The 224011-nt window shown below is 44.0% G+C and carries 249 protein-coding genes, 4 pseudogenes and 1 riboswitch (2 of these 254 running past the window's edge); of the genes and pseudogenes, 181 read left to right on the forward strand and 72 right to left on the reverse strand.

Going from position 1 to position 224011, the window contains the following annotated elements; translation table 11 throughout:
• Positions 1-25, reverse strand: the start of a protein-coding gene (locus M1J35_RS06005; protein WP_254653016.1) for a nucleoside hydrolase. Its footprint begins 911 nt before the window's first position; 25 of the gene's 936 nt are visible here — the first part of the coding sequence; it begins with the start codon at positions 23-25; its stop codon lies beyond the left edge, outside the window.
• 54 nt (positions 26-79) lie between these two features.
• Positions 80-1048: a helix-turn-helix transcriptional regulator gene (locus M1J35_RS06010; RefSeq protein ID WP_254653017.1), complete on the reverse strand. Its 969-nt coding sequence runs from the start codon at positions 1046-1048 to the stop codon at positions 80-82.
• 109 nt (positions 1049-1157) lie between these two features.
• Here M1J35_RS06010 and M1J35_RS06015 point away from each other — a divergent pair, with 109 nt between their 5' ends.
• From M1J35_RS06015 to M1J35_RS06025, 3 genes are all read left to right on the forward strand, one after another.
• The gene (locus M1J35_RS06015; protein WP_371928744.1) at positions 1158-1991 is read left to right on the forward strand and encodes an SDR family NAD(P)-dependent oxidoreductase; all 834 of its coding nucleotides are present in this window, start codon (positions 1158-1160) and stop codon (positions 1989-1991) included.
• Positions 1992-2102: 111 nt separating this feature from the next.
• Positions 2103-2813 carry a YwaF family protein gene (locus tag M1J35_RS06020; RefSeq protein WP_254653019.1) on the forward strand — a complete coding sequence of 237 codons (711 nt, stop codon included), beginning with the start codon at positions 2103-2105 and terminating at the stop codon, positions 2811-2813.
• Between the two features lie 46 nt (positions 2814-2859).
• Positions 2860-3300, forward strand: coding sequence for a hypothetical protein (locus tag M1J35_RS06025; protein ID WP_224521345.1), 441 nt, complete (start codon positions 2860-2862; stop codon positions 3298-3300).
• Positions 3301-3339: 39 nt separating this feature from the next.
• Here the strand turns inward: M1J35_RS06025 and M1J35_RS06030 are convergent, their stop codons facing one another.
• From M1J35_RS06030 to M1J35_RS06040, 3 genes are all read right to left on the reverse strand, one after another.
• The gene (locus M1J35_RS06030; protein ID WP_371928745.1) at positions 3340-3741 is read right to left on the reverse strand and encodes a GNAT family N-acetyltransferase; all 402 of its coding nucleotides are present in this window, start codon (positions 3739-3741) and stop codon (positions 3340-3342) included.
• Between the two features lie 214 nt (positions 3742-3955).
• Positions 3956-5698 carry an ABC transporter ATP-binding protein gene (locus M1J35_RS06035; RefSeq protein WP_254653021.1) on the reverse strand — a complete coding sequence of 581 codons (1743 nt, stop codon included), beginning with the start codon at positions 5696-5698 and terminating at the stop codon, positions 3956-3958.
• Between the two features lie 499 nt (positions 5699-6197).
• Complete coding sequence (locus tag M1J35_RS06040) at positions 6198-6797, reverse strand: dienelactone hydrolase family protein (RefSeq protein ID WP_254653022.1); 600 nt, start codon at positions 6795-6797, stop codon at positions 6198-6200.
• Between the two features lie 237 nt (positions 6798-7034).
• Between M1J35_RS06040 and M1J35_RS06045 the strand changes: the two genes are divergently transcribed.
• Positions 7035-7772, forward strand: coding sequence for a hypothetical protein (locus M1J35_RS06045; RefSeq protein WP_254653023.1), 738 nt, complete (start codon positions 7035-7037; stop codon positions 7770-7772).
• A gap of 70 nt (positions 7773-7842) precedes the next feature.
• On the opposite strand, the gene M1J35_RS06050 is transcribed toward M1J35_RS06045, so the two are convergent.
• The gene (locus tag M1J35_RS06050) at positions 7843-8169 is read right to left on the reverse strand and encodes a YnfA family protein (RefSeq protein ID WP_061809130.1); all 327 of its coding nucleotides are present in this window, start codon (positions 8167-8169) and stop codon (positions 7843-7845) included.
• A 261-nt stretch (positions 8170-8430) separates the two neighbouring features.
• Between M1J35_RS06050 and M1J35_RS06055 the strand changes: the two genes are divergently transcribed.
• The 3 genes from M1J35_RS06055 (at position 8431) to M1J35_RS06065 (ending at position 10562) form a co-directional block, all read left to right on the forward strand.
• On the forward strand, positions 8431-8802 hold the full coding sequence (locus M1J35_RS06055; RefSeq protein ID WP_061809129.1) for a PH domain-containing protein: 372 nt from the start codon (positions 8431-8433) through the stop codon (positions 8800-8802).
• 320 nt (positions 8803-9122) lie between these two features.
• Positions 9123-9491 carry a YkvA family protein gene (locus tag M1J35_RS06060; protein ID WP_224521340.1) on the forward strand — a complete coding sequence of 123 codons (369 nt, stop codon included), beginning with the start codon at positions 9123-9125 and terminating at the stop codon, positions 9489-9491.
• A 189-nt stretch (positions 9492-9680) separates the two neighbouring features.
• Positions 9681-10562 (forward strand): sulfite exporter TauE/SafE family protein, encoded by an 882-nt coding sequence (locus M1J35_RS06065; RefSeq protein WP_254653024.1) that lies wholly within the window; start codon positions 9681-9683, stop codon positions 10560-10562.
• Positions 10563-10730: 168 nt separating this feature from the next.
• On the opposite strand, the gene M1J35_RS06070 is transcribed toward M1J35_RS06065, so the two are convergent.
• Positions 10731-11057: a DUF3221 domain-containing protein gene (locus M1J35_RS06070; protein WP_254653025.1), complete on the reverse strand. Its 327-nt coding sequence runs from the start codon at positions 11055-11057 to the stop codon at positions 10731-10733.
• A gap of 186 nt (positions 11058-11243) precedes the next feature.
• Here M1J35_RS06070 and M1J35_RS06075 point away from each other — a divergent pair, with 186 nt between their 5' ends.
• The 3 genes from M1J35_RS06075 to M1J35_RS06085 are packed head-to-tail and all read left to right on the forward strand — an operon-like array spanning position 11244 to position 13063.
• On the forward strand, positions 11244-11765 hold the full coding sequence (locus tag M1J35_RS06075; RefSeq protein WP_254653026.1) for a MarR family winged helix-turn-helix transcriptional regulator: 522 nt from the start codon (positions 11244-11246) through the stop codon (positions 11763-11765).
• A gap of 28 nt (positions 11766-11793) precedes the next feature.
• Positions 11794-12180, forward strand: a complete 387-nt coding sequence (locus M1J35_RS06080) for a rhodanese-like domain-containing protein (RefSeq protein WP_159361252.1) — start codon at positions 11794-11796, stop codon at positions 12178-12180.
• Positions 12170-13063, forward strand: a complete 894-nt coding sequence (locus M1J35_RS06085) for a DNA-3-methyladenine glycosylase family protein (RefSeq protein WP_254653027.1) — start codon at positions 12170-12172, stop codon at positions 13061-13063. The genes M1J35_RS06080 and M1J35_RS06085 overlap by 11 nt, the downstream gene beginning before the upstream one ends.
• 14 nt (positions 13064-13077) lie before the next feature.
• Here the strand turns inward: M1J35_RS06085 and M1J35_RS06090 are convergent, their stop codons facing one another.
• From M1J35_RS06090 to M1J35_RS06110, 5 genes are read right to left on the reverse strand one after another with little or no spacing between them, the layout of a single operon-like run.
• Positions 13078-13476, reverse strand: a complete 399-nt coding sequence (locus M1J35_RS06090; protein ID WP_254653028.1) for a hypothetical protein — start codon at positions 13474-13476, stop codon at positions 13078-13080.
• A gap of 3 nt (positions 13477-13479) precedes the next feature.
• Positions 13480-13665, reverse strand: coding sequence for a hypothetical protein (locus M1J35_RS06095; RefSeq protein ID WP_159361256.1), 186 nt, complete (start codon positions 13663-13665; stop codon positions 13480-13482).
• Between the two features lie 16 nt (positions 13666-13681).
• Complete coding sequence (locus M1J35_RS06100) at positions 13682-14137, reverse strand: hypothetical protein (protein WP_254653029.1); 456 nt, start codon at positions 14135-14137, stop codon at positions 13682-13684.
• 21 nt (positions 14138-14158) lie between these two features.
• Positions 14159-14614, reverse strand: coding sequence for a hypothetical protein (locus M1J35_RS06105; RefSeq protein ID WP_254653030.1), 456 nt, complete (start codon positions 14612-14614; stop codon positions 14159-14161).
• 20 nt (positions 14615-14634) lie between these two features.
• Positions 14635-15417: a CPBP family intramembrane glutamic endopeptidase gene (locus M1J35_RS06110; protein ID WP_254653031.1), complete on the reverse strand. Its 783-nt coding sequence runs from the start codon at positions 15415-15417 to the stop codon at positions 14635-14637.
• A gap of 115 nt (positions 15418-15532) precedes the next feature.
• Here M1J35_RS06110 and M1J35_RS06115 point away from each other — a divergent pair, with 115 nt between their 5' ends.
• The 19 genes from M1J35_RS06115 (at position 15533) to M1J35_RS06205 (ending at position 28965) form a co-directional block, all read left to right on the forward strand.
• A complete protein-coding gene (locus tag M1J35_RS06115) occupies positions 15533-16147 on the forward strand; it encodes an HAD-IA family hydrolase (RefSeq protein WP_254653032.1) in 615 nt (204 codons plus the stop codon).
• 397 nt (positions 16148-16544) lie between these two features.
• The gene (locus tag M1J35_RS06120; protein WP_254653033.1) at positions 16545-16715 is read left to right on the forward strand and encodes a hypothetical protein; all 171 of its coding nucleotides are present in this window, start codon (positions 16545-16547) and stop codon (positions 16713-16715) included.
• 210 nt (positions 16716-16925) lie between these two features.
• A complete protein-coding gene (locus M1J35_RS06125) occupies positions 16926-17567 on the forward strand; it encodes an SDR family oxidoreductase (protein WP_254653034.1) in 642 nt (213 codons plus the stop codon).
• A gap of 150 nt (positions 17568-17717) precedes the next feature.
• On the forward strand, positions 17718-18398 hold the full coding sequence (locus M1J35_RS06130; protein ID WP_254653035.1) for a hypothetical protein: 681 nt from the start codon (positions 17718-17720) through the stop codon (positions 18396-18398).
• Positions 18395-19132, forward strand: coding sequence for a hypothetical protein (locus M1J35_RS06135; protein ID WP_254653036.1), 738 nt, complete (start codon positions 18395-18397; stop codon positions 19130-19132). The genes M1J35_RS06130 and M1J35_RS06135 overlap by 4 nt, the downstream gene beginning before the upstream one ends.
• A 100-nt stretch (positions 19133-19232) precedes the next feature.
• Positions 19233-19673 (forward strand): hypothetical protein, encoded by a 441-nt coding sequence (locus M1J35_RS06140; RefSeq protein WP_254653037.1) that lies wholly within the window; start codon positions 19233-19235, stop codon positions 19671-19673.
• Positions 19666-20082, forward strand: coding sequence for a hypothetical protein (locus tag M1J35_RS06145; protein WP_254653038.1), 417 nt, complete (start codon positions 19666-19668; stop codon positions 20080-20082). The genes M1J35_RS06140 and M1J35_RS06145 overlap by 8 nt, the downstream gene beginning before the upstream one ends.
• Before the next feature lie 22 nt (positions 20083-20104).
• Positions 20105-21196, forward strand: coding sequence for a hypothetical protein (locus M1J35_RS06150; RefSeq protein WP_254653039.1), 1092 nt, complete (start codon positions 20105-20107; stop codon positions 21194-21196).
• A 117-nt stretch (positions 21197-21313) separates the two neighbouring features.
• Positions 21314-21703 (forward strand): hypothetical protein, encoded by a 390-nt coding sequence (locus M1J35_RS06155; RefSeq protein ID WP_254653040.1) that lies wholly within the window; start codon positions 21314-21316, stop codon positions 21701-21703.
• Positions 21704-21790: 87 nt separating this feature from the next.
• On the forward strand, positions 21791-22234 hold the full coding sequence (locus tag M1J35_RS06160) for a cell wall hydrolase (protein WP_224521324.1): 444 nt from the start codon (positions 21791-21793) through the stop codon (positions 22232-22234).
• Positions 22235-22359: 125 nt separating this feature from the next.
• Positions 22360-22815 carry a DUF2268 domain-containing putative Zn-dependent protease gene (locus tag M1J35_RS06165; protein WP_254653041.1) on the forward strand — a complete coding sequence of 152 codons (456 nt, stop codon included), beginning with the start codon at positions 22360-22362 and terminating at the stop codon, positions 22813-22815.
• Between the two features lie 8 nt (positions 22816-22823).
• On the forward strand, positions 22824-23321 hold the full coding sequence (locus tag M1J35_RS06170) for a DUF2268 domain-containing putative Zn-dependent protease (protein ID WP_254653042.1): 498 nt from the start codon (positions 22824-22826) through the stop codon (positions 23319-23321).
• Positions 23322-23396: 75 nt separating this feature from the next.
• Positions 23397-25169 (forward strand): M3 family oligoendopeptidase, encoded by a 1773-nt coding sequence (locus M1J35_RS06175; RefSeq protein WP_254653043.1) that lies wholly within the window; start codon positions 23397-23399, stop codon positions 25167-25169.
• A 123-nt stretch (positions 25170-25292) separates the two neighbouring features.
• Positions 25293-26081, forward strand: coding sequence for a class I SAM-dependent methyltransferase (locus M1J35_RS06180; RefSeq protein ID WP_254653044.1), 789 nt, complete (start codon positions 25293-25295; stop codon positions 26079-26081).
• Positions 26082-26086: 5 nt separating this feature from the next.
• The gene (locus tag M1J35_RS06185) at positions 26087-26533 is read left to right on the forward strand and encodes a GNAT family N-acetyltransferase (protein WP_254653045.1); all 447 of its coding nucleotides are present in this window, start codon (positions 26087-26089) and stop codon (positions 26531-26533) included.
• Between the two features lie 27 nt (positions 26534-26560).
• Positions 26561-27178 (forward strand): NUDIX hydrolase, encoded by a 618-nt coding sequence (locus M1J35_RS06190; protein ID WP_254653046.1) that lies wholly within the window; start codon positions 26561-26563, stop codon positions 27176-27178.
• Between the two features lie 53 nt (positions 27179-27231).
• A complete protein-coding gene (locus M1J35_RS06195; protein ID WP_254653047.1) occupies positions 27232-27519 on the forward strand; it encodes a TIGR04104 family putative zinc finger protein in 288 nt (95 codons plus the stop codon).
• Positions 27520-27537: 18 nt separating this feature from the next.
• Positions 27538-28140: a hypothetical protein gene (locus M1J35_RS06200; RefSeq protein ID WP_224521316.1), complete on the forward strand. Its 603-nt coding sequence runs from the start codon at positions 27538-27540 to the stop codon at positions 28138-28140.
• A gap of 276 nt (positions 28141-28416) precedes the next feature.
• Positions 28417-28965, forward strand: coding sequence for a GNAT family N-acetyltransferase (locus tag M1J35_RS06205; protein ID WP_254653048.1), 549 nt, complete (start codon positions 28417-28419; stop codon positions 28963-28965).
• A gap of 271 nt (positions 28966-29236) precedes the next feature.
• Here the strand turns inward: M1J35_RS06205 and M1J35_RS06210 are convergent, their stop codons facing one another.
• Together M1J35_RS06210 and M1J35_RS06215 are read right to left on the reverse strand one after the other, a co-directional pair.
• Positions 29237-29788: a GNAT family N-acetyltransferase gene (locus tag M1J35_RS06210; RefSeq protein ID WP_254653049.1), complete on the reverse strand. Its 552-nt coding sequence runs from the start codon at positions 29786-29788 to the stop codon at positions 29237-29239.
• 28 nt (positions 29789-29816) lie between these two features.
• Entirely contained in the window at positions 29817-30242 is a 426-nt protein-coding gene (locus tag M1J35_RS06215; RefSeq protein WP_254653050.1) for a YybH family protein, read from the reverse strand.
• A 144-nt stretch (positions 30243-30386) separates the two neighbouring features.
• Here M1J35_RS06215 and M1J35_RS06220 point away from each other — a divergent pair, with 144 nt between their 5' ends.
• Entirely contained in the window at positions 30387-31328 is a 942-nt protein-coding gene (locus tag M1J35_RS06220; RefSeq protein WP_254653051.1) for an RNA polymerase sigma factor, read from the forward strand.
• Between the two features lie 76 nt (positions 31329-31404).
• Positions 31405-31779 (forward strand): VOC family protein, encoded by a 375-nt coding sequence (locus M1J35_RS06225; RefSeq protein ID WP_254653052.1) that lies wholly within the window; start codon positions 31405-31407, stop codon positions 31777-31779.
• Positions 31780-31817: 38 nt separating this feature from the next.
• On the opposite strand, the gene M1J35_RS06230 is transcribed toward M1J35_RS06225, so the two are convergent.
• Positions 31818-32291, reverse strand: coding sequence for a GNAT family N-acetyltransferase (locus M1J35_RS06230; RefSeq protein WP_254653053.1), 474 nt, complete (start codon positions 32289-32291; stop codon positions 31818-31820).
• 129 nt (positions 32292-32420) lie between these two features.
• Between M1J35_RS06230 and M1J35_RS06235 the strand changes: the two genes are divergently transcribed.
• The 18 genes from M1J35_RS06235 (at position 32421) to M1J35_RS06320 (ending at position 46201) form a co-directional block, all read left to right on the forward strand.
• Positions 32421-32891, forward strand: a complete 471-nt coding sequence (locus M1J35_RS06235; protein WP_254653054.1) for a DinB family protein — start codon at positions 32421-32423, stop codon at positions 32889-32891.
• Positions 32892-32906: 15 nt separating this feature from the next.
• Entirely contained in the window at positions 32907-34667 is a 1761-nt protein-coding gene (locus tag M1J35_RS06240) for a M3 family oligoendopeptidase (protein ID WP_254653055.1), read from the forward strand.
• Between the two features lie 35 nt (positions 34668-34702).
• The gene (locus M1J35_RS06245; RefSeq protein ID WP_254653056.1) at positions 34703-34882 is read left to right on the forward strand and encodes a hypothetical protein; all 180 of its coding nucleotides are present in this window, start codon (positions 34703-34705) and stop codon (positions 34880-34882) included.
• Between the two features lie 23 nt (positions 34883-34905).
• Positions 34906-35547, forward strand: a complete 642-nt coding sequence (locus tag M1J35_RS06250) for a uridine kinase family protein (protein ID WP_254653057.1) — start codon at positions 34906-34908, stop codon at positions 35545-35547.
• 358 nt (positions 35548-35905) lie between these two features.
• The gene (locus M1J35_RS06255; protein WP_254653058.1) at positions 35906-36100 is read left to right on the forward strand and encodes a hypothetical protein; all 195 of its coding nucleotides are present in this window, start codon (positions 35906-35908) and stop codon (positions 36098-36100) included.
• Between the two features lie 13 nt (positions 36101-36113).
• On the forward strand, positions 36114-36509 hold the full coding sequence (locus tag M1J35_RS06260) for a hypothetical protein (RefSeq protein ID WP_254653059.1): 396 nt from the start codon (positions 36114-36116) through the stop codon (positions 36507-36509).
• 66 nt (positions 36510-36575) lie between these two features.
• Positions 36576-37001, forward strand: a complete 426-nt coding sequence (locus tag M1J35_RS06265) for an NUDIX hydrolase (RefSeq protein WP_224521304.1) — start codon at positions 36576-36578, stop codon at positions 36999-37001.
• Between the two features lie 69 nt (positions 37002-37070).
• Positions 37071-38003 (forward strand): aminoglycoside phosphotransferase family protein, encoded by a 933-nt coding sequence (locus tag M1J35_RS06270; protein WP_254653060.1) that lies wholly within the window; start codon positions 37071-37073, stop codon positions 38001-38003.
• 89 nt (positions 38004-38092) lie between these two features.
• Entirely contained in the window at positions 38093-38407 is a 315-nt protein-coding gene (locus M1J35_RS06275; protein WP_254653061.1) for a hypothetical protein, read from the forward strand.
• Between the two features lie 14 nt (positions 38408-38421).
• Positions 38422-39000, forward strand: coding sequence for a GNAT family N-acetyltransferase (locus M1J35_RS06280; RefSeq protein ID WP_254653062.1), 579 nt, complete (start codon positions 38422-38424; stop codon positions 38998-39000).
• Positions 38997-39521, forward strand: coding sequence for a 5' nucleotidase, NT5C type (locus M1J35_RS06285; protein ID WP_224521300.1), 525 nt, complete (start codon positions 38997-38999; stop codon positions 39519-39521). The genes M1J35_RS06280 and M1J35_RS06285 overlap by 4 nt, the downstream gene beginning before the upstream one ends.
• Before the next feature lie 33 nt (positions 39522-39554).
• Complete coding sequence (locus M1J35_RS06290) at positions 39555-41492, forward strand: DUF2207 domain-containing protein (protein ID WP_254653063.1); 1938 nt, start codon at positions 39555-39557, stop codon at positions 41490-41492.
• Positions 41493-41523: 31 nt separating this feature from the next.
• Positions 41524-41838, forward strand: coding sequence for a hypothetical protein (locus tag M1J35_RS06295; RefSeq protein ID WP_254653064.1), 315 nt, complete (start codon positions 41524-41526; stop codon positions 41836-41838).
• A complete protein-coding gene (locus M1J35_RS06300) occupies positions 41835-42428 on the forward strand; it encodes a non-canonical purine NTP pyrophosphatase (protein ID WP_254653065.1) in 594 nt (197 codons plus the stop codon). Before M1J35_RS06295 ends, M1J35_RS06300 begins: the two co-directional genes overlap by 4 nt.
• A gap of 165 nt (positions 42429-42593) precedes the next feature.
• The gene (locus tag M1J35_RS06305) at positions 42594-42749 is read left to right on the forward strand and encodes a hypothetical protein (protein ID WP_254653066.1); all 156 of its coding nucleotides are present in this window, start codon (positions 42594-42596) and stop codon (positions 42747-42749) included.
• A 427-nt stretch (positions 42750-43176) separates the two neighbouring features.
• On the forward strand, positions 43177-44520 hold the full coding sequence (locus tag M1J35_RS06310; protein ID WP_254653067.1) for a copper amine oxidase: 1344 nt from the start codon (positions 43177-43179) through the stop codon (positions 44518-44520).
• Positions 44521-44583: 63 nt separating this feature from the next.
• Complete coding sequence (locus tag M1J35_RS06315) at positions 44584-45558, forward strand: class F sortase (protein ID WP_254653068.1); 975 nt, start codon at positions 44584-44586, stop codon at positions 45556-45558.
• A gap of 97 nt (positions 45559-45655) precedes the next feature.
• Positions 45656-46201, forward strand: a complete 546-nt coding sequence (locus tag M1J35_RS06320; protein WP_254653069.1) for a hypothetical protein — start codon at positions 45656-45658, stop codon at positions 46199-46201.
• A 155-nt stretch (positions 46202-46356) separates the two neighbouring features.
• Here M1J35_RS06320 and M1J35_RS06325 read toward each other — a convergent pair whose 3' ends face one another.
• Both M1J35_RS06325 and M1J35_RS06330 read right to left on the reverse strand, forming a co-directional pair.
• On the reverse strand, positions 46357-47199 hold the full coding sequence (locus M1J35_RS06325; RefSeq protein ID WP_254653070.1) for a hypothetical protein: 843 nt from the start codon (positions 47197-47199) through the stop codon (positions 46357-46359).
• Positions 47189-48094, reverse strand: a complete 906-nt coding sequence (locus M1J35_RS06330; protein ID WP_254653071.1) for a WD40/YVTN/BNR-like repeat-containing protein — start codon at positions 48092-48094, stop codon at positions 47189-47191. Before M1J35_RS06330 ends, M1J35_RS06325 begins: the two co-directional genes overlap by 11 nt.
• Positions 48095-48191: 97 nt before the next feature.
• Between M1J35_RS06330 and M1J35_RS06335 the strand changes: the two genes are divergently transcribed.
• Genes M1J35_RS06335 through M1J35_RS06345 form a run of 3 tightly spaced genes read left to right on the forward strand, consistent with a single transcriptional unit; the run spans position 48192 to position 48963 of the window.
• On the forward strand, positions 48192-48389 hold the full coding sequence (locus M1J35_RS06335; RefSeq protein WP_254653072.1) for a hypothetical protein: 198 nt from the start codon (positions 48192-48194) through the stop codon (positions 48387-48389).
• Entirely contained in the window at positions 48386-48679 is a 294-nt protein-coding gene (locus M1J35_RS06340; RefSeq protein WP_254653073.1) for a hypothetical protein, read from the forward strand. The genes M1J35_RS06335 and M1J35_RS06340 overlap by 4 nt, the downstream gene beginning before the upstream one ends.
• Entirely contained in the window at positions 48676-48963 is a 288-nt protein-coding gene (locus tag M1J35_RS06345) for an RNA polymerase alpha subunit C-terminal domain-containing protein (RefSeq protein WP_254653074.1), read from the forward strand. The genes M1J35_RS06340 and M1J35_RS06345 overlap by 4 nt, the downstream gene beginning before the upstream one ends.
• Before the next feature lie 269 nt (positions 48964-49232).
• On the opposite strand, the gene M1J35_RS06350 is transcribed toward M1J35_RS06345, so the two are convergent.
• Positions 49233-49964: a class I SAM-dependent methyltransferase gene (locus tag M1J35_RS06350; RefSeq protein ID WP_254653693.1), complete on the reverse strand. Its 732-nt coding sequence runs from the start codon at positions 49962-49964 to the stop codon at positions 49233-49235.
• A 114-nt stretch (positions 49965-50078) separates the two neighbouring features.
• On the opposite strand from M1J35_RS06350, the gene M1J35_RS06355 reads away from it, so the two are divergent.
• The 3 genes from M1J35_RS06355 (at position 50079) to M1J35_RS06365 (ending at position 52069) form a co-directional block, all read left to right on the forward strand.
• Positions 50079-50972, forward strand: coding sequence for a cidABC operon transcriptional activator CidR (locus M1J35_RS06355; RefSeq protein ID WP_254653075.1), 894 nt, complete (start codon positions 50079-50081; stop codon positions 50970-50972).
• A 189-nt stretch (positions 50973-51161) separates the two neighbouring features.
• A complete protein-coding gene (locus tag M1J35_RS06360; RefSeq protein WP_034761531.1) occupies positions 51162-51698 on the forward strand; it encodes an acyl-CoA thioesterase in 537 nt (178 codons plus the stop codon).
• The gene (locus M1J35_RS06365) at positions 51695-52069 is read left to right on the forward strand and encodes a hypothetical protein (RefSeq protein WP_034761534.1); all 375 of its coding nucleotides are present in this window, start codon (positions 51695-51697) and stop codon (positions 52067-52069) included. Before M1J35_RS06360 ends, M1J35_RS06365 begins: the two co-directional genes overlap by 4 nt.
• Positions 52070-52136: 67 nt before the next feature.
• Here M1J35_RS06365 and M1J35_RS06370 read toward each other — a convergent pair whose 3' ends face one another.
• Positions 52137-53465: an aminotransferase-like domain-containing protein gene (locus M1J35_RS06370; RefSeq protein WP_371928746.1), complete on the reverse strand. Its 1329-nt coding sequence runs from the start codon at positions 53463-53465 to the stop codon at positions 52137-52139.
• Positions 53466-53637: 172 nt separating this feature from the next.
• Here M1J35_RS06370 and blaOXA point away from each other — a divergent pair, with 172 nt between their 5' ends.
• The 3 genes from blaOXA (at position 53638) to M1J35_RS06385 (ending at position 55311) form a co-directional block, all read left to right on the forward strand.
• Positions 53638-54420: a class D beta-lactamase gene (gene blaOXA, locus M1J35_RS06375; protein ID WP_254653077.1), complete on the forward strand. Its 783-nt coding sequence runs from the start codon at positions 53638-53640 to the stop codon at positions 54418-54420.
• Between the two features lie 228 nt (positions 54421-54648).
• Positions 54649-54861, forward strand: a complete 213-nt coding sequence (locus M1J35_RS06380; RefSeq protein ID WP_224521280.1) for a hypothetical protein — start codon at positions 54649-54651, stop codon at positions 54859-54861.
• 12 nt (positions 54862-54873) lie between these two features.
• The gene (locus tag M1J35_RS06385; protein ID WP_254653078.1) at positions 54874-55311 is read left to right on the forward strand and encodes a GNAT family N-acetyltransferase; all 438 of its coding nucleotides are present in this window, start codon (positions 54874-54876) and stop codon (positions 55309-55311) included.
• Between the two features lie 37 nt (positions 55312-55348).
• Here the strand turns inward: M1J35_RS06385 and M1J35_RS06390 are convergent, their stop codons facing one another.
• Entirely contained in the window at positions 55349-55897 is a 549-nt protein-coding gene (locus M1J35_RS06390; protein WP_224521278.1) for a TetR/AcrR family transcriptional regulator, read from the reverse strand.
• Between the two features lie 128 nt (positions 55898-56025).
• Between M1J35_RS06390 and M1J35_RS06395 the strand changes: the two genes are divergently transcribed.
• The 4 genes from M1J35_RS06395 to M1J35_RS06410 all read left to right on the forward strand — a co-directional run bounded on the left by M1J35_RS06395 (position 56026) and on the right by M1J35_RS06410 (position 57418).
• Positions 56026-56334 carry a DUF2834 domain-containing protein gene (locus M1J35_RS06395; protein ID WP_224521277.1) on the forward strand — a complete coding sequence of 103 codons (309 nt, stop codon included), beginning with the start codon at positions 56026-56028 and terminating at the stop codon, positions 56332-56334.
• Between the two features lie 115 nt (positions 56335-56449).
• The gene (locus tag M1J35_RS06400; protein ID WP_254653079.1) at positions 56450-56638 is read left to right on the forward strand and encodes a hypothetical protein; all 189 of its coding nucleotides are present in this window, start codon (positions 56450-56452) and stop codon (positions 56636-56638) included.
• 10 nt (positions 56639-56648) lie between these two features.
• On the forward strand, positions 56649-56930 hold the full coding sequence (locus M1J35_RS06405; RefSeq protein ID WP_224521275.1) for a phosphatase: 282 nt from the start codon (positions 56649-56651) through the stop codon (positions 56928-56930).
• The gene (locus M1J35_RS06410; RefSeq protein WP_254653080.1) at positions 56927-57418 is read left to right on the forward strand and encodes a hypothetical protein; all 492 of its coding nucleotides are present in this window, start codon (positions 56927-56929) and stop codon (positions 57416-57418) included. Before M1J35_RS06405 ends, M1J35_RS06410 begins: the two co-directional genes overlap by 4 nt.
• A 104-nt stretch (positions 57419-57522) precedes the next feature.
• On the opposite strand, the gene M1J35_RS06415 is transcribed toward M1J35_RS06410, so the two are convergent.
• Positions 57523-58716 (reverse strand): MFS transporter, encoded by a 1194-nt coding sequence (locus M1J35_RS06415; RefSeq protein WP_254653081.1) that lies wholly within the window; start codon positions 58714-58716, stop codon positions 57523-57525.
• A gap of 210 nt (positions 58717-58926) precedes the next feature.
• Between M1J35_RS06415 and M1J35_RS06420 the strand changes: the two are divergent.
• A pseudogene (locus M1J35_RS06420) lies at positions 58927-59125 on the forward strand (KGG domain-containing protein); the annotation flags it as partial.
• 143 nt (positions 59126-59268) lie between these two features.
• Positions 59269-59490: pseudogene (locus tag M1J35_RS06425) on the forward strand (KGG domain-containing protein); the annotation flags it as partial.
• Between the two features lie 136 nt (positions 59491-59626).
• On the opposite strand, the gene M1J35_RS06430 reads toward M1J35_RS06425, so the two are convergent.
• From M1J35_RS06430 to coxB, 5 genes are all read right to left on the reverse strand, one after another.
• A complete protein-coding gene (locus M1J35_RS06430; protein WP_224521271.1) occupies positions 59627-59863 on the reverse strand; it encodes a hypothetical protein in 237 nt (78 codons plus the stop codon).
• A 172-nt stretch (positions 59864-60035) separates the two neighbouring features.
• Positions 60036-60302, reverse strand: coding sequence for a hypothetical protein (locus M1J35_RS06435; protein WP_254653082.1), 267 nt, complete (start codon positions 60300-60302; stop codon positions 60036-60038).
• 2 nt (positions 60303-60304) lie between these two features.
• Positions 60305-60889, reverse strand: a complete 585-nt coding sequence (locus tag M1J35_RS06440) for a cytochrome c oxidase subunit 3 (RefSeq protein ID WP_254653083.1) — start codon at positions 60887-60889, stop codon at positions 60305-60307.
• Positions 60886-62757 (reverse strand): cytochrome c oxidase subunit I, encoded by a 1872-nt coding sequence (locus tag M1J35_RS06445; RefSeq protein WP_254653694.1) that lies wholly within the window; start codon positions 62755-62757, stop codon positions 60886-60888. Before M1J35_RS06445 ends, M1J35_RS06440 begins: the two co-directional genes overlap by 4 nt.
• Before the next feature lie 93 nt (positions 62758-62850).
• The gene (gene coxB, locus M1J35_RS06450) at positions 62851-63840 is read right to left on the reverse strand and encodes a cytochrome c oxidase subunit II (protein WP_254653084.1); all 990 of its coding nucleotides are present in this window, start codon (positions 63838-63840) and stop codon (positions 62851-62853) included.
• Positions 63841-64087: 247 nt separating this feature from the next.
• Between coxB and M1J35_RS06455 the strand changes: the two genes are divergently transcribed.
• Entirely contained in the window at positions 64088-64639 is a 552-nt protein-coding gene (locus M1J35_RS06455; RefSeq protein ID WP_254653085.1) for a CBO0543 family protein, read from the forward strand.
• 135 nt (positions 64640-64774) lie between these two features.
• Positions 64775-65548: a PAS domain S-box protein gene (locus M1J35_RS06460; protein ID WP_254653086.1), complete on the forward strand. Its 774-nt coding sequence runs from the start codon at positions 64775-64777 to the stop codon at positions 65546-65548.
• Positions 65549-65595: 47 nt separating this feature from the next.
• On the opposite strand, the gene M1J35_RS06465 is transcribed toward M1J35_RS06460, so the two are convergent.
• Entirely contained in the window at positions 65596-65865 is a 270-nt protein-coding gene (locus M1J35_RS06465) for a DUF3243 domain-containing protein (RefSeq protein WP_254653087.1), read from the reverse strand.
• 300 nt (positions 65866-66165) lie between these two features.
• On the opposite strand from M1J35_RS06465, the gene M1J35_RS06470 reads away from it, so the two are divergent.
• The 7 genes from M1J35_RS06470 to M1J35_RS06500 all read left to right on the forward strand — a co-directional run bounded on the left by M1J35_RS06470 (position 66166) and on the right by M1J35_RS06500 (position 70880).
• Positions 66166-66438 (forward strand): hypothetical protein, encoded by a 273-nt coding sequence (locus M1J35_RS06470; RefSeq protein WP_254653088.1) that lies wholly within the window; start codon positions 66166-66168, stop codon positions 66436-66438.
• Between the two features lie 80 nt (positions 66439-66518).
• Entirely contained in the window at positions 66519-67412 is an 894-nt protein-coding gene (locus M1J35_RS06475; RefSeq protein WP_254653089.1) for a DUF6843 domain-containing protein, read from the forward strand.
• Positions 67413-67492: 80 nt separating this feature from the next.
• Positions 67493-67888 (forward strand): nuclear transport factor 2 family protein, encoded by a 396-nt coding sequence (locus M1J35_RS06480; protein WP_254653090.1) that lies wholly within the window; start codon positions 67493-67495, stop codon positions 67886-67888.
• 144 nt (positions 67889-68032) lie between these two features.
• A complete protein-coding gene (locus M1J35_RS06485) occupies positions 68033-68422 on the forward strand; it encodes a DUF5412 domain-containing protein (RefSeq protein WP_224521261.1) in 390 nt (129 codons plus the stop codon).
• A 165-nt stretch (positions 68423-68587) separates the two neighbouring features.
• Complete coding sequence (locus M1J35_RS06490; protein WP_254653091.1) at positions 68588-69040, forward strand: helix-turn-helix domain-containing protein; 453 nt, start codon at positions 68588-68590, stop codon at positions 69038-69040.
• 140 nt (positions 69041-69180) lie between these two features.
• Positions 69181-69861: a Dph6-related ATP pyrophosphatase gene (locus M1J35_RS06495; RefSeq protein ID WP_254653092.1), complete on the forward strand. Its 681-nt coding sequence runs from the start codon at positions 69181-69183 to the stop codon at positions 69859-69861.
• Positions 69862-70022: 161 nt separating this feature from the next.
• Positions 70023-70880: a protein phosphatase 2C domain-containing protein gene (locus tag M1J35_RS06500; protein ID WP_254653093.1), complete on the forward strand. Its 858-nt coding sequence runs from the start codon at positions 70023-70025 to the stop codon at positions 70878-70880.
• A gap of 96 nt (positions 70881-70976) precedes the next feature.
• Here the strand turns inward: M1J35_RS06500 and ahpF are convergent, their stop codons facing one another.
• On the reverse strand, positions 70977-72503 hold the full coding sequence (ahpF, locus tag M1J35_RS06505) for an alkyl hydroperoxide reductase subunit F (protein ID WP_254653094.1): 1527 nt from the start codon (positions 72501-72503) through the stop codon (positions 70977-70979).
• 12 nt (positions 72504-72515) lie between these two features.
• A complete protein-coding gene (ahpC, locus tag M1J35_RS06510) occupies positions 72516-73079 on the reverse strand; it encodes an alkyl hydroperoxide reductase subunit C (RefSeq protein ID WP_034761584.1) in 564 nt (187 codons plus the stop codon).
• A gap of 136 nt (positions 73080-73215) precedes the next feature.
• Between ahpC and M1J35_RS06515 the strand changes: the two genes are divergently transcribed.
• The 4 genes from M1J35_RS06515 (at position 73216) to M1J35_RS06530 (ending at position 76491) form a co-directional block, all read left to right on the forward strand.
• Positions 73216-73674: a geobacillin-26 family protein gene (locus M1J35_RS06515; protein WP_254653095.1), complete on the forward strand. Its 459-nt coding sequence runs from the start codon at positions 73216-73218 to the stop codon at positions 73672-73674.
• A gap of 192 nt (positions 73675-73866) precedes the next feature.
• Positions 73867-75132: an MFS transporter gene (locus tag M1J35_RS06520; protein ID WP_254653096.1), complete on the forward strand. Its 1266-nt coding sequence runs from the start codon at positions 73867-73869 to the stop codon at positions 75130-75132.
• Positions 75086-75706, forward strand: coding sequence for a TetR/AcrR family transcriptional regulator (locus M1J35_RS06525; protein WP_224521254.1), 621 nt, complete (start codon positions 75086-75088; stop codon positions 75704-75706). The genes M1J35_RS06520 and M1J35_RS06525 overlap by 47 nt, the downstream gene beginning before the upstream one ends.
• 233 nt (positions 75707-75939) lie before the next feature.
• Positions 75940-76491 carry a DUF3231 family protein gene (locus M1J35_RS06530; protein WP_254653097.1) on the forward strand — a complete coding sequence of 184 codons (552 nt, stop codon included), beginning with the start codon at positions 75940-75942 and terminating at the stop codon, positions 76489-76491.
• 147 nt (positions 76492-76638) lie between these two features.
• On the opposite strand, the gene M1J35_RS06535 is transcribed toward M1J35_RS06530, so the two are convergent.
• From M1J35_RS06535 to M1J35_RS06545, 3 genes are read right to left on the reverse strand one after another with little or no spacing between them, the layout of a single operon-like run.
• Positions 76639-77736, reverse strand: a complete 1098-nt coding sequence (locus M1J35_RS06535) for a GerAB/ArcD/ProY family transporter (protein WP_254653098.1) — start codon at positions 77734-77736, stop codon at positions 76639-76641.
• A 21-nt stretch (positions 77737-77757) separates the two neighbouring features.
• Entirely contained in the window at positions 77758-78927 is a 1170-nt protein-coding gene (locus M1J35_RS06540) for a Ger(x)C family spore germination protein (RefSeq protein WP_254653099.1), read from the reverse strand.
• Positions 78924-80411, reverse strand: a complete 1488-nt coding sequence (locus M1J35_RS06545) for a spore germination protein (protein WP_254653100.1) — start codon at positions 80409-80411, stop codon at positions 78924-78926. Before M1J35_RS06545 ends, M1J35_RS06540 begins: the two co-directional genes overlap by 4 nt.
• A 248-nt stretch (positions 80412-80659) precedes the next feature.
• On the opposite strand from M1J35_RS06545, the gene M1J35_RS06550 reads away from it, so the two are divergent.
• From M1J35_RS06550 to M1J35_RS06560, 3 genes are read left to right on the forward strand one after another with little or no spacing between them, the layout of a single operon-like run.
• Positions 80660-81085 (forward strand): DMT family transporter, encoded by a 426-nt coding sequence (locus M1J35_RS06550; protein WP_034761600.1) that lies wholly within the window; start codon positions 80660-80662, stop codon positions 81083-81085.
• Between the two features lie 12 nt (positions 81086-81097).
• Positions 81098-81796, forward strand: coding sequence for a Crp/Fnr family transcriptional regulator (locus tag M1J35_RS06555; protein WP_254653101.1), 699 nt, complete (start codon positions 81098-81100; stop codon positions 81794-81796).
• Between the two features lie 12 nt (positions 81797-81808).
• Positions 81809-82285, forward strand: coding sequence for a DMT family transporter (locus M1J35_RS06560; RefSeq protein WP_254653102.1), 477 nt, complete (start codon positions 81809-81811; stop codon positions 82283-82285).
• A gap of 161 nt (positions 82286-82446) precedes the next feature.
• Here M1J35_RS06560 and M1J35_RS06565 read toward each other — a convergent pair whose 3' ends face one another.
• From M1J35_RS06565 to M1J35_RS06580, 4 genes are all read right to left on the reverse strand, one after another.
• Positions 82447-83223: a phosphatidylserine decarboxylase gene (locus tag M1J35_RS06565; protein WP_254653103.1), complete on the reverse strand. Its 777-nt coding sequence runs from the start codon at positions 83221-83223 to the stop codon at positions 82447-82449.
• Positions 83220-83762, reverse strand: coding sequence for a helix-turn-helix domain-containing protein (locus tag M1J35_RS06570; protein ID WP_254653104.1), 543 nt, complete (start codon positions 83760-83762; stop codon positions 83220-83222). The genes M1J35_RS06565 and M1J35_RS06570 overlap by 4 nt, the downstream gene beginning before the upstream one ends.
• A gap of 137 nt (positions 83763-83899) precedes the next feature.
• Complete coding sequence (gene katG, locus M1J35_RS06575; protein WP_254653105.1) at positions 83900-86116, reverse strand: catalase/peroxidase HPI; 2217 nt, start codon at positions 86114-86116, stop codon at positions 83900-83902.
• A 150-nt stretch (positions 86117-86266) separates the two neighbouring features.
• A complete protein-coding gene (locus tag M1J35_RS06580; protein ID WP_254653106.1) occupies positions 86267-86464 on the reverse strand; it encodes a YczF family membrane protein in 198 nt (65 codons plus the stop codon).
• Between the two features lie 158 nt (positions 86465-86622).
• On the opposite strand from M1J35_RS06580, the gene M1J35_RS06585 reads away from it, so the two are divergent.
• The 9 genes from M1J35_RS06585 to M1J35_RS06625 all read left to right on the forward strand — a co-directional run bounded on the left by M1J35_RS06585 (position 86623) and on the right by M1J35_RS06625 (position 96371).
• A complete protein-coding gene (locus tag M1J35_RS06585) occupies positions 86623-88242 on the forward strand; it encodes a spore germination protein (RefSeq protein ID WP_224521240.1) in 1620 nt (539 codons plus the stop codon).
• Positions 88232-89455 carry a Ger(x)C family spore germination protein gene (locus tag M1J35_RS06590; protein ID WP_254653107.1) on the forward strand — a complete coding sequence of 408 codons (1224 nt, stop codon included), beginning with the start codon at positions 88232-88234 and terminating at the stop codon, positions 89453-89455. Before M1J35_RS06585 ends, M1J35_RS06590 begins: the two co-directional genes overlap by 11 nt.
• A gap of 21 nt (positions 89456-89476) precedes the next feature.
• Positions 89477-90580 (forward strand): GerAB/ArcD/ProY family transporter, encoded by a 1104-nt coding sequence (locus tag M1J35_RS06595; protein WP_254653108.1) that lies wholly within the window; start codon positions 89477-89479, stop codon positions 90578-90580.
• 178 nt (positions 90581-90758) lie between these two features.
• On the forward strand, positions 90759-91649 hold the full coding sequence (locus M1J35_RS06600; protein WP_254653109.1) for an EamA family transporter: 891 nt from the start codon (positions 90759-90761) through the stop codon (positions 91647-91649).
• A gap of 239 nt (positions 91650-91888) precedes the next feature.
• Positions 91889-92596 carry a DNA alkylation repair protein gene (locus M1J35_RS06605; protein WP_254653110.1) on the forward strand — a complete coding sequence of 236 codons (708 nt, stop codon included), beginning with the start codon at positions 91889-91891 and terminating at the stop codon, positions 92594-92596.
• A gap of 24 nt (positions 92597-92620) precedes the next feature.
• Entirely contained in the window at positions 92621-93028 is a 408-nt protein-coding gene (locus tag M1J35_RS06610) for a RidA family protein (protein WP_254653111.1), read from the forward strand.
• A 78-nt stretch (positions 93029-93106) separates the two neighbouring features.
• Entirely contained in the window at positions 93107-94126 is a 1020-nt protein-coding gene (locus M1J35_RS06615; RefSeq protein WP_254653112.1) for an aminoglycoside phosphotransferase family protein, read from the forward strand.
• A 71-nt stretch (positions 94127-94197) separates the two neighbouring features.
• Entirely contained in the window at positions 94198-95064 is an 867-nt protein-coding gene (locus M1J35_RS06620) for an alpha/beta hydrolase (protein ID WP_254653113.1), read from the forward strand.
• 119 nt (positions 95065-95183) lie between these two features.
• Entirely contained in the window at positions 95184-96371 is a 1188-nt protein-coding gene (locus M1J35_RS06625; protein WP_254653114.1) for a collagen-like protein, read from the forward strand.
• Between the two features lie 125 nt (positions 96372-96496).
• On the opposite strand, the gene M1J35_RS06630 is transcribed toward M1J35_RS06625, so the two are convergent.
• A complete protein-coding gene (locus M1J35_RS06630; protein WP_254653115.1) occupies positions 96497-97330 on the reverse strand; it encodes a YitT family protein in 834 nt (277 codons plus the stop codon).
• 151 nt (positions 97331-97481) lie between these two features.
• On the opposite strand from M1J35_RS06630, the gene M1J35_RS06635 reads away from it, so the two are divergent.
• On the forward strand, positions 97482-98090 hold the full coding sequence (locus M1J35_RS06635) for an FMN-binding negative transcriptional regulator (protein WP_254653116.1): 609 nt from the start codon (positions 97482-97484) through the stop codon (positions 98088-98090).
• A 373-nt stretch (positions 98091-98463) separates the two neighbouring features.
• On the forward strand, positions 98464-99201 hold the full coding sequence (locus M1J35_RS06640; protein ID WP_254653117.1) for a hypothetical protein: 738 nt from the start codon (positions 98464-98466) through the stop codon (positions 99199-99201).
• Between the two features lie 113 nt (positions 99202-99314).
• Here M1J35_RS06640 and M1J35_RS06645 read toward each other — a convergent pair whose 3' ends face one another.
• Positions 99315-99803 carry a DinB family protein gene (locus M1J35_RS06645; protein ID WP_034761640.1) on the reverse strand — a complete coding sequence of 163 codons (489 nt, stop codon included), beginning with the start codon at positions 99801-99803 and terminating at the stop codon, positions 99315-99317.
• Between the two features lie 157 nt (positions 99804-99960).
• Between M1J35_RS06645 and M1J35_RS06650 the strand changes: the two genes are divergently transcribed.
• The 5 genes from M1J35_RS06650 (at position 99961) to M1J35_RS06670 (ending at position 102551) form a co-directional block, all read left to right on the forward strand.
• Positions 99961-100302, forward strand: a complete 342-nt coding sequence (locus M1J35_RS06650; RefSeq protein ID WP_254653118.1) for a PadR family transcriptional regulator — start codon at positions 99961-99963, stop codon at positions 100300-100302.
• Positions 100295-100777, forward strand: coding sequence for a hypothetical protein (locus M1J35_RS06655; protein ID WP_254653119.1), 483 nt, complete (start codon positions 100295-100297; stop codon positions 100775-100777). Before M1J35_RS06650 ends, M1J35_RS06655 begins: the two co-directional genes overlap by 8 nt.
• Entirely contained in the window at positions 100774-101301 is a 528-nt protein-coding gene (locus tag M1J35_RS06660) for a permease (RefSeq protein ID WP_254653120.1), read from the forward strand. The genes M1J35_RS06655 and M1J35_RS06660 overlap by 4 nt, the downstream gene beginning before the upstream one ends.
• A 23-nt stretch (positions 101302-101324) precedes the next feature.
• Entirely contained in the window at positions 101325-101849 is a 525-nt protein-coding gene (locus M1J35_RS06665; RefSeq protein WP_254653121.1) for a DinB family protein, read from the forward strand.
• A gap of 132 nt (positions 101850-101981) precedes the next feature.
• Complete coding sequence (locus tag M1J35_RS06670; RefSeq protein ID WP_254653122.1) at positions 101982-102551, forward strand: GNAT family N-acetyltransferase; 570 nt, start codon at positions 101982-101984, stop codon at positions 102549-102551.
• A gap of 71 nt (positions 102552-102622) precedes the next feature.
• On the opposite strand, the gene M1J35_RS06675 is transcribed toward M1J35_RS06670, so the two are convergent.
• Entirely contained in the window at positions 102623-103219 is a 597-nt protein-coding gene (locus tag M1J35_RS06675) for a hypothetical protein (RefSeq protein WP_254653123.1), read from the reverse strand.
• 181 nt (positions 103220-103400) lie between these two features.
• Here M1J35_RS06675 and M1J35_RS06680 point away from each other — a divergent pair, with 181 nt between their 5' ends.
• The 3 genes from M1J35_RS06680 to M1J35_RS06690 all read left to right on the forward strand — a co-directional run bounded on the left by M1J35_RS06680 (position 103401) and on the right by M1J35_RS06690 (position 105308).
• Positions 103401-104168: a nucleotidyltransferase domain-containing protein gene (locus tag M1J35_RS06680; RefSeq protein ID WP_254653124.1), complete on the forward strand. Its 768-nt coding sequence runs from the start codon at positions 103401-103403 to the stop codon at positions 104166-104168.
• Positions 104169-104313: 145 nt separating this feature from the next.
• Positions 104314-104724, forward strand: a complete 411-nt coding sequence (locus M1J35_RS06685; protein WP_254653125.1) for a hypothetical protein — start codon at positions 104314-104316, stop codon at positions 104722-104724.
• A gap of 65 nt (positions 104725-104789) precedes the next feature.
• On the forward strand, positions 104790-105308 hold the full coding sequence (locus M1J35_RS06690) for a hypothetical protein (protein ID WP_254653126.1): 519 nt from the start codon (positions 104790-104792) through the stop codon (positions 105306-105308).
• 199 nt (positions 105309-105507) lie between these two features.
• On the opposite strand, the gene M1J35_RS06695 is transcribed toward M1J35_RS06690, so the two are convergent.
• Positions 105508-105918 carry a MerR family transcriptional regulator gene (locus M1J35_RS06695; RefSeq protein WP_254653127.1) on the reverse strand — a complete coding sequence of 137 codons (411 nt, stop codon included), beginning with the start codon at positions 105916-105918 and terminating at the stop codon, positions 105508-105510.
• Positions 105919-106131: 213 nt separating this feature from the next.
• Here M1J35_RS06695 and M1J35_RS06700 point away from each other — a divergent pair, with 213 nt between their 5' ends.
• Both M1J35_RS06700 and M1J35_RS06705 read left to right on the forward strand, forming a co-directional pair.
• Positions 106132-107172 carry an NAD(P)-dependent alcohol dehydrogenase gene (locus M1J35_RS06700; RefSeq protein ID WP_254653128.1) on the forward strand — a complete coding sequence of 347 codons (1041 nt, stop codon included), beginning with the start codon at positions 106132-106134 and terminating at the stop codon, positions 107170-107172.
• A gap of 15 nt (positions 107173-107187) precedes the next feature.
• Entirely contained in the window at positions 107188-107760 is a 573-nt protein-coding gene (locus M1J35_RS06705) for a sugar O-acetyltransferase (RefSeq protein WP_254653695.1), read from the forward strand.
• Between the two features lie 37 nt (positions 107761-107797).
• Here the strand turns inward: M1J35_RS06705 and M1J35_RS06710 are convergent, their stop codons facing one another.
• From M1J35_RS06710 to M1J35_RS06720, 3 genes are all read right to left on the reverse strand, one after another.
• Positions 107798-108325 carry a DinB family protein gene (locus M1J35_RS06710; protein WP_254653129.1) on the reverse strand — a complete coding sequence of 176 codons (528 nt, stop codon included), beginning with the start codon at positions 108323-108325 and terminating at the stop codon, positions 107798-107800.
• Positions 108326-108351: 26 nt separating this feature from the next.
• Positions 108352-108726: a YciI family protein gene (locus M1J35_RS06715; RefSeq protein WP_254653130.1), complete on the reverse strand. Its 375-nt coding sequence runs from the start codon at positions 108724-108726 to the stop codon at positions 108352-108354.
• A gap of 90 nt (positions 108727-108816) precedes the next feature.
• Positions 108817-110070 carry an RNA polymerase sigma factor gene (locus M1J35_RS06720; protein ID WP_254653131.1) on the reverse strand — a complete coding sequence of 418 codons (1254 nt, stop codon included), beginning with the start codon at positions 110068-110070 and terminating at the stop codon, positions 108817-108819.
• Positions 110071-110320: 250 nt separating this feature from the next.
• Between M1J35_RS06720 and dhaK the strand changes: the two genes are divergently transcribed.
• Positions 110321-112078 (forward strand): dihydroxyacetone kinase subunit DhaK, encoded by a 1758-nt coding sequence (dhaK, locus tag M1J35_RS06725; RefSeq protein ID WP_254653132.1) that lies wholly within the window; start codon positions 110321-110323, stop codon positions 112076-112078.
• 77 nt (positions 112079-112155) lie between these two features.
• Here the strand turns inward: dhaK and M1J35_RS06730 are convergent, their stop codons facing one another.
• The gene (locus M1J35_RS06730; RefSeq protein WP_254653133.1) at positions 112156-112656 is read right to left on the reverse strand and encodes a fasciclin domain-containing protein; all 501 of its coding nucleotides are present in this window, start codon (positions 112654-112656) and stop codon (positions 112156-112158) included.
• A gap of 176 nt (positions 112657-112832) precedes the next feature.
• Between M1J35_RS06730 and M1J35_RS06735 the strand changes: the two genes are divergently transcribed.
• From M1J35_RS06735 to M1J35_RS06745, 3 genes are all read left to right on the forward strand, one after another.
• Positions 112833-113291 (forward strand): VOC family protein, encoded by a 459-nt coding sequence (locus M1J35_RS06735; protein WP_254653134.1) that lies wholly within the window; start codon positions 112833-112835, stop codon positions 113289-113291.
• 221 nt (positions 113292-113512) lie between these two features.
• The gene (locus tag M1J35_RS06740; protein ID WP_254653135.1) at positions 113513-113941 is read left to right on the forward strand and encodes a GNAT family N-acetyltransferase; all 429 of its coding nucleotides are present in this window, start codon (positions 113513-113515) and stop codon (positions 113939-113941) included.
• Positions 113942-114114: 173 nt separating this feature from the next.
• On the forward strand, positions 114115-115131 hold the full coding sequence (locus M1J35_RS06745; protein ID WP_254653136.1) for an aldo/keto reductase: 1017 nt from the start codon (positions 114115-114117) through the stop codon (positions 115129-115131).
• A gap of 67 nt (positions 115132-115198) precedes the next feature.
• Here M1J35_RS06745 and M1J35_RS06750 read toward each other — a convergent pair whose 3' ends face one another.
• From M1J35_RS06750 to M1J35_RS06760, 3 genes are all read right to left on the reverse strand, one after another.
• Positions 115199-115540: a hypothetical protein gene (locus M1J35_RS06750; protein WP_254653137.1), complete on the reverse strand. Its 342-nt coding sequence runs from the start codon at positions 115538-115540 to the stop codon at positions 115199-115201.
• Between the two features lie 33 nt (positions 115541-115573).
• Positions 115574-115918, reverse strand: a complete 345-nt coding sequence (locus M1J35_RS06755) for a hypothetical protein (protein ID WP_254653138.1) — start codon at positions 115916-115918, stop codon at positions 115574-115576.
• An 86-nt stretch (positions 115919-116004) separates the two neighbouring features.
• The gene (locus M1J35_RS06760) at positions 116005-116358 is read right to left on the reverse strand and encodes a hypothetical protein (RefSeq protein WP_254653139.1); all 354 of its coding nucleotides are present in this window, start codon (positions 116356-116358) and stop codon (positions 116005-116007) included.
• 147 nt (positions 116359-116505) lie between these two features.
• Here M1J35_RS06760 and M1J35_RS06765 point away from each other — a divergent pair, with 147 nt between their 5' ends.
• Positions 116506-116775: a DUF3949 domain-containing protein gene (locus M1J35_RS06765; protein WP_254653140.1), complete on the forward strand. Its 270-nt coding sequence runs from the start codon at positions 116506-116508 to the stop codon at positions 116773-116775.
• 218 nt (positions 116776-116993) lie between these two features.
• Here the strand turns inward: M1J35_RS06765 and M1J35_RS06770 are convergent, their stop codons facing one another.
• From M1J35_RS06770 to M1J35_RS06780, 3 genes are all read right to left on the reverse strand, one after another.
• Positions 116994-117227 carry a twin-arginine translocase TatA/TatE family subunit gene (locus M1J35_RS06770; protein WP_224521201.1) on the reverse strand — a complete coding sequence of 78 codons (234 nt, stop codon included), beginning with the start codon at positions 117225-117227 and terminating at the stop codon, positions 116994-116996.
• Between the two features lie 98 nt (positions 117228-117325).
• Positions 117326-118075, reverse strand: a complete 750-nt coding sequence (gene tatC, locus M1J35_RS06775) for a twin-arginine translocase subunit TatC (RefSeq protein WP_254653141.1) — start codon at positions 118073-118075, stop codon at positions 117326-117328.
• Positions 118076-118094: 19 nt separating this feature from the next.
• Positions 118095-119849 carry an alkaline phosphatase D family protein gene (locus tag M1J35_RS06780; RefSeq protein WP_254653142.1) on the reverse strand — a complete coding sequence of 585 codons (1755 nt, stop codon included), beginning with the start codon at positions 119847-119849 and terminating at the stop codon, positions 118095-118097.
• A gap of 469 nt (positions 119850-120318) precedes the next feature.
• Here M1J35_RS06780 and M1J35_RS06785 point away from each other — a divergent pair, with 469 nt between their 5' ends.
• Both M1J35_RS06785 and M1J35_RS06790 read left to right on the forward strand, forming a co-directional pair.
• Complete coding sequence (locus tag M1J35_RS06785) at positions 120319-121302, forward strand: thermonuclease family protein (RefSeq protein ID WP_254653143.1); 984 nt, start codon at positions 120319-120321, stop codon at positions 121300-121302.
• A gap of 117 nt (positions 121303-121419) precedes the next feature.
• Positions 121420-121911 (forward strand): LURP-one-related/scramblase family protein, encoded by a 492-nt coding sequence (locus M1J35_RS06790; protein WP_254653144.1) that lies wholly within the window; start codon positions 121420-121422, stop codon positions 121909-121911.
• A 194-nt stretch (positions 121912-122105) separates the two neighbouring features.
• On the opposite strand, the gene M1J35_RS06795 is transcribed toward M1J35_RS06790, so the two are convergent.
• Positions 122106-123800: a sigma 54-interacting transcriptional regulator gene (locus M1J35_RS06795; RefSeq protein WP_254653145.1), complete on the reverse strand. Its 1695-nt coding sequence runs from the start codon at positions 123798-123800 to the stop codon at positions 122106-122108.
• 291 nt (positions 123801-124091) lie between these two features.
• Between M1J35_RS06795 and M1J35_RS06800 the strand changes: the two genes are divergently transcribed.
• The 5 genes from M1J35_RS06800 (at position 124092) to M1J35_RS06820 (ending at position 130862) form a co-directional block, all read left to right on the forward strand.
• Complete coding sequence (locus M1J35_RS06800; protein ID WP_254653146.1) at positions 124092-124937, forward strand: AhlS family quorum-quenching N-acyl homoserine lactonase; 846 nt, start codon at positions 124092-124094, stop codon at positions 124935-124937.
• Positions 124938-124951: 14 nt separating this feature from the next.
• On the forward strand, positions 124952-126133 hold the full coding sequence (locus M1J35_RS06805; protein ID WP_254653147.1) for an iron-containing alcohol dehydrogenase: 1182 nt from the start codon (positions 124952-124954) through the stop codon (positions 126131-126133).
• Positions 126134-126380: 247 nt separating this feature from the next.
• Positions 126381-126968 (forward strand): hypothetical protein, encoded by a 588-nt coding sequence (locus M1J35_RS06810; RefSeq protein WP_254653148.1) that lies wholly within the window; start codon positions 126381-126383, stop codon positions 126966-126968.
• Between the two features lie 57 nt (positions 126969-127025).
• A complete protein-coding gene (locus tag M1J35_RS06815) occupies positions 127026-128927 on the forward strand; it encodes an SH3 domain-containing protein (RefSeq protein WP_254653149.1) in 1902 nt (633 codons plus the stop codon).
• A 726-nt stretch (positions 128928-129653) separates the two neighbouring features.
• A complete protein-coding gene (locus M1J35_RS06820) occupies positions 129654-130862 on the forward strand; it encodes a hypothetical protein (RefSeq protein WP_254653150.1) in 1209 nt (402 codons plus the stop codon).
• 192 nt (positions 130863-131054) lie between these two features.
• Here M1J35_RS06820 and M1J35_RS06825 read toward each other — a convergent pair whose 3' ends face one another.
• From M1J35_RS06825 to M1J35_RS06835, 3 genes are all read right to left on the reverse strand, one after another.
• Complete coding sequence (locus M1J35_RS06825; RefSeq protein WP_254653151.1) at positions 131055-131240, reverse strand: hypothetical protein; 186 nt, start codon at positions 131238-131240, stop codon at positions 131055-131057.
• A 293-nt stretch (positions 131241-131533) separates the two neighbouring features.
• Positions 131534-132220, reverse strand: coding sequence for an alpha/beta fold hydrolase (locus M1J35_RS06830; protein WP_254653152.1), 687 nt, complete (start codon positions 132218-132220; stop codon positions 131534-131536).
• A 138-nt stretch (positions 132221-132358) separates the two neighbouring features.
• Complete coding sequence (locus M1J35_RS06835) at positions 132359-133174, reverse strand: nuclease-related domain-containing protein (RefSeq protein ID WP_254653153.1); 816 nt, start codon at positions 133172-133174, stop codon at positions 132359-132361.
• A 94-nt stretch (positions 133175-133268) separates the two neighbouring features.
• Between M1J35_RS06835 and M1J35_RS06840 the strand changes: the two genes are divergently transcribed.
• Positions 133269-134294, forward strand: coding sequence for an HNH endonuclease (locus tag M1J35_RS06840; RefSeq protein WP_254653154.1), 1026 nt, complete (start codon positions 133269-133271; stop codon positions 134292-134294).
• 246 nt (positions 134295-134540) lie between these two features.
• On the opposite strand, the gene M1J35_RS06845 is transcribed toward M1J35_RS06840, so the two are convergent.
• Positions 134541-134801 (reverse strand): helix-turn-helix domain-containing protein, encoded by a 261-nt coding sequence (locus M1J35_RS06845; RefSeq protein ID WP_254653155.1) that lies wholly within the window; start codon positions 134799-134801, stop codon positions 134541-134543.
• A gap of 256 nt (positions 134802-135057) precedes the next feature.
• Between M1J35_RS06845 and M1J35_RS06850 the strand changes: the two genes are divergently transcribed.
• The 20 genes from M1J35_RS06850 to M1J35_RS06945 all read left to right on the forward strand — a co-directional run bounded on the left by M1J35_RS06850 (position 135058) and on the right by M1J35_RS06945 (position 167433).
• Complete coding sequence (locus M1J35_RS06850; RefSeq protein ID WP_254653156.1) at positions 135058-135381, forward strand: nucleoside triphosphate pyrophosphohydrolase; 324 nt, start codon at positions 135058-135060, stop codon at positions 135379-135381.
• Between the two features lie 396 nt (positions 135382-135777).
• Positions 135778-137469: a hypothetical protein gene (locus M1J35_RS06855; protein ID WP_254653157.1), complete on the forward strand. Its 1692-nt coding sequence runs from the start codon at positions 135778-135780 to the stop codon at positions 137467-137469.
• A gap of 13 nt (positions 137470-137482) precedes the next feature.
• A complete protein-coding gene (locus M1J35_RS06860; protein ID WP_254653158.1) occupies positions 137483-139069 on the forward strand; it encodes a hypothetical protein in 1587 nt (528 codons plus the stop codon).
• Positions 139066-144177: an FtsK/SpoIIIE domain-containing protein gene (locus tag M1J35_RS06865; protein WP_254653159.1), complete on the forward strand. Its 5112-nt coding sequence runs from the start codon at positions 139066-139068 to the stop codon at positions 144175-144177. The genes M1J35_RS06860 and M1J35_RS06865 overlap by 4 nt, the downstream gene beginning before the upstream one ends.
• 111 nt (positions 144178-144288) lie before the next feature.
• Positions 144289-145167, forward strand: coding sequence for a DUF4007 family protein (locus tag M1J35_RS06870; protein WP_254653160.1), 879 nt, complete (start codon positions 144289-144291; stop codon positions 145165-145167).
• A complete protein-coding gene (locus M1J35_RS06875) occupies positions 145164-148592 on the forward strand; it encodes a hypothetical protein (protein ID WP_254653161.1) in 3429 nt (1142 codons plus the stop codon). Before M1J35_RS06870 ends, M1J35_RS06875 begins: the two co-directional genes overlap by 4 nt.
• 12 nt (positions 148593-148604) lie before the next feature.
• Positions 148605-149405 carry a hypothetical protein gene (locus M1J35_RS06880; RefSeq protein WP_254653162.1) on the forward strand — a complete coding sequence of 267 codons (801 nt, stop codon included), beginning with the start codon at positions 148605-148607 and terminating at the stop codon, positions 149403-149405.
• Positions 149406-149529: 124 nt separating this feature from the next.
• Entirely contained in the window at positions 149530-151683 is a 2154-nt protein-coding gene (locus tag M1J35_RS06885) for a DEAD/DEAH box helicase family protein (protein WP_254653163.1), read from the forward strand.
• A gap of 3 nt (positions 151684-151686) precedes the next feature.
• Positions 151687-151842, forward strand: a complete 156-nt coding sequence (locus tag M1J35_RS06890; RefSeq protein WP_254653164.1) for a hypothetical protein — start codon at positions 151687-151689, stop codon at positions 151840-151842.
• The gene (locus M1J35_RS06895) at positions 151832-153823 is read left to right on the forward strand and encodes an AAA family ATPase (RefSeq protein WP_254653165.1); all 1992 of its coding nucleotides are present in this window, start codon (positions 151832-151834) and stop codon (positions 153821-153823) included. The genes M1J35_RS06890 and M1J35_RS06895 overlap by 11 nt, the downstream gene beginning before the upstream one ends.
• A gap of 4 nt (positions 153824-153827) precedes the next feature.
• On the forward strand, positions 153828-154334 hold the full coding sequence (locus M1J35_RS06900) for a hypothetical protein (RefSeq protein ID WP_254653166.1): 507 nt from the start codon (positions 153828-153830) through the stop codon (positions 154332-154334).
• A 26-nt stretch (positions 154335-154360) separates the two neighbouring features.
• On the forward strand, positions 154361-154606 hold the full coding sequence (locus M1J35_RS06905) for a hypothetical protein (protein ID WP_254653167.1): 246 nt from the start codon (positions 154361-154363) through the stop codon (positions 154604-154606).
• 156 nt (positions 154607-154762) lie between these two features.
• Complete coding sequence (locus M1J35_RS06910) at positions 154763-156394, forward strand: hypothetical protein (RefSeq protein ID WP_254653168.1); 1632 nt, start codon at positions 154763-154765, stop codon at positions 156392-156394.
• A 105-nt stretch (positions 156395-156499) separates the two neighbouring features.
• Positions 156500-158764 (forward strand): McrB family protein, encoded by a 2265-nt coding sequence (locus M1J35_RS06915; RefSeq protein ID WP_254653169.1) that lies wholly within the window; start codon positions 156500-156502, stop codon positions 158762-158764.
• A 2-nt stretch (positions 158765-158766) separates the two neighbouring features.
• Positions 158767-161247 carry a DUF2357 domain-containing protein gene (locus M1J35_RS06920; RefSeq protein WP_371928713.1) on the forward strand — a complete coding sequence of 827 codons (2481 nt, stop codon included), beginning with the start codon at positions 158767-158769 and terminating at the stop codon, positions 161245-161247.
• A gap of 120 nt (positions 161248-161367) precedes the next feature.
• Positions 161368-163599, forward strand: a complete 2232-nt coding sequence (locus M1J35_RS06925; RefSeq protein WP_254653170.1) for an McrB family protein — start codon at positions 161368-161370, stop codon at positions 163597-163599.
• Complete coding sequence (locus M1J35_RS06930) at positions 163574-165055, forward strand: DUF2357 domain-containing protein (RefSeq protein WP_254653171.1); 1482 nt, start codon at positions 163574-163576, stop codon at positions 165053-165055. The genes M1J35_RS06925 and M1J35_RS06930 overlap by 26 nt, the downstream gene beginning before the upstream one ends.
• Positions 165056-165244: 189 nt before the next feature.
• Positions 165245-165901 (forward strand): hypothetical protein, encoded by a 657-nt coding sequence (locus M1J35_RS06935; RefSeq protein ID WP_254653172.1) that lies wholly within the window; start codon positions 165245-165247, stop codon positions 165899-165901.
• Between the two features lie 132 nt (positions 165902-166033).
• Positions 166034-166471, forward strand: a complete 438-nt coding sequence (locus M1J35_RS06940; protein ID WP_254653173.1) for a hypothetical protein — start codon at positions 166034-166036, stop codon at positions 166469-166471.
• A 227-nt stretch (positions 166472-166698) separates the two neighbouring features.
• Positions 166699-167433: an Ltp family lipoprotein gene (locus M1J35_RS06945; RefSeq protein ID WP_254653174.1), complete on the forward strand. Its 735-nt coding sequence runs from the start codon at positions 166699-166701 to the stop codon at positions 167431-167433.
• Between the two features lie 127 nt (positions 167434-167560).
• On the opposite strand, the gene M1J35_RS06950 is transcribed toward M1J35_RS06945, so the two are convergent.
• Positions 167561-168166 (reverse strand): hypothetical protein, encoded by a 606-nt coding sequence (locus M1J35_RS06950; RefSeq protein WP_254653175.1) that lies wholly within the window; start codon positions 168164-168166, stop codon positions 167561-167563.
• A 307-nt stretch (positions 168167-168473) separates the two neighbouring features.
• Between M1J35_RS06950 and M1J35_RS06955 the strand changes: the two genes are divergently transcribed.
• The 8 genes from M1J35_RS06955 to M1J35_RS06990 all read left to right on the forward strand — a co-directional run bounded on the left by M1J35_RS06955 (position 168474) and on the right by M1J35_RS06990 (position 177463).
• Positions 168474-169400 carry an AAA family ATPase gene (locus M1J35_RS06955; protein ID WP_254653696.1) on the forward strand — a complete coding sequence of 309 codons (927 nt, stop codon included), beginning with the start codon at positions 168474-168476 and terminating at the stop codon, positions 169398-169400.
• On the forward strand, positions 169401-170501 hold the full coding sequence (locus M1J35_RS06960; RefSeq protein WP_254653176.1) for a DUF58 domain-containing protein: 1101 nt from the start codon (positions 169401-169403) through the stop codon (positions 170499-170501).
• Positions 170502-170513: 12 nt separating this feature from the next.
• The gene (locus M1J35_RS06965; RefSeq protein WP_254653177.1) at positions 170514-171188 is read left to right on the forward strand and encodes a hypothetical protein; all 675 of its coding nucleotides are present in this window, start codon (positions 170514-170516) and stop codon (positions 171186-171188) included.
• Positions 171189-171546: 358 nt separating this feature from the next.
• Positions 171547-172473, forward strand: coding sequence for an alpha/beta hydrolase (locus M1J35_RS06970; protein WP_254653178.1), 927 nt, complete (start codon positions 171547-171549; stop codon positions 172471-172473).
• Between the two features lie 175 nt (positions 172474-172648).
• A complete protein-coding gene (locus M1J35_RS06975; RefSeq protein ID WP_254653179.1) occupies positions 172649-174145 on the forward strand; it encodes a phytoene desaturase family protein in 1497 nt (498 codons plus the stop codon).
• 105 nt (positions 174146-174250) lie between these two features.
• Positions 174251-174751 (forward strand): glycosyl-4,4'-diaponeurosporenoate acyltransferase CrtO family protein, encoded by a 501-nt coding sequence (locus tag M1J35_RS06980; protein WP_254653180.1) that lies wholly within the window; start codon positions 174251-174253, stop codon positions 174749-174751.
• Between the two features lie 18 nt (positions 174752-174769).
• Positions 174770-176323: a phytoene desaturase family protein gene (locus M1J35_RS06985; protein ID WP_254653181.1), complete on the forward strand. Its 1554-nt coding sequence runs from the start codon at positions 174770-174772 to the stop codon at positions 176321-176323.
• 33 nt (positions 176324-176356) lie between these two features.
• A complete protein-coding gene (locus tag M1J35_RS06990; protein WP_254653182.1) occupies positions 176357-177463 on the forward strand; it encodes a glycosyltransferase family 2 protein in 1107 nt (368 codons plus the stop codon).
• Between the two features lie 203 nt (positions 177464-177666).
• Here the strand turns inward: M1J35_RS06990 and M1J35_RS06995 are convergent, their stop codons facing one another.
• Positions 177667-178116: a hypothetical protein gene (locus tag M1J35_RS06995; RefSeq protein WP_254653183.1), complete on the reverse strand. Its 450-nt coding sequence runs from the start codon at positions 178114-178116 to the stop codon at positions 177667-177669.
• Positions 178117-178403: 287 nt separating this feature from the next.
• Here M1J35_RS06995 and M1J35_RS07000 point away from each other — a divergent pair, with 287 nt between their 5' ends.
• From M1J35_RS07000 to M1J35_RS07020, 3 genes are all read left to right on the forward strand, one after another.
• Complete coding sequence (locus M1J35_RS07000) at positions 178404-179111, forward strand: polysaccharide deacetylase family protein (RefSeq protein WP_254653184.1); 708 nt, start codon at positions 178404-178406, stop codon at positions 179109-179111.
• 424 nt (positions 179112-179535) lie between these two features.
• The gene (locus M1J35_RS22750; protein ID WP_305882335.1) at positions 179536-183594 is read left to right on the forward strand and encodes a S8 family serine peptidase; all 4059 of its coding nucleotides are present in this window, start codon (positions 179536-179538) and stop codon (positions 183592-183594) included.
• Positions 183595-183816: 222 nt separating this feature from the next.
• On the forward strand, positions 183817-184269 hold the full coding sequence (locus M1J35_RS07020; RefSeq protein WP_254653185.1) for a GNAT family N-acetyltransferase: 453 nt from the start codon (positions 183817-183819) through the stop codon (positions 184267-184269).
• Positions 184270-184345: 76 nt separating this feature from the next.
• On the opposite strand, the gene M1J35_RS07025 is transcribed toward M1J35_RS07020, so the two are convergent.
• The gene (locus M1J35_RS07025; RefSeq protein ID WP_254653186.1) at positions 184346-185182 is read right to left on the reverse strand and encodes an STAS domain-containing protein; all 837 of its coding nucleotides are present in this window, start codon (positions 185180-185182) and stop codon (positions 184346-184348) included.
• 431 nt (positions 185183-185613) lie between these two features.
• Here M1J35_RS07025 and M1J35_RS07030 point away from each other — a divergent pair, with 431 nt between their 5' ends.
• Both M1J35_RS07030 and add read left to right on the forward strand, forming a co-directional pair.
• A complete protein-coding gene (locus tag M1J35_RS07030; protein ID WP_254653187.1) occupies positions 185614-186597 on the forward strand; it encodes an NADPH:quinone reductase in 984 nt (327 codons plus the stop codon).
• A 100-nt stretch (positions 186598-186697) separates the two neighbouring features.
• Positions 186698-186797, forward strand: a riboswitch (purine riboswitch).
• Positions 186798-186850: 53 nt separating this feature from the next.
• Entirely contained in the window at positions 186851-187843 is a 993-nt protein-coding gene (gene add / locus M1J35_RS07035) for an adenosine deaminase (RefSeq protein WP_254653188.1), read from the forward strand.
• A gap of 79 nt (positions 187844-187922) precedes the next feature.
• Here add and M1J35_RS07040 read toward each other — a convergent pair whose 3' ends face one another.
• Entirely contained in the window at positions 187923-188105 is a 183-nt protein-coding gene (locus M1J35_RS07040; RefSeq protein ID WP_159361406.1) for a CsbD family protein, read from the reverse strand.
• Positions 188106-188373: 268 nt separating this feature from the next.
• Between M1J35_RS07040 and M1J35_RS07045 the strand changes: the two genes are divergently transcribed.
• Both M1J35_RS07045 and M1J35_RS07050 read left to right on the forward strand, forming a co-directional pair.
• The gene (locus tag M1J35_RS07045; RefSeq protein ID WP_034761903.1) at positions 188374-188715 is read left to right on the forward strand and encodes a PadR family transcriptional regulator; all 342 of its coding nucleotides are present in this window, start codon (positions 188374-188376) and stop codon (positions 188713-188715) included.
• A complete protein-coding gene (locus M1J35_RS07050) occupies positions 188712-189725 on the forward strand; it encodes an HAAS signaling domain-containing protein (protein ID WP_254653189.1) in 1014 nt (337 codons plus the stop codon). Before M1J35_RS07045 ends, M1J35_RS07050 begins: the two co-directional genes overlap by 4 nt.
• 35 nt (positions 189726-189760) lie before the next feature.
• Here M1J35_RS07050 and M1J35_RS07055 read toward each other — a convergent pair whose 3' ends face one another.
• Positions 189761-190123: a VOC family protein gene (locus M1J35_RS07055; RefSeq protein WP_254653190.1), complete on the reverse strand. Its 363-nt coding sequence runs from the start codon at positions 190121-190123 to the stop codon at positions 189761-189763.
• A 205-nt stretch (positions 190124-190328) separates the two neighbouring features.
• Here M1J35_RS07055 and M1J35_RS07060 point away from each other — a divergent pair, with 205 nt between their 5' ends.
• On the forward strand, positions 190329-190733 hold the full coding sequence (locus M1J35_RS07060) for a DUF4181 domain-containing protein (protein ID WP_254653191.1): 405 nt from the start codon (positions 190329-190331) through the stop codon (positions 190731-190733).
• A gap of 81 nt (positions 190734-190814) precedes the next feature.
• Positions 190815-191225, forward strand: a complete 411-nt coding sequence (locus tag M1J35_RS07065; RefSeq protein ID WP_254653192.1) for a DUF4181 domain-containing protein — start codon at positions 190815-190817, stop codon at positions 191223-191225.
• 73 nt (positions 191226-191298) lie between these two features.
• Here M1J35_RS07065 and M1J35_RS22685 read toward each other — a convergent pair whose 3' ends face one another.
• Entirely contained in the window at positions 191299-191433 is a 135-nt protein-coding gene (locus M1J35_RS22685; protein ID WP_256503990.1) for a hypothetical protein, read from the reverse strand.
• 259 nt (positions 191434-191692) lie between these two features.
• On the opposite strand from M1J35_RS22685, the gene M1J35_RS07070 reads away from it, so the two are divergent.
• Positions 191693-192211: an SRPBCC domain-containing protein gene (locus M1J35_RS07070; RefSeq protein WP_254653193.1), complete on the forward strand. Its 519-nt coding sequence runs from the start codon at positions 191693-191695 to the stop codon at positions 192209-192211.
• A 29-nt stretch (positions 192212-192240) separates the two neighbouring features.
• Entirely contained in the window at positions 192241-192621 is a 381-nt protein-coding gene (locus tag M1J35_RS07075) for a VOC family protein (RefSeq protein ID WP_159361412.1), read from the forward strand.
• Positions 192622-192703: 82 nt separating this feature from the next.
• Here the strand turns inward: M1J35_RS07075 and M1J35_RS07080 are convergent, their stop codons facing one another.
• Both M1J35_RS07080 and M1J35_RS07085 read right to left on the reverse strand, forming a co-directional pair.
• Complete coding sequence (locus tag M1J35_RS07080) at positions 192704-192946, reverse strand: hypothetical protein (RefSeq protein WP_254653194.1); 243 nt, start codon at positions 192944-192946, stop codon at positions 192704-192706.
• Between the two features lie 71 nt (positions 192947-193017).
• The gene (locus M1J35_RS07085; protein WP_254653195.1) at positions 193018-193641 is read right to left on the reverse strand and encodes an HNH endonuclease family protein; all 624 of its coding nucleotides are present in this window, start codon (positions 193639-193641) and stop codon (positions 193018-193020) included.
• 342 nt (positions 193642-193983) lie between these two features.
• Here M1J35_RS07085 and M1J35_RS07090 point away from each other — a divergent pair, with 342 nt between their 5' ends.
• Positions 193984-194397: a hypothetical protein gene (locus M1J35_RS07090; RefSeq protein WP_254653196.1), complete on the forward strand. Its 414-nt coding sequence runs from the start codon at positions 193984-193986 to the stop codon at positions 194395-194397.
• Complete coding sequence (locus tag M1J35_RS07095) at positions 194394-194900, forward strand: GNAT family N-acetyltransferase (RefSeq protein ID WP_254653197.1); 507 nt, start codon at positions 194394-194396, stop codon at positions 194898-194900. Before M1J35_RS07090 ends, M1J35_RS07095 begins: the two co-directional genes overlap by 4 nt.
• A gap of 65 nt (positions 194901-194965) precedes the next feature.
• Here the strand turns inward: M1J35_RS07095 and M1J35_RS07100 are convergent.
• From M1J35_RS07100 to M1J35_RS07110, 3 genes and pseudogenes are all read right to left on the reverse strand, one after another.
• Positions 194966-195456 (reverse strand): annotated as a pseudogene (locus M1J35_RS07100) (GyrI-like domain-containing protein); the annotation flags it as partial.
• 57 nt (positions 195457-195513) lie between these two features.
• The gene (locus tag M1J35_RS07105; RefSeq protein ID WP_254653198.1) at positions 195514-196527 is read right to left on the reverse strand and encodes a hypothetical protein; all 1014 of its coding nucleotides are present in this window, start codon (positions 196525-196527) and stop codon (positions 195514-195516) included.
• Positions 196520-197404: an ABC transporter permease subunit gene (locus tag M1J35_RS07110; RefSeq protein WP_254653199.1), complete on the reverse strand. Its 885-nt coding sequence runs from the start codon at positions 197402-197404 to the stop codon at positions 196520-196522. Before M1J35_RS07110 ends, M1J35_RS07105 begins: the two co-directional genes overlap by 8 nt.
• Positions 197405-197519: 115 nt before the next feature.
• On the opposite strand from M1J35_RS07110, the gene M1J35_RS07115 reads away from it, so the two are divergent.
• Positions 197520-198197 (forward strand): hypothetical protein, encoded by a 678-nt coding sequence (locus M1J35_RS07115; RefSeq protein WP_254653200.1) that lies wholly within the window; start codon positions 197520-197522, stop codon positions 198195-198197.
• 41 nt (positions 198198-198238) lie between these two features.
• Here the strand turns inward: M1J35_RS07115 and M1J35_RS07120 are convergent, their stop codons facing one another.
• On the reverse strand, positions 198239-198589 hold the full coding sequence (locus tag M1J35_RS07120) for a potassium channel family protein (RefSeq protein ID WP_254653201.1): 351 nt from the start codon (positions 198587-198589) through the stop codon (positions 198239-198241).
• Positions 198590-198796: 207 nt separating this feature from the next.
• A complete protein-coding gene (locus tag M1J35_RS07125) occupies positions 198797-200449 on the reverse strand; it encodes an ABC transporter substrate-binding protein (protein WP_254653202.1) in 1653 nt (550 codons plus the stop codon).
• Positions 200450-200548: 99 nt separating this feature from the next.
• Between M1J35_RS07125 and M1J35_RS07130 the strand changes: the two genes are divergently transcribed.
• On the forward strand, positions 200549-201802 hold the full coding sequence (locus M1J35_RS07130; RefSeq protein WP_254653203.1) for an MDR family MFS transporter: 1254 nt from the start codon (positions 200549-200551) through the stop codon (positions 201800-201802).
• An 88-nt stretch (positions 201803-201890) separates the two neighbouring features.
• Positions 201891-202226 carry an NIPSNAP family protein gene (locus M1J35_RS07135; RefSeq protein WP_229596982.1) on the forward strand — a complete coding sequence of 112 codons (336 nt, stop codon included), beginning with the start codon at positions 201891-201893 and terminating at the stop codon, positions 202224-202226.
• 42 nt (positions 202227-202268) lie between these two features.
• Here the strand turns inward: M1J35_RS07135 and M1J35_RS07140 are convergent, their stop codons facing one another.
• Positions 202269-202739: a GNAT family N-acetyltransferase gene (locus M1J35_RS07140; protein WP_254653204.1), complete on the reverse strand. Its 471-nt coding sequence runs from the start codon at positions 202737-202739 to the stop codon at positions 202269-202271.
• Positions 202740-202751: 12 nt separating this feature from the next.
• Entirely contained in the window at positions 202752-203267 is a 516-nt protein-coding gene (locus tag M1J35_RS07145; RefSeq protein ID WP_254653205.1) for a hypothetical protein, read from the reverse strand.
• A 148-nt stretch (positions 203268-203415) separates the two neighbouring features.
• Here M1J35_RS07145 and M1J35_RS07150 point away from each other — a divergent pair, with 148 nt between their 5' ends.
• From M1J35_RS07150 to M1J35_RS07200, 11 genes and pseudogenes are all read left to right on the forward strand, one after another.
• On the forward strand, positions 203416-203979 hold the full coding sequence (locus M1J35_RS07150) for a class I SAM-dependent methyltransferase (protein WP_254653206.1): 564 nt from the start codon (positions 203416-203418) through the stop codon (positions 203977-203979).
• A 10-nt stretch (positions 203980-203989) separates the two neighbouring features.
• Entirely contained in the window at positions 203990-204676 is a 687-nt protein-coding gene (locus M1J35_RS07155; protein WP_254653207.1) for a response regulator transcription factor, read from the forward strand.
• Positions 204673-205743 (forward strand): HAMP domain-containing sensor histidine kinase, encoded by a 1071-nt coding sequence (locus tag M1J35_RS07160; protein ID WP_254653208.1) that lies wholly within the window; start codon positions 204673-204675, stop codon positions 205741-205743. The genes M1J35_RS07155 and M1J35_RS07160 overlap by 4 nt, the downstream gene beginning before the upstream one ends.
• A gap of 118 nt (positions 205744-205861) precedes the next feature.
• Positions 205862-206035: a hypothetical protein gene (locus tag M1J35_RS07165; protein WP_229596970.1), complete on the forward strand. Its 174-nt coding sequence runs from the start codon at positions 205862-205864 to the stop codon at positions 206033-206035.
• 155 nt (positions 206036-206190) lie between these two features.
• Positions 206191-206658 (forward strand): annotated as a pseudogene (locus tag M1J35_RS07170) (GNAT family N-acetyltransferase); the annotation flags it as partial.
• A 12-nt stretch (positions 206659-206670) separates the two neighbouring features.
• Positions 206671-207210: a GrpB family protein gene (locus M1J35_RS07175; RefSeq protein WP_254653698.1), complete on the forward strand. Its 540-nt coding sequence runs from the start codon at positions 206671-206673 to the stop codon at positions 207208-207210.
• Positions 207207-207806, forward strand: coding sequence for a hypothetical protein (locus tag M1J35_RS07180; RefSeq protein WP_254653209.1), 600 nt, complete (start codon positions 207207-207209; stop codon positions 207804-207806). The genes M1J35_RS07175 and M1J35_RS07180 overlap by 4 nt, the downstream gene beginning before the upstream one ends.
• 10 nt (positions 207807-207816) lie before the next feature.
• Positions 207817-208092: a hypothetical protein gene (locus tag M1J35_RS07185; RefSeq protein ID WP_224520970.1), complete on the forward strand. Its 276-nt coding sequence runs from the start codon at positions 207817-207819 to the stop codon at positions 208090-208092.
• Positions 208093-208205: 113 nt separating this feature from the next.
• A complete protein-coding gene (locus tag M1J35_RS07190; RefSeq protein ID WP_254653210.1) occupies positions 208206-208553 on the forward strand; it encodes a hypothetical protein in 348 nt (115 codons plus the stop codon).
• A 133-nt stretch (positions 208554-208686) separates the two neighbouring features.
• Positions 208687-208896 (forward strand): hypothetical protein, encoded by a 210-nt coding sequence (locus M1J35_RS07195; RefSeq protein WP_254653211.1) that lies wholly within the window; start codon positions 208687-208689, stop codon positions 208894-208896.
• A complete protein-coding gene (locus tag M1J35_RS07200) occupies positions 208868-209260 on the forward strand; it encodes a DUF3021 family protein (protein WP_254653212.1) in 393 nt (130 codons plus the stop codon). The genes M1J35_RS07195 and M1J35_RS07200 overlap by 29 nt, the downstream gene beginning before the upstream one ends.
• Positions 209261-209485: 225 nt before the next feature.
• Here M1J35_RS07200 and M1J35_RS22810 read toward each other — a convergent pair whose 3' ends face one another.
• Positions 209486-209788 (reverse strand): CotD family spore coat protein, encoded by a 303-nt coding sequence (locus tag M1J35_RS22810; RefSeq protein WP_279726236.1) that lies wholly within the window; start codon positions 209786-209788, stop codon positions 209486-209488.
• Positions 209789-210032: 244 nt separating this feature from the next.
• On the opposite strand from M1J35_RS22810, the gene M1J35_RS07210 reads away from it, so the two are divergent.
• Both M1J35_RS07210 and M1J35_RS07215 read left to right on the forward strand, forming a co-directional pair.
• Positions 210033-210821, forward strand: a complete 789-nt coding sequence (locus M1J35_RS07210; protein ID WP_254653213.1) for a hypothetical protein — start codon at positions 210033-210035, stop codon at positions 210819-210821.
• 3 nt (positions 210822-210824) lie between these two features.
• Positions 210825-211310 carry an inorganic phosphate transporter gene (locus M1J35_RS07215; RefSeq protein WP_254653214.1) on the forward strand — a complete coding sequence of 162 codons (486 nt, stop codon included), beginning with the start codon at positions 210825-210827 and terminating at the stop codon, positions 211308-211310.
• 84 nt (positions 211311-211394) lie between these two features.
• On the opposite strand, the gene M1J35_RS07220 is transcribed toward M1J35_RS07215, so the two are convergent.
• Complete coding sequence (locus tag M1J35_RS07220; protein ID WP_224520963.1) at positions 211395-211679, reverse strand: DUF4190 domain-containing protein; 285 nt, start codon at positions 211677-211679, stop codon at positions 211395-211397.
• A 183-nt stretch (positions 211680-211862) separates the two neighbouring features.
• On the opposite strand from M1J35_RS07220, the gene M1J35_RS07225 reads away from it, so the two are divergent.
• The 10 genes from M1J35_RS07225 to M1J35_RS07270 all read left to right on the forward strand — a co-directional run.
• The gene (locus M1J35_RS07225; RefSeq protein WP_254653215.1) at positions 211863-212333 is read left to right on the forward strand and encodes a MarR family winged helix-turn-helix transcriptional regulator; all 471 of its coding nucleotides are present in this window, start codon (positions 211863-211865) and stop codon (positions 212331-212333) included.
• Positions 212330-214054 (forward strand): ABC transporter ATP-binding protein, encoded by a 1725-nt coding sequence (locus M1J35_RS07230; RefSeq protein ID WP_254653216.1) that lies wholly within the window; start codon positions 212330-212332, stop codon positions 214052-214054. The genes M1J35_RS07225 and M1J35_RS07230 overlap by 4 nt, the downstream gene beginning before the upstream one ends.
• Positions 214051-215913 (forward strand): ABC transporter ATP-binding protein, encoded by a 1863-nt coding sequence (locus M1J35_RS07235; RefSeq protein ID WP_254653217.1) that lies wholly within the window; start codon positions 214051-214053, stop codon positions 215911-215913. Before M1J35_RS07230 ends, M1J35_RS07235 begins: the two co-directional genes overlap by 4 nt.
• A gap of 188 nt (positions 215914-216101) precedes the next feature.
• Positions 216102-217475: an MDR family MFS transporter gene (locus tag M1J35_RS07240; protein WP_254653218.1), complete on the forward strand. Its 1374-nt coding sequence runs from the start codon at positions 216102-216104 to the stop codon at positions 217473-217475.
• A gap of 186 nt (positions 217476-217661) precedes the next feature.
• Entirely contained in the window at positions 217662-219158 is a 1497-nt protein-coding gene (locus M1J35_RS07245) for a spore germination protein (protein WP_254653219.1), read from the forward strand.
• A gap of 28 nt (positions 219159-219186) precedes the next feature.
• A complete protein-coding gene (locus M1J35_RS07250; protein ID WP_224520957.1) occupies positions 219187-220299 on the forward strand; it encodes a GerAB/ArcD/ProY family transporter in 1113 nt (370 codons plus the stop codon).
• Positions 220296-221423, forward strand: a complete 1128-nt coding sequence (locus tag M1J35_RS07255; RefSeq protein WP_254653220.1) for a Ger(x)C family spore germination protein — start codon at positions 220296-220298, stop codon at positions 221421-221423. Before M1J35_RS07250 ends, M1J35_RS07255 begins: the two co-directional genes overlap by 4 nt.
• Before the next feature lie 114 nt (positions 221424-221537).
• Positions 221538-222362 (forward strand): STAS domain-containing protein, encoded by an 825-nt coding sequence (locus M1J35_RS07260; protein ID WP_254653699.1) that lies wholly within the window; start codon positions 221538-221540, stop codon positions 222360-222362.
• A 156-nt stretch (positions 222363-222518) separates the two neighbouring features.
• Positions 222519-223760, forward strand: a complete 1242-nt coding sequence (locus M1J35_RS07265) for an ATP-binding protein (RefSeq protein ID WP_224520955.1) — start codon at positions 222519-222521, stop codon at positions 223758-223760.
• 73 nt (positions 223761-223833) lie between these two features.
• On the forward strand, positions 223834-224011 hold the 5' portion of the coding sequence (locus M1J35_RS07270) for an avidin-fold protein (protein WP_254653221.1). The gene runs 161 nt beyond the window's last position; only the first 178 of its 339 coding nucleotides appear in the window; its start codon is at positions 223834-223836; the stop codon falls past the right edge of the window.

Raw genomic sequence — 224011 nt, forward strand, 5'->3', positions numbered from 1 at the left:
CGGCAAATAAAAGAATATTTTTCATGGGGATTCTCCTCGGCTAGCGTTTTTTTAAAAACATATCGGAGAAAAGGAAAAATTATTCCATTCGTCGATAAAATGAAACCGTAGCCTCAGCCATTTCCAGGACCTTTTCCTTGAGATCAGCCGGTTCGATGATGTTTACTTGATCGGCGAACCCGATCAGATAGCCTTTTGCCTCTTCTTCCGTATCGAAAGAAAACGTCACAGGTATCCATTCCGCGCCTCTCCGTTCCCCGACTTCAAGGACCCGGGCAAACCGTCCCGTGAAGGTGAGCCTGGATAACACTTGTGGTGCCACCTCGACTTTCACTTTAAAAGAGGGAAGAGTCTTGATAAAGGATGTTGTGGAGGATGACCAGTAATGTGCCAGGTCAAAGCCTTCGGGTCTCTGGAATGTCTCGTTCACTCTTTCGGTATGATGAATCCGGGAAACCCGGTAGTTACGAATATCCCCGTTTTCCTTGGCTGCGACGAGGTACCAAAGATCCCCTTTCGCCACGAGCCCCAGTGGTTCCACCAAGCGGTCATCGGTTTCTCCGTCTGCACGTTCATAGGTGATGACTAATTTGATTTCCTGGAAGATCGCCTCTTTGATCATTTCAAGGGAGGCAGTCTTATCTTTCTGCTTTCGCCAGGAGCTCGTGTCGATGTGGATCCGGTTCCACACGTCTTTCGCCTTTTCCCGGTAAATCGATGGGAGGGAGGCAATAAGCTTGTTCCGCGCTTCTTCCGTCGTGCGGGTCAGCCCGAGATCGTCCAGGAGATGAAAGGAAGGAGACACGAATAGTGCACGGATTTCCGATTCCTTCAACCCGGTCAGATCCGTCCGGTAATCTTCAAGGAGCGACCAGCCCCCGTTTTGGCCACGTTCCGCCACAACGGGAATCCCGGTACCGCTCAGGGCTTCCATGTCACGGTGGATGGTCCTTTCAGACACCTCCAATTTCTCCGCCAGTTCCTTCGCGGTCATTCGGCCGTGTGTTTGTAGTAGTAGCAGAATGGATACCAATCGATCGCCTCTCATATAGGTCACCTTTTTCTTCGTTTTTCTATTATTTAATGAAATATGACAAAGGATGTCAAGAATGGAATCGTATAATGGGGTTATCTTAGATGTTGAAAGGAATGGTTGGATGAAATCACTCGAAGGAAAAGTAGCACTTGTTACAGGAGCAAGTCGGGGGGCTGGGCGTGCAATCGCCATTGAACTTGGAAAAGCAGGAGCCAGGGTTTATGTCACCGGTCGCAGTACGAAAGGGAAGTCAACACAGAGCTTTCCGGGCACGATTGATGATACGGCTGCCCAGATTGATGAAGCCGGTGGTACAGGGATTGCGGTACGCTGTGATCATACGGTCGATGCCGAAACGAAAGCAGTCATCGATCAAATTCGTGAAGAGCAAGGGAAGCTTGATATTCTTATCAATAACGTTTGGGGCGCACATGATATCGGCGTGAATCCGGGCGCTTTCTGGGAACAGTCCCTTGAGAATTGGGATACGATGTTTACGGCAGGCGTGAGGGCGCAGCTTGCGACCAATCACTTTGCCATCCCTCTGCTTCGGGAAAATAAAGAAGCCTTGATCGTTCATACGACGTTCTGGGATGAAGGGAAGTACACGGGACAGTTCTATTATGACCTGGCCAAAAATGCACTTGTCCGCATGGCGTACGGACTTTCAGAAGAGCTGAAAGAAGACGGGATAGCGGTCATGGCCGTATCTCCAGGATTCATGAGGACAGAGCTCGTACTTGAACATATGGGAGTCAACGAGGATAACTGGCAGGAATCCGAAGACTTGAAGGTATCTGAAACCCCTCATTATGTGGGTCGTGCCATCACGGCACTCGCGATGGACTCAAATGTGATGGAGAAGACGGGACGTGCGTTGAGGGCAGGTGACCTTGCTCAAGAATATGAGTTTACGGATGTGGATGGTCGGTATATCCCGCCATTTACGTTATAGAATGGATGTCCCCTCTCGAAGGGGGCTTTTTTATTGGAATGCAGACTTAGTCAACCCCTATACCGAATACACTATCCATGATAACCACTTTTCAAACGGAATAGGGGTGGCATGATGTTTTCTGTGACAGAAATGCAGACGTTCGAGTTGTTTTCTGTTCCCCATATCTCGGTGCTGTTGATGTTTGTGGCACTATCATTCTGGCTCGTGTACTTCAGGCATTTCCTAAAGAGGTATCAGACTGTGTTAAAATGGACGCTTTTTTCGATGCTCGTGCTGAGTGAGGTGTCCTGGCATATCTGGCTCGTGTCAACGGGACTGTGGGAGTTGGGGGATCTGCCCCTGCAGCTCTGTTCCGTCAGTACGTTCATAGCCATTTATTTATTCTTGAAATCAAACCAGAAGGCCTTTTATCTCCTGTTCTTTATCGGATTTCTTCCTCCAATCTTAAGCATGGTCACACCTGAAATGACTTATCAATTTCCTCATTACCGCTTTTTAAAATACTTCCTCCATCATGCAGCCATTGCGTGGTCCGTTCTTTATTTCATCGTATATGAAGGCTACCGGGTCCCAAGGAAAGCCATATGGACCGGCTTCCTCATGGTCAATCTTCTCGCCGTGCCGATCTTTTTCCTGAACATCCTTCTTGATACGAACTTCTTCTACCTGGCCAATCCCACAGAATCGAAAACGATCTTGTCCTTTTTCGGAACGGGGATCATATATTATATTAATCTCGAAATTGCGGCACTTGTCGTGTTTTTTGTGACGTATGTTCCCATGGGAATGCTTGTAAAGAGGGAGAGGGTTAAAGGGTAACCCTTTTCCTATGGGATACGTCTAACGTTTAAAAGGGGAGATGAACATGAGAAAGGCATTGGCAGTGAGCAATATCATTGCACTGATCGCGATTATTCTATTTATTATTCAACCTTTCCGTACCGCGCCGCCGACACCGAATGTATCAGCAGGAGAAGTCAGTATCCCGACTACAGAAGGTTCCTATTGCTGGGACGGACTCCTTTCAGGGGGATGTGTGGATAAAGCGTATTCAAGTGTAGTAGCGATGGCAGGGGAAGATCAACCAACCTCCGTGTCCTCAGGTGAGAAGATCACAGTGACATTTAATAAGAAACCTCAACAGATCGGTGCAGAGCAATGGGTCGGAGAAGAGCAGGTGGAAAGTGTGAGCATGAAGGATCATACGATCGTGGTTCCTGACCAGAAAGGGGTCTATGTCTATCATCTAGTGGCCCATTGGAAGCAGGGGGACGGAAGTTATGTGTTTTCGGTAGAAGTGAAGTGATCCACAAAACGCTTGGATCTCCAAGCGTTTTGTCATATCTCACAGCTTAAGCTTCAGCCCTTCATGGGTGGCTTTAAAACCCAATCTCTCATAAAACCTCAGTGCATCCGGCCTTTGCTTATCCGTCGTCAATTGAATGAGGTGGCATCCGCGTTCTTCAGCACGGGCGATGGCCCACTGGATCATCTTCGTCCCCACGCCTTCCCCTCTTACAGAAGCAGATGTCCTGACGCCTTCAATCGTCGCTCTCCATCCGCCTTGATGGGTGAGGTAAGGAGTGAACGTGATCTGCTGCACCCCGACTACTTCCTCGCCTTGACAAGCGACGACCAATTCATTGTTGGGGTCAGTATCGATGGCGTTAAATGCCTGGATGTAGCTTTCAGGTAGGGGATGCTCATAACGTTCCCGTTTACTTCCGAGTACGTCATCAGCAAGCATTTCCACGATACGATCTACGTCTTTTTCAGTAGCTTCTCTAAACTGCAATTCTCTCTCCAAGTGAATCCTCCTAATCGTAAAAGCCTTTTGATAAGTTCTATGCTAACTGAATTCATCTGATAAGGTAATGATTATTATTTTATGAAAATCAATAAGTGTACCTTATGGAATTTCAAAAGGCTCTCACACCAAAACGGTATGAGAGCCTACTCCTTTATACCTGAACCTCAAACTGCTTCGAATACAGTCTGGAATAATGACCATTATGCTCGAGTAGCGCTTCATGGGTCCCTTCTTCGACAATCCTTCCATCTGACAACACCACGATTCTTCCAGCGTTCCTGATCGTCGATAAACGATGGGCGATGACGAGTGTCGTCCTGCCCCTTGCCAGTAACTCCAGGGATTCTTTGACGATGCTTTCGCTTTCATTATCAAGGGCGCTCGTCGCCTCATCAAGAATGAGGATGGGCGGATTCTTTAAAAATACACGGGCGATACTGAGCCTCTGCTTCTGACCGCCTGATAACCGGACGCCGCGCTGACCGATTTCGGAGTGATATCCTTGTGGCAAACGGGTAATGAATTCATCGGCGTTCGCTTGCTTTGCCGCCTTCATCACCTCTTCGTCGGTTGCTTCAGGTTGACCATAGCGGATATTCTCCATCACGGTGCCGGAAAAAAGGTACACATCCTGCTGCACGATCCCGATATTGCTTCTGAGAGAATTCAAGTCCAGGTTTTTCACATTTTCCCCATCTATAAAAACCGCACCCGCAGAAACGTCATAAAAACGGGATATCAGGGAGCTGAGAGTCGTCTTTCCCACTCCCGATGGTCCGACGATCGCGACATATTCCCCTGGGAGGACTTCAAGAGTTAAATCCTTGAATACAGGTCCTAAGGCAGAATCATAATGAAATGATATGTTCTTCAATGAAATATGTCCCTCAACGCTAGAAAGAATCTTTGCATTTGGGACATTCTCGATGTCAGGCTTGATATTCATGATTTCCATGAATCGCTGAAATCCTGTCACACCTTCTTGAAATTGAGTACTCATATGAGTGAGCCGCTGAATGGGCTCGATCATAAAGCCGATATACAGAAGAAACGTAATCAAGTCGGCCAGGTCAAGGGACGCATTTACGATCTGGATGGACCCGAAGATGACAATCGTGACCGTAATCAGCTGAATGAATGCTTCCGTCCCATTATAGAAGTACGCCTCTGCACGATAGGTTCCTTTTCGGCTTCCTAAAAACCGTTCATTTTCCACATTGAATTTCCTGATTTCAAGAGATTCATTGGCAAACGACTGAACGACCCGGATGCCTGATAAGGAATCCTCCACCTGGGCATTGATGTCTCCGATCCGCTCTTTATTATCCGTCAACGCCCGGTTCAACTTTTTATTGAAGTAAAGGGAGAAGAACCCGAGGACTGGAAAGAAACAAAAAACGGTCAAGGTCAGAGGAGCGTTGATCCAGAAGAGAATCACAAACGCCCCAAGAAAACGAACCAGGTATTTCACATAATCTTCAGGTCCGTGATGATAAAGCTCCGAGACCATCAACAGGTCATTCGTCACCCGGCTCATCAACCGGCCCGTCTTCTCTTTATCATAAAAACGGAAAGACAGCTTCTGCAGATGAGCGAATAATTCACCTCTCATATCGGTTTCCATTCGTGCCCCGATCTCATGCCCCTTGTAATCCACAATGTAATTCCCAACGTTTTGAGCAACAACAAGAACCACCATCACACCGCCGATCCAAAGGACATCCTCAAAAGCCGTAGAAAGACTTCCGGCCAGAACATCCTTCGTCACATAACGGACAAGGAGTGGAAAAACGAGAGTAAGGGAAGAGGTGATCAAAGCACTGAACAGCACAATCAAAAAAATGGAACGATACGGTTTGTAATACGAAAGAAATTTTTTCACAGGAAAAGTCATAACATACCCCTTTATGCGTTAGTTCACAAAACACATATAAGGGGGAAGACCGTCACGTTAAAAAGGCGTTCCACCCTTATATGTTCGTACGGTTACCATCGCAATGTTTCTCATGAAAACAGCCTCCTTTAATTTCGATACCTTTATTGTATGATGGGCTTTGTGAAAAATAAAGTTAATTTTCTGATAATTAATCGAATCGGAAAAATTGTAACACACGGTATCCAGTTTTAAATCGAGTCAGTATATTAAGGTCGAGGGTGAATGAGGGGGCAATACATATGTAAAATAGAACAATAACATCATTCAAGGGTCTTGACGAACATGGTGACCCCCTATTTCCCTTTGCCCAAAACAATGTGAATCACCCATGGAACCCAAGCGAAAACAGACTGTAGATCTTTAGAGAAAGAAGAGAGAAAACACCACCAACAACGTGCGTGTAGCGGGCGCGCGTAAAGATGGTGTCAGTATCCTGAAAGGAGGGACAGAAGGAAGCCTATTCAACCTTTTCAGTCAAAAAATCTATGATTCTATCTCTCGCTTTTTGTGCGGATTCATTATGAAAGTTTGTCGAATAGGGGTCACTGAATCCATGTGTACCGCTATATTTTTGAATGTCGATGTACTTTCGTCTTAATCTTGCAATCACTTCATCCACTTGGAAAGAGGGTTCTTCTTCTGGGAAAAACAACACGGTTGGACACAGTGGTTTGACCTCTAAATAGTTTCGTATCCGTGACCCGTAGTACCCGACGACACCATCCACCCTTTCATCATCGCTGCATAACCAGGCCACCGTCGCCCCTGCACTGAACCCTATGATCACAATTTTCTTGTATGTTTGTCGATAGATTGAGAGAATGCTCTTTATTTTGACAACCGCCTCTTCAAAGCCTATGTCCTTGACGAAAGAACGGTATGACATCTCTTCCTGAGAATAATCAAAAGCCGACCCTTTTTCTAAAAGATCCGGACAGATGACGTCCTTTCCTTGGGATGAGATGAATGCGCAGAAGTCTTGTATGTGTTGGTTGATTCCATAGATTTCGTGGATTACTATCACTAGCGTACTAGAATTTTGTTGAAGTCGAATCATGTTATTCCTCCTTTCGTGCTTCTTATATTTTACTCGTTTTTCAGGGGGAACTGAATAGAAAGGAGTGGGTAGGTTTTCCTGTTAAGTGAGGTCCGTCCCTCAAAATATTTGAAAATGAATCTACCAGTATATTACATTTGATGATATGATTAATAGTGCATAAGTACTAGAGTGGTTGAAAATTGTACATATAAATTTTTTGAGAAAGTTGGTCAGGTTATGGGATTTTTAAAGAGTTTGGGTAAGGGTGCAGGAGAACTGGTTGGAGGTGTGACAGGAGGACTCATTAAAGGAGTCGGTGAACTGACTGGATCGGATTTCATTAAGGAAGTAGGGGATGGAGTAAAGCTATCCACTGAATTTGCTGGAAAACAATTGGGGAACGTGGCAGAAGGAGCTTGGAATGTAGGAAGTGGAATGGTGAGCAAGGATGATTCTATAATCGACAAGGGAATTTCTGATATTGGGGAAGGCGTTGGAAGCACAGCGAAAGCCGTTGGACAAGGTATCAGTTCTACTATCAAAAGTGTCGGGAATGTGGCCGGCGGAGTGATGGATGGAGACGAAAATCGCTGGAAAAAGGGTCTAAGAGACGTTGGGAAAACCGTTGCTGTTGGTGCTCTTGGCGTATCGATATTGGACATTGCAGATGTAGTGGATGTGAATGGAAATGAGGGAGGCATCGACGGAGGCGGCAATGATTCAGGAACCGTTGCAATGGAAGGTCAATCAAATGCCCCTGATTCTGCAAATGCTGAAGGAACAATTAATCAGGACTACATAGTGGATGATAACCCGAACCATCACGGAGTCGCTCCTCATTGGGTGGACGGCTATTATCGAGCAGACGGTACGTTTGTAGAGGGATACTGGAGAGATGGTGATGGGGATACGAGTGTAGATCGAACCGTTGAACAGGGCGGAGGCTGGATTCAAAGCAACCCTGATTACCGTTTACCGGTGGAAAAAGTGTAACAGGTAGGTTTTGAGTGAAGTTAAAAGAGAGAAAACGGTATCTGACAATTTTGGATACCGTTTTCTTTCATTACTGCCTCGGCCCAAGCAGCATCACACCAACCCCAACGATACATATCCCGGCACCGACCCAATCATAGAGATCAGGTGTCTTCTTATCGATTCCCCATCCCCACAGGACGGACAGGACAATGAACACCCCGCCGTAAGCAGCGTAGACACGGCCAAATGAAGGGAAGGACTGGAAGGTGGCGATGACGCCGTAGAGTGCCAGGGCGATCCCGCCGGCGACTCCCCAATAGGCGGGTTTTCCTTCCCGAAGCCAAAGCCAGATAAGGTAGCCTCCTCCGATTTCGGCGATTCCGGCAAGAATGAATAAGATGATGGCATTTATCATGTGATCACTTCCTTTATCAGTTTAGCTACTTGAATTATAACGTACTTAGAGCAAGGTTTAGAATCTACGTTTCTTTGTAGATGTCTATCACCATCAAACCTTCTAGATTAGGGATACATTTTGTCTAGGTGAAATGTATATAACTGATATGTTAAAAAGGTCCGGTGTGAATGCGGAGCATCAATACCAGGAAAAAAGCAGGGTTTCTCCTCCTGATACAGAATTGGTTATAGTGAATGATATTTTCAGGAGGTTATAGAAATGGCTGTAACGACAGGAATATTGGAATGGACGCTGTTGTCGGAATGTCCGATTCCAGATGATGTGAACGATCTTTTAATCAGTGGGGAAGAGGCAGTGGCTGCGTATAAGACACTCCGGGATAGTGCCATTTTCACTAATAAGAGATTAATTGTAAGAGATGCGCAGGGGCTGACCGGGAAAAAGGTGGAGATCTATTCTCTCCCGTATTCTTCCATCAATATGTGGTCAACGGAGAATGCAGGCAGTTTCCTTGATGTGAATGCGGAAGTAGAGCTTTGGACGAGAGCCGGTCATATAAAAGTGAAGTTGAAGAAAGGGATCGATGTCCGCAAGTTTGATAAGTTGATTGCGGATGCACTTTTGTCGTGATTCTGATTTGATTACAGGACAAAGTCGGGAAATCAATTGTTCAACCTTTATGCAGTCAAATGAATTGAGTGAGATGGGGAACTAAATTTTATTTGCATCTGTCCTGTAATGAGCAATTTATTGGCACCAGTGATTTCAACTAATACAATTAAGTACACGTATTCATCTGTTTGGTCGAATTGAACATGCATCTTCGCCAAACATTGAAAGCCAGGATAAGACTTCCTGTCCCTATCAAAACGTTTGTCTATTCCTACCAAACCTTCTACAATGTAAGGAACAAGAGATGGGACTCGTCTCAATACGGAGGTGGAAATGAAATGGACAACACGGAGAAACATTTTTCTGAAGAGAAATTTTGGGATAAGTTAAAAAGATATGGTGTGAAGGCCGGACATTCCGTCGTATATACGGCGCTGCTCCTTTATTTTGTCCTGCAAAAGCCGGATGTTCCGAAGAAGTCGAAGATGATCATCATCGGGGCACTCGGATATTTCATCCTTCCAACGGATTTCATTCCGGACATGGCAGTGGGGGTAGGGTTTACCGATGACCTTGGCGCCCTCGGTCTCGCGTTATTGCAGGTATCCATGTATATCGATGATGAGGTGAAAGCGAAGGCCAAGGCGAAGCTCGCTGACTGGTTTGGTGAAGGGGTGGATACGTCTGAGGTTGATGGGAAGTTGTGATTGGTCATCCCTTAAGATGGCTACACTTCCTGCCCAATGATTTAAAGAATAGTTGATGAGAAAACCAAGGCTCTGAATCTTAATGATTCAGAGCCTTTTACTATTGATTTTATTTTTCGCACATAATTCCGAGTAATTTTATATAAATAATAAATATTAAATTACATTTTGAAGAAAAGAGGATTTGAGATGAGAAAATTATTGATCTTTGCTATAGTCGGTTTCTTCGCACAGTTAGTGGATGGTTCGCTTGGGATGGCTTTTGGATTGACGTCATCGTCCTTATTGTTAGCGTATGGAGTGGCTCCCGCGGTTGCTTCTGCATCTATTCATATGTCAGAGATTGCTACGACTGCGGCTTCGGGTTTCTCCCATTATAAATTTGGAAATGTAAACAAACGTATGGCCCTCTTACTGGCGATACCAGGGGCCATCAGTGCTTTCGTAGGGGCAGCATTCCTGAGCAATATTCCCGGAGGTTTAATCAAACCTTATATTTCCTCATTCCTCCTGCTGTTGGGAGCGTATATATTCTTCCGATTCCTGCTCACTTCCAGGAGACAGGTGAATGAAGTGACTTCGAGTAGTGGCGGTAAACTGTTAAAGAAACGGTTTCTTTTCCCCCTTGGAGCAATTGCGGGTTTCTTTGACGCGATAGGTGGAGGAGGTTGGGGACCAATTAACACCCCCATTCTGATGGCAAACAAACACACTTCCCCCCGTGAAGTAGTAGGGACGGTTGATACAAGTGAATTCATCGTTACGATTGCAGCAACCGCGGGGTTTGTTCTGTTTCTGGGGTGGGAACAGTTCAACTGGTTCTGGGTGCTGGCATTTGTTATTGGAGGCGTTCTGGCTGCACCGTTAGCAGCGTGGCTGGTTAGAATCATGCCTTCCTATCTTCTTGGGGTCCTGGTGGGTGGGTTTATAGTCCTTACCAACCTCAATACTTTATTGAAAGCTGGAGGTGTCAGCGGGGATATTTCCATGGGAGCCTATATTCTTGTTGCCGTCATTTGGATTGGTGGGATCATCTTTAGTCTGAGAAAGAATGAGGACGGGAAAGCCTAAAAGAAAATTTGCAACCTTAGTTAATGGAGAGAAGAGGGGGCTATGTAATGGGGGATGCTAAAGAGACTAGTGAAAGCTCCCCTTCTTCGATTCACTACCTATCATTTTACTTTCTCATCGTAGGACTTCTCATTAAGGTGAGGAGTCTATCCTGGCAAAGAGCATGTATTAGTTTGGGGTGGTGATCACTTTTATTTTTAATGCTTTGGTCTGTGGTGGATTGGATTCACGAATTATATCAAACCACACAGATAATTCCTGTCCTTCCTCTACAAGCTTGATCATTTCTTCATCCGGAACAGATATACGAATCGTTTCAGAGTATCTATCCCTTGATTCCCCGGTTAAAGCGAGAGTCATTCCCTTGCTGCGTTTTTCAAGAACCTTCCCATGCAGTATCTTATTGTCGGACATTTTGTCATAAGCCAGGTCTGGGTCTTCACAGCCTAGAAGCAGAGTGGTTACTAGTATTATCATAAATCGGTATCTTTTCATTATATTCACCTCGATGAATATGTCGAGATGACAGGGAGGTAAGTTTCAAAGAGTTCAAGAATTGGAGAAGTTATTAAAAAAGTATCAAAGAAGAGTTTGTAATAAAAAATACATTTTTTCCATAAATAGGTTTACAATATTAGTTAGGTGCCTTACAATAAGGTGACATACTAAAGGGGGGTGAACATGTTGTTAAATGATTTTAATCTTAAAAATCTCCCCTCATCCAAAACGTTAATGACCTATTCAGAGAAATTTCCTGAAGTGGATGTAGAGGGTGTACTAATGACTTTGGAGTTTTTAAGCACTGCAAAGGAAGTCAACAGTGCCTATGGAAAATATTTTTTAGAACAAGGTCTTTCAGAAGGGAAATTCACTTTACTGATGCTTCTTTATCGTTGCCCCGAGTATCCAGTCACCCCATCGGAGCTAGCCCAAAGTGCAAATGTGACAAAAGCCACTATCACGGGGTTAATCGATGGACTGTCAAAGGACGGGTTAGTTAAGCGTTCGATTCATCTAGATGATCGACGAAAGCAAGTGGTCCTTTTAACAACTCATGGGATCGATGTTTTAGAAAAGATGTTACCCAATCATTATAGAAAAACAGCAAAGCTTGTTAATAGGTTATCCACGGAGGAGAGAAGCGTTTTCCTTCAACTGTTAAGTAAGGTGAGGGAAGGGATTTCAGATTTTAATGAGAAGTAAAATATTTAATAGTGAGGGAGTATGGTCCATGAATAAGCAAGAGTACTTTGAGGCGCGAATCGAAGCTACATTAAGTCCGATGGATTATATATATTTGAAGAAGAAGAAGCCGGAAAGTGTTGTCTTAATTGATGTTAGAAACGGTCCGGCAGAGGCCAGGAAGAATAAAATTCAAGATGCACTTATAATTCCACAGTCTGAAATTGAAGTTCGTCTCCACGAGATTCCAAAAGATAAAAAGGTTGTGGTTTATTGCTGGGATGTATGGTGTAATACTGCAGCAAAAGTAGCATCGAAACTGTTAAAAAAGGGATACAGCGATGTTCAGGAATTGACTGGCGGGATTGCAGCGTGGGAAAAAATGAATTTTCCACAAGAGCCAATAATGGTCGAGGAATCTAACTGTGGTTGTTGAAAAAGAAGGGACGATAATTCCTAAAGCTCCTTACGATTTTGTTAAGACCCTTACATTTTTAAGAAAGTTCCCACCATCGAAGGAAGAACAAGCACGTAATACTTATACAAAAGCAATCATGATTGATCATCAGGTTATTCTGTTCGAACTGTTTTCTAAGGGCGATATAGAAAAACCTCAATTAATATACAGATTATATTCAGATACCGACATGACAAATGAAAGGATAGCAGAGGCTATCAAACGAATATCATTTTTTCTTAGCTTGTATGACGACCTTAACCCGTTTTACCGACTATCCAAAACTGATCCCACTTTTTATCCGATATGTAAGAAATTGTATGGATATCACCAAGTTAAGTTTTTAACCGCCTTTGAAAATGCATGCTGGGCAATCCTTTCCCAAAGGACTCCTGTTCATTTAGCACGTAGTATAAAGAATGAATTAGCCAGTGCATTTGGGAAGTCTATTAAAAGGAAAAATTGCACCCACATCGCATTTCCTGAACCCCAGCATGTATTAAATGCTCAAGAGGACGAGGTATTGAAGGTTGTCCGTTCTGAACGTAAAGTAAATTATATCCTGTCAGCAGCCAAGCGATTTGCAGAGGTCCCGAATACTTTCTTGATGGAAGAGGATTACGAAACCGTGCACCAGTGGCTAAAAGAGATAAATGGAATAGGTGATTGGTCTGCTTCGTTCATCATGTTGAGGGGAATCGGAAGAATGGAAAGATTGCCGATAGGGGAAAAAATGCTAAAGAAAGAGATTCATTCCCTATACGGGAAGACTGCTGATGTCTCAAAGATATCTGATTTTTATGGAGGACATGTAGGGTACTGGGCACACTATTTAAGAGCTGCGACATTATTTGAAATATAGGTCAATAAATCTCTTCACCAACCAAAAAAGAAGTAACCCAACATAAAGTACACCACAAAACCTGTCTCTAGGAGCAAAACCACCAAATCCCACTTGCTCTTCCGAAACGTCTCTTCATCTTGAATCCCGATAATCAGCCTCAATACCAACAGGAGAAATCCGAAGATTTTGGCATAGAGGTTGTGGAGGACAAATGCGGCAAAGATATAAATGAGTCCTTTGAAAATAAAAGTACCAATCAGGATTCCAATTGTTAATCTTAACTGACTAACAGGGAAGAGGGCACCGGAATCCTGGAGTTCTATATATTTATCTTTGTTCGAGCGATATTTGAAAATTAGCTCGACATTATTGATCAACAGGATTGCACACCAAACTAAGATCACCGTTTCTTCCACTGTCATCCCAAACAACCATCATTCCCCCTTGAACGTATCGTCGTACAAATCTTCATCCCCCTGTGGTTTTTTGACTCCATGCTTTTCATCCAGATATTGCCCGATGGCCGAGTTGTTGATCCCATCCCGTACGGCCCTTTCAATGATCATGTAGAAAAAAAGTAGGCCGAAGAGTGCCCCCAGTATGATCAATGGAATTTCCATATCTTCACCTCCCTATTTACTCGATAACAATATTCCCAACATACTGCGCACTGCCTCTATCCGTTTGAAGGTCGACCTCCAACACGTAGGACCCTTTTCCTCTAGGGAGTGTGAAGGAACGGTCCTCCCCGATATCCAGCTGCCACTTTTCATTACCCAGCCATAAGAATGCACGTAACTCCTCGACGGCAAAGTCTTCACTGTCAAAAAGGACGTCTACCTGCTGACCGGATGGAAAGGTGAGTTCCTTCTGTTTCCGTGCGAAGTCTACTACTTCTTTCGTTTCTTTTTCCAATGGTTTACCGTTTTCTCCACGCCAATCAATATTGGTTTCGGTTAATTCAACGGAGTCGACGCTGTCTGTTTCCATAAGGGTGACAGTGGGGGGAGTGAAGTCATAATCTTCTGCGATGCAACCTGTCAGGGTCACGAAGAGGATTAAACCGCATAGAAGCTTTGTCATAGCATTCATATAGTGACATCCAATCTTATTTTACTCTGTTCGCTTAACTTGTAATCCAGGAATGGACTTTATGATATTTCGATAACACTCAGAACGAATGACAAACTCAGCCATTTCTTCATGAGTGGTCGAAGAAAACCAGGTGAAGCCATTCTTAATGAAGGTCAAATCTTCAGGTAACACTGGAGATATCCAGTCGTATAAGCTCTGTGCACTTTGTTGCAATAACAAACAGGTCTGTTTATTTGCCTCCATCTGATAAACCGTGGCCGGGGGTCCCAAAGTCGCGGTATTTGCCCAATTTTTTGTTTTGTATCTTTTGAAGATCCATGGATCGAACTCCTTTAAGATCTCTTGATTATAAGGAAGTTCCTGCCGGGTGATAAAGTAAAAGCTATCGGAATGGGTGCACAGTGATTGAATAAGAGCTCGGTACGTATCACCTGTTGGATCGCTGGTAAGATCCCAGTATTCAATATCATTCATTTTATTAGACTCCTTGCCATTTAGTTGATCCACCCATTCAACACCATCCCCATATTCATCACCATATGAAAGGAAATTGAAGGGTAGATGCTATCTGTCTTCAAAACTACGATGCTGTAAAAAAGTCCCCCGAAAGAGAATAGAAGACTAAGGAGGAGCGGGATCCCGATGGAGAGATGCAGGAGTCCGAATCCAATGCTTGTCACCGTGACGGCGTAAAAGACAGAGGTATTCCGGATCAATGACGACAGCATGACGCCTCTCCAGATGAGTTCTTCCAGCGTAGCGTTCAGGACGGTGAATCCTATTGCGAATAGGAATAATGATTTCACCTCACTGATTCCCTCCGACCAGATGAGGGGAATGAAGATGGTGCTTGATCCCGCAAGTCCGATCAATAAAAAAAGTGGCAATGGAATGGTGTGTGAAGGCATAGAGATGCGCTTACTCCAATCCGGTAATCTCATGTAGAATCGGACCTTTTTCTTTGCTATCCATTGTGAGATGGCTAAGGGTACCAGGATGAATATAAGAAAACTTCTGTTCAAAAGGATGTTGGTTTCTTTTGATATATCCCAACCATTGATCCAGCCTGTTGCCCATTGAAAGGTCAGGAACCCGATAAGGAAGAATAGGAATAAGGAAGCGACGGACCGGTTATTTTTGGCAGATGAATAGAGGATGAGAAGCCCAAGCATCAAAAGCAGTCCCCATCCGTATGCTCGATACGAAAGAAGGATGATCCCTGAGAAAAGCAGGGAGGCAGAGCTTATCAGGAAAAGGGAATGCGGTGAATGGGTCATATAGTCCTCCTGAGGCAATCGTTGAAAATAGTTTAGCATAATTTTCCTGTTTTGTATCTGTTCATTTTTCATTGTGGTACGATGAAGATAGTTTACATAAGAGAGGGGAATGGACATGTACAAGCATATCATTTGGGACTTTGACGGCACTCTTTTTGATACATACCCTGTGATGGCGGAAGCCTTCAAAGACACGTTGGACAGCCAGGGAATCGAGGAACCGTTAGAGGACATCATAAAACAAATGAAGGTATCGATGACTCACACTTTCAAACACTATGGTGAAAAATATGGGATCGGGGACGAGTTTATCTCAGCCTACAATGTCCGCAGAAAAGAAGTCGAGTTCGATTTGTCCAAGCCCTTTGAAGGAATCGCTGAAATATGTAAGTATATTCATGAATCGGGGCGAAGGAATTACCTGTACACCCACAGAGGTGAATCTTCCATCACGATGCTGGAGAGCTACGGGCTGACGGGCTACTTCTCTGATTTCATCACCTCCGAACACGGATTTGAAAGAAAGCCGAGTCCGAATGCCATTCAGCATCTGATCCGCACCCATGATATCGATCCATCAGAAGCGATCATGATCGGCGACCGGGATCTGGATCTCGAATCGGGGAAAAATGCCGGAATCAGTTCCTGCTACTTTGCAGATGAGATGGTAGAAAACCCTCACGCTGATTACGTCGTGACGAGTGTGGAGGAATTGTATAAGATTATTTAAGGATGGAGACCATTGAGGGACGGACCTTGGTGGTCTTTTGTGGTTAATTTTGGTAAACGGCGCATAAAACAAAATAATGACGCAATTATCGCGAAAACGACGCAATAAATCTGAAAATGACGCAATTAATAAAAAAACGACGCAATTCCAGTCCACCGACGTCCTTCTAAACATATATCCACTCTTCAAAAGTCTATAATTCTCTCTAAATTGAAAAGATCTTCCCATTCGATACCTGTTCTTATACAAATTAATATCTCTGCTCTGGATAGATCACTCTTCTATTCATTTTTTTCTTATGATAGCTGCATATATGATGTTGACTATCCCTATAAAGAAGATAAAAAAGTAGGGGATTTCCATAGAAGTGAATCGGTTCAAACTATATACTGTACCGATGGCAAAGATGAACGCGATAGAGGTGGAAATCAGTAGATTCTTCACTTTGGTCAGATACCTCATGCCAAAAACAAAAACAGAGAACAAGACCGTGAAGATGGGCCATTCTGAAAACGGCAAAGAAGGCAACACAATTAATGAGACGGCGATTATGACGATTAAAAAATAAGCTGCAATCACAGTACCACTTCCTTTTGATGTATACATACCCAAGGATGGATCTTTTAAGCTTCACTTTCAAAGGTGCTCCCCCGTGTTTTGAATCTCCCCATTTCGGATACATTATATGAGCACACACCAAACAGATGATTTGTCATCACCCTGCCGAACATGTGATGATAAATTCATACCAAAATTATCGGAATAAGGAGATGAGGTTATGAACGTAGCAGTTGTTGGAGCAAATGGACAGATCGGGAAGCAAGTGGTCGGATTCTTGAAGGAAGACGGACATACTCCGAGAGCCATTGTGAGGAAAGAAGAGCAGGTACAGTCGTTTGAACAAGAAGGCGTGGAGGCTGCACTGGTTGATTTGGAAGGCCCTGTTGATCAAATCTCGAATGGATTGAAGGGAACCGATGCCGTCGTATTCTCTGCAGGATCAGGTGGCAGCACGGGTTCAGACAAGACCCTCCTCATCGATCTTGACGGAGCGGTGAAAACAATGGAGGCCGCAAAAGAGGCAGGCATCGAACGCTTCATCATCGTGAGTGCGCTGCAGGCTCATCATCGTGAGAACTGGAATGACTCCCTGAAGCCTTATTATGTGGCGAAGCACTTCGCGGACCGTGCACTTGAGGACAGTGGACTTACCTATACGATCATCCGTCCGGGTGGATTGCTGAACGAAGAAGGCACCGGCAAAGTATCGGCGGCTGAGAATCTTGAAAGAGGTTCCATTCCGCGTGAAGATGTGGCGAGAACCATCGTGGCATCGTTGACGGAAGCGAGCACGTTTAATAAAGGATTCGATCTTATTTCTGGAAGCACTGGAATAGAAGAAGCTGTTAAAAACGTATAAATAAGAGGAAAGAATGATCATCGTTGGATGGTCATTCTTTTTTTTATGTAAAATCGGGAGGACCAGTATATGGATACAGATGGTAAAATAGGGTGCAGATAGAAAAAAGGGGTGATATTCATTATTAATATCGATTATTCATTTAGCATCGTGTCCACCTTGATGTCCATCATAGAATGGGCGGTCATTGGCTATCTTGCATTTAGAGTGTATAAAAAGCTTTCGGCAAAACCAAAGGTGTGGAAAGTCATCCTTGCCATATTTGTCGGCATGTTTTCCTTTACCATCAACATGGAATGGTTTCATACCTTAGTGAAAATTCCAATCCTGCCACTTGGCGTATGGATTCTATACGCAGTTCTTAATCGTAAAGAGGGTCGCTGGGACACCTATCGTCGGTTTGCCTGGATCGGATTCCTGGCCAACTTCATCTTCCTGGCAGGAACCCTGCTCACCATTCCGGTCCAATCACTTCTCTATCCAGAAAGCCATCTATCCACCTACATATCAGGGACCAAAGAAGCTTCCCTCAATGTCATCCATCCATCTGGTGAGGGACGGACCTTGGATCAGGAGGAACTGAAGAAGCAGCTTTCTGATGTGGAGCAGGTCGAATTTGAAAGTTGGCAATGGTTTGATGAAGCAGGCGGCCGTTACTCGAATCACGAACGCTTTCCGTTTCAGTTGGTCGGCACCAAGCCGAAGTGGGGAAGCGGTCTCGAGCCGGATATCTATGTGGAGCAGGACGGGAAAGGGATCCTCATCTCAACTCGAAAGACTCAGTATTATTACCACTTCCCTGAAACGGTGCTGAAGGAGGCAAAACGATGAAGAAGAGAAGCATCCTAGCTGGGGGACTCCTTTTCGTAGGGTTATTTGCCTTCTATTGGCTGTATGTAGAGAAAACAGATTCACGTCCAAAAAATGAAGAAATACTGTCACAAATCAATTCCTCCCTTCACAATGCACAAGCCATTGAAATACAGGATTTTCTGAAGCTCGATGATGGTCATGGGGTGGCACCTTTCATTTCAGATAGGGAGCAATATGGTGTTAGCTATTGGGAGAGACATCTGACCGGATGGAAGGTAATTAGCATCCGGACCGACGGGGAGCCAAAGGTATGGGAGCTCGATGGGAGTGATCCGTCTAGCTTCCATATCGTCTGGAACATCAACCCCGGCAGTGACATTCAAACATTGCAGTATTATTTCACGAGGGAGAGGGGTTACTCGAGTAGCGGAGAACAACAGCATTATGTTCCCGGTATCTTGATGAAGACTGAAGCCTCTTTGACAGGCAACTCCTACGGGGCAATGAAGGTTCCCGGAGAATGGGGAGATGCATTGACTTTATCAGATGGCAGTGATGCTCCTGACCCACTCTTCGGGGATAACATCAATATGGGAATACACTCCCGGTTCGGCTGGATACCACTTGATGAGAATAACAAGGAAGTCGAATGGAAAAACAGTACAAACAACTCAAGTTACTACAAAGGGAATGTACGGGAGCAACATATGCAGCTGCTTGACCAGTATCAGATTGAACAGGGCGAGTTTTGAGAAAAAAGAGGGATGATCCATAACCGGGTCATTCCTCTTTTTAGGTTGAGAATATTGTTTAGATTTGGAATAATTGGTATAAGGATACAGGTGATTCGAAATGAACTATTTTTTCAAAATAAATGTGTTCAGTTTGTTTTATGCCCTCATGATTCTAGTTCCGGTCGAGCTGATGGTGAATGGTTACCGGTTGACGAGGCTGACGGGCTGGGAAATGGAAACGGTGATGAATACGATTGGATTCCTGATTGTCACAATTTTTCTGATGGGAACGGTCTTCCTCTACTTTCTAACAGGGAAGTGGATGGAAGGGCGGAGGGCGAGCTATTGGACGGCGGTTCTTTGGTTTCCGTATTTTCTGCTATTTACGTATATTATCGCTACATTCTTTCCGACGACATATGGGGGAGATGCTCCTAATCCTGCAGCGGGTTTAGTGATGATCGGGGCGTTGGTCACTTTTCCTTTTTATGTATTGGTGTTGAATTTCATGAGTTTGAGTACGGAAGACTATCAAAAGGAGGGATTCAAGCTTGAGTAGAAACATCATCGGTTTTTCATTATTCGCACTTGGAGTGGCCTTATGGGTATGTGCATCCTTGTTTCGTTTTCTGATTACCTCCGATATCCCGGTAAGCTTTACTCCGGAGGAAGCCATGTTTACGCAGAAAGCATTTGTTGCTGCGGGAGTGCTCATTCTAGTGGGAACATTAACGGCAAAAGCAAATGCGTTTCACCTCATCGCATTTACACTATTTGCTACAGTAGCGGCTTTTCAGTTTTACATGAACGTCAATTATCACAGTTCAGCCACTTATTATACGGAGGAATATGCTGTACTGGCGAATGTGAGTAGTTATATCGCACTCGCACTGGCATTGATCAATTTGATTTTAATTATGAAACCTTATTTGAGAGTATTGAAAATGAGGGTGGACCTAAAAAAATAATGAAATGAAAAAAGGAGAAAAAATGTTAAAGCCATTTCTAACAACCACAGCACTTACAGAACAAGAACTCATCAACCAAGCTCTTAAAAACGAAGGACTAAAACAAATCTCAAGTGATTCCGAGATCACCAGATTAGGAGAAGGTGCATGGCACTACGCTTACTTAATCGAGGCAGAACAGCTCGTCCTCCGCATCCCAAAGAGAATCGCCTATGAGAAGGAGGTCGTCTTCAACAAGGACGAGCTGACGGCGGATTATGCCGGGACCAAGGCCTTTTATGAGCATGCCAACAGGACGGGGAAAGGGATGTGTCCTGCACATTACGAATACCATGTTTCTGAAGAGTTAACCTATACGATTGAAACGTATGTCGGAAAATCAGTCGGGCTTGCCGGACAGAACCCGGACCAATCGAAACGGTATGGAAGAGAACTGGGTGAGTTCTTCCTGGCCCTCGAGGATCTGAATTCACCCATTCGAGGCATCGGATACATAACTGTCGGGGAACAAGGAGAGATTAAAGGCCAATATGAGGGTGACCTGAGTGCGTTCATCCGGGAAGAAACGGAAGAATACCGGGAAGAATGGGAGTCGCTTCTTGAAAGCTCTTACTCTTTTGATAAGGAAAAAGTGAAAGGCACAGGGGATGAGCTGATTGCCGCCCGCTCCGTCGAACGGGAAAAACTCGTCCTGACGAATCAGGATACATCGCCTGAGAATATGATTTTTACTAGTAGCGGCGTCAAAATGATTGACCCGTTCCCGATTATCTATACAGGAACTTCCCTCGCTGCCAATTACGTCTTCAACTACCGGACACTGTTTCATGCCCTGCACAACACAAAGCGGCATGGTAAGAACCAATACCATCTCTTGATCCCACAAATGAAGGCCAGTGCAGAAGGGTTCGTGGAGGGGTATGTGAACGGTTCGAAGCAGAAATGGAATGACCTGAATGTGGAAGTGTACTTGAAGCTCGTCACCATGACCCATGAACATGATCAGCTTCTGAAGCAGGAATCTTTGAGCCGTGAGCAAGTGATCCGGTACGGGAGGAAGGAGCAGATACAAGAGCGGATGAAGATCTTCTTAAAAGAACTTGAAGAATTTTAATTCGGTACATGGGGGAATAGATATGATTCAAAAAAATGGTTGTGGCGATCCTCTGCCTCGTTTTGATTTTTTTCATATACACCCAATCTATACAGATGAAGATGGAGAGGTAAGATCATGAAAAAGAGGCTCATTCTGTTAACCTTCTTCTTGGGAATAGGTTTCTTCTACTATATGAGTATAGGTTTTAAAGTGGACTATGAAGAAATTCGACTGGAAGAAGCACCCCAAAATATCAGGAAAGACATTTATAAAGACACAAGTGTAACAGGTTTTCGGGCTTTTCAAGAGGGACAACATACCTACATATATTACAAAAGCAATGACACGAGAAATGATTATATAACCACGAGCGTTGATATGAGGTGGAAAGCCGGGGGCATTGTGGCGATGGCAAGGGTTGACTATGCCGCAAATGACGGGGATATTAGTTATGATCAGCTGATTAAAATGGACCATAGGTCATCAAAAGACATGAAGTACGAAGAGAAAATTATGTTAAAGTAAGCACCAAAAACATATCCAACTCTCCTTTTGTAATAATTCCTGACATGAAACCCGTTATTCCTCATAAACTATTCTGAGGTGAGTAAAATGCCAAGAGTCAAATACACCGATGCCGATGTAGCCTTGATGGCGAGGATGATGAGAGCGGAAGCGGAAGGCGAAGGGAAACAGGGGATGCTGTACGTGGGCAATGTCATCGTGAACCGTGCGAAGGCGGAATGTTTGGATTTTAAAAAGGTTAGGAGCATCCGCCAGGTCATTTTCCAGGTGCAGGGTGGGAATTACTCCTTTGAAGCGGTCCAAAAAGGAAATCTTTTTTATAACAGAGCAAGATCGGTTGAAAAGAAATTGGCCAAAAAGAATCTGGATTATTGGGCCATGCATCCGGCGAAATATGCCCTTTGGTATTTCAATCCTTATGCTCCTTGTCCCCCTACATGGTATGATCAGCCGTTTGCGGGACAATTCAAAAATCATTGTTACTATGAACCTGCGGCAGGGACGTGTGCAAGTGTATATACCGGTGGGTGAGGAACGTGAGAACTTCCTGGTTAGAATCGGGTGGTTCTTTTTTTTGTTCATATCTATTTGAAACTATTTCCAAATGAGAAGCGTATAGTTAGGTACAAATGGAAATGAATGGAGGGGATGGACACATGAAGACGGTTGGGAAGGCGTTACTCATACCGGCATTATGCTTCATGTTTGTGGGATGCTCCAATAAAGAGCCAGTGGATAAGAAGGAACAGGAAACGCCTATCACCTTCTCCCACGAGGAACAGAATTTCGAAATCATTTATATGTATGATGAAGTGCAGGAGTACGTAGACACCGTACGGGAAAAGACGGGAAAAAGCAATGAGACCGTGTTCATTGAAAAGGTGTTTGAGCCATTTAAAAAGAAGTCCAATATGGAGGAAATCAGCTTGCGATATACGTTTGATCCGTCCTCAGAAGTGGACAAGCTTGCAGAATCCATAAAGGATTTGGAAAAGGACAAAGATACGACGAGCGGGATTATAAAAGAAGCATTGCTAAAATCCGCTAAAGAACTCCCTGGTAAGGATAAGAAATATATTATTTTTCCAGCGAACCCAGAGATACGTTCATAGTGGAGCAAATGGGGGGGGTATCAGGGTTTGTCTTGTCAGAGGACGTCATTGTGTTGCAACTTTCACCATCCATGCAAAAAGACATGTTGAAGTACACTGTCGCTCATGAATACCACCATCTCTTGGCGGAAGAAAGTAATCGGGGAACGATCAGGACCATCCTCGGCGGGGTCGTGGTGGAAGGGAAGGCAGATGCCTTTGCTCATACCATTTATCCAAAGATCCAGGCCCCTTGGCAAGAACCGATGACACCGGAGGAAAAGGAAAAGGTAGTAGCTGAGATTACGGAACGTAGATACTCCGATGATATGAAGGCCTACGAGAAGTTAAGAGCAGGAAACTCTTCTAAAGGCATTCCCCAATGGGCCAACTACAAAATCGGATATGAAATCGTCCAAAGCTACAGGAAGAATCATCCTGAAATCTCGATGGAACGATGGACCAGCATGCATGAAGCCGAAATCATAGCAGGAAGCGACTTTGAGAAAATCACGGCCTATGATTGAGACGAACTCAGACTTCAGTCTGATGTAAAATTTTCCATTTTTCTATACCATCATAAGTAATAGGAGGGGATTAGTGTGAACCAAGTACGTGATAAACAATGGAATCTAAGAAATGTACGACCGGGAAGCGGGCCGGTGAAAGATCAAATTCAGGAGATTCTTCTACATATCGAGGAAACGCAATCCGTATTGAAGCATGGGATGAATCCCGATGAAGCGGTTGACATCACGAAACGTGTGCAGGACCTTTATACGAAAGCGTTTCACATGGATGAATATATCATCTGCCTGCTATCAGTAAATGTTCTGGACGGGGAAGCGCAGGATCTAAGCGCCAGAAGCACTCAGCTGCAGGCAAAAATGGACACCTTGCTCCTCGGATATAGCCAGTGTCTTGCCCATATGGCGGATGAGGACTGGGAAGCCTTCATCGGACGCAGGGAAGTGGCAGGCAGTGAGCGGTTCTTGAAGCAACAAAGACGAAAGGTGAAGGACCAACTTGATCCCGAGATGGAGAAGCTGATTCATGCCCTTTCCGTTGACGGATTTGCCGGGTGGGAAGATCATTATGATCAGGAATACGCCCGATTGAAAGTTCCTGTAACGGACAATGGGAAGACAGAATACATTTCTTTTGACATGGCTTATATTCGCGGGATGCTCTCAAATGACCGGGAGACGAGGATGGAAATGGGTGAAGCCATCTCCAAGGTTTGCCGTGAGAACGAAAACCGGTTTGCCTCGATCTTCAACCATTTTGCGGGTTTCCGAAATGAACTGTACCAGCTGAGAGGATGGACGAATCCCCTGAAGGAAATGTTCGAACAAAACCGGATCAGTGAAAGGTCCGTGAACACCATGATGGAGACGCTCCATCAGCACAAATCCCTGCTTCATCGTTTTTTTGAACGAAAAGCCAAACTCATTCAAATGGAAAAATTGAGCTGGTATGACATCTATGCTCCAACCTTCACGTCCAAGACGACCTTGACGTATGAGGAAGCGGCAGACATCGTGATCGGACAGTTCCGTCGCTTCAGTGAGAAGCTCGGCCAATTTGCCCAAACGGCCTTTGAAGAAGGATGGATTGACGCAGAGCCAGGAGATTCCAAACAGCACGGTGCCTTCTGTGCTTCATTCCCGAATGCGAAGGAAAGCCGCGTCATGCTTTCTTTTACGGGCAACTACAACGATGTCGTCACTATCGCTCATGAACTGGGCCATGCCTATCACAATTCCCTGCTTCATGAACAGCCTGGCTTCTCCCACAAGGTGGGGACGGGACTAGCTGAAACAGCTTCGACGTTCGCGGAAAATCTCGTCCTGGATGCGGCGATTGATAGGGCGGAAACAGAAGAAGACCGGCTATCTCTATTGGAGATGAAAATCACCAACGGACTGAAATACACCACCTTCATCCCGGCCAAGTTCGAGTTCGAAGCGGCCTTTTACAAAAAACGACTGAACGGGAAGCTTTCAGCAGGAGACATTGTTCAACTGATGGAAGAAACAGAAAGGGACTGGTTCCATGACTCCGTGGATGAAGTGTTCACCCATAACTGGATGACCATCCCCCACTTCTTCAGCACGGAGAAAGCTTTTTACAATCTGCCGTACACGATCGGCTACCTATTCAGCAACGGAGTCTATTCACTCTATCAACAGGACAAAGAAACATTCCCTGAACGGTACGACCAGCTGCTTACACGATCGGGGAACCATTCCATGGACGAACTGAGCATCGAATTCCTGCAGGAAGAATTAGGGACGGACTTCTGGGAGGCGGCTGTACGCCCGTTGAAGGAAGCGGTTGAGATGTATTTGGAAGAGACGGAAAAGTATAGTTGAGTGTGAGGGCAATCTCTGTCATAGGAGGTTGCTTTTTTTCTTCCCCTTTTTATGAAAAATGATTGAGTTCATCCTTTCCATTTGAAATAATTGGTAGGAAGCTTATGATGGAGGTTTACACGAATGAATACATACGGTACCGAATTATTTAAGGGATCAGCACCCTATTATTCCAAATACAGACCCACCTATCCATCTACTTTAATCAGATTCCTAGTAAAAGAGTTCTCATTAAACGGGGAACAAAACCTCCTGGACCTGGGTTGCGGGACAGGACATCTGACCATTCGGTTTTCAGATTGGTGCAAAAGAATTGTCGGGATCGACATGGAACCGGAAATGATTGAAGAAGCGAAACGGCTGCACGAGGAATTGAGGGTAGGAGAGATCCAGTGGTTCAATGGGACGTTGGAAGAATACAACCATCCTCAACCATATCACCTTGTGACGATCGCCAAAGCCTTTCACTGGATGGACCGGGAAAAGGTGTTGGATGAATTATTTGACATCGTGACACCAGGTGGCGGGGTAGCGGTCATAGACAACTACGAGCCCGATAAGACATTGAAACCATGGCAAGAAAGATTTAATGAACTGGTCCATAAGTGGTATGGAAACGAACGGAAAGCCGGGAACTCCACCTACACCCATCCCGTCACCCCTCACGAAGACATCCTTTCTCAATCTAAGTTCAACCTTGAAAAACATACTCTGCCTACATACGAAATCACCTGGACGATCGAGTCGCTGCTCGGGAACCTTTACTCGACTTCATATGGCTCGAAGCGTTTCCTTGGATCGGATGTACCTCTATTTGAACGTGAAGTGAGAGAGGCGATGCTTGAGATGAGTGCATCGGGAGTGTTTAAAGAGGAGTCGAGGTTGTCGGTGAAGATTGGGAGAAAGGGGTAATCGTGATGGGGAAATACAGGGTGGTTACCATAACAAATCTACTTGAGCAAGACTTACATACGTTAGTACAAGAAAGTAAAGAAGACGGTTTCGGCTTTGTTGAAAGACTTTTGAATGACTATCGAGAAGGAACCAATCGTTTCAATAAACAAGGTGAAGCTTTATACGGTATTTATGATCATGGTAATGAGCTCATAGCGGTAGGTGGGCTGAATGTCGATCCAACTTCGGCTGAAAAAGGCAGAGTAAGAAGGTTTTATGTGAAAAAGGAGCACAGAAATGAAGGGATAGGAACTCTTCTATTAAAGCAAATCATCTTTGATGCCAGACGCTCTTTCAATGTCTTGGTCCTCCATACAGATACCGAGAAAGCGAATCATTTCTATACATCGTTCGGTTTTACTAAAGGCGATCGGTATCCGAATGCTACGCATTATTTGGATATCAATTAATTGGTCATACGAAGGGAGTGCAAAGCGATGAGCGATAAATGGTTGGAATGGGCGCAGCGGATACAGGCTTTATCTCAATCGGGTCTGGCCTTTTCCCAGAATCTTTATGATAAGGAAAGGTATGAAGAATTAAGGGCGATCAGCACGGAAATCATGCAGGAACATACCGGCTTGGAGATGACGAAGATAAAGGATTTGTTCGCGAACGAATCGGGCTATCAGACACCGAAAGTGGACGTGAGGGGTGTCGTCTTCAAAGACGATAAAATCCTGATGGTCAAAGAAAAAATCGATGACAAATGGGCATTGCCAGGCGGATTCTGTGACATCGGCCTGTCCCCTAGTGAAAACGTCGTAAAAGAAATAAGGGAAGAGTCAGGATATGATGTCACCCCTGTAAAATTACTCGCACTGCTCGACTTGAACAAACATCCCCATCCCCCGCAGTCACACCATTACTACAAAATATTCATTCAATGCAGGTTGAACGGCGGAGAAGCCAGAAACGGCGTCGAGACGAAAGGGATCGGTTTTTTTGAAGAAGACGATTTACCGGAGCTGTCCGTTGGAAGAAATACAGAATCGCAGATTAAGATGATGTTTGAATTTTTGAGGAATGGTGGGAAGGAAGCGGTGTATGATTAAACCGGTTTAAATCATACAAAAAGGCTGTAGATAACCATAAGGGGGAGTGGCTGATGGCGCGCTGTATCCATTGTAAAGCAAACTTGTCTTGGTTTTATATTTTCAAGAGATTAATGATTATGAAAGGACTCGATATTCAGTGCCCTTCCTGCCGTCAGAGGTTATATTTCACATCCAATTCAAAGAAGATCCTGGTTGGCATGACCATGCTGATACCCGTGTTATTTGTGCTTGCATTCATGCTTGGCCATATGGCTCTGTTCATGGTGTGGATCATTGGATTTATGTTAGTGCTGCCATGGTTGGTGACTGTATCGGAAAAGGAAGAACCGATATTTTAAAATAAGGAGGTTGATCAAATGAGACGCATGCCGTTCGAACGACCAACGGAATATTATGATAATAAGCTTCTCCCTATCGATGAGGAACTATGCTCATTGCTACAACAAAGAAAACAAGTATCCCATAAAAATCCGGGTTATCCAAAACTCGAAGATATTGCAAAATGGGCAGAAAAGTATGATCTGTATGAGGACCTTTTAAGGTCTATCTTTGGGGTGCTTGAAAATGAAGAGGCTTTCAGACCACAAATTGAACCCGTGGACTTTCAAAAATATATACGTATTTTACAAGCGGTTGAAACAGAAGAATGTTTATATACCGTTCCGTTTATAAAGCAATATGCCAATGCAAGTGTGGTCCACCTGAACATCGACAAGGAGTATGATGAAAGCTATGAACGAGAAAGGTTTCACCGAAACAGCTTCTGGCACCTGGAGATAGGGAACCGCTATGATTGCCGGGTAACGGGTGGAGGCGGATCGCAGGAACATACGAGTTTTGACTTTATTGTCACTCCAAGGTTACCTGAAGACCTATCCGGCATGACCTTGACATTCAAAGAATATGGTACTCCTTTTAAAAAGAAGCCGACGGGACTTGAAGTAACGTTCAATCTTTAAGCAGACGATTGCATGGAGGTTTTATTATCTGGTGGATGCAAAGTATCTTTAAATATTCGTGGAAAGTCATCGTGTTATATCTATTTTTCACCTTCTTTTTGGCAAACGGATTTATTATGGGATTTGACACCTGGGGCGATGATCGATTTCAGTTCAGTGACATAGTGGCGCCATTGTGTTTCATTATTTCTATCATTTTATTAATGATTATAAGAAAGTTATCGATACGGGAATTTAATGAACAGTATCCGGATGCTTCAGAGGAATAGTAGGAGAGTGGAACGAATCATGGAACGAATTCCAACTAAATGGAAAACGAAAAGATTAATAGTAGAAGATCTCAGAAACGAGGAGATTCACAGCGTTCAGTCTCTCTATGAAAAGGGCAATTACATCCATCAATGGGACGGCGGATCGTTGGATGAAGGGTTTGTTAAGCGCTGTTTCTTGGAGGGCGACCTGCCACCGGGGGGAACGAAAGAAAATTTTAGGATTCAGGTGATCCGGATGAAGGAGTCCGAAGAATTAGTCGGGCTTCTTGTCAGTTATCATGGTCACCCTGTCTTGGAATCCTTTTACATCAACTATCTTTCGATTGATCCTGACTATCAAAAATTAGGCCTGGGGCAGGAAGTTGGGGAGGAATTCCTTGAAATCGTGAAACACCACGAATTCAAGGAAGTTCGTGCCAATGTCGCGTTGAAGAACTGGGGAGCCATTCGTTTCTGGACAAAGCTTGGGCTTGATACGATTAATGGAATCTACGGAGATTCTGAGTATGGAGAAAATCGCTTTGCGGATATGGAGCTAGTGAAGAGATTTTAACGAAGGGGTTTTTACCTAAACGATGAAAAAGGCACTTGGGATAGTATTAATGCTTACTTGGATCACGTTGTTTTTTTACTATTTTAATATGATCATGCGGAAAAATATATTCTACTGGTTAGTGGCGCTACCGGTTGTTTATGTTTCGTCGGCATTCATTTTAAGGAAGTGTGGAATTGAAATATGATGATTTGACCGCTGAAAGGTAGCGGACACTCATGGAACTGAAAAGACCGGATGCCATTTGTAGAGAACTTCCCTTAGCCGTTCCCTATGGACTTAGATCCATAGACCATATTAATTTCACTTCATTCTCTACTAAAGAATCACGGTATCCATGTGGATCAATCGTCTCTAAAATAAATCCCTTGCCGGAGTAAAAGGTACAAGCCGGGGCATTCACGTTTTGGGTTTCCACCATCAGTGTTTGGTAGTCTCGTTGTTTTGACCAAAGGATGACCGCTTCAAGAAGCCTGCCACCAACGCCTTTGCCCCTGGCATCGGGCTGCACGCGCAAGTCCCATAAGGTCGCGGTGCCTTCTGTTTCTGGAGCCACCGTAGCGGCCCCTACGTACATGCCGTCTTCAATAGCGAGGAACAATCCCCATTCATCTAAGTCAAACTGCTTGGTCCAAGAGAGCGGATGACAATCCTGTAAGAGGTCATAGTCCTTCACATAGGGAGTGCAAGGCTTTTCAACCAACCGAAGCCCTCCCAGCCCGTTGTGAATGGGACAAACGTGTAGCTCGGTTGTCACTTCGTATGCAATTGAAACGGTTGCGTATTGGGAAAGCTTTGAACGGTCAATTTGTTGAATGTGCATGGTGTCCTCCGAGTCTGTCTGATTATTCCTACCTGAGCCCGAACATCCCTTTCCCATCCTCCATACTAATCGGCAATGATGAATGTTCGTGAGTGATCAGCCACGTATCCTTTACTTTTTCCAAGCAGAATGTAAAGCGGTTCGTCATCTGGCGAAGTTTCTCCCCCGATGCTTCTTTGTGGGCAGCATATGTCACGGCACAATGGGCAAAAGCGAGATTGGCATTTTCCTCGATCACCACATCCTGAAAGTCGACTTTCAGTATTTCTTCTTCAGCCTTTAATCCGATGAACCACTCCGTCACATTCTCCTGCCATGAAGCAAGGCCGATACACTCCCATTTCCCCCAGCAGTCATAGATATGGACAGCGGGATCATAGATGGAGAGGAAGCTTTCGATATCTCTTTCGTGAATCGCATTTTTGTATTGTTCGAGCACATCCTGGACGTTCATTATCTCATCTCCTTTGATCTCATCTTTAACTATTTCAAGACATTGAGGTGAATTCCCTCCTAAAAGTATTCAGAATTTTCCTATCGTAAATGTTCACTCTGTATTAACATGAAAATAAAATGGTAAACAACGAAAGAAGGAGAAATGATGACCACACAATTGAGCGATGACATGAGAGGGATCGAACAGCGGTTTAAAAAGGAAATTGAGCCCTATCGAACGGATCTCTGGCACTACTGCCATCGATTGACGAGATCCCAGTGGGATGCAGAGGACCTGGTGCAGGATACATTGTTTAAGTCCCTGGCCATGCTTGCCAAAATGCATCAGCCTGTAAAGATGAAATCGTATTTATTTAAGATTGCGACCAATCTGTGGATTGATCGTTATAGAAGAAATCCATATATTGTAGAGGTTTTGGAAGAAGAACTTCAGCCTGACCACACGTCAGCCATTGATCTTGAACTCATGGATCATCTCGAGTTTCTTATCCAGCATCTGACTCCCCATCAATATGTCTCACTCCTTCTCGCAGAGGCTTTCCGGTTCAAGGCGAGTGAGATTGCAGGCATGATTTCGACGACGGAAGGGGCTGTGTATACCAATCTGACGAGGGCAAGATCGGTCCTTCGAAAAGCAAAGGGAGGGCAAATAAAATCGACACCCGTCCTTGATCTTGTCCCCAATGCGACCCTCAACACATTATTGAATGGTTTCAGAAATAAGGATCCCGAGTTGATTGCATCAGTGTTGAGTGAAAATGTCACAGTCAATATCGTCCATGCCGGGATTGAAGTCGGCAGAGATGAAGCGAAACGGAACTCCCTCAACGACTGGAAGGAAGTCGTCGATGCCCAGCATCAAATTGTGGTGGAATATAAAATGCTTTGGGGTCAGCAGGTTGTCGTCGAGATGGAGAGGAAGAATGATGGAGACCTGTACCTCAATAATCTTCATATAGTCGAGACAGTGGGAGGTGAGGTCACTAACTGGACTTTCTATTGTTTTTCATGGGATTTGATGAAGCAAGCGGCTGAAGAGCTCCGTGTGAAATTGAACGCCACCTGTTTTTATCATATTTTTTAAATTTACCTGTAAGGTTTTGACCGTTTCCTGCGTTGTTATGTATGAAGACATTCAAATGATAAGGAGCGGTAAATCAATGAAAAGTCCGATATTAAATCAAATCAATACTGTGTTCGTCCATGTCAGCAATCTGAAGGATTCCGTCCGATGGTACTCGGAGTTACTGGGCCAAGAGTATGACGTCGATCAGGTGGAGGATCCCGTCTATAACCTGACCATCAATCATTTTACCGGTCTTACTCTGGATGCAGGACCAGATGGTGTCATGAAAGAGGCTGGTCGTAGTAAGCATCCTCTCTTTAATTTCCACACTGAAAATATTGAAGAAGCTTATTCGTACGTAGAACAGCTGAACTATGAAATCGTCTCTGACATTACAAGGTTCGATGATTTTTCCTTTTTCGTCATTCAGGATCCCGATGGAAATCGGATAATGATTTGTACAGGATAAAGAAACAGGAATGCCCAAGATAACGGGCATTCCTGTTTTTATATGTTCAAATGGAGAACACGCTGAGGTCCTTTAGGTCCCACATATTCTTCGTTATGGTCGGTGAAGCCCGTCTTCAGGTAGAGACTGATGGCTGCCTGGTTCCGTTTGTTGACGCCGAGGACCACTTCGTCCGTCTCGGGAAGATGCTCCCTCATGAAACCTGGCAGCTGGTTGAGCCCCTCCTTGGCAATGCCTTGTCCCTGGTGTCTTGCATCAATAGAAAAAGAGGTTAAGAGTCTTGCTTTTGGATTGGACGAATATTTACGAAGCTTCTCCCCGTTCTCCAATGCAAAATAACCGACAGGGGTGTCATCACTCAGGATCACTATGTGACGGGTGTCTGGCGAGATGGTGGGATTTTGGATTTTATCTAGGGGCAGGCTCGTGAATTGGAGCTGGTCTTCCGGGAGATGGAAGTCCTTAAGTTGATGTTCATAGATTCGGTTGTATAGGGATAAAGTGATTGGCATGATGATTCCTCCGATTTAGCAGTATAAAGAAATTATAATTGATTTAGAAAATTGGGACAAATAATGATTGGAAGATAGTAGAAAATAAGGTAAAATAGGAACGCATGTTTGATTAGGGGGTTATTAGAGATGAATGCAATTCAATTAATCATACTCAATTTGGAAGAAGTGAGACGGAGAAGCGTAAAGCTTTGGTCTGGCATTCCGAAGGACTTTTTACATTGGAAACCTGATGGTGAGGCCATGTCTTGTATCGAGATGGTTCGTCATGTGTTAGAAAGTGAACATTATTATCATTTGGCATTAATCAATGGAGGGAGTTTAAGTGAATACGAATCACCCTTTGCAGGTAAGCCGTACATTTCAGTGGAAAACGAGTTGGAGTTTGCTGAACCGTTCAGAAAGAGTTTTCTGGAGTATGTATCGGAATTGAACGAAGGATCTTTATCTGAAGTTAAGATTGATCGTTCGGATGTAGGATATGTGAGAGAAATGGGCGATATGCTGATGAGAATCGCTTATCACGAATCCGTTCACGCCGGTCAGTTATTGGATTACTTACGAACAGGCGGGATTGCGAGGGCGAATCTCTGGGATTAGGGGGGAGAATGGAATATGAATCATACGGAATATAAGACGGTTTGGAATCTCGACAGCCTCTTCAACGGGGGAAGTGCATCACCTGAATTGGAAAATCATATGAAACAGACGAAAGCCAGGGTTTCCGAGCTGGAAGAACTCATGCAGAAAGTGACGCCAGTCCCGGATCAACTGGAGAATATTCTTAAACGCCTCACGGAAATAAAGGTTAGGATAGCACAAATGAGGTCATTTGCGATCTGCCTGCTTTCGGTGGATCCGGATGACCAGGGAGCCCAATTTTATAGGGGGGAATCAACGACCCTTCAATCAAGATATGAATCTATGACGAGTGACTTGAAGAGAGTGTTAGCTTCCATAGAGGAAATGGAATGGGAAAGTCTGCTTGCTTCAGAGAATCTCAAAGATTATCGCTTCATCCTGGGAGAATGGCGAGAAGAAGCAGAACGGGAGCCTTCACGGGAAGTGTCGAATCTCATGGTAGACGGATATCATGCATGGGGACAATTCTATCAATCATACATGAGCAGTATCAGGGTGCAGGTGAGGGGAGAGGAGCTTTCGGTTGGACAGGCGATCAATCTCCGAACGCATGCCGATGAGTCGGTCAGAAGGGAAGCCCATGAAGCGCTGGTGGCAAAATGGACTGAGCACGAGGGACAGTTTGCTCAAATCCTGAATCATCTGACAGGCTTCAGGTTGAATATGTATGAGAGCATGGGCGTCGAGGATGTTCTTCAGATTCCTCTTGCGCAAAATCGGATGAAGCCGGAAACGCTGGATGCGATGCTTTCGGTGATGGAGAAGTATAAAGAGCCTTTTACGGAATACCTGAATGTGAAGGCAGGTATGAATGGCGATGCCAAAATGAAATCCTATCATTTCTGGTCCCCGATGAATCACGATCATCAAGGAATGGAGTACGATGAAGCAGCAGCGTTGATCGAGGAGCGGTTTCGTGCATTCGGAGCAGAAATGGGGCGGTTTGCGGAGACGGCATTCCGTGAAGGATGGGTGGAAGCGGAAAATCGTCCCGGTAAGTCGGCAGTTCCGATTTGTGCAGGGTTTCCCTTGACGAGGGAGTCGAGGGTGTTCATGACGTTTCCCGGCTCGTTTAAAGGTGTGCTGACCCTGGTACATGAATTAGGGCATGCTTTTCATAACCATGCAATGAAACAAGTGAACGGGATGAACAGGTCGTATCCCATGAATTTGGCGGAAACGGCGTCGACCTTTGCAGAGATGATCATCTTAGAGAACGCCATGGAGCAAGCGGAGACTGAAAAAGAGAAGCTGTTCCTACTGGATGAGAAATTGAAAAGGAGCGTCATGAACTTCATGAACCTGCATGCGAGATTCATCTTTGAGAAGAGGGTGCACGAAGAACGGAGAAAAGGGTTCATACCGGCCGCACGCCTGAACGAGCTGATGGGGTCGGCTATGGAAGAGGGGTATGGGGGAGCCCTTGATGAGGTCCCGGTTCATTCATGGATATGGACGCCCCATTTTTATAAAACAGAGTCTCCTTTCTATAACTTTCCGTACACCTTTGGGTATTTACTGGCCCTCCATCTTTTCGCCAGGGCGAAGGAAACAGGAGAAGGATTCGAGGACGATTACTTGGCTCTCCTGCGGGATTCAGGCAGCATGTCGGCAGAAAAACTCGTCATGAAGCATCTGGGGGAAGACATTACGAAGGAATCCTTTTGGGAAAAAGGGATGGAGCTGTGCGTGAAGGATAGTGAGGAATTTGTGAGATTGGCGAAGTTACAGTGAAGCTGCTTCAACTACTCATAGCGCTTCCCTCTATTTTGTTATTAAGTGTGGCTTTGTTTTTTCACATCGATTTCCTCTTCTATCTTTCTTTGGCCGGGATCTTTCTGGCCATGATGATTAAACAATTCAGGATGCGTGAGCAGATGTATGAAATGAGGCATCCAGGCGGTGTGGATGAAGACGGTACAGAAATCGATGTCAGCGGAGAAGACTAATAGTTGAGAGAAGGAGGAAATCCATGGATAAAATCTTACATACCATAGCCGATCGATTGACGAAGCAGGAAGGGAAAATGGTCATCGGCATCTCAGGACACGGTGCTTCTGGTAAAACGACATTTGCGAAGAAACTGATGACGCTGCTAGGAGAAGTCAATTATATCAACACTGATCCTTATATCGTGAGTTCGGCAGTCAGGAAGCATTCTTTTATAGAGTATGAATATAAGAACGAAAAGCATCAGTCCAAAATGACCGCATGTCATCCGGATGCTCACCATGTATTCGCCCTTGATCGGGACATCAGGATGGTGAGGGAGGGAATGGATTTGTACACGTTGGACGTACCCTATGATCCAAGCCGGCTCATTTCTTCCCAAAACAACCTGACGATTGTAGAAGGAATGTCCGTCGCGTTCAGCAAACCGGATTTATACGATCTGAAAATGTACTTCTACACAGATGGGGAGACAGAGCTCATGAGAAGAGGTATCCGCGACATAAACGAAAGAGGGATGGAAGAGGATTATCTACGGAAGACCCATGACGAGCGAAGGGTTCAATATGAAGTCTTCATGCATCCGAAGAGTGAGCATTTTGATGTGGTGGTTAGGAATTCGGATAAGGGGTGTTGGGTGAAGAAAGGGTTAATCGGGATGTAGATTCTTTCTTTTTTCTAAAAAGTATACTTGAGTAAAATGGAATAGTTTGGAATAATTGGTATATGTTTTAAAATAATGATGAATAAATTGCCCAGATACTTTCGTTGAAATCGGAGGTAGTAAAATCTATAAAAAAATTTTTGCATCATTACTGTATCTCAGTGAATGGATTATATTCTTTTATGTTGTTTTATTTATAACTCTTTTCAATTTGATGTATCTATCCAATATGCTTTTTGTTGATATGCCTTGGGAAGAGCGCACCACCCTATCGTCTTCTTTGAGCAAGTCGATTCTTATTGTTATAGGAGTAGGGATCATCTGTTTCTGCTATATTCATTTTTTAAAAGGATATAGTATGTATAAAAAAGTCAGAGAAGTCATGTGGGGGATGTTATTCGGCATAAATATAGTAAGCTGCATGCTGTGGTTCGGCTTGGGCTATTCATTTGAGTTGTCAAATGGTGAGCGACTGATCCTTCTGGCAGCCATCTTGGTCAGTGGGGGATTGGTGTTTAAAGTGAAGAAGGAATTTCAAATCGATGGATCATAAGGGAGCGAAAGTAATGACAAGACCACTAGGTGTATCCCTAATTGGATATTTCTATGTGTTTGGAGCAGTGGTGTTAGTATTCACCGCCATTTTTTATCAGGCAGATGCTGAGGCAATCAGCATTTCGGAACGCTTTGGTGTATCGATCCTGCCTGAACGGATGATGAGAGTAGTACTGGCAATGTTTTCTCTGTTGATGGTGTATGGATACATGAAGTTGAAAAGATGGGGATTCTGGTTGTTCGTCTCGTACTCAGTGCTGTTTGGCGTGATCAGTTCGGTTATTGCAACGAACCAGCCTCAGCAACCTTTTATAGGGAATGTTGTTTTTTCGGTGATTGTCTTGATCTATACGATTTATGTGAAAGGGGCATTTTTCACGACTGCTGAAAGAGATCAGGCTATATAAACAAAGGGTTTTAAGTATCGGGGGTTTATCGCAGAAGGTAGGCTCCTTTTAATATAAGGGGGAAGCATGATGACACAACAAACATACATACCGCCGAAACATATTGTTTCAGCGGCTACAATCGTTCTGAATGAGAACCGGGAAATTCTAATAATAAAGGGACCAAGACGTGGTTGGGAAATGCCTGGCGGTCAGGTGGAAGAAGGAGAGTCGTTAAAGGATGCGGCGATCAGGGAGACAAAAGAGGAGACAGGGATTGATATAGAGGTGTTGGCTTTTTGCGGGGTATTTCAGAATGTGAAACGGTCCATCTGTAATACCTTATTTCTCGCAAAGCCTGTTGGAGGAGTGCCGACTACTTCTTCTGAGAGTCTGGAGGTAGCATTTTTTCCGATTGACGAGGCGCTCAAAATGGTGACGCATTCGAATTTTAGAGAGCGGATCGAGTACTGTTTGGATGAGGAGCAACATCCGTTTTTTGTGGAGTTTTAAGAATGTAGTTGAGAGGTTTATGGATGATAAAAAGGGTAAGAAATCGTTCATACAAGAGAGGTGACAAAAATGAATAAAGACGCCAAGAAATCGAATCTCCTGGACAGGTTCCACGTTTCGGATGCTGATTTTCTGGGTTCTGGTATGGAAGCGGAAGTATATGCCTTAGATGATGAGAGAGTGTTTAAAGTATATAATGATTTGTCTGATGCACCGAGACAAGAGAGATTAAGGGAATTCTATGCCGGACTAAAGACAGGTCATCTGAGCTATGGGCTTCCCTATATTCACGATATCTTAGTGGAGAATGGGACGTTAGTGACGATTGAAAAGAGGATGCAGGGGAGCGATTTGCAAAGCAAGCTTGCAGGGATGACCCGTGACGAGCAGACAAACATGATGAAAACATATCTTCAGGCAAATCTGGAACTGCACTCCCTTAAAGGAAGCTCAACGATGGAAGGATTCCAACTATTTCATGACCACCGTATGTCATTAGGCAGGATGGATAATTGGTATGATCTATTAAGTGAAACGGTCAAGCTTAAGCAGACTGAGTTGAAACCTTATTTTGAGAAGGATGTCCGGGATTACGGGGCAAAGTTAACTCTAATAATGGAAAGACTGGCACCTGGATATGAAGGGGACTATTCCATCATCCATGGAGACTTCTACCCTGGGAATATCTTAATCAATGAGAAACATGACGTTACAGGGCTGATTGATTTCGGAATGCTGACCATGTATGGAGATTATCTGTTTGATGTGGCGATCGGATGGGTGTGCCTGGATATGTATAATCAGCTGAATGCAAGTCTACCGGAGAGGTACTTGGACATCATTGTTTCCACCTTGGGAGAAGGGGTAAGGAAAGATTTATATTTCTATGTACTAATCTATAGTTTGATGACAGCGAATCTTTATTCTCCGACGTGTGAGGATGGTCATTATCGGTGGTGTATGGAGAATTTGAATCGTGAAGAGTACTGGGAAGTTACATAATCCACTCGTCAGTGACCTCGTTTTGATTGGAATTTGAAACTTTTTACAATCCCCGAACGTAAGTATAAATAATAAGAGGGGGAATCAAAATGAAAAAATTCTTCACAAGAACATCTTTAGTGACGGCAGTGATCCTTGCCATTGCCATTTGGATCGGGAGTCTCCTGTTCTCATTTTCTTTCGGGGAATGGAGCTTTTTCATCGGCCTTGGATTAACAGTGGGCCTTTTCTTTTTTAATAGCAGTGGCGGTGCGTTATCTAAAAACGCTACCCTCGGAGCAAGTCAGGCAGGGTGGAAGATTCAGAAGGATAATGAATTGAAATCTAATGTAGGCTCCGTATTTTATGGTGTCCTTCTGTTTACGGTTGTTAGTTTTGTGGTAATGATGGTGACTTATTTTTAGAGCGGAGTGACGGCATGATTTCCTATAAGGGTACCCCTGTTTTAAGAACAGATCGACTGAATCTTAGAAAGTTGTGCATGTACGATACGCAAAAAGCCTTTGATCACTGGCTATCTGATGAACGGATTTCCGATCATCGTGTCAGTCCTGCGCACAAGACCATTGCTGAAACACATAAGCGGATGAAGAAGACTGTGGATGGGTACGTTTCAAAAGAGTTTTGTCACTGGGGAATCGAACTCAAGGATGGCGGTGGCCTGATCGGAGAGATTGATTTATATGATTTTGATTCATCTACAGGAAATTGTGAAGTCAGTTATTCCGTTGGATATGATTGGTGGAATAAGGGGTATGGGACCGAGGCGTTGAAAGCCGTTGTGGAGTTTGCCTTCATCCACATGAACGTACACAAATTATCTGCAGCCCATAATACGGATAACCCGGCTTCAGGCAGGATCATGGAAAAAGCCGGGATGAAGCGTGAAGGCGTCATCCGGCATATGATCCGCAATGCGAAAGATCAGTATAAGGACTGTGCGGTGTATGGACTTCTGTGTGAAGAGTATCTTCTCATGAGGGGAGGGGGCGCATGAAAAGGATAGCCATTGATATGGATGAGGTAATCGCTGATTTACATAAAAAGCACCTGAAAATATTTAATGAGAAATATAACGAGATTTTGACTCCAGAGGACTTACTGGGGACAAGACTTTGGAAAATCCGTCCCCATGATGCTGATGACATCCTTTCGTATATAGATGATCCCGATTTCTTCAGGGATTTGGAAGTGATGGAAGGGAGTCAGGAAGTGATCAAAGAGCTGAGTGAATCCTATGAAATTTACATCACGACTGCTGCAATGGAACATCCTGCTTCTTTTACGGCAAAATACGAATGGTTAAAAGAACATTTCCCGTTTCTATCAGACTTACAATTTGTCTTCTGCGGCAACAAAAGCATCATTCATGCTGACTACTTAATAGACGACAGCCCAAGGCATTTTAAAGACTTTATGGGAGAGGGGATATTGTTTTCAGCTCCTCATAACCGGTATGAGTCGGGATACGTACGCGTGGAGAATTGGAATGAAGTGAGATCGTTCTTTTTATCATAAGTCCTGATCTTATAATAAGGAGGAGTAAAGCATATGTTCAAGAAATTAGCCATCCTACTTATCCTGCTTTTCTCCTTTGGACAGACGGCTTATGCAAAGTCCTATAGTATCGATGAAGTTCAGATCCGTGCGTGGATCCAGCCTAATGGGAATTTGCTGGTCAATGAATTGTTCACGTACACGTTTGATGGTAAGTACAAGAGTATCAGAAGGACCATTCATGAGGATCATCATGAGGGGGTGCAGTGGTTTAAAGCCTCTGAACTGATCAATGATGAGGCGGAGCTTGGCTTCATCGATAATGGGGATATCCGTCAACTTGATGTGAAACGGGAGGATGGTACGTATCGTTCACCATTCCCCGTGGAGGACACCACAAAGACCATTTTATTTGCATATGAACTAAAGGATGCCGTGAAATCGTATGATTCATACAGCGATGTGACGGTTCCCTTTTTCGGAACAGATACTAATCATGATATTGATCTACATAATGTGACGATTGATTTCGTTTTTCCTGAAAAACTAGATCCTGCGGAGTATCATGCTTTCTTTCACGACCCAAAGGGGAAGGTGGAAGAAGAGGGGCCAGAGGTGGTGCGCTTTACCACCCCTGTTTCCAATATGTATTCCTTAACGGAAACTCGTGTGCTTTTCCCTTCTTCAGTCATGAGTGAGCAGGAAAAGATCGCGGCTCCAAAATCATTGGAAGCGGCCATTCAGGAAGAAGAAGACCGTGTGGCCCTTGCAGCTCACAGGGAAGCTCAAATGAAAACATTCAATAAAGTGCTGGGTGGGCTCGCACTCACACTAGGTGCCGTTTTATTCATCATGATGCTTGGATTCATGATTGGCCGAATAAGAGGAAATGGGAGAACGAGGGATGTACTGGAGTCGGATCCCCTTCTTTTATATATGGTCCACAGGCGGGGGAAGTTCACCCACGGAGCCTTGATGGCAGGGCTGTACGCCCTGGTGGAAAGAGGGAAGGCAACGGTCCGTAGACAGAAAACGACGACCCGTTTTCTCAGCGATGCCCGATCACCGGATGAAACCTTGTTCTTTACCTTGACCTCTGAAGGTCAATTATCAGCGATGGAAGAAAAGCTGGTATCATGGATTTTTAAAAGAAGAGGAAAGAATGGTTCCGCATCCTTTGCCATGACCGATCTTGCTGGTGCCACAAAGAGTGAGAAAGATCTCAGCCGCCATGTGAAAAAGTATCATACAAAGGTCAAGACGCTAAAAGAGCAGGAAAGAGAATGGTTTGCCGAAGTGTTGAAAGAAGCCAAGGAAGCGGGACTCCTCCATGATCGCTGGTTCCACTTCGTTACGAAGCTTGCACCACTTTCCATTGTGCTTGGAACTTTATGTGCCTATCACTTTGACATGAAATCGATGTTTGCCATGTGGTTTTATGGAATCATTGGTTGTGGGGCCCTTGTATTCCTATGGTGGAAGAATGAAAAGAAGTGGCCGGCACTTGTTTTTGGTGTAATTTCATTTTTTGCGATTGCTCAACTCAAGGACGAAACCTCCTTCTTCCTCCTGTTTTTGTGCCTTTTAATAACCTTATTTCTCTTATTCTTCGTTCCTCGCCATACGTTGTCGGGAGCGGCACTTGATGTAAAAGCGGGCATCCGCCGATTCCGGAAACAGGTGAAAAGAGAAGGGTACCCTAAGGGGACGAGCGAGGAAATGGATGTGTGGATGATCCGGACACTCCTGTTTGAACGAAAGAGGAAACTGAAGAGGATATCGAGTGAAGGCATGGAAGAAAGTGCATTGTTTTCAGCAGCCCCCCTTACAGCCCTTATTCTAACGGGACAGGACCCTCATGAGTTTTTGACGAATTCATGGAAGTGGAGCGGTCCCCCTCCGAGCATGTCTTCCGGTTCCTCTGATGGCGGATTTTCCGGAGGAGGCGGAGGATTTGACGGCGGCGGTGGTGGAGGTGCAGGTGCAGATTGACCATTAGCGGTTTACGAAAGGGGAAACGCCCATGTCAAAGGATAACTTGTCTCTTGTCATCATCCTGGGTATTTTGTCAACAATAGCGGGGTTTATCATGTTTTTCTTTAATGTTTATTTTGGAACTGCCACTGCCGAGTCACAGATGTTCCATAATAGAATTGGCGGTCCAGAATATTACAACGTCATTGTAAAAGGGTATATCAATACCTATTTGGTGGGAGGAAGCATCTTATTTGTGATGGGCGTGTTGGCTATTGTCTTAGGGTATCATCAGCTTCAATTGAAAAAAGTCAGTGATTCACATCTGGATGAAAGCATTCAGGATCGGGAGGAAGCACAATGATAGAAACGAAAGAGAAAACCATGAAAGAAATCATCTTCGTCACCACCAACAAAGGGAAAATCGCTTCTGCCCAAAAGGAGTTAACGAACATAGAGGTGTTACCGATCGAGGCGGAATTAAGTGAACCGAGAAGTGATGATATCAAGGAAATCGCAAAACAAAAAGTGTTGCAGGCATACTCTATCGTGAACAAGCCATGCATTGCGCTGGATTCAGGTTTTTTCATCTCGGCATTGAATGGTTTCCCGAGGGCATATGTGAATCATATGCTGGACACAATCGGCATCGAGGGGATTTTAAAGCTGATGCGTGATGAGAAGAATAGAACATGTGAATTTAGATCATGCCTGGCTTACTATGATGGAGAGGAAATGAAATTCTTTGAGAGCAAATCTCCCGGCGTCATCGCAGAAAAAATACGGGGAAGCGAGAATGTGAACAGCTGGTCTGACCTTTGGTATATCTTCATCCCGCGCCATTTTCATAAAACGATGGCTGAGTTTGATGAAGGTGATTTTATGGAATATAACCGGGTAAGAGAGGATTCGGGGATGAAGAAGTTTGGGGAATGGTATCTGGGTTCACGGTAGGGGATACGGACGATTATTAGTTTTTTGACACCCGTCGGTTCAGTCATGACTTTACTGGTTTCTGCGATTCTATTTGGAGTGGCATTGGTGCTTTCCCTTAAGAAAAAGGGGAGTCATTAAAGGGGTTGAGAATTTGTGTTTAAATCTGAGAAGGTGAATAGAGTCATGGCAATCGTTGTGTATTGGGTGATTGCCGTATTTATAGTAAGTCGAAATCATGAGTTTTTAAACAATCCTTTATCATTCTTGATCATCGCCACTTTGCTATGTTCATTCACGGTGCACCAAGTGGTGAGGATCTGGAGGATGGAAAGAGGATGAAAGGGAAGAAAATAACTCCGGTACCACGCGTGTTTGGCTTTTTAATGTCCTTCTCTTTTTCATCCATACTTCTCAGAGCTGGATGGAGGGAAGGAAAGTTTCTTTTTTTCTTTATGGGGTGGGGGCAGTGCTTCTTCTCATAGACTCCACCAGTTTTAGAGTGAAGAAAAAAGATAGAAAACACCATACATAATGTAAGACTGCCGATGGGGCAGTCTTTTTTAATTCTCCATCAATGAACTATATCATCATATCGTTTCGAATAAAGTGTACTGTCTTTCTGCATTTCGGCATAGAACAAATCCGAGACAGAGTGAAACCGATTAACTTTTTTTAAAAAAAACTGAACAAAAGTGATCCATATCAAAATCTCCTGCGTTATCTTACCAGAATACAAAAAACAAAACGAAAAAGGAGATTACAAATAATGAAAAAAACAAAATTACTTAAGAAAATCGCAGCACCGATGTTAGGATTATCTCTACTAGCTCCAACGGCAAGTTTTGCGGCAGAAACACCGACTGCGGTGACGCCGGCTTCCGACCTTCGTTCCACACTGGATCAATTACTATCTGAACACTATGTATTAGCGGTCAACGCCATGATGAAGGATTACAAAGATGCACCGGATGAGAAAGAGGCTTATGCGGCACTGGATCAAAATGCACTGGACATGACCCCGGCCATCGAATCGATTTACGGAAAAGAAGGCGCTCAGAAATTTGAAGAAATCTTCGCCGGTCATAATGACTACTCACCGGATTTCGTGGAAGCAGCCAAATCAGACGATGCAGAAATGAGAAAAGCGGCAGAAGCCGAAGTGAAAGATTTCGTCAATGAATTCTCGGCCTTCCTGGCAACAGCAACAGAAGGGAATCTTCCGGAAGCAGCAGCGAAAGAAGTATTAGCAGCACATGAAATGGATGTCATCGAAGCATTTGACAGCTATGTAGAAGAAGACTACAAAGGATATCAAACGAACTTCAAAGAAGGGTACGACAGAATGTTCGATATTTCAAAAGCATTATCTGGAGCAATCGTGACTCAGATGCCGGATAAATTCAACAACACGAAAGTAGATGCGCCGGCAGCGGAATTACGCTCAACACTCAATAATCTTGCTGCAGAACACTTTGCACTGGCAGCAATGAGCATGCAAAAAGGTGTCAACGAAGCGCCGGATTATGATACGGCCACTTGGGCAGAAGACATGAACACAGAAGCATGGACGAAAGCAATCGGATCCATTTATGGTGAAGAAGGTGCGGCACAATTCAAGAAATTATGGACAAGTGAGCACATCAATGCACAGGCAGACCTTGTGAGTGCAACATTAGCAGGTGACAATGAAGGCGTGAAGGCAGCGAAAGACAGCCTGGGTATGTTCACAGAAGAATTCGGTACATTCCTTGCAACGGCAACAGAAGGAAACCTTCCGAAAGACGCGGCCATCTCTTCTCTTAAAACACATGAAGATCAAGTCGTGAAAGCGTTCGACTCCTATGTAGCAGAAGACTATAAAGCAAGCACCGATACATTCCGTGAAGGGTATGCGTTCATGTTCGGTGTAGGGAAAGCTCTTGGAGACGCGATTGTGAAGCAGAATCCTGAGAAGTTTGCTTCAAGTGACATGCCGGAACAAATGCCAAACACCGGAATGGGTGGGGCAGCCGATGAAGGAATGCCGATGGCTGCCTGGATCACATTTGTAGCGGTAGCGATGATGGCAGGTGGAATCATCATCAAGAAGAAGTTTGCGGATCAACAGTAATCATAGAGCCATGAGAAGAGCGGGATTCTGCTCTTCTCTCTTCTCTTAATAGGAGGGAACACGATGAAGAAACGAATGCTTATCATAGTAGTCGCAATCCTGATGATTGGGGCAGTCAGTTTTCAGGCTATCGCCAAAAACGGACCAGAGAAAGAAACGAGCACCGCTCAATCCGTCGAGAAACCGACAGTGAAAAAAGAAAAATCCAAAAGTGGGGTGGGTACCGCCCATAAGGAAGAAGAATTTGTTCTTCTTGACTCTTTAAAGAAGAAGAAATCAGAGCTTGAAGAGCAGGTAAAGGTTCAAGAAGAAGGAATTACGCCTTCCCGCGTCCAGATCCCCAGCATGGACATCGATACGAATGTCATTCCCGTCGGACTGCTTGAGAATGGAGAAATGGAAGTGCCTGAAGAAACGGACGTCGTCGGCTGGTACAATCGTGGTGTGAAAGTCGGAGCGAAGGGGAATGCCGTCCTTGCGGGACATGTGGACAGCAAGAAAGGTCCGGCCATCTTCTTCTATCTGAAGAACATCGAAATAGGGGAAAAGGTCATCGTCACCGATGAAAAAGGAATGAAACGAACCTTTGAAGTGAAGTCAAAGGAAAGCTATCCGAGTGATGAAGCGCCGATCGAGAAGATCTTTGGACCATCGGATAAACGCAATCTGAATGTCATTACGTGCACAGGAACGTTCAATCATGACAAGCATCTTTACCCTGATCGGCTGGTCGTGTATACGGAACTCATCTCTGAAACGAACGTCAACGTAGTGAAGGCACCTGAACCTCCAACAGCCGTTCAGGTGGATACAGGGTCGATTTCATGGCATTCGGTACAGAGTGTTACCGTTATGGGATATAGAGTGTATAAAAAGGCGGCGGATGCGAAAGGATTTAAGCATATCGCAAGCATTTCTGCCCACGAACGGAAGAGCTTCTTTGACCAAGAATCTGAAAAAGGGGACGTGTATTACATCACAACGGTGAATATAGAGGATAAGGAATCGACTCCTTCTGAAAAAGTGGGAGTAGAATAAGCTTTGGGAATGGGACCCTCTTGATGACGGAGGGTCATTTTTCTTTCGAATGAATGACTTAAACATGGAAATACTTCCTTTAAGGAGGTGTTTTTTTATGTTTGAAGAAATTCAACGGCTCAATCACGAAGCGAGTAAATTGGAAACCAAGTATTGGCTGAGTGAGGACCTGTTCAGTCTTCACTGGTGGGTCATTGTCATCTTAAACATTCTCTTTCTTATTCTATTGATCAAGCTGATTGATCGTAAGCGTCCCTTAGACATCATTGTAGCTTTCCTTATAAGTTTCAGCCTGGTGGGATTCATCAATGAACTTGGCTATTACTATCATTGGTGGAGCTATCCTCACCAATTCATCACGGCGTTCAGGGTCATGAATGCAGTCGATTTCCTGACCATTCCTGTGATTCATACACTGCTGTACCAGAAATATAGTGGATGGAAACCTTATTTGATTGCAAATGCCATTATTATGGCCATTATTGCCTTTGTAGGAGTACCGCTTTTCGTTCATTTTCATTTCTATGTTCTATATGACTGGAATTATTTAAAATCCTATCTGGCTCTATTTGTGGTAGGGATGCTTGTGAAGGTTATTGCGGATTTGTTGATTGATTGGGCGGCGGTTGTGAGAAAGCCATGAGAAATGCGCTATTAAGAAGGTAAATCGGTTGAATGATTTTTAAGAATGGAACAAGAAGATGAGGGAATATGATCGGGATTCCCGAAAAATAATCTCAAAGAACCAACATTCAAGTATCAAAAAAATCCGGGACTAGTTATCATCCCGGATTTTTTCTATTCCACAATTGTAAGGCTAACGGGTTCAACTTTTCCCATACTCGCAGGGTATAACGTAATCTCCCCTGAAGGAGGTTTCGGATCATTCGAATGACTTTGGAAATTCTCATTCAATCCGATCGTCCATTCCGCCTCCCCATCTTTCATTAGGACGATGGCGATGGTGCCAAATTGGACAACATCGTCCCAGCTATACTGTCCGGATTTCCCGTTGTAGTTGACGGAGATTCCTTCTGGCATGCTGTCGATTCTTGCCCCGTTTCCTTTCCACTTACCCTGAATCGTCGGTCCGACATAAGTATACGAAATACCTGAGTCTCTTGCACCGTATGTGCCGATGTACTGGTGAATGCTGTTATCAGAGGCCTTATAGGTCAACGCCGCAATGTCATTTTCAAGCCACTTCAGCTTGAATTCCCCTTGTGTTTTGTAGGGAAGGACTTCTTTAGGCCGAGCAAAGATCCGGTAATAGGTTCTGTAATAGACGGCTTCCCCCGTATTTCTGTCTTCTTTTAAAACGAACTGATTTTTCATATCTGGTGAAAAGCTTACAATCTGTTTTGTTTGCTGACTTTGGTTCAGGATGAGTCCCCCTTGAAGGAGGATAAGAATACCTGCTGTCACGTATGAGACGATCTTCCACGTTTTTGGAATGGTAAAGAGGAGGAAGATAGAAACGACCATGCCCGCCACAATCAGTATATTGAAGGCATAGAATAAACGGTTATCGACATATTCCAATTCATATGATGCGTGGAGGAAGAGGTATCCCATCTGAAAAATGAATAGTGCGATAGATAAGATAAAAAGTATACGTCCGGTTATTTTCTTAGTCTTCATCTGGCTGGACCTCCTCCTGGAATGCCCAGGTCCGTCCCTGATCATCTGAGATGAATTTCCCTTTTACTTTTCCGCCTTCATAGTCACCGTTCGGACCTTGATTGACGTAGACGGCCAGGTGATTTTCTTCTTTGAAAGGTATTTCCGCTATGACAAAGATCCTTTTATACTGATCCGGGATCTCAATCGTTGCCTTGCTCCACGATTTCCCCACGTCCTGTGTGACATGCAGGTCCGGTTCTTCCGGGTTAAGGATGCCGAATGAAAGGAAACCGGTGTCTTCGTCGACAAAGCCCCCGTCATAGATGAGCCGGGTGATGTCAGGACGCGGCATCTCTTTCCACGTCTTCCCGCCGTCTTTCGATAAGTAGACCGTGATCATTTCCTGTGACATCGTCCGGTCGGCAGAAAGAATCACATAGCCGAAGGATTCATTGAGGAAGCCGACCTTCCTGAAACGGAGGGGCGGAGAAGCGGGTGTGACCTTGGCATCTTCCCATGTCTTTCCTTTGTCCTTTGAAAAAAGCAATTGGACGCTTTTATCGACGGAATAATCACGTGCATATAAGAAGGCAGCAAGATCTTCTGTCAGGATATAGCTATCCGGTATCAGCTCATCCTCACTCCCGGCATACTCCCCTTGGAATGAATTCTCCTTTTCTACAGGTACTTGAATCCACTTCTCTCCATGGTTGTAGGTGATCTGCAGCTGATCCTGTTGGAGCGAATACCCTACAGGTGCCGTTTCATCCACCGATTGAAGTGGAGGGGGACCGGGATCACGTATTTCCGGCGTCTCCGGTTGACTTACATTAGGCTCTTTTTCAAAAAAGTACGTGCCTGCGATGATCCCGATGACCATCAGACAAGCCGTCCCGATCATGATGTATTTCACATTACCAGACTCCTTTGGTTATATTTTCTATTTTACCATGAGGAAAGGATTGAATAGGATAACATATTTTGGAATAATGAAGGGGAGGAGGAATGGTATGAATATGAATGCCTATCTGATACGATTCTCGGTTTCCATCATGATTATTTTTGGTGGGACGCTTGCGATTGTTTATATGAAGACGGGAGATCTTCTTGTGTATCATCTGATTGCAACGTGTATTGGGGTGGTTCTCTCATTAACTTCTTGGATATGGAGAACAAGGAACAAGGTAAAAAAGGGGGAAATGGTATGATCGTTTGGCTGAATGTCGGCAGCCTGGTGCTTGGGCTTCTGGCGTGGACACTTCCGTTCGTGACATATAGAAAAAATCAACTGACCCTTGCCGTCATGAGCATGGGAGCGTGTGCCCTGTCCCTTTCCTTCCAGATTTTCTATCACCATCATCTGGTCAAAATCGGGGACTGGCCGGCAATCATGGATACATCGGGAGCCATGGCGTTCGCTTCTGCCATGCTGATCATCGTCACGATTCTAATAAATGCGTTGACACTAATGCGAGAGAAGAAAGGAGTTGCAGCATGACTTCCAAGGAAAACATGAAGGTATGTGACAACGGACATACCTATGTGAAAAAGAGTGATTGTCCGACCTGTCCAGTATGTGAAAAAGAACGGAAACCTGACACAGGATTTCTATCTGTGCTCTCAAGCCCTGCGAGAAGAGCGTTGGAGAATAACGGGATTACGACGCTTGAAGAACTGGCTGGATTCAGTGAGAAGGAGGTTCTTGCTTTTCATGGGATGGGACCGTCGTCGATACCGAAGCTTCGGAAGGCGCTTGGGGAGAAGGGTTTGGGGTTTAAATAGGAGAGGTGAGGGGAGATGGCGGTTATACATAGACGATGTGCAGGTTTGCGAGACTACCGACATCTAAGAGTACGTGAGATCAAGCAGGGCCGATAAATAGACGGAAAAACTCCGCTTAATTTACTTTGGCTCATTTTTCTATTTGTTAGATTACGATGAAACGTATCACAAGTATGAGAGAAACTCGCAAATGTACTAACGCGAGTTCTCCTTTTTACACCCAATATCATCTCAAGCCAGAACAGTTTAAAAAATGCCTCGAAGCTTATTTATTTCGTCTTCTTTCCATGGAACACCATTGCATTCCCCAGTACTTTTTTGTTCAGCAGAAGTTTGGGTAGGTCCAAAACATCGGTTAGTTTCTCCTGTTTCAGTTCAACTGTATCAGTAAGGTCAGCTACCAACACTGCCCGCTCACCAAACGCAGACTCATCCAGGAAAAGGTCCATGAAGACAAAGGTACCACTGGGCTTTAACACTCTCAAAGCTTCTCTCATAACGTCCGTTTTATTATGGCAATCCTTCACTTCATGAAACGTGAGGCAGCTGACAACGACATCGAATTCCGCATCCCTGAACGGAAGTTTCGAGGCACTTGCTTTCAAAAACTGAATTCGATCTGCAACCCTTTCGATTTTAGCGTTTTCTTCGCATTGAGCTTTGGAATATTCCCAGTTCTCTCCCCAGTAGTCGATGCCGGTCAACGAGGAGCCTGGAAACACTTTTGCGAGCTTGATGATCAGAGAGCCGCTCCCTGTACCGATATCAAGAATTTTTCCACTATCATGATCCACTTTTGAGACAATCACATCATGAATCTTCGACTGGTAATTTCCGCCGAATCCTGAGAATTGATAGATAGAGTAAGAGAGGATAAAGACGATATAAAGAAACGGTACCGCCAGCATTCCTGATAGGGCGCGCAGAAAAATGTGGATGGGGAAGAATGCGATCATCAGAAAAAGAAGGGAGATCCCCAGGAAAATAAGAAGTTTATTCATTCGAATCCACGTTTGATACTTTGGTTTGGTTCTCAATCCATTCCCCGTCCTTAACTTTTAAAATGAGTTTGTTATTATTATAAGGGAATGTACATTGTAAAAGAAGGTGCTCAAGTGGATATCAGACACTTAAAATATTTTATAGAAGTAACGAAATTCAAAAGTTTCACCCGTGCGGCGGATCATTTGTTTGTGACCCAGCCTACGATCAGTAAGATGATCCGGAACCTGGAGGATGAGCTCGGAGTGGAGCTGTTTGACCGTTCCCGGAAGCAGCTTGTCCTGACGGATGCGGGACGGGCGATTTTGACGCAGGCTCAGACGATCGATAAGGCGTTCGAGAATGTTCAGCATGAACTTGATGATCTGATCGGTTTGCAGCGGGGACATATCCGCATCGGTTTGCCGCCGATCATGGATGCGGGTCAATTCATCAAGGTCCTGGGTGAGTTCCATGCGCTCTATCCAGGCATCACGTTCCAGCTGATCGAGAACGGGACGAAGCGGATTGAAGAGGATATCCTTGCCGATCAGCTGGATGTCGGTGTCGGAGTGCTTCCCGCAGCAGAAGAGGATTTTCATCATTTTTCCTTTATGAGGGAAGAATTGAGGATCGTGGTTCCGAAGACGCACCGGTTGGCGGGCAGAAAGCAAGTGAAGTTAATGGAGCTCGAGGATGAACAGCTCATTCTTTTTAACAAGGACTTCGCGTTGAATGACCGGATCCGTGAGGCGTGTAAAGAAGCCGGGTTTCTTCCGAAAGTGGTATCAGAAAGCTCTCAGTGGGATTTTATCGGGAAGATGATTGAAGCTAAACTTGGGATTTCGATCCTGCCTTATAGCGTGTATGAACAGTTGAAGGAGGACCTGGTTGCGATTCGGGTCGTGAAGCCCGTCATCGAGTGGGACCTCGCTATCATTTGGAGGAAAAATCAATACTTATCGTATGCCACGAAAGAGTGGCTCACCTTTACCCAGGAACGATTAATGGGGAGCATTTCCGACTGAGGAATGCTCTTTTTTTTGCCCCGATTTAGGAAAAATGGGTATTGATACCATTCAATTGTAAGCCGTTGCATAGACAGTATCTATGGTGATGATGAGGAACATTCATTTCACTTATCCTGTTTCGGGGCGTACACTTTGTGTATCAAACGTTTGAAATACCAGTACACAAACAGAAGGGACTTGTTCTTCATGCCAAACAAGAAGCATCCGAAAGAGAGTCTGGTCGTCAGCACGGACCAGGTTATGATCAATGATTTAAACAACTACAATACCCTGTTCGGTGGGGTTTTGATGAAGAAGCTTGATAATAATGCGACGCTATCCGCCAGACGTCACGCCCGGGTGAAGGAATGTGTCACGGCGTCAACGGATTCCATCGACTTCCTGTATCCGATCCATCAAAGTGATTCCGTTTGCGTTGAATCTTTCGTCTCCTATGTGGGGAATAAATCGATGGAAATCTTCTGCAAAGTGATTGCCGAAGATATGATTACAGGAGAAAGACGAATGGCAGCGACGGCTTTCCTAACCTTTGTCGCACTTGATGAAAATAAAAATCCCGTCAAGGTACCGGAAATCGTACCGGAAACAGAAGAAGAGAGATTCTTATTCGAATCAGGAAAAGAGCGTGCGGAAAGAAGAAGGGTCCGCCGCAAGCAGAGTAAGATCCTGAATGACATCATCGGACTCGAAAAACCTTGGAATATGGGAGGGGAGGCATCATGAGCATGATGGTAGCAGGAATGAACGAACTCCACGAAGCAAAAAAAGATGTAGAAGCCTTGAAACAGGATTACCCTGAACTGAATGAGCAGCTCGTCCACGTCACCAGCCTGACGCGACAGCTGCAGCTGAAGTACGGCTACATGGGGTCCCTACTCCGTGACAAAGAGTTGCCGGATTATGAACCACAGTTTGTCCGGGATTCGATCCTTTCACTCTATCAGGACGAGGTACAGAAACTGAAGGCACACCCGAATATCGTTCAGCTGAAAGACATCATGAAAAAGCACAGACAAATCAGCGACTCGAAATTATTCTTATTGATCCTTGGCGCGAAACCGGAACTGCTACAGGGATCCACGATCATAAAATAATGGAGAGTGAAGCCGGAAGAGGGGAGTCTTCCGGCTTTTTTGATCGTAAATTTGCGGGATTAACGGACTATCTCCACATCACCCCTTTTTTTCGCTCAATCATCATTTCCTGAATGGTTTCTGCCATGAGTGCAACGCCTTCTCTAATCATTTGATCCCTTACATGGGACACACTGAGCCGGAGCTCATCATATCTCATGAATTCCTCCAGGTACATGGATTCCGTGCTTTGCATCAGCACGTTTTTATCCTTTAACCGCTGGATGAAATCACTCGCTTTCAATGAAGAAGGCACCCTGACCGTAGAGTAAAAGCCAGATGCAGGGCATGTATAGGACGTACCCTCCGGCATGAAAGCACGATACGCCCCGCAAAGCACCTCTCCCTTTTTCCGGTACAGGTTCCGGACCTTCTCAATATGGGCCCCGAACATTCCGTTTTTCAAATAGATTTCCAGAGCCCCCTGGGTGATGACCGGTGTATGGACGTCAGCGGCAAACTTGGCACGTGTGAATCCTTCGATCAACTCAGTGGGAAGGACGACGAGGCCGAGACGCAGACCCGGCAATAGGGTTTTAGAGAAGCTTTTTGTATAGATGACCTTTCCATTCGGTTGATAGGCAAACATGGGATCCTGCTTCAAATCGGGATCAAGATCACCCATATAATCGTCCTCCACGATATACACATCATAGCGTTCGGCGAGCTCAACGATCTTCCTTCTTTCTTCGTTCGTGTAACTATGTCCGGTGGGATTATGAAATCTCGAGACAAGATAAAAGAATTTAATCTCTTCGTTTTGAAAAATGGTCTCGAGCTGTTCCAGGTCAGGTCCGTCCCTCCCGATGTCAATCCCCATACAGGGCTGGTCCTTCACAGACTCTATGAAACTAGGATGTGCGGGCTGCTCGGTCAGGATGGTCCGCTTGCCGTTGGGGAACGGGAGGCGGATCAAGAGATGGAGGGCCTGCTGGGATCCCGTTGTGACGGCAATGCGTGAAGGATCGGTAAACACCTGTAGATCCCGGAGATGCCGGGCGAGTTCTTCACGCAGTGAGGGTAGTCCGAGAAGGTCGGAATAAGTGAACATGTCTTCTTTGTACCGGTCGATGGCCTGGTTCATGCAGTGCTTGTAATCGAGATAGGGCATGGCATGTTTGTCGGGACCGGCGGATAGGAAGTCATAGACGGGTACTGTTGAACCGGTCTGTTTTTTATAAGGATAATCTTCAACCAGGTAATAGCCGCTTTTACTCACGGCATAAATTTTATGGCTGAACTCTAGTTCTTTGTAGGCTTTGATGACAGTATTCAAGCTGCATGAGAACTCGCCTGCAAGGGATCTGATCGAGGGCAGGCGGGTCCCGGGCTTGAGGCGGCCGGACTCGGCAAGCATTTCAATGTAATGGATGATTTCTTCGAATTTGGCATGGGGCACTTCTGTTTCCTCCCATCTGTAGGGGTACAGTCTATGAAAAACAGCGTTGGACCCTGCTGTTTCTGTCAGTATACTAAAAATCAAGAATGATAGGCCTGTCTTTCTAGTAAACCATAAGGAGTGGAATGTAATGAAGCGAATCGCTACACTAGTCATGAGTATGGTCCTGATCGTCATGGGAGGAACGTATGCCGACGCCAAGACAAATGTTCAATCGGAAATCGTTGACATGTTGAATGGAAAAGACGCGACCATCGTCATCCGCAACCTGAAGACAGACAAGGAATTCGTTTACAACAAGGAGAGAAGCGAGAGGAGATATACCCCTGAATCAACGTATAAAGTGCCCCACGCCCTGATTGGATTGTCGACGGGTGCCGTCAGGGATGAATATGAAGTGAAACGCTGGGACGGAACAGTGAGGGAGTTCCCGGACTGGAATCGGGATCATACCCTCGCTTCCGGCATGAGATACTCCGTCATCTGGTATTATCAGGCCATGGCCCGTGATATCGGGGAAAAGAGGATGCAGGAAAACCTTGAAAAGATGGATTATGGGAACGAAGATATATCTGGTGGCATCGATTCTTTTTGGCTCGACAGCAGTCTGAAAATATCGGCCCGGGAGCAGACCGATTTTTTCGAAGGTCTGGTGGAAGAAAGCCTGCCTTATGACAAACAGCAGATGAGAACCGTGAAGCGGATCATGATCAATGACGAGCAGGACGACTATATCATCCACGGCAAAACCGGGACCCGGCTGTCGGATTTCGGACTCGGCTGGTACACGGGGTATGTGGAAACCGATAAGGGAGAGTGGGTATTCGCCGTCAACTTGGATGGAAGCGGGACAGAAGCGAAGAATCTGACGGTAGAGGTGCTGGAGAAGATGCACATCATTCCGGAAGAATAATGGAGAGAGCTTACCCAATGTGGGGGTAAGCTCTCTTTTACATCTTGTGAAAAATTCTATAATTTGAAATAATTAGTAAAAAGAAACTTGAGGGAATCGAATTGCATGACCTATCTTGTAAATGACATCTACGACATTCTGAATGGTGTGGGGATCGTTTTTTTATCTTGATTTCCTTTTTGATTCTTACGATTTTGAAAAAGAGAAAAAATAATGTTGGGGTGGACCATGATGAAACGATTGGTGGAAAGGCTCATTTATCTGGTCTTCACGTTGTTCATCTTTGTCGTGTTATGGAAAGGGACGGCTATTTTATGGGAGGCATTCGTGCCGTGGAATTACAGGACCGATTTATTTGGCATTTTGATTGTTGCGCCACTACTGCTTGCCTTGTCGTTCATTCTGTCAACGCTTGCCTTTCAGTACACGAAAGATTCTTGAGGAGGAACATGGATGAGATCAGAGATCATTCCCTTTGACCCGAAGTATGCCAAGGAAACCGTGGACATGTGGCGGGAAAGTAAGGAGCGGGCCATTGGGCAAAAGGAAAAACATAGTGTGGAAAATCACCTCTATTTTTTAACCAGCATCCTGACTCGTCAATACCAAGTTGATCTGGCACTCATAAATGGAAAAGTAGCCGGAATGGCCGCCTATAATGAAACGGAAATCAGTCAGCTTTACATTCACGTTGATTATCAAGGACTCGGGATCGGTCAAGTGTTTCTGGATAAAGCAAAGGCGAAGTCAAGCGGGTGCTTGACCCTGTATACCTTTGAAGTGAATGAGAATGCCCAGAGGTTTTATGAAAAGAACGAATTCGTGGTGATCGGAAGAGATCACGAAAATGAGGAAAACCTGCCGGATATTCAGTACGAATGGAAGGCGTAATGTGGTATATGAGTAAAGGAAAAGAAGCAATCAGTCTCTACTGGTTGCTTCTTTTTTCAATGGCTTTTAAGGCAAGGCCGATGCGTGAATCATCACCAAGGGCATCAAGAAGGGCAATGCCCTCGACAGTCACAAGGGCAAGGGCGGCCATCTGTTCCACATCCTCCCCTTCTTCAACCAGAAGGATCTCCTGATAAAACGAATAGAAATGATCACAAATGTCTCTTGCTACGACCTGCAGGGAGTCGTGCTCATCTGACGCCATGGTGATCAGTTCAAGCCATAGCTTTATGTAGGGGCGGACCTCTGGATCCTGCATCATATGATATAAAAACGGGACCAGGGTATGAAAAGGCTGCTTTTTTATATCAGCATGTTGAAGCAGGCTGATCAGCTGTTGGGAAATGGATGACAGGACCACGGTAAATAGCTCTTCTTTATTAGTGAAATAGTGAAGGAGCATCCTGTCACTTGTGTTGGCTGCCTTCGCAAGGTTTCGTAAGCTGGCAGACTGGAGGCCATTCGCCAGGATATAGTCAGCGGTTTTCGCTATAATTTCTCGTTTCTTCTTTTCTCCTTTTTCCATGGGAAGTGTCTCACCTCTTTGTGTGTAGTATAAGCTACTTTTCCATCTAAAAGAAAGGATTGATTTAAAATGTAATGAGTGCTACACTTTAAATGTAATGAGTGCTACATTTTGGAGAGAGGGTGTTTATGTTGGCAAAAGAAAAGGGTATGAATCTTCCTGCGCCGCTACTAGTGGTGGTATTGATCCTGTTTTCCATTTTGACAGGGGTCTCGGTTTTTCATCATGGGCTGATCGGAATCTTTACGGAAGCATTTCGCAATACGGCTACCATGCAGGTGTTTTTTGATTTATTCATTGCTTTGTTCCTTGTGATGGTATGGATGTGGCATGATGCAAAAAGCAGTGACCGACTGTTTTGGCCCTGGGCGGTTCTGACACTTGCCATTGGTTCGTTTGGACCGTTGTTGTATTTGCTTTCTGGAAAGAGAAGGTAGATGAACGATCCGATTGGGGTCGTTTTTTTTATTTTTCTTGAAGAGGATTACGATACTTTAGTGGCGAATAGATTTAGGGATATGGAAACAAATGTATATACGGGGGATGGAGGATATGGCCGAACCTACAAATGAAAAACAGAAACGGATTCAAGAAATATACCGAAAGAATAAGAGAGAGGAATATTCCAATACTAACTGGACAATGATTCTCATCCTGTGTGTGATTCCGGTGCTCATCCTTCTTGTGACAAGTGCTTTATTCGATCTCGGGGTTGGACTACCTGCGTTCTTTGGAAGATAGGGTGTGTGTAATGAAACGATTGTGGATTGGGTTAACCTGTTTGATGGTCAGTGCGATTCTTTATGGGTCGACACTTATAGCTGCTGCCGTTTATTCCGATTTGCTGATGAGAGTTGACGGACTCGGATGGAACTTTCAGTATGGTGTATTCGGAACCGCGTTGCTTGAGGTAGGGGCATTTCCATTGGTGTTGGCGGTGATTTCAGGGGGGACGGGAATCGTGTTGATAGCGTTGGAATTCCGAAAGCACAAGGCAGAAAATGAAGAGCAGCCTAAGGAGATAGAGGAATGAAGAATCGCTGGTGGTTAATTGTATTATCTGTGATGGTGGCTGCTGTTGGAGGAGGCTATATGTGGCTTAGGGTGCATCCTCCCATGGAAGTTGGGGTCGTTGCTCAAAATGCGGCAGGGACGTCCGTACTCGTGGAAGTGACCAATCATGGATGGAAAGATGCGAAAGTGACCGGGGTCACGGTCAATGGTGATGAAGCGCCAGATGAAGTGAAGATGGAGGTGAGCAACCTGCTGAGAGGGTATGCCATTACCGATGGACCCCGTGAAGAGCTGCCTGAAGAAATCAGCTTTGAAAATATTGGGGACGTAAGGATTAAGGCGGGTCCCACAAATGCAGAACAAATGGATCGCTTGGACGACGGAACAGCCACAAAGGAAGACAGGATCTATGCCGTGAACGTGTTTCATGATGAGAAAGTCAGGCAGGTGCAAATAGAGTATCAATCTTTAGGGATGACGTATAGGGAAACGGTGTACATTGAGTAGGGATGGATGATCTTTTTCCGAGCTCGAACCTAATCAAAACCGTTTATCTCTTATTGGCTAGTTTAAGGACGGGTGGAAGAGGACTTCACGAAGCGTCCTCTTTTTTATGTGGATCGCACATTTTCCCTTTTTCCCAATCGCATCGATATCCCAATCGATATAACCGAAAGGGTGACGATCATCCACACCACACCCGGCCAGTTCCACTGGTGATAGAAGCTTCCGCTCACGGTACCGCCCACGCTTGAGCCGGCATAATAGGCGGACAGATAGAGGGCAGAAGCCTGGGCTTTATCGTGGACGGCGAGGCGTCCGACCCAGCTGCTGGCGATGGAGTGACCGGCGAAGAATCCGTATGTAAAGACGGCGATTCCGATGATTTTCACCAATAAATTTGGATGAAGAGTTGTCACGACGCCTGATAACATGATGATAAGCGACAAGGGCAGGATTTTTCTTTTTCCATATTGATCGGCGAGCATTCCCATCCACGTGGAGCTGAAGGTGCCGACAATGTAGACGATGAAGATGAAGCCGACAACGGTCTGGCTGAGTGAGTAGGGTGGTGCGATCAGCTCGAATCCGATGTAATTGTAAAGGGAAACGAAGCCGCCCATCAAGAGAAATCCGATGGTGAAAAGGTATGTGAGTCCCGGGACCTTGAATTGGCTTAACAAGGAACCTGCCAGGGACGTGAGCTTAAAGCTCTGGGGCTCAAAATGGGCAGACTTTGGAAGCAAGGTCATGAAGATGATGCTTGAAAGCAGACTGATGACCCCGATTCCCATCAGTGCAATATGCCAGCTGAAATAATCGGTCAGGACGCCGCTGATGATCCGGCCAGACATGCCTCCGATGGAGTTTCCGCTGATATACAATCCCATGGCCATTCCCAGGCTCTTCCCTTCGATTTCTTCACCCAGATAAGCCATGGCGACGGCGGGTAGACCTGCAAGGGTGATTCCCTGCAGGATCCGGCCAGCGACAAGCATATGGAAGCCTGAGGTAAATCCCGTACAGATGGCAAGGATGGAAGAAGCCAGTAACGAGAAGGTCATCACGGATTTCCGGCCGTACACATCCGATAACGATCCTGCAATCAGCAGGCTGATCGCCAGGGCGATGGTGGTGGACGATTGGGTGAGACTCGATGTGGCCGGAGAGACATTGAACTCACGGGCGATTTCCGGAAGCAGGGGTTGCGTCCCCCACAGAATCGCGAACGTACTGAAGCCTCCTGCAAACAAAGCCAGGTTTGCATTCTTGAAAGCAGATGTTCCCCGCTTGATGTATTCCATATTGCAAGACTCCTTCGTACAATTCTTGTATCTTCATCATACACCTAGCGAGAAAGCACTTCTATTAAAAGGCCCTATCCACCAAAAGTATAAATTAAATTACAGAAATGTTAAAAACCCCCAAATCTGTTTATCTTTCGTGTCACGAGGTATATAACCAATGTACAATCGTACAACACCATTTAACCAAACATAAGGAGGATTTTGTTTATGTCAAACAGTAACAACAACAGCAATAACAACGGTAAAATGAGCTACGAAGAAGCCGGTCGTAAAGGCGGGGAACAGACAGCGAAAAACCATGACAAGGAATTCTACCAGGAGATTGGTGAAAAAGGTGGAGAAGCCACTTCAGATAATCATGATAAGAAATTTTATCAGGAAATCGGAGCGAAAGGCGGAAGCCAGTCCAGTAATTCAAGCAACAGCAACTCGGGTAATTCAAACAGCTCAAACAGCTCAAATAATTCAAACAGCAACAATAACTAGAATCTGAGTCCTTGATGATTTTGTGAAATATGAATGTTTACTAACTTTAAGGAGGATTTTATTATGTCAAACAATAACAATAACAATAACAATAATGGTAACAACAACAGCAAAATGAGCTACGAAGAAGCCGGCCGTAAAGGCGGGGAACAAACAGCGAAGAATCATGACAAGGAATTCTACCAGGAGATTGGTGAAAAAGGCGGAGAAGCCACGTCGGAGAATCACGATAAGAAGTTTTATCAGGAAATCGGAGCGAAGGGCGGAAGTCAGTCCAGTAACTCAAGCAACTCAAGTAATTCAAGCAACTCCAGCCGCTCAAACAATTCAAACAGCAAAAACTAGCACCGGATAAGTTCCGGAAATGAAAGAAGACCTGTCGATCAATAGTGACGACGGGTCTTTTTTTGAGTTCTATTGTTTACCGAGCGGAGCATTTTAAATCGTCTAGTAATGATTCTAACTTGGCTAAAGCGGACGATAGATCCAGGTAGGTTTCTACGGAGTCATGTTGTGTGACGACAAAGACTTTGGATTCATGGGAATAAGAAACCTTCAAGAGGTCAGTATCATGTTCAGAAAATGAATGGGTGATGTCACATTGGGAATAGGTTTCAAGTGTCCGTAAAATAGTGTACAGCTCATTATTTTCTGACATTATCTACATCTCCTTTCAATAAAGGGAAGAATATTTGTCTGATTTTGGATTATTTTAACATGATATAAAGTGGGGGGGAAGGGAGAAAAGTCATGTTTTACATACATGTTAAACTAGCTGGAATGAATGTGGATGAAATGAAAAAAGGGAGCACACCTGCCCCCTCACTTTTTTATTTTAAAAGAAATAAATATAGAAAAGTCAGCCCGCCGACAAGCAGGCCGCTCGATAAAGAGAGCCACTTCCACTTTGTCAGGGGTGCTTTCGTTTTCATCAATATCGTCATCTGCAGGCTGATAGATAAAAAGGCAAGGGTTAGGAGTAGGAGGAGAAGCGTTGAACGATCAAATTGTTCCTTGCCGTATTCAACGAGTGCGTACCCCCCGATGGCTGAACCGATCACGATGATATAAAGGAAGATGAACGCAGCTTTTTTCACTCTTATCCCACCTTTCCAAACAGATAGACGAGGGTGAAGATCAAGACCCATACGAGATCGACGAAGTGCCAGTAAAGGGAAAACACTGAAAGTCTCGTTGAGGTTTCCCGGCAAACCCCTTTCACCCCAAAGTGTATGAGCAGGATCCCCATCCAGATAACCCCTGCCAGGACATGCATTCCATGGGTCCCGACCAATAGGTAGAAGGAGGATAGAAATGGACTTGTGTCCAGTTCAAATCCTTTTTCGTAGTAGTGGATGAACTCCCTTGATTCCATTACTAAAAAGATGCCGCCAAGTAGAAGAGTCAAGAGTAATAGAAGGGAAGTCTTCCTGGTTTCTCCCTTTTCACTCCACCTGACACAGGCAAAAATCGTGAAGCTGCTTGAGAGGAGAAGGACCGTCGAAATCACGACACTCTTCAATTCCAGCATTTCTTCACTGGATGGACCGTCGGATAAATGAGATTTAAGGGTTAAATACACCCCGAACAGGGAGGCGAAGATGACGACCTCCGCCGCGATAAAGAACCACATGGCAAGCTTCTTGTCCTGCTCTTGTTCGATTTCGAATGCGTGTTGACTCATTGCCCTTTTCTCCTTTCTGCCCGCAGTTCATCGGGCGTATAAGGCGTCCATGTGCGACCGGCAGTGAAGGATCGGAGCGTCAGCATACCGATTACACTGACAAAACCGAACCATTGCAGGGGTGGGAAACCAAATATGAAGCCAAAGGAAGAGACAAAGAGGGCTCCTGCGAGCATCATCGGCTGTGCGGAATGGTTCGATACGAAAATGACGTCTTCTTCCGCTACCGTTCGAATGGTTCCATCCCCTTCCTGCTTTTCATACCAGAGCTGATCAATGGTGGTGACGAGTGGACGCTTGATGAAATTGCCCAGGGGCGGTGGTGATGGAATCGACCATTCAAGGGTCCGTCCCTCCCACGGGTCACCGGTGAGGTCCCGCTTTTCATTCCGGTAACTCCAGAAAATATTCCAAAGAAAGATCATCACAGCGAGTGCCATAAGGAAGGCTCCGATTGTGCTGATGAGATTCAATGTTCCTAATCCGTCGCTTTTTAAATACGTAAACACGCGGCGGGGCATCCCGTTCAATCCCATGAGATGCATCGGGAAGAAGGTGACATGAAAGCCGATGGTGAACAGCCAGAAATGCCATTTTCCCAAAGCCTCATTGAGTAGGAAGCCGAACATTTTCGGCCACCAGTAATACACTCCTGCAAAGATTCCGAGGACCGTCCCACCGACGATCACATAGTGAAAGTGTCCGACGACAAAGTAACTGTCGTGGTACTGATAATCGGCAGGGGCCGATGAAAGCATGACACCCGTCGCACCGCCGATGAGGAAGGTAGGGATGAACGCAAGTGAAAATAACATGGCGGTCTTAAATCGTATGACCCCTCCCCGCAGTGTGAAGAGCCAGTTGAATACTTTAATACCCGTCGGCACCGCAATCGACATGGTGGACAGGGCAAAGATGGCGTTGGAGATCGGCCCGAGCCCCACGGTGAACATGTGATGGATCCACACCATGAATCCGAGGAACCCAATCAGGACGAGGGCGAACACCATGGCCGGATAGGCAAACAGATTGCGTTTTGAAAAGGTGGTGATGACATCGGAAAAGATGCCGAACGCCGGCAAAATTAAAATATATACTTCTGGGTGACCGAAGATCCAGAATAAGTGCTGCCAAATGATGGGGTTTCCTTCAGTCCCCGTGAGAAAAGCCGTCCCATACACCCGGTCCATCGTCAGTAGTAACAGGGCGACGGTCAAAGCGGGAAAGGCAAATAAAATCAGGATCGATGTCACAAAGGAAGACCACGTAAATAGTGGCATTCTCATAAAAGTGAGCCCTGGGGCCCGTTTGCGAATGATCGTCACCAAAAAGTTAATGGCGGACATGATCGTCCCGGCTCCGGCGATTTGGATCCCAATGGCGTAATAATCAAGTCCGGGTCCCGGGGTATACACATCGAGGCTTAAGGGGGCAAAGCCCGTCCAGCCTGCAGAAGGCGATCCACCGAGAACGAAGCTGATATTCACCAAAGCCCCACCGACAAGGAACAGCCAAAAGCTCAACAAGTTGAGGTGGGGGAACGCCAAGTCCCTGGCTCCGATTTGAAGGGGGACGGCGACATTCATCAGCCCGATCAATAACGGCATGGCGACGAAGAAGATCATCGTCGTTCCGTGTGTGGTCATCATTTGGTTATACTTTTCTCCCTGGAAGACCCAGAATTGATTCTCAGGAAGTGCGAGCTGTAGCCTTATGATCAAAGCATCGAGACCACCGCGAAGGAAGAAGGCTCCTCCTGCCGCAAGATATAAGATGCCGACTTTATAATGGTGAGTGGAGGTTGCCCATTCCCAGGCCAACTTCCACTTTTTATAACGGGTCAACAAGAACAGGGCAGCCGCGGCCATGAGGATGATCGAGATGTCTGCTGCAACGATATCAGAGGGGAATACGAATTCCCGTCCGAAAAGGGTGTACTTGATATCCATATTCTCCACCTCCTATTCTAATTGGGAAAGATACGTGCTTAGTGCGTTTAGGTCTTCTTCTGTGAGGTCAGGAAATGGAGGCATGTTGACGTCCGGTTTGAATGATGACGGGTCCCTGATCCATTTCTTCCTATTTTCGTCTGTGTTAGGTAGGACATTCCCGATCCGCTCTTTACCGGCCATTCCGGAAAGATTCGGTCCTTTGCTTCTTTCTGAAGGTGATACGGCATGACAGGTCAAGCACTTGGAGATAAACAGTTTCTCTCCTTTTTCAGATGCCGTGGACACCGCATCTGGTGCTTTTTTCTTCTGTTCCTGGTCGATCCATTGAGCGAACTCCCTTTCTCCGACTGCTTGGACCTGGAATCTCATATAGGAATGGGAAGCCCCGCATAACTCGGCACATTGCCCTTTGTAGACGCCTTCCTTAGAGGCATTCAACGTCAGCGTATTCGTCTTTCCTGGTATGAGATCTTTTTTTCCGCCAAGCCTTGGCATCCAGAAGGAGTGAATGACATCGCCGGAATTTAACTGGAATACGACAGGCCTATCCACTGGTATGTATGCTTCATTGGTCAGGGTAATGCCCTGATCGGGGTAGTGGACCTCCCACCAATATTGGTGTCCCGTGACCTCGATCTTCAGAGGGTTATCACTGTTTTCAGCTGATTCGGCGAGGGAAAACGTTCCCTTAACGGTAGGGACGGCGAGGATCACCAATAAGAGAATAGGAATGACGGTCCACGTCACTTCAAGCTTCTTGTTCCCTTTGACGTAGGAAGGCGTGACATGTCGGCGCTCAGGCGTTTCCCGATACTTCCATGTGAAGTATACGAACATGGAAAACACGACAAAAAAGACCAGCAGCATGATGGCAATGGAAATTTGGAATAAGTTCAATTGAAGTTCGGCCACGGTTCCTTTCGGATCGAGGACTTTAAAAGAGCTGCAGCCTGTGAGGAACAATACGGCAGGTAAAATACCGAAACAAAGACGCTTCATGGAATCCCCCTTTCATTAATATTTAAGGTCCGTCCCTGAACATAGGACGGTAAGCCTTTCCCTACATACCCTACCTCTAATTTCCATCAATTAAACGAAAAATTTAGAAAATAGTGGAGATTAGGGGAATTGTACCATGTAGGAGAATAATATCTCTTGGTTGGCAAATACTATGGTCAAAATATAACCTGCATTCAGAGCCCTCTTAGATCATCTATGAGGGCTTTTTTTAAAAAGGGGATAGTGTATGCAAGAACGATATGATCAAATAAGAGAAAAGTCTCTGGAAGTGACCCGGGAGAATATCAATTATTGGCTGGAGTATTGTTTTCTAAGTCCTCGCTGGTGGTTCATCCTCACTCTTTTCATCCTGACCTGGGTGGTATTTATTCGTTTGACGAGAAACGAAACGAATAAGCCGAAACTGCTATTCCTGGGACTTGTATGGATCATCGTTGCCGCCAATTTAGACGGATTTGGGTTTGATCTCGGAATGTGGGGATACCCTGGACAACTGATTCCGATTCTGCCGAAAGCATACTTATTCGACTATGCCTTGATCCCGGTCACTTTCATGCTGGTATATAGATATTTTCCTAAAGGGAAGCCGTTCTTTTATGCCACCCTCATTCTTTCGGGAGGAGCATCGTTTATTGGAGAAACGGTATTTGAATGGTTACAAATTTACAAGACCTATCACTGGAAGATGTGGTGGTCATTTGTGATTTATTTTGTTCTTTCCTATTTGATCAGAGGAGTGGTGGAGTACATTTTCAGAAAAGGCGATCCAATCGGATGATTGAATCGTGTCCATAATGGGTAGGGAAGCTAACTTTAGTGTTGGCTTTTTTTAATCGGGGGATTGGAAGGGAATACCATCATCCTTGCTATCTAGTAAAACAATCTGTATCGTAGAAGGAAAAGGAGTGATAAAGTGAATGTTTCAATTGCAGAAGTAGATTATAAAGAAGTCATGGAATATTCACGGGATCCACTCATCATTCATACGGACTATAAGGTCCTGTACATAAATCATGCAGCGGAAGAGTTCTTCAGGAGCAACAAAGAGAGCATGATCGGTGCGAGCCCCCTCGATATTTTCCAGGAAAGCTCAAAGGTTGCCATCAGTCGGCGAATTCAATCTGCGTATGGAAAGCCGGCGGATGTCATTGAAGAGACCGTCTTCCGGATGGACGGGACGAGAGTGGAGGTGGAATTGTATTGCCACCCTGTGAAATTCGGGGATACGAAGGCGATCCAAACATACGTCTGGGATATCACGAGTCGGAAAGAAACAGAAAAGAATCAACATGACATGAATGAAGAAATCAATGAATTGTCAGCGACCATCGTACCGTTGATCGATGATGTGGCGGTTCTTCCGCTAAGAGGGAAGATAAATCAAGTGAAAGCGATGACGCTCCTCGATTTAATTCCGGGCAAAGTAAGGGACCAAAACGTCAATCGCTTAATCATTGATTTTTCCGGTGTTTATACGCTTGATCGCATGGTCATCGATTATCTTTTCAAGATTACGAACGTATTATCCCTGCTCGGTGTGCATTCCATCATATCAGGAATAAGACCCGAATTAGCCGTTGAAGCGATCGAGGTGGGGATCGATTTATCCGCGATTTCAACGGTGGCTACCGTTAAAGAGGCCCTGGCGCAAATCGGCATGACCTTACAAGAACAAAATGAATCATAGGAAAAGCCCCCAAAGATCATTCTATTGGGGGCTCGAAACTGTGTTGATTAGTTGGTTTGATCCGCAAGTTTCACTAACACATGAGCCATATGCTCACGCTCTTCCTTATTGGCCACATGCCACATCTCATTCAGTACCTTCTGCTCACGATTACGTGGTTCCTCATGCTCCGCTAAATAATCGGCGACGCGCTTAGCCCCTTTTGAAAGAGCCTCTTCACTCAGTCCGAGTTTTTCTCCTTTATGAACCTGATCTCCCAAATAGTCCTTGAACGAGTCGAAATGCTGCAGAATGTCTTCCTTTTTGTCTTCATTCATATTTGCCGCTGCTTGTTTTGGATCGTGTGCGATAATGAATTCCTCCTTTAGTTGGTTGTAGTAGTGTGTTTCCCTTTTAGAAGTAGATTAAACAGCTAAGAACATATTGAAGCTTCATTTTAAGAAAATATTGGAATAATTCTTCTTTCGGTGTAAAATTACACTATATAAATAGTGTGAAGTAGGTGAGTCGAATTGAAGAAGGTTCTTTATTCTTTGGTGGGTGCACTGCTTATGTGCCTTTGTATATTCAATTTTACTAACATCTTGAGTAATATAATTTCGTGGGAAACCTTCCTAATGGCCGGTTTCTTATCCTTAATTGTAAACGGTCTTTTCATCAGGGTCTGGCGCCTTAAAGGAGTTTTTTTTAAAGGCGAAATGTATCCTATTGCCCTTTATCAGGTCATCTTTATGGTCGTGATTGGCTTTCAAATCATCACAGTCTCTGACAAACCGTATATCATGGATGCATGGGATGGAATGTCCCCCTACCTTACGCTTGTAATGGTTTCAATCGTGCATGGATGCGTACTGTTGTTGATGGTGAAATGGAATAAAAAGCTACTGTAGTTGGCGAATGAGAGAAATCAAATTAAGTGGTAACGTTTTATTGAGAAATAGTTCACAATATCTTTGTGGAGGTTTACCCCATGATTAAAATCAAAGCGGCACTTTATACGAGCCTGATCCTTTCAATGTTCATGATGGTCATAAGCATAATGGACGGAGGGCTCTGGATTTTTCCGATTGTTCTGATCTATGCTTTGGCCGGAAACGTTGGGTATGGAATTCCTGTGTCCCTGCTGTCTGATTGGCTGACGAAAAAGATGTGGAAAGGGCGATTGATGACCGCAGGATTTATCCATGCTTTATTTGGCGGTCTTACATACTTTGTGATCGACGGGTTTGCCTGGTTTGCGGTCATTTGTGCCGTTATCTTTTTTTTCATTGATGAACGGTTGAAAAAGAAGCATAGGTCTAATGTAGATTCGGATAACAAGAGGTTTTACCTGAAATTAGGAAGCGTTGTTTTTGTTTTATTTGCCATGATTGTGGTTGTAAATTGGATACCTGGTAAGGAAAAGGAAGAAGGGATCAAGTCTCAGTACCTCATCCCAGAAGGACATGAGGGGACAATCGTTGTTTTCTATGGTGTTGTGGATCAGCCGGCACTTGAAAAAGAGGATGGGTTTTCCATGGTTCCAGTCGGGATTGAAAGTGTGCCTACCCTTATGAGGACGGATATTGAACGATACGGAGTCTATCGGACTTCGACAAAAGATCAAGTACATCATGTGAGTGAAAATCAATATTTCTATGTGGATGAAGAAGGGAACCGGGTTCTGATAGAGGATGAGTGCATTTATCTTAGCGGAGGCGGCAGGGTGACTCAATCCGACGGGGGTGAGATGACGTACGATGAATTTCAAGTGACGAATTCTTCATGCGGGGAAGACTTCCATCTAAAAGGAAATGAACGATACTCAGCACAGGGAAGGGAAATAGAAAAATATTATGAAGAGTATGGGGAGCGTGACCAATGAGTCGGGCTTCTTTTTTATGGGGATTGAGATTATGACTGCAATTTGAAATAATTGGTAGAGACAAAGTTTAGGAGGTTACAATGGACAATCAATCATTTAGAGCAGCTCTTGACGCATTTTTACGAGCATGGGAGAATTCATCGCTCATAGAATTGGAAACATTCATTTCCGTTGGCTATCAAGCGAGGGAAGTCAGGGATGGAGACATCGAGGCATTCGGATATGAGGAGTCGGTAGAAGGCTGGAAGCAGGGATTTTCCTACGTAAAAGGACAACAGGCAGAATGGGACATCCGCGAAGTGTCGATCATTCCAATGAAAGAGGATGAAAGGATGGTCATTCTCTACGCCACCATCGTACTGGACGGAAAACCGATGGAAACCGGAAACATGTTCTTCGACACCTTTAAGAAACGAGAAGAAGGTTGGAAGCTGGTGAGGAGTTATATTGAGACGGGGGTTGTGAGAGGTTCTTGAGGGACGGACCTCAAAATCGGTCTCTGAGAGTTGGGGAATGGGGAGATTTGAGGTCCGTCCCTCAATGTTTTTTTACTGAAGTCGGCATTTTTGCTGAGAGAAATGGATAAATGAAAGAATAATCGTTTATAAGGAGTACATAAGATGGGTTCAAATCGCGGTGTTGAAACTGAAAAGAAAGTAGTCTTTACTGTTTTGGGTCTCTTTGCTGTTTGTGTGATCGGATTTGGGATTTATGCAGTCTATTGGGCATTTTATGATATGAACAGGCTGCCGGAAGGTGAGTTTCTGACAGAAGAAGCATCTCCTGATGGGAAATACACGCTGCGGGCATATGTCACGAATGGGGGAGCAACGACTTCCTATGGGGTTAGAGGAGAATTGGTTGATAACGAAAAAGAGAACAAGACGAAAAATATTTATTGGAACTATCGGGAAGAGACGGCCGAGATTTCGTGGACTGATAAGGATACGGTCGTGATCAATGGAGTAACGCTGAATGTTCCTGGTGAAGAATTTGATTTCCGGAGATGATCTGGGCCACTTTTTCCCTGTGAAAAATGATATCGAAATCATTGATATAACTGGGATTTCCCCATGTCAACGTGGGGTTGCGGGTGTGTGCAACGATCCCGTTCTTTACGTTTGAAAGATGATGGGCAACAATGAAACTATCAACAGCGAAAGGTGACTGATGGAATGGTTTTCGGTGAGAAGTTAAAGAGGGAGAGAACCAATAAAGGGTGGTCCCAGGGTGAATTGGCAGAGCAATTGTTTGTCAGCAGACAATCGGTTTCGAAATGGGAGAACGGTCAGAATTATCCGAGTATCGAAATCATTATCCGATTGAGCGACTTGTTCGGAGTGACAATTGATGAACTATTGAGGAGTGATGAAGAGTTGAAGGAGAAGGTCATTCAAGACAGTAAACAACTCGCTTATCCGAGGGTTAAATTTATGTTCGATGTGTTGTTTTTAATAGGTTTCATATTACTTGTCATCAAATTGATCGTCCTGGGGGTGAATCATTTCACCCCGATGGATGCGACTTTATATGGCGGTTCATTTTTGTGGAATTTCGGTCCACTGATTCTTATGCTTGGAGGGGGATTCGGTTCTGGTGTGGTGAAGGATAAGTATAGGGAGGAGTAGGGGAGATTTATATTAATAATAAAATCATCAACTAAAAGGGGCTTCACAGCCTCTTTTTTTCATGCCAAGAAATTTGAGTTCCCCGTCCAGGTTTGGAATAATGAATAGTGAAAAAACTCATTGGAAAACAGGGGGCCAACATGAAAACAGTCATAGCATACAGCGGTGGAAAGGATTCCACTCTGGCATTATATAACATACAGCAAAATCCTGAATACGAAGTGGACTCGCTCCTCGTGACGCTGACGGAAGGGTTTGACCGGGTGTCCATCCATGGGGTCCGGTATGAGATGTTGAAGAGGCAGTCGAAGTCTCTTGGAATTCCGCTGAGAGAGGTGTGGATCCCTCAGGACTGTCCGAATGAAGTGTATCAGGATCGGATGGGGAAAGTCGTTTCCGGGATGCTGGACGACGAGGTTACGCATATGGTCTTCGGGGATATTCATCTTGCGGATGTCCGGGCATATAGGGAGAAGATGCTTGAAGGGACAGGCATTACGCCGATTTTTCCGTTGTGGGGTCGGGACGTAGAGGAACTTGGCCGTGAATTTATCGAGCGCGGATTCAAAACGGTGCTCACCTGTATCGATATGGAACAGTTGGATCGGTCGTTTGCCGGAAGAGTATACGACGCGGATTTTCTAAGAGACTATCCTGAGAACTGTGATGTGTGCGGAGAAAATGGAGAGTTCCATACATTTGTGTTTGACGGTACGAACTTTGAGTTTCCGATCCGGTACGAGCTCGGGGAGGAGAGAGTGACGCCGGACATGGTGACGGGCCGGGACCGCTTTTTGTTTCGGGATGTGGTCCCGAAGTGATTCGGATATAGGAATCGCTGATATATTCCTAGAATCGCTGATATATTCGGAATTTCGCTGATAAAATCAATTTTTCGCTGATATATTGAAAATTTCGCTGATAAGTGACTCCTGGGAGCCCTTTTCACATAAAAGTATATTTCTAGTAAGGAAGTGTTCACATGAAACTGCACCACATCACCATCAAGGGGGACGGATCTTTAAACGAAGATGCGTTGATCTTCAATGAGGGACAGTCCCTATTCGGTGTCGCGGACGGGGTATCGTCCCTGGTCCCTTTCACCTCAAAAGAACATCTGACAGGAGGCTACATCGCCTCCCAGACGGTGAAGGATGCGCTTGAATCCATAGAGTCGGGGGATCAGTCACTCTATGAAGCACTGACCAGAACCAATGAACGTTTACATATGAAAATGACAGAATATCAAATTGACGGGAATCGGAAGGAACAGCTGTGGGGTACGGCCCTTGCAACAGTCCGCGTTGGGGATAGCGGGATTGAGTTCATCCAGACCGGGGATTGCATGATCCTCGCCGTCTATGAAAGTGGGGAGGTCCGTCCCTTGACGAGGCTGCAGGTAGAGCATCTGGAAGAGACGGCGATTGAAATGTGGAGGGAATGCATCAGGAGAGGATTCAGAAAGAAGGATGAAATTATGCCCCATGTGAAGGAGCAACTGATTGCGAACCGGCAGCTGAGCAATGCGGAAGGGGGATATGGTGTCCTGAATGGGGAACCGGAAGCGGTCAAGTATTTTGAATACGGGAAAATCAACAAGGTCGGGCTGAGCCACCTGATCCTCTTGACCGATGGATTGTTCCTCCCGGCGGAATCAATCCCAGAGGGGGAACCGTATTGGGAATTCACAGCGTGCAGCATCCTCGAAAAAGGAATCGAGAAATATGCTGCCGACCTGATCGACCTAGAAGAATCAGACCCCGAATGCATCACCTATCCAAGATTCAAAAAAAGCGACGACAAAGCCGGCATCATTATGGACTTCGGGGGAGTGTCCTAGGAGAGGGACGGACCTCCAAACCCGTCCAAAAGAATCACCCCCTCAAGACAAAAAGAGGTCCGTCCCTCAAAAAGGAACGAACCTCTCAATCTCTCTTTAGTTCCGGATCATATAGTCAAACGCGCCAAGTGCGGCGGTTGCTCCTGATCCCATGGAGATGATGATCTGGTTGTATGCACTGTCTGTACAGTCTCCTGCAGCGAATACGCCAGGGACGTTGGTGGCACCGTGTTTGTCTACGATGATTTCACCGAATTTCGTACGGTCTACAAGGTCGCCAAGCCAGTCTGTGTTTGGCACAAGACCGATTTGGACGAATACACCTTGCAGTTCGATGTGCTTCTCATCAAGAGTTTCACGGTCCTTGTAAGTAATACCGTTCACCTTATCTGTACCCGTGATCTCCTGCGTTTGAGCGTTTGTGATCACCGTTACGTTCGGCAGGCTGTAAAGACGTTTTTGCAGCACGTCGTCGGCTTTCAGTTCAGAGTTGAACTCAAGGACCGTTACATGCTTGACGATTCCTGCAAGGTCGATGGCTGCTTCGATACCGGAGTTTCCTCCGCCGATGACAGCGACATCTTTCCCTTCAAAGAGTGGTCCGTCACAGTGAGGGCAGTATGCCACTCCTTTGTTCTTGAACTTCTCTTCACCTGGGACATTGATGTTGCGCCAGCGAGCACCGGTCGAGATGATCAGACTCTTACTCTTCAGGACTGCTCCGTTTTCAAGCTCTAGCTCCACAAGGTCTTTCTTCTCAAGGCGTTTTGCGCGCTGAAGGTTCATGACATCGATGCCATAGTCCTTCACGTGCTCTTCAAGGCTCGCCACAAGTTTCGGACCTTCCGTCTGCTTCACGCTGATGAAGTTCTCGATGCTCATCGTGTCAAGGACCTGACCGCCGAAGCGTTCAGCGACGATTCCCGTACGGATTCCTTTACGTGCCGCATAAATCGCCGCACTGGATCCCGCAGGTCCGCCACCTACGACAAGGACGTCATATGGATCTTTGTCAGACAGCTCATCCGCACCGGGACCTTCCACGATTTTTGAAAGAATTTCTTCTAACGTTGTACGTCCGCCGTTGAAGAATTCAGCATTTAAGTATACTGCTGGAACAGCCATAACGTTCTTGCGTTCCACTTCTTCCTTAAATGCAGCTCCATCGATCATCGTGTGCGTGATGTTCGGGTTCAGGACACTCATGATGTTCAGTGCCTGTACGACATCAGGACAGTTGTGGCAGCTAAGACTTACATACGTCTCAAAGTGGTGTTCGCTCTTGACGCTCTTGATCTGGTCAATGACGCTTTGATCCACTTTTGGCGCTCTGCCGCTTACTTGAAGAAGGGCAAGGACCAATGACGTAAATTCATGTCCAAGAGGGATCCCGGCAAAAGTAATACCGGTCTCCTCACCAGGACGATTCACGCTGAAGCTTGGTGTTCTTGTCAGTTCTGCTTTTTCCACTGAGATGCGGGATGACATGGAAGAGAGCTCCTCTACAAGAGCAAGCATCTCCTTCGACGTGTCATCTTCCCCTGCACTGACTTTCAGGACAATGTCGCCTTCCATCATCTGCAGGTACTGTTCTAATTGTGCTTTAATATCTGCTTCGAGCATGCGTAGCACTCCTTATAATTTACCAACTAAGTCAAGGCTTGGCTTAAGTGTTTCAGAACCTTCCTGCCATTTAGCCGGGCAAACTTCTCCTGGGTTGTTGCGCACATATTGTGCAGCTTTGATTTTGCTTACTAGAATATCTGCGTCACGGCCGATTCCGCCAGCGTTGATTTCAACTGCTTGGATCACGCCATCCGGATCGATGATGAATGTTCCGCGGTCAGCAAGACCATCTTCTTCATTAAGTACATCGAAGCCGCGAGTGATGCGTTGTGACGGGTCACCGATCATTGCGTATTTGATTTTACCGATTTTTTCAGAGCTGTCGTGCCAGCCTTTATGTGTAAAATGAGTGTCCGTAGAAACTGAGTACACTTCTACGCCAAGCTCTTTAAGAGTTTCATAGTTATTCTGAAGGTCTTCAAGCTCTGTCGGGCATACAAATGTGAAGTCCGCAGGGTAGAAGCAGAAAATGCTCCATTGACCTTTCAGGCTTTCGTCTGTAACAGTGATAAACTCACCATCTTTGAATGCTTCTGCTTTAAATGGTACGACTTGTGAACCGATTAATGACATAGTGTAAATTCCTCCTAGTAGTGGTTGTGATTGAGAATCATTAACAGATTGTAATAATTCTAATTCGATATTCATTATTATATAAATGCGTTTTTTTGTCAAGGGAAAAGATTCTGTTTTAGAAGAGGGGGATTTTATGTTCAAAAAAGCAATGATATTACTATTCTTGCTCTTACTTTTTCCACTACAGATCAATGCCGAAACATCCGAGGTGATACAAGAAGGAAGTGTGGGCGGTTTCCATTATCAAATGAGCATGGAAGGTCGTACGCTAACTTGGGAAATCGGGCATGAGAAACGTAAGAAGACGTTCCAGGAAAATAGTGAAAACGAAGAGTCACTGGAGAGTTTTCGTAAAGCGGTAAATGAAGCGTCAGGTCACCGATTCACCATGATCATATCGGCTGTATATGTTGTCATTGTCTGCATCACGACAATGATTGTTTATAAAAAAACAAAACATGTTCCTAGGTTAGCTTCGATCCTCATTGCCTGTATGGGTGGTCTTGGGCTATTTTTTGCACTGATGAATTATATGGATATGCGGGCTGCTCTTCAGGATGCAGGGTATTATTATGCAGTGTTGTTGGAGTAAGGTCGAATATGTAGGAAGGGAAAAAACATATGAACAAGAAGAGGTAGAAAGAAGCTCATGGGAACCAAGAGCTTCTTATTTGCGTATTTTTGAAAAAAAATTAAAAAGTCAGTTGCAAAATGACACTCGTGTCGATATACTAAAATTAATAAAACGACACTAATGTCATTTTTAATAAAGGGGCGATGGGGAATGAGATCTTCTTTGCAGAAAAATAAGGGGTTCATCACGTTGATGACGGCGCAGGCGATTTCGGGACTTGGGGATTGGTTGAGTATTGTGGCGATCATTACGCTGGTTGGGTTAAAATGGGAAGCAACACCGATGCAGATGTCGTTGATCATCTTGAGCCTGGCGCTGCCGATGGCTTTATTCGGACCGATCACGGGAACGATTGCGGACCGGATGGAGAGAAAGACGCTGATGGTGTTTTCCGATGTGGTGAGGGGTGTGCTGATTCTGCTCCTGACGCTTGCTACGAATGTGTGGATGGTGTACGGCTGTTTGTTCCTGACGGGGATTTTCTCCACCGTGTTCATTCCGGCGAAGAATGGGAAGTTGAAGGAGCTTGTGGCAGATGAGAACATCAAGGGGGCCATGTCGCTTTCGTCCACCATCGACTCAGGCACGAAGGTCATCGGGCCGCTCGTAAGCGGGATTCTCGTGTCCCTGATCGGAACGTACAACGTCTTCTATCTGGACTCCGCCACCTTTTTCCTGTCAGCGATCTTCATCTTCCTTTTGCCGAAAGCGGTGAAAGAAGTGAAAGTGGAAGATGAGAAGAGGGACGGACCTTCCTTCAAGGAGGAAATCAAAGTCGGATTCTCTTTCATTAAGAAAAGCCGTTTCTTATTATATGGATTGTTTTTACTTGGGGTCAGCTTGCTGATTCTCCAACTATCAGATTCTCAGTTCATCGTCCTGCTTCGACAGTTGACGGATGTTTCACCGAATCTCCTGGGGTATCTGGTGGCAAGTGCGGGTGTCGGAATGCTGATCACTGGGATTTTTCTATCGAAAAAGACCGATTATAACGCATTCGTCTATATGTGTATCGGGGTATTCGGCATCGGGTTGGGGTTTGGTCTGATGGGGGTCCTGACGCATTATGACCTCAGCCTGTCAATGCTGTGGGTTCCCGCGTTGGGCTTGATGGCAGGGGCATCTGCCGGCCTCGTCTTCATCCCGTTCCAGGCAGCGACCCAGGAGAAGACACCGGTTCATATGACGGGCAGGGTATTCGGAGTCGTCAACAGCACGACGACGACGGCCACGATCATCGGACCGCTCGCAGGGGGAGCACTTGCCACCGTGATCGGGATCATCCCGTCTTTCATCATCACCGGTTCATTATTGATCGTATTATTCTTCGTATCCATTGCAGTAAAGCATAAAGTAGAGGAGGAGACGGATGTCACCGAAAGTCAGTCAGGAGCACAAGGAGCAACGCCGCTCTAACTTATTGAAAGCCGCACGGGAAGTCTTCTGCGAGCACGGCTATGAAAACACGACCATGAAGCATGTCATGGAGCGGGCCGGTGTAAGCAGAGGAGGATTGTATCAATACTTTGAAAATAAAGAGGATCTCTTTGAAGCCTTGATTGCCGGAGAGCAGTTGGAGGTCATCGAAGGAAGCATCCAGGCCATGCTGAAACAACAGGGATCGTACTGGGATGTCCTGCTCATGAGCTTCCTCGGGGAAAGCAAGGAGGCAACCAATGACATGGACGCTCTGGCCCCTTCAAAGCTAGAGTATTTTATCACGGGACGCAATGTTGAAAGCAGGAGGGAACACGCGAGGAAACGTTTCCTTCAGGCCTACCAAATGACCGTCAACATCATCGAAGAAGGCGTCAAGGCAGGGGAATTCTCTCCCCGATTTGATCCTGTAGTGATTGCCAAGAGCATCATCTCCCATATCGATGGGATGGCGGTGGATCATGCCATCCTTGATTCCGAGACGATTCAGTTGAAGGAGCAGACGGAATGGTTGATGGAATACTTGAAGTGGGGATTGGGTGTTGGAGAGTAGAGGAAGATCGCTGATAAAATTGGGATTTCGCTGATATATTAAAAATTCCGCTGTTAAAATCAGGATTTCGCTGATATATCCGATATTCCGCTGATAAATGCATCAATCCCAATACAAAAGGCAATAGGAAAGGCACTCTGGACCAATCGGGTCCTCGGTACCTTTCCCTTTTTCTGCATGCCAGATGCAAAATAAGGAATAATAGTAACGACAAGTAATCAGGAGGTAGAAGAATGGCCCACGTATTTGAAGCGATCTCAGCCATTATGAAGAACTTCACAGATGAAGCACCAAAGCCTCCGCTCCATGTCGGAGAGGTGATGGATCTTTGGACCGCGTTCACGGCCTTTCACGAAGCCCATGCCCTCTACCAGGTGGGATTGAACACCACGACGGATAAGGATTTGAAACATGTGCTAGAGAGCGCACTGGAAGGAAGCAAGCTGGATACGAAAAAAATTGAGAAACTCCTACTAAAGGAAGGGGTCCCATTGCCCCTGGTCAACCCGCGAAAGCCGTTATCCGAACAAAGCGCCGTGCCGGAAGGGGTCAGGCTGACCGATGACGAGATTGCGAATCTCATCTCAGCCAAAGTGGCAGCATCCATCACCTATTGCGCCCAGGCCATGTCAAAGACCGTCCGGACCGATGTCGGGCTGATGTTCTTTTCCATTCAAATCAACTTGATGAAATTCGCTGCTCCGTTGAAGAACTTGATGATCTCAAGGGGATGGCTTAGAGTCCCGCCGTTTTACAATCCTCCTGGGGCTCCGGAGAGAAAGTAGGCTTGTTCCGGTGATGTGTGTGCAATCAATGAAAAGGGAGATCTCGGGATTTCGCCAATAAAATGAAAAAAATTAGGGGACAGGTACCTTGGTTCAATTAAGACCACGGTACCTGTCCCCTTGGCTGTCAGGGATAAGCCTCTTTTTTTATGATGCTCTCTTTCTCGTTTTCCAAAACACCACCATCCCCAATAAGAAGGGAATGACGAGTTGAAGGGGGATATGGAGATAGTAGGGGACGAGCTTCAATCCCACGTATAAATGCTCGGCTATGTCTCCGCTTCGATGGAGGGAGAGGAGGTACACGACCGCCATTAAGATGAAAACGTGCCCATTCTTTTGCTTCATTTTGAACAGCTGGCTGAGAACGACCCGTGCAGCGTATATGAATACGGATACTTTGATGAACCCTCCTCCGATAAGAAGAAGGTAGGTGAAGATTTCCATATGCTCAATGATTCCTAAATACGAGACCAATTCCATCGCTTTCACAAAGGGAAAGTAATAGGTATTAGCGAAGGGGGCATGAAGGATCCCGATGACCAGTTCCATGGTGATCATGATGATTACGCCGGCAATGACTATGGGCATCCAAACAACCTTTTGTACCTTCTCTTTATTGGCAATGTACGGTAGGAAGACAAGAAATACAACAAGTTCCCCATATGGGAAAGTCAGACCAGTAGGAAAGATCATGTGCCCGAGCGGTTTCCATCCGTGTGAGAAGAGAGGCATGAGGTATCTTACCTGGAATTCTTCTGAAAGGAAACCGAGCAGCCATAATATGACCAGGATCAGTAGAAAAAAGAAGGTCATGATGACAGCGCTTCTGGCAATCGCTTCGATCCCGAGCATCGTACTATAGCCGACAACGAGTAAGAACGGGACGGCGGCAATCCAGTTCGGGGCATCCGGATAAAGGATCTGGGTCGTGAAAAAGGCAAAATCATTCATGACCCTGGCGGCAATGTATAGAAAGTAAAAACTGAAGATGACAGCCAGGATCCTGGCCAAAAGGGAACCGAACCCCATCTCCAAAAGGGGGACGAATTCCTTCCACGAGCTCTTCTTCAATAGAAGAAGATAGAAGTAGAATAAAAGGATCCCAAATCCTACTTCCATGGCAATCGCCAGGATACTGTCTTCCATGGCGGTAAAGTTCAAACCGACTACAATTGTGCTCCCTGTAAGAAAAAGAAGCATCATGGAACATAACTCAAGTGCGGACATGGATACCTTATTCATGACTTCTGCCCCCTTTCTGGATTATTGTTTGACGTGACCGAATCGAATGAACTCCACATGGACACTTGTGTTCACATTCACCGTCGATAGAAAATCTTTCTCGTTCTTTTTCTTTTTCCAAAGCTTTGGCTCTTGCCGGTATAGGGCATCCTTCAATCCAAGCACGTCTGTCCCATCTTCCTGAGACTTTTTGATGACGGCATCCATATTGGATTTGATCTTTTTTTCCAATTGAGATTGCAGTGTTTTTTGTGAAGCAAGCTTGGTAAGGTCTTTCCCACACCCGATTTGTTCAAGGTTTCCTTTGATCTTTACCTTCAGGCGGAAGGAAACCGGTTGAGTGTCTGCTTTCAGGGAGGAGGAGGTGGAGATGGCCTCAATTGTAAATTCATCGTGTGAATCTGCACATGGTGCCGAGATGTTTACAACCTGATCAACTCCCTTCATAAGGGCCAATGTATTGCTTTCCTCGTTGGTTAAAAAGGAATTCAGCTTCTCTCCTTTAAATGTTGCAAACCCTTCGAGGGAAAGATGGGAGGCGGGGGAGAAACCCTCAATATTCCCCTTGGACATCCCTTTATCGATATCACCGTGAATCTCCACATACGGGATGATAATGTCCGACGTTTTGTCTGTTAAGTAGCTTCGGATTCGCTCGGCTGAAGTGTTCACAAGATTTCCCCAGACCTGTTTTGAATTTCTCAGCATCGTATTCGTATATAAGGCAGTTAATTTCTCCTGGGGGGTAAACAACTTCAAAAATGATTCAGGATTTTCCCCTTTGATGACGATGGTGTTGATGCTCGCCGGAACACGGGGATTGCGGACAAGGAAATCCAGCGTTTCGTTCAATCCCTCCTCTTTCACCAGCCTTTCGCTCAAGGTGACCACTTGTAAGGTATCGAGAATCGGATCTTTAAGCGTTTCTTTTCTAATTTTTTCAATGGCTTCCGGTATGGTTCTGCCCATTTGGGTATAGGTGAACCCGCCTGTCGGATCTACGGCATTCTTCTGATTGGCAGAAGGATTGAAGATCTGCAGGGTCACCGCATATTGACCGTCCAATTGATCAATCCCGAGGCCGGATACCAGTTCGACCTCATTTAATTGTTTCGTTTTTATATAACTGACGATAATGGATCCCAGCAGGACGAACAAAATGGTGATGAGACGTAACTTGGATAGATTCACGAATCATTCTCCTTTTTCGACTGATCTTCCATCTGTTCCTCCTTATGAAATACAGGAACGGTTTGGTTGATTTCAGGTATCGGTTTCCGGATGAAGACATCCTTCTTCATGTCCCTGCGCGAATAGGGTGAGACCGGGGCAAGATACGGGACCGAGAACGATCTCAGGTAGCAGAGATGAACCAAAAGCATTAACGTGAATAAGGCGATCCCGTATAATCCAAGCAATGCTCCGATCAAGATCAAGCTGATCTTAATGATCCTGACGGAATAGTTCAAGGAGGCAATCGGGATGATGCTTGAAAAGATGAACGAAATACTGATGATCACCAGGGTGACGGGCTGTACGAGTTGTGCTTCCACGGATGCCTGGCCGAAAACGATGGCACCAAAGAGAGAGATGGTAATGACCAGATTCTGTGGGAGACGGCTTGATCCCTCATAGATGGCATCGGTCAAGGTCAATACAAGAAGTGTTTCAAAAACGGTTGGAAACGGTACGGATTGCTGTTGGGCCGTGAATCCCACCAATAAATTCACCGGCAAGAGACCTTTGTGGAAGGTCGTGAAGGCCACATACAAGCCGGGTATGTAAAGAGATAACCAGAAGAAAATAAACCTTAATGGCCGCACGTATTTCGTGGCTTCGCTGTTTAAGTAATAATCATCGGGCGACTGGAAGAACTGAATGAGGACAGCAGGTGCAATCAGAACGAACGGTGTCCCGTCCACCACGATGCACACCCTCCCTTCCAAAATCTCTGCTGCCGCCACATCCGGTCTATCAGAGTTCAAGATTAACGGGAAAAGGGATTTAGACTCTTTCGTCAAATACTCGGTGATATAATTCGAACCGATGACCGAATCATAGGGCATTTCGTTCAGTTTCTCTTTGATACTCGATAAAATCTCTGTATCAACCAGATTCTCCAGGTAAACAAGGGTGACAGACGTATTGGTGATCTTCCCGTAGGTTTCGGTATGAGCCTGGAGCATCGGGTTCTTAATGTATTTCCTGATGAGGGCCACATTCCCGCTACGGCTCTCCGTAAAGCCAATGTCCGGACCCTGGACCGTACGCTGTCCCTTCGGATTGGAGAGGGATCGCTCCTCCCACTTGGCTGTGTCGGCTGAAAGAACATCTGACTCGCCATCAAAGAGGATGATAGTGGAGCCATTCACGAGCTTATCGATGACCTTATCCATGTCTTCGAAGACCTCGATATCAGAGATTTGAAGAACCTCTTGGATGATAAAAGGGAAGAAAGGCTCATCTTCCTCTGTCATCGGTTTTTGCAGCAAAGGTTCGATGATATGTTCCTGAATGGCCATCGTATCCACAATGTTTTCTATGTAAAGGAGGCAGGCAAAAAAATGGCCGCCGGGTAACTTCAAATAACGTGTTTTGACATCAGAGCTTCCCCCGAAGGATGCAAGGATCCCTGAGACTCTTTCTGCTAAATGGCCTGATTGTTTCTGGTTCATTGCGCTCACCCTTTTGGTAGTGTCAATAGGATAGTATGCGCTGGAGGGGCGGATATCATTCTTGTGGTAGGGGGATTTTGGGGTTGTTTTGGCTGATAAAATCCGTTTACGCTGATAAATGATCCAGACGCCAGGAATCACACATGAAAACGCATACCCGATTCCCCATCCGGACAACCTTAGGACATATGTCCTTTCACAAAAACACAACCTCCTATTTAATAGAACAAAGAATAGGAGGACGAACGATGAAAGGTGCTATTTTTGCCCTGTTTGGGGGTCTTTGCATTACGATGCAGGGAATTTTCAATGCACGGATGAGTGACGCAATCGGAGGGTGGCATACGACGTCGATGGTTCACCTCGTGGCGTTTGCGATTTCGATGACGATATATATGAAAACAAGGGATGGAAAAGGGAAGAGTTTTAGACAGGTGCCGTTCCTGTACTTGATCGGAGGTACGTTCGGCGTGATCGTGGTGTTCTCGGAACTGACGGCAATCCACACGATCGGGCCGGCAGCGGCGATTGCGATCCTGCTTGTGGCACAGATCGGGACGGCCTTTCTCATCGAGTCTAAAGGATGGTTCGGGGAAAAGAAGATCCCGGTTACAACGCGGCAGGTGGTCGGACTTACGATGATGCTTGCAGGAGTCATCCTGTTTCAATTGTAGAAAAGGAGTCGGATGATGAAAGAAATTCAAGGGGCAAATCCAGACCAATATATTACTCAATTTGAGCTGGACGATTTATTTCCGGCCGGATTCAGAAAACATATTAATATCTATTCCTTTGAAAAAGGAGATGTCCTTTTTTCCACAGGTGAAGAATTAGATGCACTGTATTTCCTCATGGAAGGGAAAATCAAAATCTTCACCCATACACCGGAAGGAAAGCTGTTGATCAACCGGTTCAAGCGGCCCCTGGCCCTGATCGGGGATGTGGAGTATTCGAAGGGAACGGCGGTGCTCAATTCGGTGGAAGCCGTGACGGACGGGGTGTTTTTATCGGTACCGTTCACGGATCTCTCAAGACTTGAGAAGGAGAATCCCGCCATCATGCGATTTCTGTTTGATACGGTGGCCCACAAGTTCTACACGGAATCCCATATCACGAGCATGCATATGCTGTACCCCGTCGAAGTGCGCCTCGCAAGCTACTTGCTGTCGATTTCGGAAGCAGGGGAAGGGACCATGTTCCATCAGGAAATGCATACCTCGAACCTTATGGAGCTCGCCGAATGGATCGGCACGAGCTATCGCCACCTGAACCGGGTGCTGAAGAAGATGGCGACGGATGACCTCATCGAACGGGTCAACGGCTCCATCACCATCAAGGACCTGAAAAAACTCAGCACCCTTGCAAAAGGAAACATCTATGAATAAGGAGGGTCTTATATGTTTGGAATCGGATTAGCTATCATCGCAGGTATATTAATCAGCCTGCAAAACGTATTCAACGCACGTGTCAGTGAAAAGACGGGACCATGGGCCACAACGAGCCTGGTGTTGGGACTCGGCCTCGTCTGTTCTCTGCCGGTTTTCTATAGTATGGAAGATAAGAGTCTGTTTGATTTTAGCGGCGTCAACCCTGTATTTCTTTTCAGCGGGGTGTTCGGTGTCGGCATCGTGTTCTTCCTCATGAGGGGGGTCACACTCATCGGCCCCGCGTATGCGATCTCGATCGCCCTTATTTCGCAGATCACGATCGCGTTCATCGTCAACACGGGAGGCTGGTTCGGGTTTGAACCGTCCTCATTGTCCTGGGAAAAGATGCTCGGGATCGCGTTGTTGATCGGTGGAGTGCTTGTGTATAAGCTGGAGAAGCGAATAGAAGGGCAAGCGGAAGATGTTCGGGAGAGTATCGGGGCTTGATGCCCGGTCACATAGGAAAACGCCTGTCCCTCGGTGGGGAGCAGGCGTTTTTTAATGGGGGTTGTAGTAGAAGCAGGTAGTGAAAATAAGCGGAAAATTTCCGGTTATCTATCAGGTCTGGTCTGAACATGAACTCCCCACGCATAAGTGAGGCACCCTTTTTAAGAATGCCACTTCCCGATTTCCTCACCCATCTTCACCGGTCCTTTTTCCCGGGTAAAGCTGAACTTTCCTTTCGGCACACAAAGAACGACCGTCGAGCCGAATGAGAAGTATCCATAGGGATCTCCCCGATGGACAACGTCAGCCGTATTCGTCCTCACAATCGAGTTCACGTTCAACGCCCCGACCATGACGTGGGCAAGAGGCGATCCATCCACATCAAAGCGGGAAACAAGGCGGTAATTACGTGTGAGGGGACGGACACCGTGCGTCAGTCCGAGTTCATTCACGGGATCGGCGTGTCTTCCGAGTGTGTAGACTTCCTCCACGGTGGCATCGATCGGTACGTGAACCCGGTGATAATCGGTCGGGCTCAGGTAAAAGATGAGAACCTTCCCGCCGGCATATGCTTCTGCCTTGGCCGGAGACCCCAGGAGTTCTTCCACCGTATAATCTTGACCCTTTACCATGAACGTGCTCTCAGGTGTCAAATCATCGACAACGGATAAATAGCCGTCGCACGGGCTGACGAATGCACCCTCAGAACCTGAGACCGGTCGCGCATCGGGCTTCAGCTCCCTTGTGAAGATGTCATGAAGGGTGCCGTACTCCCGAAGTTCCCGCGTGGCTTCCTCCATGTTCAACTTATAGACTTTGGCAAAAGAAGCGATGAACGGTTTACTCACCTTGGATTCGGCGAATGAGCGTAATCCTTTAGCAATGATGGGATGGCCGTTCAGTTCGAATACTTTTCGGTAAAATTTGGTTCTGATCATGTGTGGTCACGTCCTTTGGGTTCTGGGATAAGCATTTGGATAAGGGAAATCTTTTCGTTTTCATCCGTCGGTCTATTCGATTTGAATTTACTCAGAAGCTCATTCATGCCTTCAGTCAATTCCTTGAGCTCGTCGGGTGTCACGTAAAGGTCCAGCTGGTTATATCCGAAGGAATCCCGGGAAAGATCCGGATCGTTCAGAAGATAACTCCTGGCCTGTCCGGTCACGGAGGATAGGAAGGTCATGAACAATTTCAGATGTTCTTCGCCTGACAGCTGCTTCAATTCTTCCACGGTCCTATAGGGGCTGTCCTCCTGCATGGCATAGGTTTTCTCGATCGCACCCCGGATTTTCCGTTCATCGACGATATGAATGATCTTATTCTTTGTCAGTCGATTCAAATGCCGGTAAAGGGTGGCCTGGGGGACATCTGCCATCCATTCTTTCAGTTCATGTACCGTCGCGGTCCCCTTTGAAAGGTGCTGTATGATGCGCATCCGGACCGGGTGAAGGAATAGGTCGGTATCTATTTGGGTCATTCGATTACATCCTTTTGTGATTGTTATCGATATTGATAATAATGGAGGGAGGGGGATTTGTCAATGGAATTGTGGGAGGGATGAAAGGGTACTGTGCAAAAAAAGCCCCTTCCATCAAGGAAGAGGCCCACTACACATTATCTTAAATCAAACCGGTCTGCATCCATCACTTTCACCCAAGCGGCAACAAAGTCACGGACGAATTTTTCTTGATTATCATTCTGCGCATACACTTCTGCCAGGGCACGGAGCACGGAGTTCGAACCGAATACCAGGTCAAAGCGCGTAGCCGTTCTCACGACTTCACCGGTCTTGCGGTCATGGCCTTCATACTGATTGAAGCCGGCCGGTTTCCATTCGATGCCCATGTCCAGGAGGTTGACGAAGAAGTCGTTCGTCAATGCACCGACGCGGTCCGTGAAGACTCCGTGTTTTGAATCGCCATGGTTGGCGCCTAATGCACGCATGCCGCCGATCAGGACGGTCATTTCAGGGGCGGTCAGTCCAAGAAGCTGTGATTTATCCACAAGCATTTCTTCCGGGCTGACGGCGTATTCCTGCTTCTGATAGTTGCGGAATCCGTCCGATACAGGCTCCAATACTCCGAAGTTTTCGGCGTCGGTCTGTTCCGCCGTTGCGTCGCCGCGTCCAGGTGAGAATGGGACGGTCACATCGAAGCCAGCTTCACGTGCGGCCTTTTCGACGCCTGCGTTTCCACCGAGCACAATTAAATCGGCAAGGCTGACTTTTTTATCAAGCTTGCTTTGAAGATCTTGGTAGACACCAAGGACCTTTTCGAGCTGAGCCGGCTCGTTCACTTCCCAGTCCTTCTGAGGAGCGAGACGGATGCGTGCACCGTTCGCGCCTCCGCGCATGTCGGAACCGCGGTAGGTGCTGGCGGATGCCCAGGCGGTTTTCACGAGCTCGCTTACGGTTAAGCCGGTGTCAAGGATCTGTTCTTTCAGAGAAGCAACTTCACTGTCGGAAAGGTCGTAGTCCACGGCCGGTACCGGATCCTGCCAGATCAACTCTTCGTCCGGAACCTCTGGACCCCAGTAGCGTGCTTTCGGTCCCATGTCGCGGTGAAGAAGCTTGAACCAGGCACGGGAGAAGGCATCGGCAAATTCTTCCGGGTTTTCATAGAAATGACGGGAGATCTTTTCGTAATCAGGATCCATGCGGAGCGCCATATCCGCCGTCGTCATCATCGTTTTCACTTTGAGGGATGGATCTTCGGCATCCGGTGCCATATGTTCTTCGGTCATGCCGACCGGTGTCCATTGGGAAGCGCCGGCTGCACTCTTCGTTTTCTCCCACTCGTAGCCGAAGAGAAGGTCGAAGTAGCCGTTATCCCATTTCGTCGGATTCGTCGTCCAGGCACCGTCGACACCGCTTGAAATCGTGTCGCGGCCTTTTCCACTGCCGTATGAGCTGATCCAGCCGAGTCCTTGGTTCTCGATGTCTGCGGCTTCCGGATCGTCGCCTACAAGCTCGGCGTCACCGGCTCCATGGGCCTTCCCGAATGTGTGACCGCCTGCGACGAGGGCAACAGTTTCATAATCGTTCATCCCCATGCGTCCGAATGTATCGCGGATATCCCGGGCACTTCCCAGTGGGTCCGGTTCTCCGTTAGGGCCTTCCGGGTTCACGTAGATGAGACCCATTTGGACGGCAGCGAGAGGATTCTCAAGTTCACGATCGCCTGAGTAACGGTTGTCGGCGAGCCACTCTTTCTCATTTCCCCAATACACGTCTTCTTCAGGATGCCAGATGTCTTCGCGACCGGCACCGAATCCGAAAGTCTTCAAGCCCATGGATTCAAGGGCGACGTTCCCTGTCAGGACGAGGAGGTCCGCCCATGAAATCATGTTGCCGTATTTTTGCTTGATCGGCCAAAGAAGGCGACGGGCTTTATCGAGGTTGACGTTATCCGGCCAGCTGTTGAGTGGAGCAAAGCGCTGTGAACCTGATGAACCGCCTCCGCGACCGTCCGTTTCGCGGTATGTACCTGCTGCATGCCAAGACATACGGATGAAGAAGGGACCGTAGTGACCGTAGTCGGCGGGCCACCAATCCTGGCTGTCTGTCATGAGATTGTGGAGATCCTGCTTCAATGCATCATAGTCAAGCTTTGCGAATTCTTCTTTATAATTGAAGTCTTCCCCCATAGGATTGGACTTCCGGTCATGCTGGCGAAGAATGCTGAGGTTCAGCATGTTCGGCCACCATTCTTTGTTCGTCGTTCCTCCAGGAGCTGTCGTCGTCGTGATGGCACTATCCTTGTGATGAGTGAACGGACACTCTCCGGATGCGGCGGAGTGATCCTTTTGATCAGGGCGATTTTCTTTTTCCATTACGATTCACCTTCCTGTTTTAAAATATGGGGCAAAGCAAACTACCACACAAATAGTGTGATAATTATAATAATTCTTAATTATTATTATAGAAGATTAGAATCTGTATGGAAAGCCTGAAGCTTGGAGAATGTTAACAATCAGAAATTCTCAATTACTCGCCTTTCCTTTTTTGTAATATTGGATTCCCATGTTCACTAACAAAAGGAATAGAAGAAAGTAAAGCACGAATAATTCCGCCACTTCCATCACCCGAAAGGGACTTACGGCATTGTGCCATGCTTCCCTCATCGTGTATCCCTGAAAAAGGTCTAGACCAAGGGAAAAAGTGATCATAGATCCCAGCATCAAAAAAGTTATACCAAAGATTTTCACTCTGAATCACACTCCTCGACTTGGGTTCCTCCCTGACAGCCAGGTTCATACTGCCACACCTTGTTAAAAATTACATAAATCCCCCTCTTATGGATAAAGTAATAAAAAATAAGAGAAGGGTGCTGCAATCTATGCCTTCTTTCTTTAAGGATCGTAAATCAAAAAAGAGGCGAAAGAATGATACTGATAGTAATTCTTCGAAATCATCTGGAGACCATATACTCGTTTCTTTACAAGACAATCTGGACGTAATTCGAAAGAAAACAGGAAACAGTCCGGACGTAATCATCCGCCGACTGAAAATGGGGAAGGATTCGGAAATTGAAACGGCTGTTGTCTATATAGAAGGAATTGTCAATAACCAGTCGATTCAGGAGTTCCTGCTTCAGTCCATGATGAAGGATGAACATAAAGAAGAACTGAATGAGAACGATGCGTTGGAACTGATTACGGAAGATATGATGACCGTGGGGAACGTGTCTTCCATTGATACTTGGGAAAGCCTGTTTGCATCGCTCATGGCAGGTGACACCATTGTTCTGGTGGATGGCATAGGGAAGGCTATGAGTGCCTGCACGAAAGGGGGCGAAACCCGCTCCATTTCAGAATCGACGACTCAAGTCGTGGTTCGCGGTCCAAAGGGAGGCTTTATTGAATCGATTGATACAAACACCGCCATGGTCCGCCGAATCATTAAGACGCCTGATTTGTGGATGGAATCCTTTAAGGTGGGACGGGTAACAAAAACAGATGTGACGCTTATGTACATACACGGCATCGCTAATGATCAAGTGGTGGAAGAAGTCCGCAGGCGTATCAACAAGATCGATATCGACAGCATTCTGGAATCAGGCTATATCGAACAGCTGATTGAAGATCAGACGATGACCCCATTTCCAACGATCTTCAACACGGAACGACCGGATGTGGTGGCAGGGAATCTGTTTGAAGGACGGATTGCCATTTTTGTAGATGGAACGCCGTTTGTCCTGGTTGCTCCTGCGTTGTTCATCCAGTTCTTTCAGTCGGCAGAAGATTACTACGCACGCTTTGACATTGCGACGTCGATCCGCCTGCTGAGGATCTTGATGTTTACGATTTCCCTGATTGCGCCTGCGACCTTTGTTGCGGTCACCACCTTTCATCAGGAAATGGTGCCGACGATGCTCATCGTCGCCATTGCAGCCCAAAGGGAATCGGTTCCATTTCCGGCGTTCGTGGAAGCCCTCCTCATGGAAATCACATTTGAAATCCTGAGGGAAGCAGGGATCCGCCTACCGAAAGCCATTGGGTCCGCCGTTTCGATTGTCGGCGCCCTCGTCATTGGGCAGGCAGCGGTTCAAGCAAGCATCGTATCGCCGGCAATGGTCATTGTCGTATCGATGACCGCCATTGCAAGCTTTGCGACCCCTTCTTTTGATATGGCGATTTCTGCCCGCCTGATTCGGTTTCTCTTCATGATCGGGGCAGCGACCTTCGGATTCTATGGAATCATCTTAATCTTCCTGCTCATGGTCGTTCATTTATGCGGTCTGCGTTCCTTTGGTGTACCTTATATGGCGCCATTTGCCCCGTTCATTCCGGTGAACAATAAAGATACGTTTGTACGGTTACCATGGTGGAGCTTAAGGCAGAGGCCGCGGCTGATCAGCGCCAACACGATCCGGGAAGGGGCTGGGCAGGGTCCCAAGACGCCTTCCCGTGGGATGGTAAACCGAGGCGTAGAGGAAGGTGACAGTAATGGTTCGTAAAATGACGCTGTGCTTCCTGATCTTAATCATTCCCTTTTTCCTGAATGGCTGTTGGAGCAAGAAGGAGTTAACCGATCTTGCCATCGTGGCCGCCATGGGGGTGGATAAAACCCAGGAGGGCAAATATGCCATGACCCTGCAGATCATCAATCCAGGTAACGTAGCGGGAGGCATGCGCGGAGGCGGAGTCGGATCCCAAAGCCCGCCTGTTACCATTTATAAGTCAACCGGGGATAACCTGGTTGAAGCAAGCAGGCGCGCTTCCAGTAAAATTTCACGCAGACTGTATTATGCCCATGCCAATCTGGTCGTTGTCGGGGAAGAGCTTGCAAGGGAAGAAGGCGTTGCGACCATCATTGATGCCATCGACCGGGACCATGAATTCCGGATTACGACCACCATGGTCATTGCGAATCACTCCACAGCGGAAGATCTCTTGCGGGCATTGACCCCCGTGGATAAAATCCCGGCCAACAAAGTGTTGAAGACATTGGAATTTTCAGAGCAGAAATGGGGGCAGACGTTGAAGACGTCGATCCAGGATGTGATGAAAGGCTTGCAATCATCCGATGGGGCAACCGTCGTATCGGGATTTCGGTTGATAGGGGACCCGAAGCATGCGAGCCGGCTGGATAACATTCAGGAAAGTGAGCCTGAATCGAGGTTGGAAGCGAGTGGGATCGCCCTTTTGAAAAAAGGGAAATTAGTGGATTGGTCGTATGGAAAAAAGGCAAGGGGAACCGTCTGGATCCTGGATAAAGTAAAGGCTACAGACATTAACATTGATTGGAAGGGAAAGAATGATGCTGTCGCCTATCAAGCCGACCGGCAAAAAACAAGCGTTTTAGGGAAAATGAAGGACGGTAAACCACATATCACTATCCATACAAGTGTGGAAGGGACAATCGGCGGAATTGATGTACCGGCTGACATTACAGATGAAAAAGTCATTTCCGAAATGGAGAAAAAGGTGCGGAAAGAAATTAAGGGAGAAATAGAGAAAGCGATTCAACAGGCCCAAACCAATCATGCCGATATCTTTGGGTTTGACGGAGTGATCCGGCGTTCAAGACCCGATAATTGGGAAAAACTCAAAGCGATGTGGAACGAGGTCTACTTCCCGGAACTACAGGTGGACATTACGGTGGAAGCTTATATCCGCCGTGCGGGTCTCAGGAATAAATCGTTTCTTTCAAGCCTGGAAGAAGGATAAGAAGAAGGAGGGACGGGTTACATGGAGAAAGCAAAAATCAGTGCCATCCAGCTCTTTGTCTTGATGGTCCTGTTTGAACTCGGCAGTGCATTACTCGTCCCTCTTGCCATAGATGCCAAGCAGGACGCATGGCTTTCCATTTTGATCGGGATGCTGGTAAGCTTCGTGCTTTTACTCGTGTACCATAAGCTTTATACATATTATCCCGATCTGCTGCCGACAGAGTACATGCAGAAGATTCTCGGGAAAGGGGCAGGGACGGTTCTTGCGTTCCTGTACCTGTTCTTCTTTATGTATGATGCTTCGAGGGTTTTGCGCGACTTTGGCGAGATGCTCCTAACGTTTGCGTATCCGGAAACGCCATTATTCATCGCCAATGCCCTGTTGATGCTGGTCATAATCTACACGGTCCGAAAGGGAATCGAAGTCATTGCCCGGTCAGGGGAACTGCTCTTTATGCTCATGTTCCTCCTTTCGGTCGTCGGTTTCATCCTGATTGTCGTGTCCGGACTGATCGACTTTAGGAACTTGCAACCGGTCCTTGAAAAAGGACTTGCACCGGTCCTCAAAGTGGTGTTTACTCAAACCTTGTACTTCCCTTTCACAGAAGTCATCGTCCTCACGATGGTGCTGCCGTATTTGAATAATCCGAAGAAGGCGAAACTGACCATGTTCTGTGCAACAGGGTTAAGCGGAATCAATCTGATTCTCACGATGCTGATCAATATTAGTGTCCTCGGTGTGGATCTCACAGCCCGTTCACAATTCCCGCTTCTGAGTACGGTCCAGTCAATCCAGGTCGCTGATTTTCTGGAGCGCCTCGATGTCTTTTTCATGCTAGGTCTGGTGATCGGGATCTTCTTTAAGATCAGCATCTTATTTTATGCGGCGGTTATCGGGACATCAAGCTTGTTTAAAGTACAATCCCCATCCCGCCTCGCCTACCCATTGGGGCTGATCGTCCTGTTTATGTCGATGGCAATCGCGAGGAATTTTCAGGAACATATTCATGAAGGATTGAAAGTGGTCATGTATGTGCTGCACCTTCCGCTTCTTGTTGTGATTCCGATTGTGCTGCTGATGATTGCATTTGTGAAAAATAGAAAAAACCATAAGAGCAATTGAGATGTCATATCCAGATTACATCTTGACCTGGAAATGTGTGTTTCTTATACTGAAAGATAGTTCATACTAAAACCTTAACGGAAGTGGATTTTTGTAGAGTAAACGCTCTATTTTCGCCACACAATCGATTGAATGATCGATTGTGTGGCTTTTTTATTTGAAAGAAGGAGGCTAAAGAATGAAAGCGTGGCATTATGCGTTACTCGTCTTTTTGGGTGGATGCTGTTATGGGATATTATCGACTTTTGTGAAATTGGCTTATTCAGCCGGTTTTTCACTTGCAGAGGTGACGGGTGGACAGTTTTTATTTGGCACTATACTTATATGGCTTCTGGTTCTGTTCTCAAGGAAGAAACGTATTTCTCTCATTCAAGCTTCTAAACTGACAGTGTCTGGAGTTCCTCTTGGATTGACAGGAGTATTGTATTATCAAGCGTTAGAAACACTGAACGCTTCTCTTGCCATTATTTTCTTATTTCAATTTGTTTGGATAGGTACGTTAATGGAGTGGTTCCTATATAAGAAGAGACCAACTAAAGGAAAAATAGTCTCGATCATCATTCTCCTGATCGGCTCCCTGTTAGCGTCAGGTGCCCTCTTAAAAGGGAATGTGTCATTCTCGGTGGAAGGAGCAGTCTGGGGAGGGCTGGCCGCTATTTCCTTCGCGACGTTTCTATCCCTCAGCAGCTCTGTTGGGAAAGATATTCCACCCGTCTTAAAAAGTGCCATCCTCTCGACGGGTGGCTTACTGGTCGTATGTATTCTATTTCCACCTGTGTTCCTATTGGATATTCCTACTTTAACGGGTGTGATGCGGTATGGTGTCATACTTGGCTTGTTTGGTGTTGCTTTACCACCCCTCCTATTCTCGATCGGTATGCCCAAAGTGGGACCAGGGCTTGGCACGATCTTAACGGCATCCGAACTTCCGGTGGCTGTACTGATGTCCTTTATAGTGCTTCATGAAGAGGTCCGTGCACTGCAATGGATCGGCGTCGGAATCATACTTTGTGGGATTGTCATCGGGAATAGTAAGGTGAAACATAGAGTTCAGGCTTCTGGTGATTAACATATAAAGGTCCGTCCCTCGGTTGTGAGGGACGGACCTTTATATATAGTCTTTGGCACATATGGATGGAGAGGGTTTCATTCTTTTCGTTGAACTTCATTACCTCTCTTTTTTTATGCTGAAAAGGAAAAGGTCCTTTAAGGTAGAATAGGTATAGTAGATGCACTAAATAGAAGAGACATTAGGAGTAATTGTCATTCAAGAAAAAAATGTAGGAATGAGATAAGGAAGTGAGATAGATGGATCTGGAAACCGTCATGAGTGAGCTCCAAGCCCTCGGCAAGGAACGAAGTAAGAAAATGTACATATCAAATGGTGCGCATGAACCGGTGTTCGGTGTCGCAACCGGTGCCATGAAGCCGATTGCAAAGAAAATCAAGAAGGATCAGGCCCTGGCGGAGGAATTATATGCGACAGGGAATTATGATGCCATGTATTTTGCCGGAATCATTGCCGATCCGAATGAGATGACCGAGGCGGACTTTGACCGCTGGATCGAGGGAGCCTACTTCTACATGCTTTCGGATTATGTTGTGGCGGTGACGCTCTCTGAATCGGATATCGCGCAGCAAGTGGCCGATAAGTGGATAGAGAGCGGAGAAGAATTGAAGATGTCTGCGGGCTGGAGCTGTTACTGCTGGCTCCTTGGGAACCGGAAGGACGAAGAATTTTCCAAAGAGAAGCTTAGGGAAATGCTCCGGAAAGTGAAAGACACGATCCACGATGCACCCGAACGGACGAAATCGTCGATGAATAACTTTGTCGGGACTGTGGGGGTATCGTATGTTCCCCTTCATGAAGAGGCCCTCGAGACCGCAAAGGAAATCGGTCCAGTCGAGATGGTACGGGAAGGGAAGAAGAACAGTGTCCTGAAGTCAGCCGATGATATTCAGAAGCAGGTGGAGAAGGGACGGATCGGGTTTAAGCGGAAGTATGTGAGGTGTTGATGCCTCATGGGAGGAGGGGACACTATGACCAATAAAATATCCTTTATCCGCTCAGCACAATTAGCCCATGTTGATTATGCCTACGCTTCAAGAGTACCTTCAGACATGGACCTTCTTTTTTTAGCAGGGGCCTGTCCTCTGAATAAAGAAGGGGAAGTCCCTCATGCACAGGATTATGAACTCCAAGCCAAGCTCTGTGTGGAGAATATGAAGGAAGTACTGAAAGAGAGTGGCGCCTCCCTGAAGGACGTCGTCTACACCAGGGTCCTTGTAGCTTCTCATCATCAGGCCGATTTAGTGACGGCGTGGGAGGCGATAAGAAAAGAGTTTGGGGATCATGACGTTCCGAGTACATTATCAGGAGTGACAGTCCTCGGATACACTCATCAGTTGGTGGAAATTGAGGCGGTTGCGGCAATCAGGACCGTATAAAACCAGAGGGACAGGTCCCCCGGCTCATTTTGAGGCTCGGGACCTGTCCCTCGCGCATGTGAAGGGGGAAACGGATGTATGTTGAGACAACCTGAGTTCAACGAGGAACAAATCATCGGTGGATTAAAAGAACACTTTAACGTGGCAGCGAAAGAAGTGAAGTTCCTGCCCATTGGACATGATCCGAAAGCGGCAGTTTATCGTGTCGCTGGGTGGAATGGCGAGGTCTTTTTTCTAAAAATGATCAAAGGTTCCTTTGATGACACGGGGATCAGGATCGTTCATTCCCTCTCTACTCAAGGGATCGACGCGGTCATACCGCCCATGCCGACATCTAGTCATGAGCTGGCGGTCCATCATGAAGGGTACCACTGGATCCTCTCACCATTTGTAGACGGGCGAACAGGTTTCGAATCATCGTTAAGCGAGCAACAGTCGGTTCGTTTTGGTCAGATCCTGAAATCGATCCATTCTGCAGGGGTCCCTCATGACCTTCAGGTGCAGCTACGCCAAGAAGATTTCTCCAGTCCCTGGTGTGAGAAAGTCAGGGAACTCGACCGGGAGATGGATGCCGATCTGCCCCGTGACAAAGTGGCAGGGAACCTCATTGATTTTTGGAAAAGAAAGCGCGGGAACATCCTGACCCTTGTAGAGCGTACAGAGGAGCTAGGACAGAGGCTGCAGGATCATGATAAAAGTGGATTCGTTTTATGCCACGGGGATATCCATCCCGGGAATGTGATGATTGATGGGGATTCAAAGCTATTCATCGTCGATTGGGACGATCCTGTCATGGCCCCGGTTGAAAGGGATTTGATGTTCCCGGGAGTGGGGTTGGGGTTGTGCTTCAAGGATGAGAGCCCCGAGCATATTGACCTCTTTTACAAGGGATATGGAGAGGTGGAGGTGAATCCGGTCCTTCTCGCTTATTACCGGAATGAGCGGGTGGTGGCGGATATTGTTTCCTATGGCATGCAGTTAATTAATGAAGAAGGGAATTTGGAAGACCGGAAGAATGGCTTGAGGTTGTTGATGGGGCAGTTTGAATCGGGGTATGAGGTGGAGGTTGCGGGGAGGACGTATGAGGAGATGGAGTAGAGTCATAGAAAGGTGGAAGGCTCTAACTTTGCTCTAGTAAACGTATGAATTCTGAATCTAGGAGTGATACCATGCGTGAAATCGATCTGGAATATCACATTATAGGAGAAGGAAAGCAGACCCTAGTCCTTGAAACTGGAATCGGTAATTCCTTCTACAGCTGGATTCCGTTTGTGGACAGGATCAAGAACGATTTTACCGTTATCTTGTATCATCGGGCAGGTTATGGGAAAAGCGGGACATCGCCGGAGCCTCGGACTACTGCGAATATCGCAAGGGAGCTCAATGACCTGATGGAACATCTGCAGATCGATCGGTTTCTATTAGCCGGCCATTCATTCGGCGGGCTATGCGCTCAGGCATATGCGAGGATGTACCCTGGAAAACTGGACGGGGTCCTCCTTATTGATGCGACCTCCCACAACTTTCAACGACTCTATGATCTCAATCTGCCGGTCATGTATTCTATGATTTCGTTGGAGCAACTGATTGAAGATAACGAGGAAATCGCAGGGAAAAGCAGAGCTGAATTGGAAGAATGGCATAAAGAAAGGAATAGAGAATTGTTAGGTGAAGATGAAGCGTTTCTGACTAACCCTGTCCTCTACCAAACGATTGCCGATGAATTTACCAACTGGTCTGCCAGCAGCGAAGAAATCAAAAATGGTGAAGCATTTCCGGATATCCCCCTGATTGTCATCGCAAGAGATGAAGAATTCTCTGCCAAGCCTTACATTGCATATGGCATACCGGAAGAGGAAGCTTTGCTTCATGAAAAGGTGTGGCGTGAACTGCAAGTCGTAATTGCCCAGTTATCAGAAAAAGGGAAACTTGTCATTGCGGAGGGGAGTGACCATGAGGTACATAAAGATAGGCCGGAAATCGTGGTGGAGTGTTTACATAGATTAAAAGAGGGACAGGTTCCCCGGCCCACTTGAGCCAAGGGACTTGTCCCTCTGGTACAAAAGGAAGCAAGAGAACCGTCCCCATGCTTACCCTGTCCATACGTCCATACATCTTTCGCTCTACTGAATAGTATGGTATAGAGGTGAATATTATGAAAAAACAAAACTATGACCATCTATTACCAAAGCTTAGAAGAGGTGGTGGCGTAAATCCGAATTCAGTCTCGCTTCCTCCTCAAAGCTGTGATTTTTATCCTTTTAAATGTGATTGTCCTCCCGGGCCGCCTGGACCACCGGGGCCACAAGGAGCCCCAGGACCTCAGGGATTACCGGGTCCACAAGGGGTGCAAGGACCTCAAGGAGATACTGGCCCTCAAGGAGACACTGGCCCTCAGGGAGACCAAGGTCCCCAAGGAATTCAAGGAATCCAGGGGGAGCAGGGACCACAAGGACCGGGTGTCTTTGAATGGGGAGAACTGATCATTTGGGCGGATTCCAATGCACCGGGGCCGGGAGACGGTACACCGTCGGATCCGTACACGTCCCTCCAGGCGGCCATCAACGCCGGGGTCAACAGTCCTGAGGCTGTCCAGTTCGGGATGCGGGCGAGAATCATCATCCTGATTGCCATCAACTCTTCGTTCAACGAAGATGTGGTCATCCCACCTGCAAGGCATGTTCAATTGCTGGGGTTCGGACCGTGGCAGCTTGGGGATTCGACTCTTGCAAACTTTCAATCGTCCGTTCCAAGAAGCATTACGGTCCAGGTCAGTGCAGCCGCTGAACTGGTTTACACCTCTCAAGGTGCCGCATTTGTTGCCCGGCCTGTGACGGTGGTAGGAACGATCAATAATGGGACGACGGTTAGTACCAATACTGGGTATACAGACGGGGCTATCATTAGTGGAAATATCACCTTCCAAAGTATGTCTCTAGCAGACGGGTCTACAACGGTTGAATTTCAATTGCTTAATGCATGGGTTCTGGGAGGCATTCAGCAAGCACTTCATTCTGGACAATTGAACACGTATATGTACCATAGCAGGATCAATACCATAGCGCATACCGGGTTAAGAATTCAGCGTATGTTTGACTGCCGGGCAGATGGAACAATCACCTGTGCAGTATATAGCAATATTGTGAACACATGGTTCCGGGGCAATGTAAACATCCCGAATACTACAGCGGATGTGCCTCCAACAGGAATATACAATAGTCAATTCAATGGGGTTATCTGGACAGGGCAATTGACACTTGACGGTGCATCCAACTACTACTTCGTAAATCTGAGTAACGGGAATACTTTGGTAGGGACTAAGACAGTGTTGTTTGCTCCTTAGACGTATGATTGGTACAAGCATGGGTGTAGAAATGAAACGTGATGGAGCAAGCTTTACTATCTTTCATAAAAAAAGAGGATGTCCCTCGTGACGGCAATCCGTCCACTGGACATCCTCTTCTTCTCTTACGTCTTCGGAAACGTAAACCCTTCCCCAAACACATCCCGCACATCGTGGACGACCACGAACGCTTTCTCGTCGATCTGCTGGATCATTTTTTTCAGGAGAAAGAGCTCCTGCTTATTGATCACGACATACAAAATATCTTTTGATGACTTGGAGTAATGGCCTCTTGCATTGATGACGGTCACGCCACGGTCCATTTCCGCGCTGACTTTCTCGGCGATGGCATCGGTATCCTGGGAGATGATCGTGACCGCCTTCCGTGTATCGAATCCGTCGATCAGGTAATCGAGGATCTTCGTGCTGATATAGATGGAAATACCGGTGTACATCGTGTTTTCAATTCCGATGACGAACATGGAACTGAGGACGACAATAATATCAAACACGAACATACTCGTACTGACACCCCATCCGAATCGCTGGTTCAGCATGCGGGCTACAATCGTGGATCCACCCGTCGTCCCGCCTGAACGCAGGACAAGGCCGAGTCCGATTCCGATGAACACCCCGGCAAATACGGTGCCGAGCATGATGTCGACAGAGTCCCCCATCCCTTCTGTTAATTGAATGAAAAGGGAGGTAAAGAAAATGGCCAGCATGGTGTACCATGTTACCCGTTTATTTAAAACCTTATATCCGATGGCGAGCAGAACCCCGTTCATGGCGAAGTTCGTGATACCCGGCGACCAATCGAATACATAGTAAAGAATCATCGAAATCCCCGTTACGCCGCCTTCCCCAAGCTCATTTGGGATGGCAAACAAATTGACCCCGAGGGCGAAAAATAAGGAGCCGATAATGATCAGTGTAATTTCTTTCGTTGTTGAATTCATATGCTCACTCCGTTCTCAATTGATACTAGGATACTATAGCACATGGGGGACCGCGGGGACAGGTCCCTTGGTTGTTTTTTGAAGCACGGGGACGGTTCTCTTGCTTCTTTTTTCTAAAAAAAAGTCAAAATAGATTGAAAGGTGGATCACAATGTATATTCCAAAAGACTTTAAGATCACCGATGAATCGGTGACGTTTGGTGTCATCCAAGAACACAGCTTTGCGACGCTTTTTTCCCAACACGACGGGAAGCCGGTTGCAACGCATTTACCGCTCCTGTTAAACAAGGAGAAAACCCACTTATACGGACACTTTGCCCGTCCGAATCCCCAGTGGAAAGAGATTGAACAGCAAACGGTGCTGGCCGTTTTCCACGGTCCTCATTGTTATATCTCCCCGTCCTGGTATGAGACGAATCAAACCGTCCCGACGTGGAATTATGTATCGGTCCATGTGTACGGAGAAGTAGAGCTTATCGAGGACGACCATGAGCTCGTTGAATCGCTACATGAATTGGTATCAACCTTCGAAGCCAAGGACAGTTCCTACAGCCTGGGGGATCTTGATCCTGCGCTGCTCGCCGGCATGAGCAAGGGAGTTCAAGGGTTCAAGATTAAGATCAATCAGATGGAAGGAAAGGCGAAGCTGAGTCAAAACCATTCAATTGAGAGGCAAGAGCGGGTGATCCGAGAGCTTGAGCAGAAGTCGAGCACGGATGAGCAGGAGATTGCTACTTGGATGAAGGGGAATTTAGAGTAGAGGTTTCTTCTATTAAGATCTCGTCGGACCGATTTTGACTAATGAAGAGCAGTATCATAGAGTTATCATCTATATTCATAACAAAAGCCAGGTGAACACGTTACGCTGTCCACCTGGCTTTCGTGTGTTTTCAACAAGCCTTCGCTCCTTGCCGTTCCTCTCTTTCAAAAAATCCCTCCCCATTTTCCATTTATTAACCATTCTGTCACAATCCCTTGTCCATTAAAGAAATTTCGCTAAAGAATCCTATACATTCTACACAGGATATCTTACATTTAAGATGATAATTCCATAAAAGGATATATATGGTTTATGTTCGTTCAAAACAGGATTTGTCTGACTGATATCCGTCACTACCTAAAGGAGGAAGACCATGGACACTCAACTGATCATCTCACTCGTTATCCTGATTGTACTGGCGGACATCGGTGCCATCATTCTTTTTATAAAATATAGAAGTGGGGAAATGGAGAAGAATCCCTTCATCACGATTCTAAAGAAAGAGGCAATGGTCTTCTATTATGCCCTGTTCAAGTGGAAGGTGAGGCCAACAGAAGGGACCTATGCTTATCACAAAGGCTCCAATTATTTCTGGCTGTTCATCGCGCTTCTTCATGAACAGGTGATTGAAGCGTTCGCGTTTCATTACTATTTAAAGGACGTGGATCCGCTCCGGGCGGATATCCTTGTCGTGCTGCATGTCTACAGCATTCTTTATATGCTCGGGGATTATAATCTTGTCCGGAACTCACCGATTGCGTTCAAGGGGAACGGGATACAGATGAAAATCGGCGTGCGGAGGTCCCTTTGTTTTAACATAGAGGATGTTGCAGCCATTCAATCGGCCAGGACCCAATATGCAAAAAGCGGGGGCATCATCCATGAGAAAAATGTGTTTCATGTCGCCATGCTGCCAAGGGTGTTCACCCGCGTCTTCGGGATGATCGATGAGTTGAGGTATGAAATCATCTTCAAGGAACCGATTGAGGCGAGAGGCTATTTCGGGCAGAGGAAAGTGGTGAAGAAGGCGTTGATTTATATGGAGGATGCGGAGCCTTTCATCCAGGATCTACGGAAAAGGGTGTTGGAGGAGGATGAGGCATTTGCATAAGGGGAGCATGGGGACGGTTCTCGTGCTTCTTCTTCGGAGGAAATGGGAGCAGAAGAACCGTCCCCGTGCACACGCAAAAAAACAGCCGGCACTCGCCGACTGTCCTTCTCTCATTAACCCTTCATCGCTTCCATTTCTTCCTTGCTTGGACCATATACGCCAGGCACTTTCAAATCAGCCTGACGCATGAGGACCGTCAATTGACCACGGTGATGAGCCTGGTGCTGAATCAATAAGCGGAATACGGCTTGAACCGGCATTTCCATTCCAAAGAGATTCACCATTTCGTTCATTTTTTCGTCGGACACTTGCTCAGAAACGGCTTCTACGAGACGATCGCTGACGAGCTTATAGGTTTCACTGATTTCTGCAGCAGACGTCGGTGCTTCTTTGCGAAGATCCGGCACTTCGAACGTGATGCCGACCTGAGCCGGGAAGTAGTATGTAGCTCCCGTGATGTGCCAGGCAACGCTTCCAATGCTGTACAAGTCAGGTGCCACTTCCTGTTTCAGTGACTCATCTGTCAGTGCGTCCATTACCTTCTGGGTGACTGCGGCTTCTTGTTTCCATTCTTGTAGGAAATCATTTTTGGATGTGAACATGGTATTCCCTCCTGAATTTTGAATGATACTTTCCTGTTTATTGTATCATGTTGAACTCGTTGTTACTTCCATTTTGTATACTGTTATTGACAGTGTACTGTTATTAGCAGTATACTGTTTTTAACAGTTTAAATCATATTGTAGGAGGTCATCATAGATGAAACATACAGGAAGACATACAGGCGCCTTTCTTTTGATGTTTTTAACAGAGGGGGATTGCTACGGTGGTCAGCTTCTTCAGAAGTGTCAGGATGAAATTCCAGTCAACCCAATTGACAGTGCGATCATTTACCGCACTCTGAAAAAATTGGAGACGGAAGGTTCCGTGGAGTCTTATTTCAATACATCAGGGGAGAAGCCGATCAAGATGTATCGAATCACCGAAACGGGAGAAAGGACATTGGAGGACTTTCATGAAGATATTGAAAGTAAGATCAAGAACTTATCTTTCTTCTTAGGTAAATATGAGGAATGGAAGAAGGGACCCAACCATGATTAACGGTATGATTCTTTACGGAACGGCTCTTATCTTAACCGGTATTTCATTCGGGAAAGACAGGGAAAAGACGAAAGGAGCCATCCTGAAGGCATGGAAAATGTTCAGCAATATTATGCCTGATGTGCTGGCGATTATGCTGTTCGTCGGCCTATCTTTATCCATTCTTACTCCTGAACTCATTTCTTCCATTGTCGGGAAGGAATCCGGCATCATGGGGGTCGTCTACTCCACGGTCATTGGTTCTGTTTCTCTTATCCCAAGCTTTGTGGTGTTTCCACTTGGTGCGACACTGGTGGAAAACGGGGCCGGTCTTCCCCAGGTGGCAGCCTTGATGGCATCGTTCATGGCCGTCGGGATTGTCACGTACCCTATGGAACAAAAGGTGTTTGGACGAAGTTTTGCGATAGCGCGTAATGGGGCAGCCGTGGTCATGTCTGTTCTATTCGCCGTTCTGATTTGGGTGGTGATGGCATGAAACAGGTAAAGAGATATCGATTCTTTCTTCTTCTCCTTGTCGGTCTTATCATCCTGACTAGTGTAAACAGGTCAGCTGGATGGAAGGCTGCAGAGCTGACGGGGAACAGCATGCTGGATATGCTGTTCCTGCTGCCACCGGTCCTCGTGTTAGTGGGATTATTGGACAAATGGGTGGAAAAGGAAACGATGATCCGCTATATGGGGAAAGACTCGGGGTTTTATGGCATCCTCTTCTCCCTGTTACTCGGAACCATCGCAGCGGGGCCGTTATACGTGGCCTTTCCCATGGCCGTCCTCTTTTTGAAAAAAGGAGCAAGTGTCCGCTACATCGTCTTCTTCCTCGGAGTGTGGTCAACATCGAAATTGCCGGTCGTCATTTATGAACTGGCCTCCTTTGGAATGAAATTCACCATGATCCATATCGGATTCGGTCTACTGTTTGCCTATTTCCTTGGTGTGTTGTTTGAGAAATTCTATCAGCCGGGGGAGTTGTTGGAGTATGATGGGTTGGAAGAGGTGTAAACAAAAATGTGGGGGGAAAGAGGATGAACTTTACATTAAATGAAGGAATCGAAATTCTGGAGCGCACTCCGGTCACGCTTGAAAATTTCCTGACCGGTTTGTCAAAAGGATGGCTTGAGTGTAACGAAGGTGATGGGACGTGGAATGCGATCCAGGTAGTGGATCATCTTATTGAAGGGGAAAAACATAATTGGATTCCGAGATTAACGATGATTCTTCAAGAAGGTGAAAATGCAGTGTTTCCTGTATTTGACCGAGATTCGCATTTGAATGGAAATGCTTCAGGAACTCTTGCGGAAAAGCTACAGGAATTTGCCTCCCGACGATCCCGAAACATCAATATGTTAAACGAGTTATTAACTCATCATGAAAATTCCCTTGATCGAACGGGTGTGCATCCCGCTTTCGGCAAAGTCACCGCCCGTGAGCTCATTTCGACTTGGGTGGTCCATGATCTGACTCATCTGTCGCAAATCGTGAGGGTCTTCTCCAAACGATATGCAGAAGACGTGGGGCCGTGGCAGGAGTATTTGGGAGTGTTGAGGTAGAAGCAGGGGGACGGTTCTCCTGCTTCTTTTTTTGGAGGTTCCTTTGGACCCAAAGGGAAAGAAGGAGTTTCCAACTAAGATGAAGAATAGGGTAAGGGATGGATAAGAATAGGTTGTTAAGCAGGTGAGGAAATGATTCATTATTCTGGGACACCGACCTTGGAGACAGATCGATTAGTACTGAGGAAGCTCGAACTTTCAGATGCTCCAAGTGTCTTTGACCATTGGCTCTCCGATGATCGCGTGATGGATAATCTCATTAAAGGTGCACACAAGTCTGTAAAGGAAACCATTAAGAGGGTAACGGAAATCGTTGGTCAGTATGATACGGAAGAGTTCTGTTATTGGGGAATCGAACTGAAATCAAGTGGGGATTTGATTGGGGCGATTGACCTTTTTCATTTTGACCCGATGACGGAGAATTGTGAAGTGGGGTACACCATCGGTTATGATTGGTGGAATAAGGGGTATGGAACCGAGGCCTTGAGTGCGGTGATCGAATTTGGCTTTAGAACGATGAACATTCATAAGATATCAGCAGCCCATAATACGGATAACCCTGCCTCCGGAAAGATTATGAGTAAAGTGGGAATGCAAAAAGAAGGAACCTTTAAACATATGATCCGTAATGCTAAGAATCAGTATAAGGACTGTGCGGTTTATGGGCTTCTTCAGGAGGATTATATTAATGATGTGAAGTGAAGCAGGGGGACGGTTCTCTTGCTTCTTTTTCTTATAGAAATGGAAGCAGAAGAACCGTCCCCTTTCACCTTCTATTTCAATGGCAACTCGACTTCATATTCCTTCATTTCACTCTCAAAATCATCTTCCGCTCCTTGATGCCCGTTAAATTCCATCTTGATCCACTCGATGTCTTCGGCGTGGCCCCGTTCCAGGTACCAGATGATATTGCCTTCCTTGATGACGCCTTTGTCGATCTCGCCGCCGATGCTGTCTGAAACCCACATGTCCGGCATGTCGATTTGTTCACCGGTGCTCGTGACGAGGACGGCCTGATCCGGATAGAAGGTGAACTTGTCTTCGGTTGTATTTTCCATTTTGAATTTTACACCGACGGCCGACGACTTAGCATTCTCATCTTCCATGGTAGGGGCTTTATCGCTCACGACCACCTTCTGGATTTCCATCTTCAAGCCGTTGTAATCATCGGACCAAGTGGCGTCATTGTAATACGTCCAGATATCTTCTTCCTGGGCTTTTTTCTCTGTTTTTTCTTCGGACGCACCCGTCGTCTTAGCCTCGTCTTTTTGCGTATCATTTTTGTCCAGTTCCTCGACAGCCGCATCCCCACCACAACCTGCAAGCATCATGACCAGGGCCCCAGCAAATAGAAAACTCATCTTTTTCATAAAAATATTCCTCCTCATAGGATTAAAATGTAAAACACTCCCTTGTTATTTATTGTAAATTTTGACCTTCATGAATTTTTGGTAAGGGGAGGTTCTATTTTTTAAAAAAGAAGAATGTACGATTGCGATGAAAAATTGGTATAATGGCGTAATATACATTTTTAACCAAGGGGGCCCGCATATGCGTCAAGAAGCAGCGGTAGAAAAAGTACTCGAAAGCCTAAAAAAAGATCCTAGCGTCCGAAGCGTATTCCTAAAAGGATCCATGGGTCGGAAAGAACACGATGAACACTCCGATATCGACCTGTATTGTTTAGTGGAGGAAGGGGAAGAAAAAGAATTCCTGACCCGCCGCCTCGATCACTTGAAGGCGTACAAAGATCTCATCTTTCACGATGACATTTTCATCATCGCGCCGCAGATCATCGCCATTTATGAAGATTGGCTGCATATCGATCTGTTCACAGTGACGGAGAAGACGATACAGGAGAAGGATTTCTTTACGGTGTTATACGATCCTGACAATCTGATGGGAAAATATGAATCTACCCAAAACCTCACTGTTTCCGATGAGCAGTTCAGGGATCAGGTCCTCGACGCAGCCTGGTTTCTGTTTCAATATCAGAAAGCAGCGGCGAGGGGGAACGATACGTGGGCCGTGGAAATGCTGCGGCACTCGATGAGATGCGTGACGATCATTCTGCTGTCGCGGTACGCGAAGGAGCGGGCGGTTCTTGGGTTGAAGACGATTCATAGGGATTTGCCACAAGAACGACAAGACCGTGTGGTGGAGATTTATGAGGCGATGACACCGTCACACCATGGGGAAGCAGTTTGGAAGATTGCGAGTCTGTTAGAAAGTGAGTTTGAGTGGATTCGGGAAGAGCTTGGTGAGGGAGAGGTCATTTCGTTTATGGGATTGATGGTGGGGAAAGTGCTGGTGGGGTAAAGAAGCGTGGGGACGGTTCTTGTGCTTCTTTTTCACTTCAAGGGGAAGCAGTAGAACCGTCCCTTTGCTTCCCGGGTATTTATAAAACATATAGAAACAGCTAAGACACACACTGTCCAAGAACGGAAGGGGATGGAATAGTTCTATGAAATACGTAGCGTCCTTCATCCTTGTGATATTGGCATTGTTCATATCTGGATGTCAAAGTGAAAGGGATGAACATTATTATTTGAGTGGTGAGTCCTCCTCTTGGAACTCCACTATACAAGTCACGTTTTCCCACTCAGGAAATCAAGAGAAGTACCTGATTGGAGGGAATCTATCATTCAAGAAAGATTATACGCCACCTACCGTCAAGTACTATTTGACGTATCCTAATGGTGAAGGAAGTGGAACGGCAAGGGGGAAGGAAATCAAGATCCCACAAGGCGGGGGGACCAGAGAGGCTTTGAATACTAGTATTGCAAGCTTTTCTAAGGATATTACGTTAGAGATCGAGTGGGAGGATGAAGAGGGAAACCGGATAAAAGAAGAAGTCCCTCTTCATCAAAAATAAAGAGCAGTTGATGATCAGATTTAGGTTGAAGGATTCACTATCTCAATATGTTTTAGGGGGATTGGATGTTTATATATATAGCTTTTGCATTACTCTTATTAAATGGTGGATTTATGATTTTAAAATTGGTTGCTCCTTACTCTGAGATGATGAATTCATTTAAAACAGTAAACGGGTTTTGGAAAGTTCAAATTGCTTGTTTGGCATTGGTTCTGTTTTTTGTATTCCTTCACTTCTCAGGAGAAAATCAAGCAAAATGGCATACAAGTCCTGATTTTGTTTCAGAAGGTGACCTATTCTTAGGAGATGAGAGTGGGAGTGTCAAGTATAACTCGTTTATTTATGAAAAAAAGAACTATACTACGACCCTCACATTGCCCTATGAGGCTGTAGACGCTGATAAGGTTCGGTTAGTTTTTTCTCATAAAGGTAAGGCAAAGAGAGAACCGTTGGTATTAGCTAGACCAAAAAAAGAACAACCCATTGAGCTGTGGTTTCCTGAAAGTGGTCAATGGAGAGTGGACATCGAGGTAAATGGTTCTGTATATTCGTCCATAGTGTTGCCGGTAAAGGAAAATAACTGAATGATATCTATATGAACAAATACAAAAAAGGCCCAAAAGCTTATACATTGGGTCTTTTTTAAAATTTGAAGCAGTCCCGTATGTGGATGTTCCGCTATGTTTAATTGGGTCTTGACTTGTTCTATTCTTTATAAAAGAACTATACATCAATCTATTTGTGCAGGAGAACTGTCCCTATGCACACCTACTAGAAGCAGCGTTACGGATGAATAATCTCTATCTTCTTCTTATGCACTTCCTCCGTACCTGCATCCAATGCGGTCTTGTAGTAGCTGCATTTATGGTCAATAACTTCCATGGTTTGCTGGAGTTCTTTGATCTTTGCTTCTACGGAGGCTTTTCTTTCGAGGAACATGTCATATCGTTGCTGCAGGGTGGCGTCGCCTTCTGCACACCAGTCGATGAAGTGCTTGATCTCCTTGATGGGCATGCCGGTGGATTTCAGACATTCGATGATGTGTAGGGCGGAGATATCGGATTCTTTAAATCGTCGGGTGCCGTTTTCGTTTCGTTCGACAAAAGGCATGAGGCCTTCCTTGTCATAGTATCGCAAAGTATAGATAGAGAGATTCAGTTCTTTTGCCACTTCTCCAATAGAATAAGTCTTCATGTTCGTGCTCCTTTTGTCGGAAATCTAGACGTCGAGTTAACTCTATGTCTGTGAAAAAATCGTAGCACGGTCATCACTCGCTGTCAAAACAGATTCAAGGAGGGTTATCTCTTGACCTAGAGTTAACTATAGGGATTACCATGGATATAACAAGAGTTCATTAGGTTTATTCACCTGTCTCTTGAAAGCTACTATTACAGGAGGTTATTAATCATGGTAATTGCTAAAGCACGAGCTGTTGACGGTCCTGACAAATCTTTCAGAGAAGCTGAAATCGAGAGGCGCGATCTTGATAAGCATGATGTCTTGATTGAAATCAAGTTTGCAGGGATCTGCCATTCGGATATCCATACGGCACACGGTGACTGGGGAGAAGTGAAGTATCCGCTTGTTCCGGGACACGAGATTGCGGGGTTCGTAACGGAAGTCGGATCCGAAGTAACAAAGTACAAAGCCGGAGACCGGGTAGGAGTAGGATGTATGGTTGGTTCCTGCGGCGAATGTAAGAACTGCCGAGATGGGGAAGAGCAGTACTGCCTGGAAGGAAACATCCCTACGTACGCAGGAGTGGATAAATATGGCGAGTTGACTCAAGGCGGTTATTCGACCCATATCGTTGTAGAGGAAGATTTCGTGCTTCGCATCCCTGATAACATCGAGCTGGATGCTGCGGCACCTCTTCTATGTGCGGGAATTACGACGTATTCTCCCTTGAATCATTGGAATGCGGGCCCAGGGAAAAAAGTTGCGGTTGTCGGCATGGGTGGACTCGGTCATATGGCAGTCAAGATTGCACATGCCATGGGAGCCGAAGTAACGGTCCTTTCCCGTACGTTAAATAAGAAAGAGGATGGCTTGGAATTTGGGGCAGAAGCTTATCATGCGACGAGCGATCCTGAGACGTTCGAGAAACTTGCCGGTACGTTTGATCTGATCATTAACACAGTGAGTGCCAAGATTGACATTAGTGCATACCTTTCCCTGCTGACACTCGATGGGGCAATGGTGAATGTGGGTGCGCCTGCAGAGCCACTCGAAGTGAATGTGTTCTCATTGATCGGCCACCGCCGTTCATTTGCCGGTTCCCTGATCGGAGGCATCCGTGAGACCCAGGAAATGCTCGATTTCTGTGAGGAACATGGAATTGTACCTTCGATTGAAGTGATTTCAGCCGATTACATCGATGAAGCGTATGAACGGGTATTGGGTTCAGATGTGAAGTATCGATTTGTGATTGATACGAGCACGATTTAACGCAGGTGAATGAAGATGAATATGGAAGAGTTCCTGGCATTTTGTAGAGAAGGCAACCCTATCTCAGGTGATGATGAAGTACTGCATGGTCTGCTGACTCAATGCAGCTACGAAGCCCAACGGATCACGATGAAATTGAATAACTCCTATCATTCCAAGGAAGAAATCGTCGAGATCTTCAGCGAACTGACCGGTACCGAAGTGGATCCATCGTTCATGTGTTTCCCGCCATTCTACACGGACTTTGGGAAGAACATCCACATCGGGAAGAACGTGTTCTTCAACACAGGGTGTTCGTTCCAGGACAGGGGCGGCATTCACATCGGAGACGGTTCACTGATCGGCATGAATGTCACGATTGCGACACTGAATCACGGGTTGCCTCTGGATACGAGGAACACCACATTCGCATCACCGGTGACGTTAGGGAAGAACGTTTGGATTGGATCTAATGCCACGATCCTGCCCGGCGTCACCATCGGGAACAACTCCATCATCGCGGCAGGAGCCGTGGTCACGAAGGATGTTCCGGAAAACGTGGTAGCTGCGGGAGTGCCGGCGAAAGTCGTGAAAGGGATTGATGAGTGAAGGAAGCAAGGGGACGGTTCCCTTGCTTCTTTTTTTATTATATGGAAGCATCAGAACCGTCCCCATGCTTCACCCATATCTCATCTAACTCATACTTCTGCCGCAGATGATGACGGAAATGCATTCCTACGAGGTCAAACCATTCCTGGGCATTCAGCCATCCGAAGCCTCCGTGCTTCTGTTTGTAGTTTGGGTCGATTTCATCTACCTTGGCTTTCAACTCTTTCATTCGATCCATTAGTTGATCGAGCTCCCGTCTAATATCCTCTTTCGTTTTTGTATTGTCTGGGGCAGTGTTAAGTTCGGGCGGTAATTGGATTTTAATTGGCGGGAATCCACCAATGTTAAATAAATAGTCCCCAAACTCTGTTTTCCCTTTCGGTTGTTCTCCGCCAGCCAGCGCACAGGCTTCCACACTGTCCAGATACTCATGAGCCACGACAAGGAGATGGTCATACATTTGACCGATGGACCAGACCCCTGGTTCGGGGATATACCTTAGCTGCTCAGGAGAATATGCTTGTAAAAAGCCTTTGTATGTTTCAATCAATGTAAGCTCATTCATGTCATTCCCCCATCTTTGATTTCTGCTTACTTATCATTCTTAAAGTAATGAACAGGCCGAATTTCGATGCGCCACCCAAATTCTTCACCTATATTCAATTGCGTGGTCGGATGAATAGAGGCGAGCTCGATTGCTTCATCCATGTTCTCTGCTTCAAAAATGAATATGCTTCCGATCAGCTCTTTTGTTTCTGTAAATGGGCCATCTGTTACCATGACTTTCCCGTCCACACGGCGCAAGTTTTTGATTTCTGACTCGAGACCTGCATCAAGCAGCACCTTCCCGCTTTCGTAAAATTTCTCCGTGTGTGGCTGGCATTCAGCCATCACAGCCTCAATCTCCGCACTTGGACGTGCATCCATCTTTTCAGAGTTGAAATAGCCCATGCATAAAAAGATCATCTTTATCTCTCCTAGGTCATTCGAATTTTTTGTATCTATTTATACAACGATCAGCAAATCGGAAAATCGACATAACTAATAATTATTTTTTTATTTCATACAATCTTTAGCCTGTTTCAATAGAAATTTCTGTTCCTGCACATTTTGTGTTAGCGAAGCAGCACGCTGGAATTCTTTACATGCTTCATTCTTTCTTCCTAGCTTCAGGAGGAAATTGCCTTTGACACTTGGAAGTAAATGATAGTTCTTCAACGCAGGATCCAAAAGTAAAGAATCGACAATCTCCAACCCTGCACTTGGTCCACGGGCCATTGAAATAGCAACCGCCCGATTCAGATCAATGACGGGAGAAGGAGCAATTTCTGAAAGTGCATCATAAAGAGTGGAAATTTGCTCCCAATTCGTTTTCTCTGGTGAGGCCGCTTCTGCATGACAAGCAGCTATAGCAGCTTGCAAAGCGTACATTCCGATTGTGCCTCCCAGGTCTTCTACTTTTTTTAGTGAGGCAAAACCACGGTTGATGTGTTCCTGATTCCACAACGTGCGGTTTTGATCCATTAGCAATATCATGTCACCTTCAGCATTCGTTCGGGCTTCAAATCGAGATGCTTGTATTTCCATTAGCGCAACAAGACCATGAACTTCCGGTTCCAGACGAATGAGATCTGCTAAAGCTCTTCCCATTCTTAATGCTTCATTACATAGATTCATTCGAATTAAGTGTTCACCCGAAGAAGCCGAATAGCCCTCGTTGAACATAAGGTAGATCACTTCCAATACGGAAGAAAGCCGTTCTGCATACTCTGCCTCCTGAGGAACCTCGAATGGAACCTTGGCTGCCGCAAGTTTTCGTTTTGCCCTAACCACACGCTGGGCAATCGTCGATTCATGTGCAAGAAACGCGTTTGCGATTTCTTCTGTTGTCAGTCCCGCAACCAGTCTTAGGGTAAGGGCTACACGTGCGTTTTTTGATAACACCGGATGACATGTCATAAAAATCAGCCTCAGCACATCATCCTCAATCTCTTCATCCATTTCATCAGTCCATTCTTGATCATGATGAATATTCATTGAGTGAGCCATTTGTTCATATTTTTGATCCAGTCTTTTTTTTCTGCGAAGCATGTCTATGGCTTTTCGTTTAGCCACGGTCATCAGCCATGCACCAGGGTTATCAGGTATATCAGAAACTGGCCAACGCTCAAGCGCTATGATCAGTGTGTCTTGAGCAAGATCCTCCGCAATGCTTATATCCCTCACCATCCGAGTAAGGAATGCTACTACTTTCGCTGATTCCGCTCTCCAAATCTGCTCAATTCTTTGGTGGATTAAAGTCTCATTCATGTAGGTTTCTCCTCCCCGATGCATTCTGCATTCTGTAATCAACCACGTCGATTAATTATAAAATTCTGATAATGTAATTTTATCATAATGAGAAACTACAAAAATGATTTAAGATCAAGGAGGGACGGACCTCGTGTTTTTTTTCTACTCCAAGAAGAAGCAACAGAACCGTCCCCATGCTTCTTGCTTTCGTTTTTGCGTAGTGAGTGAGATAATTTGGGCAATCACGAAACTGAAGGAGGAGTTATGAATGAAGAAGGTCATGAATGAACCTGAAGATTTGGTCGTGGAGATGTGCAATGGAATGGCCATGGCTCATCCGGAGCTTGAATTTATGAAGAAGTATAAGGTGATGAAGAAAAAGGATTTGAATGAAGATAAGGTAACGTTGATCAGCGGTGGAGGAAGCGGACATGAGCCTGCACATGCGGGACTTGTGGGGAAAGGGATGCTCGATGCTGCTGTGTGCGGTGACGTGTTTGCATCGCCTTCGCAAATTCAGGTGTATCAGGCGATCAAGGCGACGGCCGGTAAAAAGGGAACTCTGCTCGTCATTAAGAATTACAGTGGGGATATCATGAATTTTAAAAATGCCGCTCACATGGCTTCAGAGGATGGCATCCCTGTGGAATATGTGAAAGTCGATGATGATATCGCTGTGGAAGACAGCCTTTATACGGTAGGACACCGTGGTGTCGCGGGAACTGTGTTGGTACATAAAATTGCGGGAGCGGCTGCGGAAGAAGGTAGGGACTTGCTGGACGTGAAAGCTGTGGCAGAAAAGGCGGCAGAAAATGTCCGGAGCATTGGGTTCGCACTGACATCCTGCACCGTCCCAGCTAGTGGATCTCCTACGTTCAAATTGGCTGATGACGAAATCGAATACGGTGTTGGAATTCACGGGGAACCGGGAACAAGACGGGAAAAAATGGCGTCTGCGGACGAACTGGCAGAGCGGATGGTAAACGACCTTCTGAAGGATCTGAAAATGGAAGAGGGGGATTCTTCTGATATAGCAGTGCTGGTGAATGGTTTTGGAGGAACGCCGCTTCAGGAGCTCTATCTCTTTAATAATAGCGTTACCCGAATTCTGTCCGGGAAACAGGTATCCATTAACCGTGCCTTTGTCGGCAACTACATGACGAGCATCGACATGGCAGGGGTCTCCCTAACCGTAATGAAGCTGGATGAAGAGTTGAAAAGATTGTTGTCCAGTGAAAGCGCAGCGCCTGCGTTCAGGGTTGATGGACCGGTACCGGGTGTGGAGTATATCGACCTTGAGGAAGATGAGGAAGCGAAACCCGTCTCCTTCGAAGTGGAAACACCGGAAGAACACGCTATGATTAAACATGATAAAGCAACACTCGAAAATATCATCTACCTGGTGGATAAAATGAGCGACATCATCATCAAGAATGAAGTACCATTCTGTGAACTGGATTCCCATGCAGGAGACGGGGATTTCGGGATGAGCGTATCGAAAGGCTTCAAGCAATTGAAGAGGGAATGGAAAGATATCCTGGATCAAGAGAATCTCACAATCGGCAGCTTCCTGGATGCGAGCTCCATGGTCATTATGGAATACTGTGGCGGTGCTTCCGGTCCGATCTGGGGATCTGCATTCCGTGCGGCAGGGAAAGCAGCGCAAGACCGAACGGAACTGACCGTGAAAGAATTCGCGGATATGCTGCAAGCGGCCGTGAAGGGAATCCAAGATACAGGCGAACGGTCCTTCGGCAGAGGGGCAGAGGTCGGTGACAAAACCCTCGTCGATGCACTCGTTCCATGTGCGGACTCCTGGTCACAAAGTGCAGCAGACGGAGATGACTTCAAGATCGCGTTTGAAAAAGGAGCAGCGGCCGCTGTTGAGGGAGCCGAGAAAACCAAGGATATCGTTGCCCGGATGGGGCGTGCTGGTACGGTTGGGGAACGCAGCCTTGGTCATCCGGATGCCGGTGCTTATGCGCTGGGGGTTATCTTTACGGAGCTTGCGGAGAGTTTAAGATAATGTTTGAAGAAGCAAGGGGGCTCCCCTTGCTTCTTTTCTTCTGGACGTGGGAAGCAGTAGAACCGTCCCCGTGCTTCTTACTCTGGAAGTAACACTTCGTCAATCACATGGATGACACCGTTTGAAGCTTGAATATCTGCTTTCACCACATTGGCGTTGTTGACGCGGACAGGGTCAAGTTTAATTTCCACTGTCTTGTTGGCCAATGTTTCTGCCTTTTGACCGTCTTTCAGGTCTGTGGACATCACTTTACCTGAAAGCACATGGTATAGAAGAATCTGCTTAAGGTCTTCTCTTGCCAGTAGTTCTTCAGCTGTGATACCTAGTTTCTTCAACAGCTTTTCAAACGCAGCGTCTGTCGGTGCGAATACAGTGTAAGGACCCTCACCTTTCAGTGTTTCCACAAGTCCTGCCTTTTCTAAAGCGGCCGCAAGGGTTTTGAACTGACCGGCTTCCACAGCCGTGTCAACGATATCCTTTGTTGCCGGTGTCCCGCCTTCAGCGGCTGATATGCCGTTTGAAAGAGACAAGAACGCCATGAATACAACCATCATTAAAGCAAATGTTTTGTTTTTCATGATTCTACCTCCTACTTTTTTATGTAAACATCTGTTTACTCAGAAGGTAGTATGTGCTCGTTTAACAGGATTATCCATTCCTTTTTTCAATCAAAAGTCTTAGAAATAGTTCAAACGAATACCGGAGCCATTTTTCTTTGATGAATACTAATATGAAGAAAAAAGGAGGTACCATCATGATTAAAGGATTATACGAAGCGCATCTACCAGTAAGTGATATGAAGCAGTCCATCGATTTCTATCAGAACCTCGGTTTTGAACTGGCATATGAGAGCGAGAGGGTTTCTTTTGTCTGGATTGAGAAAGGGAAGAGCTGGCTTGGGTTGTGGGAGGCGGATCAAGTGAACATCCCGTATCATGCTTCCATCAGGCATATCGCCTTTCATGTTGAAGTGGAGGATATCGTAAAGGCGAAGGAATGGCTAAAAGAAAGAGGAGTCGAGGTGAGGGAAGTGTTCGGTTTTTCAGCTGAACGGCAGCCGATCGTCCTTCCCAACAATCCACAGGCCCATGCCTGTCTCTATTTCGATGATCCTGATGGAAATTCCCTTGAATTCATCGCTCCGTTGCGATTGGATCATGAGGAAGCGTTTGAGATGATGACGCTTAAGGAGTGGAGGGACAGGGAGAAGTGAAGCAAGGGGACGGTTCTCTTGCTTCTTTTTTTGACGAGATGGAAGCAGAAGAACCGTCCCCTTGCTCCCTCTTTGCAGTAAGATCTGATAAAATGTCTTTATATTTACTAAGGAGAGATGAAATATGGTGTATGGAGAGGACTATATTAAGTAACAAGGGTATCCTCCCAATCCAGTTTCAACGGAGGATGCTTTCATTTTAATAAATGGAGGAATTGACGTTGAAATTAAAACCAATCAACATTGGAGAAAAAATAGATACAGAGAATGAATTTTGTAAAATGGTCCGGGTGAGCCAGGATGAGTATTATGAGAAAGTAGGCTTCGAGCCACCATGGATCAGCTATCTCGCTGTTTCGGACTCTGATATCGTGGGTGTTTGTTCATTCAAAGGAAGGCCGAAGCAGGGAAGAGTGGAGATCGGCTATTTTACCTTTCCGGAACATGAAGGGAAAGGATATGGCCAATTCATGTGCAGGTCTTTAGTAGACATCGCACAGGATTTTGATCCGGAAGTTGTCATTACCGCCCGCACTCAACCCGAAGACAACGCTTCGACATCCATCTTGAAGAAGAATGGGTTTGAACTGCAAGGTGTTGTGACGGATGAGGACGATGGAGAAGTGTGGGAATGGGTGTACCGTAAATAAATGAGAGGAAGCACGGGGACGGTTCCCGTGCTTCTTTTTTATGAGGTGGAAGCGGGAGAACCGTCCCTGTGCTTCCCCTATCTTTATTATAACAAATAATTGTATGAATTTTCAGTCTGTTATTCTAGGTTTTTTTCTTTTATGATGTTAAAGAACTTAAAGGGGGAAAATGAATGATTTCCGGTTATGCTTCTTTTAATGGAACGAGTGACTATTTAAGTAAGTTTGCATTGGGTTGTCGAGAATCGTCCATGTTTTGCGCTCCTCCTATTGCGATGGGGACTCATTTGGGGGAGATGAATGAGGAAGACTCGGTGCTTTATCGTGAAGGGATTGAGTACGGTTTGTTGAATGGATTGAATTTCATCGATACCGCCATTAATTATCGCGGGATGAGATCTGAAAGGGATGTCGGCTATGTTTTAAAGTCGTTAATCAAGAGGGGATCAATTAAGCGGGAAGAAGTGATTGTATCAACCAAAGGCGGCATCATTCCAGGGGACATCGAGGCAAACTTGTTCCCGACGGATTTTTTGCGAAAAGTCTTGTTGGAAGGTGGAATCATTCAGGAATCAGACGTGAATATCGTCGATACCCATCGGCACGTGTTAGCACCCGATTATTATCGATTTGCCATTGATACCAGTAAGAAACATCTCCACTTAGAAACGATTGATCTCTACTATATCCATAACCCCGAAATCTCCATGATGGTCCTTGGACCCACTCTTTTTTATACGCAACTGGAAAAGTTATTTACCTTCTTTGAAAATCAAGTGCGACTCGAGAATATTAGGTATTATGGATTTGCTACCTGGTTTGGATTTCTCAAGGATCCAATGGAAAGGGGCTATCTTTCAATCGAAGAGGTTTTAAATATAGCCAAAAAAGTGGCCGGGGAAGGGCATCACTTCAAATTCATCCAGTTTCCGCTGAATAAGCATATGAATGAAGGCATTCAAAAACAGAATCAAAAAGCAAATGGAGAGTGGTTGTCTGTCTTCGAAGCAGCACATGAGCTGGGAATCTATTCAACGACCAGTGCTCCATTTCAGCTTGGAAAGGCGTTCGATGGGGCAAGTGACGCCAGATCTATGTTAAGGGAGGTCACTTCAACCGAAGGTGTATTCTCTACGATGGTGGGGATGAAAAAGATCAAACATATCAAGGAGAACATTCAAATCTTGTGAAGCACGGGGACGGTTCTCGTGTTTCTTTTTTTATGAGTTGGAAGCAAGAGAACCGTCCCTGTGCTCCTTAAACCACAAGCTCTTTTATCAATGAGAGGAAAGTGTAAAGAATAATCGAGAGAATTCCCTGAATAAAAAGTGCAAGTAAAAATAGGATCTTTCGGACAAACCAGTTGTACTTTCCGATTTTCGTGTAAATGTAGTATCCGGAGCCAAGGAGTCCCTTTTGGAAGGTGTTCTGTATTTTTTGAAAGACGGTGGTAGCGGGACGATAAATGGACAGGTCGTAGAAGTCCAGCATGGTCCTCTCTATGATAAGGATTGTGCAGCCATATGCGAACTGGATGGCCAGTACAGAACCAATGACCAATAAAATCAATTCACCAATATCATCAGGCGTAAGAAACATAATATTTTCCTTTCTTTTTCCCTTAGGATTCGTTTAGAATGACAGCCCTTCGAGTAAACCCACAATGATTTCATCCAGGAAGATCGATAGGAGTGCCTGAACCAGTAAACATCCCAGTAATAAGACCTTCCTCAGTAACCAATTGAATGTTGAAACTTTGGAGTAAAGCAGGTATCCAAATCCGATGGTGGTCTTCTGAATAACGTTACTCATTCTTTGAAAGGGACTTTCAGGCTTTTCGTAAATGGAGATTGTGTAGAAATTCACCATGGTTTTTCCGAATAATAAAATCAGACAACCGAAACCGAGTTGGGTGAGTAAGATGGCAATCAATAGATACTTTATGAATTCAATGATGGTGGGGAGGATCAAGAGCATGTGCGTCTCCTTTTTAGAAGCATGGGAAGGTTGATTCGCTTCTTTTATATGAGTTGGAAGGGGGAGAACCGTCCCTGTGCTTCCCTTTAAATAATCAAACCAAAGATTAAATCAACCAGCCAGGCTAATATGTAATAGATGATAATTGAAAGAACGCCTTGAACAAGTAGCGATAGTAAATATAGAATTTTTCGGACAAACCAGTTGTACTTTCCGATTTTCGTATAAATGTAGTACCCTGAGCCGAACATGCCCTTTTGAAAGGCATTCGTGAATTTTTGAAAGTTCGTGGTGGCAGGGCGGTAAACGGCCAAATCGTAGTAATCTAACATGGTTCTTTCTAAAAGCAGAATCGTGCAGCCATATGCAAATTGAGTGGAGAGCACCACGATGATGAATAGTTTGATGATGTCAGTTATGTAATCTACATACACATACATATGGATCTTTTTCTAAGCAACTCTCTAACTATCATACTCAAATTAACTACACGACAAAAGACCTCTATTAACGAAACTTTCTAATTCAGTTAAACGTATACATATATAAGGAATAAAAACAGTGGTGGACTTGAGGAGGCAGTCAAAATGGAATTGTATATCTTTCTAGCTATTTTCGGTTTATATGTGTTGATTTCCCTGTTGATCTTACCTATGCAATATCGCTTTTTGATCGCGTTAAAAGGGGAAGAGGAAAAGAACCGATTGAAGGGAAAGAAGCAGGGAGAGATGTATGATGATATGAATGCTGGTGAACTGAGCCTTCATTCCAATATGCAGGGGAACCCGTTATTCTTTTTGGCTAATCTATTTGCTTCGATTCTGTATAGAGTGAGGCATGGTGGGAAGCGAAAGTAGGCCAAGGGACCTGTCCCTCTGGATCCCCAGGGGGCTTTATCTGGTAAGTGATTCATATAAAAGAATAACGGAAGAAATGCCAAGAGCGGATAAGGCAAGGGAAGTATATGAAAACTTATAAAAGAGAAAGAGGAGAACGGTCACAGTTAGAGAAATGGATACCCAACATCGAAAACCGCCCAGGCTAAGAAGCTCTGGGCGGTTTTCGATGTGGCAGATCAACTGCCTGTATGCTGTTTGTCTTTTTCCACCGCTGTCAGTCGTTGCCCTTCGTCTTTTGAGGGATTCTTTTCCTGGTCATGTCCATTCACTAAATCGCTCGTAGCACTTTTGAATTCCTTTAAGGTCGTTCCGAATGCCCGTCCTATTTCCGGTAGTTTTGACGGGCCAAAGATGATAAGGGCGATAACGAGTACGAGAATTAATCCCGGGATTCCGATATTTGTAAGCATAGGTTTCTCCTCCTGTCAGTTTGATTTGTGCGTGGGTACACGGATGTGCCGATCCCGATTACACTCAAGAAGCAGCTTCTCATTCCGAGCCTCTTCTTTCATAGAGCAACATTCTCTTGACCTGCATTTGACTCCGTAGAAGGGGAAGTCTTTTTCCTATAAGCCATGGTTGAGCAGGTGATGCTGATTTCATATAAAAGAAGGAGCGGCAGGATGACCAATACATCGGAAAGGAAATCCGGCGGTGTAATCACCACGGAAATGACGATCAGCAGGAAATAGGCGATCTTTCTTGATTTTTTCAATTTGGAAGGGTCCAAAATGCCAAGTACCGTGAGAAAGACGATGACTAAAGGCATTTCAAATAGAAATCCAAACGGCAGGGTCAGGTGTAACATAAATCGGAAGTATTTCTCCGCTGTGAACATTGTTTCAAATTGGTCGGCTGACAGGGTGGTCAAGAAGTTCAGGACGATCGGAAAAAGAAGTAAGTAGCCGAACCCGATACCGAAAATGAAAAGAAAAAATAAGGCGGGTATGAAGCGTAACGTGACTTTTCTTTCTGCTGCACTCAGAGCCGGAGAGACAAACCGCCAAATCTGATAGGCAGCGACTGGAATGGTAGCTGCGACTGAGAAGACCGATGCGATCATCAAGTACACCCATAAAATGTCACTCGGTCCGAGGATAGCAAGCTTCATGTCTATATCCCTGATCAGCCATCCGTAGATCGGTTTCATAAAAGAGAGTCCCACGATCAGGAAACCGATAAAGGCGAGTGCGGTTTTAATGGCGCGGCTCCTGAGCTCTTCCAAGTGTCCGATCACCTGCTGGTTGCGATCATTCATGGCCTCAGCCTCCTTGGTGCTAGTTCATTTGCATATGTTTGCCTTTTTGGGCTTGTTTTTTATGGGCGCGGGCATGCGCTTCATGCCGATCTTCTTCCACCTCGGAAGATAGAGGTTTTCCTTCTGGAACGGTTGACGTAGACACTTCCTTCAGTCCTTCTGCATTTTTTTCGTACACGAAGGAGGCTCTGGTAGAAATATCCGCACCTGGACTCGAGACGAATGGAACGACACGATAATCGGCTTTCCACTGGGTCGGCTTGACATGGCAGCGGACATATCCGCGATAATCGTTGAAGAATTTAATATGCTCGTTCTGGGCAAGAATGCGGTCCGTGTCAGCGCGCTTGTCCGCGCCGTCCCCGCCTGATGTGATCGATGTGCCGACAAACTCGGCTCCAAGCAAGGGGGAAGACGGGTCGTCAAAGTCTGCCAGGATATTGGAGGCCCAGTTTGCGTGTACATCACCTGTCAGGACAATCAGGTTATCCATGTTTTTCTGACGGGCAAAATCCGTGATGCGTTCCCTTGCAGGGGTGTAGCCATCCCAGCCATCCATGCTGTATAAAGGCCGGTCAGGGCTTGGACCATAATTTCTTTTGGCAAAAAAGATTTGCTGGGCCAGTACATTCCATGAGCTGTTGGAGCTGCCGAGATGATCTAGAACCCATTGTTCCTGTTCACGGCCCAACAAGGTGCGTGAAGGATCCAGGGATTCTGCGGTCTGGGGAGAGCTTTTATCTCCATTTGCCTGATCGGAACGATACTGACGGGAATCGAGCACCATGAAATTGGCCAGGTTCCCGTATGAGAACTGACGGTAGAGCTGCATGTCCACTCCATGAGGCATGGAAGACCTCCTTAACGGCATATGCTCATAGTAGGCCTGGTAGGCTGCGACACGCCTCCTCACGAACTCTTCCACAGACTGGCCTTTTTCAGGAATCATGTCGGCATAGTTGTTTTCCACTTCATGGTCATCCCATGTCACCACCCATGGGAAAGCCGCATGGGCAGCCTGGAGGTCGGCATCCGTCCGGTATTGGGCATGGCGGTTGCGGTAGTCCTCCAACGTGCGGATTTCAGGACCTTTATGGTCCCGTACATTTCCTGATTTAGCTACATACTCATTCGGGCCGTATTCATAAATATAGTCTCCAAGATGGAAAACGAGATCAAGATCTTCTTTGGCCATATGCTTATAGGCCGTATAATAACCGTGCTCATATTGCTGGCAGGAAGCAAAGGCAAAAGACAGGCTTGAGACTTCTGCATTCAAGGCAGGAAGGGTTTTCGTCCTTCCGATCGGGCTGAAATCCTTTCCGACTTTGAACCGGTAATAATACACCGTGCCTGCTTCCAGGTTCCCTACCTCGGCATGAACGGAATGCCCGAGGGACGGACTTGCCACTTCCGTACCGCGCTGCACGATATGCCGGAAATGTTCATCTTTCGCGATTTCCCACTTCACTGGAATCTTGCGGTCAGGCATGCCCCCTCCATTAAGAGGGTCAGTGGCTAAACGTGTCCATAATACGACACTGTCCGGCAGCGGGTCACCGGAAGCTACCCCAAGTGAAAAAGGGAAATCCTGAAATCCGGCTTCTTCTGCCGAGACAGACAGACCGCCCATCGATTGAGCAATCGCCATCCCCAGGGAAATCCCTGCGACTTTCCCAGCCCCCTGAAGGAAGTTGCGGCGGTCGACCCCTTTATATAAGGTCTCTTCATTCAGCTTTTGAATCCAATTTTCCATTGATCTCTCATTCGTCATGTGGATGACTCCCTTCATAAATCTATTGAATTCGAACAGTTCATATTATAGGAGCTCACTTTTAACCTGTTGTAAATGAATGTAAATAGAGGGAGGAAGAGGAGGGGACTCATTCCTGGGACAAAAGCCTGTTTTTATTTGAATGTTTCAATAAGTGAGAAAGATTCAGTGGATTCCTTCCTGTTTTAGTAGGCGGACAGACCTGTTTTTCTTAACATGGGTGAAAAGAAAACAACATAATAGAATGAGAGGAAGCACGGGGACGGTTCTCGTGCTTCTTTTTATGAGGAGGAAGCAGGAGAACCGTCCCCATGCTTCTTATGTGCAGAAAAATCTTTGCTAAATTGTGAGATTGTCAGATAACTGAGTGATTTTGTAATACAATTAATGTACATATCTGTTAAAAAGTTGCGGTCGGTCAGAGTGAATCGAGAACGGTTTTAACGAAAAAATGTAATGAGGTGCTGAAATGAAAGGATTATCTATGATCATGGCTTCCGTGGCTATTATCATCACCTTGCTCATGGCGATGATAACGCCTGTAGCATGGGTTGGACTATTGTTCGTAGGATTTGGTTTATACCAACTTTCTCAAAAGATAACGATCTTTAGGAAGCCAAGCTGGTTGATGACGATCGGGATTCTAGTGGTCATCACTGGAGGCTGTGCAGCACCATCAGATCAAGTGGATAAAGCAGCCACTGAGAATGTTGAGAAGGAAGCGGGGCAACAGTCGAAGGCAGAGGAAGAAAAGAAACTGGCTAAAGAAAAGGAAAAAACGGAAGCGGAGAAAGAGCAGCAAGAGCTTGCCGACACATTCGGAATGGAAGAAGTGCTGGTTTCCCGCGTGGTAGACGGTGATACCGTCGAATTGAAGGACGGAAGAAAAGTCCGATTCATCGGCGTCAACACCCCTGAGTCCACAACGAGAACAGAAGAATACGGCAAAGAAGCCAGTAACTATACGACCGAAAAGCTGGAAGGCAAAACGGTCTGGCTCCAAAAGGATGTGTCCGAAACGGACCGATATAATCGTTCACTCCGCCTTATCTGGCTTGAGATCCCTAAGGATGAAATGAACGAGGAAGAAATCCGGACCAAGATGTTCAATGCCGACTTGGTATTGAACGGATATGCAGAGCCGTCTACCTACAACCCGGATATGAAATACAGCGACTACTTCGTGAAATTCGCCCGTGAAGCAAGAGAGAAGGAAACGGGCCTCTGGGCTTACGGTGAAAATGGCACCACCAAAGGGGATCTGGATCCAAAGGAAGAAAACAAAACAACGAGAGCTGCCGCGGCGGAAGAACCGGCAGCTGCTCAAGAACAAGAGTATTATCAAAACTGTACCGAACTGAGAAAAGTCTATCCAAATGGAGTCCCTTCCGATCATCCTGCTTATGCACGGAAGCATGACCGTGATAAGGATGACTGGGCGTGTGAGAGATAAAGAGAGAGTATGGGCCATTCCTCTTGTGAGGGAATGGCTTTTTTATGTGCGAAAATACTGGAACTTATCCCCATCTCAATCGTATATAAAGGAAAGACGTAAAATGGGGGAACTGATATGAAACAGCTTTACATCAAACAAAAAGTATTCAGTCTTAGCGAGAAATTCACCGTAAAGGACCAGGATGAGAGGGACGTTTATTATGTCGAGGGAAGTTTTATGAAGGTCCCGAAGACGTTCTCCATCATGAATCAAGACCGCGATGAAGTAGCCCTGATCACGAAAAAGGTGTTGAGCTTTCTACCGACATTCTTTGTAGAGGTGAATGGTGAAGAGGTCGTGACGATCAAGAAGGAATTATCCTTTCTGAAGGCTAAGTATTCTATTGATTCGGCAGGCATTGAAGTGGAAGGAAACTGGATGGACATGGACTTTCAGGTGTTACACCAGGGGAAAGTAGTGGGTGAAGTCGGTAAGAAATGGTTCAGTTGGGGCGACAGTTACAGGGTGCAGGTTCTGGAGGAAGAGATGGAAACGATGATTCTTGCCCTTGTGATTGCGATTGATTGTGTGAAGGCGGATGAGGCGAATAATACTGCAACGTTTTAAAGAAGGAAGCGCAGAAGCACGGGGACGGTTCTCGTGCTTCTTTGATGTGTGGCACAGGGACGTCTTATTCCATTAAGAGGATGTTCCTTGTTGTTCGAGTTAGGGAAGTTTGAATGAGTAGCCTTATATTCAGGAGTGAGCCAAGGGGTCCTTAGCTCTTTTTGTACGCCTAAAAGAAATGAAATAGCATCACATCACCAGGAGATACCCCACCTCTTCAGCTTTTTGATTAATGTAGAATGGTCAATGCCCAGGGTTTTAGCTGTCATTCTGATAGAATCATGGTGTTTAAGGGCATCTTTGACCAAGTTTTTTTCGTACTGTTCGACTTTTTGTTTCAGGGTTGCTTTTGAATCCAGGGAATCCCCTTTATTCTTTGTTTCCCTGTGGATATGCGGCGGCAGGTCTCCCACTTCTATGATGAGGGAAGGAACGGACACGATCATGCTTTCCACCAGGTTTTTGAGTTCCCTGACATTTCCTGGCCAACTGTACCGCTTCAGCATTTCTCTAGTTTCGGAGGACAGCTCTTTCTGGATGTTATAGGCTTTACAAAAAGAAGCGAAAAAGTGGTCCGCCAGTACTTCGATATCATCGGGTCTTTCAACCAAGGGGGGGACGTGGACTTCTACAACCTGCAATCGGTAGTATAAATCGTCCCGAAAGGTGCCCTGGTCCACTAACTCTTTTAAATCTTTATTGGTAGCGGAGATGATGCGGATATCCAATTGTTTTATTTTGTTGCTTCCGATTCTCTGAATCTGTTTTTCTTGTATCACACGGAGTAGCTTCACTTGAAGGGAAAGGGGAAGTTCACTGATTTCGTCCAGTAGAACAGTGCCATTATCAGCGAGTTCCAGTAACCCGATTTTCCCAGCTGAATGTGCTCCAGTGAATGCCCCCTTTTCATAACCGAATAATTCCGATTCGAGCAAATGCTCGGGGATGGCCCCGCAGTTTACTTTTATGAATGGTTTATCTTTTCTGTTGCTGTAATCATGGACTAGATTGGCGAGGACTTCTTTTCCTGCACCGGTAGGACCCAGCAGGAGGATGCTGGTGGGAAATGGGGCGACTTGCTTGATTTTATGAATAATTTTCTTCATTTGAATGCTTTCGAAGATGATGTTATCTTGGCTGCCTTCCCCAGTATAGGTGAATCGATTCTGATTCATCTTGGAAAAGCTTTTGGCCTTTTTCAATTCGTTGCTCATTTGAGTTAACTGTGTAATATCCCTGACGCTTGTGACAACCATTTCAATCGTTCCGGAGTCATTCATCACCGGATTTCCTGTTACGATGACATCTTTTTTATTTTCGATTTTTTGGATGATGGACAATGGCTTTTTTTCTTCCAGAACTAATAGGGAAACAGATTGGTCAAAATAGCCACCTTCCATTAAATCGGCCATATGATGGCCAATCAGTTCATCCCTCTTGAAGCCGGTAATGTCTTCATAGGCGGAATTGACGAATAAAGTGAGACCGTTCTTATCCACTACATAAATGCCGTCGGCAGAAGATTCGATGACCTGCTCCATCTGATTTAGAAGAAGCCGGTAGTGTTCCATTTGTGAGATCTCCTGAAGAACACCGACTGCACCCATCAACGTTCCGTCCTGGTACAATGGTGTCCGGTTCACCATGTACTGCACGCCTGCAATCCCCATCTTTACACCGATTGAACTCTGCTCTGTTTCCAACACTTTATGCAGTTCGGAATTTGGGATGAAGTTTCTGATATCCTGACCTGTATAGTCTTTATTTCCATTACATAAAAGATTGCATGCTGCATGATTCATGAATAATATTCTTCGCTCCCGGTCAACTACAATCACACCATTGGTCATGGAGTGAAAAGTGCTCGTAAACAGACCTATATCCAACATGACCTCCTGCAAAAATCATCCCACCATTTCCGTTGAAATTTGTCACCATCTGGTGAAAGATGTCACCAGTGTAGAAAATGTTTACATAAATGTATAAAGATGTCTTTTGGTGAATTTTATCACCACCTGCACGAAACTTCAATTTATAAATATGGTTACTTCAATATTTAGATAGTTGGCACAAATTTTGCATGGATTGAAGTAAAGGAGGTTAGGAATCGCCCATAAATCAAAGACTGTACGGGAAAAAGAGAGGTCCTGATTAAAACCATCATTTAAGGAGGAGAAAGAATGAAGATCATTACACCAAAACCCAAGCTATATGTAATGGATAATGGAAGAATGAAAATGGACAAGAACTGGATGATTGCCATGCATAATCCCGCCACGAGTAGTAACCCAAATGCTCAGACCCAATTCGTTGAATTTCCTGTCTACACGGTATTAATCGATCATCCAGAAGGGAAAATTCTCTTTGACACAGCTTGCAATCCAAACTCGATGGGAGCTGAGGGAAGATGGGGAGAAGCAACGCAGCAAATGTTCCCGATCTCTATGAGCGAGGAGTGTTATCTTCATAACCGATTGGAGCAGTTGAATGTCAGACCGGAAGAAATTAAATATGTAGTCGCTTCTCATCTTCATCTGGATCATGCGGGATGCTTGGAAATGTTCACCAATGCCAAAATCATTGTCCATGAAGATGAGTTGAACGGAACCCTTCAAACATATGCGCGTAATCAAAAGGAAGGGGCATATGTATGGGCGGATATTGATGCATGGATCAAGAACAATCTTCAATGGCAGACCATCAAACGTACAGAAGATAACCTGCAGCTTGCGGAAGGAATCAAGCTGTTGAATTTCGGAAGCGGACATGCGTGGGGAATGCTCGGCCTGCATATTGATATGCCGGAAACGGGAGGGATCATCCTTGCCTCCGATGCTATCTACACGGCAGAAAGCTTCGGACCGCCTATCAAACCGCCTGGAATCCTCTATGATTCAGTGGGATACTCGAATGCTGTCGAAAAGATCAGGAGAATTGCGAGAGAAACCAATTCGGATGTGTGGTTCGGACATGATTCAGAGCAATTCAGACAATTCCGCAAGTCCACTGAAGGATATTACGAATAAAAGGAGGCACACAGATGAGTGTTTCAAAATTGGTTTTCGCTCCTTTAAGTTATACGGGGTGGGGTTCATTAGAGCAGCTAGTGCCTGAAGTGAAAAAGTATGCCCCCACGAAAATCCTCGTCGTGACAGATCCTTTATTGGCGGACATTGGTCTCGCCAAACGTGTAACAGACCCTCTGGAAGAGAACGGATTCGATGTTACGCTCTACACAGAGGTAGTGCCTGAGCCGCCTCTTGAGACAGGGGAGAAGCTGGTGACATTCACCAGGGAAGGGAACTTTGAACTGGTGATCGGCGTAGGAGGAGGAAGTGCGATGGATCTTGCGAAGCTAGCAGCGGTGCTCGCTTCACATGAAGGTCCGGCCGCAGACTATCTGAATTTATCAGGAACGAAACAGATCGAACACAAAGGCCTGCCTAAAATCTTGATCCCCACCACCTCTGGTACCGGGTCAGAGGTGACCAATATCTCCGTCCTCTCATTAGAATCAACCAAGGATGTCGTCACCCACGATCATCTGCTGGCGGATGTAGCAATAGTCGATCCCGAATTAACGGTCTCTGTCCCACCGAAGGTAACGGCGGCAACTGGAATCGACGCCCTCACCCATGCGGTAGAGGCGTACCTGTCCGTTAATGCAAGCCCGACATCGGATGGCCTTGCCCTTCAAGCGATTAGACTGATTGCCCGTTCAATCAGGACGGCCGTGAAGGAAGGGGAAAATAAACAAGCCCGTACCGATATGAGTAATGGCAGTTTTATAGCCGGTCTTGCCTTCTTTAATGCCGGAGTAGCAGGGGTGCATGCACTGGCCTATCCCCTTGGTGGGCAATTCCATATCTCTCATGGAGAATCAAATGCAGTCCTCCTGCCCTACGTCATGGGGTATATTCGAAAAAGCTGTACAACGCGCATGGCGGACATACTGAATGCTCTTGGAGGAAACTCCGCCTACTTATCGGATGACCAAGCTTCCTACCATTGTGTAGAGGAACTGGTGAGGCTTGTAAAGGATGTCGGCATTCCCCAGACACTATCGGAATTCGATATTCCTGAATCTGCTTTAGAAAGCCTGACACAAGACGGAGTGAAGCAAAAGAGGCTGCTGGCCAGAAGTCCATTGCCTTTAGGGGAAGAGGATATTAGGAAAATATACAGATCTGCTTTTGAAGGCAAGATTGTGGAGGCGGAATAGCCTTTATATAGACATCCCCATCCAATCAAGTCCGTAGCTTATAATGGCTGCGGACTTTTTATATACATTTACAGGGGAGTTTTTACAAGGCTAGAATTTGGGAGCAGTCCCTCGGCATACTAATGTGTTATCGTGACGGGGGACTAATATTTTTGGTATATACTACTAAAAATGGTGTTTTTAGTCTTGTTACCACTTTTATGTAAATTTATAATAGTACTATACTCATAGGATAAGAGGTGCAGGAATGATAGGTTACGAATCTGGGTTATTAGGTGCTATATATGCAAATGATACATTTAGCGGTTTAGGAAATGGAACCCTTCATACGAAGGAGAACTTGCTGGGAGGTACTACTTTAACTGACGGTAATGGAAATGTGTTTCTAGAGACTATGCCAAATGTAACAGGTGGAGAAACGGTCACGTTTACCAATGGAGAGACCGGTACTCTTTCAGAAAATATTTATGGAGGTACTACTTTGGATATGCCAGGGATTGAGAATGATATTGTTGGCAGACCCTCGATTTTCAATGGTGAAAATTTAAGTCAAGGAGGAGAGCACATCGGTTCCATCGAACCAGGATTTATGGAGAATAGTATTGACTTTACAGGAACTTCCGGCGGAGTAGACATCACTGCAAGCCCGGATATCTTTGGAGGAACGCAATTCGACGTTTCTTCATCAATAATGGATCATAGTTCCAGTTGGCAGGCATATGATCTCAATCAACATTTTAGTGACATTGATACCATTTCTTCGCATGTTTCTGCAGCAGACTTAGGCACGGTGACGGATGGTATAGATGCATTGAACTTTTTGGATTTGTTCTAGATGGGAATCAGACAGCTTGACTCCTACTTCATCAATGCCAACTACGAGTACCATCAAATGGAACAGGATTTGAAGCATCGGTTGAATAATAGTGTTTCTGAAGAGGTTATTGCGTTCATACAACTTAAGACAAATGAAGCGATGGAACAGGTGTGGGGCCTATTACATGCTCGCTATGAGGATTTGAAGTTGTTGGACGAATCTATGCCTGATAAGCCTACTAAAGAAGATCAAACCAATTATTTGAAAGAATTCTTTAGGCTCACAGATCCAGCAAGAGTTTCTGACGATTTAAAGAAAGCGATAGGATTCACTTCTATTGAGAGTGACTATGTGGATTTCATCAATTCCATGTCCAGCCAGGAGTATGGTGAAATTTTCAAACGTTACATCTATCCCACACATTTCTTTAATGGATTGAAAAATGCAATTGTTCATCACATTGACCAGCTTACAACATCCTTGAAGGACTATGCTGAAATGATTGGGAAGCATGCGATTCTTCTTGATACCCTGAACAAAGGAAAAAGGGATAAAGCGTTCATTAAAGGTGGAGCATCGCTGCTTGGTATGTTAATTGGAATTCCCTTTGCCGGTGCAGGGGTTGGTGCTTTAATGGGTGGAAACGATGAATCACAGATTAATGATTCATTAAACAAGGTGTTTAAAAATTGGAATACATATATCGAGCAATTTAATAAATTCATCCACTCATTAGAGAAAAACTATCGCCTTGCCATGATGACCATTTATGGAGGAACCATCATGCGTATCAGTGACCAATTTCAAGCCATGGGATTTTCATTTGCAGAGATGTCTCTACTAGAGTTTCAATATTACTTAACGTTGAGTGAAAAAGAGAGAAAAGAAACGAGAGAGTGGATTGAAGAAACAACCAAGGGAATCACTGAACTTATTAAGAGAAAAAGCTGGAAGGAAGCACTTAGTGTCTCTCAAAAGCTATTTCACATTGTGAAACAACGGCCAATTACATCAAGGACCAAGCTTCACGAGGGAAAGTCGGGTTTATACATGGCTCATGTATACTATTATTCCAGCTATCAGGAAGCTTTGTTGGAGGAACATAGGAACGGTCACATAGACAGCTTCTATACAATGACTAAAAAACTCTATAATGACATGCCTCTGCTTGTTCAGGATAAAGATGTAGTGAAGGATTTTTCTTCTTCTGGTCACCTGCTTTTACGTTTTATTAAAGAGAGTTTGAAAAGGAAAGAAACTGAAAGTCTTAAAGTAACTATAGAGTACTTAGAGAGGGTTGAGCAAAGAGGTGAGAAAGAGGGCTATTATCCTGGGGAACTACCTGGATCAATAAAGGATTTTTCCCAACAGTTTAAAGCATACCTTTTAATAGAAAAATTCTTAGAAAAGGTCTATTCCTTTGGTGATTCTAATGAAGATCCAGATGAACCAACAGTACACCTCTCTAGAAAAAGTTTGAAAGAATTAAAAAAGATGGATGATGACATTGGCATCAGGGATGAGTTATCCAAATTTATTAAGAAAGAATACATTAAATCCATTCTATTACCTTGGCGGGGTGTTTCTTTCACCTGGTTGAAGGAAAATAAGAAGAAAGTAGCAATTAGCCTATTCATACTTTCATTACTTCTCTCTGGAATAACATATGGAAATGAACTGCTCAACCAAGGTAAGAATGTGTTAGGGAATGTAAGTTGGCCATTCTCATCAGAAACTTCTTCAGAACAAGAGGAACAGCCCCTGATACATGTGAAAATTACATCTGAATTCGGCAATATTCGTTCAGAACCTTCCTTAACGAGTGGTGTGGTTTATAGCGTGGATAAAGCGGGTGTATTGAAGTTTCTTAATGAGGAGCAGAAGGACCAAGATGGGCGTTTATGGTTCAAAGTTCAAACAGCTGATGGGACTGAGGGATGGATTAGCAGTAAAATTGTGAAGAAAGTGGAAGAATAGGTGATATATTAAAAGAAGCACGGGGACGATTCTCGTGCTTTTTTATGTAACTTTCAAGCTTTAACATTGAAACCTATATTAATAGAAGCACCGTCACTCGTCTTTCTTTGAAAATACATAACTAGTATTAATAAAGATTAAAGTTCCGAAGAAGAATAAAGCGATAAGCAACCAGCTCGCAATAGCGGAATAATCTTCGTTTAGTAGAAATTCACTTGTCAAATTCACCATACCATTAGTGCCATGACGGCATACATATTTCATTGTATACCACCTTTCTAATCGTATGGAACCACCAAGCATAAGCTTGACGGCCAATACCGTAGCTTCCACTATAAACCAATTTACGGCATCAATTCCAAACAGTTACACATTTCTATCTTTTTTCATAGGAAGCATAGGAACGGTTCTCATGCTTCTTTTTATATTAATAGGCAGTGGCCCCAACTGTAAAATACTATTAAATCTATTGAGCAAAAGAGGACTTCAAATTTTTGATTTCCTCTTTTTTAGTGGACCTCTTTTGTTGCTTGTCTTAGTTCTTAAAGATAATTCAATAAAAGCAGTTTCTTTGTTAAGGTATTGAGGTATTTAGTCGTACTGGAAAGAATAGGTATTATATATGTTTCTTGAGAGGAGATTCATTCTGTGATAAATCAATAAACCAAACAATGTATGGGGTGTTGAGATCTTCTGCTTACAATAACCAAAAAAGGAGTGAATGGAATGAAGGCTTTGTTGTGTTTATTGTTCATTTGGCTGGTACTAGGTGGTTGTCAAAATGCAGTAGAAAATAATAAGGGAGAGGAAAAAATTACAGGAGCGACAGGTTCTTCAGAAGAAAGTCAGAAAGGAGAAGTAGCAGTGGATGAAGTATCAGCAGAAGAGGAAGTGGAAGAAGATGAACTAACAGAAGCAATGGAAGTTGTACTAAAAATCCCAAAGTATGGAAATGAATCTTTTTATCTGGGATCCCCCGAGGATATTGGATACAAATATTCTATCATCTCTGTTCATGACAAGGAATTGTACGTGATCTGGCCAGAAGAAGATACCTCAACCGGAGAAATAACCTTATACGGTTCTTTTGTAAAAGATAACATGTGGAAAGGGAAGAATCTAGACCTTGATTTTCAGGGAATAATAGATAATATGCCAGCAGAATACAACATTTCCAAAAGTGACTTTAAAAGTGCTAGAACAGACTTTGTTTTAATGGGAAACCAATTATATGCAAGTGTAAGTTCAAAAGAACAGCACCTGTTAATCAGGATGGCTGTCAACTCTGAAGGGTTCCTTGAGCATCTTGTAGTATTGGACTCCTTCCCTGATCACGCAAAACTCATCGGCTTGTATGCAGGTGCTGAACAAGGAGTGCTCATGAATGCTATTGGAGACGAAGGTGATATTAATGCAATGTATCTCAACAACGGAACAAAGGTAAATGTGCTTGATCACCATAAAGTGATTACAGAAGGATGGTATGATAGTGTTGGTTCTCCAACTGCATATGCTGACCTAGAAGAAGGATATTTATATGTTCCGTCTCTAAATCCTTCAAACCGAAACATCAGTAGATTGCGGCAACTGCAATATGAAACAGGTGAATTGACATTTGAAAATGGAGACGACAAACTATTTGGGGAAGAACGCGTAGACCGAGTGCTAAAAGGGTCAAAAGATTATGTGTGGATGATGATGTTTGAACAGAACAATTCTGACACTACTTATGAACCATACCTTACGCTCTATGATGGAGAAACAGATCTTGGTACTGTGTATATTCCGATGCGGTTTTGGCCGCAGGGTCCAGCCCCTTTTCTTCATCATCGAAAAGATGGTAATGTTGAAATTTACATGGTCTATGAATACGAACGGCAAGTGATGCTTCAAGCGGTTTTAGTCCAAAGTCCATACGGAGAACGATTAAAATAATTTATTCATAAAATTACTGAAGCAGAAGCGAGCAAATTGACCTTATTAAATTACTGTAGGTCGGTTTGAATCTGTGTACAGAGTTCACAGGGGCGTCGGCTTTTTGTTTTGAGGTCCAGAGATATATGTCCCTCTTACTTTCTTTTTATCCAGCCATTTGCTTAATTCCCTTACACAATCATCCTCATTCCTTCAATCAGTGGAATCAAATGATTTATCGTCTCTTTTATTCACCCCGGCAACGAAATCCTGCATCCTATCATAAAGCTCTAGAAGACGGTCTTTTTGTTCATCGTTGATGACAATCTTATTCAAACTCGTATAAGCAATCATTCTATGATTACTAACATCAAATTGACAGATCAAAATTGTAATCACACGGAGTGTTCTCCTTCAGTAAATTTTCATGATCAACTCAATTCAAGGAGAGTTGTGGTATGGTTGTTATTGAAGATTAACTGATTGTCTTACTGAACTTTCTCACTACTGGTGGTCGTTTTGTTCATGCATGAGGAGAGCAGAAGGATGAGTGACAAGGCAATTGTCCACTTGGCGAATAAGTTAAGATAAGAATGGGAGTTAAGATGCGTAATTTCAATACCCTGTTATTTCCGAGGTCTATGAGGACAGGTCCCATAGTTTAGGAAAAGAAACCTGTCCCTCTGGCCAACCTAAGCAATACCACTAATAAACTCCAGAGTTATTCGATTAAACATCGAAGGGTTTTCCGTGTTGGCTAAGTGACCGCAGTTTGGAATGATTCCTGGTGTGATAAGGTTGTTCATAGATGATAGCTGGTGAACCGAATTCACTTCATGTTTTTCGTTTCCGCCGTTTATGAGTAGTGTAGGGACAGTCAACTTCTTTATTTGCTCATCAGATACTGCCGGATAATGATAAGTGAAGCACTTCACCACCCTGTGTAACGTGATTTCCCAACGTGGACCATGGAGAAGTAGATAGTCTTTCGCTACTTCAGGTGCTTCTGCTTTGAGGTTATGTAAAAAATGATATTGTCCTTCCATGATGGCGTGCATGTCTTCGGGGATGCTTGGAACGTAGCCTGTCAGGACAATGCCTTTTGTCAATTCAGGAAATCTGATTGCTGCATGCAGGGCAAAACTAGCTCCCATGGAAAGTCCAATCAAGATACCAGGCTCTCTTTTCCTGAGTTCACTTATAAGCCATTCAAGTGTTTGCTCGAAAAAAGGATCAACAGCATCCCGGCTATTCTGACCATGTCCCGGCAAATCAATTGGAATAACAGTGTATTCCTCTCGTAAAGGACCTAATTGCTCCTTGAAATGCATTTCTCCTGTTCCCATTAAACCATGAATCAAATACACATTCTTCGTCACTTTCTCCACTCTCCTCATTCATTTATACCGTATATACTAAGTTTATAGAGTGAAGCCATTGTTGATAATGAGCCTGAGGTGGACTTTGGTGTAGGTCTTAAGACTTATGGGAGGAGAGGGGTATGTCCCTTGGCTTTTCTACTTTCCAACATTCTTCTGATGTTCATAACAATAAATCTTCCCTTTAAAAGCACGATTCGATAAACAATACCCCCTAACTTTCTCAGACACAGGCTTGTTGCAAATCGTACAAGTACCACCTGAGCTAGCCTTTTCATCTAATGCATGTTTATGTTCTTCTCTAATGTGGAGGTCAGGAATATTTGCCTCTAAAAATGTATGGTAGATTGTTGAGATCTCACTCTCATTTAGAAGAGGATCTTTGTGCTGAATTTTCAACACCGAAACTTTCCGATGAATAAACTCCGACAACTCAATGTCATACACAATCAATTCATTAGAAGCGATCTTACGATAATCCGAATCCACTTTAAAAGTAGATCGCTTTGTAAAAGAAACCATCGAGACAAACCATTCATGGTACTTCTTATCAATTAATGAAGAAAGTGCTTTAATGTGCCCATAGTTCTGTACAAAAGGGTTCATCATTTTGAACTTCCCATTGACCAGCCACGTGTTCCGATCTTTCCCACCATAGATGGTTCCCTGATAGTTTTTCGTTTCAATAGTAAAAATCGCGTATGGGGTGATCACCACATGGTCGATTTGTGAATAGCCGGACTTTGCTTTCGGGTTGGGTATAAGGAGATCACTTAGGTGGCGGTAAGACTTAGGCAGTTGATCTAGTTGAATATCAATTTTGTATTCTCCTAGTTCTCCTTTTCTGATGGCAATCTGTTCATTGGTTCTTTTTGGTTTTGGTGATGAAGTAATAGTAGCTTGCTTTGGTTTAGACTCACTCTTCTTCTTTATAAAGTTTAAAAATAATAGCATGAATTTCTCCTCGGTGGTTTGATATACTTAGTATCGTACATGTATATGGAAATTTTAACCGCTATTAAGTTCAGAATAATTAAGGAGGCAACCAATGCCCACTCCCATCACCATCAGGAAAAATGAGCAATTATTATACGAAGCTACCAATATTCAAGAAGCTGCAGGCTACCTTGCTGATTATCTCAATATAAAGAAGTCAAACTGCTATGATCCTATCGAGAGAGGATATGTGTACAGTATTCCCTACCATTTCGAAGGGGACGAATATCGTTTTATAGCATCACCAGAGCTCGCTGCTAATCGTCGCCAGGAGTTAGAAGAAAGGGATCATAAGAATGCCCGCCGTATCTGGCTGGTACCGGCGAATCCAAATGAATATAACTTAGAGAGGGCCTTCACCCATTATGAAGCGCTGGACTGGAAACGTTCCTTCAACTATGAAAATGGAGATATTTTATTTTTGTATGTTTCAGGTAGTGTCAAAAAGGTCAGGTATAAGGTGGAAGTAATAGAGGGATTGGTTCAAACGGATGATACGATCTATGATCAGTCGTTCTGGGTAGATCAAGAGAAGTATGAGCAATCCATTGGTGGAGACAAGACGCGTGTCCGCTTGGTGGATGTGGTTGATACGGATGGTTTATCGCTTTATCGATTAAGGGAGCATGGGTTGAAAGGGAATATCCAGGGTTCCATGAAACTTACCGGTGAGCTCCGTGACTACATCATGTCGTTCTTTCATGAGGATTTGTCTGCTGAAATCTACCCTGATGAAGTGCCGGAAATGTGGGAGGGGGAGCAGAGAACGATTACGGTTAATTCATATGAACGCAATCCACTGGCCCGCAAGCAGTGTATTGATCTTTATGGTGCCGAATGCCAGGTATGTAAGATGAACTTTGAAGATACATATGGGGAAGTGGGGAAAGGTTTCATTCACGTACACCATATTAAACCCCTACATGAGATTCAGAAGGGCTATCACGTGAAACCGAAAGAAGATCTTATTCCTGTATGTCCGAATTGTCATGCGATGCTTCATAGGAAAGAAAATGGAGTGTATTTAACGGTAGAGGAATTGAGAGAGCGTCTCAAATTGAAAATATGCACTCTATAAAAGAGAATAAGAAAGCCGCAGCTTACTCCCGACGTAAGCTGCGGCTTTCTCTCTTAGCTAACTTTATAACTTCCTTCACGTCCGAACCCCTATAAACAGAAGTCCTCCTATTATGATCTGTAAAATATATCTCCCCATAATCTTGCTCACGGGAAAAACCAACAATCATAAAATTATATGTGTGCTTCCCTTTTAATAGAATCAATTCTTGTTTCTTGATGGTAATCCCCCCAATTAACTATCAAGTCATTCTTTTGGCTTATTTGCTTTCTTTATTCTATCAATTTCCTGAAAAATCCGGTCAATACTTATTCCTGTATTATTATGTATTCTGCTAAGTGTTAGTGAGGTTGGAATACTTTCTCCTCTCTCGATCCTTCCGTAGCCTTCTTCAGACATTTTAGTGATCCAGGCAAACTCACCCTGGGTCATATCCATTTCAACCCTTCTTCTTTTCAGTAGCTTTCCCAGTAATTCCGCAAAAGGCTTATTTTCTTCTTTTACCAAAGGATTCTCCCCTTTTTAGAACCATTATCAAATTGGGGAAAATCATGTACCACGAACAGCAAGTAGGATTATTACAAATTATGTAAAATATATTAAATTTATTTTTACCACTGGTTATTTCAAAGGGATCACTACATTCAGATGCCTAATAGGGATTGAGAATTGGTAAAAAAGTAACTGATGTGCCCATATTTGCTCTATGGACTCCATATAAATGTTAAAATATAGATAATATAATCTATAGGAGGTCACCAATATGCCGACCTACAACAAGTTAGTACGGGATAAAATCCCACAGATCATTGAAAGTAAAGGTAAGGAGTTTTCAACAAAGATCCTCAACGATAAAGACTACATAAAGTACTTAAAAGAAAAAGCTTATGAGGAACTTGATGAATACTGTGAGGCTGAAACGGATGGAGAAGCTGTGGAAGAGCTTGCTGATCTCTTGGAGGTTGTCAGGGCTTTGTCTAAGCAGCATGGATCTACTATTGAAGAAGTAGAAAAAGTACGGAAAGTTAAGGCTGAGAAGCGTGGGAGATTTCAAAAAAAGGTGTTTTTGATTAAGGTAGATGATTGATTAAACATGAATTCATACTATGAGGAATACCTATCTGATTTTAATAATATTAGAGTTGACGAGTAAAAGGAGTATTACGTTGTAGTAAGAAGAGGAGGGTGTTTCGAAAAGTTCTCATAAAACAGAGGGCTTTTTATTTTGCGTTATTTTAAGGTTATTTGACCATTCCAAATATTAAGTAAGGGTGAATGCTATGGTGAGGATATGATGAATTAAGTATGATCTTCCTTTAGAGTACGTGTTAACTGTAGTAAAATGGTAATATATCAATCTTTTGGATTTGTTAAATATTGCCGAATCACTGAAATTTTATGGTATTTATATTACAATATAAATACAAACATGTTAAAAATGAAATTCGTATAAATATATAAATTTTTCGAAGGAGGAAAAATTTTGAAAGGAAACTCTTTTGTTTACTATTTAGATCAATACAACGTATTGTCTCCTAACCATTCCAAAATTTACGATGAATATACCATTGATTCAAACAATGGAAATTCTTATTCATTTACTATTGAAACGAAGATTGAAAAGACACTTATAAATTTATTTGAAACTAATCCTCAAAGTATCATTCTTACAGGTAATGCCGGTGATGGTAAAACAAGGCTCTGTAGGATCGTTCATGATTATTTTAATAAGGGTAACTTAGAAAACTGGCCGGAAGATGGAATTGTTGAGTTCCCTTTTAGTAATGGGAAAATAAGAATCGTTAAAGATTTGTCGGAGCTAAAAGAAGACATTATTGAAAATGAACTAGCGCATCTGCAACAAATAATAACTTCTGGAAATGAAGAAAAAGTATATTACCTTGTTGCAGCGAATGAAGGAAAACTGACGAAGTTTTTGTCGCAGTATGAACATTTAAACAAATTACAACAACAAGTAACTTCTCGCTTTAAGTCACATGAGAATAATTCTGATCAATTTAGCATCTTTAATTTATTAGATGTAACTTCTTCTGTTTATGTAGAGAAAGTTCTATCGGAGTGGAATAAACCTGGAAACTGGGAAGCATGCCAAGGGTGCCCAAAGCAAGAACGATGTATCATACATATGAATCACCAGAGGACCTCTCAAAATCATATACAAGATAAAATCGTAGAACAGTACAAGTTGCTCGACTATTTAGATACTCATATTACTATGAGGGAAATGTTAATTCACATTAGTTACATGTTAACAGGTGGATATACATGTGATGATGTACTAAATGCCAATTATAAAGAAATTGAAAATCAAACAAAGAAACCTTACTATCAGAATTTCTATGGTCATGAATTAGATGAGAATGCCTTTTCAGAAATGAAGGCATTGAAAATATTCAAAGCTTTAGATCCGGGAGTTTATTCCCACTCTTCAATAGACGATTTCATCATTAACGGTGATATTAATGGAGACGAGGAATCTGAGAAAGCACATAACGAGCTAATTGGAGATTCATTAGACCTACAACTTGGTTACTTTAAGAAAAAATTAACCTTGTATCGTGACTATGATGTTGATAAGGATCACTCTATTGTAAACGAGTGGATTCCAAAATTAAGAAGAAAATACTTTTACGAAACAGTAAGCGAAGACAGCGTAAATGGAAATCAACTATTGCCATTTGAATATGTCGACGAATATGTAAGATTATTTGATAACTCTAAAGCTCAAGCATTAATGAAACGGGACTTGATAAATGGGCTAAATCGAATTTTTTCAGGTCGACTGACTGAAATGAACAATAAACACTTATTTGCCACTAATAAGAACTTAATGATATATGAGCAGTTTAGGTCGAAAGATGTAGATATTGAAGAAGAGGAAGAACGAACTGATTTAGATCGACTATCTTCTAGTTTCAAAATATCGGTAAAGGATGAAGTTTCCTTAAATATGAACTTAGCCGTTTTTGAATACCTTATGAGAGCTAGTGGTGGAGGCACCCATAATGTTCTTCAACAAGAAGCTGAGATCCTGATTGATACCTTTAAGAATGAGTTGATAAGAATAAGTGAACCGGAAGAATATGAATTAAACATCTTAAGATACGATAACAAAACTGGACTCTTTATAGATGACGAAATAAGTTTGTTATAAAGGAGATACTTAAATGACTACAAAGAAACAAAGTGTAGAAGAGTTCTCAACGCAGCTATCTGCGCAAATATGGGGGCATCGATTCAAAGATGGACAAAAAGGTGCTGAATATGTTCTGGAGTTTCTGAATGTATTAAAAGGTACGGAGTATGACTTTGGCGCGAATAATTATTCCCGAGTACGCTCAACAGGACTAAGACAATTTATCTTTGAAGGAGATAAAGAAGGAGCAAAAACAGGTGTTGTCAGTTTAACGACTGAACAAAAAGAATCATTATATGAGTTGGTAGATAACAAAGATGAATTAAATGTCATAAGGGACTTCTTTCGAAACTTAGAAATTCCTCTGACAGATGGGACAGGAAAATCAGCAAACCGCTCTTGGTATGCAAAGACTTTATATCCCTTGCATGAATCACTGTTATTTTTTGAGCTTAGAACTCATAGCAAAGGTAATCAAAAGTCCTATAGTTTTGAACGGAATTTCTTTGCTCGAGGTGGAGAACTATATTTTCTAATGTTGTCTTATGGTACAGAGAACAACTTAGTCTTGCGAGAGAAAATTCAAGATCGTCTTAAGTCTTTACTAGGTAAGAACAAAGCAATCGAAAATATTGTTTCAAAAATCTCATCTCGTCTAAAAGATGACAATAGTGGTAGTTCGGACCTTTATCCTTTAAAGAAAGATGCAGGAAACAATAGAGAATACCCTATGCTACCCGTTACGGATGATGCCATTTATTCCGAGTTCGCAGAAGAATTCTATAATCTCATTAGTTTAAACATTGATATCTATGAGTTGTTTGAATTGATGACTAGTCTCATTACCTTCCAATTAGGTAGATATATGTTGAAAAGAGCACAATTAACCGAATTGGACAAGGTAACCTTTTTCTTTGATTGCTTAGATGCTCAAGTAGGGCCAATTCAAAAACTTTCAGCTAGATCATTTAGTGATAATGAATTGCTTATTAAAAATAAGTTTGAAGATTTCTTTAAGCAAACATTTGATGATAAGATCCCATCAAAAGAATTTGTGGACGAAAATTTACAAAGTTGGCATGCTGATCCAGCATTGTTGATTGAGCTACTTGGGCTTAGTCGTCTTTCGAAGGTTAGAAAAAATAAGGTCGTTAAAGTCATTCAAAAATGCGACTCTTATGATAAAGTCATGATTAACTTATTTAATGTTGTAAAAGATATAGTTTCAGATCAATTGAAAAAGCATCAATTAAGCATTGTGAGGGGACTTACAAGAGACGGTGGTTATGGAGGCTTCAGACGTGGAAGTAAGTATAGATACTTTATGTCTGACACGTTTATTCAGGCTCTAGTTTATGGCAATTTAGAACCCGGTCAACAGATGGAATTCCATGCTTTCTTACAAAAAGTCTATGAAAAATATGGATTCATCGTTGGTGAGTTGCAGGCAAAAGAAGATGGAATCTATGAAAAATCAAAATTGAATGTTAGTTACTTTCAACGAAATGAGTATGCCTTAAGAGAGAAATTAAGACATAATGGACTTCTAATTGAGTATTCAGATGCAACTGCAATGATTAGAAATCCATATGAACAAGCAAGGCAGGTGACAAAATGATTACGTATAATGAAATTCTAGGAAAATGGGTTTTTCACATCCTACTAGAACATTTTAAAGAACAGAGCGAAGATGGTACCAATAAACTTTTTATTAAAGTTAACGGCTTAACTGACGATAATGTTGGTTCGTTGCTATATGAAATAGATGATAAGGGATCCAAACTTGAAAAGTATTACACTCCTAATGTACGTACTATTAAAGCTGTTGAAGGTTTCAATCAGTACAAATTGAAAGAAATTGAAACAAGTACATGGTTAAGAAACTATACGTTCTCTGGCAATGCTTTGGTGATCATTATTAATGAAATGACTCCCGAAGCTCAGAGTTTAGAGAATCTATTTGCCATTGATGAGGCGTATTTGCTATCTGATTTTGGACTTGAAAGCCTTTTTGCTTTATTATCTGAAGAATTCCAACTAGCCGCGGCTGAAATTGATACATTAAAAGACTTTTTCAATATGTATAGTAGCCTTACCGAACCACAACTTCGGTTTATACTAAGATTTATAGAAAAAATCGTGAATCAAGACTCACCCTCTATCATTGAGAAGATTCAAACGAATCTCCCGGAATTGAACTTATTTAGAGATAAGAGCTTAGTGATTGGAGCAAAGGGAAGAAAAAGATTGCGTGCTAACTTTTTATTAGCGAATCTTCAAAAGCCCAATGGTGACTTAGATACTGAAAAGTTACAAAATAATCTTTACAATTTTATTGAAGCAGAAGAGAAAAACAATTTTTCTGATGAATTATGGAACGGAATTAATCCTTCAGAATTTGAAGAAAAGGTTATTGATTTTTTAAATCAGAAGAACCTTGATTTATTAGCTTATGATTTTCATTTGGTAGAAACGGTCTTAAATTTCAAAACCAAGACGACCTTACCGGATAAACTAAGAGACGCACTAATTCACAATGGAAGTCCTTCAAAAGAAGAAATTGAAAAAATTGAAGAAGGTATTAATGAAGTAGAAAAAAATCAAAATCCAGATGCCATTCAAGATTTTTTAGAAGAATTTGAAGAACAGCTTTCTCAAAGTGGGAAACTGGATAAAGTTATTTCGCGAAGAATTGAAAAGCTTCGTCATCCTAAAGACTACCATGACCTAATCAATGCACTTCAATACGAATCATTTTCGTTAATCGAAGAATATTCAGCCAAGATTAGTGAAAATGCTAAGTTTGAATTAACTGTACATGCATCTAAGATTACGAATCAAATGGTAGAAATCTTAACGGTTTATTTATCTAAGATATCAAATGTTGTTCGTCACATTACATTTAAGGAAACGTCTTTAAAGTCGATCAATATCGATGAGACAGCAAATGATGAGCTAACGTTTAAACTTCGCTTACTAAATGAAGGAGAATTTTTAGGCTCTGAATCGTTTAAGGTAAGAGGGTTTGATAATTTACAACTTCTTTCATTCAGAGATTTAATTGAGGAAAATAAAATTCCTCATATTAAGAATTATCAAGAAGATGAAGTTGAATTGCTCGATGTTAGAGAAATGGTTTATGAAAGAGTTGATGGATACCTATCAATTAATCAAGCAGGATTTGAAGAGCACTATAGACAATTCTCTGGTTTCTTAGAAGAATATTCTACGATTCTAAGAAAAATCATACATTCGGGTGTTTTTAGCATTGATATTGACAATTTTAAAAGAAATTTAGAAAATGTTCTATCTGGTGTATCATCTTCTGTAGATATTGCAAGTCATATATACCGATATATAAACTATATTGGTTCTATAGATACTCTAAATGTTAAATTAGGTCAGTCTGGTTTCTGTGACGAACGATTAGTGACAATTTTGAATCCTATTCGATTAGTAAGTTATGTGTCAAGATATGAAAAACTCGAATCTCAAATTATCGATTGGATAGATAGAAGTGTCAATGATGATTTAGAGGTTACAAATTTAGAAGACTACCTTGAATATGTTACTGAAAAAACTCTTAACCTGGCGCCAAGATATTTCTCTAGTGATGGAGACGATTCTTTCCTAATTGAAGTCAGTGAGGTATTAGGTGAAGGGCAATTTATCCTAAATACAAAACGCTCAGAGAATATGGATTATTTATCGAACGAGTTATCTGAGGAATTAGTTAAGAGTGTCAAAAACTACTTTGAGGTATACCCTTATGCTAAAGATGGTTTAGATATCCTTTTCCTTTATTGTCAAAGTGCAGATATTATTACTAAATCTATTGATGCTTTGTTTAACAAACATAAAACCTTAAATAAGTTAAAAATTACCGTACATTCCACACAAGCTGCAAGCATTCATCAGAAGATCAACCAGTGGATTAAGCAGAAAGAGGAATACACCAATCCAGATAGGTTTAGCAAGTTCCCAACTGTTGAAGTGAAGGTTATCTCAGGGAATACCATTAATGAAATTTCAAATCAAATTAATGCCCATATGATTGATGCAGATCTAGTAGTATTAGCTGATTACTTTGGTCAAAGCAATCAGGTGAAATATGAATTTGATAAGGTTGATGTGAAAGAGTCGAGAGACTGGTTTAATTTGGTGTATAAGGAGCCACTTCTCGAAACGGAAAGCTTAAAAAGGATTTCATATGTGAGTGAGCATCTACCTGGCACCCTTAAGTCCTTTTATCAGTTGCAATATATTTTTCAGAAAAAGGAAATACTAGAAGAAGACGAATTATATGTTCTGAAGAACAAAATTTCATTATCGAATTTTTCTGATAATGCTCTGATTGACTACATGCATGAGAATTTCAACTGGATAATGTTCATGGATCGGTACCTGGATAAGTCCTTACTAGAAAAAGCTTCATCAAAAGCTCAAATCATTCAATATAAGTCTAAAGCTGGAGCAAACAAGAATTTTAAATTGATTGTATCTTCATCAGAGTATATTAAGAAGCTGAATTCAAATAAACACGATTATGAGTATTATGATCGATTGACTAAGAAACTTTCTCTCATCTTGAAAAATGACAACATTAGTAAAGAAAATGTGAAAGAAGCTGTTAATCAAGTTAAGTCTATCTCTGGTGCCCTAGTCTTAAAGGCGATTGGCCCAGGAAAATATTCTCACGAGTTAGTGGCTACTTATCTAAGCATGAATCGTCGTTCTCAGTTAGAACATGATCTGCAAGTGTGGTCAGTATGTGATGAGTTACCTTGGTTCAAAAAAAATAATAGACGACCAGATTTAGTCATTACGACCATTAAAGAGAATGATGGGAAAATTTCATTAAACTTTGAACTACTTGAACTGAAGTTTGTTAATCAAGCTATTTTCGAAAGAGAAAGATACGATGCCATCAAACAAATTCAGTCAGGTAAAACGTTATATGAAAACTTATTCGACTTTAATCAGAACCAGGCGGATGCAGAATATTGGAGAAATGAGTTAGTTCATTACTTTATCGAGAAGGGGACATATGCACCTGAAGGGGCATATTTACTAAAGAAACTTCAAAATGCAAAAGTGGATGAAATCCAAGTCAATATTCATACATCTATTGATGCCTATTGCTACACGTCCAACCTGTATCAAAATAGTTTTGAATCGATTGAAGAGGACGTTTATGTAGACATGATTGAAGGTGAGTTTAAAAACTATATATTCAATCGTGCATATATCTTAAAGTCTCTCGGGGCGAACAACATTAATGAACCAGAGTATGAAGAATTAGAGAACAGTACAGATACGTTCTCTGAGAGCCTTATACTTAAGGATGAAAAGTATGAACTGACTGATGATGAAGAAGTTAATGGTAAGAAAGATGATGAAATTAATAAAGAGGATCCTCAAAATGGGCCAGATGAAGGTTCTGAAGAACTAGGTAATTCTGGTGATGAACAACATTATGGAGGAGAAGAAGATACTGATCCATATGGAGTTCCTGATAATGATAACCAGGATGATCAAGTGGTGGTAGATCCACCTATGCCTGATATTAATCTATCCAATGAGTATCCTGAAGTACTAGCACTAAAGGATCTTGAGATTGAACACGAAAGTAAATCTAATGATCATTCTGAATTAAAGAGAAAGTATGTATCTACTCTTGAAACACATTTTAATCGAAACGGATTAAACGTAAAGGTTCAAGATGTGGTTGTGGGATCTAGCGTTGTTCGTTTAACTTTATCACTCCCTTCATCATTAAACAGTGATAAAATATTAAGAAGAAAGAAAGATATTCAAATTTGGTTAGGTTTAGATCAAGAGCCCAATCTATTCATTGATAAACATGGATTGAATATTGATATTGTAAGGGAAGATCCGGATACCATTTACTTTGAAGAGTTTATGGCCATTGCAAGGAAGCAACTTAATGATACAATTAAACGCTCAAATTTAGTTGCTCCTCTAGGCTTTGATCCATTAAACAATGTCATAAATATAGATTTATCCGATCCTTCAACACCACATCTTCTCACTGGTGGAACTACGGGAAGTGGTAAGAGTGTCACGCTCAACTCTATTATTTTAGGAACGATGTGCTTCTATGAACCATCACAACTACAGTATGTGTTTATAGATCCGAAACAAGTAGAGTTCTCTATCTATGAAGACTTACCTCATACGCAAGATGTAGTGACTAGTATTGATGATGCAGTTGTTAAGCTGAATATGCTAGTTGAAGAAATGGAAAGAAGATATGGGTTGTTTAAGGATGAGTTTGCTAGTAATTTAGATGAATACATTGATGCTACACAAAATAGGTTACCAAGAATAGTTTGTGTATTTGATGAGTTTGCGGACTTCATGAGTCAAGAAAAAGAGGTTGCTAGCCAAGTAGAGAATGCGATATTGCGACTTGGTCAAAAGGCTAGGGCGGCAGGTATTCACCTGATCATCTGCACTCAAAACCCAAAATCTGACATCATCAACACCAACATTCGAAATAACTTAGGTGCAAGACTCGCCCTAAGAGCAACAGATTCAACTGCTTCTTCAGTTATTTTAGGAGAAAGCGGAGCAGAAAATTTAGGAGGGAAAGGTGACTTCTTGGCTAAGACAGCTAGTCAGAAAGTGACTAGAGGAAAAAGCCCTTTCCTTACACCTCAGGTGAAAAGAGCATTATTGAAGTACTTTAAAGCTACTCAATGAATTGATAATGCATCTAGATGAGATATCTAGGTGCATTATTATCGGCAAAAACGACTTCTGGAGACGTCTCTCCAGAAGTGTTACTATAGAATTTGGAAGGCTGATTTAATTATGGCATATGGACAACATCAGAGTTTCTATTTAAGAGATAGATGGCTAAATAAAGCAATTAAGCACTTGAAACAAGATGAAAGATTCTTCTATGATGACGAAGCTTTTGAAAAGATGGGACTAGGAAAGAACATGGTTAAATCTTTAAGGTTTTGGGTGGTAGCTACAGGAGTAGTGGAAGAGAAGTTTAATGAAGAAAGAAAGAAAATCCATCTTCTTACTCCGTTAGGACAAGTGTTATATAACTATGACAAGTTTATTCAATTTAACGATACTGCCTCAATCCTTCATTTTCATCTTGTACATCAAATGGAGCCTGCAACCACATGGTATTGGTTCTTTAACATTTTTTCTAATGGTGTAATAAGTAAAGAAGACTTACACGTCTCGCTAGTTGACTGGGTGAATACGAATGAAGATAAAAAGTTTTCGGAACGATCGTTAAAGCGGGATATTGATTGCATGATTAAACTTTACACTGCAGGACAAAGTGTAGTTGATCCTGAAGAAGTGATCCAAAGTCCAATAAATAAAACTGGTTTAATTAAAGAAAACAAAGGCATGATTATAAAGAAATCTCCTGCCATTGAAGAGATTGGTGAAAGTGCGTTGTATTATTCACTAATTAAATATGCTGAGCTACATGAAATTGATAATGTGAGTGTAGAAGAAATCAGTACAAATAAAGGATTGTGGGGTAAGGTGTTTAATTTAAGTCGTCCTTCAATTGTAAAAGCGTTGGAAGGACTAACGTATCACCCTAAGTATCCTCTGCAATTTACGAGAACAAACAACCTAGACACCGTGCGACTTCCAGATATTTCATCTCTAGAATTATTAGAGTTTGAATATAAACGAAAGGCTGAGACACTAGTATGAATAAGGTGAAAAGAAATTTTAAATCTAGTGTGAATATTAAATTTGACTTAGGTAAAAAAGAGTTTTTTAGAGACTACTTACCAACACCTTCACACGCTGAATCATTACAAAATATCTTAGAAGGCTTTAACAACGAAGAGAGTAAACGTGCGCATATAATTGTTGGACCTTATGGAACGGGGAAATCATTATTAGGGACGTTAATTGGGGGTATGGCATCGAAAAGTGTAAACGAATCTGCCATGAACCATTTAATTAAGAAATTCAATAATGTGGATGATAAAGTCTTTAACGAATTAACTAAAATTCAAGGCAACCAGAAACGTTATCTTCCAGTCATACTAAACGGAAACGAAGGAAGCTTTAGGCAGTCCATCATATCAGCAATTATGAGGACACTTGATGAAAACAACCTGGATATTGTTGTTCCAGGAGTAATCTCCAAAATTTTTAGTATGGTTGATACTTGGAAAGAGGATTTTCCTAAGACTTATCGATCATTTAAGAAATTATTGAAGGAATCAGGACGTGACCTTGAATTATGGAGGATTAAAATTCAAAGTTATGACCGGGAAGAAATACAGTGGTTTAAAGAAACCTTTCCTATATTGTCGTCTGGTGCTGAGTTTTCCATTGATTATAAAGAAGATTTTATTGAACAATTAAAATATGTTTTGGATGAATTGGATAAACAAAATATAGGGTTATTTATTGTTTATGATGAATTTGGACGTTTTTTACAAAGTATCAATACAACAATGATTCACGAGACAATGCAAGACCTTCAAGATCTAGCTGAACTTGCAGATAACCATGCAAAACATTTACACCTTTTGTTCATTACTCACAAGAATTTAAGACATTACTTTTTTAAATTTAGTGAAGAATACCAAAATGAATTTCAAAGAATTGAAAAGCGGTTTAAGTTGTATCACATGGATAGTGATCGCTCTACATTCATACGCATTACAGAATCTATACTTTCGGAGTCAGATAGAAATGAAATTTCTTCTGAAGAGGCAGCAACAACGAAAAGTGAGCTTAGAAAATATCCATTATTCTCAAACCTGAACCAAGTTGAGATTGAACGATTAGTCATTAAAGGAGCTTATCCTATTCATCCTGTTACGCTATTTGTTCTACCACACTTGTCTAACAAGTTTGCTCAAAACGAAAGAACGTTATTTACATTCCTTCAAAGCAACGATGCTGGAGGATTACAGCAACACATTGAAAAAAATAGTGATCGCTATTATTTTTCTAGTAAGTTATTTGATTTCTTTTTTCCTGAATTGGAATTTGAAGAGCATATAGAAGATAAAAATCTTCAAATATATATGAGGCTATCTGGAAGGATTCCCGATAATAGGACGGACTTAAACCACTTATTTAAATTTATAACTTTGTGGACGATGAGTAATCTTAACACTTCCCAGAAGTTGACGACGGAGTTTTTGTCATTTTCTTTTAATGATAATGTGAGAACAACTAAAGAGTTATTAAAAGAGTTAACAAGTTTAAAGGTGATTCGTTTTAATCGAATACTCGAACAATGGGAGCTTTTTGAAGGAAGTTCGATTGACTTAGAAATGGAAGTGCAGTCTAGGAGAGAAACCATTAACTTAACCTTAAATCAGAAAAAGTCTCTTCTTCAAAACACGATCAGCAAAAAATTCTTCTTGGCCAACGATTATAACGACAATAAGAGTATGACAAGATTTGCAACAGTTAATATTTGTCTAAGCTCAGAAATTATTGAAGGAACTTTCGATGCAGCCAAGGTTCGTGAAGAAATGAATGCTGATGCTGTTGTACATTACGTTATTTTAGAAAATATAAGAGACTACCAACGTGTTACTGAAATAATCAGTAATGAAGACCATGACGAACATTCGTACTTTACAATAGCCAACAAGAGCATTGAAGAAATAATAAATCAAGTGATGGACTATCATATCTTAACTGATTTAAAGTCAGATATAAGTTTTATAAAGAATGATAAAGATCTGTTGAAAGAATTATCTTTAAAGTTAGAGGATCTTTACCATTCCATTCAAAAATTTATGAGCACATACACTAGTTTTAGTTCTGAGTTGAACTGGATTCGTAAAGGGAAAAAACTACAAATTAAAAATGATATTGTGCTTGAAAAAGTGCTTTCTAACTTAATGTACACCCTTTATCCACATACACCAGAAGTTCGAAACGATTCTTTTGTAAGGAGAAAAATTAACTCTGTTCAAAAGAAAGCTGCTTATAATGTTGTTGATCATGTTCTTTCGGATTACCCTAGTTCAATACAAATTGAAGGTAACGGCCCAGACTACTTAATCTATGCAACCATTTTTAAGAACAACAAGCTAGACATAACCGATTTAGAAAACATAGAATCTACAGATTTACAAGAAATTAGAAGTAGGCTACTACAATTATTAGAGCAAAATACTGAAGGAAAGTTAAGTGATCTTTCGAGTGTTTTAGAAAATAAACCGTTTGGCATCAGAGCACCTTTAATTCCAATCCTCCTCGTGAGCTTAATACGCGACAAATGGGAGCAGATTATGTTCTATAGAAATGGAATGTATGTGCCTGGATTGACTGGAGAAAAACTTTATTCAATGTTAGAAGAAGCTGCTGAGTATACGTTTGTCTATTATGATTTTGATGAAAAGTATAAGCCTCTTTTTACAGAAATCAAGACTATCTTCGGAGAGTACGTATCTGAGAATGCAATGAACAGTTCAACCCCTGTCATGCTAAGCAGCGGTCTTCTTAATTGGTTAAGGAACTTACCTAGGTTTTCACAAATTTCAACAAATGTAGGAAAAGAGCTTGAGGAATTCAGAGATACTGTTAAAAGAAGTGAAATTGACCCTAGATCTACTTTAGAAAAGCTGTATCAATTGTACCAAAATGATCTTAATCTTCTTCTTAAACATAAAGGGGAATTAGAGCTTTTCTTGGCAGAATATAAAACTGAATTAGAAACTAGGGTACTGTCCTTGTTGAATGTAAATAACTTTGCTGAAATGTATGAATGGGCAGAGACTAAAGACGCGATAGTTAAAAAGAATAACTCTTTGGTAAACGGAATTATGAAATCAGAAGAAGATAACTGGATAGAAGGATTGATCCTCAACGTTGTTGGAGTTCCTTTAAACGAATGGTCGGATACTACGGATCAGATGTTTGAACAATTACTTCTTAAAGACTATAATTCTACTAATGAAACCTTACCAGAAGGAGACTATTTAACCATTAGTTTAAATGGAGACGACAAATCTATTACTAAAGTAGATCTCTCTACAAAAACTCAGACAATCTACAAGAACGTTCATCGTATGATCAAAAATGCTGGAAGAAACGTTCCGAAAGAAGAAGTTGAGTACATGATCTACAACCTAGTAAAAGAGTTTGTAAAATAGAGGAGAGATACAATGGAAAGAAAGCCAGTCCATGTAGCCATGTTCAGTGGGGGAGCAGCTAGTTCATATGTTGCATACAAAATGGTTCAAGCTCATGGGAAAGAAAATAGTATATTATTCTTTACCAATACATTATGGGAAGACGATGATAATTACCGCTTCATGGATGAAGTTGCTGACTATATCGGAATAGAAATTACCGAAAGAATCGATGGTAGAACACCAGAAGAAGTATTCTATGATTACCGATTCCTAGGGAACTCACGATTAGCTAAATGTTCTGAAGAGTTAAAGGTATATCAAACGATTGTATTCCTAGAGGAACTCCGGGACAAGCATAACCTTGAACCTATCTTATATTTTGGGATTGGACCTCACGAGTCCCATCGTGCGGACAATCTAAGAGAATTTTACAAGCACTACCCATTAGAGCCAATTGAAACTAGATTCCCTATGATTGAGACGTTTAGAGAAGATATTGATGCAAAATCAATTATTCAAAATGAATGGGGTATTAAACTGCCAAGAATGTATGAAATGGGATTCTCTCATGCAAACTGTGGCGGCCGGTGCGTACGTGGTGGATTTGGTCACTACGCTTTACTTTATAAAATGTGGCCAGATCGTTATCAAGAGCAAGAAGAGATGGAAGAAAACTTCCGAGAGCATTTTGAGAAGGATGTATCTATTCTTAAGAAGAACGGTGGCCCATACACCTTAAAAGAATATCGAGAGCAAATGGATCGCGAAGGCGTAGACAACTTTATAAATATTAAAGATGAAACTGTGCCTTGCGTTTGTTCGTTTTCATAATAAGAAATACCCACTGGATTACTAAAATCTGGTGGGTATTTTTTGTCAACAATTGTATTATGTTTGTAATATTATTGTTATAATATTACTGAATAATACTATTCTACTAAATTTGAGATGATAAATGATGAATTTTACACAATTAAATATTAAGACTGATTACCGTTCTTCTAATGATGATGTTGTTAAATCATTTTATAACCCTGTTTTGAGTAACTCTATATTATACAAAAGAGCTGTAGGCTTTTTTTCTTCTTCTTCATTGATCGAATTGTCGCTGGGCATTGAGGGGTTAATTAAAAATAATGGACGAATTCAATTAATATCTTCTCCAAGACTAGACGAGAAAGATCTTGAAGCAATATCAAAAGGTTACTTAGATAGAGATAAAGCAATCGAGAATTCACTTCTTAGAAGTCTCTATGCACCTCATAATGAGTTTGAGGAGGAGAGATTAAACTTTATCTCTAACCTCATATGTCAAGGTTACTTAGATATAAAGATTGCTTTTTTAGAAACCAAAAATAAACTAGGGATGTACCATGAGAAGATCGGCATTATGTATGATAAAAATGAGAATAAATTAGCATTTAATGGATCTCTAAATGAGACTCAAAATGCATTTTCATCCAACTTTGAATCAATTGATGTGTTTTTTTCATGGGTAAATGGTGACGACAAAAGAGTTGAAACTAAAGAGAAAGATTTTGATGAGTTATGGGATGATAATACTTCTGGTGTTAAAGTTATAAAATTCCCTAAAGCAGTGGAAGAAAAAATGCTGAGTTATAAAAAAGACGATTTAGTCTTTGAAAATAAAGAAAATTATATTGTTAAAAAGAAAATAGATTCATACCCTGCCGTTCCAGAAGGAATGACTTTATATGATTACCAGTTAGAAGCCATTAACAACTGGAGATCCAATAATTTTAAAGGAATATTTAACATGGCCACTGGTACGGGGAAAACAATAACTGGTTTATCAGCTATAGTTGAACTGTCGAAGTACGTTCACCATGACTTATTTATTATAATTGTTTGCCCATATCAACATTTGGTCGAGCAGTGGGTAGAGGATATAATTAAATTTAATGTAAATCCAATAATTGGGTATTCAAGTTCTGCTCAAAAAGATTGGAAAAGAAGACTTAAAAGAGAAGTCACTGAATTTGACATGAATTTAAATATCCAGTTTAAGAAAAGTTGTTTATTTATCACTACTAATGCTACTTATTCCTCTAGTTATGTACAAGAACAAATAAATAGATTAAGTGGCAACGTTCTTATAGTTGTAGATGAAGCTCATAATTTTGGAGCCCTAAATATGAGAAATTATCAATTAGATAATGTCCCTTATCGACTTGCTTTATCTGCAACCATTGATAGACATGGCGACCCGGAGGGAACTAAGTCATTAAGAGAATATTTCGGATCTGAATGTATTAACTATTCGTTAGAGGTTGCTATTCGAGAAGGCAAGTTGACACCTTATTATTATTATCCTATAGCTACTTATTTGTCAGCATCGGAATTACAACAATATAGGGAGTTATCTAAAGAATTAGCAAAATGCTATATGTTTAATGAGGACGGAATACAAAAACTGAGCGAAAAAGGAAAGAAGATTGCTATTAAACGGGCGAGACATGTAGCTGGAGCGGTGGATAAATTAGGTAAGTTAAAGGAAGAAATCTTAAAAAATCCTAAACAATTTGATAAGCACACATTAGTATACTGTGGAGCTACTACAATAAACGATCCAGATTATTTAGACGGAGTTATAAATTTAGAAGAAACGAAACAGATAACTCACGTCTTAGATATATTAGGTAATGAATTAAATCTAAAAGTTGCAAAGTTTACTTCAGAAGAAAATCGAGAAGAGAGAATTAAACTAAAGCAAGAATTTTCAAAAGGAAATAATATTCAAGCACTTGTAGCAATAAAGTGTTTAGACGAAGGTGTAAATATTCCAGAAATTAAAAATGCGTTTATTCTAGCAAGTAGTACTAATCCTAAAGAGTATATTCAAAGGCGAGGAAGAGTATTGAGACTTGCTGAAGGTAAGGAATACTCTATAATTTATGATTTTGTTACTCTTCCTAGAGACCTAAAGACAATTAAAAACTTTAACGAACATGAAATTGCTGCTGACCTTTCATTAGTGAAAAAGGAGATAGAAAGAATTAAAGACTTCTCATCTTTAGCTATAAATGAGACAGAAGGGCTAAAACTTATAGACAAATTAAAGGAAGCATATAGTATTAAAGAGGTGTAATCATTGAATAATTTAGATGATGGAAAAGTCAAAAATATTATGCGTAGGATTGTGGAACTAGAAAAAGATAATTTGAGAACTAAGAAATATAGAAAAGAAGAAATGTTAAAGAAAATTCAAAAAATTATTGAAGAGGAGGTCAAAAAAAATGTTTATTAAGAATATCACACTTGAAAATTTCAGACAATATAAAAATAAACATACAATAGATTTTGGAACCTCTCAAGATAAGAATGTGACAGTAATACTTGGTGAGAATACTAGTGGGAAAACGACTCTTCTTCAAGCATTCAATTGGGTTTTATATGGAAAAGCGAATTTTAAAACAAAAGATTTTTTATTAAATCTTGAGCTCGCTCAGGATTTAAAACTCTATGAGTCAAAATATGTAAAGGTAAAACTTGTACTTATACATAATTCTACTGAATATACGATAGAGAGAAGTCAAGAGTATAAAAAGACATCTGTAGATGTTATCGCAATGCAGGCAGAGCAGTCAATAACTTATAAAGATAAAGACGGCCAAACAAAATTCATAGATTCTCATGACCTAGAAGATACAGTAAATAAAATCATACCAGAAGAATTGACATCTTATTTCTTTTTTGATGGAGAGAGAATAGAGAATTTAGGGAGAAATGAGAAAAAAGGTAAAGAGGATCTAGCACGTGCGGTAAAAACAGTATTAGGGCTTGAAGCCTTAAACAATGCTGTTGAACATTTAAGTGCTGGGCATAAACACTCAGTTATAGGACGTTTTAGAGAAAGTCTAGACTTAAGTGGGAATGCAGAATTGAACACAGCTCAAAAAAATAAGAGTGATCTTTTAGACCAGAAAAAATCAATTGAAGAACAAATAACTTCAAATTTAACTTCAGTAGAATATTTTCAAAACCAGGTTGAAAAGAATGAAAAGATATTAAAGGAAAATCAAGAAATCAAAGAGATACAACTAAGAAGAAAACATAATGAAGAATCAATTACAACAACGAGAAAGTTGAACAATGAAATTTTTAAAGGCATAAAAAAGGAATTCAATGAGAAATTTATGTATTTTGGTACCAAATTGATCTCAAAATCACAAGAAATATTAGAAAAGCAAAAAATGCATGATAAAGGAATACCTGAGATGCATGGTGACTCTATAGAATTCTTAATAAAAAGAGGTAAATGTGTATGTGGTACAGTTATAAATTCTAATGAAGATGCAATCAATCATTTAAAACTAGAACAATCTTACTTACCGCCTCAATCTTTAGGTACATTAATCAATAATTTTAGAAACGATGCTTCTCTTCATCTTTCTCCTTCTAACAACCTAAAGGAGAGTTTTATCACTCAGTATAAGAAATTCAGAGAAAATGAAAATGAAATTTCATTATTACATGAGAAAAACGATGAAATTAGTGATGATATATCTTCTTTCCAAGATATTGGCGAAGTTGAAAAAGAAAACAAATTATTCAAAGAAAAAATTAATGAATACAACAAACAGAGAGAATCATTAAAGGAACGATTGGGCAGCATTGATCAACAAATCAATGATATTGTCAAAAAAATTACGGAGTTTAGTTCAGCAGATGAAAAGAATAAACACATAAGTGAATATATTAAATATGCTCAAGTCGTCAATGATATTCTAAAATCTTCCTATGACAAGAATGAAAAAGAGTTTCGTGGTAAACTAGAAGAAAAAGTAAATGAAATTTTTAAAAAAATGTACCATGGTTCAAGATCAATCAAAATCAATGAAAAATATGTCTATCAATTAGATACGCCAAATATTAATCAAGGGTTCTCTAATAAAGCTGATGAATCAAAAGGACTTGAAATAGTTACTAGTTTTTCGTTCATATGTGGAATAGTCAAGTTAGCAAGAGAGAATATAAATCGTATTGACAACAGTTTAGAACTTACTTCAGAACCTTATCCCCTTGTAATGGATGGACCATTCTCTAATGCCGATGAAAAGCATATAGAAAATATCGCTAAGATAATGCCTGAAGTAGCTGAACAAATTTTAATATTTGTTATGCATAAGGATTGGAATCATGCAGAGAAAGTGCTGAAGAATAGAATAGCTAAAACATATGAATTGAAAAAGCAATCAGAGACTAGTACCGTTCTCAAGGAGTGTTAATTAGATGTTTGATAAAGAATTTATATTCAAAGGTAAGCATGCAGAACTTGTAAATGAGTTAACCGATAAAGAATACGGTATTTTCAATAGAAACCTTGATGTTTTGTTTATTGCCCCTCTTATAGGACTTCACTATAACCAGTTAGGTGCTGAAGAAAGTACTGGAAAAACTACAAAAATATTTGTAGAAACTTTAATAAAAGAACAAAGAAGACTAAAGTTTCTCTACAGGTTAGTTATGTTGTTAAATTCTCAAAAACCAGATGTAGATGAAAGAATAAAGATGGCCTTTAAAGAAGGCAGTAAAGAAACAGTAGAAGAGAACAATAAAATTTTTACAAGTTACGTTCTTGGTGGTGTTGAAAAGCTGCATGAAAAGCTTCTTGCAGATATGACTGCCTCAAATTATGAGGAAGATCTGTTGGAGAATATGTATCAGTTAATAAATGAGTTTGATTATGATCTAAGAGATACAGACGATTTAGATATCGTTGATTTTGCTCTTAAGTAGATAATAAAGAAGGAATGAGTTTAACAATGGCAGAGCCTATTGCAAAAAAACAATCCAAGTGGCCAGAACAAATACCAGTTCATATTAAGAAAAAATTAGATGAAGAAGGAAAGGATTACTCACTAAATGATGTCATTGATGTTTGTGAGGAAATAATCTCTTTGTATGATGATGGTATTAATACAACAAATACTTGGGAAGGAGAAAAAGTTCCTGAGTTAATGATGAGTACGGTAACATTTAGAAATAAATATAAGAGGTATATAAAATAATTTATTACTTTATGAGCTGGCGTTTGCCAGCTCATTTATTTTAGATTCGATCTATCTTCCGGAATAGACTATTACTTAGACCTATCAAAATTTTCCTGAAAAATCCGATAAAAAAGATATATTAGAAAATTAAGTTTTAAAGGGAGTAAGTATTAAATGGAAACTTCTAATACTAAAGATAGAATTTTAGCTCTAATTGAAAGTCAGTTAAGTGAGATAATTGAGGATTATGAAACCCAAATTCGAGAATTCAAGAATGTGAATACGTCACTTAATCAACAAATATTGTCATTAAGAGAAGAAGTTAGATCCATTTCAATAGAAAATAATGAACTGAAACTCTTAATTACTAATAGAGAAAAAGTGGAACAAATGGAACCTATACCTCAAGTGAATAAAAATATTAATAAACCCTCTAGTATTGAAAAAAAGAGCAATTTTCTACAAAGTGAAGATACCCTTGTAGGACTTAGTGCCTTTAATACTAATCTTAATAAGGAAGAACTTGAACTACTGACTAAATATCTAATTGGTTTGTTTGAATTTCGGACGAATGATGTCCAGGACCTAGATACAATATACAAGACTGTTTTATCAATTATAAAAAGGTATAGTCATTTAAAAGAAATTAAGAACTTTCTCCGTACAAATGTAAAACGTATTACCGATCAAATATTGGACACGAATAATCCAAATTTTATAAGTGAACTCGCTAGTGTTTTTTTTCACTTTAACATGAATGATTTACTCTTGAGTTATTTTGAGAGAGTGATAAAAAAATGGGAATATATTGATTCAAATATAGAGCTGAACGACTTCTATAGATTATTATGGTTTGCCTTTTACCTAAATAAAGATAGAAGGTTGCTAAAAAAGGTAGAAGCTTCTTCAGCTTATTTAACACAGCCTAAAACGGATATTATTCTTTATAACTTATTCAAAAATATTTTAAATGGTACTAACGTTTCTTCTTCAGAATTAAAAAAAGTAGAGTCTTATCAAAAACAGGTAATATCTCTAGATTCTTTTGAAAAAGAGAAACTGTTTAATTCCTTAAATAAAAGAATTAAAAAACTTGAAAAAGAAACAATACATATTTCCCCTAATCAAAACCAAAGAGATAAAATTAACACTAACCGAGCTACTAGGAAGATTATGTATGTAACAAAAATAAGTGGTAATGAATATATAATTCCAACAACCAACAAGGAGTTAACCGAAGAATGGATTCAATTAAAAGTCTTTAAAGATACATTTTCACGAAAAGAAGATGGCTATGTTTTAGTAAAAGCACTATCTGTAAGTAAAGAAGGGAAAGTATATGTCACTAATAATCTTTACAAAGATATACGTAAAAAGGTAGGAAATAAGTGGTTAGATGTACGAGAGTACAATGGAGAAAACAAAATTGAAAAACGGTCTGGCAAAGAAGTGTTGAAACACAAAGTCTTTTCTTGGCCTAGTACTGAACTTTCAGATAACAAAAGCAGTATATCAATGGACGATAAAAGTTTGTTAAATGAAGAGAGCGATTTAAAAAAATTAGGTTACCAAATCACAGGGAAATCCAGAGAGAATAGATGGAGAATTCTTGAAATTGCTGTTAAACAAATTGGGTTACGTAAAGTAGCATATACAATAGCACAACATGTAAAGTTAAGAAAAGGGCAAAAAAATGGAACGAAAAAGTTTAGCTATGCCATCGGTGAATGGGAATATGATTTGGCGAAATTAAAATCACGATACTATAAAAGTAACTTTACTTGGCCGACTACTAATATAAAATAGAATAATTAAATTTTATCAAATACCCACTAGAATTGGTAAGTCTCGTGGGTGTTTTAATTTAGGATATAATGGTATTAGTTAATATTAAGAAATAGGGGTAATAAAATGCAAAACAAAATGTTTGAACAATTTTTTGATAGCTTTTTTTCAAAAAATAACATTGTAAATATCGCCACCTTTACTCAATTCAAAGTGGATGTAAAAACAGATGGTTTTCTATTACATATTAATCAAAATAAAACAAGTGATGTCTTTATTAAGAAAAATGTATTCTTAAAATATTTTGAGCATTTAATTCAAAATAGGAATATATCTTTTAATAACAAAGATGAAAAATCAATAGAGGCCTTAGTATTTTATATGTTAAAGTTACTTCCATTTGTTGAAGCTAAAAATAATAATACTATTGAAATTAGATCTTATAGGACATCGGATCTTCCAGGACATTTTAATGATTCAATGAACTTTCTAACCGATCAAATTGTGCATAATAGGGAATTAATCTTAAAGTCACCTTTTTTTAGGTTAATATACAACCTTTTAGATCACATGGGAAGGTTATTGCCACAGATTAAGAGGAATATTTTGTTGGAAATTATGTATTTAACAATTAAAAGTTCTACAACAGATACTCCAATAACCGAGTCGGTTGCAACTAGAAGATTAGGAGATACTTTATCTTGGTTACAAGGATTTAAACTTATTGATAACAATTTAAATGTTGTTTCTAGGTTTGCAGATCTTAATAGTTCTAAGAGTGTTAACTTCTGGTGGGTAAACCAAGGACAAAGCGCCAAACTTCAGATTGAAGGAGGCTTCCTATGGTCACCGAAAACAGATAAAAAAGGTACGCCCCTTGCCCACCATAATGATGTCATGCTAGCGCAACCTGGTGATATTGTATTTGCTTATTCAGATGTTGCGATTCGTTCTATTTGTATAGTAGAAAGAGCTTCAGAAGATAAGCCAAAGCCTTCTTCATTTTCTAGCCATAGTAATTGGGAAGAGCAAGGTAATTACTTGAAGGTTCTGTTCAATACCTTAGATCAAGTTATAAATAAGGCAGAAATTCCTGAGCAATGGAGAAAGGATGAAGATGGTCCGTTTGATCGCAAAGGAAATGTAAAGCAGGGGTATTTTTACAAAGTATCAAATTCTTTTAGTACTAAATTGTTAAATAAATTTAAAGATAGATTGCCTCAAGAAATCGTTAATCATCTTCAGGTAACAGATGATATTAATGATGAAAATATAAGGATTGAAATTATGACTTTTTCTAGTGACCAGCAAGGGATTGATCATATTCACTCCTACATCTCAAACAAAGGTTTTTACTATGAACGAAAAGAAATCATCAACCTATATTTATCTCTTAAAACAAAACCATTCGTCATCCTCTCAGGCATCTCTGGGACAGGGAAAACAAAAATCGTCCAACTCTTTGCCGAAAGTCTCGGTGCAACCACAGATAACGGCCAGTTTGCCCTAATCCCCGTTCGACCTGACTGGAGTGACGGATCCGATCTAATTGGATATCGGGATATTAAAGGAGAGTTCCAGGCAGGACCGTTAACAAAAGTATTAATGGAAGCGAATCTGCCTGAAAACCGAGACAAGCCTTATTTCTTGCTGCTAGATGAGATGAATCTAGCGCGAGTAGAATACTATTTTAGTGACTTGTTGAGTGTGATGGAAAGTCGTAATCGTCAGAATGGAGAAATGGTTTCTGCTCCTATAGTGGAGGAAGAGGAAGTAGGTAAACTTCTTTTACGAGATAACTTCTATATTATTGGGACAGTGAACATGGACGAGACGACTCATCCGTTCAGTCCAAAGGTTTTAGATCGTGCGAATACGATTGAATATAATGACGTCGTGTTAGATCACTTTGGGTTTTTAACAAAGGATTCTATTGCTGAACCAGTAGCTATTGACAATCAACAAATGGCTGGGAGGTTTCTAAATCTGAAGGATGCTTTTTTTGATTATGAGGATCTTGTGAGAAAGGTCACTGGGCTGCTTGTTGAAGTAAATACAATATTGGAACCGATCAAGGCTCATTTCGGCTACCGAGTACGTGATGAAGTCTGCTTTTATATGATTTATAACGATGAAGGACAACTGATGAAGTTTGATGACGCTTTTGATTATCAGCTAGTTCAAAAGATTCTTCCAAGATTAACAGGCAACGACCTGAAAACGGAGGACACATTGAAGAAACTATTCTTGTTCTGTACAAGTCATGAGTGGGATGAGATGAATGCTGCCTCGATTGTGAAGGAAGCTCGATTTTCAAAATCAGCCAAAAAACTGTCTAATATGATTCCGAAAATCATGCATGATGGCTTCACTTCCTTCTGGGGTAGTTAAGGATGAATGGATCGGAAACGAAAGAGCTGCTGTTTATTGAGACTGATGATTTTTCCCTTTATATCAAGGGAATGCCGTATAATGCGAGGTTTGAGAGTTTATCACAGTATCGGAAGCATTCTGCTCTTGAAAAAGAAGTTATGGCGTTTACCTATAGCGGTGAGAGCGTTCGATCGGTTGAACTGTATGATGTGGAAAGGGATTCTCTTGAAGAAGCACGGGGGCTGTCTTTCTCACCTATTTTCTTTGAAAATGGAGTCTATCAGATTGTGATATCACCAAAGACGGATAAAACATTGACTTTTTATCATGAGCATCCAGTTTTGAGGAATGCGGTTGAACCAGTAGGTAGAGGAAATCATCCGATCCTTATGGGGAATTTGCAGTTTATGAATGAAGTGGGATATACGAGCTTTTCGATTAAGCACCATGAGAAGACTTTGCTTGAAGTGAAGCTTGAGATTTTTCCAACAAAATTAAGTTATAAGGATGATTATCGGAAGCTTCTAGAGGAAGTAAATGATGAAGTGTATAATCTTGCTTTTCATTTTATTAAGAAGACGTTTCTAGGGGCTTCGAATCATTTATCGGAGAATCCTTCTTTGTCGGAGTTTTATCGATTGATAGAGTTCTATTTTCAGAGCTTTACCAAGTCGATTCAACGGATTGAGGAACAGCCTCATCACCAGCTGTTGACAGAGCATCAGATGGTGAGAGGGGAACGAATTAAGAGGTTGGATAGCAAGGGACGTAAGCATTTACGAAGCAATCCTCAGTTGTTTATGGAAGCTGACAATGGATTTGTGCTGCACGATAAACCTGTTTTTCCTGTTAAGGGGTTAAATGCTCGAAAAACCATTACTTATGATACGTTAGAAAATCGATTCGTGAAATGGATGATGGAGCGGCTAACTCATAAACTAGCGGATCTTGCAGTTAAGGTAAGTAGTCAATCAGGTAGGTATGAGCGGAAGGTAGATGAAGAGTTGCTGCTCAAGGTAAAAGGGATGCAAGGCACCCTGAAGGCTTATTTGAATAAACCCTTTTGGAAAGGTATTAGCAGTGTGGATCGAACGGTCACAAGCATGGTGATCCAGAGGAAGATTGGTTACCGGGATGCATATAAAATCTATCTAATTGTGACCAGAGGGTTGATGCTTGAGGGTGAGCTTTTCAAAATGTCGGTGAAGGATGTAGCGACGCTTTATGAGTATTGGACGTACCTGAAGATGGGGCAGATATTACGAGCGAAGTATGTGCCAGAATATCAGGATGTGGTGGCAATTCGTCATGGCGCATTATTTGTTGATTTGGACCAGACATCTAATGCAAAGCAGGTGTTTACGCACCCTCAGACTGGAGAGCGAATTGTCCTTTCTTTTCAAAAGAGAGAAGGGAAGGTACCAACTGTTACACAAAAGCCGGATATCATGCTCGAGGTGGAGAAGAAGTATTCACATAATCGCTATCATTATGTGTTTGATGCAAAGTATCGGATTGATTTCGGTTTCGGAACTGATCAAGCTGAAAAGGTTGGTCCATTAGAAGAAGATATTAATACGATGCATCGCTATCGAGATGCATTAGTAAAGAAGCATCATGAGAGGGATAGCTATGAGCGGTATTCGTTTGGTGCGTATGTGTTGTTTCCTTGGAATGAAGAGCAGGCTTATTTAGAGCATCCTTTTTATAAGAGCATTGATGAGGTGAACATTGGTGGACTGCCATTTTTGCCGAATTCGACTGTGCTGGTAGAAACATTAGTGGAACGATTGGTGGAGAGTAATCCTGAGGATCTGCAGGAGGAAGGTGTGCTGCCTACTGGTGCTTGGAAGCATTGGGAGTCTTCTTTGGATGAGAAGGTGCTTGTTGGAACGGTGAGTGATAGGTCGGATTATCAGGAGTATAAGAGGGGCAAGTATTTTGAGCTGGACTCATCTTCTTTGAAGAGGGGATGGCAGGAGAGTTTGTATGTTGCCTTGTATGTGACAGGTGAAGTGAGTAGTGAGGCGGGTCCTGTGAATGGGATTCAGTATTATGGAAGAGTTGAGGATATAAAGGTTTATGACGGTAAGGTGAGGTTTGTAGTGGAGAGTTGGCAAGCCTTGAAGCAGGTGATTCGACCTGTTGGGTATGGGATCCAGTCGCATATGATGACGACGATGTCATTGCTGGAGCAGTCTGAGGAGCTTCCGGAGTTGTTTATGAAGTCTGGGGAGGAGATTAAGCTTTGGCGGATTCTGCGTCGGCTTAATAGTAGAGTGGGAACAAGCTTAGATGATAGGACTTTGGATCTTGCCAAGAAGGTGCAAGCTTATCAAATTGGTCATGTTGAGGTGTTATTAAATCCTACAAATCAACAGATAGAAATATTACATGATTATGAGATCGTAAAAACTATTCCGTTAGAATCCTTACAGAAACAGCCAGCTCAGGTGTTAAAACTAGTTAAAGATTCGGTGTTTGAAGCCCATAGAAAGTAAAAGCCTTTCCGTTAGGAAGGGCTTTTATTGAGTGTTCGATCTAATAAGACGTTACTTTCCCTTTTCCTCCCAATAATATGCTAGTCTAGAAACATAACTAACAATAAGTGGGTGAACACAATGCTCAACCTTACATACTATCAATCATTATTCAATGAAGACAATACCGAAATTAGGTGCCGCAGGGTCCTTGATGAAGTGGCTCCTCAAGTAAACAGGGTATTTGAACGATTCGTTACTTCCAAGGAAGTCCCTTTGGGAGATAAGTTATACATCCGTAACTACGATACTACTTTGACGACAACTTATCATGATGCGCGGAATCCAACATATGCAGAAAAGAAAAAGAACTCTGATATGGGCAGGAAATACTTTGTGGGTCTATATATGAAATCCGATGAGAAGGAATACAATCTTTTGACACTAGAATTTAATGGAATTGCTCAATCGTTATTGATGCATACGGAAATAAGCCTCATACCTTTTTGGTCCTGGTCCAGGAGTGGTGTCATCCGGGACGTGTTGTCCTCGATTCCTGATGAGTACTCGATTTTCACAGGATGGAAGGAAAAGTCGAGAGTGCCTAGAGAAGAATTTGAAGATTTTGTGAAAAGTTGTATCAAACCAAGAAAGAGGCCATGGTTCCAAGTAGGGAAGAGTATGGACCTTGAAGGAAAGTTGGATGAGGAAGAACTGAGTGGATATTTACAGGAAGTCTGGGGCGGGTTGAGCGAATTCAGGGAATTCATCAATATGGAAATAAAAACAGGACAAAGGGCTTGGACTGCATTAAAACAATTGTCTTCCATACGTGATATTGAAGAAACCCAACTGCTTAGACGACCTTATTCTGTAGAGATTTCTTCTGTTGAAAACCTTAAATATCAAGGTAAGAGACAATCTTTTCAAATCAATGATGGAGATCAAATGATTACGAAAGGTAATATTGACTATCTTGATTATCATGACAAAAACTCACCATTCCAAACAATTGTCGTTAGGGTGGCAGGAGGTAATCAGATTTTCACCAATGTACGTGAGATTTTGGCCGATGGTACAAAGGAGTGGTGGATCAAGAAGTTATTTGCCACTCAGAGTATGGATAACCATGAAATCAAGGCGGAAGCCATGCGCTTGCTTCAGGAACATGGGATACAGGTGGAGGATGCTTCTTATTGTGTAGGCACATATGACAACGATAGCGAAACCTTCATTGAAGGGGCTCATCAGGTCAAGAAGAACTTTATTGATGCAGCTCTTCTGTTTGCCCATGCACGAAAAACGGTGGAGCTTCCTTCTGATAGTGTAAACAATGAACTGGAAATGGAAGGAGAAAATGAGCTTTCCGAAACAGAAACACTTGAGCCTAATTTCAGGTTCGCAGAAATCCATGACATGATCGATAACAGTCAATTTACTTTTTCCAAATCGATTGTAAGGGATCTGCACTTGAATCTGACTGCGCTTGATGACAAACATTTTGTTATACTAAGCGGAATTTCCGGGACTGGGAAAACACAGCTTTGCCGATTATACGCCAATGCTGTATATGGGCTGGAGTATGAAAGTGAAAATCCCTATTTCAGCATCATACCAGTTCGACCCGACTGGACTGATGCCAGTTCCTTGTTCGGGTACTACAGTTCATTCGAGAAACGTTATGTGAAAACGGAATTCTTGAAAGTGATACTGAATGCATTGAAGGAACGGGAAAAGCCACATTTCATTCTACTGGATGAAATGAACCTGGCCAGGGTGGAGTACTATTTGAGTGATTATCTAAGTGCGGTGGAGTCAAGAAAGGAAATCCCACTTCATCAGGATGAGCATATAACGGATGTCCCTCAAAAACTAATCATACCGCCTAATGTTTATATACTAGGGACCATCAACATTGACGAAACTACTCATTCCATATCGGATAAAGTGCTGGACCGTGCGTTTGTCATGACATTATCGGATGTGGACTTTACTTCCTTCTGGAAAAGGGTGGACCAGGATTTGAAAGATTCACTTTGCGGGGAATTCCTTCTCTTGAAAGAGTTACATGCTACATTGACAGCGTATGAACTTCATTTTGGCTATAGGACCATGGGGGAGATGCTTCAGAAGCTCTATGCGAATCATCAGCTGGGAGCGGGTCATGCAATGGATCCGATGGAAGCACTGGATGGCGTGATTGCCGAAAAGGTGTTGACGAAGATCCGCGGTGACGAACGAATATCGGAAATGCTTAATGAACTGAATCGCTGGTTGCCTGCCAAACTGGAAGACAGCTCCGTCTCCTTGCAGCATGTGAAACGGATGCAAGAGGAGTTGGAGTACTATGGCGCCACTCAATTCTGGAGATAAATCATTGGAAATATGGATGTCTTCGGAGGGATGGATTTCTTTTGAAGAAGCCTATTTAACCGAGGCTACGGAATACAAACTGCGGTATGAGGGGACTGAAATCGAATTAAGGATACAGGGGATACCGATACTTTTTCACAAGGAGGGGGGCCGTTTCTTTACGACACTCGTGACTCCCTTCCAGAGCGGATCGGTGAAAGTATTTCTCAATGGTAAGGAATATGAAACATTCATTTATCCTGATTCCCGTAAACTATCAGAACAGCAATTTGATGTGATGATTGAGGAGATATTAGAGGAAAGCAACAGCTGTTTTCAATTGAGCGGATTGGAGAGGGAGGTCTCTGTATCCGGTAAGAGCCGGGGAGCCTCCTGGACGCAGTGGATTTACATTGAAAGGTCCATGCAACCTCTACGTCAGATTTTTGACCGTATCGAGAAACAGCCATTCAGCAGGCTCGTCAAACTTCCGAATGTTCAGAAAAGGGAGAGGGTACAACGTGTTGCACATACGACGTTGAACTGGCTGGATAAGAGAGGGTACGGTGAAACTATTCCCCTCAATGTCGAGACGACCAAAACGTTTGAGACAGTGGACGTGTATGAAAATCAGGTCTTGAAGAAGCAGCTGTTTGACTTGACTACTCTCCTTAGGACATACATGAAAGTGGAAAGAGCGGACATTTCCAAGAAAGCGGAAACGTTTCATTCGTTGATAAGAAGGTGGATCAACTCTCCTTTTCTACAGGAAGTTTCCATGCATCAAGGGACGTACTCCATCACCCAGAAATTCAGGAAACACCCCATTTACCGACAGTGGTATAAGTGGTTTGAGCAGTTATACAAGCATGACAGGGAAGGCATCGGCTTTGATTATCCCGTTGCCATGAAGGACACGTTTCAATTATATGAGATGTGGTGCTTCATGAAAATCGTCGGGATATTGAGGGAGCTTAATCTAGTTGAGGAAACCAAGGGGTTATACAAGACGACTGAAAGTGGAATCTTTATCGACCTAGCCCAAAACAAAGAAAGCAGGATAAGGCTGCGAGATGGAAAGTCCCTCTATTTTCAACGGAACTATCGGTACAATTCAAAAGAATTCTACACTTATACCCAAAGGATGATTCCGGATATCGTTTTAGAATGTGAAAAAGAAATTATCGTATTCGATCCAAAATACCGGGTACCCGGGAACCTTGGTACCGCCCTTGGTGAAATGCACAAGTACCGGGATGGAATCGTTCATAGGGAAACAGGGGGAAGAGCTGTCCGTGAAGTGTATATTCTGACACCGACTAGCGATGATTCTGTGGAAGCGATGAGGTATTTTCAGGAAGGTTATCATGATAGATATAGAATGGGTGCATTGCAGATGGTACCTGGGGCGGGAAATAAGGAAATGCATCAAAAGATATTATCAATGGTTAATAACCTTAAAGAGGATACTGAGTAAAGCAACTATGGCCAAAAAATTACCACGGAGCAGGTATCTTGACCGAGGATCCGTAGTAGCAAGTGGGGGCTTATTCCACTCTACCCTAACCATCCTTACTTTTTAAGGAGAAGCGTGGGATTGTCCTTGTTTGACCTTTAAAATTTATGTTTTATGTCAAATGGAAAAGAAGTATAGGGGGAAGTTAGTTTGGTGAAAATCAAGAAATATGCCGCTTCCATGTTAATCGGCACAGTATTGGTCGGTTGTTCAGCAGAAGAAACATCTGAACCAAAAAAGACCGTTGAAAAGGAAGCGAATGTAGAAGTGAAGTCATTTAAGTCTATAGAAGAAGAAGCTCAGACTGAGATGAAGGAAAACTTCATGGAAAATAAGGAAGAAGCCGTTAGAGTCGTTGAAAGCTTGAAGAGAATTTTGGATGAGCCTATGGACGATTCTCTGGTCGAAGCTGGGTTTGACAAGGAATATGATTGGTATTTAAAGTCACAAAAAGTATCCAATGAGGTTGATGAATTCCTAAGGTTTCAGGATAAACCTAAATCAAGCGACTTGCTAAATATTAGATTGCTTGCCGCCACGATCGGGCATCTTCAGTATGTAAGAACGGCCCATATAGACGACACGGGAGGGGAGACAGAAGCTCAAACAGCCGTGAGTGATTGGAGGCCTGCCAGTCTGGATTTGAATTATTCATATATGTATATGAAGAGAATTGTCCATGATTTAGACATTGCTTTAAATCATAGTGGACAAGGCGAAACATTTGGAGTGACTTATCTGATGGACGGTGAGAATCTGGAAGAGTTGAAGTCGTTTATGAACGGTGGAGGGTACCAGGGAAGCTAGGGAGTGAGTGGGGGCGGAATCTGTTTTACTCATACAGAGGGACCGTCCACGGCTAACTCCAGAAGATCAATTGGAAGTCGCATTTCGAGGCAGAAAATGACTAGATAAATTAATAGTAGGAGGATGCGAAAAATGAAAAAAACGATATTCATTGCCCTTTTTGTAACAGTGCTTACAGGTTTATTTGCTGGGTGTAGTTCAACAAGTTCAGAAAACAGCGAAAAAACCTCAAAGCAAATACCTGAGTTAACAGGTGAGTGGAAACAAACAAATAGTAAATCCTCAGACGCTTATCAAGCTGCTACAATCAATAATGATACGATTGAAATCTACTGGGTAAGCGATAACGGCGACACAAAATCTCTTTATTGGGCTGGCTCTTTTACCGCTCCAACAACTGCAGACGAACCTTATACTTGGGATTCAGAAAATGACCATACTAAAACGGAAAATGCTATGCTTGCATCTTCGGATGATACTAAAACAATGACATACCAAGATGGAGTATTAAGTTATGAGGTTTCTGCTTTGGGGACGACTACAAAGGTTAAACTTGAAAAACAAAACTAATTACAATCAAAGGGAATTTTAATTAGTTTATCAAAAAAATTGTTATGAGTAGGTTAGTAAGTGTCAATTTGAAGTGAAAGTAAAAAACAGCATTCGGTCCCGGATGCTGTTTTTTTTTTTTTGAGGCCAAAGAAGCCAAGTAACCTATCCCCTTGATTCCCAGCATGTTTGAAAATTAAGGAAATATACTACTTATGTAAGCTTACTATATGGAGGGGGTACAGCTAGTGGGGGAATCACCAAAAAAGAAAAAACCGTTCTATAAAAAGTGGTGGGTCTGGGTCATTGCGATTCTGATTGTTGCAGCAGCTGTTGGTGGTGGAGATGATACTGAGACGGTTGATACGAAGGAAAAGGAAGTCAAATCAGAAGCCACCGAACCCGTGGCAGTTAAGCCGAAAAAGTCAGAAGAGAAAAAAGAGGAACCTAAAAAAGAGGAGCCTAAAACAGAACAGCCCAAAACAGAGGAACCCAAAAAAGAAGAAACAAAAGTGGAAGATGACGTCCCCGCAGAACATGCATCCGCTTTGACAAAAGCGGAAACATACGCTGAGATCATGAATATGTCCAAAGCGGCGATTCATAACCAATTAGTTTCAGAGTTTGGAGAAAAGTTTTCCGAGGAAGCGGCTGCATATGCCATGGAAAAGCTTGAATATGATTGGAAGGACAACGCATTTAAAAAGGCGGAATCTTACTCTGATACGATGTACATGTCAAAACAAGGCATCTATGATCAGCTCGTTTCAGAGCACGGTGAACAGTTCACTGCGGAAGAAGCACAATATGCAATTGATACAATGAAAGCCGATTTTAAAAAGAACGCTTTGGAAAAAGCAAAGAGTTATCAAGACTCCATGGCCATGGCACCAGAAGCGATAAGAGACCAACTCGTTTCTGAATACGGCGAACAGTTTACTCAAGAGGAAGCGGATTATGCTATTCAACACTTAACGGAATAAAATCTTATACATGAATGGGTGTCTGACCGCTAAACATAGAAAAACGATACCGTTCAAGGGGCAGACACTATTTTTTACACAAAGAGAAACATACACTTGCAAAAGGAAAAGTCCGTCATTGAAACAATCACGACGGACTTTTTCCTTTTTCTTCGTACTTTATCCCAGAGGTTTTCTTTAAGTAATCCGTCATATAAGCTACATTTTCCTCATGTTCTATATCCCCATCCTTAGGAATATAAAACTTCTCCTGAGACTTCCCATCCCCATCATAAAAAAGAAGATGTCTAGAAGTGGATACCACTTTTAAATTCTGACCAATCCTATGTTGTCGATTTCCAAGTAAGAAGGCATTTTGATCCTGATCAAACACTATCACGTATTCCTCATCGTTTGCTGGCTGGTATTTCTCTTTTAAACGGTGGGCTGATTTTTTTAGGAAAACATGGATCCTGAAGCGAAAGTAGAGATACAACAGAAAGTGTACGACAAGGGATAAACCGAACGCCAATAGAGCTGGGAACATCACTTGCAATATAAATGCGAACATCACTGGGGAAGATGTATTTGCTGATTCTTGAAATTCGTGATTCCAATACAAAAAGAATACTGTGGAAATCAAGAACACGCCTATGATTCCAAACAAGTGAACTTTTCTAAAGTAGGGCATGTATTTGAGGAGCTCATAATATCCGTTCTCGGACAGTTTGAATGTGAAGGTTTTCTTTTGCACATATGCTTCTCCTCTCTATATGGTTATTACTTTAAGTCTAATTTATATAGATGAAAGTTCAAGTGTTTTCATGCCTTTGAATTCTGATTGAATGGCGTATTAAAGTGGGCCGTGGGGAAAGGTCCCTTGGCTCACGGGTAGATGAGGAAAAAGGGGAGGGAATGGGATAGTTTGAAGTGTATGAGGTGTTGGTAAGTGAAATGGAAGCAGGAGAACCGTCCCTGTGCTCACTTAACCATAAAACGGATAAAATATTGGGATTTTTTGTTATACTTATACTGACTACTATAATCTCACTCAAAGGAGAATATATATGCTTCAGAAAATGAAAGAGAATATTTCACAAGTCATGGTGGATAAAGAAAACGAAATTGAATTAATGATGATCGCCTTGTTAAGTGATGGTCATATTTTACTTGAAGACGTACCTGGAACAGGGAAAACGACTATGGCAAAGTGCTTCTCGAAAAGTATAGAGGGAACATTCAGCCGCCTGCAATTTACACCGGATACTTTGCCATCGGATATCCTTGGCCAGGAGTACTTTGATATGAAGGAAAGTGATTTTAAGACCCGTAAAGGGCCGGTGTTTAGTAACGTCTTATTAATCGATGAAATTAATCGGGCCGTGCCGCGTACCCAATCGGCCTTATTGGAATTGATGGAGGAGAAGAATGTGACATTGGGTGGAGTCACTTCACCCCTCCCCCAACCATTCATCGTCATCGCCACTCAGAATCCGTTTGATGCAACAGGAACATTTCCTTTGCCGGATGCCCAATTAGATCGATTTTTGTTAACGATTAAACAAGGCTATCCTTCTCCTCAACTTGAGAAAATGATGCTTAAACGATTTAGGCTGAAAAATCCAATGGACTCAATCGATCGTGTGATCAGTGTAGGGGAAGTCCTGAATATGAAGGAAGAAGTAAAGAAAGTACTTGTTTCAGATGATATGGAGGATTATTTGTTAGACATTATCCAATCCACTCGAAAGCATAAATATGTAGACATTGGAGTGAGTCCAAGGGGATCATTGGCATTCATGAGGGCCATCCAGGCTCGGGCCTATATTCACGGCAGGGACTATTGTACTCCTGAAGATATTAAGGCTTTGTCTCAACCTCTACTGGGTCACCGGATCGTATTGAATGTAGAAGGAGAAGTCAAGGCGACGAAAGGCCATATTATTCAGGAAATTATGGATGGGGTCACCGTTCCGGTGGAGGCATAAATGAGAGCGGAAGTCGATCAGTCTTTTGTTTCTTCGCCTCATTTTCTACTATTCGTTGTCATTTTATTTCTTATCACCAGTTTTTTTGAATTCAGTATCCTCTCGTTTTTATTAGCGTTATTTCTCATTTTAATGGCAATCGGCAGGGTTTACCTACACTACATACATAAAAAAATCCGATGGGAATTTAAAAGGTATACGCTTGCGTCGAGTGTTGGGGATGAAGAGGAATTCTACATTGAACTAGCGAATGATTCCTTTTTTCCCATATACCGCATGCAGCTCATGATGGAAAGTGAGAATGATCAGAGCTTTGTGTTTCTTCAATCGGATGGGAGTGAGTCCACCATCCACAAAGTAGTCGTTGATTTACCTCCAAGGTCAAAGAAGACGATTCCTGTAAGAATGAGAGCCAAAGGAAGAGGGCTTCATACATGGTCCAATTTTGAGATCATCGTGGCTGACCCCTTTCCCCTCCTCTCCTATCGACTTGAATATGCGAGTGAGGGCTTCCCGGTATTTGAAATATATCCTCCGTTCCAGTCATTAAATAAGCTTCATTTCCGCTCGATTGTTTCTGGTAATCAATCATCCCATTACTCTTTCTATAAGGATGAACTGAGCATTATCGGCACAAAAGAATATGAAAATGAGAGCTTTCGACATATTCACTGGCTGGCTACTGCAAAGGAAAATAAAATAGTGGCTAAAAAATATGAAAAGGTACAGGGGAATGTCTATTCCGTACTGCTGAATTTTGTTGGAAACGGTAATTTTTTTATCAGAAAAGATATGGAGTCGCTTATTGAATATTCAGTAGCGTTATGTTCACTCCTGATAAAAGAAGGCTGCAATATCGAATTCTATGTAAATTATGCGTCCCATAAAAATGGCATATTAAAAGTTGAGAATCTTTCTAATATGCAACAAATAAAGAAAGTATTTAAAGCCACTGCATTCATTCATACAAATGGGACGTTCTTATCGACGAATCACTTCTTTGACCACGTTAAAAGGGATAAGAATCCACAATCATCAGTATTGATCGTCGGGACGGCGCCTGATGATAAAAAAGCCAACTGGATACAGTTAAAGGGATGAGGGGGAAGAGGCATGAAATATAGAATGATGACGATTGCTTTCTTTTTGTTGATTGCCTGTTTGATCAGCATCTCCCTGACCTCTCTTTCTACTACCCTTTCTTCTAGTGTAAAAGATCATTTGTTTACAGATGAAGATGTTGATATGAAGGGACAGAATCATTTTAATGGGGAGTATACCGAACTGGACGAAGAAGCGCAGGAGGGAACGGAAGTAGAGCCCCTACTAGAAGCTGTGCTCTCTCCGTTTATAGGGGAAGATACGAGTAATAATAAAAGAAACTATCTTCTTTTTTCGTTATTGGCTTTATGTATAGGGATAACAGGTTATTTCGTCTATAGAAAGTATCGTAAGAACCAACAAGGTCAAGATAAATCACCATCTTCTTCTCCTGTTGTAGCAAAAAATGATGAGGAGGTATCTGTAGAATATTCACCTTCTCTTAAAAAAGAAAGTCAAAGTAACATCCATCTGGTAAGGAGATATCTACAAAAATGGGAGAAGACACTGGGCACACACAAACAGAAGCGACCTGCAGAAACGATCAATGAATGGTTTAAGAGAATCAATGGACCAATGGAGATTATCCCTATTTATGAGAGGGTAAGATATGGGGAGTCGGGATGCTCAGATAAGGAATTGCAATTGGTGAAAAGGGTATTAAAGTTATGGGATAGAGAAAGATAACCTGTTCAGGCTGAGGCAGGTTATCTTTTTCTATTTTATTTGTTAATGATCAAAGGGTGAGTGGGTTGGTAATGGGTGGTTCAGGTAGATGAAAAAAGGAAGCAAGAGAACCGTCCCCCATGCTTCCACAAAAAAGGGTTATCCCACTTTTTGTGGAATACTAGATAATAGAAAGCCTAACGATCCTTATCTCTTCAAATCCGAATCTCTACAAACGGACTGTCATATCAAACCTTCCTAGTTTTTCCGGGGAACAAACAGGGAATAGTGAAAAGAGTGTTAGAGACACACGAAAGATGGACTTGCTCCATTCTCGTAGAATGCTAGATACTCTTTTTCATAAAGGGAGGTTCCTTGTATGTTCCCGATGATTATCGCAAAATTACTGCGCCTCTTTACTAATCAATCCAAACACACACCTATGATCCCTCAGCAGAAAGTAAAAATGAAAAAAGATGTGTTCGTTGAAACATCTGTCGGACCCACCTCCATTTCCTTCTATTATCCTTTGGCAGCAAAACAGAAAAAGCTCCCTGTTTATATCAATTTCCATGGCGGGGCGTTCATCATGAATGATAAGGAGCTGGATGATCCTTATTGCCGTTATCTTGCGAATCAGGCTGAATGCGTGGTTCTGAATGTAGAATACGGCAAAGCACCCGAGTATCCTTTTCCGAAAGCCATTGAACAGGGTTATGATATCTTACAATGGGTGAAAGGGAGAGCGGAGCAATTGGGGATTGATGCAAAGAAGGTCATGGTGGGCGGACAAAGCTCAGGGGCCAATATCGCTGCAGCCCTTTGTCTCTACCTTGAAGAGAAAGGGGACGAGCAGCCGCTCCTCCAAGTGCTCTCATGCCCGATGCTGGATTTCGTCACCCCTCATGCGGAGAAGCCGGAACCGGGCATGTGGCGTTCCCTCTTTCCCGGAGTAGCCCATTTTATCCATAAGTGCTATCTCCCCGTGAAGGGACAGGCGGGGCATCTTCTCGCTTCCCCTGTCCTTGCCGAGGTTAACGGACGCTTAGCCTCAGCCCTGATTCTCATAGCAGAGTCAGATGCATTCAGGCCGGAAGCTGAATGTTACGCGGGGAAATTAAAAGCAGCAGGGGTGAATGTGCAAGAAGAGTTATTCAGGAGTTGTTCCCATGCGTTTACCCATCTCGGACCTAAAGAAAAGGCAGAAGAAGCCTGGCAAATGATCGCAGGGAAAATCAAGGCTGTGGTCGAAGCGCCTCCTGCAAAACACATCCAACGTTTTTCTTTAAAGGGAGAAAGGGTATAAGATAAGGGCAGAATGTACAGACTTGATGCTGAGAAAAGTCTGAACAAACAGAATATAGTTCGATGATCCAGAGACGGATCAGGAGGAGATGGGTATGGAACTGGCACAAGGACAGTCGGATTTAGAAAACATATATGCTCCACATAAGATTTCCGAAAAGGAGGAACGGTGACCATTGAAAAATAAAACGGTACTTATCATTGGAGGCGGGCTCGGCGGGGTGTCGGCTGCGATTTCACTGGCACAGGCTGGGTACGATGTCTCTTTATATGAAAAAAACGATCACATTGGAGGAAAGTTGAACCGGCTCGATCAGGATGGCTTTGGTTTTGATCTTGGCCCGTCCATTTTAACGATGCCCCATATCTTTGAGAAATTGTTTGCGGCAAGCGGAAAGTCCATGAAGGATTATGTCCCGATTGAGAAGCTGGATCATCAATGGCGCTCCTTTTTTCCCGATGGAAATATCATAGACTTATATGAAGATGTGAAGGACATGAGGGAGAAGAACGCTTCTCTCAGTGAAAAGGACATTCGTGAATATCAGAAGCTGCTGGATTATTCGAAGACTCTCTATAATATGACGGATAAAACCTTATTCAAGCACGGTGTTGATTCAACGAGAGGGATGATGAAGCATACGGGGCTGTTCTCCGCCTTGAAGAACTTTGACCTGTTATCGACCGTACATAGATCCCTCGATAAGCGGATCAGCAATGAACAGTTCCGTGATATGCTTTCCTATTTCATCAAGTACGTCGGTTCGTCCCCTTACGATGCGCCGGCCGTGATGAATATGATGATCTATATGCAGCATGACCAGGGCGTATGGTATGTCCCCGGCGGTTTGCACAAGCTCGCCGACGGCCTCGTGAAGCTTGCGGAAGAAGTGGGAGTCACCTTCCATCTTGGAAAGCCCATCGTCAAGCTTGAAAAGAAGGATGGCGGAATTACTGGAGCCGTTTTGGCAGACGGGACCAGACTCACGGCGGATTACTTTGTTTCCAATATGGAAGTCATTCCGGTATACGAGCGCTTGCTGGAGGAAGACAGCCATTATATTAAAAAATTAAAAAAGAAATTTGAACCGGCGAGTTCCGGTCTCGTCATGCATCTCGGCGTGAAGAAGAGTTATCCGCAGCTGCGCCATCATAATTTCTTTTTCGCCGAAAATATGAAGGCGCAAATGGAATCGATCTTCCATCGCCGTGAATTACCGGAGGATCCGGTCATTTATCTTGTAAACGTCAATAAGACCGATCCGACACAGGCACCTGAAGGGCATGAAAACATCAAAGTGCTGCCTCATATTCCGTTTATCCGGGATGAAAATCCGTATACTCAAGCCGACTATGAACAATTCGCTGAACGGGTCCTCATCAAATTGGAGAAAATGGGCCTCGATGGCTTGCGTGACAACATTGTCACTCGTGATATGTGGACGCCGGAAGATATCAGGCGCACGTATGGCTCCGACCGCGGGGCGATTTATGGGACTGTGTCAGACAAAAAGAAGAATAAAGGGTTCAAGCATCCGAAACAGAGTGAACGGTACAACAACCTCTATTTTGTCGGGGGAACGGTGAACCCCGGCGGCGGAATGCCAATGGTGACCTTAAGCGGCCAGCTTGTAGGGGAGCAGATTGTGGAGAGGGATTCATCCCTTGCCTGAAGATGATCGAGCCTTTCTGGAGACGTTACCGGAAAGGCTGGTTTTCTCGAATATAGCCATTATAGTAACAACACGATTGTACCTTTTAAAACAAGGGGTGATGTCATGATCGTATCACTGCCTGTCCATTGGATCATTATCATCGATATACTTGCCTGGACGTTCTTTCATCTCGCCATTTCAGCCATATGCTTGAAACTGCCTTTTTCATGGTTTCTGGAAGATCATTTCTGGTTTCGGACGTTCGCTTTTGAACAATCGGGAAAACTGTGGCAGCGTTTGTTCCGGGTGAAAACGTGGAAGGGACTTATTCTCGATGGCACGATTTTTTTGAAAAAGGGATACAGCAAAAAAGGGTTGCATGGGACGAAGTCGAGGGACCTGATGGTGTTTGCGGCGGAAACGAAACGCGCGGAACTCACCCACTTGCTTTCCATTCTCCCTGCTCCGCTGTTCTTCATCTGGAATCCAGCATGGGCAGGAGGGGTGATGATCCTGTATGCCCTTGTCTTCAACCTTCCGATTATCGTGGTTCAGCGCTACAATCGGGGGCGCATCTCGGCCATCACGTCAGGACTTGGCAAGGAATCAAGCAGACTATTGTAAGGAAATGAGGGAACGCATATGAGTAAGAAGGTGATTGTCGTTGGGGCAGGTGTTGCGGGACTTGCCAGTGCCATCAGGCTTCAGCACGCGGGGTACGAGGTGGAGTTATATGAAAAAGGATCCACCCCCGGGGGCAAAATGAATCAAATTAAACTGGACGGCTACACGTTTGATCTGGGTCCGAGTATCGTCATGATGCCGGAACTGTATCGGGAACTGTTCGAATTATGCGGACGTGACCCTGATGATTATATCCCAATGGAAAAATTGGATCCGATTTACCGGGCCTATTTCACGGATATTCCCGACCAGCCTTTTGATATCTCGACGGACCTTATCCAAATGACCAAGACCATCGAATCCCTCAGCGAAGAGGATACGGAAGGATTTTTTCAATACCTGCATGAAATTTACAGACGATTTGTCATCGCCAAGCAACACATTCTTCAAAGACCTTTCCGTAAGAGAACGGATTTCTATAATTTCCCCCTGTTGACGAAAGTGCTGCAAATGAAACCATACGACACGGCAGACACGTTTATGGGGAGATTCATCAAGAATGAGCGGCTGAAGCAGCTGATCAGCTTTCAAACGCTGTACATCGGCATTTCTCCTCTAAAAAGTCCATCTTTCTATACGATGATCCCGATGATTCAATTTTTATATGGCGTATGGTTCATCAAAGGCGGAATGTATACGATGGCTTTAGGGATGGAGAGGCTCTTCAAGGAACTTGGGGGAACGATTCACTACGGCAAGGCGGTAGAGGAAATCTCCATTCAAAACCGCAAGGCGGACGGGATTATCGTGGACGGCGGGAAAATCCCTGCAGACTATGTGGTCTGTAACGCAGACTTCCCTTATGCCATGAAACACCTGGTGAAAGACAAGGCTTCCAAGGGCAGATTTACGGATAAGAAGATCGACAGCATGAACTACTCTTGTTCCTGTTTTTTGATGTATCTCGGGATGAACCGGAAATATGAAGAGGTCGATCATGTACATACATTTATTTTTAACGAAAAGCTCAATCAGAACCTGGAGGATATTTTTGACGGGAAGAAATTAACGAATGCCTCCTTTTATGTGTACATCGCTTCAAAGAAGGACCCATCCCTTGCACCTGAGGGGAAGGACGGTCTGTACATTCTAATGCCTGTTTCAAATATTGCTACAGCGGATTATCAATGGGACGAGGAAACCATCTCCTATTATCGCAACTATATTTTAAATGAATTAAAGAATATCCCCGGATTTGAAAATGTTGAAGATGAAATTGTCACCGAAACGTATACGACGCCATTGGATTTCGAATCGAAATTCAATGCCTATCGCGGGGCCACATTCGGCTTGCAGCCAACACTGGATCAAAGCAACCACAAGCGTCCCCAAAGCAAGGCAAGCCATTGTGAAAATCTGTACTTCACCGGGAGCAGCACCCATCCCGGTGCCGGTGTCCCGATCGTGCTGTTATCAGCCAGGATCACAGCACAGGAACTGATCCAGGATGATACAGGGCAAGTGTACGATTATTCAGCAAACATAAAACCTCAACGGGGATTGTCACATTAGGGACGTCACCCTTAGAGGAAGGAGGCAGGTTATATGACAGCTTCAGAAGTGATCAATCTCGTCTTGGGGGGCCTCGGGGTTGCGATTGCCATTATCCTGTTTTGGTCCTTGCCGGTCCCACGTTTCAAATCCAACAATACGGAGGGCCTGCCGTTTCTGTCCATCATTATCCCTGCCAGAAATGAAGAAGCGAGGATCACCCCGTTATTGCAGTCGTTGCAGGAGCAACGATTCAAGGGATTTGAGGTTTTGTTGGTGGATGACGATTCCTCGGATCGTACCGCGGCCATCGCGGAAAGCTACGGTGTCACGGTCCTCCAGAATAACGGGGCAGGGAAATCATCTGCCTGCTGGCGTGGTGCCAATGAGGCAAAAGGGAGCTGGCTGCTGTTCCTTGATGCCGATACCAGATTCATGAGTGTGGATGGACTACGTAATCTTCTTCATTACTATCAGGGAAAAGGCGCCAGGGGGATCCTTGCCTTGCAGCCCTATCATACAGTGGAGCGTGTGTATGAGCATCTCTCCATTGTCTTTAACATCATCGTGGTGGTGGGCATGAATCTTTTCACCATCTGGGGATCCCGCTTCAAAGCCGCCGGTTCGTTCGGTCCATGTATTCTATGTGATCGAGAAGATTACTTCTTATCCGGAGGGCATGAGAAAATCGAGGGGGCCATCATGGATGATCTGGCACTGGGGGAGGCCTTTCTTGAACAGAATCTTCCCGTTCGCTGCCTTGGCGGCAGAGGAATCATTTCGTTCCGCATGTATCCGGAAGGGGTGGGCAGCCTGATCGAAGGCTGGTGCAAAAGCTTTGCCGTTGGTTCCAAGTCCACTCATCCTGTGGTTATGCTGATGGTGATCCTCTGGATTACGGGAAGTTTAACCACCGCATCTTCATTGATTTCTTCGATTATTGTGGGAAATACCACCGCTATGATTGTCTATGGGGGATTGTATATCCTTTATGCTGTTCAAACAGCCTGGTTTTCCCGCAGGGTCGGGAATTTTAGATGGGGGTATTTCCCGTTTTATCCACTGTTCTTTTTGTTCTTTGCAGGGATTTTCATTTATTCTTTTGTCCGGGTGAATGTGTTTCATTCTGTGAGGTGGAAGGGGCGGAATATAAAGGTGTGAAAAAGGGTACTCTTCTAGTGTTTTGAAGGTAATGAGTCGTGAAAAAAGGGTGTCTGACCCCAGTAGGTCAGACACCCTTTTGCGGTTTGTGATGGAATGGTCTAACAAAAGAAAAATCGAAGAAATGGAGTGTGGATCATGGTGAGAGGGAACGAAGAGTGGATATAAGATAATCGTCATCACTTTATATGTAGTAATGAAGATTACCTTTCAGCTCGGTTCTCAAGAGTGAAAACCCGTTTATCAATATTAGTGATTCTGGTGTTCAGATAATGAAAGTCTGTTTCAGAACGTTGGCTGCCTACTTTTAACAAAGCAATGACATCTTCTGTCTGTGATGTTTCAATTCGATTGACTGTTTCTTTTATTTCTTTTACATCATTTCCTAACTCTTTCATATTACCCTCGAGTCCTTGCACTTTTTCGTCGAGTCCTTGCACTTTTCCATCGATGCCTTGCACTTTTCCATCGATGCCTTGCACTTTCCCATCGAGTCCTTGTACTTTTTCGTCGAGTCCTTGCACTTTCCCGTCGAGTCCTTGCAGTTTTCCATTGAGCCCTTCCATATTACGATTAAGCTCTTTCAAACTCTGGTCGAATTCCTTCATGTTCCGTTGAATATCGTATAACATGTTCACGATTTGCTTGTCCATTTTTTCACCTCCTTCTCACTATTATAGTATAAATGAAACGATGATACTACGATGATATTGTGTGAACGGAGATGCCAAGGAGACAGGTGCATTATTCCAGAAATCTTTGTTTCGAATAAGGTAGAATGAGATTCACTCCATGTTTTCAGAGTGGAACTTTTTGTAGCTATGATCTTGAAGTATGATAGAGGAGGGGACTCTAATGCTTCACCTTGGTCAAAAAGGAAGCAGGAGACCCGTCCCTATGCTTCTGCTTCATGAAAATTTTAAAGGAGTCAATACAACGGATGAAAAAGAAACTTATACTCATTCTAGCAGTCATTGCAATCATTTTTCTATTACTATTCGGCGCGTTTAAATTGATGAATGCAAGAACCTTTCAACTATTTGGAGGACTGACTAATAAAGTGGAAACCAATCAAAAAGTGGTGGCTCTAACGTTTGATGACGGCCCAACCAAGAATGTGGATGACATCATCGCATTGTTAAAAAAGTATGATATCAAAGCAACGTTCTTTCTGATCGGGAATGAAATGGAAGAGAATCCTGAAGAAGCGAAGAAACTGGTGGAAGAAGGTCATCAGATCGGAAATCATACGTATTCTCACCACCGGATGATTTTGAAATCACCTTCGTTCATTAAGGCGGAAATCGAAAAAACAGACGATCTCATTCGAGAAGCGGGCTATTCAGGAGAAATTGACTTTCGGCCGCCGAACGGAAAGAAGATAGTAGGGTTGCCCTATTATTTATCAAAGCATCATCGAGACACGATTATGTGGAACATCGAACCGGATACCTTCTATACGGACGCTGATGATAAGATTAAATATGTCAACGACCATGTTACACCGGGTTCGATCATTTTAATGCATGCCATGTATGATAAAACGGGTGAAGAGCTGAAGGCTCTTGAAGGGGTTATTCAGTCATTATCCGATGAAGGGTATTCATTTGTAACGGTGAATGAACTTCAGGAATTAAACGGTCAATAGTGTGCATGATGTGGGGGAGAATTCCGGTGAAGGAAATGTCTTCCATTCAGACGGTTATCATTTATGGTAGCCGTCTTTTTTTTGATTCGTCTAAAAGCACGTGGACGGTTCTGTTGCTTCCTTTTGAGTAGGAAAGGAAGAAAATGTTCCTCCTTGGGAAAGTGAAATGAGCTGATAGACCTGGTCTTTTTATCCTTAATATTCACTTTAAAAGGAAATTCCAGGGAGGATCGAAACATGGGCCAGTACTTGCGTATATTAGGCGAACAGTCTTGATTACAGCGCAGAGCTTTCATCCTGCTGCCTTTTTCTAACCTTTGAACTCAGATCTATCTACCTATAGGGCTTTCCCAATAGGTAACAGGCATGACCAATGCTATATTCGAAGTGTTAGAAAATTAAGACAAAGGGGATGGGAAAGGAAATGAAGGGAAAAAAAATGTTAGTGTATGCATTGGGGACAGGCCTATTGCTCGGTTCCGGGAATATTCCGGCACTGAATGTACTGGCAGAAAAACCAACTTCCATTGAATCCGTACTTGCCAACATGTCGCCACAGCAGCTGGAAAACTATAAGCAGCTTCAGTCAGTGGAGAAACAAGGTCTTTATTTAGATCGAACGGTTAACCTTAAGAGTGACAGCCCGGTGAAAGTCATCGTGCAGCTTGATCACCATCCTGAAAAGGTCGCTCAGTTGAAGGCGAAACTGGAAGGAAAGAACCTGGACTCTGGTGAAGCAAAGGCACATGTAGAAAAGGATCAAAAAGACTTCAAAAATGAATTAGCTAAAATGTTCAAGGGTAAAAGTAATAACGGTTACAAGATAGGCCAGGTGTTTAAAAGCGCCATGAACGGTGTTTCCTTGGAACTTCCAGCTAATCGAATTGAAGAATTAATCAATCTGGATGTGGTAAGAGCGGTCTACAGCAACGTCGACGTTCAGATCGATCCACCGGTTCCTTCAGAGGAGCAATCTAACCCATCAGCGGAAGAGTATATGATGGAAAGCCTTCCTTACTTAGGAGTCGATAAGCTACATAATGAAGGGTTTACCGGCAAAGGAATCAAAGTGGGGGTCCTTGATACAGGGATTGATTATCACCATCCTGACCTGGATGAAGTCTATAAAGGCGGTTATGATTTCGTGGACAATGATGATGATCCTATGGAAGCAACGTATCAAGAATGGAAAGAGTCCGGTTTACCGGAATTTTCGAATGGCAATTCCTATTATACTGAACATGGGACTCATGTGGCCGGTACGGTTGCCGGTGAAGGGGATAATGAAAGCGAATATAGCATAAAAGGGGTGGCACCTGAAGCCGATCTATATAGCTACCGTGTCCTCGGGCCTTATGGAAGAGGGTCGAGTGAAGGGGTCATTGCAGGGATTGATCGTGCCGTTGCGGACGGAATGGATGTCATCAACCTTTCGCTTGGGGCAGGTGTAAATGATCCCCTGTATCCGACTTCTGTAGCGGTGAATAACGCTGTTCTCAGCGGTGTGACGGCTGTCGTTTCGGCTGGTAATAGCGGAAGTGAATCCTTTACATTAGGCTCACCTGGAACCGCTGCCCTTGCCTTAACGGTTGGTGCAAGTGATGTCCCGATTGATATCGCGACATTCAAAGGGCAATATGGATCAGAAAGCGTCAATCTTCGGCCGATGGCCAGAAATTATAGTGATCATCTCGAAGATTTAGAGGATAGTAGTATGCAACTTGTAGATGTGGGTCTTGCTGCCAGTAACAATGATTTTATCGGTAAGCCGGTAGCCGGGAATATCGCATTGATCAGCCGTGGTGACATATCCTTTGTTGATAAGATTAAAGCCGCAGCAGCCCATGGAGCTAAAGCCGTCATGATTTACAACAATAACGGGGAAGAAGGACATATCCCTCATTTCCTTGGAGAGGGAGTCGATTTCATTCCTACATTCTCTTTGACAAAGGCAGATGGAGAGGCGTTGAAGGCAAGCATCCAGGAAGGTGAAACCTTTACCTTTAGCGATATGCAAGCCATCACCACAGAGGGGGACCGCCTGGCCGATTTCAGTTCAAGGGGCCCATCCAGAATGAATTATGATATCAAACCTGAAATTGTTGCCCCTGGTGTGGGCGTGCTATCAACGGTTCCTTCCTATATCAACGATAAAGAAAATGGAACGTATGATTACGCCTATGCGAGGTTATCGGGAACTTCAATGGCATCCCCTCATGTAGCAGGGATGGCGGCCCTATTATTACAATCCAATCAAAACTTGGAACCGGCTGATGTGAAATCCATCTTCATGAACACCGCGGATTCTATGAACGGTGATTATAGTGTCTATGAAGTCGGCGCAGGCAGGGTGGACCCTTATGAAGCCATTCATTCAGATATGAATTTTCAGGTCATTGATGAGACAACCACCCTCATGAATGGAGAAGAAATGAGCATTGATGAGAAGACCGGTGGGATGAGCTTCGGATTTCAGTATATTGACAAGTCACTGAGAGATCAGCGTACGATTATGATCGAGAACTCCGGTGAAGAGACGAAAACGTTTACTGGAAGTATGGAGTTTACCAATCAGTCCCATGACGCTTCCAAAAACGGAATCCATCTATCTTTTGATGAAAAGGTTAAGGTCAAGGCCGGGATGAAAAAGAAAACGAACGTATTCCTAACTATCCCTAAGACAGCTGAAGAGGGGTACTATGAAGGATATATCCGTTATGTGAATGAGGAAGATCCTTCTGAAGAATATCAAATCCCATTTGGTATCCGAATTTCTGAAGAAGGATTTGAATCAGTCAGAGCTTTCAACTTCTCGACGAAAGAGAATAATCAATTCGGAGCTATATTCAATTACACTCCAATGGATTTCACGTTGAAGTCACCTATGGAACAGATCAGCGTCGTATTGGTCGATGGGAAGACGAATAAAGAAATGGGACTGGTCGGGGTCATGGATGCTTCAGGGATCAATGAGGGACAGAGAATCATCATTAACTCTGCCTTTGCAGGTTACTATTACCCTTATGAAGATAACCGTATCTCAGTCAACCCTGCATTGGCACCGGAAGGCCATTACAAGCTAAGATTAGTGGGGACGAACAGTGAAGGGAAAACGTTCACGAAAGAAACCGATACATTCATTGATAATACAGCCCCGGAGTTTTCAAGTACATTGCCGACCGGTGTGTATGAGTATAAGGAAGGACAAGAGACGGTCCCATTCTCCATGTCCCTTTTTGATAAGACCATTGAAGATATGAAGAAAGCGGGACTCGAAGCCTCCCAATCCAATAATTACATTGTCTATCATTATGGATCACCATTCCCAACAGGGGTATTAAATACTGATGGTGAAGGGAACCTCTCGGATGAAATCTTGATGAACCCGATCCTCAGCCGGTATCCTGTTGGGTTCTTTGCACACGATTCCGCCGGAAACTTCGCACAGGGTGGACCAATTGTCAATAGCTTTGTAAAAGAAGGCACACAATATGCCACGGCTTCGATGGATAAAAAAGAACTCATGGCAGGCGATAAGCTGACGATGACACTATCGTCTCATAATGTGAAGCAACTGAAAGAAGGATCTTTCTCAGTAGATTACGACAGCAATCAGCTTGAGTTGACGGACGTGAAGATCCACCCTGATTTCGTTAAGTATGGTGATTCTGACATTACGTATGAGGACAAGGGGAAAAGCAGCTCTACAAGACACCTGGATGTTCATCTGAATGTGGAGAATCCGGAAGTGGAAGTAAATGGAGACATTCCGATGGCAGAAGTGACGTTTGAAGCGAAGGATGCTAAATTTTACAGAATGAACTATGTAACGGCGCCGACCTTCTCAAGCAAGTATACAGACATAAACGGTCAAACGACTAACTTAAAAGGATATTTTGAAGGGCAATATCCGGAACTGCTGCGCGGCTATTCAGAGATAAGAGGGGACATTAAGGCTCAAGGATTCTTTGGTACCGACGGAGTATATGACAATAATATTGACTATTCAAACGCTCCCGTTTCCATCAAGGTGACCGATTGGGAAGGCAACGTACATGACGGGGAAATGGTCCGCAACAATGACTTTATAGCGAAACTCCCAGTGACCGATAAACCTTTCGAGATGGAAGTGACGATTCCTGGACACTTCCCGGTCAAATCCACGTTCACGATTTTTGATCAACGTGAAGATAAGATTGTCGGCACATGGCATGGTCTTCCTCTGCGCGCACAGGATGCCGGGGACATCAACCAGGACAGTGTCATTGATATCATGGATGCGATCGAGATGAAAAACAGCTGGGGAACAGATGACCCACATTCGGACCTGAATTTCGACGGAACCGTTGATGCGAAGGACTTCGAGTTAGTCGAATACAACTTCCTTGAAGCAGATCCTGGTGTTGATTCTGCCCCGAAACCAGTGGAGAAATATAAAGGAAAGACCTTGGAAGATATTAAAAATGAATTAGGCATTGAATAGAAAGAGGATGGAGACAAAGGCATGAGCTGCCTTTGTCTTTTTTTATTTGATGCTTTAGTGGAGGTATACAGAAGAGCCACAGTAGAGGGACCCCATATCCTTTGAAAAACTGCTATAATAATCTCATTGATCATGTATGTCAGTACGACTGAGTAATGGAGAAACAGGCCAGGGTATCTGTCCCTGTAGCTTTTTAAATAATAATAGAGGTGACCCCATATTATGAGCTGGAAGGTAAAGAGCTTCAATGAACTATCAACCCACGATCTATACGGGATTTTACAAGTAAGGACCCAGGTGTTTGTCGTGGAACAGGAATGTGCCTACCTGGAAGTCGATGGGAAGGATCTGCACGCCCATCATCTTTATAAGGAAGAAAACGGGAAGGTGGTTGCCTATGCACGGCTCCTACCTGCGGGTGTTTCCTACAACGAACCGTCCATCGGGAGGGTCCTCGTGAAGGAAGCCTATCGTCGGAAAGGGTTCGCAAGCGAGCTGGTGAAAAGAGGATTGGCCTTCATTCATGATGAGTGGGGGGACCAACCGGTGAAGATTCAGGCACAGGAATATTTGCGGGAGTTCTATGGGTCATTTGGATTCAAGGCGATAACGGAGACCTATCTGGATGATGGGATTCCCCACATCGATATGATTTTGCAGAATCCTACCAGTTAAAAACATGCCAAACAAGCCACGGGGACAGGTCCCGTGGCTTGTTTAAGTTGCCGATATGGAAGCATGAGAACCGTCCCTATGCTTCTATTCTTTTAAAAATTAATTTCTCCAATGCGATATGAAGGCTGGAGGTTACGGCGATGTTGGAGGAGTCGATTCCAAGGTGGGTCATGGTCTGGGCGATTTCAGGTCTGATTCCGGAGAGGATGGTTCTGATTCCGATCAGGGATAGGGCATCCACTACCTTGAAGATGCGGTCTGCTACCATCGTATCGATGATCGGAACGCCGGATAGGTCAATCACCATGTATTCCAGGGATAATTCGTTCCCTTTTGAAAGTGCTTTATCCATCAGTTCTTGAGCTCTTTCGGTGTCTATGTCACCGATTAAAGGGAGAACTCCCACTTTCTTCGTGATTTTGATCACCGGGATGGATAACTCCAAAGCTGTCGCTTCTGCCGCATTTATGCGGGTATAAAACCTTCTTGTATACGACATGGTCAGCCAATGTACGGCCCTGTCCACCACAGCATCAAAATCTGAGATCAGATCATAGAATTGATCAAATGATATATCAAATTTTGAGGCTTCCTCTTTTATGATTTGCCCGATCAAATTCCGGTAATCTCTCACTTCATCCAGGGCCACCTCCAAAGGAAGATTGAAGTTAACGAGTGTATCGACAGCTTCCGCCCCCCACTCCTTCAACTGTTCGAATGCCGTATCCAGGTCACTCTCAATCGATTTCGCATAAATGTCGATGATATCCTCACGCCAGCTATGAAGTTTGGATTTTATGTTAGGGTACTCGCTTAATCGTAAATTATCTTTTTGAACAATCAGTTCTTGCTTTTGGCTCAATACTTTTTCACAGATTGCTTTGGTATATGTTTGTCTGCCTTGATCGATCATGTACGTAACGCCTCTCCTTTTACTGTAGTTTCCAACTATATTTTAACATAATGGATGCTGAAGGTTGGAGTGGGAACGTTTGGGATGGGGAAGGGACCAGGTACGGAAGTTGGGTTGTTTGTAGGAATAGCAAAGAGATTCGTGAAGAAATGTGGCTGATTTGCCACTTTTCTTCGACCGTAGAGTGGGAACGGATCACACTCTGCTTTTTTTCTTTTGGAAGGGGAATAAAACCTTTCTGATGAGTTGGTGAGAATCGGGGTGTTTGTAATGGGGGATGTATAGGGAATGGTGAAACGTAGACACCGCTTTAGCACTTCTTTTTCACTAAAAAGGAAGCAGGAGAACCGTCCCCATGCTTCTAAAAAACCCTAACAATGGTGAAGCTAAAAGAATGATAAGCAGGTCAATGAAAAAGGAGGATGTTATGTATGAAAGCAGCGTGGTTCAGTGAGTTTGGTTCAGCATCGGAGGTTCTTCAAGTAGGGGAGGTTGAGAAGCCTGTCCCTTCACATGGGGAGGTCCTGATCCGTATGTATACGTCGGGTGTCAATCCTTCTGATACGAAGAAGCGTCTTGGCTCATTCCCGGATTTACTTGATCATGGTCCTGTCATCCCGAATAGTGACGGGGCGGGAATCATAGAAGCGGTTGGCGCGGGGGTTCCTCATTCACGCATCGGTGAACGGGTCTGGGTGTATCAGGCCCAATATGGACGTCTTCACGGTACGGCCGCTGAGTATGTATCCATTGAAAGTAACCGTGCCGTTCCTCTTCCTGAAAACACGAGCTTTGTGGAGGGGGCTTGTTTGGGGATTCCAGCCATGACCGCCCATCGGAGTGTGTTCTCTGACGGTCCAGTAGAGGGGCAATGGCTGTTGATCACAGGTGGTGCCGGAAGGGTTGGCCACTATGCGATTCAATGGGCAAAGCATGCAGGTGCAAAGGTGATTGCGACAGCGAGTAACGAGGAAGCGCGGAGGCACTGCGTAGAGGCGGGAGCGGATTATGTCGTCGATCATCGGAGTGACGAGATGGTCGAAGAAGTGCTGGAGATGACAGGTGGAGTCAAAGTGGACAGGGTGATCGACGTCGAATTTGGTGCGAATCTGCCAAGGGTACTGGAGCTGATCCGTATCGGGGGAGTGATTGCGACGTACTCGTCCACGGTTGTGACGGAACCCGTTTTGCCTTTCAGGGACATGATGTTCATGGACCTGACCCTTCGAATGATTATCGTATACGCCATGCCGGAAAGTGCGAAGCAGGCGGCGATCGAGGATATTACAAATGCCCTTGAGAATAATCGACTGCAGCATCGTATTGCCGAAACCTATCCCCTGGATGACATTGCAACGGCGAATCAGCAGATAGAAGATGGCGGCTTTTACGGGTGTGTGGTGGTGGAAGCATAGGGACGGTTCTGTTGCTTCCATTTTAATTAAAAAGGAAGTACGAGAACCGTCCCCATGCTTCCCTTGACTTTCTCCCCGAATTTTATTATCGTTATAAAAAACTAAATACGATTTTCACATTCGTATAACTCCAATAATATGGTTTGGAGGTCTCTACCAGGAACCAGAAAATCCTGATTACGAAGAAGGTACCGTTCGGTGTATTTTCTTCGTAATCAGGATTTTTTTTATAGAAAAATTGAGGAGGTCCACCATGAATTATTCAAAAATGCCTAAAATTGAACTGCACTGCCATCTTGATGGGAGCGTCAGACCCGAGACAATTATTGATTTAGCAAAAAAAGACGGGATCCATATCCCTTCATTTGATAGGGAAGAGATGAGAGGGGAACTCATTGCCCCATTGGACTGCGAATCATTAGATGATTACTTGGAGAAATTCTCGATTCCCAATGACGTGATGCAGTCGAAAGAAAATTTGAAGAGAATCACCTTTGAACTCTATGAAGATGCAGCGGGGGAAAACGTGAAATATATGGAAGTCCGGTTCGCCCCGTTGCTTCATACACAGAAGGGATTATCGGTGGAAGAGATCATCGGAAGTGTCATCGAAGGAATGAAAGAGGCGGAAGAGCAATTTGATATTAAAGGGAATATCATTCTGTGCTGTATGAGAACGATGTCTCCGGAAAGTGCCTTTGAGGTTGTGGAAAAGGGGAAGAACTTCCTCGGAAAAGGAGTCGTCGCCATTGATTTATGTGCGTCCGAAGAGGAAGGATTCTGCAGGGAATTCATTGAACCCATCTCCCTCGCCAGAGAATACGGCTACAGAGTCACCATCCACGCCGGTGAAACGGGAGTCGGAAGAAATGTTCTCGAGGCGGTTGAATGGCTCGGGGCCGAACGAATCGGGCACGGCGTTTACATAACAGATTGTCCCGAAGCCTATCAGGTTGTAAAAGAGAAGGGGATCGTCCTTGAAATCTGCCCGACGAGTAATGTCCAAACAAAAGCTGTGGAGGAGTTCCGCGATCATCCACTGTACGATTTTCACCGGGACGGCATCAAGATTACCATCAATACCGACAACAGAACGGTATCGGATACCACAATGACGAAGGAATGTGAACTCGTCTGGGGTGAATTTGCCTTGAATGAAGAGGATTATCGGGCGATTTATATGAACAGTGTCGAAGCTGCTTTTGCGAGTGATGAGGTGAAGGATGGGTTGAGGAGGTATTTGTAGAAAGCATGGGGACGGTTCTGTTGCTTCCGTTTGACAAGAAAGGAAGCACGAGAACCGTCCCCGTGCTTCCTAATTTCAGTTACCAATTCTTCTTGACAGTTTCCTTCACATCTCCAACTTTTTCTTGCATCTTCCCTTTATCCTTGTCGCGTTCGCCTTCTGCAATCATAGAATCGTCGTTTGTCAGTTTTCCTAAGCCTTTCTTCAAATCTCCTTTCACCTGTTTTTGCTTTCCACTTGTTTGATCATGATTTTCTCTCATTTTTCACTACCTCATTTCTATAGTTTTATTTCCTATTATTCAATATCCAATTGGAATGCAAATAAAACAAAAAGGGAGACGGGAAATAGTGGGAATTTGTAAATGACGAACGTTCTGCTGCTTCTTTTCTAACCGAAAGGAAGCACGAGAACCGTCCCCATGCTTCCTCAAAAAATGTCTTTCTTTTCTGCACGTCCATAGTGTATGATACATAGTATAAAGCATATAGTGTACGACACACAGTATTTATAATCTAAGAGGTGAACGTATGGATAAGTCACTGCTGACATCGTTGACGACGGAATTGCGGAGGGGGACTTTGACCCTGGCCGTATTGAGTCAATTGCGGACACCGCAATATGGATACTCACTCGTTCAATTATTGGAGAAAAGCGGAATTTCGATGGAGCAGAGTACACTCTATCCACTGCTGCGCCGTTTGGAGAAACAGGAACTGGTCACGAGCAGCTGGGACCGGACGGAAAGCAGGCCGAGGAGGTATTATGTGTTGAGCGAATACGGCATTGAGATCTTAGGACAGTTACAGACCGAATGGGAAAAGATGTCTGGGGAATTGGCCATTTTATTAAAGGGGGACGAGGAAGGATGAAGCTTGTTGAACTCTATATTCAAGAAGTGATGAGAAGGCTTCCGGAGAAGAACCGGGATGATATTGCCTTGGAATTGAAATCGACGATTGAAGACATGCTGCCGGACGATTACACAGAAGAGGATGTGAGAGAGGTCCTGACTTCACTTGGAAATCCGGCCGTATTGGCTTCGAATTATCAAGACAGGCCGATGCATCTGATCGGTCCGAGATATTATGATCTGTATATAACTCTATTAAAGATCATTCTCCCGCTTTCCGTTGCGATCACGTTCATCGTGTTGGCCGTTTCATCTGTTTTGAGCTATTCAGGGGAATCAAATCCCATCGAGGTGCTCTTGTCGATTGTAGGAAATGGGCTGGGCGAGGCCATCGGAACAGCCATGCAGGTCTTCTTTTGGGTGACCCTCACATTTGCCGTCATCGAGCGGACCGTTTCAACAGACAGTCAGACTCCCATCACCATGAAAGGGAAAGAGTGGACGCCTGATGACTTGAAAGACATCCCCTATATCCCGAAAGAAAAACGAATTTCCAAGTTTGAGATTTTCGGAGGCTTGGTTTGGACGATCATCTGGTCCACCTGTTACTTTAAAGCCTCAAGTATCGTCGGTATGTATGAAAAGAAGGACAGCGGAAGAGAATTCACTCCTTTTTTCAACGGTGATGTGCTCATTGGGTATTGGCCGTTGGTCGTATTCCTGATCGCCTTGGAACTTCATCTGCTCCTTAAAAAATGGAAAGCGGGGGTCTGGACCAGGAAGCTTGCGATCGTGAATGCAGTCTATCAGTTCATTCCCGTTCTAGCCTTTATGTTCATGTTCAGGAATACGGAGTTGCTGAATCCCGGATTCATCGATCGAATCCAGGAACTATTCAACGGCTCCTTCAACTTCCAGTGGCTCTATCTCACAATATCCGTTGCGCTACTAGTCGCAGCCGTGATCAACAGCTACGACGGATTTAAAAAAGCCTGGAAGCATGGGGACGGTTCTGCTGCTTCCATCTGATGTGAAAAAGAAGCACGAGAACCGTCCCCGTGCTTCTAAACCGCTTGAATCATTTCCACCCGATTTCCAAAAGGGTCCCTGAACTCAAATCGCTCAAATCCGGGGATCGGTATTCCTTCAAGGATTTGAATGTTATTTTTCTCTAGCACATTTCTCCAAGTGGAGATATCATCGACCTGATAAGCTAAGTGCGCTTTCGTTTTGGAACGGTCGACTCCATCTTCCGTGCCGACGTGAACATCTCGGTCTCCGACTTTTAACCAAAACCCGCCCCTACCTTTTAGTGAGGCGGGTTTTTCCATTTCAGGTAAGCCAAGAAGACCGCAATAGAAGTCTTTCCCTTCGTTCTCAGAACCTTTTGGAATCGTGATTTGGACGTGGTGTATACCAAGAATCATCGTATCTCCCCCTAATGTGAGTGGACAGCAAATAAAAAACAAATCTTAATTCCATCCTATTCCTCCCATTTCAATAAGTAAATGACGATTCCTTTATTATGTATGATAAGATTTACTTATTATGGATATATATGCTAATGAAGAAGGGGTTCATTGAAACCTTCATGATTTGAAAATCGTCAAATAGATGAACAGGGGGTGCCCAATGTTTTGGTTGAAGTTTGTCTTGATTGCGTTGGTCGTTTTTGCCCTTATCTCGTTTGTTAAATTTATTTTGCGAAGAACGTTGAAGATCGAGAAAGTAAAGAAAGAATTTTTTTCTAATAATTATATTGATGACTTGCATCGTAAAGTGGACAAATGGGTGAGGCGTTTGACCGGGCTCACTTTAGCTATACTCATATTGGTTCAGATTAACAATGAGGCCATTCATTATTTGTTGATAGTGGGATTGATTTTCACCTCCCTGCTGGACTATGGTGTGAAAGCATTCTTTGAGTATAGATACAGTGAAGTCCCGAAGCAGGCGATCTTAACGGTAACAGAATGGTTTCTGGTGATGACAGCTGTAGTGGTTGTGTTGCAGTTGGGGGTCCTGGGTTCATTTTAAGAAGCAGGGGGACGGTTCTGCTGCTTCCTTTTCTGCAGTGGACATATCCCTAAAAATCTTTTTTCGGAAAGGAGGAGGAGGATGGAACTCTTCTTCTTAAAAATCATGCTCATCTTGATGATCTACCTTTTGCTGATGTACACATTCCACCGAGGGATAAGCAGCTGGCTCGGTGTGGGTAAACGGAAAATATTTTCCCATGATATCATTAATGAACACCATGAAAAAGCGGATACATTACACAGGAAAATCATGATAGTCGCCTTGTTCTCGTGTCTCATTATAGATGTCATTTTTGATTCTGAGCACTGGTATCAGAATCCTTACTCGTACATGATGCTCCTTCTCATCAGCGGTTCACTCCTGAAAGCCTACATGGAATGGAAGTATGTTGAGAATAAACGTGAATGTACCTATACAATATTGGAAACGAGTTTCGGATATGGTCTATTAATCTTGTTATTAACAGTGGGAATTGAATTGGTATTTTAAACAAAAGCATGGGGACGGTTCTTCTGCTTCTATTTTTACCGAAAAGGAAGCACGAGAACCGTCCCTTTGCTTCCTAAAGATTATCTGTACTAATCCTTGGGGCATCGGATTGTAGAGAGGCTGCCGCTTTGGCGTTATCGTTGTATCGGTCCTGTTTCTTTTCGGATGTGCTGTATTCTTTGGGTGTTTTCTTTTTGTCGTTCATCATTTCACCTCCTATGGATATTATGCTCCATTTTCACTGGGAAAATGAATGTGGGAATGCGGGATGGTGGTGCATCCTTGGGGAAGGTTCTGCTGCTTCTTTTTTTACCGAAAAGGAAGCACGAGAACCGTCCCTTTGCTTCTCCAGAAGGAATTAAGGTTTTTCTGAAGAATACTACAAAGAGCTGCTTTTTTTTGCAGAGATGCCATCATGTCATTACATACGTATTTTCAACTCATTTAGGACCTGAGGAGGAACCGACATGTCCAACAGTAATCAAATGCTTTCTAGAGTGGAGGATGACCGGGTACTTGTGCTGGAGAGGATCTTCGATGCACCGCGTGACCTGGTATTCAGTATGTTCAAAGAGCCCGAGCATCTTCAAAACTGGTGGGGACCAAGAGGCTGGGAGCTTCCTGTGTGCCATATGGATTTCCGGCCGGGCGGAGTGTGGCATTACTGCATGAAGTGCGCGGACCGGGGTCAGGGACAATTCTTCGGGATGGAATCCTGGGGAAAAGGGATGTATAAAGAAATCATTGAACCGGAGAAGATCGTCTATGTCGATGTGTTCTCGGATGCGGAAGGTCAGACGAACGAAGACATGCCGTCAACGGAAGTGACGTTGGAGTTCATTGAAATGGACGGTAAGACGAAGTTGGTCAATCGTTCTGTATACTCTTCGGCAGAAGCCCTCAAGACCGTCCTGGATATGGGAATGGAACAAGGAATCACTGAAACGTGGGATCGTCTGGAAGAAGCTATGCAAAAGCTGAATTAATACATGATTTTTTGAGGAGTGGAGAATTCATGATCACGAAAGTCGGTCAAATTATGTTGTATGTGGATAACCAGGATGAGGCAGTCCATTTTTGGACGGAAAACGTAGGGTTTACAGTAAAGGCTGAGGAAGATAACGGTCAGGGAATGCGATGGATTGAAGTGGCTCCAACCAAGGAGTCTGAAACAAGCATCATTCTTCATAATAAAGAATTCGTAGCAAAAATGTCACCAGGTGTAAATCTGGGTACTCCTTCTTTAATGTTTTTCACCGATCGATTTGATGAACTCTATACCGGTTTATCCAATAAAAAGGTCAAAGTAGGCGAAATCGTTGAGATGCCTGGGGGCAGAGTATTCAACTTTGCAGACCATGAAGAAAATTATTTTGCGGTGATGGAGAAGAAGTAAGTTAGTATGCCAAGGGGACAAGTACCGTGGCTCTCTTGCCCGAATGGGAGAAGAGGCGGAGGGACCTGTCCCCTTGGTTTTTTTATGGTCTTTCCAACACAGTAGCAAGCATGTTATGCACGACCTCATGATCCCGTACATCATGCAAGCGATACTCCTCACCGGGCAATGAATACCACTCCTCAGCTCCCACGTAGGTGATCGATAGCGTAAGGGCACCATCCTCGTCACACGTCGTGACCAGTTCAAGTTCTCCACTGATCACCCCGACTTCAGACGTCATGACCCCGTGGGTGGCTGTAAAAACAGTTGATTTCTTTTCCATATGCAGGCCTCCATTTCTGGGTTTGAATTTCAAAAAGGAAGCACGAGAACCGTCCCCGTGCTTCCCAAAAATCAATACACGCAGCTGTTTAGCATGCCTTGAAGGGCGGTCTTTTCTGAAGATTGCAGGCTCAATCCCCATTTGTATTTGGTGCTGATCCACCATTTGGAGTAACCGCATGCTGCTGCGGTCCGCGGTGGCTGCCATGTGGATGGATCCTGGTCGCCTTTGGAGCGGTTGGAGCTTGCGCTGACGGCGATCAGCTGGGGACCATTCAGGTCATTGGCGAAGTCTTCACGCTTAGCCGTCGTCCAGCTACTGGCTCCAGAGCGCCATGCTTCTGCAAGGGGAACAACGTGATCGATATCAAGGTCGGACGGATCAGTGAACGTGACCCCGTCGTAATAACTGTACCATGATCCGGATGTTACAGGGCAGCTGCCGCTGTAGCTGTCGGCGTCACGTTGCAAGACGAGTTGGCGCGTGTCACATCCGTTCCCTTGGCCGATCCAATGGGGAAACTTATCACGGGAATAGCCGGTCATGGAGCTTTCCGATTTGACAGTCAACGCGTTCAACTGAGATTGGGCCGTGGACTTGGACGGTGTGCCGGGCGGGAATGCCAGGGCAGACGGCAGGAATAAAGCGAACGAGAGAAACAAGGCAACGACAAACATCAATGAGTTCTTTAGCATGGGGATGCCTCCTATATGTATTTTTTTATATCAACATGTCATTCCCTAAAGAGAATGGGATGTTAATAGAGAAACAGCGCAGGCAGTGAGACATGAATTTTTTAGAGGAAATAGCATAAGGTGTGTTCGCTTCTACTTGAAATGATAGGGGATGGAATAAGCTTCTCACAAGTTAATATTTTGTAAATCAGGGGGCTTTTAGAAAGATGGATCTTTATGCCTGTACCTTCAGAATCATATGGTCACCAGGTGTGAGAGATTAGTGTGACGTAATGACTACATGGAGAAATGTGTGGATATGACAGAGTGAGTTTGAAATAATTGGATAAAGGGAGGGGGACAATGAAAAAAAACATACTGACTGTCCTGTTTGTCATTGCATTTGGATGGATAAGTTATTCCGTGTTATACAACGGTTTTTCCGGCGTGAAAAGCATGACCATACAAGAATACGATAGAACATTTGACGATGCTGAAAAGGTTACCGACCATGAAGTCATCTCAACCGTCACAGGAATCCTTAATCGATCGAATAAAATAACCGATGTGCATTATAAACTGGCCGTAGAGCCTACATACAAAATTCAATTGGAATATCAAGAGACGGAGGAAGTGTTATACCTTCACGAAGGCTTCGATACAAATGAAACGTTGATTTCGAGTGATCGTAGTGAACATTATTACAAAATCAATCAGAAGCAGACCGATACAATTGTTCAGCTATTATTGACACAGAAATTGGAGGATGGATCATGATACATATTCAGAAAGCAAACGAGGGTCATGGGAAAGGGATAAAAAAAGTTTGTTCTGAGGGTTATTGGGCAACCTACCGCGATATTTATACGAAAGAATATATTGAAAGAGTGATAGAAGAATTTTATAACGAAGAGCGGATCCTTAAAGAAGTGACTACATCGGACCGGAATTGGGGAGGCTATTTTGTCGCGCTTGAAAACAGTGAGGTCATTGGTGCTGGCGGGGGCGGGATGATTAGTGAGAACGAGGGAGAGCTGTATGTCTTATACCTGGATCCGAACAGGCGCAATGAAGGGATCGGGACCCGATTGCTGGATGCCATCACCCAGCAGCAGAAGGAAGAATTCCATGCAGGGAAGCAGTGGGTGTCGGTTCAGAAAGGAAACCAGAAGGGAATCCCTTTTTACGAAGCGAAGGGGTTTGTATATGAGAGCGAACAGCCTGTTTATGGGAATGAGCAGGGGGAGTATCGTTCGTTGAGGTATTCACGTTTCATTTGAAGAAGTATGGGGACGATTCTTCTGCCAAAAAAGAAGCACGGGAACCGTCCCTGTGCTTCCCGTACTTACCTTGAAATAACCGGAACCCACAATTCATGCCGAGGTTTATGCCTCGGTCCATAATAACATTCAATACAAGGTAAATGTGCCAGTTCATACCCTGAGGTTGGGACCCATTCAGTATATAAACGTTTCCAGGCTTCTCGAACATTCGGAAAAACGGCCCACGTACTCGGTGGAATCACGAGCGCTTCCATTCCTTCACGAAGCTCCCCGTCATATCGCACCCCCATGAAATACGTGAATTCTTCCTCCATGATGGCCGCTTCCTTCCCGCAAACTCCTAATATGCCTTCCAAGGAGCACTTCGGCTTCTCCCACGACATATCGATTAATTCCTGCATGAAGCCTTCTTTCTTCGCTTTGCTCCAGAGGATCGGGATGATGTTAAAGGCTCGGTTGGTGTTAACGGATTCCCCTTTTCCTGCCAATCTGAGTTCAAAATCCAATTGCTCAATTCGATAGTCCATTTTTCAGTGTCTCCTTTACCGGAATGTAAAAAGATATGAGCCGGGAAGGAAGCACGAGAACCGTCCCCATGCTTCCCCATGCTTCACCCCTTAAACGTAAACAATTCCTCAGAACGAACTAGTGGTTCGTTTGATGTCTTCTCTTCTTTTACCTTCTTTTTAACTTTCACATCACTGTCAATCAGCGCCTTCTTTAATGTGGAGCTGATGGAATTAATCGATAGGATCAGGATCGAGAACAGGATCAACGGTACGACCACAAGCAGCGGATTCGTGAACACCTGTTGGATGTTCATGCTGATGGTGGCAGCCCATTCGTTTGTTTCTGAAAAATAAACCGGGTTGCTCGGTTCAAAGGGACCGATGGCGAATTCAGCTACCTTCATGCCGCCAAGGGCCATCAGGATGATGCCTAGTTGAATGAGCAGGGAAAGGGCCTGTGACACCTGTTCGGAAAATAATACAATCGATTGACGCAGAAATTGGGGCAGCAGATGTTTGCGAATGAGATGAAAGCGGCTTGCTCCCATGGTTTTCGACACGTCGACAAATTCCTGCTTCATAAAGAGCTTCATTTCCTCTCCCAGATAGATTCCGAGAGAAGGAATGGTGATAGCGGCAATCCCCACAAGCTGGATGAAGAAATATCGGCCGGATGGGAGGGCGTCTCCCTGGAAAGCACCCTCCAGTGGGGCCAACAGTCCGAACACGACAATGGCAAGGGGGAGATATTGAAACGCCTCACCCAATCCTTTCAATGTCCGGGTGAAAGCTCCTGGTAGAAAGGTGTACAAAAGGGCGAAGCCAAAGCCGAATATCATCCGGAGGCCCGCGATGAACAGGGCTGCGAAGATGGTGAATTTCGCACCGGCAATGAGGAGGAAGAGAAAGTTCCGTCCCAGCCGGTCACTTCCGAGCGGCGGCATTTCTTCCGGTGTAAATGGTGGTGCAGCCGTCACCTTATTGTTTTCATCCATCAAGTATTGCGTGATTTTATCGTAATCAGGGTTCAAAACCGGAATCAAAAAGCTTGCCACAAGGAGGGCGGCGATGATCGACACCGGAAAGGCCAATCGTTTGACGAGCGTCTTAGACATTGTATTCTCCCCCTTTCAGCCATTTCTTCAACAGCAGTGAGCCGATTGTAAACACGACGTAGAACGGGACAAAAATTAGCAGCATCCCAATGAAAAAGGCCGGGGATGACGACGTGGCCGTTCTCAGCAGGACCGTCATGAAGCCTTTGATATTAAATAAGATCTCGATGACAAGCAGATTCGAAAGCATGAGCAGAAAGATCGGCTTCAAATGCAGGAAGAAGTGGATCCATACATTCCGGAATACATGGAACCAGATCGTATAACTCTTTTTGAACCCTTTGGAAAAGGAAAACTCTACGTATGGCTTACTTTCCTCTTCTTTTAACTGGAATAAGAATTGTTTGACTAAAAAGACGACGGGCAGAAACGAGAGGCAAATGACAGGCAACATATAAATCTTTTCTTCCCAGGTTGCGTAGATATCGAATAAGAGGAAGTCTGTTTTTTTGAACAGCCAGATGATGAACAGTTGGAACAACACGACGAGGAATACATCGGGAATTCCGTCGAGGATGTTGACGACTTTTTCTGAAGCCCGGAATAGCTTTCTCGGCAGTAGCATCATCAGGTAACTTGCGACAACTGAAATCAGGATGGCGACCAAAAAAGAGATGAACAATATGGTGAACGAATATGGGTAGGTAGTGAAAAAAATGTCGAACATGCCGTATTGTTTATTATCTGCTCCCCAGAGGACGACGATGGAGGAAGGTGAGGCGAGTTCCAGTATCGTCTGCCACAGGCGCAGGCCATATGCCCCCACATTGATGACAAGCTCTGTATCATAATCCAACAAGGCACTGATGCCGCTGAGTAAAAACAAACCGATGAACACAATGACAAAATGTAAGGGCGCGCGTACTACTTTATTCATAGAAACTCCCCTGCCTAACTTTAGGAAAACTTACAATTTTTACAATATACATGCTACAATAACGACATGCATTAGTAAACAAAATTCAGAAAATAATGTCGAAGGTGATAGATAAATGTGTCGAAAGATAGTTGTATTTGTTTTACTCCTTTCATCCTGTCTGTTCCTCTCAGCTTGTCGAGTGGTATTTAATCCATTCGCGCAGAACGCAGAGCAGAAGGAAGTTCAAAAAGAGTATCGGCAAAAAGCGGATGTGCAGGAGCAGGAGGAAGTCGTTGAGGAGGAGCCCGAAGAACCAGCGTTCAAGATTGATGCGACGCTTACATTGGATGGGGAGAATATGGTGATATCAGGGGAGACGGATCTTCCAGCAGATTCGATTTTAGGCATTTCGCTTATTCCTTATGAAGGAAGTGCGACGGTCGAAGAAATAGAGGATCAAAGCGCCAGGACCTTGTCAGAAGTGCCTCCTACTATTATTGGAGTCGGGACCTCTGTTGAAGAAGGCGGAAGTATTAAAACGAGAACGTACAAGCGACCGGATTTATCGACCCGTTACCGGTTTGAATTGACCTTTGAACCGGCCGGGCAGGAAGAAAAAATCAAGCAGCAATTAGTCGAACAAGCCGGCGCCCTGGATGAGCTGACCGGACTTCAGGTGTTAAAAGAAGCAGATCCCGATTCGTCCATGGTCCATGGAGATGACCCGGTGAAGGGATATATCCAAACCGTCAACATCATGAAAGCCGACGAAGAGAACGGGGACGGGGTGACATTGGAGTTTGAAAGGTAAGCAAGGGGACGGTTCTCGTGCTTCCAAATAAAAAAGGAATGCTATTCACTCTCAGCATTCCTTTTTTGTTTCTCCGGCTTCTGAATTATCGCATACGCCACATACCCGATCATTCCAATGAAGACCCCGTTGCCGCCAAAGATATAGATCATCGTGAATATCTTACCGAAAGTCGTTTGGGGTTCAAAGGTGGGATGGCCGATCGTGCTTAACGTGACTACGCAAAAATAAAGGGCGTCGACGACCGACAGGCCTTCCTGCTTCACATAGAAAATGGTGCCTGAGAATAACATGACCAGGACCATGGTGAAGAGTACCTGGAAGTTTTTTAGTTTAAAAGCCTGCCATAGGGCTTTGAGCAGTCGTTTTAATGTGAGGAAGAATGAAATCATGGTTGTAAGGGACTCCTTTGATCGTCTGTGTTTTTGATAGCATAACAGATGGGAGGTAGGTTGAGAAGAGTCTCTTGAACGGGGCTGATTCGGAGAGATTCGACTGGTAATGAAAAGGCGGATCGATAAGTCATCTCGATTCTCCCCGAAAAGGAAGCAGGAGAACCGTCCCCCTGCTTCCCCCCCTGCTTCCCCCCCTGCTTCCCTCTAAACTTCCGGCCGAACCCACAATTTTGCAAAGTCCACATATCCAAAATGCTTGGTTTCGATGTTCATAATGTCGGTGGAAAAAGGGATGTACCGCTTCTCATAATAAAGGGGGATCATGATCGATTCCTTCATGAGGCTATTTTCCAGATTCATATTTAGAGCGGTCCAGTCCTCAAAGGGCGTATGTTGATATGCGTCGAGAAGCTCCCTCCATAATCCTTCTTTTTCAAAAAGACCATCAAGAGGGGAATAGCCGTTTTTCAAAAAGTGATAAAACGAAAAATCCTGATTGGATTCAAAGATTTCCCCGTGAATGAACAGATCGACATGGAAGGTTTCCGGCTGCCGTGTCAGGGTATCGGCAAATGAAAACCACCGAACTTCAACGGGAATCTCTTCTTTTTCAAAGGTTTCTACGAGCCAATCGGTCGTTTTCGCCGTATGATTGGCAGAGCGGATCACGAGTGGTTCCGTAAAGTGGGGACGGTCCACTTCGGGGATTGTCATGCCCTGATCCTTCCCGACGAGAATGCTTTTCCCGTTCGGAGTCAGGCGTGGATCGAGGCCAGGGAGGGTGTGGCGGCTCTTCGCGATGACCCAGTGCAGATAATCCCGGACTTCTTTCCTTTGAATCTGGGAATCTCGTCCCGGAAGTGCATTCATGACGACGATGCCGAATCCTGAATCACTCTCAAACTCGACCGAACGGGACTGATTTTCTTCTATGTGAGAGTGATAGATTCCCCTGAAGTCCTTAGGCACCTGAACGAATTCGACCGTATCGAGAAGAGGCCTTTCCTGGAAATGCTCTTTGAAAGCGGTGAGGGTGGTCTTCGAATCGGTATTCTCTTCAAGGGAGAAGCAGCCTGTCCCCAAGGTCCGTCCCTTGTTTTCTTTATAAATGCTCGCACACATCATCGTGAGCATGGGGAGGATGTAGCTGCACCCCCTCGGGTGATGGATGTCGATGATGAGAGGGGTTTTTGCCTCGATCATGTCAACGGGTGCCCATAGTTCCCGATAGTGGGGACAGGTCCTGAGCTGTTCGAGGCAATGGGCGACATCTTTGCTTGTCAGGATGGAACCGTCGTGGAACCGGACATCCTTTTTTAGATAGAGCCGAAGTTTACTAGTGGACACGTCCCAGCTGTGTGCAAGTTCCGGCAGGATGTCCCCTTTTTCTGTGATGGAAACGAGTCGGTTGAAGACGTTTGCCACGAGGTGAGCACTCATGACGTCGGCCGCTTCCAACGGATGGATCGAAAAAAAGGGATAGCGCTTCGGGACGATCAGCTTATCTTTGGGCTCCTTCACAAATCCGAGCTTACTGTGGAAATGATTCATCAGCCTCATCTTGCTGTCGGTGGACCAATCGTACATGAGATACTTGCTGCTCTCGTCAATCGGGTCCTGCTCGATCCGCTTCACGACTTCTTCTTCGAACACTTCCTCCACATCTCTTTTCCATTTCAAAGCGGATACATTTCCACGCCCGCGCCCCGGAGTGAAAGCGATCCAGCCTTCTTCGTTCCATTTTTTCAAGTAGCGGGAGGTCTGTTTATGGCTTAATTGTAAGGTTTCAGAGATTTCCTCAACGCGGATGCTGCCTGAGGGATAGTACCTCCAAAGGGTGAGTAATTTGTTCTCCATATGCTTTTCCTCCTAAAAGGGGACATCAATTTGAAAAGTGTCTATTTTTATAATGTTCCGTCTAGTTTACTATACAGTAAATAGAGGAGGGGGAACAACATGAAGTGGAAGGAATTACCTCAAAACATTAAAGTACGGATGATCACGTCATTCTTCAATCGTGCTGTTTCATCTGCTGTCATGCCTTTCATGGCGCTGTTCTTTGCACAGGAACTGAATAAAATCTGGGCAGGGATCTTCCTGATCGCCACCGTGGTGATCGGATTCTGTGTCAATCTCATCGGGGGATACATATCCGACCGCTTTCCCCGGAAAAAAGTCCTGCTGACAACATCTTGGCTGAATGCCCTGTTCTTTTTCATCATGACGGTCAGTCTTTTTCCAGAAAAGAACCTGATCCTGCTGTTCGCAGGTGCGTATATCGGATTCATCATCACAAGCAGCCTCGGCCGTCCGGCGATGCATGCCATCATCATCGATTCGACCACGCCGGAGAACCGGAAAGCTGTCTACGCGCTGGATTACTGGCTGGTCAATTTGAGTATGGCGATCGGGGCCGCCCTTGGGGGACTCTTGTATTTGAATCATCAAACAGAATTATTCATGATGCTGACCTTTACATCGACGACGATCCCCATTGCGTATGGGATCTGGCTTCAGGACCATTTTAAAGATCAGCTTCAGAAAAAACATGAAAATGTGTTCGTCGATCTCGTCAACAATTACCGGATTGCCTTCAGGGATTCCGCTTTCGTAAAAGTGGTGGCAGGTTCCACCTTCATCTTCGCAGCAGAATTTTCCCTGAACAGCTATATCGGGATCCGCCTGGCAGAAACCTTCAAGGCCGTGAACATCGGGAGTTTCGAAATTGTTGGAGTCAGGATGCTCAGTATCCTGAACATCGAGAACATGCTGCTCGTTGTCTGCCTGACGTTCATCATCAATCGTTATACAGATCGGTTGAATAAGAAGAACGCTCTCTTGATCGGGCTGCTCCTGTATGGGATCGGCTATGTGACCGTCACATCCGCCAACACGTGGTACGTCTTGATCGCCTTCAACCTGATCGCGACAATGGGAGAGCTGATCTACTCACCGATCCGAAACGCAGAGCAGGCGAACATGATCCCGAGCGACAAGCGCGGATCTTACTCAGCATTCTCCAACCTGTCCTTCAGCGGAGCGGACCTCGTGGCACGGTCCACCATCATCATCGGAGCCTTCCTGATGCCAACCATGATGAGTGTCTATATCGGCTTCATCGTCATGCTCGGCACCGTTCTCGTTTACACGGGACTATTTGGCGGAAGTTGGGTGAAAGCGAAGGTATTGGGTGTGAGTGGAGAGAAGTAAGAGGGATGGACCTCTAAATCGTAAATTCCTTTCATGCAAATGGTCGTTTGGAAGGTCCGTCCCTCAACAAAGGAAAGGAGGAATCATGATGATTTACAGAAGAAAAATGTACCGTGTGTCCCCTCGGATTATCGACGATTTTAATGTGCATTTTAATCGAACGCTGTTACCGACCCAGCTGAAATATGGATCCAGGTTGGTGGGGAGATGGATGAAGGAAGAGACCGATGGGGAAGTGGAAGTGTTTGCGATATGGGAATATGACAGTTTTGAAGAGTATGAGAGGATTGAAGCCCTTGTGAGGGGCGACGAGGCACATGTGAAGCGGGTGCAGGATTGGTACGGAAAATGGGGTGGAAGAGAGAACCTGAAAGAGCATTTTTATCGGATCGATCAGGATTTTATCGATTCCACTGTGACGTGATGGAGATGGGGGTCAGACCTTTAAGGCTGACCCTTATTTTTTTCAAAAATCCTTCGCCATAATACTAAATGGATAGTTTTCGCCCCGTATTTCATTTTCGAATGATCCCCGTTTCCGGAACCCTTCTTTTTCATACGTCCGGATCGCCCGTTCATTAAAATCCGCGACGGCCAATTCCAAATGGGAAAACTTCAGCCGTTCACGTCCCTGTTCGATGATCGCTTGCACGAATGCCTGTCCATGTCCCTTTCCTGTCATGGAAGGATTCATCTGTACCCCAAGGACCAGGATGGTTTCACCGTCTTCTTCCACATCATAAAACTCACAATTTCCTACAAGGTTTTCTTTCTCGTCCACGACGGAAAAGGCTCGTTCCAAATGAACGCTCTCTTTCAATCCTTGGATTTTTTCTATTTGGCTATTATTATCGTAAAACGAATAGATTCCGTCATACGTCCACGTGATGAATTCGTTGATATCTTCCTGTGTTCGTCTTCTTATAGTCAATTCCATGCTATTTCTCCCTTAGGAATCCGGCTTCTCCAGCCATGCTTTCACTTTTTTGTCCATTTCTTTTTGTAGTCCCCCGATATCCCCACTGTCCCTCTGTGAGGATTTGACGTACTTCGCCGGGAACATTTTTTCCAAGGAAGACTGGTACATACTGCCGTCTTGCGGTACTGTGTAGTCGGTGACCGAATAGGTGTCGCCATCTTGTTTTAAGCGGATGACTGCAGGAAGGGAATGCCCGGACTGAGCTTCAGTTTCCGTCGCTTGGTTGAATCCCGCGTAATACGACCACATGTAGACGCTCAGTACCCCATCCTTTTCGTTCGTACCATAGACTTTATGGACTTCAAACTGCTTTTCTGTGCCGGCATAGGCTTCAGCGGAATGTTGGACGATATAGTCAGAAATAGCGTCATTGATTGATGGGGTCACATGTTTATCTCCATCTACCAGATTTTTATCCTTTCCAGAACAGGCAGAAAGGAAGAGTATGAGAAAGAGAGTCAGTGCGAATAGCCGTTTTGTCCGCATGGTTATAGCTCCTTAAATTAGATTTGAATTCATTTTACCATAAAATTCCTTGTGATTTCTTAAGAAATCTTAAGAAATTCCACTCCTGATTCTTAAGATTTCACGACTATTCTTCTTATAGAGCATCATGATAAGGAGTGAATGGAACGTGAAATCGACTGCGTTTTTTCTACAATATGTGTTATTTCCACGGAAGACCGGGGCTGTGCTGCCGAGTTCTGACTATCTGGCTGAGAAGATGGTGGAATCCGTCCAATTTCAAACAGCCCGATGTATCGTGGAATACGGGGCGGGTACGGGTGTGTTTACGGAAAAGATCCTGAAGTACCGGAAGCCGGAAACCATCATCCTCGTGTTCGAAAGTAATCAAGCATTTTATGAACTGTTACAAGAAAAGTATGAAAAGGAACCGAATCTCGTCATCTTGAACGATACGGCAGAGAACATAGAGCACTACTTAAAAGTCTATGGGCTCACATCCATCGACTATGTCATCTCGGGATTGCCTTTTGCCAGTTTGCCGAAGCCTGTTTCAAATGCTATCTTAAATAAAACAAGTAAATGGTTGAAAGCAGAAGGAGCGTTCATCACGTTTCAATACAGCCTGCTGAAAAAGGCGCTGTTTGATCAGTATTTCGATGATATTGACGTCACGCGTGAGTACCGCAATGTTCCACCTGCTTATGTGTTATGCTGTCGTAATGAAAAGTGAGGGGATAAAGATGGGGACAAAAATCTTAATCGTGGACGATGATCCGGACATCCGGAATCTGATCTCGGTTTATTTAGAAAATGAAGGGATCGACACCGTGCAGGCTGAAGATGCGATGGAGGCCTTGAAGCTGCTTTCTTCAGAGGTAGTGGACCTGATCATCCTCGATGTGATGATGCCGAACATGAGTGGCATCGATGCCTGCATGAAGATCAGGGAAGAGCGTCAAATGCCGATCATCATGCTGTCGGCGAAATCAGAGGATATGGATAAGATCCAGGGTCTCGCATCCGGGGCTGATGATTATTTAACAAAACCGTTCAATCCCCTTGAACTAACGGCACGGGTAAAGTCCCAGCTCAGACGCTATAGAAGGTATAATGCCGGTACGGAACAGAATCAAAGCACGCTGGAGATCGGGAATCTGACGATTGACACGGGGAACCGTCAAGTATTCGTCGGGGGAAAAGAGGTCAGGCTCACCCCAAAGGAATTTGCGATCCTCGAGCTCCTTGCAAGGAACCGGGGTCAGGTGCTGAGCGTCGGCCAAATCTATGAGGCCGTCTGGAAAGAAGTGTTCCTCAAATCGGATAACACGGTCATGGTCCACATCACCAATATCCGGGATAAGATTGAGGAAGATCCGAAACGGCCGGTGTATATCCAAACCGTATGGGGAGTTGGCTATAAAATATGAGGAAAACGGGTGTCCGGTTAAAGAATTCATTATTCGTCAAACTCCTGGCGGCTGTTGGGATCAGTTTTCTGCTTGCTTATGGGGTACTGGTCCTCATATCCATGGGTCTGCTCCATTTTTATGAACAAAATTATTTAACGGAATTCAGCGTGGCAGGTTACAATCTTGCCCTTCTTTTTGTCATTGTCGTATTTGTGGCGGCATTCTTGCTACTTGTACGAAAACGAATGATGTACTTGAAACAGATTACAGATTCTGTCCACGAGATGGCGAACGGTGAGCTTGGACTCACCATTGATATTCAAGGGCAGGACGAATTAAGCAAGCTTGCACAGAATATCAATTATCTGTCAACAGAGCTTGAAAGCAAGTTTGAGTATGAACGGCAGCTGGAACTTTCGAAGAATGAACTGATCGCGAACGTTTCTCACGATTTGCGTTCGCCACTCACGTCCATCATCGGATATTTGGATTTATTGAGAAAGGGGAACTATACGGAGGGGCAGCTTTCGGACTATCTTGAGACGTCGTACGGCAAATCCAAGCGTCTTGAATCCCTCATCAATGAACTCTTTGAATATACCCACTTATCAAGCCCGGACGTGTCGTTGGATGTTCATGAAGTGGAGCTTGCCGGATTACTGGAACAGGTGATAGGAGAATCCGTCCCCATGTTTGAAAACGAACAGCTGAAGATCGTAAAGGCCATCCCACATCACGAAATACCTGTCAGGGTGGATGTGGAAAAAATGGTGCGCGTGTATGAGAATCTGTTGATGAATGCCCTGAAATACAGCCTGAAACCTTCAGATATATACATTTCTTTGAAGGTGGAGAATGAAATGGCTGTCCTGAAGATTTCAAACCGGACAGACGCTCCTCCAGAGACAGATCTTGAAGCGTGGTTTGAACGGTTTTATACAGGGGACAGGGCTAGAAGAAATCACAGGGGTACTGGACTGGGGCTTTCGATTTCCCAGAGGATCATGGAATTGCACGGGGGGTGTATCCGTGCAGAATATAAGGAAGGATGGATCACGTTCATCGTGGAACATCCAATGGCATAACGGCTTGTGGAGTGAATTCCATGGGTCTTTTTTTGTTCGCTGAATTCTTATTTTTTCCTTTTTTTACAATTAAATCTATGGTATCTTCGAGTATAGTGATTGAAAAGGAGATATGCCCATGTCCACTGGAATCATGGCCTTACTTACAACGTTGATCTGGCTTGTCGCCATTCAAGAGTTTCAAAAGCCTGAACGAAAACAGAATAACCGAATCATCATCCTTTCTACGGCGGCAGGTTCCTTGCTTACATTGGTTTTGACGATTTCGCTTTTTCAGAGTCTTTCTTTTTAAGGCAGGGAACTTAATTTGATTCAGGATGACAGGAGTTCCATAAGGGATTTCTGTTTTTTTTGTGAGTGAGCTCCAAAGCCTTACCACCGCAAATGGTTTCTCGAAATGGAAGCATGGGAACCGTCCCCTTGCTTCCCAAAAAGGGGAGAGAACAGATGAACATCGTTTCACTGGAAGAATTACCGCAAGAGAAGGTCACCGATTTTTTTCACCAGCATTGGGGAAGTCCTAAGATGGTGATTTCAAGCGGGGTTTATGATTGTGCTTCGTTAGACGGCTTTGCCGTTTTGAATAAAGATAACCGAATCACTGGTTTGATTACATATGTGTATAAAGACACCGAATGCGAGATTATTTCACTTGATAGTTTGGAAGAAAAGAAAGGGATTGGCACCTCGCTTATGAAAGAAGTGGAAAAGGAGGCTGCCGAAAACGGATGTAAGCGCATCACATTGATTACGACGAATGACAATCTGCTTGCATTGAAATTTTACCAAAAGAGGGGCTTCAGGATATCGATGATCCACCGGGATGCCGTGGAAAAAGCAAGACGGATCAAGCCTGAGATTCCGTTGATCGGGAATGACGGGATACCAATCAGGGATGAGATTGAATTGGAGAAGGGGTCACAGGTTATGGAAAATAGTCATTGGCCAAAATGGGCCGTGGAGTCGATTGAGGTGGTACCTCCGAATCCGGATTGGATCGAGTCAGGAAGAGCGGAAGTGAAGGAACTCATGAAGCGTTTGAGTCCCTATGGTGTCAAAGAAGTCGAGCATGTGGGGAGCACGTCGATCCACGACCTTCCGGCGAAACCGATCATTGATGTGATGGCGAAGATTCCATCCTTTCATGAAGTGGAAGAAGTTGCGGGAAAGCTTGCGGAGGATGATTGGCATTATGTGCCGGTGGAGCTTGATGACCGTCCGTGGAGAAGGTTTTTTATAAGGGTTGAACATGATAAGCGTGTCGCTCATCTGCATCTCATGCTGGAAGGGGAACCGCGGTGGGAACAGCAGCGGCTATTCAGGGAGCGGTTGAACGCCAACCCTGCTATGAGGGAAGAATACGCAGAGTTAAAAAAAAGTCTGGCGAACCAATTCCCTGACGACCGGGAAGCGTATTCGGACGGGAAAGCAGGATTTATAGAGAGAGTATTGGGGGAAGAAAATTGAAGAAACGAATGCTGATGATTATGATCCTCGCCACAGGATTCCTGTTGATGGCCTGCAGCGGTGGCAAGCCGCAGGTTGTGGAAGAGGCACAGCCGGAAAAGGAAAGCGAAGACGCAACGGCAGTAACGGATGAAGAAATCGATTCGGTGGATTTGGGAGAAGTTACTGGACAAGAACAAGTGCAAGAAGAATCGGACACTACGAAGGATCCACTTGCTACCTACCCTTCAGAAAAAATCGAATATGCCCGCGTTTGGCTGCAGATGATTGGGAAAGGGGACGTAGAAGAACTGAACGTGCAACACATTTCAGCCGGAGAGCAGCTGAATCCTTATGATGACAAGAGCGTCGCCTATCCGGAAGACGTCATCGTGTTAACAGGCAAAGCGTCGGCTGACGGAACCGTCACCTATAGCGGCAACGGCGACGGCACGATCAATGTGTACGATGTGCCATCACACTGGCCGAGCAGTGAGCAGATCGAGGAGTCGATGGAAGAGTATACGCAAGGGATTGTAGATGATGCGGAGAAGGTTTCGGTTGATGCAGGGGATGAGGAAGAGGTTGTTGGGTTGATCGGGAAAATTAGTGGATAGGAGGATCATATTGAAGAAAGAAGCTTCAGCAAAAAATTGGAATACTTTTCGGAACATCACTCTGGTTATCATCCTGTTCATTTTTGTAAGGTATTTATTCGATGAAGATCCAACAAATGACCGCATTGGGTGGTCAGTGATGATTGTTTTTTGGATTTCTAAGGGGTTGTTTGATGCGATTGAAGATAAAAGAAATGGCAATAAGAAGTCAATGGTCGCTAATATTGTCTTTGTTATTGGTGGCTTTGGTGTCCTGCTTTGGCAGGGAATGAAAGTGATCTTTTAGCTTCTGAGGGACGGACCTCGTCAGTAAGGTTCTTAGGAATTAATCTTGTTGACGGATGATTCTCATACAGATGGGGGATTCTCCTTAATAGGAACGGAAAGAGGAGTGGACGTATGGAATTAGACAGCAAGAAGTTAAAAGAAAAGACACGTGCAGCCATGCATAAGTTAAAGGATAATGTGAAAGGGTCGTACTATTCGATGGCCGATATCCCGTCATCGTCCGTACAGGAGCTTGCGGTTTTTATTCAGCTGAATCCTGAGTCCCACGTAACGAAGAAGAATCTGCTGGGGAACTCATTTTCCTTTTTCAGACTAAACCTGGACAGGCATGATTTCTACCTGGAAACCAGGGCTGGCCGTATTTTGCATCTGGATGGATCGAAAGATGGAAAGAGATTCGTTTCCTATCGGTCCTACCGGGATGCAGACGATTTACATTCCCCGGTGAAATTGAGTTGAGGTTTGGAAGGTAGGCTTTCTTATGGAAGAGGGCCTATTTTTTGTTCTGAAGAGGGACGGACCTTCTTGAATATGAAACTTTTTACAGTTCGATTTCGTATCTAGAGTAAAAGCTAATAGGAGGAATCCTTTTATGAACTATTACAAAAATAAGCGTTACTGGATCCTCATGCCACCATTTCTTTTAACAACATTGGGACTTTTCTTTATCCTTCCTGAGGATAAATGGGGTTATCCTTTTGTGGTCGTGATCGCGTTTTGGATTACGTATTATGCTTGGAATGACTATACTTTGAAGAAGAGCGAGGAAACCGATGAATCTACTGAAAAAAGGATTAATTAGAGGTCTCATCCCGTTTATTCTTTTTACCGTCACTTCGCTGATATGGATGCAATTCGAAGGGGCATCAACCATTTCAAAGAGTCTCTTATTTTACGGCCTGATCGCTTTTTTCCTTGGATTGGCGAGCATCATTTATGAAGTGGAACGATGGCGCTTCATTCACCAGATTTTGGTTCATTATCTGGTCATGCTGGTGACGGTTTTCCCGACGTTACTGCTGAGCGGTGCGTACCCCGTGGATTCTATCAGGGATATAGCTAGGGTATATTTCCTTTTTAATCAGATGGGGTTGATTTTATTTTTCAGTACCTATTTTTTGTTTAAATGGAGGAATCGGGCGTATATGAGGGAACAGAATGAATAGAAAAGTAGCTTTAACTATTCGACACGGGGGCATGATGATTGGTTTTCCCGCATGAATGAAGTGAACCCCGCTTGATTTTTTTGTGAACCGCATGAGGATTCCAAATCCTGCACGTATAGTTCCACTCCCACATGAATCTGGAAGCAAAAGAACCGTCCCCTTGCTCCTTTTTTATGTAGAAAAGCTGTCCGGAATGCGGGACAGCTTTACAGAGAGGGTCGTTTATTACCAAAATCTCCGATGCCTAGGTCTTGGCGGACATGGTGCACAGACATGTTCGCAGGACGTAGATTGTACGACGGATTGGGTGTGCGGGAATGAATGGATGTATTTATAGTGAGTGTGTTGCACCTGAGTGGTGTGGCTAGGGTGGACCATCGGGATTTGAACTTCCTGGTTTTGATTTTCTGTGAATTGTTTCACAGGGCTATATTGGGCTGGCATCACCTGTGTAGGCATCTGCATGGCAGGAGATACTTGTGGATATCCGCATTGACCGGAGTGACAGTTTTGTTGACCTTTGTACATTTGGTTACCTCCTCTATTTTTTTATTGTTCTTCCATATTAGTGTAAGCAGGACAAACATGGAATGATTGTGTGTTAACCTAGCTTCTTGTCTAAAGAGTGGATGGAAGCACAAGAACCGTCCCTTTGCTCCCTCTTATAGAAGAGGGCTATTTTTTTATAATGATGGTGCATGACGGAAACCCTAAGTATAAATCGCGACTCTAAGGAAAAAACTAGAAAAACGTCTTATTCAAAAGGTGACCCATGCAAAATTACTCGAACGACAACACCGCCAGAAGGTACCGGGCTCATGTAAGTCTTCTGGGTACCACTCAAATCCATCTTCGGAACCCCTACATCATTGCCTGGTGGAGTGCGGCCTTTCCGGGATTCGGGCATCTTCTACTATCGAAGTATCTCAGGGGGTTTGTTTTGGTTATTTGGGAAGTGTTTGTCAATATCCAAGCGAATGTGAACCTGGCGATGATCTATTCTTTTCAGGGAGAAATCGAGAAGGCAAAGGATGTTTTGGACACACAATGGTTGTTGATTTACATACCTGTTTACATCTTTGGTGTTTGGGACAGCTACCGGACGACGGTAGATCTGAATAATGTATTTATTTTGGCCGATCGTGAAGAACACCGGTTTAATACCTTCAGTATCGGTGCATTGGAGATTAATTATCTGGACAAGCGAAATCCGATCATGGCTGTGATTTGGTCGCTATTTATCCCAGGTCTGGGACAGCTTTACCTCCATCGGATTGTGACGGCATTTTTTGTCATCGTTTGGACTGTGGTGTTTTTTTACTATTCTCACGGTCTTGAAGCGATTTCCCTTTTATTTCTAGGCAAGATTGGGGAGTCGACGGCTGTACTGGATGCGGAATGGCTGTTGTTTTTTCCTTCTTTGTATGGTTTCTCCATTTATGATTCCTATGTGAACACGGTTGAAAATAATAAGTTGTACGAAAAGGAACAACGAAAATATTATTTGGAAAATTACCAGTCCCCCTCGTTTCATGTATTAAAAGGACAGAAGGTGAAGTAAACGATGCAGCTCTTCTCAACATTCGAGCACACCATTCACATCGAGTTGGCAGTTGCCACGTTGGAGAAAAAAGGTATACCGCAAGAAAACATCTTTGTGGTTCCCCTGGATAATATGAAGGAAGAACGAAAGATATTTGACACACTGGAGAGGTCAGATGGCACGTCGTTGATCGATATTGGAGCCGCCTTGTCGACGGCTTTTGCCGTGATTGGCGCCAGTATCGGGTTTGAACTGGCATGGGGACCGATTTACTGGGGACTTATTGGGGCTGCGGTCGGATTTCTGGTTGGATTCGCCATTCGCCTTTTTACAGAGCTCGTTTTGAAAAAGAGAAGAAGAGTGCTGAAAGGCTTTCACTCCGAACTCATCATGATCGTGGACTGCAAAGAGAATGAAGGAGAACTGGTCGAAAACATCCTGTTCCGCCACTTTGCTATGGGGGTAGCGAAGGTGAAGCAGGGGGACGGTTCTTCTGCTTCCAGCTAATCTCCGGAAACCCCCGATGATGTTCGATCCTCCACCAGGAAAATAACAAAGGGAACGCCCCAATAAGGAGGTTCCCTTACCTTCTCAAGAAGCGATCATACTCGAAAATGTCATATAGGACATGACCACCCAGCAGATGGAGAATACAATGCCCGTCAGACTAAAAATGACCCCTAACATGGCCAGATGCTTCCCCTCCTGGCCATTCTGTTTGACTTCAAGCCGCCCGATCAACCCCAATGTAAACCCCATCAGACCGAGAATCGCCCCCGCCATAGGAAAAATCACCATCACAACGGACAAGATCCCCAGTAAGATAGACGCCACCGCTTTTCCATTCAAGCCTTTCCTCTCTAGCTCATGATTCATTCCTCACTCCTCCTTATGAAAAAGTATATGAATCCACCATGGTAAAAGGTGAGGGACGGACCTCCGCACTCTTCCACATTTTGTCGAATCTCTCCCTTTGACTATCTCCGGCAAATGGAATAGACTAAGATAGTTCCATTATGAACAGTTCATTATATTAACCATTAGAAATGAGGGCATATCATGGGGAATCAGCAGATCACTCCTGCACTGCAATTATTGCGCTCCTTTTCACGGGTGAATAAGACGATGATGCGGTTCGTTCAGAAAACGGCTGCAGACAACGGCTTATCCGTCCCTCAATATACGATATTGGTGACGATCGCCCCTGAGCGAGAGCTGACTCAGAAGACGATCGGGGAGAGGACGTTCCTGCCGAAAAGCACGCTTAGTCAAGCAGTCGATGGGCTGGTTCAGGCAGGATTCCTCCACCGGCAGCAGGTGGAAGACAATCGCCGGGAAATGCTTCTTTCCCTCAGCCATCAGGGGGAGGCGATGTTAAAAGGCATCCACAAGCAGGAAGGCAGCATTCATCAGCTGACGGCCGGGGCCGTCGAAACGTTGTCCGAAGAAGAGTTCGCCGGACTTCTGGAGGCCCATGAGAGGATTGCCGACTATTTTGATAAAAAAGGGATAGAGGAGGATGCGACATGATTAAGCTCTTGAAACACTTATCCACATATAAATGGATGGTCGTAGGGATCTTCGTATTGATCTTCATTCAATCCATGTCGACCCTTTACTTACCGACCCTCATGTCTGACATCATCGACAAAGGGGTCGTCGTCGGGGACATCCCGTATATATGGAAGATTGGCGGGTTCATGCTCGTCGTTTCAGCTCTCGGTGCGGTGGCCTCCATCGTTGCGAGCTACTATTCTTCTAAAGCAGCCGTCGGGTTGGGACGCGATGTCCGTCGCAAGCTTTTCTATCATATTGAAAAATTTTCGCTCCAGGAATTCGATGAAGTGGGGACGGCATCCCTCATTACGAGAACGACGAATGATATCACCCAGGTGCAGCAGGTTGTGATCATGCTGCTCCGGATGATCATCAGTGCGCCGATCATGCTGGTCGGCGGGATCATCATGGCGGTGTTGATGGATGCGAAGCTATCCCTCGTCATCATCCTGACGATGCCGGTATTGGTCGGGTCAATCCTTTTGATCCTTTATAAAGGGATTCCATTGTTCCAGACCGTCCAGAAAAAGCTCGATCAATTGAATCTGGTGCTTCGTGAGAACTTGACCGGTATCCGCGTCATCCGTGCCTTCAACCGTGAACCGGAAGAGAAGGAGCGACTGAAGCGGACGAATCATGAACTGACGGACGTATCGATTAAAGTTAATAAAATCATGGCCTTCATGATGCCTGTGATGATGCTCGTCATGAATATGACCGTCGTCGCCGTCATCTGGTTCGGCGGCATCCGGATCGATAACGGCGGGATGCAGATCGGGGATTTGATGGCGTTCATTCAATACGTCATGCAGATCATGTTTGCTCTGGTCATGGCGTCCATGATGTTCGTCATGGTGCCACGTGCTGATGTGTCGGCGAAGCGGATCAACAAAGTGCTTGAAATGACGCCTTCTTTTAAAGATAACGGAACGAAAGCAGCAGACGTTCAACAGGGTACCCTCGAGTTCGATTCTGTCACGTTTCACTATCCGGGTGCAGAAGAGCCTGCCCTGTCGGATGTCAGTTTTACCGCGAATCCCGGTGAGACGACGGCCATCATTGGTGGGACCGGTTCAGGTAAAACGACGCTCATCAATCTCATCCCCCGATTTTATGAGATCGCGAGCGGCACGATCCGGGTCAATGGTGTGGACATCAGGGAAGCTTCCCAGGAAGAAATCCGGTCGAAGCTTGGACTTGTGCCTCAGAAAGCGACTCTTTTTACCGGCACAATTGCAGAAAATATCCGCTTCGGAAAAGAAGAGGCGAATGATGAAGAAGTGGCGGAGGCAGCCCGGATCGCCCAGGCGGAAGAATTCGTCAGCCGGATGGACGGGGGATTTCAGGCAGAAATCGAACAGGGTGGATCGAATCTCTCCGGAGGTCAGAAACAGCGCTTGTCGATTGCTAGAGCCCTGGTCCGGAAACCGGATATCTATTTATTTGACGACAGTTTCTCAGCCCTCGATTACAAAACCGATGCCAGGCTCCGTGCTGCATTGAAACAGGAAACCGTTGATGCAACGGTGCTCATCGTCGCCCAACGGGTCAGCACGGTGATCGATGCCGACCAGATCATCGTGTTGGATAAAGGGGAAGTGGCCGGGATCGGGACTCATCGTGAGCTCCTTGACACCAATGCAGTGTACCAGGAAATCGTCGCATCACAGCTTTCAGAGGAGGAATCGGCATGAGTAAGGAACGTAAACCTCAAAGAGGCGGAGGTCACGGAGGAGGATTCGGTCCAGGGGGCGGCAACATGATGATGATGGGGCAGAAGCCGAAGAATTTCAAGAGCACCTTGAAACGGCTCCTCGGTTATCTTAAGCCGCGCCGCGGACAGTTGATCGCTGTTCTTTTTGCCGCCATCTTAAGTACCGTCTTTGCCATCATCGGCCCGAAGATCATGGGGAACGCCATCACGGAATTATTCGAAGGCGCCTATGCGAAGTTCAAAGGAGTGCCCGGTGCAGGGATCGACTTTGAAAAAATCGGTGAGATCCTGCTGCTGCTTGCCGGACTCTATGTATTCAGCAGTGTGTTCAATTTTGTCCAACAATATATTATGTCGAGTGTCGCCCAGTTGACGGCGTATGACTTGAGGGAAGATGTGAATCAAAAGATCGAGAAGCTTCCACTGAAGTATTACGATGGCCGTGCGAACGGGGAGACCCTTAGCCGGATGACGAATGATATCGATACGATCAGCAGTACGCTGCAGCAAAGTCTGACCCAGTTCATCACGTCGATCGTGACGATTGTCGGGATCATCATCATGATGCTATCGATCAGTCCACTATTGACGTTGATTTCCGTGGTAAGCTTACCGGTTTCCGTCTTTGCCATCCGACCGATCTTGAAGCGGTCCCAGAAGCATTTTGCCGATCAACAGCGGACCCTCGGTCAACTGAACGGCCATATTGAAGAAATGTTCACGGGACATCAAGTCGTGAAAGCATTCGGCCATGAGAAGAAGGCCGGTGCCGAGTTTGATTCTGTGAACGATGAACTGTATGAAGCGGGAAGCAAAGCCCAGTTCATTTCAGGGATCATCATGCCGATCATGATGTTCATCGGAAACATCAGCTATGTGCTTATCAGTGTCGTCGGCGGGATCCTCGTGACGAATCGGGCGATTTCCATCGGGGATATCCAGGCGTTCATCACGTATACTCGCCAGTTCACCCAGCCGATCACCCAGACGGCAAATATCGCGAATATCATCCAGTCAACGGTGGCAGCGGCGGAACGGGTATTCGAGCTATTGGATGAGGAAGAAGAAGTGAAAGAAGAAACCGTGGCGCACTTATCCCGTCCGGAAGGCGAGGTTGCGTTTGAACATGTGGACTTCGGATATGGGGAGAATTTGTTGATCAACGATATGAACATTCATGTGAAGCCCGGCCAGACGGTTGCCATCGTCGGTCCGACGGGAGCCGGGAAAACGACCCTGATCAATCTGCTCATGCGATTCTATGAATTGAATGATGGGAAAATCAAGATCGACGGCATCGACACGAGGTCCGTCCCTCGAAGTGAATTGAGAAGGAGCTTCGGGATGGTGCTGCAGGATACGTGGCTGTTTAAGGGGACGATCCGGGAAAATATTGCGTACGGAAAGACGGGTGCGACAGAAGAGGAAATCATGCAGGCGTCCGAGATGGCCCATTCGGATCATTTCATCCGTACTCTTCCCGAAGGTTATGATACAGTCCTGAATGAGGAAGCATCGAATATTTCTCAAGGACAGAAGCAGCTGATCACCATCGCACGGGCGATCCTTGCCGATCCTCCGATCATGATTCTGGATGAAGCGACCTCAAGCGTCGATACCCGTACCGAGCTATTGATCCAGCAAGCCATGAACCGATTGATGGAAGGCAGAACAAGCTTCGTCATCGCTCACCGACTGTCGACGATCAAGGATGCGGATCTGATTCTCGTCATGGATCAGGGATCTGTCATTGAACAGGGGACGCATGCAGAATTGCTCAGACAGAACGGTTTCTATGCAGATCTGTATAATAGTCAGTTTGGGGAAGTGGCTGGATAAGAAGCATGGGGAAGCATGGGGACGGTTCTCCTGCTTCCTGTTATCATAATCGATTATCAGGAAGCAAAGGAACCGTCCCTCTGCTTCTTTCATGTTAAAATAGATGTGTGATAGTGTTTTTCGCTTAATAGTAAAGACTCTTAGTCTAGTATTTCGGGAATTTACATACAAGAGAGGGACCAGACAAAATGAATCAAGAAACCAAACAAAAATCCGTTGTCTTTGCTCTATTAATTGCCACGTTCCTGACCGCCATCGAAGGAACGATCGTCAGTACGGCCATGCCGAAGATTGTGGAGGATCTGGGCGGGAGTGAGCTGTACACGTGGGTCATCTCGGTCTATTTATTAGCGATTGTCATCAGTACACCCGTCTTTGGAAAACTCGCAGATTTATTCGGGAGAAGAATCATGTTCACGATCGGGGTCAGCATCTTTCTGATCGGCTCCATGCTCTCCGGGTTATCACAATCCATGGAGCAGCTCGTCCTGTTTCGTTTGATCCAGGGAATCGGGGCGGGGGCACTCACCACCCTGCCGTTTACGATCATCGGGGATGTGTTCACATTTGAAATGCGGGCAAAGATGCAGGGGTGGATGAGCAGCGTCTGGGGAATAGCCGGCATCACTGGTCCCCTAGCAGGCGGGTTTATTGTCGATACGATTTCATGGCATTGGATCTTCTATATGAATCTGCCATTTGGTATCGTCTCACTGTTCCTATTATGGACGTCGTTAAAGGAAAACATCGAAAAGAAGAAGCACAAAATCGATTACAGCGGGATATTCACGTTTGCCATCAGTATTACTGCTTTTCTGTATGCGTTGACTCTCCTTAAGGAACAAAATCATATGACAGGTGGAATACTCACATTGCTCATTGTGGCGTCCGCTGGAATCAGTCTGTTTCTCTGGATTGAATCAAAGGCGGAAGAACCGATGCTTCCGCTGACGCTGTTTAAGAATCGCTTTATCACGATTTCGACGATTGCCGGCTTTTTGCTCGGCTTCATTCTGGTTGCGGTCACGTTCTATATCCCTTTATGGGTTCAGGGGGTCACCGGTTTAAATGCCACCCTTTCCGGAGTGACCATGCTGCCGATGTCCATCACCTGGCCTCTCGCTGCTGTGCTGTCAGGAAGGTTGATGGCCAAAACCTCCATAGGGAAAATCACGGTCATGGGCATTTCCGTCATTACGGCGGGTTGTCTCGGTTTGGTCTTATTCCATGCCGATACGACCGTTCCCCTTATGATGGTGGTCACGGCGATGATCGGCTTTGGCTTCGGATTGTCCCTGACCGCTTTCACGGTGGCCGTTCAATCTTCTGTTGAATGGAAGATCCGGGGCGCTGCCATGGGAACGTTCAACCTCATGCGGAACCTCGGCCAATCCATCGGTATTGCGGTTTCCGGCCTGTGGCTGAGTGATCAGCTGAGCGGCCATGTATTAGAGTCAAGCCTCCATACCGTGTTTATGATTTTAGTCATACTCGGCATATGTGCCATAGTAACAGCGGGAGTGCTCCTCGGTGAGAAGGGGAAAGAGCTTTCTTTGAATTAGAGGGACGGACCTCCTTTTTCGAGATTCATAGGAATGTGGATAACATAGACTACTCATGAGGGAAAATCATATCTGATGTCTGACCGGCTAATGGGTCAGGCATCTTTTTTATGCCCGCAAAGAAGGAGTATATTTCCATCGGGATAAGACCATGATGGTACTACTACTTCACGGGAGGGGCTACATATGTTCTTTAGCAGGAAACAAAGAAGTCCCGGGGAAACCGGAGGCGAAACAGAACCAAAGCCGGACCTTCCCATTTCAAGTTCAGGTGAGTCTTTTACGAAAGAAATAAAAGCTGTGTTTCATGAAAGCGCAGATCTTATCATGATGAATCCGAGGCCAGGCGTGACCTTCATTTATTTCGATATGCTGATTGACAAAACGATGTTAAACCGTGACATCATCAGTCAACTGGGTGGGGAAGAACTTACACCCGACGAATTGAAAAAGAAGTTGAATGTCGGAAATATAGAGCTTCAGAACCAGGTGAATCCATGTGTCAGCAGCCTTCTCGGCGGAGCGGTACTGATTCATCTTGAAGGGTATCCAAGTGCAGTGGCCGTGAATATCCGTTCAGGAGACAGCCGTTCCTTGGCAAAGCCTGAAAATGAATCCATCGTCATCGGGCCACAGTTGGGATTCAATGAGAGTTTATCTACGAATATTTCGCTTATCCGGAGATATCTTGTGAACCCCAACTTATGTAATAAATCCATCACGTTGGGCAAGCAAACCCATACGGCCGTTTCCCTCTTATACATAGAAGGGGTTGCCTCGGAACAAATGGTGCAGACCGTAACGGAACGTATTTCCAATATTAAAATAGACGGAGTACTGGATAGTTCCCTTTTGATGCAATTGATCGAGGATAATAGTTTGAGCATTTTTCCACAGTTGATCTTGACCGAGCGTCCGGATCGGGCCTGTTCCTGGCTCCTGAATGGAAAGGTCGTCATTTTGGTGGATGGAAGTTCGTTGGTCATTGGATGCCCCCAATCCTTTGTTGAGTTCTTCCAAAGTATGGAGGATCAGAATGTAAAGTGGCAGGTCGCATCTTTTTTACGCATTCTCCGGTTCATTGCTATGGTGCTGTCGGTCTTTTTTACAGCAATCTATGTTGCTTCATTGACGTTTCACTATGAGATCATTCCGCAGCCCCTACTGATTCCGTTGAGTGAATCCCGTTCGAGGGTCCCATTTCCACCGATCATCGAAGCCTTGTTATTGGAGTTTATCATCGAATTGCTGAGGGAAGCGGGAGCCCGTCTGCCGACGAAAGTGGGACAGACCATGGGTATCGTAGGAGGTATCGTCATCGGGACGGCTGCTGTGCAAGCGGGGTTCACCAGTAACATCCTGATTATCATCGTGGCTCTCGGGGCGTTGGCTTCCTTCACCACACCAAGCTTCATGATGGGGAATGTGATTCGCATCATTCGATTCCCGATCATTATTTTGGCAGGGTTCTGGGGATTTTATGGGACGATGTTTGCTTTTTGTTTCTTACTGATTCATCTCTTGAGACAAACAAGCCTGGGGAGCCCGTTTCTTGCGCCTTTTTATCCTGTGCGGATCAGGGATTGGGCGGACAGTATCTTCAGGCTGCCCCTTAAATATACGTCAAAACGTCCTTATCAGGCCAGGCCATTGGACTCCAGTAAGTACGATGGAGATGAATGAGGCCAGTTAAAGGAGATGGGAGGGAGCTATGAAGATTCACGTACACCCACAACCACAATCACTTCTCAATGCTTTCATGGTCATGTTCATCATCCATTCTGTCCAATTGGGAGTTGGGGTGCAGGGGTTTCAGCGGATTATTTATATGGATGCAGGGCACGATGCCTGGATTTCTGTCGCTCTTTCCGGGGTGGTGACCTGTATCATCGGCTTTATCATGGTGAAAACCCTGAACTACTATGAGAGCTCGGATCTATATGGGATCCAGCGGGATGTATACGGGAAATGGCTGGGCACCTGCATGAACGCACTCTACATCTTTTATTGTATGGGCTCCTTCCTGGTCGTTATGCGAAATTATATTGAAGTATTGCAAGCATGGGTGTTTCCGGAAGTACCGACCTGGTTCCTTAGTCTGACTCTCATGATGCTCGTGCTATATGGGGTACTGGGAGGCTTTCGCATTATTGCAGGCGTTTCGTTCTTCAGCGTGTTCCTGTCCTTATGGCTCTTGGGTCTGCTGGGGTATCCCCTTCAATTCAGTCATTGGTCCAACCTGCTGCCCATCCTTGAATCCAATGCAACTGACATCCTGAAAGGTACTTATTCCATGACCTTTACCGTCATCGGTTTCGAACTCATTTATTCGTTTTATCCTTTTATAAAAGAGAAGAAGAAGGTCCAAATGTACATGCAAATCGGATTACTTTATACTTCTCTTCTTTATGTTGCTATCATGCTCGTTACTCTAAGCTATTTCAGCGGAGGTCAATTGGAGCGGACCATCTGGGGGACACTCTCCCTGTTTAAAATCGTCCGGCTGCCTTTTATTGAACGATTTGAGTATGTGGCGATCACCTTCTGGATGCTCCTGATCCTGCCTAACTTGATGCTGTACCTCTGGTCGGCTTCCAGAGGATTGACACGCATGTTCGGTGAAAAAAGGAGAAGGGGCTTTATTTTGGCATTATCCTTTATTTTATTTGGCTGTATTCAGCTGTTTGTGACCAGACAGCAAATCAATCAGTTGAATAATGTTTTTGCCCAGCTTGCCTTCTTCGTGGTCTATTGTTATCCAGTCTTCTTGTTTCTTATTGTATGGCTGAAGAAAAAAGTCTTTCGAAAAGAGGTGAAATCATGAAGTGGCCTTTCATCATGACGCTTTCCCTCGTCTTCCTTCTCATCCTCACGTCGTGTGCAGAAACCAGTACGCTTGAGAAAATTGGGATGATCACGACGGTGGGATATGACAAAGGAGAAGGTGAAAAGATCAATACGACGACATTGATCCTTGAGACGGATCCGCAATCGATGGATAGTACAAATGTGATTTCAAGTCGGTCGTTAACCAGTAAAGGAGCAAGAATCGAAAGCAATCTGAAATCTCCCAAGAAGCTTGAGTCAGGTCAGCTCCGTGTGGCATTGTTCGGAGAGGATGTGGCGAAAGATGGTTTAATCAACCTGGCCGATACGTTTTCCCGGGATCATTCCATCAGTGATTTAACATTCCTCGCTATAGTAGAAGGGAATGCAGGCGATCTCTTAAAGCATAAGTATCCCCAGTTTTCTGATGCCGGCCAATATGTATATAAGGAAATTGAGCAAAACATAAGAGGGGAAGTCATCCCTTCACCCACCCTTCATGAGACGCTTCATGATTATTATTCGATTGGAGTGGACCCTGTATTGCCCTTATTGAAATTAGAGGATGAAATGATCAATATTACCGGCATGGCGTTACTGAAAGGAGACAAGATGGTGGGGAGGATTTCCCCGAGTGACAGCTTCTATGTCAAACTGGTGAGTGACCGGTTTAAAGCGGGGAGTTTCGAGATCACTTTTAAAAATGGGGAGAAAGAACCGCTCATGCCCTCACTCCCCCCATCAACGGATATTGCGATTGCCCTGGATACAATTAGAAGCAAAAGTAATATTGAATTAATCGATCCCGCCTCCTTGGACTTCGACCTTAATATCCATATCAATGCGCGCTTGCAGGAAATCAATCGGGACATTGATTTAAAGGAAAACAAAAACCTGGATTTGATTGAAAAAAAACTCAGTAAAAAAATCACTAAAGAAATCGATCAGCTCATCAAGTATTCACAGTCCAAACAATCGGACGTATTTGGCTTTGGTGAAGAATACCGAACAAAAGAATCTCATTCCGACCTGACGGATGAGAAATGGCATGACATGTATAAGGACATTAACGTAAAAGTAAACACAGAATTCGTCATCATAAGGACCGGTGTGGTGGAGTAGAAAGGTGGAAGTTCCCGTCCTCTGCTTCTTTTTGAATTCTCCCTTTTTGTAGCAGGATTTTTTTTTCGTTGACACGAATAAAGAACTATTCAGGTGAAAAAGGAGAGGGTTATGATGAGTTACAAATCCTTGGATAAGGAAATCGTAACGGACTTCCTTAAGGCCAATAGAGAGGACTTTCAACAGAAACTATTATCTGAGGCTGTAAATGTCAGAGGGAAAATCAGTGATATTCTCGAAAAAGGAAACATTGATCTGTTAAAGAATGCCGAACTGGTCGCTCACTACATCGTTGAAGACAAAGAAGAAGAGCTGATTGCATTTGCGAAAATTGAGGGGATTGCCTGGGCACAACATGATCTTACCCTGGCTTTCAAACTCGAATGGGTCCATGCCATAAGGAGAGCGTTATGGTATTTCCTTTATCAATTCGATGAGCAGGATGGAGAGGATGAATCTCCACGAAAGAGCTTCTTTGATCTGGAAAAAAGGATTAATGACAACGTGGATCAATTCCTGAATAATTTCTTTATCAGCTACTCCGATTACAAAGATGAGCAGTTGTGGTCGCACAGAAAATTGGTGGAGAATCTTTCGGTTCCGATCATCCCGGTTAATAGCACCATTGCGGTATTGCCGTTGATCGGAATGATCGATTCTTACCGGGTCCATGCATTGGAAGAAAAAGTGTTGATGGAAATCAGTTCGATGAAGATTCAAACCCTGATTATCGATTTGTCAGGTACGGCCGAAATGGAAATGGATGTCCTTTTTCAATTTGAGAGGATCCTAAGCGGAATCAATATGATGGGCTGCAAAGCGGTCCTCACCGGCCTCCGGGTAGAACTTGTTAGAAATATAGTGGATTCAGGGGTCGAATTTGACAGTTTGGTAGAGATAAAGGGTACATTACAACAAACACTGAAGGGATATTTGTAAAAGCAGAGGAAAAGCAGAGGGACGGTTCTCGTGCTTCCAAAATGGAAGCATCGGAACCGTCCCTCTGCTTCTGTCGAACCGCCACGTCATAGAGAGGATTTCCCGGGAAAGTGTCGAAGAGTTAGAGTAGATATTTTTTCCTAAAGGAGATTCATTATGGTAGAAACGGTCCATCATTTACTATTACATGTGGTATTTATTCTGTTTACGATTCTTCTATTTCAACTGTTTACGAGTGAATCGGATGGCGATACTAGAGGATTTCCCGTCCCTTTTTTCCTTATGAATCTTGTTGTTCTCTTGTTTACGATGGCCTTTCCCCTGGTTTATTCCAGTGGCTATGTGTACGATTTTAAAGTGATACCGGTGATCCTTTCATTTCTCTATGGAGGGAAGAGAGTGGGGATCAGTACATTTTTTGCCATGCTCGTCATCGGCTGGTTCACGGACCATTTATGGATGTTTCTCCTCGTGAATTATGCGATTTACAGTATGCTGCTGATCCCGTTATCTACCTGGTATCGAAAGCTATCCTGGAAAAACAAAATGCTCCTGATTTCAGGTTTTTATTTATTCATCCCGGTTACACGGTCCCTTTATTTACTCACACACCAAGAAACGGAGCAGCTTTTATTTATGGCAAGCTCCACCTCCATCATAGGGATCACCTTGATTCTGTCGATCTATTTGATTGAAAACCGCTTGGAACAGATCAGGGTCAAAAAAGAGCTCATCAAAGCGGAAAAGTTTAACGTGGTGAGCGAGCTGGCAGCATCTGTTGCCCACGAAATCCGTAATCCCATGACGACGGTGAGGGGGTTCATGCAGCTCCTGCAGAAAGAAGCGTTAACGGATCAGCAAAAGAGCTTTATCGATATTAGCATCCAGGAACTCGATCACGCCCAGGACGTCATCAATCAATACCTTTCACTGGCAAAGCCCCAGACGGAGGAATACGAGGTGTTCAGTCTGTCCGAGACGATGAATGAATCCGTTGACGTCATGACGACCTATGCCGTGATGAACAGCATAAAAATCAATAAGAATATTGAAGAAGATTTGATGATCAGAGGGATGAAACTGGAGGTGAAGCAGGTCCTCCTCAATCTTTTGAAAAATGCCATCGAGGCGGTAAAAGAAAATGGGGAAATCACGGCTGCTGCGAGTCGCCATCCTGACGGCCGGATGCGGATCATCGTTCAGGACAACGGAACCGGCATGCTGCCTGAACAACTCAAAGTACTCGGCAGGCCCTATTATTCCACGAAGGAAAAAGGGACGGGACTCGGACTCACGGTGAGCTATCAGATAGTGAAGCGGATGAAGGGTGAAATCAAAGTGGAAAGCGAACCTGGAGTGGGAACGACATTCAGCGTCTTTTTTCCAGGCAGTACATAAGAGGGACGGACCTTGCTTCTTCTAAGCAAGGGTCCGTTCCCATCCAATTTTGCAAAACAAGGAGGAGCGGTACATGATCAATTATGACGGACGTACATTCGTATCCATTGAGAATACAACAAATGGTGAGGTGTCCTCAAAGACCGTGTTTGAGTATAAGCAAGAAGGAAAGATCCTTTCAGCTACGTACAGTGGGGGAGATATTACAAAAGGGACCCTGATTGGCATTGTGAAGGACGATGGCAGCTTAG

The organism is Rossellomorea sp. KS-H15a, from assembly GCF_024195245.1.
Taxonomy (GTDB): Bacteria; Bacillota; Bacilli; order Bacillales; family Bacillaceae_B; genus Rossellomorea; species Rossellomorea vietnamensis.

What these genes read in the sequence shown, in the direction of transcription:
- M1J35_RS06010 (WP_254653017.1), bottom strand. Translation starts at nt 1,048, where the DNA reads ATGAGAGGCGATCGATTGGTATCCATTCTGCTACTACTACAAACACAC.
- M1J35_RS06015 (WP_371928744.1), top strand. Translation starts at nt 1,158, where the DNA reads ATGAAATCACTCGAAGGAAAAGTAGCACTTGTTACAGGAGCAAGTCGG.
- M1J35_RS06020 (WP_254653019.1), top strand. Translation starts at nt 2,103, where the DNA reads ATGATGTTTTCTGTGACAGAAATGCAGACGTTCGAGTTGTTTTCTGTT.
- M1J35_RS06025 (WP_224521345.1), top strand. Translation starts at nt 2,860, where the DNA reads ATGAGAAAGGCATTGGCAGTGAGCAATATCATTGCACTGATCGCGATT.
- M1J35_RS06030 (WP_371928745.1), bottom strand. Translation starts at nt 3,741, where the DNA reads ATGCTTGCTGATGACGTACTCGGAAGTAAACGGGAACGTTATGAGCAT.
- M1J35_RS06035 (WP_254653021.1), bottom strand. Translation starts at nt 5,698, where the DNA reads ATGACTTTTCCTGTGAAAAAATTTCTTTCGTATTACAAACCGTATCGT.
- M1J35_RS06040 (WP_254653022.1), bottom strand. Translation starts at nt 6,797, where the DNA reads ATGATTCGACTTCAACAAAATTCTAGTACGCTAGTGATAGTAATCCAC.
- M1J35_RS06050 (WP_061809130.1), bottom strand. Translation starts at nt 8,169, where the DNA reads ATGATAAATGCCATCATCTTATTCATTCTTGCCGGAATCGCCGAAATC.
- M1J35_RS06055 (WP_061809129.1), top strand. Translation starts at nt 8,431, where the DNA reads ATGGCTGTAACGACAGGAATATTGGAATGGACGCTGTTGTCGGAATGT.
- M1J35_RS06060 (WP_224521340.1), top strand. Translation starts at nt 9,123, where the DNA reads ATGGACAACACGGAGAAACATTTTTCTGAAGAGAAATTTTGGGATAAG.
- M1J35_RS06065 (WP_254653024.1), top strand. Translation starts at nt 9,681, where the DNA reads ATGAGAAAATTATTGATCTTTGCTATAGTCGGTTTCTTCGCACAGTTA.
- M1J35_RS06070 (WP_254653025.1), bottom strand. Translation starts at nt 11,057, where the DNA reads ATGAAAAGATACCGATTTATGATAATACTAGTAACCACTCTGCTTCTA.
- M1J35_RS06075 (WP_254653026.1), top strand. Translation starts at nt 11,244, where the DNA reads ATGTTGTTAAATGATTTTAATCTTAAAAATCTCCCCTCATCCAAAACG.
- M1J35_RS06080 (WP_159361252.1), top strand. Translation starts at nt 11,794, where the DNA reads ATGAATAAGCAAGAGTACTTTGAGGCGCGAATCGAAGCTACATTAAGT.
- M1J35_RS06095 (WP_159361256.1), bottom strand. Translation starts at nt 13,665, where the DNA reads ATGGAAATTCCATTGATCATACTGGGGGCACTCTTCGGCCTACTTTTT.
- M1J35_RS06100 (WP_254653029.1), bottom strand. Translation starts at nt 14,137, where the DNA reads ATGAATGCTATGACAAAGCTTCTATGCGGTTTAATCCTCTTCGTGACC.
- M1J35_RS06105 (WP_254653030.1), bottom strand. Translation starts at nt 14,614, where the DNA reads ATGAATGATATTGAATACTGGGATCTTACCAGCGATCCAACAGGTGAT.
- M1J35_RS06110 (WP_254653031.1), bottom strand. Translation starts at nt 15,417, where the DNA reads ATGACCCATTCACCGCATTCCCTTTTCCTGATAAGCTCTGCCTCCCTG.
- M1J35_RS06115 (WP_254653032.1), top strand. Translation starts at nt 15,533, where the DNA reads ATGTACAAGCATATCATTTGGGACTTTGACGGCACTCTTTTTGATACA.
- M1J35_RS06120 (WP_254653033.1), top strand. Translation starts at nt 16,545, where the DNA reads ATGGCAAAGATGAACGCGATAGAGGTGGAAATCAGTAGATTCTTCACT.
- M1J35_RS06125 (WP_254653034.1), top strand. Translation starts at nt 16,926, where the DNA reads ATGAACGTAGCAGTTGTTGGAGCAAATGGACAGATCGGGAAGCAAGTG.
- M1J35_RS06135 (WP_254653036.1), top strand. Translation starts at nt 18,395, where the DNA reads ATGAAGAAGAGAAGCATCCTAGCTGGGGGACTCCTTTTCGTAGGGTTA.
- M1J35_RS06140 (WP_254653037.1), top strand. Translation starts at nt 19,233, where the DNA reads ATGAACTATTTTTTCAAAATAAATGTGTTCAGTTTGTTTTATGCCCTC.
- M1J35_RS06150 (WP_254653039.1), top strand. Translation starts at nt 20,105, where the DNA reads ATGTTAAAGCCATTTCTAACAACCACAGCACTTACAGAACAAGAACTC.
- M1J35_RS06155 (WP_254653040.1), top strand. Translation starts at nt 21,314, where the DNA reads ATGAAAAAGAGGCTCATTCTGTTAACCTTCTTCTTGGGAATAGGTTTC.
- M1J35_RS06160 (WP_224521324.1), top strand. Translation starts at nt 21,791, where the DNA reads ATGCCAAGAGTCAAATACACCGATGCCGATGTAGCCTTGATGGCGAGG.
- M1J35_RS06165 (WP_254653041.1), top strand. Translation starts at nt 22,360, where the DNA reads ATGAAGACGGTTGGGAAGGCGTTACTCATACCGGCATTATGCTTCATG.
- M1J35_RS06170 (WP_254653042.1), top strand. Translation starts at nt 22,824, where the DNA reads ATGGGGGGGGTATCAGGGTTTGTCTTGTCAGAGGACGTCATTGTGTTG.
- M1J35_RS06180 (WP_254653044.1), top strand. Translation starts at nt 25,293, where the DNA reads ATGAATACATACGGTACCGAATTATTTAAGGGATCAGCACCCTATTAT.
- M1J35_RS06185 (WP_254653045.1), top strand. Translation starts at nt 26,087, where the DNA reads ATGGGGAAATACAGGGTGGTTACCATAACAAATCTACTTGAGCAAGAC.
- M1J35_RS06190 (WP_254653046.1), top strand. Translation starts at nt 26,561, where the DNA reads ATGAGCGATAAATGGTTGGAATGGGCGCAGCGGATACAGGCTTTATCT.
- M1J35_RS06195 (WP_254653047.1), top strand. Translation starts at nt 27,232, where the DNA reads ATGGCGCGCTGTATCCATTGTAAAGCAAACTTGTCTTGGTTTTATATT.
- M1J35_RS06200 (WP_224521316.1), top strand. Translation starts at nt 27,538, where the DNA reads ATGAGACGCATGCCGTTCGAACGACCAACGGAATATTATGATAATAAG.
- M1J35_RS06210 (WP_254653049.1), bottom strand. Translation starts at nt 29,788, where the DNA reads ATGCACATTCAACAAATTGACCGTTCAAAGCTTTCCCAATACGCAACC.
- M1J35_RS06215 (WP_254653050.1), bottom strand. Translation starts at nt 30,242, where the DNA reads ATGAACGTCCAGGATGTGCTCGAACAATACAAAAATGCGATTCACGAA.
- M1J35_RS06220 (WP_254653051.1), top strand. Translation starts at nt 30,387, where the DNA reads ATGATGACCACACAATTGAGCGATGACATGAGAGGGATCGAACAGCGG.
- M1J35_RS06225 (WP_254653052.1), top strand. Translation starts at nt 31,405, where the DNA reads ATGAAAAGTCCGATATTAAATCAAATCAATACTGTGTTCGTCCATGTC.
- M1J35_RS06230 (WP_254653053.1), bottom strand. Translation starts at nt 32,291, where the DNA reads ATGCCAATCACTTTATCCCTATACAACCGAATCTATGAACATCAACTT.
- M1J35_RS06235 (WP_254653054.1), top strand. Translation starts at nt 32,421, where the DNA reads ATGAATGCAATTCAATTAATCATACTCAATTTGGAAGAAGTGAGACGG.
- M1J35_RS06240 (WP_254653055.1), top strand. Translation starts at nt 32,907, where the DNA reads ATGAATCATACGGAATATAAGACGGTTTGGAATCTCGACAGCCTCTTC.
- M1J35_RS06250 (WP_254653057.1), top strand. Translation starts at nt 34,906, where the DNA reads ATGGATAAAATCTTACATACCATAGCCGATCGATTGACGAAGCAGGAA.
- M1J35_RS06255 (WP_254653058.1), top strand. Translation starts at nt 35,906, where the DNA reads ATGTATAAAAAAGTCAGAGAAGTCATGTGGGGGATGTTATTCGGCATA.
- M1J35_RS06260 (WP_254653059.1), top strand. Translation starts at nt 36,114, where the DNA reads ATGACAAGACCACTAGGTGTATCCCTAATTGGATATTTCTATGTGTTT.
- M1J35_RS06265 (WP_224521304.1), top strand. Translation starts at nt 36,576, where the DNA reads ATGATGACACAACAAACATACATACCGCCGAAACATATTGTTTCAGCG.
- M1J35_RS06270 (WP_254653060.1), top strand. Translation starts at nt 37,071, where the DNA reads ATGAATAAAGACGCCAAGAAATCGAATCTCCTGGACAGGTTCCACGTT.
- M1J35_RS06275 (WP_254653061.1), top strand. Translation starts at nt 38,093, where the DNA reads ATGAAAAAATTCTTCACAAGAACATCTTTAGTGACGGCAGTGATCCTT.
- M1J35_RS06280 (WP_254653062.1), top strand. Translation starts at nt 38,422, where the DNA reads ATGATTTCCTATAAGGGTACCCCTGTTTTAAGAACAGATCGACTGAAT.
- M1J35_RS06285 (WP_224521300.1), top strand. Translation starts at nt 38,997, where the DNA reads ATGAAAAGGATAGCCATTGATATGGATGAGGTAATCGCTGATTTACAT.
- M1J35_RS06290 (WP_254653063.1), top strand. Translation starts at nt 39,555, where the DNA reads ATGTTCAAGAAATTAGCCATCCTACTTATCCTGCTTTTCTCCTTTGGA.
- M1J35_RS06295 (WP_254653064.1), top strand. Translation starts at nt 41,524, where the DNA reads ATGTCAAAGGATAACTTGTCTCTTGTCATCATCCTGGGTATTTTGTCA.
- M1J35_RS06300 (WP_254653065.1), top strand. Translation starts at nt 41,835, where the DNA reads ATGATAGAAACGAAAGAGAAAACCATGAAAGAAATCATCTTCGTCACC.
- M1J35_RS06305 (WP_254653066.1), top strand. Translation starts at nt 42,594, where the DNA reads ATGGCAATCGTTGTGTATTGGGTGATTGCCGTATTTATAGTAAGTCGA.
- M1J35_RS06310 (WP_254653067.1), top strand. Translation starts at nt 43,177, where the DNA reads ATGAAAAAAACAAAATTACTTAAGAAAATCGCAGCACCGATGTTAGGA.
- M1J35_RS06315 (WP_254653068.1), top strand. Translation starts at nt 44,584, where the DNA reads ATGAAGAAACGAATGCTTATCATAGTAGTCGCAATCCTGATGATTGGG.
- M1J35_RS06320 (WP_254653069.1), top strand. Translation starts at nt 45,656, where the DNA reads ATGTTTGAAGAAATTCAACGGCTCAATCACGAAGCGAGTAAATTGGAA.
- M1J35_RS06325 (WP_254653070.1), bottom strand. Translation starts at nt 47,199, where the DNA reads ATGAAGACTAAGAAAATAACCGGACGTATACTTTTTATCTTATCTATC.
- M1J35_RS06335 (WP_254653072.1), top strand. Translation starts at nt 48,192, where the DNA reads ATGAATATGAATGCCTATCTGATACGATTCTCGGTTTCCATCATGATT.
- M1J35_RS06340 (WP_254653073.1), top strand. Translation starts at nt 48,386, where the DNA reads ATGATCGTTTGGCTGAATGTCGGCAGCCTGGTGCTTGGGCTTCTGGCG.
- M1J35_RS06345 (WP_254653074.1), top strand. Translation starts at nt 48,676, where the DNA reads ATGACTTCCAAGGAAAACATGAAGGTATGTGACAACGGACATACCTAT.
- M1J35_RS06350 (WP_254653693.1), bottom strand. Translation starts at nt 49,964, where the DNA reads ATGAATAAACTTCTTATTTTCCTGGGGATCTCCCTTCTTTTTCTGATG.
- M1J35_RS06360 (WP_034761531.1), top strand. Translation starts at nt 51,162, where the DNA reads ATGCCAAACAAGAAGCATCCGAAAGAGAGTCTGGTCGTCAGCACGGAC.
- M1J35_RS06365 (WP_034761534.1), top strand. Translation starts at nt 51,695, where the DNA reads ATGAGCATGATGGTAGCAGGAATGAACGAACTCCACGAAGCAAAAAAA.
- M1J35_RS06370 (WP_371928746.1), bottom strand. Translation starts at nt 53,465, where the DNA reads ATGCTTGCCGAGTCCGGCCGCCTCAAGCCCGGGACCCGCCTGCCCTCG.
- blaOXA (WP_254653077.1), top strand. Translation starts at nt 53,638, where the DNA reads ATGAAGCGAATCGCTACACTAGTCATGAGTATGGTCCTGATCGTCATG.
- M1J35_RS06380 (WP_224521280.1), top strand. Translation starts at nt 54,649, where the DNA reads ATGATGAAACGATTGGTGGAAAGGCTCATTTATCTGGTCTTCACGTTG.
- M1J35_RS06385 (WP_254653078.1), top strand. Translation starts at nt 54,874, where the DNA reads ATGAGATCAGAGATCATTCCCTTTGACCCGAAGTATGCCAAGGAAACC.
- M1J35_RS06390 (WP_224521278.1), bottom strand. Translation starts at nt 55,897, where the DNA reads ATGGAAAAAGGAGAAAAGAAGAAACGAGAAATTATAGCGAAAACCGCT.
- M1J35_RS06395 (WP_224521277.1), top strand. Translation starts at nt 56,026, where the DNA reads ATGTTGGCAAAAGAAAAGGGTATGAATCTTCCTGCGCCGCTACTAGTG.
- M1J35_RS06400 (WP_254653079.1), top strand. Translation starts at nt 56,450, where the DNA reads ATGGCCGAACCTACAAATGAAAAACAGAAACGGATTCAAGAAATATAC.
- M1J35_RS06405 (WP_224521275.1), top strand. Translation starts at nt 56,649, where the DNA reads ATGAAACGATTGTGGATTGGGTTAACCTGTTTGATGGTCAGTGCGATT.
- M1J35_RS06410 (WP_254653080.1), top strand. Translation starts at nt 56,927, where the DNA reads ATGAAGAATCGCTGGTGGTTAATTGTATTATCTGTGATGGTGGCTGCT.
- M1J35_RS06415 (WP_254653081.1), bottom strand. Translation starts at nt 58,716, where the DNA reads ATGGAATACATCAAGCGGGGAACATCTGCTTTCAAGAATGCAAACCTG.
- M1J35_RS06430 (WP_224521271.1), bottom strand. Translation starts at nt 59,863, where the DNA reads ATGTCAGAAAATAATGAGCTGTACACTATTTTACGGACACTTGAAACC.
- M1J35_RS06440 (WP_254653083.1), bottom strand. Translation starts at nt 60,889, where the DNA reads ATGAGTCAACACGCATTCGAAATCGAACAAGAGCAGGACAAGAAGCTT.
- M1J35_RS06445 (WP_254653694.1), bottom strand. Translation starts at nt 62,757, where the DNA reads ATGGCCGCGGCTGCCCTGTTCTTGTTGACCCGTTATAAAAAGTGGAAG.
- coxB (WP_254653084.1), bottom strand. Translation starts at nt 63,840, where the DNA reads ATGAAGCGTCTTTGTTTCGGTATTTTACCTGCCGTATTGTTCCTCACA.
- M1J35_RS06455 (WP_254653085.1), top strand. Translation starts at nt 64,088, where the DNA reads ATGCAAGAACGATATGATCAAATAAGAGAAAAGTCTCTGGAAGTGACC.
- M1J35_RS06465 (WP_254653087.1), bottom strand. Translation starts at nt 65,865, where the DNA reads ATGAATGAAGACAAAAAGGAAGACATTCTGCAGCATTTCGACTCGTTC.
- M1J35_RS06470 (WP_254653088.1), top strand. Translation starts at nt 66,166, where the DNA reads ATGGCCGGTTTCTTATCCTTAATTGTAAACGGTCTTTTCATCAGGGTC.
- M1J35_RS06475 (WP_254653089.1), top strand. Translation starts at nt 66,519, where the DNA reads ATGATTAAAATCAAAGCGGCACTTTATACGAGCCTGATCCTTTCAATG.
- M1J35_RS06480 (WP_254653090.1), top strand. Translation starts at nt 67,493, where the DNA reads ATGGACAATCAATCATTTAGAGCAGCTCTTGACGCATTTTTACGAGCA.
- M1J35_RS06485 (WP_224521261.1), top strand. Translation starts at nt 68,033, where the DNA reads ATGGGTTCAAATCGCGGTGTTGAAACTGAAAAGAAAGTAGTCTTTACT.
- M1J35_RS06490 (WP_254653091.1), top strand. Translation starts at nt 68,588, where the DNA reads ATGGTTTTCGGTGAGAAGTTAAAGAGGGAGAGAACCAATAAAGGGTGG.
- M1J35_RS06495 (WP_254653092.1), top strand. Translation starts at nt 69,181, where the DNA reads ATGAAAACAGTCATAGCATACAGCGGTGGAAAGGATTCCACTCTGGCA.
- M1J35_RS06500 (WP_254653093.1), top strand. Translation starts at nt 70,023, where the DNA reads ATGAAACTGCACCACATCACCATCAAGGGGGACGGATCTTTAAACGAA.
- ahpF (WP_254653094.1), bottom strand. Translation starts at nt 72,503, where the DNA reads ATGCTCGAAGCAGATATTAAAGCACAATTAGAACAGTACCTGCAGATG.
- ahpC (WP_034761584.1), bottom strand. Translation starts at nt 73,079, where the DNA reads ATGTCATTAATCGGTTCACAAGTCGTACCATTTAAAGCAGAAGCATTC.
- M1J35_RS06515 (WP_254653095.1), top strand. Translation starts at nt 73,216, where the DNA reads ATGTTCAAAAAAGCAATGATATTACTATTCTTGCTCTTACTTTTTCCA.
- M1J35_RS06520 (WP_254653096.1), top strand. Translation starts at nt 73,867, where the DNA reads ATGAGATCTTCTTTGCAGAAAAATAAGGGGTTCATCACGTTGATGACG.
- M1J35_RS06525 (WP_224521254.1), top strand. Translation starts at nt 75,086, where the DNA reads ATGTCACCGAAAGTCAGTCAGGAGCACAAGGAGCAACGCCGCTCTAAC.
- M1J35_RS06530 (WP_254653097.1), top strand. Translation starts at nt 75,940, where the DNA reads ATGGCCCACGTATTTGAAGCGATCTCAGCCATTATGAAGAACTTCACA.
- M1J35_RS06535 (WP_254653098.1), bottom strand. Translation starts at nt 77,736, where the DNA reads ATGAATAAGGTATCCATGTCCGCACTTGAGTTATGTTCCATGATGCTT.
- M1J35_RS06545 (WP_254653100.1), bottom strand. Translation starts at nt 80,411, where the DNA reads ATGAACCAGAAACAATCAGGCCATTTAGCAGAAAGAGTCTCAGGGATC.
- M1J35_RS06550 (WP_034761600.1), top strand. Translation starts at nt 80,660, where the DNA reads ATGAAAGGTGCTATTTTTGCCCTGTTTGGGGGTCTTTGCATTACGATG.
- M1J35_RS06555 (WP_254653101.1), top strand. Translation starts at nt 81,098, where the DNA reads ATGATGAAAGAAATTCAAGGGGCAAATCCAGACCAATATATTACTCAA.
- M1J35_RS06560 (WP_254653102.1), top strand. Translation starts at nt 81,809, where the DNA reads ATGTTTGGAATCGGATTAGCTATCATCGCAGGTATATTAATCAGCCTG.
- M1J35_RS06565 (WP_254653103.1), bottom strand. Translation starts at nt 83,223, where the DNA reads ATGATCAGAACCAAATTTTACCGAAAAGTATTCGAACTGAACGGCCAT.
- M1J35_RS06570 (WP_254653104.1), bottom strand. Translation starts at nt 83,762, where the DNA reads ATGACCCAAATAGATACCGACCTATTCCTTCACCCGGTCCGGATGCGC.
- katG (WP_254653105.1), bottom strand. Translation starts at nt 86,116, where the DNA reads ATGGAAAAAGAAAATCGCCCTGATCAAAAGGATCACTCCGCCGCATCC.
- M1J35_RS06580 (WP_254653106.1), bottom strand. Translation starts at nt 86,464, where the DNA reads ATGCTGGGATCTATGATCACTTTTTCCCTTGGTCTAGACCTTTTTCAG.
- M1J35_RS06585 (WP_224521240.1), top strand. Translation starts at nt 86,623, where the DNA reads ATGCCTTCTTTCTTTAAGGATCGTAAATCAAAAAAGAGGCGAAAGAAT.
- M1J35_RS06590 (WP_254653107.1), top strand. Translation starts at nt 88,232, where the DNA reads ATGGTTCGTAAAATGACGCTGTGCTTCCTGATCTTAATCATTCCCTTT.
- M1J35_RS06595 (WP_254653108.1), top strand. Translation starts at nt 89,477, where the DNA reads ATGGAGAAAGCAAAAATCAGTGCCATCCAGCTCTTTGTCTTGATGGTC.
- M1J35_RS06600 (WP_254653109.1), top strand. Translation starts at nt 90,759, where the DNA reads ATGAAAGCGTGGCATTATGCGTTACTCGTCTTTTTGGGTGGATGCTGT.
- M1J35_RS06605 (WP_254653110.1), top strand. Translation starts at nt 91,889, where the DNA reads ATGGATCTGGAAACCGTCATGAGTGAGCTCCAAGCCCTCGGCAAGGAA.
- M1J35_RS06610 (WP_254653111.1), top strand. Translation starts at nt 92,621, where the DNA reads ATGACCAATAAAATATCCTTTATCCGCTCAGCACAATTAGCCCATGTT.
- M1J35_RS06615 (WP_254653112.1), top strand. Translation starts at nt 93,107, where the DNA reads ATGTTGAGACAACCTGAGTTCAACGAGGAACAAATCATCGGTGGATTA.
- M1J35_RS06620 (WP_254653113.1), top strand. Translation starts at nt 94,198, where the DNA reads ATGCGTGAAATCGATCTGGAATATCACATTATAGGAGAAGGAAAGCAG.
- M1J35_RS06625 (WP_254653114.1), top strand. Translation starts at nt 95,184, where the DNA reads ATGAAAAAACAAAACTATGACCATCTATTACCAAAGCTTAGAAGAGGT.
- M1J35_RS06630 (WP_254653115.1), bottom strand. Translation starts at nt 97,330, where the DNA reads ATGAATTCAACAACGAAAGAAATTACACTGATCATTATCGGCTCCTTA.
- M1J35_RS06635 (WP_254653116.1), top strand. Translation starts at nt 97,482, where the DNA reads ATGTATATTCCAAAAGACTTTAAGATCACCGATGAATCGGTGACGTTT.
- M1J35_RS06640 (WP_254653117.1), top strand. Translation starts at nt 98,464, where the DNA reads ATGGACACTCAACTGATCATCTCACTCGTTATCCTGATTGTACTGGCG.
- M1J35_RS06645 (WP_034761640.1), bottom strand. Translation starts at nt 99,803, where the DNA reads ATGTTCACATCCAAAAATGATTTCCTACAAGAATGGAAACAAGAAGCC.
- M1J35_RS06650 (WP_254653118.1), top strand. Translation starts at nt 99,961, where the DNA reads ATGAAACATACAGGAAGACATACAGGCGCCTTTCTTTTGATGTTTTTA.
- M1J35_RS06655 (WP_254653119.1), top strand. Translation starts at nt 100,295, where the DNA reads ATGATTAACGGTATGATTCTTTACGGAACGGCTCTTATCTTAACCGGT.
- M1J35_RS06660 (WP_254653120.1), top strand. Translation starts at nt 100,774, where the DNA reads ATGAAACAGGTAAAGAGATATCGATTCTTTCTTCTTCTCCTTGTCGGT.
- M1J35_RS06665 (WP_254653121.1), top strand. Translation starts at nt 101,325, where the DNA reads ATGAACTTTACATTAAATGAAGGAATCGAAATTCTGGAGCGCACTCCG.
- M1J35_RS06670 (WP_254653122.1), top strand. Translation starts at nt 101,982, where the DNA reads ATGATTCATTATTCTGGGACACCGACCTTGGAGACAGATCGATTAGTA.
- M1J35_RS06675 (WP_254653123.1), bottom strand. Translation starts at nt 103,219, where the DNA reads ATGAAAAAGATGAGTTTTCTATTTGCTGGGGCCCTGGTCATGATGCTT.
- M1J35_RS06680 (WP_254653124.1), top strand. Translation starts at nt 103,401, where the DNA reads ATGCGTCAAGAAGCAGCGGTAGAAAAAGTACTCGAAAGCCTAAAAAAA.
- M1J35_RS06685 (WP_254653125.1), top strand. Translation starts at nt 104,314, where the DNA reads ATGAAATACGTAGCGTCCTTCATCCTTGTGATATTGGCATTGTTCATA.
- M1J35_RS06690 (WP_254653126.1), top strand. Translation starts at nt 104,790, where the DNA reads ATGTTTATATATATAGCTTTTGCATTACTCTTATTAAATGGTGGATTT.
- M1J35_RS06695 (WP_254653127.1), bottom strand. Translation starts at nt 105,918, where the DNA reads ATGAAGACTTATTCTATTGGAGAAGTGGCAAAAGAACTGAATCTCTCT.
- M1J35_RS06700 (WP_254653128.1), top strand. Translation starts at nt 106,132, where the DNA reads ATGGTAATTGCTAAAGCACGAGCTGTTGACGGTCCTGACAAATCTTTC.
- M1J35_RS06705 (WP_254653695.1), top strand. Translation starts at nt 107,188, where the DNA reads ATGAATATGGAAGAGTTCCTGGCATTTTGTAGAGAAGGCAACCCTATC.
- M1J35_RS06710 (WP_254653129.1), bottom strand. Translation starts at nt 108,325, where the DNA reads ATGAATGAGCTTACATTGATTGAAACATACAAAGGCTTTTTACAAGCA.
- M1J35_RS06715 (WP_254653130.1), bottom strand. Translation starts at nt 108,726, where the DNA reads ATGATCTTTTTATGCATGGGCTATTTCAACTCTGAAAAGATGGATGCA.
- M1J35_RS06720 (WP_254653131.1), bottom strand. Translation starts at nt 110,070, where the DNA reads ATGAATGAGACTTTAATCCACCAAAGAATTGAGCAGATTTGGAGAGCG.
- dhaK (WP_254653132.1), top strand. Translation starts at nt 110,321, where the DNA reads ATGAAGAAGGTCATGAATGAACCTGAAGATTTGGTCGTGGAGATGTGC.
- M1J35_RS06730 (WP_254653133.1), bottom strand. Translation starts at nt 112,656, where the DNA reads ATGAAAAACAAAACATTTGCTTTAATGATGGTTGTATTCATGGCGTTC.
- M1J35_RS06735 (WP_254653134.1), top strand. Translation starts at nt 112,833, where the DNA reads ATGATTAAAGGATTATACGAAGCGCATCTACCAGTAAGTGATATGAAG.
- M1J35_RS06745 (WP_254653136.1), top strand. Translation starts at nt 114,115, where the DNA reads ATGATTTCCGGTTATGCTTCTTTTAATGGAACGAGTGACTATTTAAGT.
- M1J35_RS06750 (WP_254653137.1), bottom strand. Translation starts at nt 115,540, where the DNA reads ATGTTTCTTACGCCTGATGATATTGGTGAATTGATTTTATTGGTCATT.
- M1J35_RS06755 (WP_254653138.1), bottom strand. Translation starts at nt 115,918, where the DNA reads ATGCTCTTGATCCTCCCCACCATCATTGAATTCATAAAGTATCTATTG.
- M1J35_RS06760 (WP_254653139.1), bottom strand. Translation starts at nt 116,358, where the DNA reads ATGTATGTGTATGTAGATTACATAACTGACATCATCAAACTATTCATC.
- M1J35_RS06765 (WP_254653140.1), top strand. Translation starts at nt 116,506, where the DNA reads ATGGAATTGTATATCTTTCTAGCTATTTTCGGTTTATATGTGTTGATT.
- M1J35_RS06770 (WP_224521201.1), bottom strand. Translation starts at nt 117,227, where the DNA reads ATGCTTACAAATATCGGAATCCCGGGATTAATTCTCGTACTCGTTATC.
- tatC (WP_254653141.1), bottom strand. Translation starts at nt 118,075, where the DNA reads ATGAATGATCGCAACCAGCAGGTGATCGGACACTTGGAAGAGCTCAGG.
- M1J35_RS06780 (WP_254653142.1), bottom strand. Translation starts at nt 119,849, where the DNA reads ATGACGAATGAGAGATCAATGGAAAATTGGATTCAAAAGCTGAATGAA.
- M1J35_RS06785 (WP_254653143.1), top strand. Translation starts at nt 120,319, where the DNA reads ATGAAAGGATTATCTATGATCATGGCTTCCGTGGCTATTATCATCACC.
- M1J35_RS06790 (WP_254653144.1), top strand. Translation starts at nt 121,420, where the DNA reads ATGAAACAGCTTTACATCAAACAAAAAGTATTCAGTCTTAGCGAGAAA.
- M1J35_RS06795 (WP_254653145.1), bottom strand. Translation starts at nt 123,800, where the DNA reads ATGTTGGATATAGGTCTGTTTACGAGCACTTTTCACTCCATGACCAAT.
- M1J35_RS06800 (WP_254653146.1), top strand. Translation starts at nt 124,092, where the DNA reads ATGAAGATCATTACACCAAAACCCAAGCTATATGTAATGGATAATGGA.
- M1J35_RS06805 (WP_254653147.1), top strand. Translation starts at nt 124,952, where the DNA reads ATGAGTGTTTCAAAATTGGTTTTCGCTCCTTTAAGTTATACGGGGTGG.
- M1J35_RS06810 (WP_254653148.1), top strand. Translation starts at nt 126,381, where the DNA reads ATGATAGGTTACGAATCTGGGTTATTAGGTGCTATATATGCAAATGAT.
- M1J35_RS06815 (WP_254653149.1), top strand. Translation starts at nt 127,026, where the DNA reads ATGGAACAGGATTTGAAGCATCGGTTGAATAATAGTGTTTCTGAAGAG.
- M1J35_RS06820 (WP_254653150.1), top strand. Translation starts at nt 129,654, where the DNA reads ATGAAGGCTTTGTTGTGTTTATTGTTCATTTGGCTGGTACTAGGTGGT.
- M1J35_RS06835 (WP_254653153.1), bottom strand. Translation starts at nt 133,174, where the DNA reads ATGCTATTATTTTTAAACTTTATAAAGAAGAAGAGTGAGTCTAAACCA.
- M1J35_RS06840 (WP_254653154.1), top strand. Translation starts at nt 133,269, where the DNA reads ATGCCCACTCCCATCACCATCAGGAAAAATGAGCAATTATTATACGAA.
- M1J35_RS06850 (WP_254653156.1), top strand. Translation starts at nt 135,058, where the DNA reads ATGCCGACCTACAACAAGTTAGTACGGGATAAAATCCCACAGATCATT.
- M1J35_RS06860 (WP_254653158.1), top strand. Translation starts at nt 137,483, where the DNA reads ATGACTACAAAGAAACAAAGTGTAGAAGAGTTCTCAACGCAGCTATCT.
- M1J35_RS06865 (WP_254653159.1), top strand. Translation starts at nt 139,066, where the DNA reads ATGATTACGTATAATGAAATTCTAGGAAAATGGGTTTTTCACATCCTA.
- M1J35_RS06870 (WP_254653160.1), top strand. Translation starts at nt 144,289, where the DNA reads ATGGCATATGGACAACATCAGAGTTTCTATTTAAGAGATAGATGGCTA.
- M1J35_RS06875 (WP_254653161.1), top strand. Translation starts at nt 145,164, where the DNA reads ATGAATAAGGTGAAAAGAAATTTTAAATCTAGTGTGAATATTAAATTT.
- M1J35_RS06880 (WP_254653162.1), top strand. Translation starts at nt 148,605, where the DNA reads ATGGAAAGAAAGCCAGTCCATGTAGCCATGTTCAGTGGGGGAGCAGCT.
- M1J35_RS06885 (WP_254653163.1), top strand. Translation starts at nt 149,530, where the DNA reads ATGATGAATTTTACACAATTAAATATTAAGACTGATTACCGTTCTTCT.
- M1J35_RS06895 (WP_254653165.1), top strand. Translation starts at nt 151,832, where the DNA reads ATGTTTATTAAGAATATCACACTTGAAAATTTCAGACAATATAAAAAT.
- M1J35_RS06900 (WP_254653166.1), top strand. Translation starts at nt 153,828, where the DNA reads ATGTTTGATAAAGAATTTATATTCAAAGGTAAGCATGCAGAACTTGTA.
- M1J35_RS06905 (WP_254653167.1), top strand. Translation starts at nt 154,361, where the DNA reads ATGGCAGAGCCTATTGCAAAAAAACAATCCAAGTGGCCAGAACAAATA.
- M1J35_RS06910 (WP_254653168.1), top strand. Translation starts at nt 154,763, where the DNA reads ATGGAAACTTCTAATACTAAAGATAGAATTTTAGCTCTAATTGAAAGT.
- M1J35_RS06915 (WP_254653169.1), top strand. Translation starts at nt 156,500, where the DNA reads ATGCAAAACAAAATGTTTGAACAATTTTTTGATAGCTTTTTTTCAAAA.
- M1J35_RS06920 (WP_371928713.1), top strand. Translation starts at nt 158,767, where the DNA reads ATGAATGGATCGGAAACGAAAGAGCTGCTGTTTATTGAGACTGATGAT.
- M1J35_RS06925 (WP_254653170.1), top strand. Translation starts at nt 161,368, where the DNA reads ATGCTCAACCTTACATACTATCAATCATTATTCAATGAAGACAATACC.
- M1J35_RS06930 (WP_254653171.1), top strand. Translation starts at nt 163,574, where the DNA reads ATGGCGCCACTCAATTCTGGAGATAAATCATTGGAAATATGGATGTCT.
- M1J35_RS06940 (WP_254653173.1), top strand. Translation starts at nt 166,034, where the DNA reads ATGAAAAAAACGATATTCATTGCCCTTTTTGTAACAGTGCTTACAGGT.
- M1J35_RS06960 (WP_254653176.1), top strand. Translation starts at nt 169,401, where the DNA reads ATGAGAGCGGAAGTCGATCAGTCTTTTGTTTCTTCGCCTCATTTTCTA.
- M1J35_RS06965 (WP_254653177.1), top strand. Translation starts at nt 170,514, where the DNA reads ATGAAATATAGAATGATGACGATTGCTTTCTTTTTGTTGATTGCCTGT.
- M1J35_RS06970 (WP_254653178.1), top strand. Translation starts at nt 171,547, where the DNA reads ATGTTCCCGATGATTATCGCAAAATTACTGCGCCTCTTTACTAATCAA.
- M1J35_RS06980 (WP_254653180.1), top strand. Translation starts at nt 174,251, where the DNA reads ATGATCGTATCACTGCCTGTCCATTGGATCATTATCATCGATATACTT.
- M1J35_RS06985 (WP_254653181.1), top strand. Translation starts at nt 174,770, where the DNA reads ATGAGTAAGAAGGTGATTGTCGTTGGGGCAGGTGTTGCGGGACTTGCC.
- M1J35_RS06990 (WP_254653182.1), top strand. Translation starts at nt 176,357, where the DNA reads ATGACAGCTTCAGAAGTGATCAATCTCGTCTTGGGGGGCCTCGGGGTT.
- M1J35_RS06995 (WP_254653183.1), bottom strand. Translation starts at nt 178,116, where the DNA reads ATGGACAAGCAAATCGTGAACATGTTATACGATATTCAACGGAACATG.
- M1J35_RS07000 (WP_254653184.1), top strand. Translation starts at nt 178,404, where the DNA reads ATGAAAAAGAAACTTATACTCATTCTAGCAGTCATTGCAATCATTTTT.
- M1J35_RS22750 (WP_305882335.1), top strand. Translation starts at nt 179,536, where the DNA reads ATGAAGGGAAAAAAAATGTTAGTGTATGCATTGGGGACAGGCCTATTG.
- M1J35_RS07020 (WP_254653185.1), top strand. Translation starts at nt 183,817, where the DNA reads ATGAGCTGGAAGGTAAAGAGCTTCAATGAACTATCAACCCACGATCTA.
- M1J35_RS07025 (WP_254653186.1), bottom strand. Translation starts at nt 185,182, where the DNA reads ATGATCGATCAAGGCAGACAAACATATACCAAAGCAATCTGTGAAAAA.
- M1J35_RS07030 (WP_254653187.1), top strand. Translation starts at nt 185,614, where the DNA reads ATGAAAGCAGCGTGGTTCAGTGAGTTTGGTTCAGCATCGGAGGTTCTT.
- add (WP_254653188.1), top strand. Translation starts at nt 186,851, where the DNA reads ATGAATTATTCAAAAATGCCTAAAATTGAACTGCACTGCCATCTTGAT.
- M1J35_RS07040 (WP_159361406.1), bottom strand. Translation starts at nt 188,105, where the DNA reads ATGAGAGAAAATCATGATCAAACAAGTGGAAAGCAAAAACAGGTGAAA.
- M1J35_RS07045 (WP_034761903.1), top strand. Translation starts at nt 188,374, where the DNA reads ATGGATAAGTCACTGCTGACATCGTTGACGACGGAATTGCGGAGGGGG.
- M1J35_RS07050 (WP_254653189.1), top strand. Translation starts at nt 188,712, where the DNA reads ATGAAGCTTGTTGAACTCTATATTCAAGAAGTGATGAGAAGGCTTCCG.
- M1J35_RS07055 (WP_254653190.1), bottom strand. Translation starts at nt 190,123, where the DNA reads ATGATTCTTGGTATACACCACGTCCAAATCACGATTCCAAAAGGTTCT.
- M1J35_RS07060 (WP_254653191.1), top strand. Translation starts at nt 190,329, where the DNA reads ATGTTTTGGTTGAAGTTTGTCTTGATTGCGTTGGTCGTTTTTGCCCTT.
- M1J35_RS07065 (WP_254653192.1), top strand. Translation starts at nt 190,815, where the DNA reads ATGGAACTCTTCTTCTTAAAAATCATGCTCATCTTGATGATCTACCTT.
- M1J35_RS22685 (WP_256503990.1), bottom strand. Translation starts at nt 191,433, where the DNA reads ATGATGAACGACAAAAAGAAAACACCCAAAGAATACAGCACATCCGAA.
- M1J35_RS07070 (WP_254653193.1), top strand. Translation starts at nt 191,693, where the DNA reads ATGTCCAACAGTAATCAAATGCTTTCTAGAGTGGAGGATGACCGGGTA.
- M1J35_RS07075 (WP_159361412.1), top strand. Translation starts at nt 192,241, where the DNA reads ATGATCACGAAAGTCGGTCAAATTATGTTGTATGTGGATAACCAGGAT.
- M1J35_RS07080 (WP_254653194.1), bottom strand. Translation starts at nt 192,946, where the DNA reads ATGGAAAAGAAATCAACTGTTTTTACAGCCACCCACGGGGTCATGACG.
- M1J35_RS07085 (WP_254653195.1), bottom strand. Translation starts at nt 193,641, where the DNA reads ATGCTAAAGAACTCATTGATGTTTGTCGTTGCCTTGTTTCTCTCGTTC.
- M1J35_RS07090 (WP_254653196.1), top strand. Translation starts at nt 193,984, where the DNA reads ATGAAAAAAAACATACTGACTGTCCTGTTTGTCATTGCATTTGGATGG.
- M1J35_RS07095 (WP_254653197.1), top strand. Translation starts at nt 194,394, where the DNA reads ATGATACATATTCAGAAAGCAAACGAGGGTCATGGGAAAGGGATAAAA.
- M1J35_RS07105 (WP_254653198.1), bottom strand. Translation starts at nt 196,527, where the DNA reads ATGTCTAAGACGCTCGTCAAACGATTGGCCTTTCCGGTGTCGATCATC.
- M1J35_RS07110 (WP_254653199.1), bottom strand. Translation starts at nt 197,404, where the DNA reads ATGAATAAAGTAGTACGCGCGCCCTTACATTTTGTCATTGTGTTCATC.
- M1J35_RS07115 (WP_254653200.1), top strand. Translation starts at nt 197,520, where the DNA reads ATGTGTCGAAAGATAGTTGTATTTGTTTTACTCCTTTCATCCTGTCTG.
- M1J35_RS07120 (WP_254653201.1), bottom strand. Translation starts at nt 198,589, where the DNA reads ATGATTTCATTCTTCCTCACATTAAAACGACTGCTCAAAGCCCTATGG.
- M1J35_RS07125 (WP_254653202.1), bottom strand. Translation starts at nt 200,449, where the DNA reads ATGGAGAACAAATTACTCACCCTTTGGAGGTACTATCCCTCAGGCAGC.
- M1J35_RS07130 (WP_254653203.1), top strand. Translation starts at nt 200,549, where the DNA reads ATGAAGTGGAAGGAATTACCTCAAAACATTAAAGTACGGATGATCACG.
- M1J35_RS07135 (WP_229596982.1), top strand. Translation starts at nt 201,891, where the DNA reads ATGATTTACAGAAGAAAAATGTACCGTGTGTCCCCTCGGATTATCGAC.
- M1J35_RS07140 (WP_254653204.1), bottom strand. Translation starts at nt 202,739, where the DNA reads ATGGAATTGACTATAAGAAGACGAACACAGGAAGATATCAACGAATTC.
- M1J35_RS07145 (WP_254653205.1), bottom strand. Translation starts at nt 203,267, where the DNA reads ATGCGGACAAAACGGCTATTCGCACTGACTCTCTTTCTCATACTCTTC.
- M1J35_RS07155 (WP_254653207.1), top strand. Translation starts at nt 203,990, where the DNA reads ATGGGGACAAAAATCTTAATCGTGGACGATGATCCGGACATCCGGAAT.
- M1J35_RS07160 (WP_254653208.1), top strand. Translation starts at nt 204,673, where the DNA reads ATGAGGAAAACGGGTGTCCGGTTAAAGAATTCATTATTCGTCAAACTC.
- M1J35_RS07165 (WP_229596970.1), top strand. Translation starts at nt 205,862, where the DNA reads ATGTCCACTGGAATCATGGCCTTACTTACAACGTTGATCTGGCTTGTC.
- M1J35_RS07175 (WP_254653698.1), top strand. Translation starts at nt 206,671, where the DNA reads ATGGAAAATAGTCATTGGCCAAAATGGGCCGTGGAGTCGATTGAGGTG.
- M1J35_RS07190 (WP_254653210.1), top strand. Translation starts at nt 208,206, where the DNA reads ATGGAATTAGACAGCAAGAAGTTAAAAGAAAAGACACGTGCAGCCATG.
- M1J35_RS07195 (WP_254653211.1), top strand. Translation starts at nt 208,687, where the DNA reads ATGAACTATTACAAAAATAAGCGTTACTGGATCCTCATGCCACCATTT.
- M1J35_RS07200 (WP_254653212.1), top strand. Translation starts at nt 208,868, where the DNA reads ATGAATCTACTGAAAAAAGGATTAATTAGAGGTCTCATCCCGTTTATT.
- M1J35_RS22810 (WP_279726236.1), bottom strand. Translation starts at nt 209,788, where the DNA reads ATGTACAAAGGTCAACAAAACTGTCACTCCGGTCAATGCGGATATCCA.
- M1J35_RS07210 (WP_254653213.1), top strand. Translation starts at nt 210,033, where the DNA reads ATGCAAAATTACTCGAACGACAACACCGCCAGAAGGTACCGGGCTCAT.
- M1J35_RS07215 (WP_254653214.1), top strand. Translation starts at nt 210,825, where the DNA reads ATGCAGCTCTTCTCAACATTCGAGCACACCATTCACATCGAGTTGGCA.
- M1J35_RS07220 (WP_224520963.1), bottom strand. Translation starts at nt 211,679, where the DNA reads ATGAATCATGAGCTAGAGAGGAAAGGCTTGAATGGAAAAGCGGTGGCG.
- M1J35_RS07225 (WP_254653215.1), top strand. Translation starts at nt 211,863, where the DNA reads ATGGGGAATCAGCAGATCACTCCTGCACTGCAATTATTGCGCTCCTTT.
- M1J35_RS07230 (WP_254653216.1), top strand. Translation starts at nt 212,330, where the DNA reads ATGATTAAGCTCTTGAAACACTTATCCACATATAAATGGATGGTCGTA.
- M1J35_RS07235 (WP_254653217.1), top strand. Translation starts at nt 214,051, where the DNA reads ATGAGTAAGGAACGTAAACCTCAAAGAGGCGGAGGTCACGGAGGAGGA.
- M1J35_RS07240 (WP_254653218.1), top strand. Translation starts at nt 216,102, where the DNA reads ATGAATCAAGAAACCAAACAAAAATCCGTTGTCTTTGCTCTATTAATT.
- M1J35_RS07245 (WP_254653219.1), top strand. Translation starts at nt 217,662, where the DNA reads ATGTTCTTTAGCAGGAAACAAAGAAGTCCCGGGGAAACCGGAGGCGAA.
- M1J35_RS07250 (WP_224520957.1), top strand. Translation starts at nt 219,187, where the DNA reads ATGAAGATTCACGTACACCCACAACCACAATCACTTCTCAATGCTTTC.
- M1J35_RS07255 (WP_254653220.1), top strand. Translation starts at nt 220,296, where the DNA reads ATGAAGTGGCCTTTCATCATGACGCTTTCCCTCGTCTTCCTTCTCATC.
- M1J35_RS07260 (WP_254653699.1), top strand. Translation starts at nt 221,538, where the DNA reads ATGAGTTACAAATCCTTGGATAAGGAAATCGTAACGGACTTCCTTAAG.
- M1J35_RS07265 (WP_224520955.1), top strand. Translation starts at nt 222,519, where the DNA reads ATGGTAGAAACGGTCCATCATTTACTATTACATGTGGTATTTATTCTG.